General features: G+C 41.7%; 188 protein-coding genes and 2 riboswitches (2 of these 190 only partly in view). Of the genes, 112 read left to right on the top strand and 76 right to left on the bottom strand.

What is annotated here, in order from left to right; genetic code table 11:
• From EES38_RS03350 to dmeF, 22 genes are all read right to left on the bottom strand, one after another.
• Positions 1–291: the beginning of an SEL1-like repeat protein gene (locus tag EES38_RS03350; protein ID WP_124935740.1), read on the bottom strand. The gene continues 729 nt to the left of window position 1, outside the view; only the first 291 of its 1,020 coding nucleotides appear in the window; the start codon lies at positions 289–291; its stop codon lies beyond the left edge, outside the window.
• Positions 288–3,878: a LysM peptidoglycan-binding domain-containing protein gene (locus EES38_RS03345; RefSeq protein WP_124935739.1), complete on the bottom strand. Its 3,591-nt coding sequence runs from the start codon at positions 3,876–3,878 to the stop codon at positions 288–290. Before EES38_RS03345 ends, EES38_RS03350 begins: the two co-directional genes overlap by 4 nt.
• Complete coding sequence (locus EES38_RS03340) at positions 3,875–4,408, bottom strand: DUF4123 domain-containing protein (RefSeq protein ID WP_124935738.1); 534 nt, start codon at positions 4,406–4,408, stop codon at positions 3,875–3,877. The genes EES38_RS03345 and EES38_RS03340 overlap by 4 nt, the downstream gene beginning before the upstream one ends.
• Positions 4,401–6,563, bottom strand: a complete 2,163-nt coding sequence (locus EES38_RS03335) for a type VI secretion system Vgr family protein (protein ID WP_124935737.1) — start codon at positions 6,561–6,563, stop codon at positions 4,401–4,403. Before EES38_RS03335 ends, EES38_RS03340 begins: the two co-directional genes overlap by 8 nt.
• A gap of 127 nt (positions 6,564–6,690) precedes the next feature.
• Positions 6,691–10,245, bottom strand: coding sequence for a type VI secretion system membrane subunit TssM (tssM, locus tag EES38_RS03330; protein WP_124935854.1), 3,555 nt, complete (start codon positions 10,243–10,245; stop codon positions 6,691–6,693).
• Positions 10,246–10,267: 22 nt separating this feature from the next.
• Entirely contained in the window at positions 10,268–11,710 is a 1,443-nt protein-coding gene (gene tssA, locus EES38_RS03325; protein WP_124935736.1) for a type VI secretion system protein TssA, read from the bottom strand.
• A 7-nt stretch (positions 11,711–11,717) separates the two neighbouring features.
• Positions 11,718–12,392: a type VI secretion system-associated protein VasI gene (gene vasI / locus EES38_RS03320; protein ID WP_166434200.1), complete on the bottom strand. Its 675-nt coding sequence runs from the start codon at positions 12,390–12,392 to the stop codon at positions 11,718–11,720.
• A gap of 2 nt (positions 12,393–12,394) precedes the next feature.
• Complete coding sequence (locus EES38_RS03315; RefSeq protein WP_124935734.1) at positions 12,395–13,942, bottom strand: sigma-54 interaction domain-containing protein; 1,548 nt, start codon at positions 13,940–13,942, stop codon at positions 12,395–12,397.
• Positions 13,943–13,944: 2 nt separating this feature from the next.
• Positions 13,945–16,575, bottom strand: coding sequence for a type VI secretion system ATPase TssH (gene tssH / locus EES38_RS03310; protein ID WP_124935733.1), 2,631 nt, complete (start codon positions 16,573–16,575; stop codon positions 13,945–13,947).
• Between the two features lie 27 nt (positions 16,576–16,602).
• Positions 16,603–17,382 (bottom strand): type IVB secretion system protein IcmH/DotU, encoded by a 780-nt coding sequence (gene icmH / locus EES38_RS03305; RefSeq protein ID WP_124935732.1) that lies wholly within the window; start codon positions 17,380–17,382, stop codon positions 16,603–16,605.
• 2 nt (positions 17,383–17,384) lie between these two features.
• Complete coding sequence (gene tssK, locus EES38_RS03300; protein ID WP_124935731.1) at positions 17,385–18,719, bottom strand: type VI secretion system baseplate subunit TssK; 1,335 nt, start codon at positions 18,717–18,719, stop codon at positions 17,385–17,387.
• A gap of 6 nt (positions 18,720–18,725) precedes the next feature.
• Positions 18,726–19,205 carry a type VI secretion system lipoprotein TssJ gene (gene tssJ, locus EES38_RS03295; RefSeq protein ID WP_124935730.1) on the bottom strand — a complete coding sequence of 160 codons (480 nt, stop codon included), beginning with the start codon at positions 19,203–19,205 and terminating at the stop codon, positions 18,726–18,728.
• Between the two features lie 2 nt (positions 19,206–19,207).
• Positions 19,208–20,659 carry a type VI secretion system-associated FHA domain protein TagH gene (tagH, locus tag EES38_RS03290; RefSeq protein WP_124935729.1) on the bottom strand — a complete coding sequence of 484 codons (1,452 nt, stop codon included), beginning with the start codon at positions 20,657–20,659 and terminating at the stop codon, positions 19,208–19,210.
• An 11-nt stretch (positions 20,660–20,670) separates the two neighbouring features.
• Positions 20,671–21,669 (bottom strand): type VI secretion system baseplate subunit TssG, encoded by a 999-nt coding sequence (gene tssG / locus EES38_RS03285; RefSeq protein WP_124935728.1) that lies wholly within the window; start codon positions 21,667–21,669, stop codon positions 20,671–20,673.
• Positions 21,633–23,402, bottom strand: a complete 1,770-nt coding sequence (tssF, locus tag EES38_RS03280; RefSeq protein ID WP_124935727.1) for a type VI secretion system baseplate subunit TssF — start codon at positions 23,400–23,402, stop codon at positions 21,633–21,635. The genes tssG and tssF overlap by 37 nt, the downstream gene beginning before the upstream one ends.
• A 3-nt stretch (positions 23,403–23,405) precedes the next feature.
• On the bottom strand, positions 23,406–23,843 hold the full coding sequence (tssE, locus tag EES38_RS03275) for a type VI secretion system baseplate subunit TssE (protein ID WP_124935726.1): 438 nt from the start codon (positions 23,841–23,843) through the stop codon (positions 23,406–23,408).
• A 2-nt stretch (positions 23,844–23,845) separates the two neighbouring features.
• Positions 23,846–25,327, bottom strand: a complete 1,482-nt coding sequence (gene tssC / locus EES38_RS03270) for a type VI secretion system contractile sheath large subunit (RefSeq protein ID WP_124935725.1) — start codon at positions 25,325–25,327, stop codon at positions 23,846–23,848.
• 58 nt (positions 25,328–25,385) lie between these two features.
• Positions 25,386–25,880 carry a type VI secretion system contractile sheath small subunit gene (tssB, locus tag EES38_RS03265; RefSeq protein WP_124935724.1) on the bottom strand — a complete coding sequence of 165 codons (495 nt, stop codon included), beginning with the start codon at positions 25,878–25,880 and terminating at the stop codon, positions 25,386–25,388.
• Positions 25,881–26,056: 176 nt separating this feature from the next.
• Positions 26,057–27,109, bottom strand: coding sequence for a hypothetical protein (locus tag EES38_RS03260; protein WP_124935723.1), 1,053 nt, complete (start codon positions 27,107–27,109; stop codon positions 26,057–26,059).
• A complete protein-coding gene (locus tag EES38_RS03255) occupies positions 27,084–27,368 on the bottom strand; it encodes a type VI secretion system PAAR protein (protein WP_124935722.1) in 285 nt (94 codons plus the stop codon). Before EES38_RS03255 ends, EES38_RS03260 begins: the two co-directional genes overlap by 26 nt.
• 509 nt (positions 27,369–27,877) lie before the next feature.
• Positions 27,878–28,294 (bottom strand): MarR family winged helix-turn-helix transcriptional regulator, encoded by a 417-nt coding sequence (locus EES38_RS03250; RefSeq protein ID WP_124935721.1) that lies wholly within the window; start codon positions 28,292–28,294, stop codon positions 27,878–27,880.
• Positions 28,295–28,300: 6 nt separating this feature from the next.
• Positions 28,301–29,245: a CDF family Co(II)/Ni(II) efflux transporter DmeF gene (dmeF, locus tag EES38_RS03245; RefSeq protein ID WP_124935720.1), complete on the bottom strand. Its 945-nt coding sequence runs from the start codon at positions 29,243–29,245 to the stop codon at positions 28,301–28,303.
• Positions 29,246–29,546: 301 nt separating this feature from the next.
• Between dmeF and EES38_RS22575 the strand changes: the two genes are divergently transcribed.
• The 8 genes from EES38_RS22575 (at position 29,547) to nhaD (ending at position 39,214) form a co-directional block, all read left to right on the top strand.
• Complete coding sequence (locus EES38_RS22575) at positions 29,547–31,571, top strand: methyl-accepting chemotaxis protein (RefSeq protein ID WP_166434199.1); 2,025 nt, start codon at positions 29,547–29,549, stop codon at positions 31,569–31,571.
• Positions 31,572–31,694: 123 nt separating this feature from the next.
• Positions 31,695–33,128: a 6-phospho-beta-glucosidase gene (locus tag EES38_RS03235; RefSeq protein WP_124935718.1), complete on the top strand. Its 1,434-nt coding sequence runs from the start codon at positions 31,695–31,697 to the stop codon at positions 33,126–33,128.
• 131 nt (positions 33,129–33,259) lie between these two features.
• On the top strand, positions 33,260–34,276 hold the full coding sequence (locus tag EES38_RS03230; RefSeq protein WP_124935717.1) for a LacI family DNA-binding transcriptional regulator: 1,017 nt from the start codon (positions 33,260–33,262) through the stop codon (positions 34,274–34,276).
• A 245-nt stretch (positions 34,277–34,521) separates the two neighbouring features.
• A complete protein-coding gene (locus EES38_RS03225; RefSeq protein ID WP_124935716.1) occupies positions 34,522–34,848 on the top strand; it encodes a hypothetical protein in 327 nt (108 codons plus the stop codon).
• A 161-nt stretch (positions 34,849–35,009) separates the two neighbouring features.
• A complete protein-coding gene (locus EES38_RS03220) occupies positions 35,010–35,474 on the top strand; it encodes a MarR family transcriptional regulator (protein WP_124935715.1) in 465 nt (154 codons plus the stop codon).
• A gap of 28 nt (positions 35,475–35,502) precedes the next feature.
• Complete coding sequence (locus EES38_RS03215) at positions 35,503–36,561, top strand: HlyD family secretion protein (RefSeq protein WP_124935714.1); 1,059 nt, start codon at positions 35,503–35,505, stop codon at positions 36,559–36,561.
• Between the two features lie 17 nt (positions 36,562–36,578).
• Positions 36,579–37,613 carry a DUF2955 domain-containing protein gene (locus EES38_RS03210; RefSeq protein ID WP_124935713.1) on the top strand — a complete coding sequence of 345 codons (1,035 nt, stop codon included), beginning with the start codon at positions 36,579–36,581 and terminating at the stop codon, positions 37,611–37,613.
• A 161-nt stretch (positions 37,614–37,774) separates the two neighbouring features.
• Positions 37,775–39,214, top strand: coding sequence for a sodium:proton antiporter NhaD (gene nhaD, locus EES38_RS03205; protein WP_124935712.1), 1,440 nt, complete (start codon positions 37,775–37,777; stop codon positions 39,212–39,214).
• 30 nt (positions 39,215–39,244) lie between these two features.
• Here the strand turns inward: nhaD and EES38_RS03200 are convergent, their stop codons facing one another.
• A complete protein-coding gene (locus EES38_RS03200; protein WP_124935711.1) occupies positions 39,245–39,607 on the bottom strand; it encodes a hypothetical protein in 363 nt (120 codons plus the stop codon).
• Between the two features lie 173 nt (positions 39,608–39,780).
• Positions 39,781–40,671: a LysR family transcriptional regulator gene (locus tag EES38_RS03195; protein WP_124935710.1), complete on the bottom strand. Its 891-nt coding sequence runs from the start codon at positions 40,669–40,671 to the stop codon at positions 39,781–39,783.
• A gap of 151 nt (positions 40,672–40,822) precedes the next feature.
• On the opposite strand from EES38_RS03195, the gene EES38_RS03190 reads away from it, so the two are divergent.
• The 4 genes from EES38_RS03190 (at position 40,823) to EES38_RS03175 (ending at position 45,501) form a co-directional block, all read left to right on the top strand.
• Positions 40,823–41,185 carry a MaoP family protein gene (locus EES38_RS03190; protein WP_124935709.1) on the top strand — a complete coding sequence of 121 codons (363 nt, stop codon included), beginning with the start codon at positions 40,823–40,825 and terminating at the stop codon, positions 41,183–41,185.
• A 589-nt stretch (positions 41,186–41,774) separates the two neighbouring features.
• On the top strand, positions 41,775–43,658 hold the full coding sequence (locus EES38_RS03185) for a PTS mannitol transporter subunit IICBA (protein WP_124935708.1): 1,884 nt from the start codon (positions 41,775–41,777) through the stop codon (positions 43,656–43,658).
• A gap of 99 nt (positions 43,659–43,757) precedes the next feature.
• Complete coding sequence (locus EES38_RS03180) at positions 43,758–44,903, top strand: mannitol-1-phosphate 5-dehydrogenase (RefSeq protein WP_124935707.1); 1,146 nt, start codon at positions 43,758–43,760, stop codon at positions 44,901–44,903.
• Between the two features lie 49 nt (positions 44,904–44,952).
• Complete coding sequence (locus EES38_RS03175) at positions 44,953–45,501, top strand: MltR family transcriptional regulator (RefSeq protein ID WP_124935706.1); 549 nt, start codon at positions 44,953–44,955, stop codon at positions 45,499–45,501.
• Positions 45,502–45,582: 81 nt separating this feature from the next.
• On the opposite strand, the gene EES38_RS03170 is transcribed toward EES38_RS03175, so the two are convergent.
• The 6 genes from EES38_RS03170 to EES38_RS03145 all read right to left on the bottom strand — a co-directional run bounded on the left by EES38_RS03170 (position 45,583) and on the right by EES38_RS03145 (position 53,911).
• Positions 45,583–46,308: a sulfite exporter TauE/SafE family protein gene (locus EES38_RS03170; protein ID WP_124935705.1), complete on the bottom strand. Its 726-nt coding sequence runs from the start codon at positions 46,306–46,308 to the stop codon at positions 45,583–45,585.
• Between the two features lie 128 nt (positions 46,309–46,436).
• Positions 46,437–47,093, bottom strand: coding sequence for a 3,4-dihydroxy-2-butanone-4-phosphate synthase (ribB, locus tag EES38_RS03165; RefSeq protein ID WP_124935704.1), 657 nt, complete (start codon positions 47,091–47,093; stop codon positions 46,437–46,439).
• Positions 47,094–47,190: 97 nt separating this feature from the next.
• Positions 47,191–47,333, bottom strand: a riboswitch (FMN riboswitch).
• Positions 47,334–47,428: 95 nt separating this feature from the next.
• Positions 47,429–48,919: a sodium/proline symporter PutP gene (gene putP / locus EES38_RS03160; RefSeq protein ID WP_124935703.1), complete on the bottom strand. Its 1,491-nt coding sequence runs from the start codon at positions 48,917–48,919 to the stop codon at positions 47,429–47,431.
• Positions 48,920–48,993: 74 nt separating this feature from the next.
• Complete coding sequence (locus EES38_RS03155; protein ID WP_124935702.1) at positions 48,994–49,692, bottom strand: 1-pyrroline-5-carboxylate dehydrogenase; 699 nt, start codon at positions 49,690–49,692, stop codon at positions 48,994–48,996.
• Positions 49,693–49,702: 10 nt separating this feature from the next.
• Complete coding sequence (putA, locus tag EES38_RS03150; protein WP_124935701.1) at positions 49,703–52,837, bottom strand: bifunctional proline dehydrogenase/L-glutamate gamma-semialdehyde dehydrogenase PutA; 3,135 nt, start codon at positions 52,835–52,837, stop codon at positions 49,703–49,705.
• Between the two features lie 255 nt (positions 52,838–53,092).
• Positions 53,093–53,911, bottom strand: coding sequence for an AraC family transcriptional regulator (locus EES38_RS03145; RefSeq protein ID WP_124935700.1), 819 nt, complete (start codon positions 53,909–53,911; stop codon positions 53,093–53,095).
• A gap of 391 nt (positions 53,912–54,302) precedes the next feature.
• On the opposite strand from EES38_RS03145, the gene EES38_RS03140 reads away from it, so the two are divergent.
• Both EES38_RS03140 and EES38_RS03135 read left to right on the top strand, forming a co-directional pair.
• Positions 54,303–55,415 (top strand): PEGA domain-containing protein, encoded by a 1,113-nt coding sequence (locus EES38_RS03140; protein ID WP_124935699.1) that lies wholly within the window; start codon positions 54,303–54,305, stop codon positions 55,413–55,415.
• A gap of 164 nt (positions 55,416–55,579) precedes the next feature.
• Complete coding sequence (locus tag EES38_RS03135) at positions 55,580–57,535, top strand: formylglycine-generating enzyme family protein (RefSeq protein ID WP_124935698.1); 1,956 nt, start codon at positions 55,580–55,582, stop codon at positions 57,533–57,535.
• Positions 57,536–57,603: 68 nt separating this feature from the next.
• On the opposite strand, the gene pdxH is transcribed toward EES38_RS03135, so the two are convergent.
• On the bottom strand, positions 57,604–58,239 hold the full coding sequence (pdxH, locus tag EES38_RS03130) for a pyridoxamine 5'-phosphate oxidase (protein ID WP_124935697.1): 636 nt from the start codon (positions 58,237–58,239) through the stop codon (positions 57,604–57,606).
• A gap of 258 nt (positions 58,240–58,497) precedes the next feature.
• Here pdxH and EES38_RS03125 point away from each other — a divergent pair, with 258 nt between their 5' ends.
• From EES38_RS03125 to EES38_RS03110, 4 genes are read left to right on the top strand one after another with little or no spacing between them, the layout of a single operon-like run.
• Positions 58,498–59,889 carry an HlyD family type I secretion periplasmic adaptor subunit gene (locus EES38_RS03125; RefSeq protein WP_124935696.1) on the top strand — a complete coding sequence of 464 codons (1,392 nt, stop codon included), beginning with the start codon at positions 58,498–58,500 and terminating at the stop codon, positions 59,887–59,889.
• A gap of 4 nt (positions 59,890–59,893) precedes the next feature.
• Positions 59,894–60,613, top strand: coding sequence for a transglutaminase-like cysteine peptidase (locus tag EES38_RS03120; protein ID WP_124935695.1), 720 nt, complete (start codon positions 59,894–59,896; stop codon positions 60,611–60,613).
• Between the two features lie 10 nt (positions 60,614–60,623).
• Entirely contained in the window at positions 60,624–62,534 is a 1,911-nt protein-coding gene (locus EES38_RS03115; protein WP_124935694.1) for a bifunctional diguanylate cyclase/phosphodiesterase, read from the top strand.
• Positions 62,535–62,546: 12 nt separating this feature from the next.
• Positions 62,547–64,661 carry a type I secretion system permease/ATPase gene (locus EES38_RS03110; protein ID WP_124935693.1) on the top strand — a complete coding sequence of 705 codons (2,115 nt, stop codon included), beginning with the start codon at positions 62,547–62,549 and terminating at the stop codon, positions 64,659–64,661.
• A 44-nt stretch (positions 64,662–64,705) separates the two neighbouring features.
• Here EES38_RS03110 and EES38_RS03105 read toward each other — a convergent pair whose 3' ends face one another.
• The gene (locus EES38_RS03105) at positions 64,706–66,388 is read right to left on the bottom strand and encodes a flagellar assembly protein A (protein WP_124935692.1); all 1,683 of its coding nucleotides are present in this window, start codon (positions 66,386–66,388) and stop codon (positions 64,706–64,708) included.
• Positions 66,389–66,573: 185 nt separating this feature from the next.
• Entirely contained in the window at positions 66,574–68,607 is a 2,034-nt protein-coding gene (locus tag EES38_RS03100) for a tRNA(Met) cytidine acetyltransferase TmcA domain-containing protein (protein WP_124935691.1), read from the bottom strand.
• A 147-nt stretch (positions 68,608–68,754) separates the two neighbouring features.
• On the opposite strand from EES38_RS03100, the gene EES38_RS03095 reads away from it, so the two are divergent.
• The gene (locus EES38_RS03095; protein ID WP_124935690.1) at positions 68,755–69,792 is read left to right on the top strand and encodes an ABC transporter substrate-binding protein; all 1,038 of its coding nucleotides are present in this window, start codon (positions 68,755–68,757) and stop codon (positions 69,790–69,792) included.
• 23 nt (positions 69,793–69,815) lie between these two features.
• Here EES38_RS03095 and EES38_RS03090 read toward each other — a convergent pair whose 3' ends face one another.
• A complete protein-coding gene (locus EES38_RS03090; protein ID WP_124935689.1) occupies positions 69,816–70,787 on the bottom strand; it encodes a ParB/RepB/Spo0J family partition protein in 972 nt (323 codons plus the stop codon).
• Positions 70,788–70,793: 6 nt separating this feature from the next.
• On the bottom strand, positions 70,794–72,011 hold the full coding sequence (locus tag EES38_RS03085) for a ParA family protein (protein ID WP_124935688.1): 1,218 nt from the start codon (positions 72,009–72,011) through the stop codon (positions 70,794–70,796).
• A 1,223-nt stretch (positions 72,012–73,234) separates the two neighbouring features.
• Between EES38_RS03085 and EES38_RS03080 the strand changes: the two genes are divergently transcribed.
• From EES38_RS03080 to cyoE, 9 genes are all read left to right on the top strand, one after another.
• Positions 73,235–75,211, top strand: a complete 1,977-nt coding sequence (locus tag EES38_RS03080; RefSeq protein WP_124935687.1) for a replication initiator protein RctB domain-containing protein — start codon at positions 73,235–73,237, stop codon at positions 75,209–75,211.
• A 400-nt stretch (positions 75,212–75,611) separates the two neighbouring features.
• The gene (locus tag EES38_RS03075; RefSeq protein ID WP_124935686.1) at positions 75,612–75,812 is read left to right on the top strand and encodes a PA3496 family putative envelope integrity protein; all 201 of its coding nucleotides are present in this window, start codon (positions 75,612–75,614) and stop codon (positions 75,810–75,812) included.
• Between the two features lie 178 nt (positions 75,813–75,990).
• Positions 75,991–76,200: a DUF3283 family protein gene (locus tag EES38_RS03070; protein ID WP_166434198.1), complete on the top strand. Its 210-nt coding sequence runs from the start codon at positions 75,991–75,993 to the stop codon at positions 76,198–76,200.
• Between the two features lie 75 nt (positions 76,201–76,275).
• Positions 76,276–76,998 (top strand): YebC/PmpR family DNA-binding transcriptional regulator, encoded by a 723-nt coding sequence (locus EES38_RS03065; RefSeq protein ID WP_124935684.1) that lies wholly within the window; start codon positions 76,276–76,278, stop codon positions 76,996–76,998.
• Between the two features lie 493 nt (positions 76,999–77,491).
• Positions 77,492–78,457: a ubiquinol oxidase subunit II gene (cyoA, locus tag EES38_RS03060; RefSeq protein WP_124935683.1), complete on the top strand. Its 966-nt coding sequence runs from the start codon at positions 77,492–77,494 to the stop codon at positions 78,455–78,457.
• 6 nt (positions 78,458–78,463) lie between these two features.
• Positions 78,464–80,494, top strand: coding sequence for a cytochrome o ubiquinol oxidase subunit I (cyoB, locus tag EES38_RS03055; protein ID WP_124935682.1), 2,031 nt, complete (start codon positions 78,464–78,466; stop codon positions 80,492–80,494).
• Positions 80,484–81,080: a cytochrome o ubiquinol oxidase subunit III gene (gene cyoC, locus EES38_RS03050; protein ID WP_243694139.1), complete on the top strand. Its 597-nt coding sequence runs from the start codon at positions 80,484–80,486 to the stop codon at positions 81,078–81,080. The genes cyoB and cyoC overlap by 11 nt, the downstream gene beginning before the upstream one ends.
• Complete coding sequence (gene cyoD, locus EES38_RS03045; protein WP_124935680.1) at positions 81,080–81,394, top strand: cytochrome o ubiquinol oxidase subunit IV; 315 nt, start codon at positions 81,080–81,082, stop codon at positions 81,392–81,394. Before cyoC ends, cyoD begins: the two co-directional genes overlap by 1 nt.
• Before the next feature lie 9 nt (positions 81,395–81,403).
• On the top strand, positions 81,404–82,270 hold the full coding sequence (gene cyoE, locus EES38_RS03040; RefSeq protein ID WP_124935679.1) for a heme o synthase: 867 nt from the start codon (positions 81,404–81,406) through the stop codon (positions 82,268–82,270).
• A 57-nt stretch (positions 82,271–82,327) separates the two neighbouring features.
• On the opposite strand, the gene EES38_RS03035 is transcribed toward cyoE, so the two are convergent.
• Complete coding sequence (locus EES38_RS03035) at positions 82,328–84,982, bottom strand: LuxR C-terminal-related transcriptional regulator (protein ID WP_124935678.1); 2,655 nt, start codon at positions 84,980–84,982, stop codon at positions 82,328–82,330.
• Positions 84,983–85,394: 412 nt separating this feature from the next.
• Between EES38_RS03035 and EES38_RS03030 the strand changes: the two genes are divergently transcribed.
• From EES38_RS03030 to EES38_RS02970, 14 genes are all read left to right on the top strand, one after another.
• Positions 85,395–87,848: a glycogen/starch/alpha-glucan phosphorylase gene (locus tag EES38_RS03030; RefSeq protein ID WP_124935677.1), complete on the top strand. Its 2,454-nt coding sequence runs from the start codon at positions 85,395–85,397 to the stop codon at positions 87,846–87,848.
• Positions 87,849–87,862: 14 nt separating this feature from the next.
• Complete coding sequence (malQ, locus tag EES38_RS03025) at positions 87,863–90,040, top strand: 4-alpha-glucanotransferase (RefSeq protein WP_124935676.1); 2,178 nt, start codon at positions 87,863–87,865, stop codon at positions 90,038–90,040.
• Positions 90,041–90,204: 164 nt separating this feature from the next.
• Positions 90,205–92,400, top strand: coding sequence for a 1,4-alpha-glucan branching protein GlgB (glgB, locus tag EES38_RS03020; protein WP_243694138.1), 2,196 nt, complete (start codon positions 90,205–90,207; stop codon positions 92,398–92,400).
• A 260-nt stretch (positions 92,401–92,660) separates the two neighbouring features.
• On the top strand, positions 92,661–93,179 hold the full coding sequence (locus EES38_RS03015) for an Hcp family type VI secretion system effector (protein WP_124935675.1): 519 nt from the start codon (positions 92,661–92,663) through the stop codon (positions 93,177–93,179).
• A 134-nt stretch (positions 93,180–93,313) separates the two neighbouring features.
• Positions 93,314–95,404 (top strand): type VI secretion system Vgr family protein, encoded by a 2,091-nt coding sequence (locus EES38_RS03010; protein WP_124935674.1) that lies wholly within the window; start codon positions 93,314–93,316, stop codon positions 95,402–95,404.
• Complete coding sequence (locus EES38_RS03005; RefSeq protein ID WP_124935673.1) at positions 95,401–96,264, top strand: DUF4123 domain-containing protein; 864 nt, start codon at positions 95,401–95,403, stop codon at positions 96,262–96,264. The genes EES38_RS03010 and EES38_RS03005 overlap by 4 nt, the downstream gene beginning before the upstream one ends.
• Positions 96,265–96,266: 2 nt before the next feature.
• The gene (locus EES38_RS03000) at positions 96,267–99,764 is read left to right on the top strand and encodes a toxin VasX (protein ID WP_124935672.1); all 3,498 of its coding nucleotides are present in this window, start codon (positions 96,267–96,269) and stop codon (positions 99,762–99,764) included.
• 3 nt (positions 99,765–99,767) lie between these two features.
• Entirely contained in the window at positions 99,768–100,844 is a 1,077-nt protein-coding gene (locus EES38_RS02995; protein WP_124935671.1) for a DUF6708 domain-containing protein, read from the top strand.
• A 258-nt stretch (positions 100,845–101,102) separates the two neighbouring features.
• Positions 101,103–101,906, top strand: coding sequence for a DODA-type extradiol aromatic ring-opening family dioxygenase (locus tag EES38_RS02990; protein WP_124935670.1), 804 nt, complete (start codon positions 101,103–101,105; stop codon positions 101,904–101,906).
• A gap of 497 nt (positions 101,907–102,403) precedes the next feature.
• Positions 102,404–103,063, top strand: coding sequence for a hypothetical protein (locus tag EES38_RS02985; RefSeq protein WP_124935669.1), 660 nt, complete (start codon positions 102,404–102,406; stop codon positions 103,061–103,063).
• 256 nt (positions 103,064–103,319) lie between these two features.
• Positions 103,320–104,099: a hypothetical protein gene (locus tag EES38_RS02980; protein ID WP_124935668.1), complete on the top strand. Its 780-nt coding sequence runs from the start codon at positions 103,320–103,322 to the stop codon at positions 104,097–104,099.
• A gap of 19 nt (positions 104,100–104,118) precedes the next feature.
• Positions 104,119–104,292 carry a hypothetical protein gene (locus tag EES38_RS22105; RefSeq protein ID WP_166434197.1) on the top strand — a complete coding sequence of 58 codons (174 nt, stop codon included), beginning with the start codon at positions 104,119–104,121 and terminating at the stop codon, positions 104,290–104,292.
• Between the two features lie 16 nt (positions 104,293–104,308).
• On the top strand, positions 104,309–105,268 hold the full coding sequence (locus EES38_RS02975; protein WP_124935667.1) for a TAXI family TRAP transporter solute-binding subunit: 960 nt from the start codon (positions 104,309–104,311) through the stop codon (positions 105,266–105,268).
• A 276-nt stretch (positions 105,269–105,544) separates the two neighbouring features.
• A complete protein-coding gene (locus tag EES38_RS02970; protein ID WP_124935666.1) occupies positions 105,545–105,832 on the top strand; it encodes an encapsulin-associated ferritin-like protein in 288 nt (95 codons plus the stop codon).
• A gap of 49 nt (positions 105,833–105,881) precedes the next feature.
• On the opposite strand, the gene EES38_RS02965 is transcribed toward EES38_RS02970, so the two are convergent.
• The 3 genes from EES38_RS02965 to EES38_RS22100 form a co-directional block, all read right to left on the bottom strand.
• A complete protein-coding gene (locus EES38_RS02965; protein ID WP_243694137.1) occupies positions 105,882–106,769 on the bottom strand; it encodes a mechanosensitive ion channel family protein in 888 nt (295 codons plus the stop codon).
• A 232-nt stretch (positions 106,770–107,001) separates the two neighbouring features.
• Positions 107,002–107,571: a histidine phosphatase family protein gene (locus tag EES38_RS02960; RefSeq protein WP_124935664.1), complete on the bottom strand. Its 570-nt coding sequence runs from the start codon at positions 107,569–107,571 to the stop codon at positions 107,002–107,004.
• A 113-nt stretch (positions 107,572–107,684) separates the two neighbouring features.
• The gene (locus EES38_RS22100) at positions 107,685–107,825 is read right to left on the bottom strand and encodes a hypothetical protein (protein WP_166434196.1); all 141 of its coding nucleotides are present in this window, start codon (positions 107,823–107,825) and stop codon (positions 107,685–107,687) included.
• A gap of 325 nt (positions 107,826–108,150) precedes the next feature.
• Between EES38_RS22100 and EES38_RS02955 the strand changes: the two genes are divergently transcribed.
• A complete protein-coding gene (locus EES38_RS02955; protein ID WP_124935663.1) occupies positions 108,151–110,058 on the top strand; it encodes an alkaline phosphatase D family protein in 1,908 nt (635 codons plus the stop codon).
• A 59-nt stretch (positions 110,059–110,117) separates the two neighbouring features.
• On the opposite strand, the gene EES38_RS02950 is transcribed toward EES38_RS02955, so the two are convergent.
• A complete protein-coding gene (locus EES38_RS02950) occupies positions 110,118–110,729 on the bottom strand; it encodes a Yip1 family protein (protein WP_124935662.1) in 612 nt (203 codons plus the stop codon).
• Positions 110,730–111,136: 407 nt separating this feature from the next.
• On the opposite strand from EES38_RS02950, the gene EES38_RS02945 reads away from it, so the two are divergent.
• From EES38_RS02945 to EES38_RS02925, 5 genes are all read left to right on the top strand, one after another.
• Entirely contained in the window at positions 111,137–111,457 is a 321-nt protein-coding gene (locus EES38_RS02945; protein ID WP_124935661.1) for a hypothetical protein, read from the top strand.
• A 119-nt stretch (positions 111,458–111,576) separates the two neighbouring features.
• Positions 111,577–113,040 (top strand): sensor domain-containing diguanylate cyclase, encoded by a 1,464-nt coding sequence (locus EES38_RS02940; protein WP_166434195.1) that lies wholly within the window; start codon positions 111,577–111,579, stop codon positions 113,038–113,040.
• A 203-nt stretch (positions 113,041–113,243) separates the two neighbouring features.
• A complete protein-coding gene (gene qhpR, locus EES38_RS02935; protein ID WP_166434194.1) occupies positions 113,244–114,284 on the top strand; it encodes an AraC-like transcriptional regulator QhpR in 1,041 nt (346 codons plus the stop codon).
• Positions 114,285–114,451: 167 nt separating this feature from the next.
• Positions 114,452–115,819: an ammonium transporter gene (locus EES38_RS02930; RefSeq protein ID WP_124935658.1), complete on the top strand. Its 1,368-nt coding sequence runs from the start codon at positions 114,452–114,454 to the stop codon at positions 115,817–115,819.
• Complete coding sequence (locus EES38_RS02925) at positions 115,819–116,001, top strand: hypothetical protein (protein ID WP_124935657.1); 183 nt, start codon at positions 115,819–115,821, stop codon at positions 115,999–116,001. Before EES38_RS02930 ends, EES38_RS02925 begins: the two co-directional genes overlap by 1 nt.
• Positions 116,002–116,063: 62 nt before the next feature.
• Here EES38_RS02925 and EES38_RS02920 read toward each other — a convergent pair whose 3' ends face one another.
• Positions 116,064–117,416: a (Fe-S)-binding protein gene (locus tag EES38_RS02920; protein WP_124935656.1), complete on the bottom strand. Its 1,353-nt coding sequence runs from the start codon at positions 117,414–117,416 to the stop codon at positions 116,064–116,066.
• 191 nt (positions 117,417–117,607) lie between these two features.
• On the opposite strand from EES38_RS02920, the gene EES38_RS02915 reads away from it, so the two are divergent.
• Positions 117,608–117,829, top strand: coding sequence for a CCE_0567 family metalloprotein (locus EES38_RS02915; protein WP_124935655.1), 222 nt, complete (start codon positions 117,608–117,610; stop codon positions 117,827–117,829).
• A 51-nt stretch (positions 117,830–117,880) separates the two neighbouring features.
• Here the strand turns inward: EES38_RS02915 and glpC are convergent, their stop codons facing one another.
• The 4 genes from glpC to EES38_RS02895 form a co-directional block, all read right to left on the bottom strand.
• Positions 117,881–119,095, bottom strand: coding sequence for an anaerobic glycerol-3-phosphate dehydrogenase subunit GlpC (gene glpC, locus EES38_RS02910; RefSeq protein WP_124935654.1), 1,215 nt, complete (start codon positions 119,093–119,095; stop codon positions 117,881–117,883).
• Complete coding sequence (gene glpB, locus EES38_RS02905) at positions 119,092–120,432, bottom strand: glycerol-3-phosphate dehydrogenase subunit GlpB (RefSeq protein WP_124935653.1); 1,341 nt, start codon at positions 120,430–120,432, stop codon at positions 119,092–119,094. Before glpB ends, glpC begins: the two co-directional genes overlap by 4 nt.
• A gap of 4 nt (positions 120,433–120,436) precedes the next feature.
• Positions 120,437–122,086, bottom strand: coding sequence for an anaerobic glycerol-3-phosphate dehydrogenase subunit A (glpA, locus tag EES38_RS02900; RefSeq protein ID WP_124935852.1), 1,650 nt, complete (start codon positions 122,084–122,086; stop codon positions 120,437–120,439).
• A 227-nt stretch (positions 122,087–122,313) separates the two neighbouring features.
• Complete coding sequence (locus tag EES38_RS02895) at positions 122,314–123,075, bottom strand: DeoR/GlpR family transcriptional regulator (protein WP_124935652.1); 762 nt, start codon at positions 123,073–123,075, stop codon at positions 122,314–122,316.
• 314 nt (positions 123,076–123,389) lie between these two features.
• Here EES38_RS02895 and EES38_RS02890 point away from each other — a divergent pair, with 314 nt between their 5' ends.
• Together EES38_RS02890 and glpK are read left to right on the top strand one after the other, a co-directional pair.
• Entirely contained in the window at positions 123,390–124,289 is a 900-nt protein-coding gene (locus EES38_RS02890) for an MIP/aquaporin family protein (protein ID WP_124935651.1), read from the top strand.
• Between the two features lie 48 nt (positions 124,290–124,337).
• Positions 124,338–125,849: a glycerol kinase GlpK gene (gene glpK, locus EES38_RS02885; protein ID WP_439333232.1), complete on the top strand. Its 1,512-nt coding sequence runs from the start codon at positions 124,338–124,340 to the stop codon at positions 125,847–125,849.
• A gap of 51 nt (positions 125,850–125,900) precedes the next feature.
• On the opposite strand, the gene EES38_RS02880 is transcribed toward glpK, so the two are convergent.
• Genes EES38_RS02880 through EES38_RS02860 form a run of 5 tightly spaced genes read right to left on the bottom strand, consistent with a single transcriptional unit; the run spans position 125,901 to position 130,368 of the window.
• Positions 125,901–126,527 carry a bifunctional 4-hydroxy-2-oxoglutarate aldolase/2-dehydro-3-deoxy-phosphogluconate aldolase gene (locus tag EES38_RS02880; RefSeq protein ID WP_124935649.1) on the bottom strand — a complete coding sequence of 209 codons (627 nt, stop codon included), beginning with the start codon at positions 126,525–126,527 and terminating at the stop codon, positions 125,901–125,903.
• 10 nt (positions 126,528–126,537) lie between these two features.
• Entirely contained in the window at positions 126,538–127,464 is a 927-nt protein-coding gene (kdgK, locus tag EES38_RS02875) for a 2-dehydro-3-deoxygluconokinase (RefSeq protein WP_124935648.1), read from the bottom strand.
• Between the two features lie 29 nt (positions 127,465–127,493).
• Positions 127,494–128,795 (bottom strand): TRAP transporter large permease, encoded by a 1,302-nt coding sequence (locus tag EES38_RS02870; protein WP_124935647.1) that lies wholly within the window; start codon positions 128,793–128,795, stop codon positions 127,494–127,496.
• On the bottom strand, positions 128,795–129,322 hold the full coding sequence (locus EES38_RS02865; protein ID WP_124935646.1) for a TRAP transporter small permease: 528 nt from the start codon (positions 129,320–129,322) through the stop codon (positions 128,795–128,797). The genes EES38_RS02870 and EES38_RS02865 overlap by 1 nt, the downstream gene beginning before the upstream one ends.
• A gap of 59 nt (positions 129,323–129,381) precedes the next feature.
• Entirely contained in the window at positions 129,382–130,368 is a 987-nt protein-coding gene (locus tag EES38_RS02860) for a TRAP transporter substrate-binding protein (RefSeq protein ID WP_124935645.1), read from the bottom strand.
• A gap of 303 nt (positions 130,369–130,671) precedes the next feature.
• Here EES38_RS02860 and uxaC point away from each other — a divergent pair, with 303 nt between their 5' ends.
• The 6 genes from uxaC to EES38_RS22095 all read left to right on the top strand — a co-directional run bounded on the left by uxaC (position 130,672) and on the right by EES38_RS22095 (position 137,985).
• Positions 130,672–132,078, top strand: coding sequence for a glucuronate isomerase (gene uxaC, locus EES38_RS02855; RefSeq protein WP_124935644.1), 1,407 nt, complete (start codon positions 130,672–130,674; stop codon positions 132,076–132,078).
• Positions 132,079–132,109: 31 nt separating this feature from the next.
• Entirely contained in the window at positions 132,110–133,573 is a 1,464-nt protein-coding gene (locus tag EES38_RS02850; RefSeq protein ID WP_124935643.1) for a tagaturonate reductase, read from the top strand.
• Between the two features lie 7 nt (positions 133,574–133,580).
• Positions 133,581–135,068 (top strand): UxaA family hydrolase, encoded by a 1,488-nt coding sequence (locus EES38_RS02845; protein WP_124935642.1) that lies wholly within the window; start codon positions 133,581–133,583, stop codon positions 135,066–135,068.
• Between the two features lie 105 nt (positions 135,069–135,173).
• Positions 135,174–136,073: a sugar phosphate isomerase family gene (locus EES38_RS02840; protein WP_124935641.1), complete on the top strand. Its 900-nt coding sequence runs from the start codon at positions 135,174–135,176 to the stop codon at positions 136,071–136,073.
• A gap of 105 nt (positions 136,074–136,178) precedes the next feature.
• The gene (locus tag EES38_RS02835) at positions 136,179–137,603 is read left to right on the top strand and encodes a gamma-aminobutyraldehyde dehydrogenase (protein ID WP_124935640.1); all 1,425 of its coding nucleotides are present in this window, start codon (positions 136,179–136,181) and stop codon (positions 137,601–137,603) included.
• Positions 137,604–137,826: 223 nt separating this feature from the next.
• Positions 137,827–137,985, top strand: a complete 159-nt coding sequence (locus EES38_RS22095) for a hypothetical protein (protein ID WP_166434193.1) — start codon at positions 137,827–137,829, stop codon at positions 137,983–137,985.
• Between the two features lie 81 nt (positions 137,986–138,066).
• Here the strand turns inward: EES38_RS22095 and EES38_RS02830 are convergent, their stop codons facing one another.
• On the bottom strand, positions 138,067–138,318 hold the full coding sequence (locus EES38_RS02830; protein ID WP_124935639.1) for a DUF2999 family protein: 252 nt from the start codon (positions 138,316–138,318) through the stop codon (positions 138,067–138,069).
• A gap of 364 nt (positions 138,319–138,682) precedes the next feature.
• Here EES38_RS02830 and EES38_RS02825 point away from each other — a divergent pair, with 364 nt between their 5' ends.
• The 16 genes from EES38_RS02825 to EES38_RS02750 all read left to right on the top strand — a co-directional run bounded on the left by EES38_RS02825 (position 138,683) and on the right by EES38_RS02750 (position 152,476).
• Positions 138,683–139,603, top strand: a complete 921-nt coding sequence (locus tag EES38_RS02825; protein WP_124935638.1) for a hypothetical protein — start codon at positions 138,683–138,685, stop codon at positions 139,601–139,603.
• A 117-nt stretch (positions 139,604–139,720) separates the two neighbouring features.
• Complete coding sequence (locus EES38_RS02820) at positions 139,721–140,689, top strand: hypothetical protein (protein ID WP_124935637.1); 969 nt, start codon at positions 139,721–139,723, stop codon at positions 140,687–140,689.
• Positions 140,690–140,806: 117 nt separating this feature from the next.
• Entirely contained in the window at positions 140,807–142,105 is a 1,299-nt protein-coding gene (locus EES38_RS02815; RefSeq protein ID WP_208020391.1) for a hypothetical protein, read from the top strand.
• Between the two features lie 141 nt (positions 142,106–142,246).
• Positions 142,247–142,873: a DsbA family protein gene (locus tag EES38_RS02810; RefSeq protein WP_341824379.1), complete on the top strand. Its 627-nt coding sequence runs from the start codon at positions 142,247–142,249 to the stop codon at positions 142,871–142,873.
• A gap of 175 nt (positions 142,874–143,048) precedes the next feature.
• Complete coding sequence (locus tag EES38_RS02805) at positions 143,049–143,297, top strand: DUF3297 family protein (RefSeq protein ID WP_124935636.1); 249 nt, start codon at positions 143,049–143,051, stop codon at positions 143,295–143,297.
• A 462-nt stretch (positions 143,298–143,759) separates the two neighbouring features.
• Positions 143,760–144,290 carry a GNAT family N-acetyltransferase gene (locus EES38_RS02800; RefSeq protein ID WP_124935635.1) on the top strand — a complete coding sequence of 177 codons (531 nt, stop codon included), beginning with the start codon at positions 143,760–143,762 and terminating at the stop codon, positions 144,288–144,290.
• 38 nt (positions 144,291–144,328) lie between these two features.
• Positions 144,329–144,862, top strand: a complete 534-nt coding sequence (locus EES38_RS02795; protein ID WP_124935634.1) for a cysteine hydrolase family protein — start codon at positions 144,329–144,331, stop codon at positions 144,860–144,862.
• Positions 144,863–144,892: 30 nt separating this feature from the next.
• Positions 144,893–145,270 (top strand): nuclear transport factor 2 family protein, encoded by a 378-nt coding sequence (locus EES38_RS02790; RefSeq protein ID WP_243694135.1) that lies wholly within the window; start codon positions 144,893–144,895, stop codon positions 145,268–145,270.
• A 16-nt stretch (positions 145,271–145,286) separates the two neighbouring features.
• Entirely contained in the window at positions 145,287–145,757 is a 471-nt protein-coding gene (locus EES38_RS02785; RefSeq protein WP_124935632.1) for a GNAT family N-acetyltransferase, read from the top strand.
• 41 nt (positions 145,758–145,798) lie between these two features.
• Positions 145,799–146,416, top strand: coding sequence for a LysE family translocator (locus tag EES38_RS02780; RefSeq protein ID WP_124935631.1), 618 nt, complete (start codon positions 145,799–145,801; stop codon positions 146,414–146,416).
• Between the two features lies 1 nt (position 146,417).
• The gene (locus tag EES38_RS02775; protein WP_208020389.1) at positions 146,418–146,972 is read left to right on the top strand and encodes a DinB family protein; all 555 of its coding nucleotides are present in this window, start codon (positions 146,418–146,420) and stop codon (positions 146,970–146,972) included.
• Positions 146,973–147,090: 118 nt separating this feature from the next.
• A complete protein-coding gene (locus EES38_RS02770; protein WP_124935630.1) occupies positions 147,091–147,474 on the top strand; it encodes a hypothetical protein in 384 nt (127 codons plus the stop codon).
• A gap of 196 nt (positions 147,475–147,670) precedes the next feature.
• A complete protein-coding gene (gene metG / locus EES38_RS02765; protein ID WP_279432206.1) occupies positions 147,671–149,251 on the top strand; it encodes a methionine--tRNA ligase in 1,581 nt (526 codons plus the stop codon).
• Positions 149,252–149,685: 434 nt separating this feature from the next.
• Entirely contained in the window at positions 149,686–150,633 is a 948-nt protein-coding gene (choX, locus tag EES38_RS02760; protein WP_124935628.1) for a choline ABC transporter substrate-binding protein, read from the top strand.
• 19 nt (positions 150,634–150,652) lie between these two features.
• On the top strand, positions 150,653–151,537 hold the full coding sequence (locus EES38_RS02755) for an alpha/beta fold hydrolase (RefSeq protein WP_124935627.1): 885 nt from the start codon (positions 150,653–150,655) through the stop codon (positions 151,535–151,537).
• 228 nt (positions 151,538–151,765) lie between these two features.
• Positions 151,766–152,476, top strand: coding sequence for a Clp protease/crotonase-like domain-containing protein (locus EES38_RS02750; RefSeq protein WP_124935626.1), 711 nt, complete (start codon positions 151,766–151,768; stop codon positions 152,474–152,476).
• Between the two features lie 110 nt (positions 152,477–152,586).
• Here the strand turns inward: EES38_RS02750 and EES38_RS02745 are convergent, their stop codons facing one another.
• The 3 genes from EES38_RS02745 to EES38_RS02735 all read right to left on the bottom strand — a co-directional run bounded on the left by EES38_RS02745 (position 152,587) and on the right by EES38_RS02735 (position 157,112).
• Positions 152,587–154,020, bottom strand: a complete 1,434-nt coding sequence (locus EES38_RS02745; RefSeq protein WP_124935625.1) for a gamma-aminobutyraldehyde dehydrogenase — start codon at positions 154,018–154,020, stop codon at positions 152,587–152,589.
• Between the two features lie 77 nt (positions 154,021–154,097).
• Entirely contained in the window at positions 154,098–155,642 is a 1,545-nt protein-coding gene (locus EES38_RS02740) for a Na+/H+ antiporter NhaC family protein (protein ID WP_124935624.1), read from the bottom strand.
• Between the two features lie 114 nt (positions 155,643–155,756).
• Positions 155,757–157,112 carry a putrescine aminotransferase gene (locus EES38_RS02735; protein ID WP_124935623.1) on the bottom strand — a complete coding sequence of 452 codons (1,356 nt, stop codon included), beginning with the start codon at positions 157,110–157,112 and terminating at the stop codon, positions 155,757–155,759.
• Positions 157,113–157,264: 152 nt separating this feature from the next.
• Here EES38_RS02735 and EES38_RS02730 point away from each other — a divergent pair, with 152 nt between their 5' ends.
• Positions 157,265–158,155, top strand: coding sequence for a LysR family transcriptional regulator (locus tag EES38_RS02730; RefSeq protein WP_166434192.1), 891 nt, complete (start codon positions 157,265–157,267; stop codon positions 158,153–158,155).
• Between the two features lie 4 nt (positions 158,156–158,159).
• On the opposite strand, the gene EES38_RS02725 is transcribed toward EES38_RS02730, so the two are convergent.
• Entirely contained in the window at positions 158,160–159,062 is a 903-nt protein-coding gene (locus EES38_RS02725; RefSeq protein WP_124935621.1) for a LysR family transcriptional regulator, read from the bottom strand.
• 100 nt (positions 159,063–159,162) lie between these two features.
• Between EES38_RS02725 and aguB the strand changes: the two genes are divergently transcribed.
• The 3 genes from aguB (at position 159,163) to EES38_RS02710 (ending at position 162,521) form a co-directional block, all read left to right on the top strand.
• Positions 159,163–160,047 carry an N-carbamoylputrescine amidase gene (gene aguB, locus EES38_RS02720; protein WP_124935620.1) on the top strand — a complete coding sequence of 295 codons (885 nt, stop codon included), beginning with the start codon at positions 159,163–159,165 and terminating at the stop codon, positions 160,045–160,047.
• Between the two features lie 23 nt (positions 160,048–160,070).
• Entirely contained in the window at positions 160,071–161,162 is a 1,092-nt protein-coding gene (aguA, locus tag EES38_RS02715) for an agmatine deiminase (RefSeq protein ID WP_124935619.1), read from the top strand.
• A 360-nt stretch (positions 161,163–161,522) separates the two neighbouring features.
• Entirely contained in the window at positions 161,523–162,521 is a 999-nt protein-coding gene (locus tag EES38_RS02710) for a branched-chain amino acid aminotransferase (protein ID WP_124935618.1), read from the top strand.
• Positions 162,522–162,574: 53 nt separating this feature from the next.
• Here the strand turns inward: EES38_RS02710 and EES38_RS02705 are convergent, their stop codons facing one another.
• Both EES38_RS02705 and EES38_RS02700 read right to left on the bottom strand, forming a co-directional pair.
• Positions 162,575–163,522 carry an AEC family transporter gene (locus EES38_RS02705; RefSeq protein ID WP_124935617.1) on the bottom strand — a complete coding sequence of 316 codons (948 nt, stop codon included), beginning with the start codon at positions 163,520–163,522 and terminating at the stop codon, positions 162,575–162,577.
• 114 nt (positions 163,523–163,636) lie between these two features.
• Complete coding sequence (locus EES38_RS02700) at positions 163,637–164,386, bottom strand: FCD domain-containing protein (protein WP_124935616.1); 750 nt, start codon at positions 164,384–164,386, stop codon at positions 163,637–163,639.
• Positions 164,387–164,777: 391 nt separating this feature from the next.
• Positions 164,778–164,875, top strand: a riboswitch (guanidine-I (ykkC/yxkD leader).
• 67 nt (positions 164,876–164,942) lie between these two features.
• Here EES38_RS02700 and EES38_RS02695 point away from each other — a divergent pair.
• The 19 genes from EES38_RS02695 to EES38_RS02605 all read left to right on the top strand — a co-directional run bounded on the left by EES38_RS02695 (position 164,943) and on the right by EES38_RS02605 (position 189,071).
• Complete coding sequence (locus tag EES38_RS02695; protein WP_124935615.1) at positions 164,943–166,022, top strand: putative urea ABC transporter substrate-binding protein; 1,080 nt, start codon at positions 164,943–164,945, stop codon at positions 166,020–166,022.
• Between the two features lie 33 nt (positions 166,023–166,055).
• The gene (locus EES38_RS02690) at positions 166,056–166,877 is read left to right on the top strand and encodes an ABC transporter permease (protein WP_124935614.1); all 822 of its coding nucleotides are present in this window, start codon (positions 166,056–166,058) and stop codon (positions 166,875–166,877) included.
• A 1-nt stretch (position 166,878) separates the two neighbouring features.
• Complete coding sequence (locus EES38_RS02685) at positions 166,879–167,667, top strand: ABC transporter ATP-binding protein (RefSeq protein ID WP_124935613.1); 789 nt, start codon at positions 166,879–166,881, stop codon at positions 167,665–167,667.
• A 9-nt stretch (positions 167,668–167,676) separates the two neighbouring features.
• Positions 167,677–168,414 (top strand): urea amidolyase associated protein UAAP1, encoded by a 738-nt coding sequence (locus tag EES38_RS02680; protein WP_124935612.1) that lies wholly within the window; start codon positions 167,677–167,679, stop codon positions 168,412–168,414.
• A gap of 12 nt (positions 168,415–168,426) precedes the next feature.
• On the top strand, positions 168,427–169,065 hold the full coding sequence (locus EES38_RS02675) for an urea amidolyase associated protein UAAP2 (protein WP_124935611.1): 639 nt from the start codon (positions 168,427–168,429) through the stop codon (positions 169,063–169,065).
• 90 nt (positions 169,066–169,155) lie between these two features.
• Complete coding sequence (gene uca / locus EES38_RS02670; protein WP_124935610.1) at positions 169,156–172,773, top strand: urea carboxylase; 3,618 nt, start codon at positions 169,156–169,158, stop codon at positions 172,771–172,773.
• A complete protein-coding gene (gene atzF / locus EES38_RS02665) occupies positions 172,770–174,524 on the top strand; it encodes an allophanate hydrolase (RefSeq protein ID WP_124935609.1) in 1,755 nt (584 codons plus the stop codon). Before uca ends, atzF begins: the two co-directional genes overlap by 4 nt.
• A gap of 456 nt (positions 174,525–174,980) precedes the next feature.
• Positions 174,981–175,862, top strand: coding sequence for a hypothetical protein (locus EES38_RS02660; RefSeq protein WP_124935608.1), 882 nt, complete (start codon positions 174,981–174,983; stop codon positions 175,860–175,862).
• Positions 175,863–176,138: 276 nt separating this feature from the next.
• Positions 176,139–177,581: a 6-phospho-beta-glucosidase gene (locus EES38_RS02655; RefSeq protein ID WP_124935607.1), complete on the top strand. Its 1,443-nt coding sequence runs from the start codon at positions 176,139–176,141 to the stop codon at positions 177,579–177,581.
• 193 nt (positions 177,582–177,774) lie between these two features.
• Positions 177,775–178,749, top strand: coding sequence for a TRAP transporter substrate-binding protein (locus EES38_RS02650; protein ID WP_124935606.1), 975 nt, complete (start codon positions 177,775–177,777; stop codon positions 178,747–178,749).
• A 50-nt stretch (positions 178,750–178,799) separates the two neighbouring features.
• A complete protein-coding gene (locus tag EES38_RS02645) occupies positions 178,800–179,357 on the top strand; it encodes a TRAP transporter small permease (RefSeq protein WP_124935605.1) in 558 nt (185 codons plus the stop codon).
• Positions 179,358–179,359: 2 nt separating this feature from the next.
• The gene (locus EES38_RS02640; protein WP_124935604.1) at positions 179,360–180,661 is read left to right on the top strand and encodes a TRAP transporter large permease; all 1,302 of its coding nucleotides are present in this window, start codon (positions 179,360–179,362) and stop codon (positions 180,659–180,661) included.
• 10 nt (positions 180,662–180,671) lie between these two features.
• Positions 180,672–181,193 carry a winged helix DNA-binding protein gene (locus EES38_RS02635; RefSeq protein ID WP_124935603.1) on the top strand — a complete coding sequence of 174 codons (522 nt, stop codon included), beginning with the start codon at positions 180,672–180,674 and terminating at the stop codon, positions 181,191–181,193.
• 439 nt (positions 181,194–181,632) lie between these two features.
• On the top strand, positions 181,633–183,543 hold the full coding sequence (gene speA / locus EES38_RS02630; protein WP_124935602.1) for an arginine decarboxylase: 1,911 nt from the start codon (positions 181,633–181,635) through the stop codon (positions 183,541–183,543).
• Position 183,544: 1 nt separating this feature from the next.
• On the top strand, positions 183,545–184,459 hold the full coding sequence (speB, locus tag EES38_RS02625; RefSeq protein WP_124935601.1) for an agmatinase: 915 nt from the start codon (positions 183,545–183,547) through the stop codon (positions 184,457–184,459).
• 693 nt (positions 184,460–185,152) lie between these two features.
• Complete coding sequence (locus EES38_RS02620; RefSeq protein ID WP_124935600.1) at positions 185,153–186,175, top strand: substrate-binding domain-containing protein; 1,023 nt, start codon at positions 185,153–185,155, stop codon at positions 186,173–186,175.
• Between the two features lie 92 nt (positions 186,176–186,267).
• Complete coding sequence (locus tag EES38_RS02615; protein ID WP_208020388.1) at positions 186,268–187,239, top strand: ABC transporter permease; 972 nt, start codon at positions 186,268–186,270, stop codon at positions 187,237–187,239.
• Positions 187,240–187,291: 52 nt separating this feature from the next.
• Positions 187,292–188,098: an ATP-binding cassette domain-containing protein gene (locus EES38_RS02610; protein WP_124935599.1), complete on the top strand. Its 807-nt coding sequence runs from the start codon at positions 187,292–187,294 to the stop codon at positions 188,096–188,098.
• A gap of 4 nt (positions 188,099–188,102) precedes the next feature.
• On the top strand, positions 188,103–189,071 hold the full coding sequence (locus EES38_RS02605) for an ABC transporter permease (RefSeq protein ID WP_124935598.1): 969 nt from the start codon (positions 188,103–188,105) through the stop codon (positions 189,069–189,071).
• A gap of 42 nt (positions 189,072–189,113) precedes the next feature.
• On the opposite strand, the gene EES38_RS02600 is transcribed toward EES38_RS02605, so the two are convergent.
• From EES38_RS02600 to rbsD, 6 genes are all read right to left on the bottom strand, one after another.
• Positions 189,114–190,118 (bottom strand): substrate-binding domain-containing protein, encoded by a 1,005-nt coding sequence (locus tag EES38_RS02600; RefSeq protein WP_124935597.1) that lies wholly within the window; start codon positions 190,116–190,118, stop codon positions 189,114–189,116.
• 20 nt (positions 190,119–190,138) lie between these two features.
• The gene (gene rbsK / locus EES38_RS02595) at positions 190,139–191,059 is read right to left on the bottom strand and encodes a ribokinase (RefSeq protein ID WP_124935596.1); all 921 of its coding nucleotides are present in this window, start codon (positions 191,057–191,059) and stop codon (positions 190,139–190,141) included.
• A gap of 114 nt (positions 191,060–191,173) precedes the next feature.
• The gene (gene rbsB / locus EES38_RS02590) at positions 191,174–192,055 is read right to left on the bottom strand and encodes a ribose ABC transporter substrate-binding protein RbsB (RefSeq protein ID WP_124935595.1); all 882 of its coding nucleotides are present in this window, start codon (positions 192,053–192,055) and stop codon (positions 191,174–191,176) included.
• A gap of 44 nt (positions 192,056–192,099) precedes the next feature.
• Complete coding sequence (gene rbsC / locus EES38_RS02585) at positions 192,100–193,083, bottom strand: ribose ABC transporter permease (protein ID WP_124935594.1); 984 nt, start codon at positions 193,081–193,083, stop codon at positions 192,100–192,102.
• A complete protein-coding gene (rbsA, locus tag EES38_RS02580; protein ID WP_124935593.1) occupies positions 193,080–194,585 on the bottom strand; it encodes a ribose ABC transporter ATP-binding protein RbsA in 1,506 nt (501 codons plus the stop codon). Before rbsA ends, rbsC begins: the two co-directional genes overlap by 4 nt.
• A gap of 30 nt (positions 194,586–194,615) precedes the next feature.
• Positions 194,616–195,035 carry a D-ribose pyranase gene (gene rbsD / locus EES38_RS02575; protein ID WP_124935592.1) on the bottom strand — a complete coding sequence of 140 codons (420 nt, stop codon included), beginning with the start codon at positions 195,033–195,035 and terminating at the stop codon, positions 194,616–194,618.
• A 443-nt stretch (positions 195,036–195,478) separates the two neighbouring features.
• Here rbsD and EES38_RS02570 point away from each other — a divergent pair, with 443 nt between their 5' ends.
• Positions 195,479–196,888: an MFS transporter gene (locus EES38_RS02570; RefSeq protein ID WP_124935591.1), complete on the top strand. Its 1,410-nt coding sequence runs from the start codon at positions 195,479–195,481 to the stop codon at positions 196,886–196,888.
• Between the two features lie 10 nt (positions 196,889–196,898).
• Entirely contained in the window at positions 196,899–197,828 is a 930-nt protein-coding gene (locus EES38_RS02565) for a glycoside hydrolase family 43 protein (RefSeq protein WP_124935590.1), read from the top strand.
• A 42-nt stretch (positions 197,829–197,870) separates the two neighbouring features.
• On the opposite strand, the gene EES38_RS02560 is transcribed toward EES38_RS02565, so the two are convergent.
• Both EES38_RS02560 and EES38_RS02555 read right to left on the bottom strand, forming a co-directional pair.
• Complete coding sequence (locus EES38_RS02560) at positions 197,871–198,926, bottom strand: AbrB family transcriptional regulator (protein ID WP_124935589.1); 1,056 nt, start codon at positions 198,924–198,926, stop codon at positions 197,871–197,873.
• Between the two features lie 34 nt (positions 198,927–198,960).
• Positions 198,961–199,527 (bottom strand): hydrolase, encoded by a 567-nt coding sequence (locus tag EES38_RS02555; RefSeq protein ID WP_124935588.1) that lies wholly within the window; start codon positions 199,525–199,527, stop codon positions 198,961–198,963.
• Between the two features lie 159 nt (positions 199,528–199,686).
• Here EES38_RS02555 and EES38_RS02550 point away from each other — a divergent pair, with 159 nt between their 5' ends.
• Together EES38_RS02550 and acuI are read left to right on the top strand one after the other, a co-directional pair.
• Positions 199,687–200,517, top strand: coding sequence for an HDOD domain-containing protein (locus tag EES38_RS02550; protein WP_124935587.1), 831 nt, complete (start codon positions 199,687–199,689; stop codon positions 200,515–200,517).
• Between the two features lie 215 nt (positions 200,518–200,732).
• The gene (gene acuI, locus EES38_RS02545; RefSeq protein ID WP_124935586.1) at positions 200,733–201,719 is read left to right on the top strand and encodes an acrylyl-CoA reductase (NADPH); all 987 of its coding nucleotides are present in this window, start codon (positions 200,733–200,735) and stop codon (positions 201,717–201,719) included.
• A gap of 1 nt (position 201,720) precedes the next feature.
• Here acuI and acuR read toward each other — a convergent pair whose 3' ends face one another.
• Positions 201,721–202,401 carry an acrylate utilization transcriptional regulator AcuR gene (gene acuR / locus EES38_RS02540; RefSeq protein WP_208020387.1) on the bottom strand — a complete coding sequence of 227 codons (681 nt, stop codon included), beginning with the start codon at positions 202,399–202,401 and terminating at the stop codon, positions 201,721–201,723.
• Positions 202,402–202,525: 124 nt separating this feature from the next.
• Here acuR and EES38_RS02535 point away from each other — a divergent pair, with 124 nt between their 5' ends.
• Entirely contained in the window at positions 202,526–204,070 is a 1,545-nt protein-coding gene (locus tag EES38_RS02535; RefSeq protein ID WP_208020386.1) for a cryptochrome/photolyase family protein, read from the top strand.
• A 12-nt stretch (positions 204,071–204,082) separates the two neighbouring features.
• Here the strand turns inward: EES38_RS02535 and EES38_RS02530 are convergent, their stop codons facing one another.
• Positions 204,083–205,039 carry an AEC family transporter gene (locus tag EES38_RS02530; RefSeq protein WP_124935585.1) on the bottom strand — a complete coding sequence of 319 codons (957 nt, stop codon included), beginning with the start codon at positions 205,037–205,039 and terminating at the stop codon, positions 204,083–204,085.
• Positions 205,040–205,273: 234 nt separating this feature from the next.
• On the opposite strand from EES38_RS02530, the gene EES38_RS02525 reads away from it, so the two are divergent.
• From EES38_RS02525 to EES38_RS02505, 5 genes are all read left to right on the top strand, one after another.
• Entirely contained in the window at positions 205,274–206,659 is a 1,386-nt protein-coding gene (locus tag EES38_RS02525) for an SLC13 family permease (protein WP_124935584.1), read from the top strand.
• A 91-nt stretch (positions 206,660–206,750) separates the two neighbouring features.
• Positions 206,751–208,025 carry an HD-GYP domain-containing protein gene (locus EES38_RS02520; protein ID WP_124935583.1) on the top strand — a complete coding sequence of 425 codons (1,275 nt, stop codon included), beginning with the start codon at positions 206,751–206,753 and terminating at the stop codon, positions 208,023–208,025.
• A 116-nt stretch (positions 208,026–208,141) separates the two neighbouring features.
• A complete protein-coding gene (locus EES38_RS02515) occupies positions 208,142–210,028 on the top strand; it encodes a methyl-accepting chemotaxis protein (RefSeq protein ID WP_124935582.1) in 1,887 nt (628 codons plus the stop codon).
• A gap of 194 nt (positions 210,029–210,222) precedes the next feature.
• On the top strand, positions 210,223–210,957 hold the full coding sequence (locus EES38_RS02510; protein ID WP_124935581.1) for an IclR family transcriptional regulator: 735 nt from the start codon (positions 210,223–210,225) through the stop codon (positions 210,955–210,957).
• Positions 210,958–210,992: 35 nt separating this feature from the next.
• Positions 210,993–211,748: a hypothetical protein gene (locus EES38_RS02505; RefSeq protein ID WP_124935580.1), complete on the top strand. Its 756-nt coding sequence runs from the start codon at positions 210,993–210,995 to the stop codon at positions 211,746–211,748.
• Positions 211,749–211,795: 47 nt separating this feature from the next.
• On the opposite strand, the gene EES38_RS02500 is transcribed toward EES38_RS02505, so the two are convergent.
• The 3 genes from EES38_RS02500 to glgX form a co-directional block, all read right to left on the bottom strand.
• On the bottom strand, positions 211,796–212,497 hold the full coding sequence (locus EES38_RS02500; protein ID WP_124935579.1) for a DUF445 domain-containing protein: 702 nt from the start codon (positions 212,495–212,497) through the stop codon (positions 211,796–211,798).
• Positions 212,498–212,573: 76 nt separating this feature from the next.
• A complete protein-coding gene (locus EES38_RS02495; protein ID WP_124935578.1) occupies positions 212,574–214,403 on the bottom strand; it encodes an ABC transporter ATP-binding protein in 1,830 nt (609 codons plus the stop codon).
• 109 nt (positions 214,404–214,512) lie between these two features.
• Positions 214,513–216,486, bottom strand: a complete 1,974-nt coding sequence (gene glgX, locus EES38_RS02490) for a glycogen debranching protein GlgX (protein WP_124935577.1) — start codon at positions 216,484–216,486, stop codon at positions 214,513–214,515.
• 258 nt (positions 216,487–216,744) lie between these two features.
• On the opposite strand from glgX, the gene EES38_RS02485 reads away from it, so the two are divergent.
• Positions 216,745–217,908: a tetratricopeptide repeat protein gene (locus tag EES38_RS02485; RefSeq protein ID WP_243694134.1), complete on the top strand. Its 1,164-nt coding sequence runs from the start codon at positions 216,745–216,747 to the stop codon at positions 217,906–217,908.
• A 15-nt stretch (positions 217,909–217,923) separates the two neighbouring features.
• Here EES38_RS02485 and sstT read toward each other — a convergent pair whose 3' ends face one another.
• The 5 genes from sstT to EES38_RS02460 all read right to left on the bottom strand — a co-directional run bounded on the left by sstT (position 217,924) and on the right by EES38_RS02460 (position 224,485).
• A complete protein-coding gene (gene sstT / locus EES38_RS02480) occupies positions 217,924–219,141 on the bottom strand; it encodes a serine/threonine transporter SstT (protein ID WP_124935576.1) in 1,218 nt (405 codons plus the stop codon).
• Positions 219,142–219,492: 351 nt separating this feature from the next.
• Positions 219,493–220,407, bottom strand: a complete 915-nt coding sequence (locus EES38_RS02475) for a polyprenyl-phosphate transporter (protein WP_124935575.1) — start codon at positions 220,405–220,407, stop codon at positions 219,493–219,495.
• Between the two features lie 108 nt (positions 220,408–220,515).
• Positions 220,516–221,265 (bottom strand): flagellar brake protein, encoded by a 750-nt coding sequence (locus EES38_RS02470; protein WP_124935574.1) that lies wholly within the window; start codon positions 221,263–221,265, stop codon positions 220,516–220,518.
• 161 nt (positions 221,266–221,426) lie between these two features.
• Complete coding sequence (locus EES38_RS02465) at positions 221,427–223,010, bottom strand: GGDEF domain-containing protein (RefSeq protein WP_124935573.1); 1,584 nt, start codon at positions 223,008–223,010, stop codon at positions 221,427–221,429.
• Positions 223,010–224,485: a tetratricopeptide repeat protein gene (locus EES38_RS02460; protein ID WP_124935572.1), complete on the bottom strand. Its 1,476-nt coding sequence runs from the start codon at positions 224,483–224,485 to the stop codon at positions 223,010–223,012. The genes EES38_RS02465 and EES38_RS02460 overlap by 1 nt, the downstream gene beginning before the upstream one ends.
• Positions 224,486–224,824: 339 nt before the next feature.
• Between EES38_RS02460 and EES38_RS02455 the strand changes: the two genes are divergently transcribed.
• Genes EES38_RS02455 through EES38_RS02440 form a run of 4 tightly spaced genes read left to right on the top strand, consistent with a single transcriptional unit; the run spans position 224,825 to position 228,891 of the window.
• On the top strand, positions 224,825–225,778 hold the full coding sequence (locus EES38_RS02455; RefSeq protein ID WP_124935571.1) for a YbgA family protein: 954 nt from the start codon (positions 224,825–224,827) through the stop codon (positions 225,776–225,778).
• Positions 225,768–226,583, top strand: coding sequence for a MerR family transcriptional regulator (locus EES38_RS02450; RefSeq protein ID WP_124935570.1), 816 nt, complete (start codon positions 225,768–225,770; stop codon positions 226,581–226,583). The genes EES38_RS02455 and EES38_RS02450 overlap by 11 nt, the downstream gene beginning before the upstream one ends.
• Entirely contained in the window at positions 226,580–227,995 is a 1,416-nt protein-coding gene (gene phrB, locus EES38_RS02445; protein ID WP_124935569.1) for a deoxyribodipyrimidine photo-lyase, read from the top strand. Before EES38_RS02450 ends, phrB begins: the two co-directional genes overlap by 4 nt.
• A gap of 20 nt (positions 227,996–228,015) precedes the next feature.
• A complete protein-coding gene (locus EES38_RS02440) occupies positions 228,016–228,891 on the top strand; it encodes a L,D-transpeptidase family protein (protein WP_124935845.1) in 876 nt (291 codons plus the stop codon).
• A 59-nt stretch (positions 228,892–228,950) separates the two neighbouring features.
• Here the strand turns inward: EES38_RS02440 and EES38_RS02435 are convergent, their stop codons facing one another.
• Positions 228,951–229,217 (bottom strand): Lpp/OprI family alanine-zipper lipoprotein, encoded by a 267-nt coding sequence (locus EES38_RS02435; protein WP_124935568.1) that lies wholly within the window; start codon positions 229,215–229,217, stop codon positions 228,951–228,953.
• A 227-nt stretch (positions 229,218–229,444) separates the two neighbouring features.
• Between EES38_RS02435 and EES38_RS02430 the strand changes: the two genes are divergently transcribed.
• On the top strand, positions 229,445–230,686 hold the 5' portion of the coding sequence (locus tag EES38_RS02430; protein ID WP_124935567.1) for a DEAD/DEAH box helicase. The gene runs 93 nt beyond the window's last position; the window shows 1,242 of its 1,335 coding nt (coding positions 1–1,242); its start codon is at positions 229,445–229,447; the stop codon falls past the right edge of the window.

Here is a 230,686-nt window from a genome sequence, read left to right as displayed (position 1 = left end):
GTATCCATTTTGACTAGGAACCATCAAACGCATAGCCCAGGGATTCCCCTCCTCTGCAGCTTTGAGTAAAGTACCCCCCGCATCAAACTGTTTACCTGTTTTAAACTGAGCAATACCCAGCCAAAAAGTTGCTCTACTATTACCCTGTTCCGCTAAAGACTTAAATATCGTTTTCGCTTGTTGATAATTTCTTTGATTAAATTGAATAATACCATCTTCAATAGTAGCTGCTGAAATTTCTGCGCTTAAAAAAAACAAAAAAGTAAAACAAAAACTTATAATCTTTATCATTCTACTAAGTTCTCCCAGTTAAATTGTTTATACCCTTGTTGTTCGATATTTTTACGGTTATCTAAAACCACATATTGAGGAAAACTAACTTGAGCCCCATGATGAGTTTTAGAAGCACCCTTTTGATATAATCCATTACGAATCGTCAAGGAGTGAATATAATTTACAAAAAAACGATGAGAGTTTTTAATATACTGATTATACGTTTCACCACCAAAATCATCATCTAAAACCAAGTTATATTTATTCATTAAACAAGCATCAAAAAAAGCTTTTATTTTAAGTAAGTTCTCTGCGTAGAATTCCCATTTTTTCCCATTATCAAGCTGAGTAGGATCATTCAAACCCATTCGCTGAACAGCATTTTCAAAACGGGTAAGTTGTACATTGCTTGGCATTCCCTTCGCGCCTAACCACTCAAAAATTTTTAAAATAGCCTTAATCTGTTTTGCATTATGTTCGGCAATTGCATCTCGATTAGGGGTATCTGCACCGATTAATCCAAATAAATGTTCTTCACCAGGAATAACATGATAAGTAACCAATAAAGTCAGAAGCTTAGATAACGTTTCTGCAGGCATATTTTTAATCCATGCTTCATTTTTCTTAATATTCTCTTTGTCTAATAAGAAATTAGCAACAAATGGCGCATTTCGCTCTTCTCGTGCTCGCTTTTGCATCTCATCAACAACTTTAAATGGTATTAATGCAAGCTCTCCAAACGATAAACCGAACATAACAGCGACGGTTATCATGTCGTTAAACTTTTTAAACGTTTCATCTTCATCACCTTCTTCATCGATAAATGCAAAACGCTTAAAATCACTGTGAGTCATCAAGTTAATAAGCACTGTAAACAAATCATCAATATTCTCCGGGTTGATCTCAGCTGCTACTTTTCCCTCGCACCCTAATCCACTGGTCAGCCCCGCATCTAGAACCACTAAGAAACGCCCTTTTTGATACGTCAAACTGAATGTGCATTTACCGCCAATACCGGCTTGCGCTTCGACGCCACCGCCGATCTTAAATAAATCTTTGAATTCCTGTTTAATATTTAAACTTTTTGCATCCGATTCCGTTGGCTTCCATTTAAACTTACAATCGATTGATCCCCCTACTTTAAGGCCGGCAAAAGCCGCGCCGCTAAAGTTCGCTTCTGCATAATTCGTTGTTGTCGATGTAACTCCCCGAATTCCGAACTGCCCATTAGGTTTATTTCCAACTTGAAGCTTATTGGACAACGTCATACTGGCAGCAATAGCACCGTAAACCGTTCCTACAATTTCCATGATAAAAGACCCGATATTTCGTTCTTTTGTCTTAGAACCACCAGAGCGACTTATATAAGGTAACAGTATTTCTTTTGCGTCTTCGGCAGGAAACCTTGCATTTATTGTACTTTTCCCAGACGCCAAAATTAATTTCATTCCAAAGTCACTACTTGCTGATACTGATTTACTGTTGGCTGACGATGATGCTTTTGTTTCTACTGATTCAATATCAGCTGACAACGATGCGTTTGCTGAGTTCACAAATCGCATAAACTGCGCCGAAGCACTCCAGTCGTATGTACCCGGGACGCCAAGAATATTTGACTTCTCTTTTATCCAAGGAAAACATGCAACATCATCAACATCAGCTAATGGCCCCTCATCTTTCCATTCAACACTGCCACTTTCACTCCATTTTTTCCCTAATTGGTAGGTAATACTTTCATTAGTACTGATAGATGATCCAGTCGACGACACTGCATAACTCTTTACATGGTTCTTGTGTATTGTCGAATCGGAGCTCAAAATGGCACAGTTAGAACGTAGGTATAACGTTTTATGTTCCTTATATTGACTCGCTAATGAGCATTCAACGATGTGGCAGCTATTTTCACCACTTGAAGCAAAAAGATGATCGCTTAAATCTTCCGGTCTATAGTTTGTCTCATCCCAGACTAACTGAACGGGCATTGAACTAATTTCTTGGCCTTCAAATTTAGCACCATCTAATTTATAAAAAAGACTCGGGCTTGATTTATTACTTTCCGCAGTACTACGTAATGAACTCACTCTCTCTGCGCATTGCTGCGCATAAGGAAGAATACTCTTAACTAACTTTATATAGTCTTCATTCTTTACACCAACGAGATCAGCAAAGTCCTTTACTCGGGCGGCCACATCTTTGAGGATTAGGAGTTGTAATACATAAGCTGGATAAAAACCTAGAGTATTTATATTAATACTTGATAAACAAGTTTTTATTCGACGAAGATCAGGGTCCTGTTCTTCAAATATCTCTCTAACTTTATTGACATCGTCTTTCCCACCAAGTAGTTCATTTTCTGACAAGCACTGTTCCTTAACAGCGACAGACAATAAGTTTAACCCAACAATTGCTGCCATTGGGTGAGAATAGTTAATTCCATTTTGAGTCAAATCTCTCACAAGCTGCTTATAATCGAATCCCTTTCTTAGAATCCGAATAGCAGTTAGATCACGTTGAGATAAGCAATCATTAATTTTCGTATTATTCTGTTTCCACAGTGAATAGAACTCATCAACACGATCTAAATCCACGATATCCTGACTAAAGTCTTCTGATTTGATATCGTATAGGATATGCAAGCTTGCTTTCGAACGTCTCTCAAGTAATGTCTTAATCAGATCATAGGTCGCAGAACTCGTGTTGGATGAGTAATATCCACAATCAGTAAAATGATAGGTTAATTCCCCTTGAGGAAGCTTAGTCTGTTTCGCTTCCTGTTTAGCCATACTCTCATAATGCTCGATCTTACGCTCGATACCCTGGCAAACATCCTTTTGTAATAACTTTAAAGATCGGGTGTAACGCGCTGAGAAATTCTCTTTCGCTTGCTCATAATAATCAGCCCACGCTTTTTGTTGTAAGAAGTCGTCCCCATAGATATCACAGTAATATTTTTTTAGGTTCTCCAACTGTCGCTCGTACTTCTCTTTTAGTTTTTGGGCATCCTCTCTAGCTCCATCAACACCTATTTCTTTATAATCTTCTGGTAAATAAACCTGCGAATCGCGAGTACCCATTTGTTTAAGAAGACTAGCTCGCATTACCATCGCATCCAGATAGTATTTTTTGTCCTCTGAAGAAAGAAAAGCTTCATGAGCAAAGCTGTTAAAGGCATCCATTAACCCCAGCTCACCCAACGCCTTTACGCGATCGGTTTTATCTTTCTGGTTTACCGCGGATGAACATAAAGTGTTTTCATCTTCTACTGCCTGTTTCGCTTCTTCAGTTAAAAATAGAAACTGTTGCTTTGACTTTCCTTCTTCACCTAGCATTGAAGGAACGTACAGCACATCCACAAATGTGTTTATGCTACATGTTTTTGAAAATAAATTATTAGCTGATAAGTTATTATCTGGATTTTTGTCTGCAGCATCCCAGCAAGCAATATCACTTTTATCAGGCAAAGATAATGTATTACCTGCATAGATGAGATCGATATCTTTAATTTGTTGCGAATTTAGTGCCTTCAATGTAGCCGTATCAGTATTATACAAGAGAGCTAATTCGGAGAGTGTTTCACCCTTTTTTATAATATGAACTTTACTCACGACAACAACTCCTCAGCCAACTCTGTAGTAATTATTAATTGATTCACTTTCTTTTCATCAGACGGATTTTCTATATGCTCAAAACCATAGAGCTGGGTTAATAATGGGGAAATGGAAATACGGTTTGCAACGCCGCAAAGAGAAGCAATGTTCCCTTCATTGAAATTAGGTAATACCATTGAAAGTACTCTTGGAGAATAAAAGCGAAAGAATAATAGGCGATGGTCATCAGAAAAAACCGTAATATTATTTTTCAAGCTTGCCAATATATTCTGCTCATCAGCAGTTTCATCAAATTCAAATAAGATACCACTACTAGCCCACAAGGGATCGTTACTCCACTTTTTCCATACGGCATCTTCGGGCGAAATTTTTATCCATATTGGACTATTGTCCATTTGGGGCTGCCAGGCGGTTCCGAGATAAAGAGCCTGATATTCTATTCCAGCCTGTGCGCAAACTTTTGGTGCGTCTTCTGCTCGTATTCTGTCTAGCACGAGATAATACTGCTTAATTACATCACTACGCATTGTTCAAACACTCACAATCCGACTTACCACAACTTCCATCACCTTGTTTTTGGCAAACTTCTTTGGCTGCAACATCCAACTTAGCCAACGCTGGTAGCACTTCAGTTATTACCTCGTACACAGGCTCGATAATGCCATTTTTAACTTGTGTTGCTAGTGCAACCAGAGAAGCCTCCGAAGCCAAATCTTCAATCTCATCCGGATTTTCTAATGCAGCCAGCACCTTAGGTTTCGTAGGGGAACTGCCGCCATAAGAGGCTCCGCTGCCAGCGCTGCCACCAAAGTTAAGGTTGATCGAAGGACCAACTAAACTGACACCGGAACCGCCAAGGTGTACGAAACTACCCCCAACTTTTAGCGTTAATTCTGCACCGCCCTCAACCACAATTTTTGCGCCACTTTTTAGGGAAATCGCATTGCCTGCCTGAACTGCCGTTAAAGAACTCACTTTCTGCTGTAGCGAACCACCGATGTCCTGACTGAAATTTTTAGTGACCTTAATGCGTTGCTCACCATTAACTGTCAAATGATCGTTAGCTTTAACATGAGTAAAGTGTTCATTCTCAACGGTGAGATGATGATCATGTTTGATATCATTGATGTGATCGTTTTCAATAAGTACATCTAAATCCTTCTGCCCGTGAATCGAAATTTTTTCACTGCCAGACTGATCTTCAAAACTCAGTTCGTTGTAACCACTGCCTTGATGTGACTCTGTTCGTAAAACCGTTTTGGTTTTGTTGTCGGGCAACGTGTAAGGCGGAGTATTGTTTGCATGGTAAGTTCTGCCTGTCACTATTGGCTGATCCGGATCGCCATTTAAGAAAGAAACAATGACTTCGTGTCCGATACGTGGAATCGCGACAATACCATACTCCGCGCCAGCCCAATCGTGAGAAACTCGAACCCAGCACGAACTCAGTTCATCACCATTACTGTAGCGATCCCAAGGAAAGAGCAACTTCACTCGTCCGTATTCATCACAGTAAATTTCTTCCCCTTTAGGTCCCACCACCGTGGCGATACATGGACCGTCTACCTGAGGCTTAGGCTGAGGCTCAGCTTGCCAAACGGTATCAGAAGGAATAACGGTAAATTGGTTTGCATAGGTCGTTTCACCATGGCCTCCCGCCTCTTCTAGCGCTTGAGGCTGAGTCCCCTGATGATCCATCGAGACCAAAAGCCATTCACGATTCATTTCTGTGTCCAGATGTTCGCTCATGGTAAACATGACCCCAGCCTGAAGTTGACTATGGTTGCTTAAACCAGTCGCAGTCTTCGCGTGACGACGTAAATACTCAAGTCGGGTTTGGGTGAATTTTTTACCTACACTGTCATCTTTATAACGGCCCGGGCTGTCAAAGTGCTCGTAACTCGCTAGCTGATAATCGATTGAATCGGCCTGGGCTGACTGTGCGAAATTATAAGCAGGACGTTTAAAACTGTAGTCCTGTTCACTAACACTACTGACTTCAGCTTGAGTGTGGGCCGTCATTTGACTGATATACATAGTATCGGTCGCGCCACCCGATAGAACGTTGTAAGGAACCTCTCCATCCATCGTCTGGAAGCTGTCACGATTATCGATGATTAAAAGTAGATGCTTGTCTTCGGAATGAACGAAGCTATAAACAAGTCCTTCTTCTGCCGCAAGACGATGGAAAAACTCGAGATCGGTTTCTCGGTATTGAACGCAAAACTCACGTTGCGCACAGTCTTTTTTTACTGCAAAGGAGTAATCAGAAATATTCATTTCCTGAAGAAGAACTGAGAGAATTTCCGGTACGGTTTTCTGTTGGAAGGAACGACTATTGTGTCGTAATGAAAGCCGCTCTAGAGAAGGAACTAACGTAACTGAATAAAAAGTATGATGATGCCCGGTATCGCTTTTCGAAAATCGGCGAATAATGCCGTGTACACGCTGAAGTACTTCACCATTTCTAACCACTTCTAGCAATGCGGTTTTATCAACGCACTGCTCCGCGGTTATATCATCACGACGACTGGCGAGATCTATCTGATAACGAAACCCAAAACAGGGTTTCCCCTGCCAATCAAGTGAATCCGCTATAGATTCATGTCCTTGATACTCTCGAACCACTAACGTGTCATCATCCAGACCGTCTATGGAAAAATTAAAACCTAACGTTGCCATAATATTTGCCTTTAATTCGTGTTTTTAGCACGGATTGAGGCGTGTCTTATTTATATTTTTCTTCACGCCTCTGCTTTTCATTCTTAAACAAAGAGGCGAACCTGATGGTATCGCCTCTAACCGGATATCAATACAACGTACTTGAGATCCTGAAGGACTTGAACAATGGCTGCGTAAATGGATTCGCATCTGCTTCAGAGTTAATGCGATACACCATATCACCACCATCAACGGTAAATTTATAATCGACCGAGGTATTACTTGCTGAGACAACATCCCCTTGATCAAGCAAGCGGAAGAATGCCCAAGGTCCCTGAATCGTTATACTTCTTGGCTGAATATTGGTCTTCGTTGGTATCAGCGTAATCTTAGATACTGCTGAGTCCCGTAACGTATTTGGCCAAATCAGCTCAACGTTTTCACGTGAACCATGGCTGTACAATAAGAACTGCCCATCCACGTTTAATACACTGCGACGCTTATTGCCGGATAACCGCATTGGCTCCACAGCAAAATTCACATCCAGTACACCTTTTCGGTTAAAGAAGGCACTTTGAATCCGCTTAGCTCTCTTAATCTCAGCCAAAATCTGCGGCTTAATCACTTCTCCATTTTGCTCTTCATCTTCATTGCCGTACGAACGTTCATCTATAAAGACTTTTAACTGGTCGTTATAGAATTTATCGAGTACACCATTCGGCGCGAAGAAGTCAGCAAAATCTTCCAAAGACGCATCTTTACGCGAAGCAGGATTAAATGGATAACGCCCAGCTAACTTCTGACGGTAAGCCACATAGACATCATCATGCCAACGTTTTTCCAGATACTTCATGGCTTCCTGACGCACGACATACCAGCTTTCATTCGCTAACTTCGTCATCATTTCATCAAGCGGTTTCGGTAAGCCAGACGCCACACGTTTCAAGGTGTAGATTGGATCCGTATTCACCAATTTCATGCGAGCTTTGGTTGCTTCGAGTGCTGCCATACCCATATCAGGCGAAGACTGCATTGTTTTCAGATAAAGTTTCAGCTCATCAACGGAATTCAATACTTCGTTGATATAAGCAGGCTTGCTACCTACTGGCTTCAACATGCCATTAAGTTCGCTAAACGGAGAATCAATTTCCGACGCCACTCTGTATTTTGGCGTTTTCAGTACTTCTTCACGTGCATCTTCATCTTCTGGAAGGTCAGCATAGAGTTCAGTATTGCTGCCCAATGTTCGTAACAGTCTTTGTAGTGGTTCTACACTGCCAGTTAGATTATCCAGAACCGTCACCGCATCATTGATATCGTTGAAGTACTTCACATCAACTTCAGCTAAGGCTTCTTGCCATGTATCGGTATAATCTTTTACGTACAGTTCACGAATCTTGTCGCGCAAGGCTTGTTTATCCGCCTCGCTGAATTCTGCTGTTTTGCTAATACCCAATACCCAACTATCGATCAGTGCTAACTCGGACACCTCTTTGATCTGTGGAACAAAGTAACTATCAAAACCGTTTTTCGTTAGCATGGCCGGGATGTATAAACCGCCATTCCCTGTAGCAACTTTTTCCTCAAACACCATGTCAAAGACAGGTCCAACTAAGCTGCGCAAGTTGATTGCTGGCCCAAGAACGGTTTGCGAATTAAGCTTCAGATTGCGATATACCCTTTCTTCTGTTGGTACAGAGCCCAATTCGGTCTGCACCGTCGCAATTGTTGTATCGTATGGACGCATAATTTGCTCAGCGATCTCATCACCGTCCTTACGCGCTTTCGCCAGATCAGTATGGTCCATCGCATAAGCAAGGTGTCCCATCAACTGTTCCTGAGTCGTTCTTTTACCTGGAAACTCTTTCGCCCAATAGCGAGAGAAATAATCCATCACGATATCGTTGTAGCGCCCCTGCTTATCCGTCATCATGCGATAGACACGCAAAGCGGCCAGTTTATCGTCTTCAGTCTGAGCCTGATTCAGTTTAATAATCACATCAGCCATCAGAATTGGCAGGAATCGAGCTTCCAAAAGATCCAGATACGTCTTCTCAACCTTAGGTCCGATAGTATGCCCTTGATAGAGTCCCATTTCTGAAAAATACTTTGATTTATCTCGAAAATATCCAAATTCGAATGTCGCTTCACGGATCTTGTTCAATGACGTAAGAATGTCCTTCTGCGATGCTGCATAGATATTAGGTGGTAACTGATGCTTAAACTCATTCACTTTTGAAATAACGGCTTCAGCATGATTCACGTTCACACTGTAATACCGTTGCCAATAGCCAAACAGAATCAATGTTGCGACTGAGCAGACAGCGACAGACAGTCCAACAAGGCGGCGTTTTTGTTTCACGACACGTCGATTGTCGTTAGCCAGACCAGACTCGTTGTAAATAATGTTACTAAACAGTTTTGGTGCAAAATAAATGCTCGAGTTTTTTGCATTCTGAGCTCGGTTCACTGCATGAGATAAACCATAACGACGAGATGCTGCATCATCAAAAGCGTTCGTTGGAACACCTTGTTGATAAACGGAAGTAAAATATACCCCACGAACCAACGCTGGCGTTGAGAACTGGTCACTCGATAACGCTTCTTGGAAAAACTCTTTGAGAATCGATTGTAAGCCAGCAATCTGACGACTGAAGCTATAAATAGCATTGCGTTCTTCCATACCCGAAGATTTCAATGTCGCAGTCGGTACTAAATCATTCAGGCGTTCGACAAAACCTGCGTACTCTTTCTCAAATAACTCAAGCCACGCATCAACGTTTTCTTCTTCTGGATTCAACTCGAATGTAAAGCCTAATGCCGCTTCACGTTGTTCTTTTGAATAATTCTTGAAGATAGGTTCAAACCCATACAACAAATCGAGTTTTGTCAAAGTAATATAGACAGGTAAACGAATCGCTAAGGTCTCAACCAATTCGCGAATTCGTGCTCTGAGCATATTGGCATAAGCTTTTCGCTCTGACGCTCGTGCAGTAGAAAGATGCGCAATATCGATGGCTAATACGATACCGTTCAAAGGACGGCGATTACGTGTTTTATCTAGCCATTCAACAAAATGTTTCCACAAGCGACGTTCAAGTTCACCATCATTATCTTCGTCTCGATTGCCCTGAGTCAGCAGTTCACCATCGGGATCGATTAACACCCCTTTATCACCGATCCACCAATCGAATGAATACGGATTCTCACTTTTCTGACCAGATGCTTTCATCGCAGTAGAAAAACTAAACTTCTGACCCGAACGGTTAATTAAGCTGGTTTTACCCGCATTTTCAACACCAAGGACAACGAACCAAGGTAGTACATAAAGACTGTCTTTATGACCGAAGCTTTTCGTCATGTTGGTGACAACACGATTGAGTTCTTTTTCCTGGCGTTCTTCATAGACTTTGATTGGGTCTTGACGAAAACGCTCTTCTTGCTCTTGCTTTGCGTGGTACTTTTGCAGTTTTTTCCATTGCGCATAGCCCCACATAGCAATACAGATTATGGAAAAAATCATCATGACCATCAGTCGCTCAGACACTGTAATGAGTGGCTTCGCGCCATGATATGTCCACAACGGGCCAATAAACCAAATCGCGGCATTGATCAATATAAACAAGATCAATAATAGTGCCGGTCCTAGGTTAAACATGCCTGGCTTAATTTTTCTTGCTAGCCCTAAAGCTCGTCTAAACATAGTTAGCATGTGTATTCCTTACTTATTCTGACGCAGTATATTTTTCTAATTGTTGAATAATGGATGGTTCCCAATCGGAAACATTCATACTTAACGCTTGTTTGTAGAGAGTCTGATAGCTCTCTTTTGCCATTGCTTCAAAGCCTTGTGCTTTCATAAGATCGGCGGACATTAAACGCCAATACCATTGGTTACGAGGCTCGATTTCATTTTCCAGGCCATTGTTAACCATAGAAAGTGCTTCATTCATTCCTTTATCTTCAGCAAGTTTGGTGACTTGCTTGCGGATATCACCCCATCCTTGTCCTGAACCACCAGACTGACCAGCTGAAGGCGCAGTTTCCACCAACCATTCAGAGACTTCATCTGGGACGAATGGCACGCCCCCTTTAAATGAAAGATCTTTTAGCTGAGGTAATTTCTGTAAAAACCGTTCGGTTTCATCACGAATCGCCTCGCACCAATCTTTATGACCCAGAGCTAAAGCAATCTCATAACTCATTTTGTGCCCTTCAAACCAGTACGGCGCCATCGTCAAACTCTGCTCTACCTTTTTCCATAAAGACAAATCGGGACTGTGCATCATGTCCTGATAGTCTTTAATACGATCCTGCTGCATTGGACGCAGTAAGGTCTCGCCCTGAGGATTATGATCAGGTACAGAATTGATAGAACTCCAGACGGCATAACGTCTTACTCGAATCGAAAGCCCACCACCGTTATGTTGATCACTCAGAACTTCAGCGACTTTTAATAACGTGGTTTTCGTCGCTTTTTCATTCGACGTATCAATTGCAATAGAACTAACAGAGCTAGATGACTGAGCACCGCTTTCAACGCCGCTGCCTCCAGCAGTACTTTGTACATTTTGTTGCTGCTGTTCTTTCTGGCTTTCCGCCAGTTTCCTTCGTTGCTCAGCCTGACTTAAATGAGAACGAATGTTCCGAATGACTGAAGAAAGTTCATCAGATTCCAGAGCTCGTTTTTCAACCGCATTAGCAAGGACTTCGGAGGCCTGATCAAGCTCCTTTTCACGATCATCCACGAACCGATTTAAATCGACCTTTTCGTAGGCATCTTTTACTCTTTGTCCAATCTGAGCCAGAAGTCGTTTACGTGGGACCTTTCCTTTTGGTCCAGGTGCCGGAAATGCTTCCTCCCAGTAATGGTCGACAAATTCACCAATCAAAATCATCGATAGATTAAATCGAGCGGGTGATAACTGGTTATACAGACATTGGATTAAATAGGTGAGCAACTTGATGTCCTTCGACTTTGTGCTCAGTAATTCAAGCGTCTTGTTTTCAACATCTTGCCATTCGATTGTGTCGTGAGATAAAGAGCCTACTTTCATCATCTGGTCTTCGACATACTCGAAGACAGGATCATCCAGCAACTTGCTACCGACCTGGGATTCTCCAGGAATCGGCTGGGCGATTAATTCGCGATATTGCGCTAATTCCATCTCAAACCTACCAATCGCATCGTTTTCTTAATGGCTTTAAATCTTCTCTCAACGTATCGGTTTCAAATACCAAACCATTGATAGTGGAATCGCTTGAACGTAGCGTAATGGTTCTTTCACGCATAATTTTCTTCATTTGATCAATGGCAGGAATACCACGACCCGCTGTAAGCAATAGACCAGTATCATCTGTACGCCAGAATTTCGTATCACCGGAGACAAGCGAGATTCTTAACTGTGCTTGCTTGACCTCTTTGGGCATCGCCAATTCAATACGACTGATTTTATCAATACAACTCATCATTAAGACGGGAATAGGACCTTTGCTATAACGCTTTCTGCCATTAAGTGCACCAACGGTTAACCAGGCATTGTAATCTTCACCGACACCCTGCAAGTTGAGATGTGTTTTATCTCCTTTCGCAGTATCTCGATAGGAATCCATTGCTTGCTGCCACGAAAATGGCTTTACCTGACGTTCACTGAGTGACTGGCGATGTATCGGAGTTTTAAATACATCATCAAAACACGCCAGACGGGACAATCGGTCTGGTACCTCGCTGCATTTTTTCGCTTGTTGTATCTGCTGCACCGAATCATCAGCTTGAGTGATAGGTGAGAATGACAACACGATTGAAAGGCTAACTATGGCCAAAGAAAAACGCTTCAAAGTCATCGCCATGGTTAAATCTCCAACTTCTGGCATTTGTAAGCCAGTGTTCTTTTCGGAATACCCAAACTTTCAGCGGCTTTTGCTCTATCACCAGAAAATAGCGTTAAACGTTCTTTGATGATGCGGCTTTCAAACTCATTTAATGCCTGTTTAAGGTCATGAATAACCGAAAACTCACAAGCATTCTCAACGGTAGATTCAACCGATTCAAAATTATCCAGACTAGGTTCGTCGAAGATCGTCAAACGGTGGGCCAAGCACGATAGCTCTACTTCACTGTTATCGCTGGTTTGAGCACAACCAAATTCAATCAAATGCTTTAATTCACGTACATTTCCTGGGAAGCCATATTCTTTTAACCGATCGATAGCACGGAAGTTTATGCCGCGGACAGATTTTCCATGGGATTGGTTGAATTCAGCGATAAAGTGCGCAGCTAGCTGAGGAAGATCATCAAGACGTTCGGCCAATTTGGGTACGGCTATCGGGTATTGGAATAGACGGTAATACAAGTCCTGACGGAACTCTTTTGCCTTAACCTGATTGACAAGATTCACATGCGTCGCTGAAACGAGTCGAAAATCTGAAGTAAGTTCATCCTTACCACCCACTGGTCGATACATCCGTGTCTCTAAAACACGCAACAGCTTTGCTTGGAGAGCTAACGGCATATCACCAATTTCGTCTAAAAACAGTGTTCCACCATTAGCCTGCGCAATGAGACCTTGCTTGTCTGAATCAGCGCCAGAGAAGGCACCTTTACAATAACCAAACAGTTCACTCTCTAGCAGGTTTTCTGGAATTGCAGCACAGTTAATTGCAATAAATGGTTGGGAGGCTCTCTCAGAGAAATCGTGGACAGCCTGAGCGACAAGTTCTTTACCCGTCCCAGTTTCTCCCTGAACCATTACCGACAACTGAGACCGAGCCGCACTTAAGATCTGCTCACGCATGCGATTCATTGTCTGACTTGTACCGATCAATGTCTTACTGAGCTGATTTAAGCGTTGCTGCTGCGTTCGGCTCTTCTTCTCTTCAGAAAGTGACTCTTTTAAGTCACGCTGATAACTTTCATCTCTTTGCATGTCTCTTAACAACGTCCATTGATAAGTAAACACATTGATGAATTTTAGGAACTCGTCATTCTCAAATGCGGTATAAATGCGGTCCTGTTCACCAATAACAAATAACAAGGCTTGAACAGCAGATTTACCGATAGGAAGCGGTTCGACTCTTACAGAATCGAACATTCCAAGAGATTCAACGTACTGGTTGAAAAACCGGTTAGAACGCCAGAATCCCACCTCATCAGATGGAATTGTCATGGATCGAGCAGATTGTAATACATGAGCAAACGGACAATCGAAGTCAGTCACTGACCAAGAATACCCTGATTGACCATCATGTGAAATTAGGGTTCTACCATCCGCTGATGGTACAAGTAGCTCACAGGTAGTAAGCCCTAACTCACGTTGAATAATTGAGACGAATAACGTCATCAACTCATTCGTTTTTCTTACTAATACCAAATCCGTGGCGCAAGCTAACCAGTTGTTCATGGTTACTCAACCTCTCCAATAAATTCACCATCCCGTGCGGTTAGATGCACTTTGGTAATAGGTGCCCTTTCCGCAAGCTTATTCAATAATGCAAGCGATACAGGTGGTAGCAGTTGACCTTCAATAATGGCTTCCAGCATTCGAGCGCCATTTTCGGAGCGAGTAGCTCGATTGAGAATCTCTTCAATCAACTCATCATCAATTTGTACGTCTGCTGAATATCGAGTAACGAATAGCTGCTCTAAACGCACCAGTTTGAACTTCACAATTTCCTCGAGAACATCACGCTTAAGCGGTAAGTAAGGAATAACTTCCATACGAGCTAACAGTGCAGGTTTGAAGAAACCGGCTAATTCTGGATAGAGTGCTTCTTCAATCGCATCTGGGGTTTCAGCATGATCGACGATTGTTTGATATCCAAGGTTCGAAGTCAGGAAGAACACAATGTTCTTACAATCGATTAAACGTCCTTCACCATCAGCAAGTTCACCCTTGTCAAACGCCTGATAGAAGATATTGAGTACTTCAGGGTGGGCTTTCTCAACTTCATCCAATAAAACTACCGAATATGGCATCTTACGAATGGATTCCGTCAAAATCCCACCTTCACCGAAGCCTACATAGCCAGGAGGCGAGCCGATCAGACGTGAAACGGTATGCTTCTCTTGATACTCAGACATGTTGATCGTGGTTAAAAACTGCTTTCCACCATATAACTGCTCTGCAAGCTGAACTACGGTTTCTGTCTTACCTACACCACTTGGACCAACAAGTAAAAATGCACCTTTAGGTCGGCCAGGACGACGAAGGTCTGCACGGGCAGTCAGTAGATGGCGATGAACACGTTCAATCGCAGGTCCCTGACCTTTAATCGCTTTACCGAGAATATCGGTTAAGTGTGTAATTTTATGCAGCTCATCCGTGTTCATTTGATCAACTGGCACACCAGTCCAATCTGCAATCACTTCTGCGATTTGTTCAGAATCGACTTGTGGATACATTAAACGTTCTTTATGGGGAATTGCGTCTAACTGTGCATATTTATTACTCAGTTCTGCAGCCAATTCGGCTGCTTCGATATCGGACTCGCTACCCTCTTCACAACCAGCATGTTGCGCTGCTTCCATAAGTTGAGAACGCAGATCAATTATTGATGAAACCAATTCTTTCTGACTTTCCCAGCTTTTTAGTAGTTCTGATTTTTCAACTTCGTCAGCAACTTCTTCTGTCTTGAGTTCATCAAGGCGCTCAACATCAACAGCATTACCGAGCCACTTAGCTCGCTCTAACATTTCGATTTCTAGTTGACGCTGAAAGCACTTAGTTTCAAGTTGAGCCAGTCTTTTTGGCGGCGTTGTTAGATTGATAGCAATTCTTGCGCACGCTGTATCAAGTACATCGATCGCTTTATCGGGAAGTTGGCGACCTGAAATATATCTTGCAGACAATTCCGCCGCCGCTTTCAAAGCTTCATCCGTAATAAGAACGTTATGAGCTTTTTCATAAACGGTATTAAGACCACGTAAAATATCAACCGCCTGAGAAATAGATGGCTCATCCAGTTTAACAAGTTGGAAACGACGAGTCAGAGCGGGATCTTTTTCAAAATATTTCTTGTACTCTTTCCAGGTTGTTGCAGCCACAGTACTGAGTTCACCGCGCGCTAAAGCAGGTTTAAGTAAGTTAGCCGCATCACCGCCACCTTCTTGGTTACCAGCACCAATAAGGGTATGAGCTTCATCAATAAATAAAATGATGGGTGTTGGTGAATTTTTTATCGCATCAATAACGCCTTTCAGACGCTTTTCAAACTCACCTTTAACTGAAGCTCCCGCCTGTAATAAACCAAGATCGAGCGACCAAAGCTCGACGTTTTGTAATTGGTCAGGCACGTTTCCAGCCACAACTCTCAGGGCTAGACCCTCGATCATCGCGCTCTTACCAACACCCGCATCACCAACAACAATAGGATTGTTTTTTCTGCGGCGACAGAGAATATCAATCATCAGATTGATTTCATTCTCACGACACAATACAGGGTCAAGCTCGCCATTTTTCGCTTGCGCCGTTACATTAGTACAGAATTTATTTAATGGCGTTACCGCTCCTTGAGTAAGAGATTCACCATTCGCTGGAGATTGATTTGCCTGCTCGACGGGTGTTTCAGATGACTCTGCAAGCACTTGGTCAAAATGACGTTTTAACGATTCTCTATTAATTGATTCAAACGTCTTAATCAGTTCGAATGGCAGGTAACGATCTGCACGGGAAATCGCAGTTAGAAAAATTGCTCCAGAGCGAAGTTCAGTCTGATTAAGTTCAGTCGTCGACAGGAGCCAAGCTTCCTGCAGCAACTCCACAAGCATAGGAGAAAATGCAGGATATGTATCAACATAGTCACCATGAGAGTAAGTACTAACTATACTTTGCTTTACATCATGATGATCTAATTCTGCATTTTTTAGAATTTTACGTACGTCAGAAAGTGGATTATCAAGTAGTACATCTAAGTAGTGCTCTAGGGTCACTTCTGGATGCTGTCGTTGAATGCAAAGTGAAGCCGCTTGTTCCAGCGCCAATTTACTCTGCTCGTTTAATTTAGAAATGAGAGTGGGTAATTCGATACGGATCACGTTGATCACCTAGCCTAATAATTGTAATTAAAGTAATTGATTGAGTTGGTTAATGACGTCAGCAGACTTGCCACTTAGTAACCAATTAAATCCGAAATAAACAATGCCCCAGAACACGACAAATCCAGCAAAAATACTCCATATAGGCCATTCACGACCTAACAGATACTTTTGCTCTACAACATTTTTCTGTGCATTGGTTAGCGGAGGTGTCTTGAAATCTGGATCATCATGACTAAATAAAAGTTCATGCAATCCATTGATGACTTTTTCACGCATGACTTTGCCGTTTTCCATCACGCGATACTTCCCTTCGAAGCCTAAAATCAGACACTGGTAAATAAATTCCAGTAGCGCGCGGTAACGTTTTGGTTCGCTTTCAAGTCGGCCTAAAATGGTATAAACCTTTTCACCACCCCATGTTTCGTTATGAAAACGAGACAACATTGAATGTTCAGCCCAAATACTGGATGAGCCCCATTCCGTTCCCATGACTGCTTCGTCTAGGAATGCGCATAAAATGTAACGGTAAGCCATGATAATGGCATGATCATAGCCATTCTCACCAAGCTCGATCTCAATCGACTTAATTTCTTCAACTGCTTGATTGTAAATTTGCTCGATACTATCGCAGTAGGTGAGTGTTCTCACTCGAAGTGCTAAGCCAAACAAAGGTGTTGCTGCATCAATAAGAACATTTGGATTATCGCCACGTAATTGAAACCAGTAGTCTTTATCCAGATTGATCTGTTCTACGCTGTCGAATAACAAATCGTTGTATTGTTCGTTATAAGTAGACTCTCTCATGGTTAACTCCTGATTGCCCAGAATTGAAGGTCTAAATCATCAAATGCAGCCGCCACATGGAATGCAAAACCACTCGATTCGTTTAGCATTGACCACGCTGAACTTGATTTATCTAACTGGTAATAGGTATAACCAGCGTGATATGGCAACTGACGAGGTGCTACTGGAAGTGAAATTAGCGGAACACCAGGTAACTGTAGTGAAATCAAATCGCGAATGCTTTCTACTGATGCCACTTTAGTTTGTTGAATGAAGAGCTTACGTAATTCATCAAGCGGCATTCTGGCTTTAACAGCAATGATAAATTCAGCATCGTCCATAAGACCCGGATCATTAACTGGCGCAACCATCAGACCATACTTACGCTTGTCTAGTTGGATGGAGACTGCACGTGGCTCTAGAACAACGCTTAGGCATTGACGAATATAACGAATAACGGGAGTAAAACAGTCCGTTGGCAATTCGTGGTTATAAGCCGGTATATGTCCGGGTGTACGGCTCTCATTAGTAAAAGTAGAAAGCTCGCCTGATACTGATGTCAGAAATTGATACAAACGTTCAGGATGTACCGCACGTAATTCAGCTAAATGTTGCATCTGAGGTTGAATACGGTTCAGTGATTGCAACAGCATGAAATCTGAGACATCGGCAACACCACCCTGCGATGGAGAGCTGATACGCTGAGCAATATTTTTGCTTCGTTCCGCCATCAGACCCGCCATTTCAGTCATGAATCGATGCAATTCATTGTTGAGCGCAGAATTAAGATGGCATGGGATAAAGTTCGAATCGAGAACGACACTACCATCAGGGCGTTTTTCTAAAATTTTAGCGATAGCAAATGAGGCATACGCGCTGCGGTCTTCTTTTTCAAGCATTAGACGAATATTCATAGGAGAGACGTCTAATGTCGTCATATCACCTTGAATACTGTGAGTATCTCTTACTTCCTGGCGACGACTGACGTATCGACCAGTTCCAGGCTCTTCCGGCCAGTTAATCTCCATCAGCGAATCACTTTTTAAAGGGATCGCCAAATAGATTAGCTGGTTCGCTAATGAAGCATCGTTGATTTCCAGAGGCTCTGGAGTAGGATCTTCCTGCGGAATTTTGAATATCGAACCATCCGGCATAATACCGGAGGCTCTTTCTAGAGCGATACGTCCAAAAGAGAGGTACTCAAGATTCAGACTAAAATCAGTCACACCATAAAGATAGGAGCTGACAGATTTCATTCTTTCATCAATCAAATGCTCTGTATGACGTTGCTGTTGTTGGAAATGTTGCGGCTTAATAAAAAGCCCTTCATTCCAAATGACTCGGTTATGACTGAACATGCCGTTTTATTCCACTCTTTCTAACTTCACATCGTAATCTTTGAAGAACATTAACAAATGATACTGACGTCCTTTATTGATTACTTTTACCGCTTTTTTCCAATCACTTAACTCAGGCTCAGAAAAGTGCGCAAGTACCCCAATATAATGAGTATCAGGTGAAATCTTCAAAGAATTCACAAACTTAAACTGTCCAGGAGTCAGAGCATAATCGTAATTCTTAACAAAGTTACTGCGCAGTGCAGCTTTGTAATTCGCTTTGATTGTGTCGTAGTCAGAGGACATAAACATCGAGTCGTCTTCTAACTCAAATACTTGAACTTCGATTGGAGAGGCTTCTCCCCAAATATTCGGGTTTACGCCATCATCGCTCACCATACTGAATGTTACGGTAGTTTGGTCATCTGCCGGGTTGTACTCTTCGTTAGAGGATGAACAAGCGGTGAGTGAAGCCAGAAGGCATAATGTAAATAGCAGCTTTTTCACTGTTAGAACTCCAATTGCTTTTCTCTGATTTTTTTGTCATAGGCCTGCTCGAATATCTGCCAAAACAGTTTTTCGAAGCCTTTCTGGCGGCTAGAGGTTAGCTCTTTGTAGTAGCTGCAATACATATTCCATGCCCAGCTATCATGATTAGTTTGTTCGCTATCCTGACCACGCTTATAACTGTTGAATCGACGTAATAAAACTTGAGGTGAAAAAGCAGCAAGAATCTGTTGTAACGCTTCTCCAGTCGCATGTTGAACTGCATCATTATGGTCACGGATATTTTTCAGGCTTTCGCTGATGGCCGCAGGAGCGGATAAATGAACCAGGCTTTTATCTGCTTCATACATCGTTTTGATAGTATCTTGATAATCAAGACCTAAACGAAGTGGGTTATCTTCAATTGGCTGTAGGCTTCGATTCATAACACCGAAATGACCACTATCAATCTGCTTGTGAAGCTCCAGTAAACCTTCTATACATGAGCGTAAAGACTCACCAAGCTCTTGGGAGAGCATGTGCATCTTTTCCATGTCTTCAGTATCACCTAAATCGACACCCATACCGTTCATCATAGGTCCTGTTAACAGGTGACTTGATGTACCAGCCTCTGACGATTTTCTTGAAGAAGGAGTCATGCTTTTCGCCACTTCTTCTTCTAATAAATCCAATACATTATTGTCCATACCGTAGCCCTCTGTACCTTGCGTTGTTTGCTCTGGTTTTGTACTGACGTTGTTCTTAGTGTTATTTCTATGGTCCGACTCAAAATGTGAGTGGACCTTATTTGATAAGGTTCTCCCGAATCCAATGATTCGTTTCAACCCGATTGACGATGCAGTGACATTCTCACTATCAGACTGCTGCGTCGAAATACTTGCGGCTCTCTCACCTAAATCCACAGAATGCAGAGCACTTTCATTTTTTTCATTAATGACTTCGTGCTTAATGAGACGCTCGGGATCTTCTGGCTGTCCCATCATTTCATCGAGAGCGAGTAGCGGATCTGCAACACCTTGATGGTCCTGATGAGTAATCAGATCCGCATCTCCGTTATCAAGTAAACCACGCTCTCGAGAAGGAATAAGTTGGTCCAGTGACTCACTGGATTCCATTTCTTTGTTCGCTTCTACCAAGGAAACTCGAATATTGAATGGCCCTACGTGAATTTCATCTTTGTGACATAACTTAGCGAGATCATTTTTCCCGATTGGCATTGAAGAACCATTGATAAATGTGTCACCGCTTGTATCCTTCAAACAATATGCACCGTCAACAATGATGATTTCACAATGCATCGGGTGAACTTTGTTTTGGCTATCTTTAAGCTTCCAGTCATCCGCATAGCTAGAACCAATACTTCCGCCTGCTTGTGGCCATTGTTTCTTAGGCGATGTTCCAGACTCTAAGTACTTTGTGTTGGTGATCATCATCGATAATGACAGATCGTACATACGAAATTCCTCTACCCTCTAACTTGGATTTGTACGTTTTTCTTCGCTTTTTCTTTGCCGAGAAACGTGTACCAGCCTAAAGCCAAACTATCACTACTATCGAGTTTAAAATCTGGGATATCTTTTTCGTTCATTGATAGCTCCAGATCGTAAGAAAGCTGCTCACGCAAAATAAACTCAACCAAATCCTTAAGTGCGTTAAAATCTTTGCCTGTTGGCAAAAAATCCGTAAATCGTTGACGACTTAATCCTCCAATACAGATGGAGAACTTCCCGTTACAGTCAAACGCAGTACTTCCAGTTAAAGTGTTTACTCCAAGTTCACTATTCTGCCCACCAAGGGAAAACTGTTGGGAAGCATCTATGTTTATTTTGCGTTTTTCCCACTGTCGAATCGACACGTCATCTAAATCAAAACAGTGACCAATAATCCCTGCTACGACTTGCGGTGACCGACTTCTTCCCGCCAACATGCCAGAGTAAGCCAGCATTTTTGCCCAGTTCACTTTGGTTTCACTTCTTAAACGAGGATCAGCCAAACCAATTAGAGCAAACAGCTGCTGCGAAAATGGATCTTCTGCACCTGGCTTGAATCGAACGTGGTAACGATATTTTCGCCACATCCGATAAATTAAAGTGATCATTCGGTTATTGAAAAAATCTAAAAAAGGCCTTTTCAAACCTGCGTTTTCAGTATCGATCAACTGTTCGATAATGAATCCCGGTAATGGGGAGTTAGCGCCAGCTAAACCGAAAAAGCTGGTTTCAACCTGAACCCTGTCAGAATCGATCATCTCAACATCAGTGACATCCGATGTCGAAAACCCCAAACTGGGATTGGCAGAAAAGACAAGCTTACAAAACTTTTCCCAATCATCCGATTCTGGATCCCAATCCTGAAACTTGTGTATCGTTTCAACCAACTGAAAAAAGTTATATGACCTTGGGTTATCTAGCCCTAGAACATCTTTTTCTATATCAGTGGCTGAATACCGGTCTGAGTTCCCCATGTATACTTCTCATTGTTAGTCGTATTAACCATCACCAATTCGTGAAATGAGTTAATACTGGCGTATAAAGCAAAAAAGTGGCTTAAAACGGTGCCAAACAGGTACAAATCACCCTCAGATCCAAAAGCGGTTTGATCAACATGTAACTCAGATTGTAATCCTCGAATTGGCATGCCTTTCAACACTTTATCTAAAGGTTTAGTTGTTATTTTACTAATACCTTGTAGTCGCTTACGTGCGACTCTTTCTGCTTGTCTATCTACTAAAGCTCTAAAATCGTATGCTCTGAGTACACTGCTCAATGCATCTTTTGACAGCAAAGACATGTAGTTCAGAGACAAATTAGAAATCAACACCCATAACAGACTGCCATCCAACACTGGACGAAGAGACTGAGTAGGGACTGTGATATTCTGATATTCAGCAAAGGTTGGTGATGTATTAGTTGGTTCACAGATATCGCCAACTGCCAATTCAATCGGTAACAAACGGTTTGTACAGGTCAAACGAATTGATATAGCTTCATCGATGTGATGCGCTACTTTTTCGTCGCCTCGAACAAACGAGATGTATGAATCGAATCCATCGCCTCGAATACTGTCTTTGATTCGACTGCGATAATATAAAGCCGTGCGGTCTTTCGCTCTCTCTACTTCATGCTGAAAACTTTCAAATGAATGATAAACTCTTTTTTCACCACGAACTCTCTGACTTTCTTGGCTTTTATCTTGCCAACCCTCAACATGGTCTACACTGAATACTTCATAATGAGAAGGAGTACGACTAGAAGGAATTATGCGGTACTCAGTTTTTTTACCCGTTAGAGACACAGGATCTGCGTCATGCTCAAACAAATTAATGATGGGAGTACAATACAACTTAAAGCTCTCGTCATTGACGCGTACACTAGCGGGAAGTGTTTTATCAAACGTTAGTCGAATGGTGAATTGGCCTCTGACTGAATGAGGTATTACTCGATCCAAGAGATTCACATCGAAAAAGTGGAATGCTTCCGGAAACGCAAGGTATTCTTGCAAAATCCGGTACCCTTCATAAACATTCTTGGGGTAAGGTAATAATGCGTCTTCGTTTCTAAAACCGACTTGTTTAACGGCACTTGGTGGCAGAGAGAATTCAGCTCCATTCACGACAACAGACGCTTTTTTCAGATGGTGGTTGATCCAGAAATACAGCATCTGTGCGCTGTAGGTTTCGCCAGATAGGTGAAATCGTAAAGTGTCTAATGCCGCTTCGTTTACTGACATATCACCTATCATCGACAATGAAAGCTCAACCACAGATGCCTCGCGAGTATGGTGACAACTCGTACCCAGCATCTCAATAGGGAATACATTAACTTCGCGACAAGTTCTAAATTGGCAAGCAGTGCCAAACACTGGCTTACTGTCAACCTCTACTCCAGAAGCAATCGTCTGCTTCTCACTAACGTTTTTAAGTGGCTTAAACTGCAAAATACTCATACTTGGTATTGGACGCAGGTAGTTTGGCCAAAGCATATTAATGATCGAGTGCGTCAGCTCCGGAAATTCATCCTCAACTTTCTCTCTCAGACGGCCAGTTAGAAATGCGAAGCCTTCTAAAAGTCGCTCAACATCAGGGTCAGTAACCTGACCATGCAGGAACCGAGACAACTGAGGATGAATTTCAGTAAACTGTTTGCCTTGTTCTTTCAGAAACGAAAGCTCGTCACGAAAATATTTGCTTTGAGCCATTAATTAGTACACTCGATAACGACGGTTTTGATCTAACAGTAGATTGAACTTCACTTTTTCGTGAAGCGCTTCGCAGTTAATATCTGCGGTAATACGAAAGCGTAATGTCAGCGGATTAAAATCATCACGATCCGACTCCACTAGAATATGCTTCAACCGAGGTTCAAAAGATTTCAAACAGTCTTTGATAGCAATACGAATGCGTAAAGAGAGATCCATCGCTTCCAATGTTGCATCGTTAAAATCAATTAAACCAATTTCGGGGGCACTTTGCGCAGTGCCCAACCGGGTATTAAGCACATTCGATACGTTTTTCTTAATCGAATTGAGGACATCTATCGCATCAGGTCCCTGAGTCAGGGACCTTGGTCTGGCACCAGTTTCCAGTCTTTCTAGAAAGCCTACGCCAAATGCGATTTCCTCGGGTGCGATATAGGACATAATTATGCTTTATCCAAACGACCTACAAGAGATAACTCAAAGTTTGCACCCATGTATTTGAAGTGTGGGCAAACTGCGAGAGACACTTTATACCAACCTAAATCACCTTCAACATCCGATACTTGGATATTCGCTGAGCGAAGTGGACGACGGCTACGAACGTCAGCCGGTGGGTTTTCCTGGTCAGCGACAAAGCGTTTAATCCATGAGTTCAGTTCTCTTTCTAGATCTTTTTTATCTTTCCAAGAACCAATCTGCTCTCTCTGCAGAACTTTTAAGTAATGTGCTAAACGGTTGATAATCATCATATAAGGTAGCTGAGTTCCTAACTTATAGTTGGTTTCCGCGACCTTACCTTCCTTAGTGTTAGGGAAGATTTTAGGTTTTTGCACAGAGTTCGCAGAGAAGAACGCAGCATTATCGCTACCTTTACGCATAGTTAGCGCAATAAAGCCTTCTTCTGCCAGTTCAAATTCTTTACGGTCTGTAATTAGCACTTCCGTTGGAATTTTTGTTTGTAGAGCACCCATAGATTCATACACATGCACAGGGAGATCTTCTACCGCACCACCACTCTGAGGGCCGATGATATTTGGACACCAACGGTACTTAGCAAAACTTTCAGTTAAACGAGTGGCAAACGCAAATGCAGTATTACCCCATAGGTAATCATCATGTGATTCAGTAACGCTTTCCTGATAGTTAAACGAACGAATAGGGTTATCTGTTGGATCGTAAGGAGTACGAAGCAAGAAACGTGGAGCAGTTAGACCCAGATAACGTGCATCTTCAGACTCTCTTAGAGAACGCCATTTCGCATATTTAGGACTTTCAAAAATTGAGCTTACGTCTTTGATATTTGGCAGTTCTTCGAACGAGTCGATGCCAAAAAATTCAGGACCTACACTCGAAATAAATGGAGCATGAGCCATTGCGCCAAGAGAGGCCATATATTGCAGCAACTTCATATCCTGAGAGCCAGGAGTAAAGATATAGTTACCGATCATGGCACCAATAGGTTCACCACCGAATTGACCATACTCTGAGGAATAAACATGTTTGTAAAGACCAGACTGAGTCGTATCAGACGAGTATTCAAAGTCTTCCAAAACTTCTTCTTTGGTTGCGTGAAGAATTTGAACTTTGTTGTTTTCTTTAAAGTCTGTTTTATCAACTAGCAGTTTAAGGCCACGCCAAGTTGACTCAAGTTGTTGAAATTCTTTGTTATGAAGAATTTCATCCATTTGATTACTAATTTTTTTATCAAGCTCAACAAGCATCTGATCAACGAGCGACTTATTTACTCGTTCGAAGTCTTGATTTGAATTTAAAAGGTTTTCAATAAAAGCCGCAACCCCTTTCTTGGCAATGCCATAGGCTTCTTCATTGGGTGCTATACGGGTTTGAGTCATTATCTCTTCAAGCAAGCTACCATTACTCGCCTGAGCACTTGACTGTTCTACTACTGAATCTGTTGTAGACATTGTATCTTTTTCCTAACCAAAATGCCGAATGTATTACATCAATTTTACAATTGATAACTTATTTATCGCTGCCACTAATCACATCAAGTTCCGCAAGAAGTTTCTCGCGCGATTCTTCTGAAGTAATGAGCTCTTGTAAACGCTCTCTGAACGCTGGAACATTTCCTAAAGGACCTTTTAGTGCAACTAAAGCTTCTCTAAGCTCGATAAGTTTTTTCAATTCAGGCACCTGATCAGAGATGGAATCAGGAGTAAAATCTTTTAACGATTTGAAGCTAAGATTAACTGCAAGCTCACCACCGTCGTCATTTAATTTGTTACTAACACCGGTGTTTAGCTCCAAATTACTTTCACGCATCACTGACTCGAAGTTTTCTTTATCGACAGAAATAGTTTCTCTTTCTTCGATTGGTGTGTCTTCTGCGTGACCTTTAAAATCACTAATAACTAGAGTCTTTAAAGGTAATTCTATTTCTGTTTGTACATCACCATTAGCGGGAACATATTTAATATTAATCCGCTCTTTAGGCGCAACACTTCCACTTTTAGACATAATTTGTCTCCAATTCCTATACCAAATAACGTTGTTAATTGAATTAAGTAATTCAGAAGAGATGATAACAAATAGAGCTATTAATTAGCCGTCTTGTTTTTAAAACATCATTAATAAAAATTACAGAAAACAACCTTTGTCAATATTGCGTAAATTTAATGAAAAATATAATTTAATTATGAATTCCAAAGTAGATCATAGTTATAAAAAATAACTTGTTTCTCTTTGAATTTATTTATTAAAGCATTCGCTTTATCTTTTTGTTCTTTTGTCATCTTTTCAGAGATATCAGAATATAAATTCTCCATCATGCTGTATAAATGAGAAAAGCGATTTTTTCCGGCGCTATCTATATACATAGATAAATAGGCGTATGACTTAATTAAGTCGGTTTTTACAAAACTATAGCTAGGAACCATACCAGCGTAGATCTTAGCTAGAGAGGCTAGAGACATTAAATCCCCATAGTTCAAAGCTTCTTCTTTCCACTCCAGAGCCTGATCAAATTTATTTTTTTCTTCGTAGTAATCAACACAAGCTCTTAATGCTGGCATATACCCTTTATTTGCAATAAATTCGACATCGCGAATAAATTTTGAATTTAATTTAGGGTTACTTTGTTCGTCAAAGGAAGCAATTGAAGATTGTAATACAGCAGGTGCATATAAATATTGTTGTGATTTTTTTAAATAATAAGATGACTTCTTATTATTTAAATCACTGTAATATCTATATAAATTAAAACTCGCCTTACCCGGATCAGATTCAGCTAACTCAATAGAACCGTCATGATATGAGTTTCTATACTTTAATCTTGTTGCGTTTCTAAACCATGTACCATTTTTATATAAATAATAGGTAGCATCGAGTTGACCTTCATTAGCCGCTTTAATTAGATATTCTCGTGCTAATTCAGGGGTTTCAGCATTAGGATTACTCGAAACGATATCCATTGCATACAAATAAGCACTATTTGCATTACCTTTATCCGCAGAATACTTGAGATAAGGTCTTGCCATTGAATCCTTAAATTGTGCACGCATCAAACGACCAGCATCATATGCTTGCTCTGCCGTATAAGAAGACAAGTCGTACTTGGTGTCCTGCTCATTTTCAGCAGCAGCACATTGTCCACTCACTGCAAGGAGAATAATCACTGAAAGCCCAGAGATAAGTTGACTCTTATTTCTCTGAGATTGTTTTTTAGCCAATGTTAACACTGCTGCCACCTATTAATACACCACCACAAGTTACGGGATCTCCGACTCTAGCCGCTGGTTTACCTTCTACCATAACAGTAGGAGAACCAGCCGCTATGAATCTTGGATGCGGAGGACAAAGAGGCTTAGCGTGAATAACGAGCGGATCGCCTAGCCTGGCTGCTGGAATACCATCGTATGTAACGGTGCCTGCACCGGAAATAACAGGAGTTGCAGGGTAACCATGATGATCAGTCCCTACGTGTCCAACTACTATACCGTTTCCCATAATATGTTTTACTCTGACGTTGTTTTTTATTTAGCCGTATTGTATTTGTTTTTTTGTATCATTTATAAGAATCTAAAAAGACTCTCAATTTTAAAAATTCTTTATTTTGGTGAGCAAGATATTGCCCCCGAGCAAGTTATTGCCCGATGCGCGGTATATTACTTATATTCAGGCAAAAATCTACCCAACACATTTATTTATAAAAATAACAATTAAATATAATTAATTTGTGAAGATGAACAAACAAAAACAGTCAAAACCATCTCAAAAACGAGAAAATGACAGCTACATGACATAAGATAACAGTAAAATGACGAAAATAAACTTGATTGGTGATATATTGATCGGTCGCGTGATTAATTAATAGACAAATATCTTTTACTGATCGTTTTATAAATTATAGATTGCCAATCAATTCTAATAAACGAGACAATTCTTATTTTTGAGTCGGAAATATCTCGCTTATAATGATTTGTAAATACATTGATCGTACATATAAATGAGAAATGTTAGAAATTTGTATTAAGTTTTTTCAGTATTTCAATTAGCTTATTTTCATCAGCGTCGCTTAAGTTTTTAATTAAATCCTGAACTAATGTTAGGTGTAGATGGTTATGATGCTGATAAACACCTCTCCCCTTTTCTGTAAGACTAACAAGAATCGTTCTTCTGTCTGTTTCTGAATAAATTCTTTCTGCTAACATTGCTTTAACAAGTTTATCAACCTGAACAGTCAGAGTACCCGTAGTAATCCCTAGCCTAGATGCAAGATCTTTCATCTTCATCGGGCCATGAGACCCCAAAACTTCCATTGTATGAATTTGCGCTAGTGTGTAGTCGCTCTCACGTACTACCGACTGTTCCCACGAAGCAAACTTATCATAAAATTCAGTAAGCAAATTGCTCAGTTCTATTAACGTAGACATGTTACCTCAGCTGTCAGTCTCTACTTCGATCGTCAAGTGACTAAGAGTATCAAAAGGTTTAAGTAGTTGCCGGAAGTATTTCGACTGTAACTCTCTATCTGTCACATTGATTTTTAATGTAGCGGCATAGTGCTTTTGGCTAATACGCCAGATATGTATATCGCTGATTTTTCCACCTGCTTGTGTAACTGTTTCTACAACATCATTTTCTATTCTTCGACTGATCTGTCGATCCAACAAAATTGGTGCCGACTGTTTAGCCAAACCAATAGCCCATTTAGTAATAACGAAAGCACCGACAATTCCCATCAACGGGTCCAACCAACTCCAACCCCAGAACTTCCCCATGATGAGCGCAAAAATAGCAAGTAGTGACGTTATTGTATCCGCTAATACATGCATGTACGCGGCTTTCAGATTATGGTCATGGTCATGGTCATGGTCATGGTCATGGTCATGGTCATGGTCATGGTCATGGTCATGGTCATGGTCATGGTCATGGTCATGGTCATGGTCATGGTCATGCAGCATAAACATACTGGCAACATTAATAGCAAGACCAATACATGCGACAACGATTGATTCACTAAACTGTATTGATTGAGGATGAATAAATCTTTCTATTGACTCGACACACATCATCAAAGCGACAGAACCCAGAGCAATGGCGCTGGTATATCCACCAAGGATCCCAACCTTTCCCGTGCCGTAACTATATTCACGACTTACGCTATATTTTTTTGCATGCTTATAAGCATAGAGTGTAATACCGAACGCAGCAGCATGAGTCCCCATATGCCATCCATCAGCTAATAAGGCCATAGAGCCATACAATGAACCTGCAATAATCTCAGCAACCATAGTGACAATAGTTAAAATCAGTACGAGGAGAGTCCTTTTTTCGTTTTCCACGTTAAAGTTGGAAAACTCAGATTTTTTGCAACAATTCATAAGCCAACCCAAATAATTTGATAGTCAAACAATTCTATAATCAAAGTAATTGAATAGCAAAGTAATCAAATCTACTAAATTGTCACCTAACTTATTCTGTCCGCCATATCTCACAGTATCGAATTCAAAATGGCATAGATATCGCAAAAATATTGAGTAGAAGCACATTTTCTGCGATGAGAATGACCCCGACAATTTATGAATCTATACTCTTCTTAGCAGGGACCTCTATCAAGTCACCAATGTAAAACGACAAATACAATCACTGTTATTTTTTACTATAACTAGCATGAGAAAGCGTATGTTTAAATTATCTTGGCGTAACACCATCAAGCGTGACGATTCTATGATTTCTTCACCAACTGAATACGCGAAAGTCAAAGTAATTAGTAGCTCTCAAGTTTCTCCAGCAAACTTAGCGGAATTAGAATTTAAAAATGCTAATACTTCTTTAGTACTTGCATTTGTTTCACCAAATTTATCGTTTGAAACGATATCCAAAAAAATCAAAGATGCTCTTCCCTTCGCAAAACATGTGGTCTGTATAATGAGCGCGGGTGAACTTGGGGGAAAAGGAAAAGACGGTCTTTACCACGTCGCGAGTGGAGAGTGGGACAACATTGTGATCCAAAGCTTCAGTGACAACATGTTTGAAAGCGTTTTCGTCGCAAGCGTACCTTTATATTGTGAAGATATTAAAAATGGCCAACCAACTCTCTCAATTCAAGAACGTATCAATAAAATCAGTCGTGATTTACAGAACGTAAAACCACCGTTTTCAATTAATTACCTCTCGTCATTAGGAATGGTCTTTTTTGATGGTTTATCGGCTTCGGAAAATTTCTTTGTCCAAGCGTTATACAATAGTGGATTGTTTCCGTGTTACTTCATTGGTGGCTCAGCAGGAGGAAAACTAGATTTTAAACAAGCTGATATAAGTATCGACGGTGTTATAAGTAAAAACAAAGCCAGTATGATCTTCACTAAGCTCAAACAAAATATTCGGTATGGTATTTTAAAAAGCCACAACTACAGCCCGACTAATACAAAATTTACTATCGCTGAATCCGATCCAATAACCCGAACCGTTACATCATTTTTAGATGAGAGCTCTATGCAGCTTGTGACTCCAGTCGATGCTCTTTGTCGACATTTTGGTTGCTCAAAAGAAGGTTTGTCGAAAGCTCTTACAAGTCATACTTTTGGTGTAAAAATAGGCAACGACATTTATATTCGTTCAATATCTAATATCGATGTAGAGAGTGGTAACATAAGCTTTTTCTGCGATTTTTCGTTTGGCGATAGACTGATTCTAATGAAAGCTGATGACTTTTCGCAGTCACTTCAAAAAGATTACGACGCATTTAAAAGAGGAAAATCCTCGCCTCCTATAGCAATGATCGCCAATGACTGTATTTTACGCCGTCTAAAAAATGAAGCTGTACTTAAAAACATTCACCATTTTGATGATATACCGGCTGTAGCGGGCTTTAGCACTTTTGGAGAGTTTCTTGGTGTCCATCAAAATGAGACTTTAACTGCGCTCTATCTATATAAAACTGATGAAAACACCTCTTTTTCTGACGAATATGCAGATAATTTCCCTATTCAATTTAGTAACTTCAGGAGTTATTTCAACGAGTCCAAACTTCACAGCTACCAAAAGATGACGATGCTGCAAAAGAGAACCATAGATGACCTGTCTCAATATAGAACTCTACTAACCACGATGCTTGACAGTTTTTCTGGTATCTCCAAGTACGCGACGGATAGTACCGAGATATTAAACGTGATTCAGACACAATTTAGTACACTCTCCACCGAAGTCAAAAAGCAAGCAAGCCATAGCCAAGAATTGCAAAGCTACGTTGATGTACTAAAAGTAAACTCGAATAAGATTCAAGATATACTTGGTGTTATCAATGGTATAGCTGAAAGAACAAACTTATTAGCTCTCAATGCAGCAATAGAGGCCGCCAGGGCTGGAGAACAGGGACGTGGATTTGCAGTTGTTGCCGATGAAGTTCGCAACCTTTCCAAAAATACACAAGAAAGTTTGAGCACCACGGGCGACACGGTTGATAACGTGTACAGTTCTATCGATTCAATTAAATCCGTTATCGAAACAACAATTCAGCTTATGAGTCGAGTAGACGAATCATCAGAAGGACTATCTAGTGAAATGAATCAGATGCTATCTTTGTCAAATGACGCATCAAGTCAAATAGAGTCGAGTATTCACGATATCCAAATGGTCGAGTCGAAAATGCAACAGATTGACCAAGATCTAGACGTTATCATGCGTTTAACTAATCAACAACTATAGGCAGTTTTAACTTAAGGCTCTGAAATAGAGCCTTTTTCAAGCTTACCATTGAAACCGGTTTCTTTCTTTATTGATAACATGATAAAATTTCCTAATAAAGGTAATTAGAGCAAAGGTTAAACAATGTCAAAATCACTATTTCCTCAAGATTTTCTATGGGGTGGAGCTGTGGCAGCTCATCAGGTCGAGGGTGCCTGGAATCAAGATGGAAAAGGCCCCAGTATTGTCGATGTTCTAACAAAGGGAGCTCACGGAGTCGACCGGAGAATAACACCCACAGTCCTTGATACTGAAATGTACCCAAACCATGAGGCAGTAGATTTTTATCACCACTATAAAGGTGACATCGCGCTCTTCGCCGAAATGGGTTTTAAGTGCTTCAGAACCTCAATAGCCTGGACTCGGATATTCCCAAAAGGGGATGAAGTGCAGCCAAACGAAGAAGGGCTTAAATTTTATGACGATCTATTTGATGAACTTCTTAAATACAACATTGAGCCTGTTATTACATTGTCGCATTTCGAAATGCCTCTTCATTTAGTACAAAACTATGGTGGCTGGGCCAATCGAAAAGTCGTCAACTTCTTCGTTAACTACAGTAAAGCCGTCTTTGAACGTTACAAAAACAAAGTAAAATATTGGATCACGTTCAATGAAATCAACAACCAGAGAAACTGGAGCTATCCGCTTTTTGGTTACTGTAACTCTGGTGTTGTTTTTACTGAGCATGAGAATCCTGAACAAACCATGTATCAGGTACTCCACCATCAATTTGTTGCAAGTGCTCTTGCTGTTGCCGAAGGGCACAAAATCAATCCTGATTTTCAGATCGGTAGTATGATTCATATGATGCCCCTGTACCCAGCGACATGTAAACCCGAAGACATGCTGCAAGCCCAGCAGTCAATGAGAGAAAAGTATCTGTTCAGTGATGTTCAGGTTCGAGGTCATTACCCTAGCTACATATTGAAAGAATGGCAGCGTAAAGGTATCTCAGTCAAAACTGAACCACAAGATAATGATGCGTTGGCAAACGGATGCGCAGACTTTCTTGCTATTAGTTACTACATGACGAACATTGTCGATGCCGTTCCACCAGAAGATTCTGAACAATCCATGTTTGGAAAAAGTCGCCTAAATCCCTATCTAAAAGCTTCTGAATGGGGATGGCAAATCGATCCACAAGGTCTTCGATTCGCTTTATCTGAGCTTTACGAGCGTTATGAAAAGCCAATATTTATCGTTGAGAATGGATTTGGCGCGGTAGATAAAATAGAGGAAGACGGATCAATATTAGATGATTATCGCTGTACTTATCTCGGTGAACATATTAAAGCAGTTGGCGATGCGATAGATATTGATGGGGTCGAAGTTATAGGTTATACACCTTGGGGATGTATCGATTGCGTGTCGTTTACGACTGGAGAATATAAGAAACGCTATGGTTTTATCTATGTTGATCACAATGATGATGGCACAGGTGATCTAAGTCGTTCCAAAAAGCACAGCTTCTATTGGTATAAGAAAGTTATCGAATCCAACGGTGAAATTGTCTAAATACTGATTATCTCCTCATTAAGGTTGTGATTTACATCAATCACAACCTTAAAAATTTAATTCAATACTATCTTTAGTTTAGGTAGACTGCCTTATCTTCAACGAAATAGATGAAAGGGTTAATACCTTTAATGGCCACAATTAGTGATATTTGCAAAGCAACCGGATTTTCTAAGGCAACTGTATCTCGGGTAATTAATGGGAATCCGAGCGTCAAACCTAAAACCAGAGATATCGTTCTCCAAACAATGGAATCTCTCGGTTATCAACCAAATCCTGTCGCTCAATCACTGGCAACGCGTCGCTCTAATACGATCGGTCTCATCCTTCCTCATTTTTTTAGTTACTATTTCGGCACAATAACTCAAACAATTGCCCAAAGCGTTCAAGATGCTAACAAGAAGTTATTGGTGGTAGATAGTCACAACACGAAAGAAGGCGAATTAGAAGCACTGCGCTCCCTGGTAAGTCAAAAGTGTGCTTCCATCGTCGTCTATAGCCGACACCTTTCAGAGCAAGAACTGATAGAGTTTCGCCAAAGCTCTGGTGTACCAATAATTGTGTTGAATAGACTGTTTAGTACTCCAGAGCTATCGAGTTTTGGTTTCAGCCAGTTCCAACTTGGCTATCTTGCTACAGAACATTTGCTGAATTTAGGGCATAGCGAAATAGCGTGTATTACCAGCCCTTTAAATAGTCAAACAGGTGTCAGCAGATTAGAAGCCTATCGAAAATGTCTTGAAGACCACAATATCCCATTCAAGGAAACGCTCGTTGATGAAGGAAGTAGTATCATGAATTCTGGGTATGATTCTGTACTTCGTCTCCTTGAGCGTAAGCAGACTTTTTCAGCTATTTTTTGTAGTACTGACGATATGGCAATCGGTGCAATTAGAGCCTTGCACGAGCGTGGACTTACCGTTCCAAAAGATGTATCCATTGTTGGAATAGACGATGAGCCCAATTCCACTTTTTCTATCCCTAGTATTTCTACTGTATCTCTTCCGATTAAAAAGCTAACGACGGAAGCTATCGAATTAGCGATTCACTTTACCGAATCGCCTGATTCTGGCAAATACATGCACAAAGAATATCTGGGCTCTCTTGTTTCACGAGAATCAGCCAAAGAAAAATTGCTTGAACAATAGAAATATTGGTTTCATTTGTGAGTGGCGAGCGATTTTTATCAAAATAAAATCATACCTCTGCAATTACTATGTCAAGAGATTAGTCAAGATTATTGATTAAAATAAACTCATTTTCCATGTGACTCAGTTCAAAATTTTTGAATTACATGAACAAATTTTTGCTATCGAACATTGTTCGATTTAAGCACATAATAAATCCCGTAATTAGAAAGAACGAAGAATAATCTAATTTAAAAGGTGATATTATGAAAAACGTATTAACAGCAACAGCATTATTAGTAGGTACTATGGTTTCAGCAAACGTATTTGCGGGTCAAACAAGCTCGTACGACGTCAAAGTATTTAACCTAGATAACGAAGCGGTTGTCAAAGTAATGGATAATGGTCAACCTGTAAATAATGTTCCAGTCACTGTCAAAGGTGCAACAGTGAGTCAGCAGTACACTACCTCAGAGTCAGGTACAGTATTTGTTCGTAATAATTCCGACGCAGCTCAGTCTCTAAAAATTAGTGTTCAAGAGCCGAACGGTAACGAATACACGACTGAACGTTTCGTTTCAAGCTACCAATAAGCTTCAACCGATCATTATTTAACCATTAGTTAATTTAAAAGCCAGATAGATTATCTGGCTTTTTTCTATTTTGAACAAGAATAACCCATACCAGCACTATTTACTTAGCATGCTAAATAAATTATGATACTTAGCACGCTAAGTAATTATCACTAAAATCAATGAATATCCATTTAGACATTCTTAAAGAACTCTCTCTTGCTGAAAAATTAGCAAAAATATCCAGATTATGGAAAACCGTTGCTGATGCTGAACTCACCCCTCTTGGGTTAACCCATTCTCGATGGACAGCATTGTGGAAATTAAGGCGTCTTGGAGATTCCGTCAGTCAGAAATGTTTAGCGGAATCATTAGAAATTGAATTAGCTTCTTTAATGAGAACACTCAATCAACTCGAAGAACAACACTTAGTCGTCAGACACACTTGTCCGCACGATAAACGAGCTCGAATTGTTACTCTGACCAACGAAGGTAAAGCAGTTTTAGAGAACATTGAAAATAAAGTACTTAGTGTAAGAAGAACGTTGCTGAAACAGTTGGATGAAAATGAAATTAATCATCTCAATCAGCTCCTGGATAAAATCGCTTTAAATGCTCACAAAGCGATCGACGAGAAAGCACAGTAAATCATAATACCTTGGAAGTTAGCCTTATATGACACCTGATCAAAAGTTTGCACGTTGGGTTAAGTACTCAATGTGCGTTTTTGTTGCCATTTTTATTTATTTTCTGATCGCAGATATGCTTTTGCCATTGACTCCACAAGCAATGGCTACGCGCGTTGTTACAAAAATCGCTCCGCGAGTAAATGGCCCAATAGAAAAAATTAACGTTTCAAATAACCAACATGTTGAAAAAGGTGATGTGTTATTTGAGATAGATCCAGTTCCATATCAGCTTGCAGTAGAACAGGCTAAGCTCGCTCTTGAAGAAGCATTACAAAATAACTCAAAGTTAGATGCGGCAATACTCGCAGCCGAAGCGAACGTAACGGAAACAAAAGTCATCTACCAGCAAAAAGTGAGAGAAGCGAAACGTTTAGATCGACTCTTTTTAAAAAATAGCACCTCACAAAAGCTCAAAGATGATGCAGAAAGTGAAGCAACAGCGGCAAAAGCCAATCTTCTTGCTGCACAATCTCAGCTGCAAGAGCTAAAAGTACAACGAGGTAAGACAGACAACGATAATATCGCCGTTCGTATTGCTAAAAACAATCTCGAAAAAGCCCAACTGAACCTTCAATATACTGAAGTCAAAGCGGATCATGCTGGCACGATCACTAACTTACAACTCCAGACTGGTGCTTTTGCGCAAACAGGCCAGCCAGTAGTTGCTTTGGTTGATAATAAAGTCGAAGTAATAGCTGATTTCAGAGAAAAAAGCTTACGAAATTTCGCAGATCATACTCACGCATTAATCGCATTTGACGGGCAACCAGGGAAAATATTCAGCGCCGAAATCAACACGATAGATGCGGGTGTCAGTAGTGGGCAATTTGATGCAAATGGCCAACTTGCTACACCTACAGATTCTAATCGATGGGTTCGGGACGCTCAGAGAATGAGAATCCATTTAAGCAGCCAACATGCAATCGATATGTCATTACCATCTGGCGCAAGAGCGACGGTACAACTGGTTCCATCAAATGTAGTGCTTGCTTTTGTAGCAAAGGTTCAGATTAAAGCCCTTAGTCTGCTTCACTATATTTACTAACATTGGTCTAATATTTTATGCGTTTATGGACACATCCAATAAATGAAAATGATCTCCGCCAATGTTTGAGGGTAGCAGTTGGAGCGACGCTAGGCTTTATCATTTGCAAGGTCATGGGCTGGAGTAATGGTGTTTTCTATACCGTTACTCCAATGCTTCTCCTAGGAATGATTCCCACGCTTTCAACGCACATAGCTCGTCAACTAATCGCAGCAGGTGTAGTCTGCGCTATTGAAGTCGGGTTTATTGCCGCAATTTTTGCCTATCATCCAGTTTTATCAACGATAATTGTCTTTTTGCTGTTCTTATCTAAATTTTACTGTATGTCTAAAGGCAGCCTCTTCTTATTCGGTGCAAATAGCGTTGTAAGCTTAAGTATTATGCTGCATTTCGCCAGCTACCCCACTACCGATGTCAATGGACTCGTAACCGACAATCTACTAGCGAACATTTTATCGGTAGCAATAGCGTATTTGGTTCACTATTTTATACCAGATGTAGAACCTAGAATGCCTCCTCCGGGGCTAGGAGCCGAGAAACAGAAGCATCGTATTCGGCACGAGATGTTACTCGGTGCGGCGGTAACTACAGTCTCATTCTGGGCTTTCCAAATCTTTGATCTCAAAGACTCAATGTCAGCACAAGCCACCAGTATCCTGCTTCTATTTCCTATGAACTGGAACGGCGCTATGCTCTACGCTCGAAAAAGAGCGCTGGGGGCGATACTCGGTGTCAGTTTCGGTATTGTTGTGCAGCTTTTTCTCTACACATGGTCCGATCAACTTATCTTTGTAACGCTATTCCTGTGGATAGGAATTTTACTCTTCGGGTATTTTCACGTGAAAGAAGCCAGTGGCTCAGGAGTTGGCTTTGGTGGTTTAACCACGCTTGGGATTCTGTTTGGCCAATATCTTAGTCCAGACCAAGATCTGACCTTCAGTGCTCTCTATCGAATAGGATGTATCGTTATCGCGATAGTTATTACTCTTTTATTCGTCTATTTATTCCACTTACTACTCAATAGATTCTCTACCACCCAATTTGGAGAATAGAATCTTCTATTTTAGGGTAATGATTAAAATTTATTTTAATCATTACCCTAAATGATAAAAAATATTTTAAAAAACCCGCCGATATTTGATATTTCTCATCTTTATTGTATGTCTAAACACCTACAATTCTATTGTTTATTCATACGTGAGGTATACATCAGATGGTACCTAAATATTTTTTATTTATATCATTGATAGCAATTATTTTTCCTACAACAGCACTCGCTGGTACTTTTACGCAAAACACAATGACAAGCAGTTGGGTTGGCTACTTGTGCGTCGGCATTTTTGTCTTTGCCTATCTATTAGTCATGATGGAAGAAACACTTAAACTTAAGAAATCAAAACCAGTCTTAGTCGCAGCAGGCGTAATATGGGCTCTAATTGGGTATGCTTACCATTCCATGGATTTAGCAGATACGGCAAAAGAAGCGTTGGAGCACAACTTTCTTGAATATGCAGAACTATTAATGTTCCTCTTAGTGGCGATGACCTATATCAATGCGATGGAGGAACGTCGACTCTTTGATGCTCTAAAGTCCTGGATGATTAATAAAGGATTCACTTTCTCCACGCTATACTGGTTAACTGGGATACTGTCGTTCTGTATCTCACCAGTAGCAGATAACCTTACAACGGCGCTTTTAATGTGCGCAGTCGTAATGAAAGTCGGTGAAGGAAATAGCAAGTTCATTACCTTATGCTGCATTAATATCGTCATTGCAGCAAATTCAGGGGGAGCATTTAGCCCGTTTGGCGACATTACGACATTAATGGTCTGGCAAACAGGTAAGGTTGCCTTTGGGCAATTCCTTGATCTCTTCATCCCTTGTGTTGTGAACTATTTCTTACCAGCCATTATTATCGCCTTCTTCTTACCCAAAGGCGCGCCAAAACTCAAAAGTAAAAATATCCCAACCAAACGTGGCGCAAAAAGAGTGGTTTTCTTATTTCTAACCACCATATGCACTGCCGTTTATTTCCACATAGGTTTTGATTTCCCACCGGTATTAGGCATGATGCTTGGACTAAGCTATTTACAACTATTCGGCTTTTACTTACGTCAATCACTGCCTAAGTATGTAGAAAAAGAAACTGAAAGAGCCAAGGTGCAGAATGATGAGGAAAAATTAAAACGTCTTGGTTCTGTCGTCCCCTTTGATGTGTTTAAACGCATATCCGATGCAGAATGGGACACGCTCTTATTCTTCTATGGCGTTGTTATGAGCGTCGGAGGATTGAGTCTTCTAGGCTACTTATCGTTGATATCGACTATGGCTTATTCAAACTGGGATCCGTTATGGGCAAATGTATCCGTCGGTATAATCTCTGCGATTGTCGATAATATTCCAGTTATGTACGCCGTACTAACAATGGATCCGATAATGAGCCATGGACATTGGCTGCTCGTCACGTTAACAGCTGGCGTGGGCGGTTCATTACTCTCTATTGGCTCCGCAGCAGGAGTAGCATTGATGGGCGCTTCAGAAGGCAAATATACGTTTATGTCCCACTTAAAATGGACCCCAGTCATTTTTCTAGGGTATGTGGCATCCATCATCGCCCATTTATGGGTAAATGCCCCGTTATTTGGTCAATAAAACGAGTTAGAGTGAATCCATTAGAGCTTTTTATTTGGATTCACTCATTTTAGGTTCATAGTTCACTTTTACCCACACATTACTCAATCGGTACATACCGCAAACACTGCAAGTCAGAACTTCTCCATCACCATGAATCCGCATTTCAATATCGGGACGTTTCTCTTTTGAGCTATTTTTGACTTGTACGACCAAAGAATTACCATCAACTTTAAATGGCACAACCCACGATTTTGAAACAGAAGTAATTGTCACCTCTCCATCTGTAAATACCAATTTATCATCGTTATATTGATTATCGTACGTACCCTGAAAGGAATATGTCTCCTTATTTAGCCAACGCTCAAGACTATCATCACATCCAACCAAAGCCACCAGACAAAGCAAAGCCATACCAACCTTTGTTAGATGAACACATGTTAGCCGACGCCTAAGAACGAAAAACAAATTAGCACTCCCTTTGATTTATAGCATTCTATTGCTTATGGATAGGACCTTAACTAACAGATAGCTTATGGATACCCAAAAAGCAAGCTAACATCATGAGTTTGCTATGATTCTTATGATTAAGAAGACATTTCCCCAGCTTGCTGCACTGTATAACCAGTGAGTGGATCGATACTACGAACCAACTCTTTAACCTGAGTAATTGCTTCTAATGAAGAACTGTTCTTGCGATAGCTAAGATAAATTGGCCATCGCCATCTCTCGACATTACTCACCACATGCAGCTGTTTTGAGTCAACAAAAGGCGTTACCATCGACTGCGGAATATAAGCACTGCCGCCTTTTTCTAAGATATAGTCTAGAGCAATCCTCGCAGTAGAAGTCCTCAAGAACGGTGCTTTCATATCTGGATGTCGTTCATTGTGTTCAGATGAAAAACGACTCCCCCAATCAACATAAACATATTGATGAGAAAAAACGTCAGAAGCATCATCAAAGGGTTCCGTTGAGACAAGTGTCAACATGATGTCTGCAACTTTCTTTGACTCAAGTTCATCTACTTTTATTGGGTCAAAGGCAAACGCCATATCTAATGTTCTGTCTATTAGGCCTCTATGCAGCTGTTCCCGGCTCATTACCTCAGCAATAAAGCCATAGCCGACAAACGTGTCAGTAACTTCGCTCAAACAATTCTGCAGATACGCATCCCAAACGTTTGGAGTACCACCAAGTTTTAGTTGCAGATCTTTGCCAGACTGCATTGATAGCTCTGCTTTCGCCTGCTGAAGAGTCGTCACCATAATCTCTGCGTAATTTACCAGTCTCTCTCCTGCGGAGGTCAATTTGATATTATTGCGATCACGAGTAAATAACTGAGTATCAAAGTAAGTTTCAAGCTGTTTAATACGAGCGCTGACGGCAGCCTGAGTTAAATATAAATTTTCTGCTGCTCGCCCAAAATGACGAACATTAGCTAATTCCAAAAATGTTCTAAATACTTTAACGTCCATATGAATGCAGCCTCACAAGATTAGCAGGACAATAATAAATCTGTTTAATCATAACGATAAAAAAAAATTGTTTTTCTTTTTTTCAAATAACGCCTAATTTCGCGATTAATTTATTGTTATAAGTTAGTGTAACGATTGGCAAGAGGTTTACATGTCTCAAGTAGAATTTCGCCCAGGGCAAAAGCGTTTTTATGATACCAAAAAGTTTCCTCGTGGGTTTGCTAAATCAGGAGATTTTACGATCGCTGAGGAAGATTTGTTAACTCGATTTGGCGATACCATGTTACGTTTGGAAACTGGCGACTTATCTCCATCGAACCAAGAAGAAGCAGGCTTTATGGCAGTGATGCTTCAAGAAAAATCAGCGGAAACAAAGCTAGAGAAAGTTTGGGTCAAATATGTCCAACTCTCTCGCGGACGTAAACGTTTTCACACTCTCAACGGCAGAAGCAAGCCAGACAACATCAATGATGACTACGTTGATGAGGATCAGCCCCTAGCTGATGATGATTAAGTTCTCCTCGTAGGACAAAAAGCACTCAAGCCGATAAAGATAAAAATATCTTGTCGGCTTTTTTATTTCTAACGTCAGAATACCAATCTATTATTTTTCCAGATCGGATCAGTCCTCAAGCTAAAATGCCTGATTAGCCGAACAGTCCCAGATTGAATTAATGGTGTAGCTTTATTACAAAATTAAGCTATAAAAATTCTGCATTTATTTTACGAATCGAAATAAAACACCACATGAGATATGGATCACTAATATTAAAATTCAGGATTTCTCCATTAACAAAAAAGTGATCTTCATCACACCAAAATCCATATTGATAATTCTATTTATGTGACATTGATCGTTTTTTTATATTTGACAATTCTAAGTAAGCCGCAATGTAATAAAATTACACCTAATTTTAATGATCAATATCACAATTAATTTTCTCTCAACAGATAATTATAGTGATACAAGTCACAAAAACCCCGCTCAGAGTCCGAACTTAAAAAGATGTGCTAGATTGATGATGAACTTAAAACAATCCATCGACTTTGGCGAGTCGATATAACACAAAAAATATCAACAGAACATCGAACGGGGACTTCTCATGATATCACCAGATGCAAAGGTCAAGATACAGAATTTTGGCCGCTTCTTATCTAACATGGTAATGCCAAATATCGGGGCATTTATCGCATGGGGCTTCATTACGGCACTATTCATCCCAACAGGGTGGATTCCAAATGAAAAATTAGCAGCGCTTGTAGGCCCAATGATCACCTATTTACTTCCTCTTTTAATAGGCTATACAGGCGGTAAGCTAGTTGGTGGCGACAGAGGTGCCGTAGTCGGTGCAGTAACAACAATGGGTGTCGTTGTCGGTTCAGACATTCCGATGTTCATGGGAGCAATGATTGTTGGTCCTTTGGGCGGTTGGGCTATTAAAACTTTCGATAAGAAAATCGATGGTAAGGTTAAAAGCGGTTTCGAAATGTTGGTTAACAACTTTTCTGCCGGTATTATCGGTATGATTTGTGCAATCATCGCTTTCTATCTTATCGGTCCTTTCGTCAAAATTCTTTCTTCAGCATTAGCGGCTGGTGTTGACGTATTAGTTACTGCTCACCTTCTTCCACTGACGTCAATTTTTGTTGAACCAGCAAAGATTCTTTTCCTGAATAACGCGATTAACCACGGCATCTTCACTCCTCTTGGTATCCAACAAGCAGAAGAAACTGGTCGTTCAATCTTCTTCTTGATTGAAGCTAACCCAGGCCCTGGTCTTGGTGTATTACTTGCGTATATGGTTTTCGGTAAAGGTACAGCAAAACAAACTGCTGGCGGTGCGACTATCATTCACTTCTTAGGTGGTATACACGAGATTTACTTCCCATACATTCTGATGAACCCACGTCTTATCTTAGCGGTTATCGCTGGTGGTGTGACAGGTGTGACAGTATTAAACGTGTTTAACGCAGGTCTTGTATCTCCGGCTTCTCCAGGCTCAATTTTCGCAGTATTGCTGATGACACCAAAAGGCGCGTATCTCGGCGTACTATGCTCAATCGCTGCTGCTGCCGCTGTTTCATTTACTGTAGCTTCATTGCTAATGAAAACTCAGAAATCTAAGGATGAAGATGAAGATTCATTAGAGCAAGCGACATCTCAAATGAAGTCAATGAAAGCACAATCAAAAGGCGCAACATCTGGTGCAGCTCGTACAAACTTTAGCAACGTAAAAAACATTATTGTTGCTTGTGACGCTGGCATGGGATCGAGTGCAATGGGTGCGAGCATGCTACGTAAGAAGGTACAGGGTGCCGGTCTTGATATCAGTGTGACTAACCTTGCGATTAACAGTCTTCCACAAGATGTTGATATTGTTGTTACGCATAAGGATTTGACAGCCAGAGCGAAAAATCATGCGCCAAATGCATACCACATATCTCTGACTAACTTCCTAGATAGTGCAACATATGACGATTTGGTTCAGCAACTACAATCAACGAACAATGCATCAGCGTCAACTCCAGTCGCTGAAGAACCAACAAATGATAAAGCGTTTAAAGTGGAAGCTAAAAACGTTCACCTTGGACTAACTGCTGCTTCCAAAGAGGACGCAATCAAGTTTGCAGGTAATAAACTGGTTGAACTTGGTTATGTAGAACCAGAATACGTTGACGCCATGTTTGAACGCGAAAAAATGGTCTCGACTTACCTTGGTGAGTCAATTGCTGTACCACACGGTACTGTTGAAGCAAAAGACAAAGTGAAATCCACTGGTATCGTTATTTGTCAGTACCCTGATGGCGTTCAATTTGGCGAAGACGAAGATAGCATCGCAAAAATTGTTATCGGAATTGCTGCCAAAAATGACGAACACATCTCAGTTATCACAAGTATTACAAGTGCGCTTGATGATGACGAAGCGATTGCTAAATTGCAGTCAACCAGCAATATCGATGATGTTCTGGCAATACTAAGCGCTTAATAATAATTATAAATATATGCTCCATTGATTCCAGGCCAACCTTTCCCCCATTAGGGTTGGCCTTTTTTCTTTCTAAAAAAATATGTAGGTATACAAACAATGAAACAAGCAATCCATTTTGGTGCAGGTAATATAGGTCGGGGTTTCATAGGCAAATTATTAGCGGACGCCGGGGTTCACGTAACATTTGCTGACGTAAATGAAGCTGTCGTCAATAAGCTTATTACTGATAAACAGTACGATGTGAAAGTCGTTGGTGAGCAATGTGAAATTCAGACAGTTAAGAATGTCACTGCAATAAACTCCATGTCTGAAGAACTACTCAAACTCATCGCCTCTGTTGATCTTATTACTACCGCTGTCGGTCCAAACGTTCTCGATATTATTGCGAAAAGTATCGCTAAAGGACTTGAGCTGAGAGCTCAGGAAAACACTTCCGCTCCTTTGAATATTATTGCCTGTGAAAACATGGTACGTGGAACCTCTCACCTCAAAGAGCAGGTTTATCAATACCTGTCTGACGACGTGAAGACATTTTGCGATGAGAATATTGGATTTGTTGATTCGGCAGTGGATCGTATTGTTCCCCCTGCAGAGCCATCAGATAACATCCTTGATGTCACTGTTGAAAGCTTCAGTGAATGGATTGTTGATGAAACACAATTTAAAGGCCCGATTCCATCGATTAAAGGAATGGAAACTACTGACAATCTAATGGCATTTGTCGAACGTAAGCTATTTACACTCAATACAGGTCACTGTATAACAGCATACCTTGGTTGTCTACATAGCTATAAAACGATCAAAGAAGCTATTGAAGATGACGGCATTCGTGCAGATGTAACACTTGCGATGCAGCAAAGCGGAGAAGTGTTAGTTCAACGTTATGGTTTTGAACGTGAAGCTCACGCAGCTTATATTAAAAAGATTTTATCGCGCTTTGCTAATCCATACCTGGTAGACGAAGTAGACAGAGTTGGCCGTCAACCTATTCGCAAACTGGGCAAAAATGACCGTTTAATTAAACCATTAAATGGAACGATTGAATATAATTCAGAAAACTCAGCGCTTCTTAAAGGTGTTGCTGCTGCGTTAAAATATGAAAATGAGTCAGATCCACAAGCTCTGGAATTACAAGAATACCTAAAAGAAAATGGTGTGCGTAAAACCCTAGCACATTTTTCAGAACTAAGTGAGAACAGCAAAGAAGCGGCAGAAGTAGAATCTCTATTTACAGCGCTATAGTAGCATCAGAGAGGGGAAAACTCCCCTCTCAACTCTTAAATAATGAAGTATGGCAGAACTACTACAAGAAACAGATATCATAGAGAAACTCAATAATGCTCCGTCAGTGAGAGGATTCTTCATTACCGCTAGTGAGATATTTGAAGAAACAGTAGACGCATTAGTTCAGAGAATCTTTCGTAGCGATTACTTAACAGTAAAAGCGGTGATAAACCCCCTACTCGAATCGTCAGGACCTCTTGGCGACCTTTCTGTTCGTTTAAAGCTACTGTTTGGTCTTGGTGTCCTATCCGACAAGATTTATAGCGATATTGATGCATTCATAACGTTAAAGAATCAACTTAATAACGATGCTTATGACTATAAATTTACCGATAAAAAAATCATTTCTGCAGTGAAAAAGCTCAATGCGGTAAAAAAGGGAATTATGCCAATAGAGCAGATTGAAACATCAATAGCTGATGATCCAACCGATGAATTTTATCAATTACAAATGGACCGTTATGAGCAGGTTATCAAATCTAGCCTTTCCCTAGTTATCGTCGAGCTATGTCAATCACTGAACATTGATAGCCCTTTTACGACTCAGTACCGTTAGTGGGCAACCGTACTGATACCATCATGCCCCACATATAACAGGCTGTAATTATTCAGCCTGCTTTCTTCTCTCCCATTAAGCTCAAAATAAACCATTCACAATCGAAGTCACTCCACTTAAAAGACACAGAGTAAGTGCGCCATAGCGAACTTTCTTTTTATCTAATGATGATGTGAACTTGATGGCAAAAATATACCCTATCACTGTAGCGGGTATGAGAGGTAACGAAATCAATACATGATGCCACGTAAAATAACCAACAAAAAACTGTACTACGAGAGAAATCAGGGAACTGAACACAAAGAATGCAGCAAGATTTCCGCGCAATTGATTGGCTTCTTGATGCTGAAGTAAAAGCGCCATTGGTGGTCCACCAATTCCGGAGCTAGTACCAAAGAAACCAGAGAAAAATCCTGCAATACCCATCCTTTTTGGGGTGGGTTCAACTCTAAAGGGCAGAAAGCTCACTGCAACGGCAAATAATACTAGCCCACCCAACCAAAGAGATAATACGTCTTTCGACACATATAAGAGTAAACCGCCGCCAATAACAGAGCCTGGAATTCGCCAAACTAACGCATTTTTAAGCCCACCAATAGCAATGTTAGCTTTGAATTTGATCGCATTCATAAGTGATAGAATTAATGCCATCAAGGTGACAGCAGAAGGAACGTAATCAGGGTCGACCATAAAAAGAAGTGGAGACGCGACAACCGCTAATCCAAAACCAATCGCAGTTTGGACAAATGCGCCAAGAAAAATGAGTATAAATGCAGTGAACTCAATATGATGCTGTAAAAACGACATGAGGTTCGAACACGAATAGAAATGATATTCATATCATTAAACAAATCATCGTGTTAAAGCAACCTGTTTTTAGAAATGATTTACAGTGTAAAAAAGGAGGAGATACAATTCCTCCCCCTTTAAACTCATTAAGCGATTTGCTTCTGTTCTAAAGAAATATATTCAACAATGTCTTCAATGGTGAGAACTGGAAGGTCATACTTTCTTCCCATTTCGATAATTTCAGGCATACGAGCCATCGTTCCATCAACGTTTGTTACTTCAGAAAGAATGCCTGCAAGCGCTAAACCAGCAAGCTTCATCAGCTCTACCGTGCCCTCTGTGTGGCCGCGACGAACCAATACACCACCAGCTCTAGCTCTAAGAGGGAATACATGCCCTGGACGAGCTAAATCAGACGGCTGAGCACCCTCTGCAATAGCTGCTTTGATAGTCGTTACTCGATCTGCCGCAGATACACCCGTTGTCACACCGACTTTTGCTTCAATCGATACGGTAAAAGCTGTTTGATTTTGACTGTCATTGTGTTCAACCATTGGACTTAACTCCATATGATCCGCATGTTCATCTGTTAGACATAAACAGACAATACCGCTGCACTCTCTGATCATAAATGCCATCTGAGCGGGTGTGATAGTTTCGGCTGAATATATAAGGTCGCCTTCATTTTCACGGTTTTCATCATCAAGAACGAGCACGCCTCGTCCTTGCTGTAACGCAAGAATAGCATTTTCAACACGTTGGTTTACATCGCCAAATTCGGCTAGTGGACTTGTCTGATTCATGGTATCTCCTAAATTAACCAGAATCAGGGCAAAACGATGGGAAATCTGAATATGTGTATACGAAGACGACACTCGCACTGAGTGTGTCTGGGAATGTATTCATCCTCTCTCATCCGGACTTTAACCGTCGGCTCTGGACTTTGACCAGATCTGCTGACCTCAGACAACGTCCGAGCGCTCGTGGGCTTATCATATTGATCTACCACCGGTGGGGAATTTCGCCCCGCCCTGAGAATTAAAAAAATAACGCATCTGAATCCAGATGCGTTATCGATGATATTACTTTCACTTAATCAAGAAAAGCGACTTTTTAATAAAAAGGCGTTCCTTTGCTTTTAATCAAGCTCTTCTAATTGCTTGAGGAACGTTTTATGTTGCGCACTGACTTCCGAGTCAGGTTCTGAAGAAATAAGAGTGAAACCAATAATAGCGATAGTTGACAAAATCATTCCCGGTACGATTTCGTAAATATCGAAGATACCGCCCGTCAATTGTTTCCACACGACAACAGTAATACCGCCAACAAGAATACCAGCAAGCGCACCATTGCGATTCATACGTGGCCAGTAAAGACTAATCACCAACGCTGGACCAAATGCAGCACCGAAACCAGCCCAAGCGTAAGAAACTAATCCAAGTACAGAGCTGTCAGGAGTGAGAGCAAGCACAAGAGCAATAATAGAGATAGCCATTACTCCCAAACGACCCACACGAACAATCTGTTCTGACGTAGCATCTTTGTTGATCACTTGCTTATAAAAATCTTCCGCCAATGCAGATGAACACACTAATAATTGAGAGTCTGCTGTACTCATGATCGCGGCAAGAATAGCGGCAAGAAGAATACCAGCAATGACTGGATGGAATACAGCATTGACCAATAGCATGAATATTTTCTCACCATCAGCAAGCTCTAGAGTGGGATGGTGTGTAATATAAACCAATCCAACCAGACCAATCATAACGGCACCAAACATCGAAAGAGCCGTCCAGCCAATCGCGATACGACGAGCAGTGACGAGATCTTTATTTGAGCGTGTGGCTTGAAAACGAGCAAGAATATGTGGCTGACCAAAATAACCTAAACCCCAAGCTACGAGTGAAATAATTGCAATCGCAGAAAGTGGCTTACCATCCATACCATTCCATACCGTTAGTAACTGTGGGTTAATCTCAGTTAAATTCGCACTAAGGTCACTAAAACCACCTTCCATCACGGCGATAGGAACAATGAGAAGTGCAGCCGCCATGAGTAACCCCTGAACTAAGTCAGTCCACGCTACTGCAAGAAATCCGCCGAATAAGGTATATGAGACAACACAAACAGTGCCAATAATTACTGCATTGGTGTAATCAATACCAAATACGGTTTCAAACAATTTTCCGCCAGCCACTAAACCTGAGCTTGTATAGAAAAGGAAAAACAGCAAAATGAAGAAAGCCGAAATGGTTTGAATGGTTTTCGATTTGTCATTAAAGCGACGAGACAAAAACTCAGGTACTGTGATCGCATCTGTTGTAATACTGTAAGTGCGAAGACGTTTTGAAGCGATAAGCCAGTTGATCCAGTTACCAATTAACAATCCCCCAGCTAACCAAAGCGATTCCAAACCGGCAGCATACGCATAGCCAGGTAAACCTAATAATAGCCAGCCACTCATATCTGATGCACCAGCTGATAGCGCTGCTGGCCATGGTCCTAGCGTTCTGCCACCCAAAAAGTAATCTGTTGAGTTTTTCGTTCGTAAATATGCGTATACACCTATCGACAACATCATGATGAGATAGACGATAAATGTGGTAGTAATAGCAAAGCTATTTCCCATTTCAATTTCCTCTTTAATATCGAATTTCTTCCATGACCCCTCTTCAAAATGAGGAGGGGAAATTATGGAAAGAACTAGTGGGCATCACTCCCGAGTTCGAGTAGCGACGCATTGCCTCCAATGGCCGTTATATTTATTGTCCTTGTACGCTCAGTGATAAAGCGCAAACATAAAGTTGGGTCTTGAGCCGTTGGTTGGTTAACCAAGTCAGTTTCAGAAATAAAACTCGCTATAGCCCCAGTCTTCTGAGCCAAAGCAGAGTTAATAATACGTTCTCCATCTGCGTCACCAACGTAAGCTAAAGAACGAATATCTTCGTTCAGAAGGGAATGACGGGCATCCAATGCGCTGGTTAGTATAATGTGAGCAGGTAAGGACGCTTTATCTGCCGAAGAACGGATAAGATTCGTCACTTCAAGATTATCACTGCATACCATAACGCTATTTCCTGATAGAAGAGCGGCAGTTAATAACGCAAACAAGCTTGTTACCGCCGGTTCGCTATCTTTCTCCTGAACAACAAGCGTGACTCCTCTTCCCGCCGTATACAATTCATTAGTTTCGCCAGTAGGGCCAGGCATGAGCTGGCTCTCAGATAACCATTCTTGCCCACAGCGAATTTGATAATCAATAACAGCGGCATAAGCTGGTGATGATTTAGCAACTTCCAGAGCAAAATCGGTAATGCTTTGCTTGCGCTGTTCATATCCGAGTAGATTCCAATTTTCCCACGCAGAGAAGGAATCAGAAAATCGTGCAGCCTGATGTACCATAATAATCTCCTTATTCCTCAGATTCGCTTGTAAAGACGGTTTGGCTGAATCGGTATAGATAATGAGGGCCACCAGCTTTTGGACCGGTACCTGAAAGCCCCTGACCTCCAAAAGGCTGAACGCCTACAACGGCCCCGACTTGATCTCGGTTGATGTAGCAGTTGCCGACCCTCGCATGTTTTTCTATCCATCGATAAGTCGTTTCATTTCGACTGTGTACACCCATTGTGAGTCCGAAACCTGTCGCATTAATCTGTGCAACGACATCAGCAAGCTCGCTCGCTTTAAAACGCACTATATGAAGAATTGGACCAAACTGTTCTTCAGACAGACTATTGATGCTGTCTATTTCAAATGCAGTTGGAGCAACAAAGTCTCCTTTTGAACAGTCATCCGGCAGAGATAGAGATGTTAACAACGTTTGTGTCTCAGTCATCTTCGCTATATGAGCAAGCAGCTTTTCTTTCGCTGTGTTATCGATGACTGGACCAACGTCAGTAGAGTGTAAGTAAGGTAAACCAACAGATAACTCATTCATGGCTCCCCGAATCAATTCGATGATTCGGTCAGCAATGTCTCGTTGTACGAAAAGCACTCGTAATGCAGAGCAACGCTGACCAGCAGACGCAAATGCAGACCTAATTACATCCCTAACGACCTGCTCAGGTAATGCTGTACTATCGACAATCATCGCATTCTGACCACCGGTTTCCGCAATAAATGGCACTGGTAGCGCATCGCGTTTAGCTAATGATTGATTGATTTTTTGGGCTGTTTGAGTCGAACCAGTAAATGCTACACCTGCGATAGCTGGATGGCTGGTTAAACTATTACCAACTTCCGAGCCTTTACCAATAATTAACTGAATAACACCTGTTGGAAATCCAGCTTCAACCATCAATTCGACCGCACGGCAAGCAATTAAAGAAGTCTGTTCTGCTGGCTTAGCAATGACAGTATTGCCTGCGGCCAATGCTGCTGATATTTGACCTAAAAAGATTGCCAGAGGGAAGTTCCATGGACTGATACAGACAAAGACACCACGACCTTGCTGTGATACTTGCTTTGAAATACCATTAAATACGTTGATATCACGCGGCTTTAAAGAAACATTCTGAGTAGCGTAATAACGACAGAAATCCACGGCTTCCCTGACTTCATCAATACTGTCATGTATCGTTTTGCCCGCTTCCTTATGACATAAAGCCACCAGTTCTTCCATATTCTCTTCAAGAAGAGCCGCTAGATTAAGGAGCTTTTCAGAGCGATATTCTCGAGACTGAGCATTCCAGCTAGGGAAGGATTGTTGGGCTGACTCAATCGCCATCGAAATTTGCTCAGCATTCGCATTGACGACCTGACCGACTTCAATATCGCGATCATAAGGTGCCGTAACTGATATCGCGGAAATACCATCCTTGATCATGCTTTCGAATTTCTTATTCCCATCAATGATCGAAGAACCGTTCCAAGAAGATGACATCCATTTTTTAACTTGAGCTTCAAATTCCTGAGCTTCGCTCACGATATCAATATTGATACCTCTAGAATTCTTCCTTTCTTCGTAAATAGCAGGCGGAAGCGGAATAGATCCATTATGTAATGTCTTGTTTGCTAATAATGTTTCAACTGGATGCTGCGCGAGCAAGCTAATTGGGCAACGAGCATCCACTAAACGGTGTACAAATGAACTGTTCGCGCCGTTCTCAAGCAAACGACGAACTAAGTAAGGAAGGAGATCCTTATGGTTTCCAACTGGAGCATAAATCCTGACAGGCTGGTTGTACATGCGCATCGCATAATGGAACAGACCATCACCCATGCCATGCAAACGCTGAAATTCGAATTCGCCGTGAGGTGCCATCATCGCTATTGCCGTTACAGTCTGAGCATTATGGCTGGCAAATTGAGGAAAAAGGTTACCTTTTACATTCTCACTTAATAGGAATCTAGCACAGGCGAGATACGAAACATCCGTCGCTTCTTTTCGTGTAAAAACGGGATAACGTTCTAAGCCATGTTGTTGTGATAGCTTTATCTCACTATCCCAATATGCACCTTTTACCAGTCGTACAGGAATCAAATCACCTTGTTCTTTTGCTAGGGCGGTCAACCACACTAAAGCCGGTAGAGCGCGTTTAGAATAGGCCTGAACCACGAGACCAAATTTGCCCCACCCTTTTGCAGTCTCACTACGATATAGTTTTTCAAAAAGCTCCAGAGATAACTCGAGTCGATCCATTTCTTCAGCATCGATAGTGATACCAACATCTAATTCACGAGCTCGAGTGATCAAGCTAATTAGTGTTGCGTATAGTTCAGTCATGACTCGAGTTTTGTTCGCAACTTCATAACGAGGGTGCAGAGCAGAGAGCTTAATAGAAAGCGAAGGTGCTAAACGAGGATCATCCGGTCGAGTCTCTTTGCCAACCGCTTCGACCGCTGATAGATAGTCTTGGTAATATTTATTCGCATCCGATGTTGTTAAAGCGGCTTCACCTAACATATCGAACGAATAAGTGTATCCCTTCTCACGCATAGGTCGTCCGTTCTTTTGAGCTTCAGACATTGTCTGCCCAAGCACGAACTGGTGCCCCATGACTTTCATGGCTTGATGCATAACCTGACGAATGACAGGTTCAGAGAACTTTTTCACTAAACGATTCAAAGCTTGATTAGGGCTGGTATTTTCAATATTAGATATTCCGACAACCTTACCCGTTATCATGAGTCCCCATGTCGACGCATTGACAAACACAGAGTCTGAATTTCTTAAATGTGATTTCCAGTCAGCGATACTGAGCCTATCTTTGATAAAGGCATCGGCGGTTTCAGTATCGGGAATCCGCATGAGCGCCTCTGCGAGACACATTAGCAAAATCCCCTCTTGGGTATCTAAGCTGTACTCGAGCAGAAGAGCGTCAATCATCTGCACAGACTTTTTGTCAGCTCGTATTGCTTCAATAAGTTTGGTGGTTTTTAATGAAATTTCCTTTTTCTCTGTGTCAGTCGGTGTCGCGAGCGGCAGAAGCTGCTCTAGCCATTGTGATTCATCCACCATATACAGTGGAGAGATCATAGACCACAGTGTATCGAGTGGTTGCTCGATAAACTCCGGCTTCAACACATCTTTAGCGTTATACATGCGTTTTCCCTCAATCTCATTCCCAGAACATCTGAGAAATCTACAATAGCTAGCAGTGTATTTTGAGCTTGGAGAGAATACTTGTCAAAAACTCCGATGTTTTTGCTAAAAACTGTGCGTTTTAACAAAAGTAAAACATTAGCGTCACATGAAAGTTATCAACACGATGATTTTTAATGACAAATTTCACAAAGTACCCTTTTTGTAAAAAGAACTGTTGTGGATATTGGGCGCCAAAATGGGCTAAATAGTCCCCTAAGGTTTGGAGTAACGCTTTTTATATTGAGAAGGAGAAACACCTTGTAAGCGGGAAAAGATATGAGTAAATGTACTTTGGGCAGAGAAACCAGAAAGCTCAGCAACCTGACCTAGGGTATAACGCCCCTCTTCTATCAAGTATTTAGCCATATCTACTCTCTTGTTCAGTACATACTGATGAGGAGTCATACCAAGCTGTTCTTTGAAGAGATTATGAAATTGACTTTCTCCTAAGAAAACGCTTCCCGCTAACTGCGCGACACTGATTCTTTGTGAAATATGTCGTTGGATGTAACGATCAATAGATTGGAGGTCAATACGAGAGACACCTCGCTGGTAATCCATTCCTTTGATGTGCCTTTGTAGAAGAGCTATCAAGGTATCATTACAAGCTCGGCTTAAGAGCTCGTCTTGCGGATGCGCTTGCATCTCATCGACCAGCATTTTTATGAGTTTTTGTATTTGTCCATCAAGATAGAAATAGGTATCTGACTTTGAGAGGTTATTCATCCTCTCGATAATCATCTGTCCCTGTTCAGGGACATCGGACAAATTCAGCACAAGAATGTCTGACTGCTCTACGACGCCACCAAAAGCATGGTCCGAATTCGAGGACACGATGCATCCCCGTCCCGGCCCAATACGATTTCCATATCCTTCGATATCAAAATCCGCCTGCCCTTTTAAACCAATAACAATCTGAGTATACGAGTGGTCATGACAATCCATTTGCGAAGGAAGTGTTATCAACTCTGCGGGCTTTATGAGTTTGCCAGTGGTAACAGTATTGTTTTGTTCGAAAGGGAGCTTACTCATGCAGCTGGTCCAGTATGGTGTCGATATCCTTGCCTAAAGAAGATAGTACATCAACTCAACATCAATGCAAAAGAGTCTTATTTGGTTTTAATTTCTTCCGGAAAAATGATCAAGAGACCGTAGATTACGGCTATTGTCTAATCGAACTTCGATAAATCCGCAGAAATTCTGGCGAAAAACTTGCATAATTTTTCATTGTGCTCAAAATGGAGACTTGACATACTTTACATTCACAAATCAGCAACCTAAGAAAATTTTTTGTGTAGTGTGTCTAGCTATGCGTTAAGACTTGACGTAACTACTGTGTTAGTCGGTTAATTTAGTGTTAGGCTTAAGCCTAGTTGTCTTTCACCACAATTTAGTGGAAAAACGTTAATTGTTGCAGGGACCTATGATAATACGTCACATCCCAGCGCTAATGTTAGCGCTAAACCCAGTTTGGGTAACTACATCGGTGCATGCGGAAGAAGCTACTGTCTCTCAGGTCGATCCTGTTGCGGCTATCGATAGTAAAATGAGCGATAAAAAGGGCGAAATCGATAATCTCTCGTCTCAATACGATAAAGAAGTTGGCAACCTCCAACAACTCAAAAATGAAAGAGAAAAGTTGGAACGTGCTAGCAATGAGTTGGATGCTAAGAAAAATCGTGCGAAAGCAGCCCTTGATAAACAGTACTCTCGTCTGCTCGAAGATCCCGATACTGATCTGGCAACATTCCAAAAGCAATATCAACAGGCATGGGCTGACGTAAAAGAAAATCAGTCTGAGCTTTTAGATAACGAACAGGCATCAGCTGAGAGCAGCATGAAATTGTCACAGCTGAAACAGAGGCTGGGTCGTTTAAATAGCGAATACGAAAATCTTAAAGAGTCACGTGTAGACGCCAGAGTTAAGCGTTTGAACGCAGAGCTTAGCGAGAGCGGTGTAATTACATCCAGCTATAAAACGACCTGTTCAACAGCAATGACTCTGGGTGACTGTTCAAACCAAGGTTTATACCTAACTAAGCAGCAAGCGGTCAGCAATTTCAGAGACAAATTGTTAAACAACCTTACTGAATCGGTTGTAGCTAAACAAAACCTCAAAGGTGTACAGTTAAATCTTCGCGTAACAGATAGCCAAACTCTTCAAAGCGGTTTTCAGGGCAATAATGATTACTTTGCCGAAATTCAGGCTCAAATCCAAGCTCGACCAGAAGCAACGGCTGCATGTGAATTGTTAAATGTTTCTACTCGTTACTGTTTAAACGGTCAAGAAGTGGTAGCTCAACAGCATAAAGCTGAGAAAAAATGGGCAAGTATCACAGTAAGGTCAGACCAATATGACGACTCCGTCACAATAGACGGCGTTAATTACGGTAGTACACCAGTGGATATTTCAGTCCCATTTGGATTGCACAAAATTACAGTCTCAAAATCAGGTTATGAAACATACAATAAATCAGTTACGATAAGCGCTAACGATACAATTTGGATCAAATTAAGACCCAGAAAAGATGGTTAATAGTGTCAAAGCCTGTAAAGCTTTTTATTGATTTGCCGTAATAGTTATCAAGAGCGCCATTTTGGAACTAAGTTATTGAAAAATGACTCATCACCAAGATGGCGTTTTTAGTAAAAATGCATCAATATAAACTCATATAACAATTAACGAAAAGTGTAGAAATAATGCGACAAGGAATACCGTCTTTATTAATCCCTCTCATCCCTTGCTTAGTTGCTTTTAGTATCTCTTCTGAAGAAGCAACGCTTTCGTCTGCACCTGAAAATAAAGCGACACCAAAGGCGGAAACTGTTGCGGCTACTGATACTAAGACCACCACTTCTGACTCTATCAATAAGTCATCGACTCCAGAACAGTCAACTGGCAAAAAGGATGACGAGCAGGAAAAGCCAACAGTCTTAACTATCGATAATGCACTTTTTGAAGAGCACAGCCGTTTGGAAGAAGCAAAACGTAGCTTCAAAGAGCAAAAGAATAAAGTTGATAACACAGACAGTGAGCTCACCAGACTGACAGCTCAAGCGAAAGCCCTCGACAAGTCTCTGGACAGTGCGAAAGCGTCACTCAAAGCAGCATACGACAAGATGCTTACAGTGCCAGACTACGATATAACCTCAGCACAAAAGAGTTATCAGCAAATATGGTCCGATGTTAAGCAGAATCAACAAAGCAGGTTGGAATTACAACAGACTTTGACTGAAGAACAATCTAAGCTCTCTGAATTAAAATCCAAAGTATCTGCTAGCCAATCAAAAATTGACGACCTAGAGAAAAGTAAAAAAGTGGCTCGAGCGCAGCGCTTATATGAAGAATTATCAGTTGAACATGAAGAAAAGGTCTCTTTTACCAATCGTTGTTCACCAAATATGACGTTGAAGCAGTGCGAAGATCAAACAGTTGAATTAGGTTTGCAAAAAACAGTCAATCAATTCCGTAGGAACTTACTTCAAGCAACAACAGAATCTGAGCTGGTAACGCCTAATTCTCAAAACGTGTCCATGAATATTCATGTACTCAATTACGATGTCTTGGATTCAGGCTTCCAAAACAAAGATAGATACCGAGTTGTTCTACAAGGCCTATTACAGAGCAAAGTATCTCGCCAAACAGCGTGTAAACTACTCAGCATCGAGAATCAATATTGCTCAAATAAACAACCCGCTCAAAATCAAAAAGAAGTCGCCTGGTTCAAAGTAGAAGTACGATCCAATCAATATGATGATGCTGTTTTTATTGATGGTGTGAGCTACGGAAAATCTCCAGTGGAAGTTTCATTGGCAAAAGGAAGTCATAAGCTTACTGTTAAAAAGGATGGATTCTTAGCATACGAGACTAACTTTACACTCAATTCTGACACAACAGTAAGAGCTCATCTAAAACAAAAAGGCAATCCTCTAAAAACCGGATTTAAGTTTAAAGATGCCATTAGTAAAGGTGCAAGTGCCCCAGAAGTGATCACCGTGGCACCAGGAAACTTTTATCTGGGAGAGTACAACTCTGTACAATATAAGCTTGATCATGCTTTCGCTATTTCTTCCACTCCAGTAACAGTATCTGAATTCGAAACATTTGTTAAATCAACAAATTACAAGACAGACGCTGAATTAACAAAAAGCTGCTTGGTTATGAAAAATGACCGACCAGAGCCAAATAAAAATACAACCTGGAAGGCTCCTGGCTTTAGCCAGTCAAATAACCAGCCAGTTGTATGTATCACGCAAAAAGACGCAAAAAAATATGCTAATTGGCTTAGCCAAAAAACAGGGGCAAATTATCGCCTACCCACAGAAGCAGAATGGGAAATAGCTAGCCGAGGTGGGAAAACAACTGCCTACTGGTGGGGAAGCGATTTCCAGGTAGGGAAAGCGAATACCGGTTGGAGTGGTACAGCATGGTCAAATAAAAGTACCTCTCCCGTTACCGCGTTCAAGCCAAACCCAATTGGAATGTATGACGCTGTTGGAAACGTATGGGAATGGACTAATTCTCCACAAGGTGCAACACGTGGAGGCGCTTGGTGTTACTCCCCCTCTACAGCGACGGTATTCAGCCAGTTATACGTTGCGCCAGCAACAGCAGCAAACTATATTGGGTTCAGAGTGTTAAGAGAGATTCATTAAGTTAGAGTACTTCAATACTAAAAAGGCATGAAATTATTTTCATGCCTTTTTGTTTTTTGACTATCCATCTATGGCGCTAAGCGATCCACACTCCAACCATCATTTTCGGATGTATACATAAATCGATCATGCAAACGATGTTCACCACCCTGCCAGAATTCAAATGATGTCGGTTTAATACGAAATCCGCCCCAAAAGCTCGGAACAGGAACTTCACCTTTCGCGAATTTTTCTTTTAGCTCGAGGTATTTTCCTACCAAGACGCCTCTTGCAGAAATACGACTACTTTGATGACTGGCAATAGCAGCAATTTGACTCTCTTTCGGTCTGGAGGTGAAGTATTTCATATTTTCTAGAGCAGACAACTTGACCGCTTCACCAGTAATGTGAACTTGCCTTTCAATAGGATGCCATGGAAAGTGAATACTCACTTTACTATTGTTCTCTATTTGCTGAGCTTTCCGACTACCAAGATTTGTATAGAAGATAAAACCATCAGATGAAACATCTTTGAGCAAAACGATTCGTTGAAAAGGCTGACCAGTGCTATCGACTGTAGCAACAGTCATGGCTGTCGGATCAGGTAGTTGAGCATCTATCGCTTGTTGAAGCCATTTTTCAAATTGCTCAATCGGATTATCGCAAAGATCTTTGCGTCTTAATCCACCTTTTGTATATTCTCTTCTAATATCCGAAAGATCCATAACGACTCCCTAAAAAATTTTTTTGATTTTGCTCCCATATCCCAGTGAACTCAAGTAATCAGACCAAATTTATAAAATTCCCTGCGATTTCCGAAACTAACGAATCAATCAAGAAGCGTCTACACTCATATTATAATCCCAAAGCAGCTAGATTATTTAATCCACAGAATGTATTGTATTAAATGTGTAAATTCTTAACTTTTATACAGTTAAAGACTAGAATCATCGAAAAACTCCGTCTTTCACTAGGATTATCGAATGAAAAAAGAAGGCTATAACGAGCTTTCAGCAGACGAACTCGAATTTGTTGAAGATAAAAGTGCGGCTCTGCTTCTCAATACGCCCCATAATGCCCGGATAATGCTTTGGGTAATATGCGCGTTTTTTATTATAGGAGTTATATGGTCTTCTTTCGCTGTCATCGATAAAGTAACAGTGGGACAGGGAAAAGTGATTCCATCTTCCCAAATTCAAGTAGTACAAAACCTTGAAGGTGGACTGGTAAAGCAGATACTTGTGAAAGAAGGCGAGCATGTAGAAAAAGGTCAACAATTGCTTCTCATTGATGATACTCGTTTTCGTTCTGACTACCGGGAGCGTGAACAGGAAGTATCCAATCTAACGGCGAATGTTGTTCAATTATCTGCATCGTTAAATAGTGTAGAAATTAATAATAACTTCAACGAAAAAAATTGGCAGGAGAGCGTCAAGGTAAATTATGACAACCTGAATTTTCCTGTAAATCTAATAGAAAATAAGCCACAGCTTGTCCAACGACAGAAAGCACAATATATCCAAGATTTAGACAACCTCAAAAACCAAATCTCTACTGTCGATCAACAAGTTAAACAAAAGCAGCAAGATTTAGTTGAACTCCAAGCTCGCGTTACTAACTTAAAACAGAGTTATGAATACGCACAGAAAGAGCTCGCAATCACCAAACCACTCGCTGATGAGGGCGTTGTTCCTCAAATTGAACTGCTTAAATTACAAAGACAAGTGAACGATACCCGAAGAGATATGACATCGAGTGAGTTAAAGATCCCTCTGGCTAAAGCTAGCGTTAGAGAAGCAATCTTAAATCGAATCGATGCAGCGCAACAATTCAAATCCGATCAGCAGCAAAAACTGAATCAAGCTCAAGACAAACTTTCTGCATTAACAGAATCTGCAGTTGGGCTGGAAGATAAAGTAAATCGAACCGTCGTGGTATCACCAGTTGCAGGAACAGTCAAAACACTTAACGTAAACACCGTAGGTGGTGTGATTCAACCTGGAATGGATATTGTTGAGATCGTTCCTTCCGAAGATACCCTATTAGTTGAAGCAAAAATTGCACCTCAAGATATTGCGTTTCTTCGCCCTAACCTTCCTGCAATCGTTAAGTTCACTGCCTATGATTTTAGTAAGTACGGTGGATTAGAAGGTACATTGGAACACATAAGTGCAGATACTTCACAAGATGATGAAGGTAATAGTTTCTATATTGTCCGTGTGAGAACCTACGCAACAGCACTAAATAATAATGGCGATCTGCCGATTATTCCGGGTATGACAGCTAGTGTAGATATAATCACCGGAAAGAGAACAGTTATGGATTATCTTCTCCAACCCATCCTACGCGCCAAGAACAATGCTTTTCAGGAATAAGGGGATGCAATTGTACTTAAGTTCAACAAATAGCCTCTTAAGTGCCAACAAAGGATTGCGTTGGCTATTCATTGTTATAGGCATACTAGCTCTGACAATTGTGAGCGAAACGTTAGAAGCTTTAAACACTCAGGAACAACGATGGGTTGACGCGGTAACCAAAACCTATGGAAGCAAAGCTGGCAGGCGTGTAGAAGCCTGGAGAGAAGCTTTGGATAAGTATAAGTCTCTCCCAACTGAACTGAAACTACAACGAGTAAATCAGTTTATGAATCAGATGCGTTGGGTCAGTGATGAAAAGCTATGGGGAAAAAACGATTATTGGGCAACCCCGCTCGAATTTCTCGGTGCTGGTGCTGGTGATTGCGAAGATTTTACTATTTCAAAATATTTCTCGTTGCTTGAAATAGGTATCCCAGATAGCAAGTTGCGTTTAATCTACGTCAAAGCAATTACTTACAATCAGTTCCATATGGTTTTGGCGTATTATGAAAGCCCGAGTTCAGAGCCTTTAATCCTTGATAATATTAATCCCGATATAGAGAGAGCGGGTCGACGTAAAGACTTGCTCCCAATTTACAGTTTTAACGGTCAAAATCTTTGGCTAATGAAATCAAAAAATGGTCAGTTGGCTGGTGACTCGTCCCGATTAAGCTTGTGGAATGACTTACGAGATCGAGAGCGCTCACTGATTTTAAATAAACCCATTGTTAGTTACGATTGAGTAGGCACATATGACTCTTTATAAACAAATCGTCGTTGGTATGATAGCGCTGTTTATCCTATTGATAATTTCAGTGTTTCTCATAGAGTTCAACACAACCCGTGATAACCTTGAGCAACAACAACGCTCTGAGGTAAACAACACGATCAACACCGTTGGACTTGCACTAGCTCCATACCTGGAAGACAAAGATACGGTAGCCGCAGAATCGGTTATCAACGCTTTGTTTGATGGTAGTACCTATTCAATGGTGAAACTTAAATTTCTTGATGACAGAAAAGAAATCGTACGTCGCTATCCAATCAAACCTAATGGTGTCCCTCAGTGGTTTACGAACATGGGTTTATTTGAAAAAATCCATGAGCAGCGAGTAATAACAAGCGGTTGGTTACAATTAGCCGAAGTTGAAATCATCAGCCATCCCGGTGAAGCCTACCGCCAGTTATGGGATGCATTGAGTCGTCTGATCGTCGTATTTAGCTTTGTATTTGTTTTTGGTTTGATAGCAATCGCTCTCATTATTCGCCATGCACTTAAACCTTTACATGCTATTGTTCTTAAAATGGAACAAGTTGCGCGCAGTCAATTTGGTAAGCCATTACCTCGTCCATCAACGAAAGATCTCGTTCACGTCGTTGACGGTATTAATCGTATGTCGTCTCAAGTGGAAAAGGCATTTAAGACTCAAGCAAACGAAGCTCAGCAATTAAGAGATCGTGCCTACATCGATCAGGTTTCTGGATTAGGGAATCGCTCCTTCTATATGAGTCAGCTAAACAGTTGGCTGTCAGAAGGCGGAATCGGTTCTGTCGCGTTGCTGCAAGCTGCATTTATTGAAGAAATATACGAAGATCAAGGGTATAAAGCTGGGGATCTGAAAGTAAAAGAATTGGCTGACCTAATAAAACTCTCGATTACAAATGATGAGGTGAGTATTGCACGTATTTCCGATGCAGAATACGCCTTCATATTCCCGTTGATGGAAGAAGACTTAATCCCTCAGCGCGCCGAACAAATTATGGATTGTGTATCTAGCCTGAATCCCGATCCACTTGGTGAGGCTCGCCCAGAAGCGTATCTTGGCTTTGTTTACAATCAGTCATGGAAACAAGCATCAGACATTCTTTCTCTGGTCGACAACGCTTTAGCATTGGCAAGAGCAAGTCACGAGAAATTGTACGGCTATATTAGTAGTGAAGAAAACAAACTCGCTATGGGTAAACAGCAATGGAAAGTGCTGGTTGAAGAAGCAATGCAAAAAGGACTGGTTAACTTCCGTTTTCAAAAGGCATCATCTCCTGATGGAAAAGTACTCCACCAAGAAGTCTTTTCATCAATTGAGAAGGAAGGCACACGTTACAGCGCGATTCAATATTTGTTTGCCTTAGAGCAGTTGCACGTCAGTCATATTTTCGACCAATATGTCATTCAAGCTATGTTTGATCGTCTAGCAAGCGGAGAAATTAATGAAACATTGGCAATCAATATTTCTCCAGTCAGCATCTCCGAACCAAGCTTCATCCGTTGGGTGACAGAGCTACTTGCTCACGATAAAAATGCAGCAAGTAAACTCCATTTTGAATTACCTGAGTCATGCTTTATTAATACACCACACTATGCTGCTTTATTCTGTAATGCGGTGCGTAACGCTGGAGCAGACTTTGGTGTTGATAACTATGGACGACACTTTAAATCATTAGATTATCTGAACGAATATCGCCCACAATACGTAAAATTAGACTATCTATTTACTCATAACCTCGACGACGAAAAGCAGACATTTACCCTAACATCTATTTCTCGTGCTGCGCATAATTTAAGTATTACGACTGTCGCATCACGTGTCGAAACAAAAGAGCAGTTAGAGTTCCTTGCAGAGCACTTTATTGATGTATTCCAAGGCTTTATCGTTGATAAGTAAAAGGCCCATTTAATGCAAGATACTTTACTTAATTCGCTGATCTACTTAAGTCGATACTATGGATTAGCGAATTCGCCTGAGGCACTAATTAATGGCTTACCGTTATCCGATGGTAAGCTAACACCTTTCCTACTCCCCCGCTCTGCAGAAAGAGCTGGGTTGATTGCTAAGGAAAATAGATCAGAGTTAACAGCGATACCCAAACTAGTTTTCCCCGTCATTCTGTTGCTCAGAGGAGGAGAAGCCTGTGTTATAAATAGCATTGATGAGAAATCAGGAGAAGCGGAAGTCGTTACAGGAGAATCAGGACTGGTACCTATCGCCTACCCTATTGAAGAACTCGAAAGACGATATATTGGCCGTTACTTCATGGTCAAAAAGCAATTTCGTTATGACGAGCGCTCTCCTGAAATACTCAAACCAAAAGATGGACACTGGTTCTGGGGAACGATTTGGCAGTCAAAAAAGATATACCGTGATGTTCTTATCGCGTCTCTAATGATCAATGTTTTTGCCATAGCCACGCCGATGTTTTCCCGTATAGTGTACGATAAAGTAGTGCCAAATTTGGCGTTCGAGACATTGTGGGTGCTGGCTAGTGGCATACTATTAGTATTCCTTTTCGATGTCGCTCTGAGATTGTTAAGAAGCTATTTTATCGACGTTGCAGGCAAGAAATCGGATGTTTTAATCTCAGCCAAGCTGTACACCAAAGTTCTTGGCATACGAATGGAAAGTCGCCCACCATCCGTTGGCGCGTTTGCACGGCACCTTCAAGAGTTTGAATCAATAAGAGAATTTTTCACTTCAGCGACTATAACATCACTGATTGACCTCCCCTTTGCGCTGATATTTTTACTATTGATCGGCTTGATGTCTGGCCCACTCGTTATTGTACCTATCGTAGGTGTTATCGCCTTGGGTATCTATTCCTACATAATTCAAGGTAAGTTACGTCGCTCAATTGAAGAAGGGTCTCGACTCGCGTCACAGAAGTACGCCAACCTTATCGAAAGCTTAGCTGGCTTAGAAACAGTAAAATTATATGGTGCGGAAGGACAGTTCCAATATCGTTGGGAAGAAGCCGTAACCCATATGGCAAACTGGAATATCAAAAGCCGCCGCCTGACTGATGGGATTCAAAATGCAGCAGGGTTTGTACAACAAGCATCAAACGTGGGTATGGTCATTGTCGGTGTTTACCTCATCTCTAATGGTGATTTGTCCATGGGCGGCTTAATTGCGTCAACCATGCTAAGCTCTCGCGCCGTTTCTCCGATGATTCAGCTATCCCTGCTTTCAACTCGTTATAATCAAGCAAAATCCTCGATGACCATCATTGAACAGGTTATGGCAATGCCTGACGAGCAAGAAGCCGGTAAACGATACATTCACAGACCGATTATTCAGGGTAAAATCGAATTAGATAAAGTGACTTTTCATTATCCGAACTCAGACTTAGCTTCAATCAGGGACGTTAGTATTACCATAAACCCTGGTGAAAAAGTCGCAATCATTGGCCGTATCGGCTCAGGCAAAACCACACTAGAACGTCTAATTATGGGTCTCTATCAGCCTACAGAAGGCAGTGTTCGCATCGATGACACCGATATTCGTCAAATGCACCATATCGATATAAGACGAAATATTGGCTGTGTCCCTCAGGATAGCGTACTTTTCTACGGTTCGATTAGAGACAACATTACTCTTGGCAGACCACTAGTGGACGACCGAGATGTGATGGACGCTGCGAATAGAGCGGGTGTTACTGTTTTTACGCAGCAAGATCCAGCCGGTTTGGAGCGCCAAGTCGGTGAAGGTGGGCAATTACTGTCAGGTGGTCAGAAGCAATCAGTTTCAATAGCAAGGGCGATACTAGGACGCCCACCGGTTTTATTGATGGATGAACCGACCAGTGCGATGGATAATCGTACTGAAATGCATATAAAGAATCAATTAAAGCAGCTTAGTGGTCGAGAAACATTAATTCTCATCACACACAAAACCACTATGTTAGATGTCGTCGATAGAATCATCGTAATGGAAAAAGGTCAGGTTATTGCTGATGGAGCAAAGGCTGATGTACTAAACGCCTTACGTGAGGGTAAAGTTAGAGCGGTTAACTAGACTCAAAATGCAATGAATTTCATCCTGATATTCATTGCATTTCACTATTCTTGTTCTTTCGCTATATCATCACCAACCATAGTAGCTCTTGCCTGAATTTCATGTTGATTATAAGAAAAGACTGTTTGCCCATGTTCTTTTTTAGTTAGGATTTTATCTGAACCATATTGGACAGTAACATGGGTATAGACATGATGCTTCACATCAACAATATTTGTTAGTAATTTTCCTTCTAGCTCATCACTAGCCTGCGCCAGAGCAGTTTTAGCATCAAGCATAGCAACATTAGCTACTTCTTTTTCGTCTGCGATTTTTCGTAGTTCCTCTTCACTTTTTTCACTCGCTTTTTTCTTGTTATATTCTATTTCAGACCGAACAATATCCATTGTTTTATTTTGCGCCGCATCATATTGCTCTTTAAGGAATGAAATTTTTTCTTTCAGAGCTGGATATTTTGCAAACGCCTCAACAAATGTTGCAGTATCACCTTCAACCCCTAGATTGAAACAGACTAGCTTGCCACCAACTTTACAAGTACCGCCACTCAAAGTTCCATTTTTCTCATTTTCATCTAGCACGATCAAGTCATTACCGCACAATATCTTGTTACTTATGGAGTGGACACTTAAATGGATGTCATCGTGAGCTTGGAGAAAAGCGTACTGAGCATAATTGGCCGTAATAGACTTACCGCTTTTAACTGTGCAAGTTAAATCATCTCCATCAGTGACAGTATGGCCAATGATTCCTTTCGCTATCTGAATATCGCCCTGAGCCTGTACATCGGCAGATTCAACAAAGCCTCCTACAATAATGTCACCAGTGGCTTTCACTATCATTCCAGATTCGATATTACCCGATACAACAACACTGCCCTTAAATTTAACATGGCCGGTTTCAACACTAATCGATTTAAGGACCATCGCATTATCAACATCAACGCTGCCTGGCTTTATTATAGGTAAACCCGAGATAGTCGCTTCTAAAGTATTTAAATCCAGACTGGATATTTGAGTATTTTTTCCTATTTTCAGCTGAATGTCTTTCCCTGGTGTTGGTTCTAGCACCTTGCCGGTAACCGTAAAACCAGGAGATCCTTTTGTTGCCGGGTGTTTTTTCATCACAGGATCACCAGCGCCGACCGTGATTGTTGCTCCGAGATTTTTCATATCTAACTTTTCAGAGCCTTCTTTGTGCTGCGGAGCAAGTACTCTTTGACTAATGTCTTCAACTAGGGGTTCACAGTAAGCGTCTTTACCATTGGTCGGATTTAAACCCTGCGCGACTGGCTGAGTAAAAATTTCTCCCGGAGCGAGACTCGCACTTACGACAAGCGCCTTTTTCAACGCAACTTTATTTATACCCTTGGTAATGTGACCATTCGCTAACGCGTGAAGAATTTCACTGCCTCTAAGCCCTCGGCCTCCATAGGCCCCCTTTAGAATTAAATTGGCTACCATCTCCTTATCGACTAACTCATATTCGACAGTAGCGTTCCGTCTATCAGCAATTAAAACTCCTGAATAGGATTCTTTTTTTGCTTCGTCAGATAATTTGATGAATCGCTCAAGAGCTTCATGATCAAGATAAAAATGCTCAGCGCCTAACTCCCGTAACATATCTGTAATTCCATCTTTAGAAAGACGGGTATCCAATGACATGTCTTCAGGCCGTATAGCGGTAACTTTATTCTTATCATCGTTTAGTTGGAGTATTCTCTTCCACATAAAAAAACTCGACGTTAATCTGACTACTAATTACTAATATATTAATAATATACAAAGATATCTATAAACCTATGTTAGTTATCTAAAAACATGTCATGAGTCACCAAAAACAGCCATATGCAAACTCGACAAGCCACATAGCTATTTACAGTGTAAATTCGCCATAATGAATATGTTTTTGGAGATTAGTTTACAGTGTAAATTGATAAAATATCTTTTAAATTAGACCTCAGTAGCTGTTCGACCTGACGTCTGCCTGGTAACGACAGCTGACGAGCGCACTCCTTCCAGTCAAGGTTATAAATTACCTTGAGGACAAAGACATCACCAAAAAGGCCGCGTTGCGAAACATCAACTTTATAATAGAGTGACTCGAACCAAGGAACGATGGCTTCGAAATTTGAGCCACCATAAGCGTAGTTACTAAGAAGCTCAAATGGGAACTCAGAAGATACTGAAGAACTGGAGTGACCAAGAAGGTAATGTGAAAGAGTTAATTCAAGTCTGATGGAGTTGAGTCTAATCGACAGAATCAAAGTAGAACGAAAATAGTCATAGGCTTTCTTAACAAAGTTGGCTTTCAAGTGAGAGCCATGAACCATCAATACAGAAAAACATCCGGATGCAGCATCCTTTTGTGTGCCTAACTTTACTGGAATAAAACCACTACCTTGCCAAAAACGGAATAACTCAGCAGTCGCGCCGTAGCTAGTAGAGATAAATTGAGAAGGATTATTTTGAATGAAAAAAGACAGTAGCTTAGACCCGATACCCTGTGCTTGCAGCTCAGGCGCGACGACAATCCTTAAAATGCGATACCAAGATTGCTTTCCGCCTTCTTTAATACCAATCTGATTAACGAAAGTGATAGGAGTCATCATACCTTTGGGACGTCTGCGCCCTAACGAAACAGCCTCAATAAGTTCGTCATCCATACTCGGCTCAGCCACAGACATAAGGCAGGATACCAATCTATCTCCATAATATAGACAAGTAACGGACACACTATCGTCGGAAATTAAATGAAAGAGGTCGTTGGGTGAAGTCTGGTAATGTGCGTCAACTAATAACTGGAAAATATCGTTGAGGCGAATGGCGTTCTCGAATAATTCAGCGGAACTAAACGTTACAAAATTAAATTGTCGTTCATCATCTAGAGTACATCCCGAATAGTCATTGGATTTGCTATCAAGTAAAAAGGTACTATTTGTCCATTCTTCCACTGGGTCGCCTGTATTCCAACGAATGGGATACTCCATAGTAAGCACTTTAAACTCAGGACGAAAAGACTTTAGCCAATCAACAAATTTTAGCGTAAATCCACGCCCGCAACCTTCATAACCGTTAACGGTAGTAGAAAACGCAATTCTAGAATATAACTCAGCGATCTGAAACAGAATCGTTAAGGGTATCGACGAAGCCTCATCAACAAATAAAATATCAATGTCGTGGTCATTCTTAACCAAACTGTCAGGGGAAATAAACGTTAAAGTGGAAGACCCAATGGAAATGGCTCCATGACTCTGGCGTAGACTATCTAGAACTCGTGATTCAACAATATCGAAAATACCTCTAACACTATCTAACCGTGGCGCGCAGACGGCTAAATTAATGCCACAGTATTGCTGCAACAACGCGACACAGGCAAGTCCAATAGCTGTCGTCTTACCTCGGCCACGATCCGCTGTGATAACGATAGGTCGATTTGCTCTCCTACGCTTAAGCGCAATCAACTCCTTAACAACTATTTCTTGGTGCGAAAAATTAGGAGTTGCACATAGGGATTCACCACAACATGGTAGCAGGCATTCATAGTCGGATTCAGAATTGACTGTAGGCAGTTTATTAAGCTGGCTATCGAACCACTGTACGGCACGATTACTTGGAGTTTGTAGTGGTCGGATAAACAAAAGAACGCCGCCACCACATACAGAGCCTATTGCGCTATTAATACTGTTCGCATCTATGCCTGCAGAGCAATCTATGATGACAAGACGATTATTATGACCGAGGATGAATTGACCCTTATTAAAAGGGATGAATTGAGTATTATCAAAAGGCACTCCACCTAATTGTATAGGGGTAGATTGTACCTCTTCACTGAGCATAGCTAATACTTCAGATATAAAAACTCTACTGCCATCGAGAACGGCAGCATAGCGCCAATTTGCCTTTTCTGAAGTACTAATAACCTGCTGAAAAAATTCTTTTATATTCATACTTAATGAGTCAATTTCTATAACGGAAAAAAGGATTTTAAATAATTATCTTTTTCTTAACGATTAAATACTTTTGCTTTCATTGAATAAATAAATGCTCAACTATAGCGCCAATTCAACCAGTCCACACAACGAGAAAATGCCTCAATGAACAAAACATTAGTTGGTCTACTAAGCACGGTTGCTATTCTAACATCATCTGCCACTTACGCTGCTAAAGAAACACTGAACGTTTATGCCTGGGGAGGATACCTCCCAGAAGAATCTCTAAAGGCATTTGAGAAACAAGAAAACGTCGTAATTAACTATACTAGCTTCGAAAACAACGAATCCATGTACACTAAGTTAAAATTACTTAACGGTACGGGATATGATGTGGTATTTGCTTCAGCATACTTTATCGAAAAAATGGCGAGAGAGGGCTTATTAGCCAAGATTGATCACGAAAAAATACCTAATATGGAATCGACTTTTCCTTCACTATTAGGGCAAGCTCATGACCCTAAAAACGATTATAGCCTTCCTTATATCTGGGGTGTAACAGGAATAAGCTATAACGAGTCTTTAGTCGACGAACCTGTGACAAGCTGGAAACAGCTTTGGGAGCCGAAATACAAACAACAGCTCATGCTCATAGATGATATAAGAGATGTCTTTGGTATGGCTTTAAAGATGAACGGTCATAGTATCAACACGAAAAATCCGGTAGAAATAAAAGAAGCGTATGAAACACTAGAAAAACTAAGCCCTAACGTGTTGGTATATAACTCTGATGCTCCACAGATGCCTTATGTAGCAGGAGAAGTAATCGCAGGAATGCAGTGGAATGGAAATGCATATCAAGGTCAAAAAGATATGCCAGAGCTAAAGTTTGTTATGCCTTCAGAGGGTGCCGTTTTATGGATGGACAACTTCACTATACCATCAGGCAGCGAACATAAAGAACTTGCACATAAATTTATCAATTTTATGTATGCACCAGAGCAGCAAGCTGACATAGTGAAGACGCTTGGGTATGCGTCGGCTACCGAAAAAGGCAAAGAGCTACTACCTGCTGATTTAAGGGATAATAAAACAATCTACCCGGATCAAGCAGACATAGCTAAAGGTGAGTTTATCAATGATGTTGGTAAAGATGCACTCGCAATTTATGAGCAGTATTGGCAGAAATTAAGAGCGAATTAAAAAAAGGGCCATAGGCCCTTTTTTCATTTCAGTTTCTCGATTAAAAAATCAGATAACTCTTGAAGTAAATCATCATCAATACGTTTCAAGTTAATCGAAACGTTACTTCCCTTACGAACATAAGTCGCTCGCCCACGAATGAGATCAACTTTGTTACTTTCAGGCATTGTTTTCGGTTTAAAATCCTCTATCCAAGACTCAATAGTCTCAGTAACCTCTTTTGTTATCCTCGCAACGCCTTGCGAAGAACACCGCTGCCAAACAAAGCTGTCATTACGATTACATTTGTCTAATAAGAGTTGCTTATCCTTATCAGTCAGAGAGTGGTATTGCTTGTGAAGTTTGACAATAGTTGGTCTGCCCAGCTCTACCACATTCGGATAAGCCTGGAGCAATTCTAAAGGCAGATCGGCTGCTTTTAATGCCCCACTGACCAAAGCCTCGCTACATTGAAACATCTTAGCTAACGCTTTCTGATCTTCTGCCTCACGAGCATCAAGTTTAGCCTGCATTTCACGTCCCTTTTCATATAGAGACAAAGGCTTATGCGCGTTTGCTACATCGGATAAAAATTTAGCATGTTCTGAGTTGATACCTTCTGCTACATAGATTAAAAAATCTTGTTGAGCAATCAAACACGCCATACGACGACGGCTACCATCGAGAACTTCAATAACGCCATCTTCGCCTATACGACCAACAGCTGGGTATTGCTGGCCGCGTTCTTTTAAAGTGAGAAGAATATCCGAAAGAGCATGCTCATTCAGAAATGACTGCTCACGGGCGTTTTGATCGAAGACGCGCGTAACAGTCGCTATCTCTTGCGCGGCGACTTTCACTAATTTAAACGTAACTAAACTTTCACCAGCAATGGCAAGCTCAATAATATTGGCCTTATCTTTAGCGGCCGTCTGAGCTTCCTGATGAGTCGTTGCTCGTCTTTTATCCGCTTTTCCAAATAACTTAGCGTTAAGATCAGATGTTTTAATTGCCATTTTCTATTATCCCTGATTTAAAGCAGACCAATGCGAATGAAGAACACGTTCAAGTTCGAGAGCACTTTTCTGGACTGCATCTTGTGCAGTAGCAAGTGTTTTCTTTCCGCCTTCAAAATCACTGGTTGTAAGATCAAAAACTGTACTATAAGTGTCTGCACATGTTTCAAATGCACGACTTCTTGGAATTGTTGCCATCATAACTTGGTCGCCAAGCAAGTAATTCATCTCAGTAAGAACAGAAACCTGTTTTTTATTATCATCTTCAAACATCGTAGGCATCAATCTAACAAACTCCAATCCTTTCCAATCGTCAGGAAACATCTCGTAAACTGTCGGTAAATGTTGGAAGAAATTGACTGTTGAAGCCCAATCAAGACGCTTAGCGGCACAAGGTATGAGTAGCGCATTTGATGCATACATAGCATTCCAAACCAATGGATCTACGTGAGGACCGGTATCGATCATAATGACATCAAACTGATCGGCAATTTTATCTACAAGCTTCTCTTTCAATAACTTTACAATATCTAATGACTGATTCTGAGATAAATATTGCCACGCTTCAGCATTAAACATTGCATCTTCTGGGAACGCAGAAATGGTCTTCAGATTAGGATATTGAGTTGGTAACATAACGTTCTTTTCAAGAAACTCAGTATCCACCACAGTGCCATCAGGAACGTTATCCAACATAATATCAACGGCAGAATAGATATTATTATGTTCAGTGAGAGAAATTTGAGGATTTAAAAATAGACGCAAGGAACCTTGTGGGTCTAAGTCGATAAGACAAATACGGTAGCGCTTATCAAGATTCAGAGCAAGACAGGCAGCCAAATGAACGGCTGTCATAGATTTCCCAGTACCCCCTTTTTGGTTCTGAACGTTAATAATCCATGGTTTATTATCCACGCTTTTCTTACGTTCGTGAAACTTGGGAATACCCGCAGCGTCCATCAACATGTGAGCTTCGGCGAGCGAAATAGAATAGTGATTTGCGTTATTTTTCGTAAATTGATGCCCAGCTTCTTCTAACTTTGCTATTGCATCATCAAGCTTTCTTCGCGTTAACCCCGAACGGGTTTCCATTAAAGCCTTTGACATAGGAGGGAAGTGGTCATCACTTCTTTCTTCTAAAACGATTTCTATTCTATCTGATTGAACCTGCTGCGTTGATTCAGCCAGAGCGTAGAGGTTTTCTATCGTTTGCTCTCTTTTCATTGCCAAATTCCGTTATTAGTTGAATTACCGATATCGTACAGCAATAAAAAACATTATCAACATAAAGCTGTACAGATAACAAAAATAATTTTTCATACAAAGTGTATACTTAACAAGCTGTTTGCTGAAAATATTCAATTTAAACGTTATTAGCTATTTCAATTTCTATGAATAATTAGCCACAAATTAATTTAAAATAAAAGTGTTACAGCGTCACTAAGATTTACATTGTAAATCCAATTTATGTTTATTTATATCGGAACGATTATAAATGCTGGATAGATTACGGACGAAGTAAATTCAACAAAACTAAACGACACTTTTATACCATGAAACTTAAGATGTAGGGTGAGAGAAAAGAAAGTATTCTAAAAGAAGTCTCATTTCGGAAGCATGATCATGATGAAGCTCCATGATCATGCTTCGGGCTAAATAAGCGAAATAATGACCAACACGAAAGAATGATCAAGGTATGAAACTAATATTCGGCACTGTTAAGATATTCCGAGTCTGATCGGAACAATGATCATGTTTTGATCCCTTTCGGAAGCATATAAAAATCACGCTAACTTACGGCCATCGTCAATTGAAATAAGGGATTGTTTCAATCTCTGCACTATTTAAACATCTAATTGAAAAACACAGCTTTATTGCTTTAATATGGTGATCATGCTTTCGATATCGAGATATATAGCCACACAGAGTAGAACAATGAGTAACGGTAACCCTAAGTAAGTCTTTTACCGAGAAAACGAAACACGAAATATCAGAAAATGAATATAAAAAAGTCATCCAATGATATTTACCATGATCATCGATCCGTGGTTGATAAAATAAATGCAGGATAGACTGACGAAAAAGACGTGGGAACTGTGGATAACATGTTGTTATAACATGATCATTTGTCCAATAGAGGCTTGATCACTTCTCCAACAATCAAATGATCATCTTTCTGTAAATATTTGATCATTCTTTCGTTATTCTAATGATCATCTTTCCATTACTCTTATGATCATGCTTTCTAATCGATAAAAAATAAAAACTTTATATTCAGTAATTTACAAGCAAATCCAACGCTAGATCATAAGATCATATATAGCAATATAGATCATATAAATCAAAAAGATCAGTTTATTAAAACATCTTTCTCTTTATTTCTTATTTTTTTTTATTTATTCTCGGAAAGATACCCAACTTACTCTATCTGTCATTTCGGAAATAAAATGAGTGTAACGGAAAAGACCCTAATTAAAGCGCCAAGAAGTCATAAAGATGGACATTTATTTGAAGTGTCAGAATCTTCAATTGAATGGATCGAAGAGTATCAACACTTCAAAGGCGTCACAAAAAGTATCGTCGAATTACTTAATCTTATTTCGCTACGGGGAATGAGTAGTAAGGATGGGTTAGTTTCGACAACAGAATTAATTGATGCCACAGACGGACAACTTACTCGCGCTGCTATTCAACAGAGACTCAGAGCTGCGGTAAGTGTTGGCTTATTTGACCAAATACCAGTGAAGTTTGAAGAAGGGCTCGCAGGAAAAACCATGCTTCACAGATTTGTAAAGCCAGCTAAATTGATTTCGGTCCTAGGATCAACCAGCTTGATCACCGAGTCTGTAAAGCAAACAGAGAAGAGAAAGCGCTCAAAAGCGTTAGCTCAAACTCAAGTGAATAGACAACTACTCAATGAGCATGGACTTAATACACCACCAGCAATGCGTGATGAAGCGGATCAGTTTGTTGTGTCACCTGCAAATTGGGCTGGAATTATCGATCAAGCTCTGGCACCACCAAGAACAAGAAAGAATTACCAGAAATCAATGGTATCGATCTCCGGCACAAAAGCAGTCATTGAAACACGATCGTCAAAAAATATTATGACTGTTGATGATCTAATGACTTTGTTTGCGCTGTTTACATTGACCGTCCAGTACCATGATCATCACAGAGAAGATTATCATCTCAACGCGAAACCTATCCCCAATAAAACGCCGTTGTATATCACAGATATTTTGTCACTTCGGGGCAAAAAGGATAGTGGACCTGCTCGTGATTCAATTAGAGATAGTATTGATCGAATAGAGTTTACTGATTTCCAACTTCACGAGCTTACAGGTCGATGGTTAAGCGAAAATATGCCAGAAGGATTTAAGAGTGATCGATTTCGGTTTTTAGCTCGAACCATCACAGCATCGGAAGAAGCACCAACGGAAGGGGAAGACGGAAGGATCAGAATCAAACCGAATCTCTATATCTTGGTTTGGGAACCGTCGTTTTACGATGAATTATTAACGCGAGATTATTTCTTCCTGTTTCCACCAGAAATTCTTAAGCAACATACCTTGGTATTTCAGTTGTATTCGTACTTTAGAAGTCGTATGGCTCGTCGACATACTGACATCATTATGCTTTCGGAATTGAATCAAAAACTGGCACGTAACATCGAGTGGCGGCGTTTTTCGATGGATTTAATTCGCGAACTCAGAAACCTATCGGATGGTAAAGCTTCAGGTTCCATGTTTGTCGTTAATCTATGGGGTTATCATTTGACGATTACTGAAGTGGGAACAAAAGGGAAGTTGAGTGATTATCAAGTCGATATTAAATGTGATGTTGAAGAAGTCTTAAGATATTCACGCGCTAAGACGACAAACGCTGGTAAGCGAAATATGGCCCCGACATTGCCTAACCCTCTGCGACATGAAATGATTTCTAAACAGAAGCTCGATGAACTGGCCACTGTGATTGACGGGGAGTTTGAACCTGTGCAAAGGAAGTCACCATCCCCAAGAGGAAATTTGGGAAGACGAGTTAAGCTTCGCAAACACTTGGTTGAGATTAATGCTGACGAGATTACCATTACACTATCCAAATATACCTCACCAGAAGCGCTAGAACGCAGTATAACGGCTTTATCTGCAATGACAGGGCATACGGCAAAATCAATTAGAGAAGAGTGTCAGGAGCTCATTGAGAAGCTCGACTGGCTCCGTGTTGGAAATGATGTTATTGAATACGAGACTCTAAGCCGAGTCATTGAGTTGTATAACGCGCAAAGTAGTAACGGACATCTGTCTATAGAACGTCTGATATCTGGATTGGCTGTTCGACGCAAAGTTTGCAAGCAGATATTTGATGGTCATTTAGATGAAAGTGTTTTTAGAGCGCTAGATGAAGCGTCCGCCGGGATCTGACAAAGGTCTGTCATTTGTAGGGGTTTTCTGACGTGTAGTTGACAGAAACAAGGGATCGACCGAGTAGTATCTAACTCGAAAGACAACCTTTTGTCCTATCTAAGTTATAGCTGATAGGCTCATATTGTTATATTCATACTTAGCACATTCGCGAGCTTTATAGCTCGCTTTTTTTGTCCCGAATACTGATAAATTGATATAAAACAACCTCGGTTTTTTTAGGGGAATTTTTTAACTGTACTGTTAGTTTTTGACCTTAGCAAATAGTTCATACCCCTCTCTCTAATAATCTGTCTAATCTAATACAGACGTCACAATATCGATCAATTTTTCTTAACATCACTTTTGACAATAAGTTATATATCATCTTGTCTTAAACATGGTTTTTTCGGAGGTGAATATGTCCATTAATTCTATTAACCATGATGAAATGACTGATATCGCAAACAAGTGGGATTTGGCTGATGAAATGCAGGCAGAGAAACCCGTAAAAAGTAGCGTGAAGTCTGCTGAAGCAAGACGTCGTATCGAAGCACTACGTGAGATTAAAGAAAGTGGTTTAACCATTGAAGAAGCCAGAGAGCTAGGGTTACTGCATTAATCAATACGTTTGAAGAGCGAAGACTGACAAGAATACTAAGGGAGTGGCGGAGCCACTCTTTTTTTGTGTTTCTCTAACTTTTTTACGGTAGTTTCCATGTCTGCGATGTTTTCTCGCTTATTTTTTTCCCAACGTATGGTATATTTCACACTTCGTTTTAATGATCACTCACTCAACTATGTCATTTAACCTTGCAAATAAAAGCTCACAAGACCGTCTGAGAATTGAATTGGATAAACAGGCCTCTTATATCGTTTGGCAGCTTAAACAAGGAAAAACAACAGTTGATGAAGTCAATAGTAAGCTTCGTTCGTTTCGTGAAGAGCAGGACAAAGACTGGTTTATAGAGTCATTAGAGCATTACAAAAAAATCATGGGTGTCTCCTAAAACGAGCTCCTTATAATGAGAGTTCCTCTCATTGTTAAAACCCTCGCGTTAAACTGAACTAGAGAGAAAATCCCAATGGGAAGAAGTTTTGAAGTGCGCAAAGCCTCAATGGCGAAAACGCAAGGCGCAAAAATTAAAGTTTATTCCAAGTATGGAAAAGAGATCTATGTCAGCGCTAAGAATGGTGGTGCAGATCCAGAAATGAACCTTTCTCTTAAGCACCTAATTGCTAAAGCGAAGAAAGATCAGGTTCCAAGTCACGTTATTGATAAAGCGTTGGATAAAGCAAGTGGCGGTGGTGGTGAAGATTATCAACCAGCACGTTACGAAGGCTTTGGTCCTGGCGGTGCTAGCGTTATTGTTGATTGTTTAACTGATAACGGTAACCGCACATTCCAAGATGTTCGTCAGTGCTTCGTGAAGACCGGTGCTAAAATCGGAAGTCCTGGTACTGTTTCTCACATGTTTGATTATCGTGCTGTTTTTCAATTTGCAGGTGATGACGAAGAAGATGTGTTAGAAACGTTGATGATGGCGGACGTTGATGTTGCTGATATTGAACTCGAAGATGGTGTTATCACTGTATTTGCACCTAATACTGAGTTCTTCAAAGCGAAAACAGCGCTTAACGAAGCTTATCCTGATTTAGCGATTGATGTTGAAGAGATTACATTTATTCCTCAGACACAAACTGAAGTGTCTGGTGAAGACGCAGAGAAGTTTCAGAAGTTTCTCGATATGCTAGATGACTGTGATGATGTTCAGCAGGTTTATCATAACGCTGAAATCGTTGAATAATTTAATTATTCATTGAACTTATGACACAAAGGCCTCGCAACGAGGCCTTTTTTGCAACTCATTGCTGTGATGTGGCTCAAATTTTAAATTTTTATTCTAAAGACATAAAAAAAAGAAAAAAAAATCGACTGTAAAATATTGATTAAAGTCAATATAAAACAAAGATTTAACACATATACCATATTATTTGTGTGTCTTTTTTATAACTGTCAAATATTTGCGTAACATTTGTTTGCACTTTAAACTGCTAGCCCTCGGAAAAGTGATCTTCACTTTTTCCGTAAAAACTCTGTGAAAAAACACACTAATCTTTTTGTATGTTGGTAAAAATTATGGTTTTTATCTCCTATACTAACTTTGATTTGGTTGGTTTTTGAACAAGTTTCAAGCTCAATAATACCAAAACTCTAACAATTACTCGCAGGTGGATGGTCAGCACTTTGTTATAACCGTTGTCCTCTTCTGCTAAATCAATAAAGAGAAAGTAAAGTAAATGGAAGCCTCACGATATAAACACGTCATATCGAGAGCAGGAATGCTGTTAGCAGTACTGATGCTCTCCGGGTGTAAATTTGCGCTACTTGATCCGAAGGGTGAAGTGGGTGTTGAAGTAAAAGAACTGATTATCACAGCGCTTTTGCTCATGCTCATCGTCGTTATTCCAGTAATTTTGATGACGATATACTTCGCTTATAAATACAGGGCAAGTAACACGCAAGAAGAGTATGCGCCGGAATGGTCACACTCAACAAAAATCGAATTTGTTGTTTGGACTATCCCTATCATTATTATCGCTATTTTGGCGACAATAACGTGGCGTTCAACTCATCATCTAGAACCTTCTAAACCATTGGATAATCAAAAAGCGCCAATGACGATAGAAGTGGTTTCACTAGATTGGAAATGGTTATTTATTTACCCAGAGCAGAAGATTGCTACTGTTAACTACGTTGCCTTTCCTAAAGATGTTCAGGTTAAGTTTAAAATTACCTCTGATAACATCATGAACTCTTTCTTTATTCCTCGTTTAGGTAGCCAAATCTACGCTATGCCAGGAATGGTAACTCGTTTACACCTTATCGCTAATCACGCTGGCGAATATAAAGGTATTTCAGCAAGCTTCAGTGGCGACGGTTTTTCTGACATGAAATTTACCGCTAAAGCCTATGAAGATCAGGCTGGATTTGACCAATGGGTAAATGAAGTTAAGTCACAGCCTCAAGCGATTAACGACTTTGCCGATTATCGCAAACTGGCTGCTCCAAGCCATAAAGTTCCTGTCACTTACTATTCTAATGTGCCAAGTGATCTTTTCTCTTCAGTTGTAACTCAATTTGAAGGTGGAATGATTCATGACGGTAAAGAGCATGGTGACATGGATAACATGAAGCACGAAAGTGACGATCATGCTAAAGCTGAGCATGGCGATTCACATGCGATGGCTGGACACGAAGGGTAAGGTATTATGTTTGGTAGATTAACATTAGACTCCGTTCCATATCATGAGCCAATTATCATGATCACGCTGACTGTCATTGCTCTTGTGGGCATTTCAGTAGTTGGCTTGGTCACTAAAATGGGTAAGTGGCAGTATCTATGGAGCGAATGGTTTACATCAGTAGACCATAAAAAACTTGGTTTTATGTACATTGCTGTTGCAATGGTCATGTTGATTCGTGGTTTTGCTGACGCGGTAATGATGCGTAGTCAACAGGCGCTTTCGGCTGCAGGTGAAGCTGGTTATTTACCGCCGCACCACTACGATCAAATATTTACAGCGCACGGCGTTATTATGATTTTCTTCGTGGCGATGCCTTTGGTTATCGGCCTGATGAACCTTGTAGTACCGCTGCAAATTGGTGCTCGTGACGTTGCGTTCCCATACCTAAACAACTTGAGCTTTTGGCTGTTTGTTGTTGGTGTCATCCTAACAAACCTATCTTTGGGTTTAGGTGAGTTTGGTCGTACCGGTTGGTTAGCATATCCACCACTATCTGGAATTCAAGCAAGTCCAGGGGTCGGGGTTGATTACTGGATATGGGCGCTGCAGATTTCAGGTGTAGGTACAACGCTTACTGGTGTTAACTTCTTTGTTACGATTCTTAAGATGAGAACAAAGGATATGCCACTGATGAAAATGCCTGTATTCACTTGGGCATCTCTATGTGCAAACATCCTGATCATTATCTCTTTCCCAATTTTGACGGTAACAATCGTACTTCTAACGCTGGATAGATACCTAGGGTTCCACTTCTTTACCAACGATATGGGCGGCAACATGATGATGTATGTCAACCTTATCTGGGCGTGGGGTCACCCTGAAGTATATATTCTTGTTCTGCCTGTATTTGGTGTCTTCTCTGAAGTTACCGCTACATTCAGCCGTAAGAAACTATTTGGTTATACTTCACTTGTTTGGGCAACGATTGTAATTACTATCCTTGCATTCATCGTTTGGCTGCATCACTTCTTTACGATGGGCGGCGGTGCAAACGTGAACGCCTTCTTTGGTATTGCTACGATGATTATCTCGATTCCTACTGGGGTTAAGATATTCAACTGGCTATTTACCATGTACAAAGGTCGTATTACGTTCACAACACCAATGCTTTGGACGATCGGTTTCTTAATCGCGTTCTCTATTGGTGGTATGACAGGCGTACTGATGGCTGTCCCAGGTGCCGACTTCGTTCTTCACAACAGTGTGTTCCTAATCGCTCACTTCCATAACGTTATTATCGGTGGTGTTGTATTCGGTTGCTTTGCTGGTATCACTTACTGGTTCCCTAAAGCGACAGGTTTCACGCTTAATGAAACATGGGGCCGTCGCGCTTTCTGGTTCTGGTTGATTGGTTTCATCCTTGCGTTCTTGCCTCTATATGCTCTTGGCTTTATGGGTATGACTCGTCGTATCAGCCAAAACATCAACCCTGAGTTCTTCCCATTCCTAGCAGTAGCTGCGTTTGGTACGGCTCTGGTTGCATGTGGTGTGCTATGTCAGGCAATTCAGTTCATCGTAAGTATTCGCGACCGTGAGAAAAATCGCGATCTTACTGGTGACCCATGGGATGCTCGTACTCTAGAGTGGTCGACTTCTTCTCCACCGCCATTCTATAACTTTGCTGTTCTACCTAAAGGTAATGAAATCGATTCTTACTGGTATCAGAAACAGCGTGGTGAATTCACGTTAGATCGTGAAGACGAGTACGAACGTATTCATATGCCAAAAAATACTGGTACAGGTGTGATCGTCTCTGCTCTGTCACTCGTATTCGGTTTTGCGATGATTTGGTATATCTGGTGGCTTGCTGCAATTAGTTTTGTGGGCATCATCGTTGCGTGTATCAAACATAGCTTCAACGATGACGTTGACTACTACGTAGAAGTTGACGAAATCAAGAAAATTGAGGCTGAACACAAAGCAAATGTCGAAAAGGCGAAGCAACTTGCTTCAGCAAAGAATGATAAAGACGTGGAGGCTAAATATGCACGCTAATTCAGCTGCCGATCACGATCACCATCACGACGCTGGTGGTAATAAGCTGTTTGGCTTTTGGATTTACCTGATGAGTGACTGTATTTTGTTTGCAACATTGTTTGCAACCTATGCAGTACTTGAAAACGCCACTGCGGGTGGCGTTACCGGTAAAGATATTTTTGAACTGCCGTTCGTATTCGTTGAAACCATGCTGCTGCTTCTAAGTAGTATTACGTTTGGTTTCGGTGTGATTGCGATGAAACGTAAAAATATTGGTGGTCTAAAACTATGGATGATCGTTACGTTTATCCTTGGTGCTGGCTTCATCGGTATGGAAATTTATGAGTTTCATCACTTGATTGCTAATGGTCACGGTCCTGACCACAGTGCGTTCCTGTCTGCGTTCTTTACGTTGGTTGGTACTCACGGTCTTCACGTTACATTTGGTTTGATCTGGCTTGCTACTTGTCTATGGCAACTAAGCAAGAAGGGTCTTACTGAAACGATGGAAGTACGTTTTAACTGTCTAAGTTTATTCTGGCACTTCCTTGATATCGTTTGGATCTGTGTATTCACATTCGTATATCTAGTAGGGGTGATGTAATGAGTAATCAACACGTAGAATCAAGTTCTAAGGGATACATCATTGGCTTCGTTGCTTCTATTATCCTGACGATTATTCCGTTCTACTACGCGGCAACTCAGAGCTTATCGCAAGGTACGACTTACGCAATTTTGTTTGCTTGTGCGATTGTTCAAGTATTCGTTCACTTTATTTATTTCCTACATATGGAAGTAAAGACAGAGGAAGGACGCTGGAACTTTATCTCGTTAGTGTTTGCTGCACTGGTTGTTTTGATTTTGATTGTAGGTTCTATCTGGATTATGTGGAACCTCAACATCAACATGGCAATGTAGGTTCGGTATATGCTTAAAGGGTACCTTTCTATCGCAAAACCAGGAATCATAGTAGGGAACCTGATTTCAACCGCGGCCGGATTTTTTCTGGCCGCGAAATCAGAACCAGCTTCAGCATTACTTTTGTTCTATACCCTAGTGGGTGTGGCATTGGTGATTGGATCTGGTTGTGTGATCAATAATATTTTTGACCGTGATATAGACAGTAGAATGGCGCGTACGCAAAACCGTTCTCTGGTCATCGGTGACATTAATGTTGACCACGCTTTCATCTATGCTCTTGTGTTGCTACTGGGTGGCACAGCGATACTTTACCAAGCAACGAATCCGTTATCCGCGGTTATTGTGTTGCTTGGGTATGTCTTCTACGTTTTCTTTTACACGATGTGGTACAAGCGTACATCGGTGTATGGAACTTTAGTAGGGAGCATTTCTGGTGCTGTACCACCGTTAGTAGGATATTTAGCTGTCACTAACTACATCAGTTTAGAAGCGGTTATTTTGTTCCTGCTATTCTGTATTTGGCAAATGCCTCACTCATACGCAATTGCAATGTTCCGTATGAAAGACTACGCAAATGCAAACATTCCTGTTTTACCTCTGGTGGACGGAATCGAAAAAGCAAGAAAACACATGATGGCTTATGTTGTTTTGTTCAACTTGCTGGCACTTGCGTTGTATGTTTTCGGTAATACTGGATATGAGTATCTGGCTGTTGCCGCGGCGGTCTGTTTCATGTGGACTCGAGTAACCTTTAGAAGTATGAATGAAGATAATCTTGTTGATTGGTCTAAATCCGTCTTCAAAACGTCTCTAATTGTTGTAATGGGTGTAAGTATAGTGCTAGGCGTAGAATTAATCCCTATCGCTGTATAAGCTTTACAGTCGCTTTTAAGCATATGTAAACGGGCTATCGAGAGATAGCCCGTTTTGTTATCTACTATTTAGGATCGTATCAACTAGCTGCTTTGCTTGCTTTCTGTTTATGACGCCAAGTTTTTGGTACAGGTTTCTAATATGCGTTTTGACTGTAGATGGGGCAATATCATAGCTATTTGCAATCTCGTCATTTTTCCATCCTGAGTAAATCAAACAAAGTATTGATACTTCCCGTTGAGTAAGAGCTGCTCCTTGAGCCTCTTGATACTGAATTATTCTGCTTGATAACTGGCTGGCATGCATTTGTGAGGGCTCTACAATATTATTGGAACTCACCTCAAGCATCGTATTTATTCTTTCTAAATGATGTAGCTCGATTCGTGTAAAATCTGCTGATTGATCGTTTAGGCATTGATCAACAAAGATTTCTACCCAAGGAGTGAATAGCAAATAGTATCCATAGCAATTCAGTTTGCTGCTGAGTTTTATGGCCTGTTTGAATTCTTCCAGTGCCAGATCGTCTTTTGATTGTTCAGAGTAAAGGTGTGCTCTTAAGACTAAGTCTCGGTATAAATCAATGTATAGTCCAAGGTCTTTAGCATTTGTGATTGCAGTAGTAAGTAACTGCTCACTTTGTGATAAATCCCCGCTATACAAATAAGCCAGAGCAATATTTCTATGATTTCTCTGGCTAAAGTGATTGATTGGATTACTTAGTTTGTTCGCCTGTGAAAGCCAATGCGTAATGCTGGTCTGATTCTCTTTAAGATATGCCCAAGAAAATAGAAAAACCTCAGAAGTATAGCTCTGCCACTCTGGATGGATCTCCGAAGAGCTGGGATCTGGACATTGAATGAGCGTTGAAGACAGATCTTGTTGTCTCTGCAGTAGTAATTCCGTTTTTGCCAGACAAATACGAAGTAGAGGACTTTCATCTGCCTTTAGGCTTTCTTGAATCCATTTACGCGCTTTGGTTAAGTCTCCGGTTTCAATATAAAGCTCGGTACGAATTTTGGTCATCAGTTTGTGATATAGACTACCGCAAGGAAAGTGATAGTCGTTCATCAGGTCAGAGGCTTTATTTAGAGTGTCTTCACAGGTACTCAATAACCCTTTAGCCAAATATATTTCGCTTTGTTGAATCAATGCCGACAGTATTTGCTCTGGCAGTCGGTATTGGCGAGCGTAGCGTTCGGTCTGCTGCATTAGCGATAATGCTTGTTCAAGACGGCCATAGAGTTGGTTTACTTTACCCGTTATCGATGTCGCTATACATCGCGCTCTGTAGGAAGCATGATCAAGGTTGATCAAGGCGTCTTCAGCGCAGGTCATGGCCGTGTCTACTTGATCGTGTGTCAGGGCTATATGAGCTTTTAGCACGTTGATTTGAGCCGTATATTCGTGGTCTCCATGTGGCCAATCATTATGTGCTTGATTATCATTTAACTTATCCTCGACCTGACTTTCATGGCCTAATGAGACGGCCAACCACAATGAGAGTAGATTCAGCTCTCTGTTTCTTTGTGTTTGATTAGGGATAGTTTCTAGGGCTTGCTTGAGAATGACAAAATTCAGATTATTCAGTAATGTCCAGCCTGCGTTCTCGATAAGACTCAGCAACTTCTCATTCAATTCATATTTTATGGCGATCTGTACCGCTTCAACGACGAGATTTTCATTTACTAAAGAGTCAACAGCCTGAGAGAGCAATATCACTGAGCGAGCCGAATGATGGGCTAATCTATGCACATCGCAGTATTGACGAAATAATGGGTGAAAGTGATAGCGATGGATTTGCTCTTTGTTTCTCTCAATCAAATCAAGTTTCATTAATTCGTCTTTGACTTTCTCAGCGTTTAGTCCGTTCAATTGACAAAGGAATTCTAATTGCTGTTGGGAAAATTGCGGTAACAGCGTCAATTGGAGACAAAGATTCCCTATACCTCTTCTGAATAAACTGAAAATTTCACTCTCGATGTACTGATTCAACGCTGCACAGTGTAATTTATGAATACCTTCCTGATGTGCTAGCTTTAATAAGGCTGGATCTCGAGCGACATCATCCATGATCAAAATTAAAGGGGATATCCAGCCGCGACAGTAATCGCTTAGTAATCTCGTATCCTCATGTGTTAGGTGTGCTGATGGGTAGTTGCTGGTAAGAAACGTATCGATATCTTTTTCGCTGAGGGTAAGTGAGTTCCTATCAATATGGATTAATTCACCGTTGATCTTGAGCGGAGCTGAGTGAACTGCCGGTTCTACCCGTCCTATGATGCAAAGCGTTAAGTGGTGTGTTTTCGAATGTAGAATTTGATTAATAAAGTCATGAATCTTTCTCTGTGATATTAAGTGAAAGTTATCAATGACTAAGATAAGGCTTTGTCCAAGCTCGGCCAGTTCTTTTATCAACTCCCGGCATAAACGCTTGACGTTAGTCGATTCATTTAACTGGTTGAAAGTGTGGGGTAATAGATGTTGTAACCCAGTTTGTACAGAGGATAAGAATTGCTCAAAGAAGAGTGTGTTGTCATTGTCTAGTGGTGTCAGAGAATACCAGGTTACGTGTTCTGACATTCTCAAGAGATGCTTAACGTAAGTGGTTTTTCCGTATCCTGCTGGCGCATGGACAGATATAAGTCTAATGTTAGATGGTATTGTGACTTGCTCTGAACGGGTCAATGTTAGTCCTCTGCCTATCTCTGTCATCAATTACACCAATCCTAGATGGAATGCTTCTACGCCTTAATATGTGATTTATGTCACGTTTTGTGCGGTGTATTTACTTAATCTTAATAAAACTATACAGAATTAATTCGATGAGATGATTTTTTGTTCAAATAATAATGTGATTAAAGTCACATATAGTGCAGATATGTATGAAAATTAGTCATATTTTCCTCCTTAATATCCCCTGTTTTTTCCTTTGAATGAAATAAATAAATCTTATTGAATTTGTATTTGGCCTTTTTATGTGATTTATGTCATAAAAAGATGCCATTTAATCTCTTCTACGCCTGTGATCTAATTCTTTTAATTAAGTAAAAGGGGGGATGACGTTCCTACGATATGTGGCAGCATGGATGGTGAAGTCAGCTCTAATAATTAGCGAGGTTCACCCATGAAGCCGGTCATGCAGAAAGAATTTGATAAAGTGTTATTTGAAGAAAACGTTAAGCGTCACTTGTCATCAACCTATGCGACGACACCAGAAACTGCATCATCTCGGGAATGGTATTTAGCCATGTCTCGTGCTTTGGCAGAACTCACCACTCTTGACCTTATCCAAACTGAAAAAGACCAAAACATCATTGGGGCAAAAAGTGTCAACTACCTCTCTCTGGAGTTTCTGATCGGACGCCTTACAGGGAATAATCTGCTAAACATGGGTGTCTATGAGTTGATCGACGATGCCATGAAAGATATGGGCCAGAGTCTCACCGATCTTTTAGAAGAGGAGAGGGATCCTTCTTTGGGTAATGGTGGGTTAGGTCGCTTGGCGGCTTGCTTTATGGATTCCTTGGCCGCGCAGGAATATCCAGCTGTGGGATATGGCTTGCACTATGAATATGGTCTGTTTAAGCAGTCTTTTGAAAATTGTCAGCAGAAAGAGGCTCCTGATGAATGGTGTGGTATTCAAGGATATCCTTGGGAAGTACCTCGTCCTGATCTCGCGCAGCAAATTGGCTTTTATGGGTATGTAGAAGTCGTCAACGAGAATGGTGTTGATAAAAAAGTTTGGGTTCCGGGTATGACAGTAAAAGCGATGCCTTGGGATTTACCGGTTGTAGGGTACAAAAGTGATACCGTCTATCCATTGCGATTATGGGAATGTCGGGCGATAGCGCCTTTCTCCCTTGAAAGCTTCAATAACGGAAACTACTTCGAGGCTCAGCATGCCCTGATCGATGCAGGTAACATTACCAAAGTACTGTATCCAAATGATAACCATGAGAAAGGTAAAACTCTGCGTTTAATGCAGCAGTATTTTCATAGTGCCGCTTCAATTCGCGACATTTTACGTCGTCATGAATCGGCGGGATATGCGTTGGAAGATTTACCTAAACATGAAACCATCCAGTTGAACGATACCCATCCTACGATCGCCATTCCTGAACTGATGCGTATCTTTATTGATGAAAAAGGTATGAGTTGGGATGACGCCTGGGCGATCTGCAGCAAAACATTTGCTTATACCAACCATACACTATTGCCTGAAGCGCTTGAAACCTGGGATGAGTCTCTGATCTTGCGTTTGCTCCCTCGGCATATGGAAATTATTTATGACATCAACTTCCATTTCTTGGAAGAAGTTCGGGCTAAATGGCCAGGGGATGTGTCTAAGCAACAAAAACTATCCATTATTCAGGAAGGATTCCACCGTATGGTGCGTATGGCCAACTTGAGTGTGGTCGGATCGTATGCCGTTAATGGTGTTGCCGCGTTGCACTCTGAATTGGTTAAGCAGGATCTGTTTCCTGAATTTAACGAGTTATATCCGGGCAAGCTACAAAACGTCACCAATGGGGTTACCCCTCGACGCTGGATTCAATTCTGTAATCCTGGTCTATCGTCCTTAATCACTAACAAACTCGGCGATGGTTGGCCAACCAAACTGGAAGAACTGGCGGCATTAGCCAAAGACGCTGATGACACTCAATTCCAGAAGGAATTCATGGCAGTTAAGAAAGAAAATAAGCAACGCTTAGCCGATTGGGTAAGTGAACATATGGGGATTAAACTCGATGTGAACGCCATTTTTGATGTGCAAATCAAACGCTTACATGAATACAAAAGACAGCACCTAAATATGCTTCATATTCTGTCTTTGTACTACCGGCTTCTCAATGATCCCGACTTTGATATGGTTCCCCGGGTATTTTTCTTCGGTGCTAAGGCTGCACCCGGTTACTACTTAGCGAAGGAAATTATTTTCGCAATTAATAAAATCGCTGAGAAGATAAATTCAGATGAGAGAGTTAATGACAAAATAAAAATTGTCTTCGTTCCTGATTATCGCGTCAGCATTGCTGAGCTGATGATTCCGGCTGCCGATGTCTCTGAACAGATTTCGACAGCGGGTAAAGAAGCGTCTGGTACCGGTAATATGAAGATGGCAATGAACGGAGCCCTGACGATAGGTACGATGGATGGGGCGAACGTTGAAATTCGTGAAGAGGTTGGTGACGATAATATCTTCATTTTTGGCCTTGAAGTGGATGAAGTAGAACAGCTCAGGGCAAAAGGTTACAACCCGTATGACTATTACAATGCGGATCCACTCCTAAAAGCCTCGCTTGACCTGTTAGTAGGGGAGGAGTTTACTCCAGGTATTCCTGGTCAGCTAAAAGCCACTTACGATAGCCTTTTAAATGGTGGTGATCCTTACTTAGTGCTGGCGGATTTTGCCTCTTATATTGATGCGCAAAAGGATCTCGATCATGCCTACAGAGACGAAGCACGTTGGGCGAAGATGGCGATTCTGAATACGGCTCTTACTGGTAAATTCAGTTCTGACCGTAGTATTCGTGATTACGTGAATAATATCTGGAAGCTTGAATCCGTCAGTCGTTGATAGGTGGGGTTAGTATGGTTGCACAAAGAGATGTCTTAGTTGAAGTTGCTGAGACTGCTGGGATCAAAGAACGGTACATTGATAACTGGGGAAAAGAAGCCCATATTGCGAGTGAAAGCTTAGCATTTATGCTCAATGAACTAGGCTACGATACATCCAGTGATGATTCACTTCTCCAATCCAAGACAAAGCACGTCAAGGAGGACGTGTTGGAACCAGTGGTCTTCGGTCGTGAAAATGAAGCGATAGAAGTCGCACTGCATATCGCTGATAGTGCCCGAGAGAGCGACTTTGAGTGGACGCTAACTACTGAGGATGGCCAATATTTTTCGGGTTACATTCAGTCGGATATTATCCGTGACGAACGCCAATCCGGAGGTGCCTTATTTTTTTCTGTTCCAGCATTACCTCTTGGATATCATTCACTTACGGTCTCTCGCAAAAGGCGTAAATCGCCTTATACTACGACGATTATAGTAACACCCTGCGCCTGCTATAAGCAGCCTGAGATTGCTAACGGTAAAAAATTATGGGGACCGAGTATTCAGCTGTACACGTTGAAAACGGAGCATAATTGGGGTATGGGCGACTTTGGTGATCTCAAGCATTTGGTCGCTGAAATGGCTCAGATGGGAGCAGATTTTGTCGGACTGAACCCGATTCATGCTTTGTTTCCAGCTAACCCTGAAGGGGCGAGTCCTTACAGTCCGTCATCACGTCGTTGGCTGAATATTTTTTATATCGATGTCAGCTCCATTCCCGAGTTTGCGTTGAGTTCAACAGCACAGCAAATCGTTGGAAGTGGGGAATTTCAGACAAAATTAGAGAAAGTGCGTGAATCTCATTGGGTAAATTATACCGAAGTCGCTGCGCTCAAAATGAGTGTATTGCCGTTATTATTCCAAGAGTTTAAAAAACGTCACCTCACTACAGGAACAGCAAGAGCGAAAGATTTTACGTCGTTTGTTACGGCTGGTGGTGAGTCTCTGCTCGCTCAGGCGACTTTTGATGCCCTCCAAAGTAAGCTATCTGAGGACGGCGATAATATATGGGGATGGCAGGCATTTCCCGAAAAATATCAGCAATTTCAGAATCCAGCGGTACAAAAGTACATTGATGAGAATGCCGATGAGGTTAACCTCTATCTCTATTTACAGTGGATTGCTGATACGCAGATAGAAGAGGTTCAGCAACTGGCTCTCGAACGTGGAATGGTGATTGGTCTGTATCGTGATCTGGCGGTTGGCGTTGCTGAATCGGGTTCTGAAGCATGGGCAGATCAGGGCAATCTGATGCTCAATCTTAGTGTTGGCGCGCCGCCCGATAATCTGGGACCACTGGGCCAGAACTGGGGATTACCACCGATAAATCCGGAAGTGATGCGCAACAATGCCTACAGTCCATTTATTCGTCTACTCAAAGCAAATATGAAGCACTGTGGTACTCTGCGCATTGACCATGTGATGGGATTATTGCGCTTGTGGTGGGTACCTCGTGGCGTGTCTGCGACCAAAGGCGCGTATATGAGATATCCGGTACACGAGCTGTTATCGATACTGGCGTTGGAGTCTCATCGCAATCAATGTAGTGTTATTGGCGAGGATCTTGGCACCGTTCCTGTCGAAATGGAACAGCTGTTGGCTGATGCTGGTGTCCATTCATACAAAGTCTTTTTCTTTGAAACCGCCGATGATGGTGGATTTATTTCACCGCGACACTATGTGGGGCAATCTATGAGTGCATTGTGTACCCATGATATGCCAACGCTGCGTGGCTTTTGGCATTGTAATGATCTCAAAATGGGTAAAGAGCTTGGGCTTTATCCTGATGAAGAGCAGTTACAACGGCTATTTGATCAGCGGTTGCATGCGAAACAAAATATTTTAGATTCTGTTGCTTGGCACGGCTTTTTACCTGATGGTGTGGGCAGAGATGCGAGCCTAGTGCCAATGGACACTTACCTTAGTGAAGGGCTACATCTTCATCTTGCCGCTGGCGCTTCATCGCTGATGAGTATTCAGCTAGAAGATTGGCTTGAAATGGATAATCCAGTCAATATTCCCGGGACTGTTGATGAGTACCCAAACTGGCGGCGTAAACTCAGTTCAACCTTAGAGGCGATTTTCTCGCGAGATGATATCAAAGCTTTAGCTCAGCATATTACTCAAGTCAGACAAAATACCAATGACTAACAGATAAGATTCAAAATTCGTGAGCTTTACGACTAGTTGCATAATCAATGGTAGTGAAATCAGTATTAGTATGTTTCAATGATGTTTAATAAACACGTTGTTTTAACAAGATAAAATCATTCTTATAAAAGAAAGTTATCTTTTTAGGTTTAGGAGTAGGGACATTGAAAACCGGTACAACGAAAAAAGTGTTATCGAAGAAACAACAAACCTATCAGTCATTAAATCACGCGGCGTTTGCCGATCCATTTGCCTTTTTAGGCCCCTATATTTCTCCTGAGCAAGGTGCTTTGAGAGTCTGGATGCCTGGTGCAACAGGGGTAGAGCTTCTTTTAGACGACGGAACTCGTTTACCATTAGTTCAGGAAGAAACGGATGGCTTCGTTCTCCAGGATAAACAAGATCTGCGTTTTACTCATTATCGACTGGCCGTTGATTGGTCTGGTGTTGAACAGGTAATCGATGATCCTTATCAGTACCATACGATATACGCAGAATACGAAGAGCTGCACACGCCTAAGAACATGTATCGTAATTTAGGTGCTCAGTTTGTTTGTTTAGAGAGAGACGGAAAGAAAATAGAGGGAACTCGTTTTCTTGTCTTTGCTCCACATGCTTCTTCCTGTGCATTGATTGGTGGATTTAATCAATGGGATGGAAGGCGTCATCCTATGCAGCGTCTGGATTATGGTATTTGGGGGTTATTCGTTCCCGATTTACCAGAAGGCACACAGTATAAGTTTGAGATAAAAGGACCTAATGGAGAAGGGCTTCCACATAAAGCCGATCCTTGGGGTTATTACTCAGAGCAGTTCCCATCTCTCTCATCAGTAACTTATGACCATTCCCGATATAAGTGGAAAGACACCAAATGGCAAAAGCGGGCTGTTACGGAAAAAAGAAAACAGGCGCTATCGTTTTATGAACTTCATGTTGGCTCGTGGAAGCGTGGGCCGAACAATGAATTTCTAAGCTACAAAGAGTTGGCCGACGAGTTAGTACCGTACCTCGTTGATATGGGCTATACCCATGTTGAACTTATGCCCATCGCGGAACACCCGTTCTATGGTTCTTGGGGCTATCAGCCGATTGGTTTATTTGCCCCTTCCAGCCGTTATGGTACGCCTGATGAGTTCAAGTATTTCGTCGACTTGTGTCACCAATCGGAGATCGGTGTCGTTATTGACTGGGTTCCTGCTCATTTTCCGTCAGACGGACACGGGTTAAATAATTTTGATGGTACGCCGCTGTTTAACGATCCTGATCCGCGCCGCGGCTGGCATCAGGATTGGAACTCTTTTATTTATGATATGGGGAAAGAGCATGTAAGGCGATTTTTAGTTGCCAATGCCTTGTTCTGGTTTGATATGTACCATATCGACGGAATCCGAGTGGACGCTGTGGCATCCATGTTATACCTCGATTATTCGCGAAGCCATGATCAGTGGGTACCGAATGTCGATGGTGGAAACGAAAACTACGATGCGATAGCGACTTTGAAGTGGATGAACGAAGAAGTCTATCGTCATTTCCCGAATGCGATGACGATTGCTGAAGAGTCTACTGCCTATCCTGGTGTTTCTGCGCCAACATTTATGGGAGGACTCGGCTTTGGCTTTAAATGGAACATGGGCTGGATGCACGATAGCCTTGAATACATAGAACATGAGCCAATCCATCGTAAGTATCACCATAATGTCATTACGTTTCCTTTAATTTACGCGCACAGCGAAAATTATATTTTGTCTCTGTCGCATGATGAGGTTGTCTACGGTAAGCGGTCATTGCACAACAAAATGCCCGGAGACGAATGGCAACAGACAGCCAACCTAAGAGCGTATCTGGGATATATGTATGGGCAACCGGGTAAAAAGCTTAACTTTATGGGAGCCGAATTCGGTCAAACGGGAGAGTGGGACCACGACAGTCAACTTCAGTGGTTTTTACTTGATTTTGAACGCCATCAAGGAGTGCAGAAACTCACTCGAGATCTGAATAAGTTGTATCGTAAAGAAAAAGCCTTGTACGAATGTGATGGCGAGCCGAAAGGCTTTGAATGGCGTCTATCTGATGCTGCTGATTCAAGTGTGTTAGCCCACGAGCGAATGAGTGAGAAAGGAGAGCGTATTCTAGTTGTCACGAATTTTACGCCAGTTCCTCACGAGCGTTTTCGTCTGGGCGTTGCGTTCGAAGGGATGTATGAGCTATTGTTGAATACCGATGACAAAGACTATTTTGGCAGTGGTTTTCCGACGACGAAGAAACTCAAAACACAAAAAGTTCAGAGTGAAGGTCTTGACCAGTCACTTCTTTTACAGTTACCTCCACTGTCCACCGTCTTCTATAAATTCAAATCTTAATCATTTCTCATGCCCAATTTACAGTGTGAATTGGGCAATTTTTTAGGTAAAAGTTTGCTAGACAAGCAATAACTTGCTTGGATTTAGGCAAGATCTTGCTTAATTGAGGATCGTGTATTTATAACTCATTGATTTCTATCGCGTCAAAAAATTGGCATTGCCCTTGCTCTATTAGAACTGTGTTTGCGCAAAACATACAAACTAACAATCTCAGTTGAAAGCGAATCTAAGAAGGATTCGCACTAAATAAGGAATTTGCAATGCCAACTCCATGTTATATCTCTATCGAAGGTGAAACTCAGGGTCTTATCACTTCAGGTGCTTGTACTTCAGACTCTATCGGTGATGCATACGTTGAAGGTCACGAAGATGAGATGCTGGTTCAACAGTTTGATCACGTTGTAACTGTACCAACTGACCCACAATCTGGTCAGCCTGCTGGTCAACGTGTTCACAAACCATTCAAATTTACTGTAAACCTAAACAAAGCAGTACCACTACTATACAACGCGTTATCTTCTGGTGAGAAGATGTCTTCTGTAACGCTAAAATGGTACCGTACTTCTATTGAAGGTAAACAAGAAAACTTCTTCACTACTACTCTAGAAAACGCAACTATCGTTGATATCCAGTGTGAAATGCCACACTGTCAAGATCCACGTGATTCTGACTTCACACAGAACCTAACTGTGTCAATGTCTTACCGTAAAATTACTTGGGATCACGTTAACTCTGGTACTTCTGGTGCAGATGACTGGCGTAAGCCAATCGAAGCGTAATTTACGTCTCGATTTCCCCAGCCACTCGCAATATGCGGGTGGCTTCAAAACCTTAAGCGAGATGCATTTTTCAAGTGTATAGCGCTTAAGGTTTTCGCCGTATTAATCAAAACATAAAAATAAAAGGTTTATCCATGGCAACGTTAGGCTTTCAGGTCACGATAGATGGCTTAGATGATGACACGCTTGTCGTCAGAGAATATCAGGGACATGAATCCATTTCAGATTCTGTCGATTGGCTAGGTCGACCGAGCTTCGGCTATCGATATCAAATAGAACTGGCGAGTCGTCGGATGGATCTCTCCGCTGATGATATCGTTGATAGTAAGGTATTACTGCAGATCGTTCGTGACAGTGAAGTGGTACAGCAAGTTCATGGCATCGTCAGAGATTTTACCCAGGGAGATACTGGGCATCACCACACCTTCTACTCTATAACTGTTGTCCCTGCGCTAGAAAGATTATCCCTGCGTCATAATAGTCGAATTTTCCAAAATCAAACGGTACCGGAAATTTTATCGGTGCTGTTGCAGGAAATGGATATTACTGATTACACCTATTCTTTAAAACATGATTATGTTGCTCGAGAATTTTGTGTTCAATATCGTGAGACAGACCTTGAATTTTTCCATCGTTTAGCTGCGGAAGAGGGCATTGTTTACAGCTTCATTCATCAAGAAGATAAGCATATTCTCTTTTTCACTGATGATAGTGAAAGCCTACCCGATGTTGGTGAAGGGATTCCTTACAACGCCTTATCTGGTGGTGTAAGCGACATGCCTTTTGTCTATCAGATGAGTGAGCATCGCCAATCCGAGCCATCCAGTATTAAAATGCAGGATTATAGTTTTAAAAAGCCTACCTATAATTTTGCGCAGGAAGCTCAAGGCAGTGACATGGATTATCAGTTACAAACCTATGAGCACTTTGATTCCCCTGGACGATTTAAAGATGACGCGACCGGAAAGTGGATTAATCAGGTTCGTTTAGACTATTTACGACGCAATGCGCATACGGCGACCGGACAAAGTAATCAACCTTATCTGCAAGCTGGCAGTACATTTGTTCTGACTGAGCATTTAGATAATACGATGAATCGAGACTGGTTACTGATTACGGTGAGCCACCAAGGAACTCAGCCACAAGCTCTCGAAGAAGTGGGTGGGCATGGTGAAACGACCTACAAAAATCAGTTTAAGGCGATTCCTGCTGATGTGACTTGGCGTGCGAAGCCGCAACCACAGCCTAAAGTCGATGGACCCATGATCGCTTTAGTCGTCGGTCCCAAAGGTGAAGAAATTTATTGTGATGAATATGGTCGGGTCAAACTGCAATTTCACTGGGATCGTTATAGTAACGGTGATGATGTCAGTTCATGTTGGGTGCGAGTCTCTCAAGGTTGGGCTGGCGCTCAGTATGGCATGATGGCCATTCCACGTATTGGTCATGAAGTGATTGTCTCATTTTTGAATAGTGACCCTGATCAGCCGATCGTTACCGGTCGGACCTACCACGCTAAGAACAATCCACCTTATTCTTTACCGGACAATAAGACCAAGACGGTTATTAGAACCGAGAGTCATCAGGGTAAGGGTTTCAATGAACTGAGTTTTGAAGACCAATCCGGTAGTGAAAAAATCTATCTTCATGCCCAGAAAGACTTCGATACCCTGATTGAAAATGATGCAACTCAGCACATTAAGCACGATCAACATCTCACTGTTGAGAATGACCGCTATACCAAAGTAAAAGTTAACGATCATTTGACGGTTGACGGAGAACAGAGAATTAAGATCGCTGACAATTTGAGCGTAGTCGTGGATAAGTCACTTCATCAAAAAGTGTCACAGAAAACCATACTGCAATCTGGTCAGGAAGTTCATCTTAAAGCGAGCAATAAAATTGTGCTGCAAGCTGGTAACGAAATAACGCTAAAAGGCGGCAGTGGCATCATTAAGCTAGATGCGGCTGGCGCGCATGTCATAGGCCCCAAAATCGGCCTTAACTCTGGCGGCAGTGCCGGCAGTGGCTCAGGCTACTCTGGTAAAGTCGCAGAATTGCCTAATGTATTGCAGGCTCTTAGCGCTCCAGAGGAATTGGTTCAGGCGGATGTGGCAGCGAGTGAAGAGTCTGAGAGTCCTTTATTGCAAAGTCGACAGATAGAAGCGTTGAAAAATAAATCACCTGTTTGTGAAGTTTGTGAAGAGGCGAAAGAGAACTCATGAAGAAGTTGTTAGATGAGTGGGTGCCGGACATTGATACTAGCCAGCCTAATGATTTGTATTTATTCGTTGATGCCGGACAAATTGAACAGTTTGCGCAAAAAATTTATCGGGTTCCCGGCGAAATTGATTTAGAACCCATTTATATGTTGCCGCCATATGATCATTTACGCGAAGTCTCACCATACATAGTTAAAGTTACTGATTCCGTTAAAGAATGGTTTATTGAGCAAAATAGTGTCACGGCAGGTTTTTTCTTTTCTTCTCAGTTTGAAATTGATGATTTATGTGAGCATTTTCGCCAGTGTATTAAAGTGATGACCCCATATGGAAGTAAAGTGTTTCTCAAAATGGCTCAATCCGAAGCGGCTTGTGCGCTTTTAGAAAATGATAACCCCCATTTTTGGTTTATGTTAGAACAGGCTTGGTTGCCAACAAGAGCAGGATGGAAAGAGTTAGACAAACCTGAACATCTTGAAAATGAGATTCAGTGGCCCTTAGTTTTAACAGAATCAGTCTGGCAGGAATTCGGTCAAATAGCATGGTTAACTTCGCTAGAAGGCGTTCAGGAACATATCCAAAATTACTTTCCACATTTGACTGATTATTCTGATTTTAACCGTTGGCTAAAAGAGAAAGCTAAAGAAGCTTATGATCAGGGATTTACCAGTATTCAGGATCTACTTTTCTTTTTTAATATTATTGGATATTTAGGCGAAGAGGCAGTATATACAAACCAGTATCCGGATATATATCAGTTAATTACCTCGCCATCTGTAAGAACTCCGTCACAACGAATAGAGCAGGCAGCCAAACTTGCATATGAATATTCACAATCAATGTCAAATGAGCAGGAGCAATAGGCATGTCCGCAAATAACGCAGCGAAAAGTGGTAGCAGTAGTGATGCAATGAGTGCGGTTGGGGAATGTCCGTTGAAGCAGAAAAAATTACAACTAGTTCCTATCAGGTATGCATTGGCTGAACATGAAGAGCCTCACTCTTCGATTGATTCTAAATTTAAAAAGATTGTTGATTTTAGACCTATAGGTATCAGGCCCTTACCTGTTGATGGCTATCTATATGTTATTCATTCACAAAGACAGGATATTATTTACGCGTATTCTGTAAAAACGAATGGTTCAGTCCAAAAGTTAGAACAGCAAGCACTGACCGAAGGAGGAACTGAATATGTGTATTCAGACTCAGAAAAGGCATTGGTTGTTGATCAGTGTGGAATGATTGAAGTTTTGTATAGCCGAACTGCAATTTCGCCCAAATTACAAAGTCAATTGCTTGATTCTGCTGCTTTAAGAAAGCAATTAATGCAGCGTTGTGCCGTTGGTCAATTTTCTGCAGGAAAAGGTGCTAAACATCTATTGCCTCCTGAATTACTATCAACTTATTTAGCGGACTGTCATCCTGATATCAGTGATTATCTGGATAATTGTGATTCAGGTGAAAGTGATTATGTCAATGAGTTCCCATGGTGTTGGGAAGAAGAAAAGCCCCAAAAAATTGATGGTACATTGTTCACAGCTCAAATATTAGCTGCGTATAAAAACGATGCCGCTATTCTTCTTTTAGAAGACCCCATTGGTATAAAAACAGAGCTAGCTAGCTCATATTTAAGCCTTTCTCAGCAAGAACAACTTTGGTTCAGTAAAGATAATAATAAAGCAAAATATTTTGCTGCCAGTCAAATAAAAACGCTAATGGAAATTGGTGCACGTCAGTTTAAAGCCAATACAAACAATAAAGATATTGTGAGATGTGTAGACAATCATCTTGATGATATTAAACAGCGTTATCTTGATTACACTAAAGCCAGTGATGATTATTGGGATTATATAAAAAATCAGACAGTTGGAGTGACCTATTCAGTAAATCTCGATGCTATTTATGATTCTGATGCTTGTAAAGCATACTTAAATGAAAAACAAAAAAATATTGATTTTGCAAAAGAGCATGGAATTGATCCCGGAGAATTAGAGCAGTTCTTTAAACGTGTTAAACAAGAGAACAGAACTCTTCTAGAAGGTAAGTGGGAAGGATTAACTGGTGATAGAGGTATCTTGGATCGCATCCGTAGTGATGAGATGAATTCTTGGTATGATGATGCTCAAAAAAGGATAAAAATTTGGAGAGAGCAAACTGAGCTTGTTGATACGGACCGAGCTAACATGCTTGAATCGGCATACGGTGCTTTACCAGTTTTTGATAAGGAAAATAAGGATGATTTTCTTGCTCGTCTTAAACTGGAAAACCACTGGCTAATCAATTTAGGCGAAGTTGATAAAAATAGGGAAAAAGTAAGAAAATTCTATTTTGAATTACTAGGCGAGCAGAATTTACATATATTTAAAAGCGATAAAAAAGACTTTGTAACGCTGGTTCAGCATGATATCAGCATGACGGAATTATTGAACGACATCGTTAAGCTCAAAGAAATAAACGATAATTACGATAGCACTATATCAGGTTTAAGTGGCTTAGTTGATTTTCAAAATTTATTGGCAGGCCGTTATCTTATACCTATGGAAGCAATGCCTGATGAAATTCGTTATCAGTTAAGTTTGATTGGTTCACAGTTGTCGGGGCTAGCTCTAGAAGAATTAAAAGAATTATCGGATAGTTTAAAACAAACTCAGTCTCGTGCAGATTCGTTGGTTTATCGAGCAAAACCTGGTCTTGTTGCCTTATTATTGGGTCAGAAAAAAAATGCGAATGTTGAATTAGATGTAGGGACTGAAGCGGGTAATACGGCTTTTGATGGGAAATTTACCGAGCTTGAGAAAATTCGTACAGATGCAGAGTCATTATTGAGTAAACGAAATTCAGTAGAAAAAAGTGTTAGCGGTACTGCGACCCAAAAAGATGCCCTAAGAGCCGAGTATAATAAGCAACTTCATTTATTAGCTGATGAAGCTCAGGATGTGTTAGATGATTTATCGGCTAGGTCATTACCAATTGCTAAGTCAGGGCAACCACATCCCCCATCTCATATCACTATTAAAGCCGCTGGTGCTGCTGCTGATGATTTAGATGAAATTTTAAAATTACGGCGTAAAGTATTAACAAACGAGCTTCTATATGGAAAGACACAAGGTTTTGGGTTTAAAGGTTCGGTAACTACAGGCAGTGTTGCTTTTGTTGTATTTATAGCTAATGCATGGAACTGGCATTCAACTAAAGAGCAATTTGCAACAAAATCTCAGCTCTCTTTTTCTGAGGGGATTGAATATTTTGCTGGTTTGACAAGTTTCGTTTCATCCGGAGTATCACTGACAGTAGAAGTCTTAAAAACTAAGGTCATGTATGATTGGATAAATAGCTCGACAGATATAGCGAAGGCCGTTGTTGGGAAAGTGGTGACTTTGGGTAATCTTGCTGTTTCTTTCTCTTCTTTTGCTGGAAGTTTTTTAGATTCCATTAAACAGATGCGCCGAATACAAAATAGTTGGATGAGGGGGGATGTAGGTTCTCTTGTTGCTTCTAGCTCTTCTCTGGTGGGTGATGGAATTCAAGCTTGGCATTCGGGAAAAATTGCTCTTTATACTGGTAGGCAAGTTATGGAAGTTGTTGCTAAAAGAGTTACATGGCAACTTGCGGCTGAGCAAACTTTGGGAGTAGTTGCAAGAGCAAATCCATATATGCTTATTGCTTCAGCATTAATTTTTGCAGGTGAGTTTGCTTACAATTTTCTTCAGTCTTCTCCATTAATGTTGTGGGTGAGCCAATGCAGTTGGGGCAAAGATGGAATTTGGTTCTGGCATAAATACCAAAATTGGGATTATCAGACTCAGTTAACAAAATGGTTTGAAGTTACTCAAACACCAAAAGTTAATATTGAAGCTGAACAATATAAGGTAGAGCATTCCTCCCCCAGTGGTAACTGGTATGCCATGCTTACCAAGCATAGAGTAAAAACAATACAAGTTATTATTCCTATGGTTCATCCTCAACACGTACGTCTTTCTGGATATGTTAAAGTAGAAGGACAGAAAGAACCTACCGATATCACGCAGAGTAATTTAATCGCGCAAAGTCGGGTGATAAATGATGGTATCAATACTGTTTATGAGTTTGATTGGCCTCAAAGTGATGTTAACCAGAGAAAGTTTCAGTATCTTGATTTGTTATTGGAAGTAAAAGCATACAATGGCGAAATTTTATTTGCTGAACAAAAGGGGGCGCGGTTTACCATTAACTTACAGCAACCTCAAGCGCTTGAGGAACTGACAGATAGAAAAGGGTGGTATCAGGTTCAGCAATTAGATGAAGATGATGAACAATATACATCCCTTACGAAATTAGAAACATCGTTAAAGGAATTAAAGTCGGCCCCTTCTGAGAGAATATAATTTATGGATTTACATTTTCCTTTTTTTGCTGGACAAAGAACTGATAAAGCTTTTGGTAGTAGTCATGTCTTAAGCCCGTTACCGATTAAAACAATGATTCCCAAAGCCAGCACTTGTGATTTGCTTATCGACAAAAAAGAGGCTTATTTGGAGTTTGGTGGGGTCGGCGGTCTAATTTTCCAAACTCAAATAATGTGGATGTTATTTTGTATGGGGTTTTTCCTCTTTTTTTTACCACTATATATATGGTTTGGTGGTTTTTCTGGCATCTATTTAGGTTCATATAAAGAAGTCTTCGTTAAAGGTGAATGGATATTCCAGCTTCAGTATTTTGAACTTTTTGCAGGATTACTTGGCACTATTGGACCTTTGGGAGGAGGGGTATTTATTATTTATAAAATCGCACAGCATGCACGTAAGACTTTAAGTCAAAACCTTCCTCTGCGTTTCCATCGGCAACGTCGTGAAGTAATGTTTTCTTCCTGGAATGAAGACACTAAGAAAACAGAACTCAAGTTTATTCCATGGGAAGAGGTTTGTGCCATGGTTGGGCAGGGAAGTGCGATATCAACAGGTGGGGTTATGTCATCGGCTTCTCTCTTAATCGGTGCTAACGACGATGAAATGTATGGGCATTTCTGGTCTACAGTGCAGACAGGAGCAATGCATAAGATTCACGCAGCAGCTATTTGGGAAATGATTCGCTCTTTCATGGAGGATGGCCCCGATTCTATCGGTGAACCTCAACCGATGACGCTAGAGGGGTTAATTGAACAACACTGTGCCAGTCGGGATATGAAAGTAGAAGAGTTTTCTGCAGCGACTAGATTTTGGTGGTACCTCAATGGAACTATGTTGGGAATCTGGCGGGTTAACCACGAAACCAAGAAGATGAAGCAGAATGCCGATTCGTTCGTCGAAGTCACCGAGTGGAGTAAGCCGATCCCTAAATTACAATGGGCTAAGCCAAGTGAGGCACTTCAGTATTACAACAAGATGCTGTCTGAAAATGAATATGCCAAAGGTGCAACTATTTTCTCTGTTGGCGATATTCGACAAAAATATGGTGATGTGCGATAGATTTCCGTGGGTTGAAATTTAAGTGTAAAGGTCACAAAGATAAAGGATAAAGAGACGAGCTAATAGTTGGCTCGCTATAGGTTTTTATCTTCCCCGTATTTCCCATTATTCATTAATACTAAGTACGTACACCCCTAATCTTTGAACAATATAGTCTAATAATTCGTTGGAGATAGAGATTGTGCAATTGATGGCATTGGCGTTAGCATACCCTTATCTAAATTAAGGAATTTATAGTTTACAGTAAGGGTGTTATTTATGGCTCAGAATCGTCAATATCTCTATATCTCTCACGGTGGTGGTCCTATGCCATTGTTGGGGGATCCTGGTCACCAAGAAATGGTGGATCACCTAAAAATGATCGCGCATGATATTCCTAAGCCATCGGCTATTATTGTTATCAGTGCGCATTGGGAAGAGAATCAAGTTAACATTACTTCAGCAACAAATCCTCAGATGCTATATGACTATTATGGCTTTCCGGATGAAACCTACAGTATTCAATATCCAGCGCCGGGCGAGCCTGTACTGGCAAAACAAGTTCAGTATAAATTGACCAAACTAGGAATACCTGCACAGTTAAATCCTAACCGCGGATATGATCATGGCTTATTCGTTCCGCTGATGATCATGTATCCTGATGCGGATATTCCCTGCATACAAGTATCACAGCTCAACAACCTTGATCCGGTTAGTCATCTTGATCTCGGCGCAGCATTAAGTGAATTGGATTATGACAATCTGTTGGTGATTGGTTCAGGCTTTTCTTTCCATAATATGCGCGCGTTCTTTTCACCGGAAACTCAAGATATGAAAGAAGCGAATCATGCTTTTGAATCCTGGTTAATTGATACCTGTACCAACAAAACTTTAAGTGAAGACGAGAGAACTCAGCGCTTCGCAGAGTGGGTTAAAGCGCCAGGAGCACGCTTTTGTCAGCCTCGCGAAGAACACTTATTGCCTCTGCATGTCTGTTACGGCATGGCCCAAAGAGCTGCAGATAAGCACTATACGCTGACAATTCTTGGCAAAGAGGCCAGTATGTATTACTGGAAGGACTAATTGAACTTAGTAAAGTTTGCTTTGTAGATACGTATCGTGGTTAAGTACACAGGAAAACGACGGTAGTAAAGAGAAACGAGCCTCTGTTTAATAGGCTCGTTTTGTTTATTTGATGAATAGTGAAATTCATTCAGATGCTTTCTCGGTATCATCCTGACCGCTATTTTTAACTAATTTCTCGTAGTGATTGATGTCAGTGCTTTCCTATCAAGATTATCCTAATCGAATAATACGAGAAAAAACGATTAAAATTTATTATTCGTAAAGCAATTTATGCTGATTATTATCATTTCTTAATCTCAATATTTGAGGTTTTATTATGACTCTTGTTAATAAGATCTTAACTATGCGAAGTCTTATTATCTCTCAACCTTGGTTATCGTAAAAATTCGTTAAATGGGGTTTAATCCGCCGCGAAAATAAGGATTAGTTAAATAACATTTTTATGAATAAGTTCGTTAATTTCTAATCTTATTTGACAGTGTATAGATTACCCAATGTTGGAGAAAAAGATGATCGTTTGGGGAACCAAAAGTAAGATAATTAGCGGGCCTGAAATTAGTAATATTCAATGTCCTAGTTGCGATAGCACCAAGTTCAATTCGTTTGGTATCTTGAAGTACCTGCATGTGTACTGGATTCCTTTTGTAGCGAAAGGCAAAGTACCTGGCATAGAGTGCCAACACTGTAAGAAATCTCTTATCGGAAATGAGTTGGAGCCTGAACTAGCAAATGAAATTAAAAAGAACGTATTTACAAAAAAATCCGTTGCTTCTCGTTATATAGGTTTAGTTCTAGTTCTTGCGATACTCTGTGCTGGCGCAGTGAGTGGTTATCAGCATAGTCAAAATGAGATATCCTACATTAGCCAACCGATGATCCATGATGTTTACGTGGTGGATATGACCAAAATATACGATAACGCAGATCCTGAATATAAATACGGGGCAATGCGCATTCAGTCTATTGATGGACAAAACATTACGATGCAGGTCAGTAACCTGATATATACCCGTAGCAAAGGAGTTAAGAAGGACATTCGTAAAGGGAAGACTGCAAGTGATAGTTATTACGATACCAATACAGATACCTTCACGTTACAGGAACTTCAGAACCTGAAGGACAAAGGCGTGATAGACTATATTGACCGAGATTAGAAAGGTTAAACCAGCGATATAGTCGCTGGTTTTTTCTTTAATATGTATTCACATAGACTAGATCTATCACTTAAATTTTCTAAAAGTCTTCATTCTCTATATTAATAAAATAATTGAATTCTTATTATTAAAGCATTCATCTTACCATTAAGAATTATCAGTATCTTATATCTGAGTATTCGTATTAATCCATGAAATTTAACAGATTGATTCTGCTATTATCCGCGCCAAATTCGATGCAGGAGCGAGTAAACATATGGATCAATCTGTTAGACAAAATATGTCTCCCAGCAGCAGTTTTGCTGCGATTCTAGAAAATAACCGTAGTGAGTTAGCTAGAATTGACGAGATCAGTAAAACACCTATCACGGCGAAGAAACGTAATATCGTATTTACAGCATTAGTGTTTGCTCTTGTCTTATTGTTGGGCTTATTTGCTATCCAAATCATCACCGGTATCGTTGCTTTAATTCTGCTTGTTATCACCGCTGTGGGATTATTTTTCGGATTACGCTTTTTGAAAGCGATGGACCCTTATATCCGCCAGAAAACCCAAAATATCTTAATTACTAAAATGACTCAGGAAGCACGTAAAAATGCGGTTTCGCAATTAGATGCTCAAGTCATAAAAAACACAGAACGCCTTGAACTAGCTCGCGCAGCGAGAAACAAAATGGGTGCTGCGATTGAATCGTTACGTGGGCAAATTAACGAAAAGAATGTAGGTAAGCCGCATTACGAGCGAAAAAAAGAGATTTTATCTCGTGTTCAAGTGGCTTATGAACAGGTGCAAATAAAATTGGATTCAGCAGCGAAAGCAAATCAAGCGTTCGCGATTAAGGTCCGAGAATATAAAGAGATGGAAGCTTTTGCAGCGCAAGCCAGTGAAGCGATGAAGTTCTTTAAGTCTACTGGCGATTCTCAGCTTGAAGATATGCTATCTCTCGAAGCATTTAATCAAATTGAATCCGACTTTAATACAGCATTAATTGATATCGAAAACAGTGTTCACGATATCAGTATGGACGTGGATTAATCGAAGTATGGATACCGATATGCAAGAAACTAAGTCTGTCGAAAAAAGTACGCAATGGATGACTCGTGTGGTTATTGCGTTATTTATTTTAGTGTTACTGGTTGGTGGCCTCGCCGTATTCGGTGGCTCGTCATCCTCTTCAGAAAATTACAATAATTCAAACTCTTATTCAGAAGAAAATCCGTTTAACTAAGTCAGGGAATGAGATCATGTTGGCAAAAAAATTATGGTTAGGTTGTGTATTTGTCGTTACCGCTTTTGGGGTAAACGCTGAGCAACAGTCTGCACAGACAATTAAAGTAGGGACTGGCGGTAAGTCTGGTAACTACTATTCAATGATGAACGATATTAAAGATTATTGTTCAGATGCGTTGACACCGGGTTCCAGCTTACAGGTAGAAGAGAGCGATGGTTCTGTCGATAACGTCATGGGTCTAACAGACAAGCGCTTTTCCGCAGGAATTGTACAAGAAGATGTCTTACAGTATTTCAAGAAGACCCAGCCTCGCTCCGTGAACACGAACAGAATAAAGATTATATCGGGGCTTCATATGGAATCTGTGCATCTTTTGGTTCCTAAAGGTTACGAAGGCGATAAACAAGGCGGTATTAAGGGCATGTTTGGTTCACTGTTTGGGGATGACGATAAAAAGCCAGTTTCTATCGATATGTTGAAAGGTCAAACTATCGGATCTTGGGGAGGCAGTGTTGTCAGTGCGAAAGCGCTAAGTTACTTCATGAATCTCAACCTTAACGTCGTTGAGGTTCCTACTAAAGATCGTCGAGCGCCGAATATTCCTCTTCTTTTGGTCGGTGGGCATCCGTATAAACCAGTTCAGGATCTATTGGAAACGGGTAAATATGTACTCATTCCAATTGACTACGCTGAGTTGAGAGACAAAGCGCCATTCTATCTTAAATCGACCATTAGCTATAAGAACAATGGCAAGATTAAGACTGTCCCGACATTTGGTGTAAGAGCGTTGTTTGTAGGCAAATCATTTCGCCGCGAATCACGTAACGAAAATATGACCAAGCTAGCTCAGTGTGTGCAAGACAGTTTGATCGACCTTGCTGACGATCCAGATACTAATCCTGCTTGGGGTTCTGTTTATGAGTTAGAAGATGATGGGGAACAAACCAGCTGGAGTTACTTTCCACTGAAATAAAGTTTAGGATAACTCGATCTGATGTTATGGCCAGACTGGATGAGTCTGGCCATTTTCGTTTTTCGTTGGTCAAAACTCTGTGAAAAAACGTCCTTAATAGTGGCTATCTCACCTAGTAACTTGCGATTTATAGCATATGAGAGAATACTGGGTTAGTCACTGACGTCATTATTGATTTTATTAGGACTTCTGGTCTTGATGCTATGAATGGCGATAGTGTTGATACATGCTTATTAGAATGATTTTTAATAATACTGATTACGCGAGGAGCAAAAAATGGCAAGTGAAGGTTATCATGAACCTGCAGGCGAGTTATCCGATGAAACTAAGGATATGCACCGAGCAATTATTTCGTTGATGGAAGAGTTAGAAGCTGTCGATTGGTACAACCAGAGAATCGATGTGTGTAAAGATGATGAATTAAAAGCAATTCTTACTCATAACCGTGACGAAGAAAAAGAGCACGTTGCAATGGTGCTTGAATGGATCCGACGTAAAGATGGAACGTTGGATAGTGAATTAAAAGATTATCTATTCACAGACAAGCCTATCGCCCATAAATAGTCGTAGCGCCAATAGTGAAGCCCATACAGGCTTCACTATTACAGCAAAGCTAATTTCCTTCATCTGTTAACGGTGTTTCTGAATTCATTTCAGCCAGTGTCTTACCACCTTTGATACCAAAATCCAGAGTTCGAATTGGGAATGGGATTTGTATTCCGGCCTCGTTGAGCGATTTATGAATGGTACATATCGCATCGTGTTTTGCCAGCATATAACCATGCTCTCCGGGATAGTCTATCCAGAACCAGACGAGCAAATCGATACTACTTGCACCAAAGCCATCTGCATATACGGCAGTACTCTCTTTATCGATTACAAAGTCGAACTGATTAATCGCATCAACGATGATCTTTGCTGCTTCGTCAGGGTCGTCTCCGTAAGATATTCCGACCGGTATACTGATTTTGCGAACTTTCGTTGCAGAGTAATTAGTCAGAATATTTTGGAAGAGAATTTTGTTGGGGATTATTTTTATCTGACCAGAGAAATTCTCGACAATGGTATTGCGTAAATTAATCGCGTTAACGGAGCCAAAAATGCTATCTGTTTCGATGATATCACCGATCTTGAAGGGTTTTCTGACGCTCATCGTCACGCCAGAAATAAAGTTCTCGGTCATATCCTGGAATGCAAAACCAATCGCTAAACCGACGATCCCTGCACCGGCTAGTAATGATGAGACAGTACCTTGTAAGCCAATGAAGTCGAGAGCGATAAACATCCCACAACAGACGACAAAGACCTTGATCAGAGAGAGAAGTAAGTTGATCACTTCGCGTGAGTGAATCATGCGATGGAGCATTTTGCCCGCTAACTTTACGGCTAGATTGGATAAGATCCAAAACAGAATCAGTACGACAACGGATACGACGAAATTGGGGAGCATTTTCACGCCTTCTTCCATCCACGTTTCTAGCTTCTGGTAGATGATAGACATGAACTTTTCGAGTTTAATTATTTCCATAAAGACTTTGATTTTTAATCAGTTACAACCATGTTACTAGTCGTAACACACATCATGCCAAAATTAAGATATTGAAATATAAGGAAATATTCTCACAAAGTACGAGGTGACCATGAAGATATTACTGGCAGGATGTAAAAATTATCTAAGATGCCTCATCAAAAATCTGGGTAGGGTAAGGAAGCTTTGATGAGGCTCCGGACTATTAATCGACTAACTGGTGGACTTGTACGAAAGTAAATTGCTTATCAGCATATTGGTATTCAAATACGCAGCAGTTAGGAATACCATCGGGTAATACTGCGTCAGCATCCGTCCACTGTTCGAGAAAGCGTCGACATGAACCGGCATGAGCCACTGCAAGTACGCAGTTGTGTCCATCTTTTTCCATTATGTCGATACAGGTTTCTCTCATTCGTTTACGAATCATATCTCGAGATTCTCCACCAAACTGGACATAGTGTTCTTCACGAGCATCTTTGGAAGGATGAAGATCTTCACTTTCCCCTTCATAAACACCAAAGTTTATCTCCTTTAATCCCTTTAGCCGCTGGTAGGGCATTCGATTTCTCGTGACGATCTCAGCGGTATCGCAGCTGCGTTCAGACGTTGAGCTGTATAAATAATCAAGTTGGATATTATCGAAGAAATTCGCTACCTGCTCAGCCTGCTGGATACCTTTTTCGGTTAACGGAGAGTCACACCACCCCTGAATTTTACGTCTGACATTGAACAATGTTTGTCCGTGACGCATTAAATAGAATGTTTTTTTCATGCAAAAGTTTCCGTGAATGTTTTGCAGCCAGTGTAACATTGGACAGGGAAAGGTGCATATTGGGAACCTATAAGGCCGCAGGGTGAATCGCGGCCCTATCTCTAGTTTGGAGCTTATTGGTTAATGATGGTTTCTGTTGGCGCTGGAACTGTTGATTGACCATACATTTCGTTAGCTAAAAATCGATATGCCCCACATGCAGCCAATATGATGAGAAACAAATATAAATAATGTTTGGTGTGATTTTTTGTCATTGTTTACCTCCTAAGCAGGCACAATCAAGATAGGACCGAATTAGTGGATATCAGTGTATTAATACGCCGATATCCACTAATAAAAGCACACGATGTAGGAATTATATCTGCCCGCGATCTCTATTTGCTTATAAAAGTGAGATAGGTGTAAAGATACGCAAAGTTCATCCATTTGTGATGGTGAAGCACTAAACTTACGTTATTCTAGATTATCGTTGGATTTCTTATGACACTGCCAAAGTATTTGCACTGTTATATATCAGGAACGGTTGGTTATATTTCGTATCAATGTGATGACAGGTTTAACTCATTATCTTGGAGATAAATGAAACAGCAAACAGAACTCCCGCTCATTTATGCAGGTCCCATTGTACGTCGTTGCGATAAAGATGGCGTAACGCTATGGTTTGCAACGAGAGAGCCATTAATTGGACATATTTTTCTCTATGACAATCATTCGATCCCACTAGGTTGCCTTGATTTTACTCAGGCAGAGCAAATTCGAGTAGGGAAGAATGTTTGGATCACTTTGGCAAATGTCAGGTTTAACATCCCCGAGGATGGAATAGTACATTACTCATTTAGTACACAGTCAGGCTCAATGACTGAGTTACTTCCTCATCTTTGCTATGAATCTGACTTGATTTCGGTTGAAGGGCGCTTGTGTCTGACACTTAAATTAACAGGTAAAGCCGAACATGTCCTCCATGGTTCATGTCGCTGTCCTCATACCGATAATTTGGATGCGTTACCTGCGGTGGATCGCAGACTTGCTGGCCAGGAAATAGAGGACAGAGCGGATATCCTTATGTTAAGCGGCGATCAAATTTACGCGGATGAGGTCGCGGGACCGAGTTTACATGCCATTCATCTTCTTATCGATAGGTTAGGACTGCCTAATGAGACGTTTGCCCACCTTAGCGTAGCAGATAGTGATGCGCTTTATCGGTCTGATCTTACCTATTATCACCGCTCAGCGTTACTACCAACGACTCAACAGTCATCTCGTTGGGGAATGAATAAAAATAGGTCTCAGCCAATCTTTACCTCTACGGATAGTGACAATCACCTGATGACGTTTGGGGAATTTTTTGTCATGTATCTGCTTGTTTGGTCGTCATCTTTATGGGATTACCTGAGTGAAGAGTGGGAAGTTCCGCCCTCGGTTGTTGCGCAAGATGCTGAGCATCTAACACGTTGGAATACAGAAGTCGCCAATATGCGAGGTTTCATTTCCGGTCTAAAAAATGTGCAGCGCTTGCTTGCGCATTTACCAACCTACATGATTTTTGATGATCACGATATTACCGATGATTGGAACTTAACAATTGGTTGGGAGAAAGCCGCTTATGAACATCCAGATGCTAGACAAATTATAGGTAATGGATTATTTGCTTACTGGTTATGTCAGGGGTGGGGGAATGATCCTAAGCGCTTTAATCGGGAGTTTAAACAACCTCTAAGAGAATTTCTCAATCATCCTACGTTTGTTAGTCACAATGATGTTGTCCAGCAAATGCATCGTTGTGAGGATTGGCATTATACCATTGATTCTATGCCGAAAATGGTGGTACTTGATACCCGGACACGTCGCTGGCGCTCTGAGTCTAAAATGAATAAGCCTAGCGGTTTAATGGATTGGGAAGCGTTAATTGAATTTCATCAGCAATTAGTGGATCAGGATAAAGTTGTTATTGTGTCACCAGCACCAATGTTTGGCGTGAAATTTATCGAGATGCTACAACGAGCTGTCACCCAGCTGGGACATCCGCTCGCCGTTGATGCAGAGAACTGGATGGCACATCCTGGTGCTGCCAATACACTGATCAGTATTTTTACGCATACTAAAACACCGAAGAACTTTGTGATTCTTTCTGGCGATGTGCATTATTCATTTACCTACGATATTCAGTTGCGCTTTCGTAAAGCCAAACCGAACATCTATCAAATTACCTGTAGTGGAATCAAAAATACATTTCCATCCACGTTGTTGAAAGTGTGTGACTATGCCGACCGCTGGCTTTATAGTCCCCGTTCGCCGCTTAACTGGCTGACGAAACGTAAACGTCTAAAAATATTTAAGCGCTATCCAACAACCAGTGCTGCGTCTCATTTGGTCAATCATAGTGCACTTGGGGAAGTCCGATTGGATTCGGAAGGGAAACCAAAGCTGGTTAAAATACTACTTTCCGATGGAACGGATATCGAGTTTCCGCAATCGAAGTCGATTTAATACGTTCATCTAGAATGAAAAGATACACACTCAAAGAGTGTGTATCTGGCAGTGAAGCTCTATTCGAAGAATTTCCAAACTACGCTGTGTTCAGAACCCATGCTCCAAAGCAATACGACGACCGCAAGCATGAGTTCGAGAATCAGCACACCGGCGCCAAGTGTTGTGCCTGACAGGATAAAGCCTTCTTTATGGCTGATCCCCAGAAAGCTTGGCGTACCTTTATAGAGTAAGTAGGCGGTGTAAATAATACCTGCAATCATGGCTAACATGCATAACCAGAATATGGGGTATATCGCGAATACGCCGCTCAGAAACATCGGTGTTGCAATATATCCAGCGAAAATGATGCAGTCGTTGCGACTTGGTCTGCTTGGGATCTTACGTGCTAACCAGTGAATCATTGAGCCAACGACAACGACTGCGAGTAAAATCAACGCGTAAAAAGCTACGCCGAGAGCGAGTCCGTTTAGCAGTGATACTTTAAAAGACTCTTCTCCACCGAAGCTCCAGCCAAACTGAGTCGTACCAATAAAGGAACAAACAACGGGTATGGCTGCCATTTTCAATATATAGTGAACATAGAGGTGGCTAACAGATTCGTGTTCAGCGTTGATATGACGCCATTCACGTTCTGGATCATGCAGCAGACCCCATACATGGTTACTCATAACTGCCTCTTTACATTCCTTGGAATGGGTTGGTTAAAAATTGATCTACATCAATAAGTATAGACACAAGTTATTAACTGGAAACTGAGATAAAAAATTAGATTGAGTGGCTTTGTTAACTGACCGAAAAGTCGGAAGATTTTTATACTGACACGGATCGAGTTTTTACGAAATCGGGGCTGAGCTTTGCAAATATGTCTTCAGAATTAGTATCACATTTCAAAATTCAGACCTTTCATTCAGCCTCTTTGAGGTGAATTGAAACAGAGTCTTCTACATTTAAAGCAGAGTAGAAGGAAAAGTAAGATGATGTTTTTGTCTAAGTTAGAAGGGTTGAGTGCTTGATGCAATACGCAAAGGTGACCAAGTAATAGTGGAGGGGCGCATCACAGCACTAAGGAGGCATTATGTTTCTTTACATTGTGATTGGTGTTTTGTTTGGTATCTATATTGTGAGCGGGATTATTTCGAGTATCTATGAGCATAAGTGGGCCGAGTTACGAGACTTGGTACTGAGTGTTTTTTTCTTTCCTATTGTCATTATCGTCTTTGTTGTTATCTCCGTTGTCGTTGGCATCCCATTTGATAGCGAAATCATGCGTCATCTGTCTTTTGCGTATTTTTTCGATGAAGCTCATGTCTTGATACTGCTACCTGCCATTGCGATTACTGCTGCTTTATCTATTCCACTATATCGTCTGATAGAGAGATGGTTCCCTGATAAGTGATAGATTTCACACTTAACGTTCTGTTAACAATAATCATAGTAATTTGATCGCCAAATTTATACTATTATGACTAGCACTACTTTTTTGTAGTGTCTTTACCGTTAATGGAGAGCTGTACCGTGGAGTCTGGCGAAAAAGTGGGTGAGAGCAGCAGAGCATTGTTTACATTAAGACGTTGGTTATTGAGTTCATACGATAAGCAAGCACTCACTTTTATTATTGTTTGGCTGGGGGTTTGGCTACTCGGTTATATAGTGGAATATGTCCATCATGCGAGTGTTTGGTTTCCGCCTGCCGGTCTTACCTTTGCTGCTCTTCTCGTTGTCGGGCGAAAAATTATCCCGCCTCTTGTGGTATGTGCTGTCATTTCAACGATGTGGACGGGAGTGCTGTATCAACTCGATTTCACAGCCTATGAGCTGATAGTTCCTGGGCTAGTCTTTGCTGTTACTCATATCACGCCTTATTTCATTGCAGCGACAATTCTCAGAAGGCTAGCTAATTCTTCAGAATGTGAGCTTCCCAAATTAGCGTTAGTCTTTCTGATCACTGCAGTAATCAGCAGTTTTATTACTTCATTTTTGGTTATCTGGGGATTAGTCATAACAGGATTAATGGCTCAGTCTGATATCGCAATGACATGGTTACCATTCTGGATAGGTGATATGACAGGCATTATTGCTTTGGGACCTGTTTTTATGGGTATTTTATTGAAGTACTATCCTTCACCCCAAGTTGATATTGGTGAACTCAAAACCATATCGCTTCCCGGAAATATCAGTCAGTTTGTGATGAAGTTAGCTCTATGTTGTGTGATCGTCACGCTTATTATGGCGTTTTCCTATTACTACCCGGTTAATGAAAGTCACTTTGCAATCTTTTTCATGCTGATTCCATTAATGTGGATTGCTTATACAGAAACACCTGCTCGTATCGCTATCAGTGTTGCCTTGTTCAGTACTTATATTGTGTTTTTAGTGAACCTGTTTGGATTGATGCAAAACGTTATGGTTTATCAGTTTGCCATTTGCACCATAGCTGCGAGTACCTTTTTCTATATCTCAATTCCATCTTTGTTGGCACATAACCAGGATTTACAGGTAAAAACTCAAACCGATGCATTGACTGGAGTGGCATCGCGAAATTATCTCATGGAAAGAACCTTATTGTTTATTCATGGATGTGAGTCTTCACACCAACCTTTGGCGATGATCGTATTCGATATCGATCACTTTAAAGCGATTAATGATCGGCTTGGTCATTCGAATGGCGACAAAGGACTTAAAAAGGTCGCTAAGATAGCGAGTAGTTACTTACGTGAGAATGATTTGCTGGCAAGGTATGGTGGCGATGAATTTGTCATCGTGTTGCCGAATACTGATCAAGGAGAGGCTCAGGAAATATCTGAACGCATACTGCGTGGTATTCGGTTAGCCCAAGTATTCCCAGAAGTTCTGTTAAGTTGTAGTTTTGGTGTGGCTCAAATGGAAAATGGTGACGATTTTGCTCGATTATTTGAAAGAGCAGACCGTGCTTTATATCTTGCTAAAAACTCTGGTAGAAGCCAGGTTCGTTGTATTTAACTCTACACATCGAATAACTATCTCTATAAGACCCGACACGACCTATTGTGGAAAATACGTGCGCAAATCTTGTGCATCAGTCGAACTGATATTATCAATCTAAGATTTCATTTTTAATAAGTTAATGATTTTTAACAAGTAATTAAATAGGCATAAAACCTGCTTGTTGCATAGCTCTAAACTATATAGTTAGGAGTATGTATATGGATACAAGTATGGTAAGGAATACCAACTCCTCAACAGTTCTCGGTACCGTGACGTATGGATTAGAAGAATTTATACAGCGTCAGGGTGGAGAAAGTTCAGTCGTACTAAAACGAGCGGGTTTAAAATCCAACGCTTTTCAGCGGCCAAATCAACCTATTTTGCTGCAAGCGTTCTGTAATTCAATGCATGAAGCAGCCAAGAGCACTGGAAACGATCATTTTGGCTTAAGTTTCGGTGCCCAATATGAGCCAGAAGGCCTGGGCGTGTTCGGATATCAGGCTATTACATCGATGACTCTGCGAGATGCATTACACAATATGATTAGCAGTTTCGACGTATTTCAGAACAATAGCCTGCTGAAACTCACTACTAAAGATAGTATTTGCGCTCTGGAGTATCGCTTACTTGATGGTGACATAAAAGATCGTCGTCAGGATGCTGAAGTGACCATTGGGATGTTACTCAATGTGTTATGCAGAGCGATGGGCGATAAATGGACGCCGTTACAAATCCAATTCCAGCATCCAGCTCTCGTCAATAATCATACCCATAGAGATTTCTACCATTGTGACGTTACGTTTCAGCAACGTAGCAATTTCATATTCTTCCGTGAGAGTTGCCTCGACACTCCAATGCCGGACGCTAACCCTATTTTAAACGGTGTTGTTGGTGACACGATTGACCAGATTCGCGGTACAAAAGGTGTCACGATGTCTACTGTTCAGCGAGTGAAAAGTGAAATTATCGACTTACTTCCTTCTGGCGAGGTGAGTTTAGAGGTGATTGCTCGCAACCTATCTAAGTCACCGCGCAGCCTGCAGCGACTTCTCAGTTCGGAACAAGCCTCATTTGGCATGCTATTAGATCAAACCCGGCAGGAGCTTGCTGAATATTACCTGAGTTATGAAAAAGTCAGCTTAAGTGAAATTGCGTTTCGTCTTGGGTATTCAGAGCAAAGTGCTTTTACACGGGCATTTATGCGTTGGAAATCTGTGTCACTTCGAGGTGGACCCGAACATCGTCGATACCTGGAGTAACCGAGAGCTGGTCAATAACCCTAATCACAATCAAATGGAGGTCAAAGGAATGATCCAGACGGCGCAAAGTGATTTTTTGCGTTTTGAAAGTAAACAAACACTTCTGGCGGAAACAGTTGTTTCTCGTTGGTTGGAGTTAGTTAGTCATCAAACAGAAGGAAGAATAAATGGCTGATGGAACAGTAACTTTAGAGAGCTTAAAAGCTCTCGTCGATGCTCAACAAAAAACAATCGACATGCAGACATCAATGAACATGGAAGCGTTTTATTGGTGGTGTACTGCATTGATGATTATGATTCATGCGGGATTTTTGGCGTATGAAATAGGGGCTTCACGGACGAAAAATGCGCTCGCGGCAGGGATAAAAAACATTCTGGCTTTAGCACTCATTATTCCTGTATTTTATCTTGTGGGCTGGTGGATTTATCTCTCATTTCCTGAGGGGCTGATACCTAACTCTGTAGCATCTGCTTTGCCGTGGTCCGTTAGTATGGGACCTAAGTTGGATGAAATGGGAACAGGTATATTCTGGGCTGCATTCGCAATGTTTGGTGCGACAACTGGCTCAATTCTATCTGGTGCCGTTATTGAACGTATGCGTGTGAGTTCTTTTCTTATTCTCACGATTGCGGTTGGTGGCATCATCTGGATCTTGGCAGCGGCTTGGGGCTGGCATCCAGAAGGGTGGCTATTAACAAAACTGGGTTATCATGATGTGGGTGCTGCTGGTGTAGTACACGCGGTCGCAGGATTCTTTACTCTTGGTGTTCTTTTGAATCTTGGTGCTCGTCGTGGTCGTTTCATCAATGGTGTCGCACAAACTATTGCGCCTCATAGTTTACCGATGACACTGATCGGTCTTATGATGATCATCTTCGGTTTCTTTGGCTTCCTTGGCGGCTGTATTATCTATAATGCAGGAGATGCGGGTTGGACGACTATCTACGGTACACCAACTAACTTGTCGGCGTTTGCCTTTAACACTCTCATGGGCTTTGCTGGTGGGATTGTCGGTTGTTACTTCGCAACTCGTGATCCTTTCTGGACCATGTCGGGAGGCTTGGTTGGTATTATCGCTATCGCCGCTGGCTTAGATCTTTATGACCCAGGATTAGCGTTCTGTTTGGCCGCTGGAACTGGCGTATTAGCGGTTCAATTCGCCAAAATGCTTGAGAAATTTGGTATTGATGACGCAGTCGGTGCTGTCGCAGTTCATGGCTTTGCGGGTTCACTTTCCGTTATTCTTGTTGGTATCTTCGCGAACAATATGCCAAACGCTGAGGGTATTCCACCAATTACGTTTACCGGACAGTTAATTTCAACGGGTGTCATGATTGTTCTCGGTTTCGTGCCCGGATACGGTATTTCTTATCTACTGAAAAAATTCTCTATGCTTCGTGTGCCTGGCACCGTAGAAGATAAAGGTATTGATGAAGTTGAATTACTGGCTAAACCTTATCCAGAGTCAATGGTACCTGCATCCTATGCGAGTGAAGTACCAAACAAGTTAGCTAATAATCAAGGAGCACTATAATGGGAACATCAATTACAAGTTGGGATTCTGTTGCAGAGTATTTTGTATTTGCAAATAACCCTTTTATGCTCGTACTATTTTCTGCTGGTGTTTTAGCAATTTGTGTTGGTCTAATCATGCACATTAAACGTCATGAAGATGCGGCCTTTGCTGAATGCGAAAAAAGCACGACACAGTTTTAATTAACTGATATTAAATTGAAAATCGGCGCTTAAGGCGCCGATTTTTTATTCTGGTGAACAATCTAATTAGCTGTTTCCAACATATCGTAGAGTAACGTTGCGATGTGTAATGGCTTTCTTCCGGTCAATGCCAATATTTGATGGCCACAAGAGAAACCGTTGCATACCACTGTCGCTGTAGAGTCAGCATCTAATGCCGGTAGTAGACCGAGTTGTGCCATGTCTCTGGATTCTTTTGCGTGCTCAGCTTCCAAGCCAAAGCTTCCTGCCATCCCACAACATGACGCTTCAATGAATTCGAACGGTAGGTCTGGAATGAGTCGCAGCGCTTTCCTCATAGACTTCATTGCCCCAACTGCTTTTTGATGGCAGTGCCCGTGTACCAAGACGTTATGTTTTTTCTCCCAAGGCCTAAAATTAAGGGTGAATCGACCAGCTTTGGTTTCACGAGCGATGAATTCCTCAAGTAGTAATGTGGCATTGGCCAGTTGCTGAGCTTTTTCTCCCAATCCCATCATTAAAAACTCATCACGAATCATTAATGCGGAAGAGGGTTCCAATCCTATGATTCGATGTCCTTTTTCGACGTAAGGCCATAACGCTTCTATTAACTCAACAGCGTGCTTACGTGCCTCCGAGATATAGCCTTGCGAAAATAGGCTGCGGCCAGTGTCTAATGGTCGACCTGAGTTTGTATCCGTCGGAGCGATTGTAGTGACCTGATAGCCAGCAGCATTGAGCAAAACTTCGGTTGAATGAGCAATATGCGGATGAAATATAGCAGTAAAGTTGTCCACCAATAACACAACATTCTTCTCTACCTCTTCGGTAGGATAGGCGTTGGTAAGTGAAGAACTAAACGGCTTACAGGCAGGTTCTGGCAGTTCAATATGTGAGTTCATCTTTAGCACGAAACGAGAAAGCATTCTTACAATGCTCGACTTATTTCTGAGTCGTATTAAATACGCTAACTGAGGGTATTGAAGCATTAAATCCGGGAAATGGCCAAATAACCAAGAGCGCAGACTTTTCTTACCAGATTGTTTTTGTTGGGCAAGATACTCGGCCTTAATTGCCGCCATATCAATATTGTTTTCACACTCTCGTTTACACCCTTTGCAGGAGACACAGCTGTTAAGAGTATCTTCAAGTTGTGGATCATGAAGGAATGAGTAATCATTTTGATTGAGTAACGCTTTTAAAAGCGCGACACGACCTCCTGGAGAAAGCGCTTCGTCATTGGTAATACGAAAACTCGGGCACATAACACCACGATTGTCATGAAGCTGACAACGATTGCTACGTATGCAGACCGAGATAGCTTTTGCATAGTTTCCTCCATTCTTGGGAATGTCAGCATAAGCATCTCCCATCCCTTGATCGTGGTAGTTCGACCAATCTAATTCCGTTTTCATCTGTTCACAACCTGACATTGACCTCTCTATCTATAGGATATAGATCAAAATTAATGCCACTAATTGGTGGAACTAAAAACTATACGTACACAATTCCATAAGAACTTTGTTATAGTTAATTTAGACAATACGAATATAGGTGTTGTCAATAAAACAATGGGTAGGTTAGGAACAATCCAGGGAGAGGGGTCATGATGAGTCAAGGTGAATTAGAACAACTAAGAAACGATATTACGCTTGCAAAACATCTAGCATCTGAAAAAGTCGAGGAACTGCAAAGACTGATTGAAGGTGAATTACCTAATGGATACGATAAGTTACCTCGTATCTCTTATGAGTGCTATCAGGCCTGTAAGCATTTTACGGACCTGACAGATGAACTTCAATCAATCGAGACTTCAACCGCGGCTTAAAGTATTCAAGCTATTTATGATATAGAAGCCACAGTGATATGTGGCTTCATTTTATTCTTCAAGTGCCAGTGCCAATAAGCTGATTGGGTGAAGACATTCCAAATGCGTATTCTCCTCAATTTGCCATTTACAGGTTTCACAGTCTGTGACAGCAAAATCAGCTTCTGAATGTGCTATTTGAGAAAATAATCCCTGGCCTATCTTCATCGACGTATCATAGTTTTCTGTCTTAAAGCCATAGGTACCAGCCAATCCACAGCATTGACTATCCAGTACAACGACATCCAGCCCAGGAATCATTTTTAAAAGCTCAATGGTAAACATTTTCCCACCGCTACGTTCGAGATGGCATGGTGTATGATATACGATGCGTTTATTAATGGACTTCATTTTGGGTTGATTACCACTCATAAACTCCATAAGAAGAAACTTGGTAATGTAGTGTATGTTGTTTACGACAGACTGATTGTCGACCCCGAGAACCTGCGGGTATTCCTCTTGTAACGTGAATGAACAGGTGGAAGACGTCGAGACTACTGCCAAATTGTGTTCATCCAGTGCTCTTTTTAGATTAGAGACATTCAATTGCGCGTTTTTCTTCGCTTTATCATGATAGCCATTAGCGATCAGTGGGACACCGCAGCACTTTTCTTTATCGAGTAAATGCACACCAATGTTCATTGCATTCAGTACTTTTACAAGATCTTTTCCTAATTGGGGATGGTTATAATTGACGTAGCAGCCATGGAAATAGCTGACATGTCTTAAGAAGTTAGTTTGCGTCGCTGCCTGTTGTTTAAACCACCGACGGAATGAACCATGTGAATATTTCGGCAGCGACTTATGATCATGAACGCCAATAGTATGATGCATGACTTTTTTCACTGCTGTGAGCGCGGTAATTTGATTGACCAAAGGAGCAACGGGTGTGGCGATCGTGCCAAGGAGGTCGGTGTGGCTAAGGACATAATCCCTTATTAGCTTAGGACTTTTGGGCCGTTTACCATATTTTCCGCGCGCAGTAGCGATAAGATCACCGATATGAACACCTGAAGGGCAGGCTGTTTCACAGCGTTTACAGTTTGTGCATAGTTTTAGCTTATCGTCATAAAACTCAGCGCTTTTGAGCCGCAAGCGTTCACCATCGGGACCACACTGTTTTGGCCCAGGATAATCAGGATTCGCTTTCGCCACAGGACAATACACTGTGCAAACCGTACACTTAATGCATTGATCAAACGTGGTATCTTTATTCAAAACATTCATGCTCTCACCTCGCTTATTTGCATTTCATATTTGCGGCAACTGAGGATATGGCTTATCGCTGCATAGGCTGTGGATATCGCGACCCCTCCACCACACCCATGTGTGACAGGGTTGTAGCCTGACAATATGGATCCCACGCATTGGAGGTTCGCGACTGTTTTACCTTTTATTGATGGAGTTAGTTCTTTATTGGTTTGCACACCGAAAGACATAAAAGCATGAGGAGACTCAGAAAAAAATGAGGATTGATACCATCGGTCTCGTTCTGGGATAGCACTGGTATCCAGTCCAAATATGGGTTCTTCTATATGTCTCTGATGAGCGACGAGTCCTTTACTAAAAAAACTACCTGAAGCGAGAATAAAGTGGTCTGCCGATAGTCTGATATCGCCAAGTTTTTTCGTACGAATACTATCGAGATGCAGTGTCGAGGATGATGGGTGAAAATATCCTTCAACGACAGTATCTCCACGATGAATGATGCCTCCGTTGGCAGTAAACTCTTTTGCCAAGGCATCCTCGATTCTCATTCCCAATAATGAGGGGGGCATAGTGGGCAGTTCATGGAAGAGTAATCCGGTTTCTGTTGCCAGACGATCTATCATCGTAAGTCCGTCACCATCGCCAAATATGGCGGGTAGCATAACCAGATCTTTAGGTGTTGCGCTGTCTATGAGTTGTTTACACAATATTTGAAAGTTCTCTGGGTCATTGAATATCCTGGCGAGGTCGACTGAACGTAGCTCGTTTGGATTTCTATGTACTCCTTTAAATGCAGCAGTAGAAATGGTCTTTATCTGCATCGGTAGGTGAGCAAAATGAGGTGATGCTCGTAGATTACCTTTGGCTATGTGCGGTTGAAAATCACGAAAGCCGTCGATTGAAACCATGATAAGACGTTCAATCGACTCTAGTTCTGTGAAGTCAAAAGAGAGCTTTGCAACATGTGTCTGAGAAAGCCAGGTTGTTTTTAATGTCCCAAGAGGAGTAATGCGAAAGTGATTTTCTTGATTGGGTTGAGCGGATAGTGATACTCCTGCTCGAGACATGAGAGTTTGAAACCAGTTTATTGCGTCATGAATTCGATGTTTGCCTAGTTTTGCGTATGGATGATCTGGGCGCTTATGGACTAAACGATCTATTTCCGCCCAGGGATCGCTGATGGGTTGATGATTTATGGGGGAGTGAGACAGTAGGTCAATAGAACCGGAAGAGAAGTGTAGCGCGCTTTGACCTTGGCTAATAATAGCGGTGCTCAAGCCCATTTCCAGGCTACGTAGTGCAGCCGAATATCCCGCGATTCCGCTCCCGATTACGATCACATCGTAGTTCATCATAGTTTTATTCTCCCACCTCTGTTGTCATCGACTGATCTGACTTTGGGGCGTCTCCTGCTCCAAATAACCCCTCATAAATCCAGTAGCTAAACTCTGCTTCTCTCAGGGCATCGCCCCAGAATATTGGTTGAGTGCCTTTCCAACGCTCTTCTAAAAATTCGTTAAGTATCTGACCTGATTCATAGCCGCTTTTATCGCCATATTCTCGAAATAGACTGGCCGCACGATAGGTACATAGCTCACCCTGGCAGGGGCCCATGCCTAATCGGGTTCGTCGGCGAAGATCAATCAAGTTGTGAACATCGAGTTTTTTGATCGCGTATTCTATTTCACCTGCTGTCACCATTTCACATTCACAAATGACAGTCTGACTGCGAGGGTTGTCTGACAAAAAATTCTCTGCGCGCTCTCCGTGACGATAGACTGCCGATTCATATACAGGTTTAGCCAGAGAGGCATTTTTTCTTACCGGTTTGGAAGACTCTTTGGAGCCTGGCAATGGGGTCGTATGAGTTGAACATGGGATGGTATTACCAAGCTTGCTAGCCACAAGGTCGGTTGCCATTTGAGCCATCAGCCGATATGTCATTAGTTTGCCACCGGTTATAGTGGTCAATCCTTTCAGACCATCTCGTTCTGCATGGTCAAGCAGTACGATGCCGCGGCTGATATTGCGTCCACTGCTATTATTTTCCAATGACACTAATGGCCTGACACCTGCATAAGCTCTAAGAATGCGCGTGTTAGCCATGATTGGTGCGAGTTTGCAGCCTTCACGAAGGAGTAAATCAACTTCTTTCTGGGATACGCTTAGATTGTCTATCTTGTCGTAATCGATATGTTCAGAAGTGGTACCGATAATTGAAATCGTGTCTCCAGGGACCAAAATGTCCGCGTCTGCCGGTTTACGACATCGGTTGATCACTAAGTTGTTAATGCGGTAGTCCAGAATGAGTAATGAGCCCTTAGCTGGGAACATCTTGATATCTAATTCAGCATATTCACATATGCCTTGACCCCAAATACCAGCTGCGTTGATGACTTCATTAGCAAAAACCTGAAAGCGCGATCGGGTCGGCTCGTGCACACAATTAACGCCTAAAATTGAATCACCTTGTCGAATTAATGATGTGACTTTCGTATGGTTAAATAGCTGCGCCCCATGCTCGCGTGCATCGAGCACATTTGAGGAGGTCAATCTGAACGGGTCAAGTGTTCCGTCGGGCACTCGGACTGCACCAATCAACGAGGGATTCACGTTCGGCTCGAGGAGTAATGCGTCTTTGGGGGCGAGTTTTTCCGCTTCAATGTCTGCCTTCTGGCAAGCTGAAATGAAGGTATCTTGAAAGTCGAGATCATCTTCTTCTAAAGTGATGAAAAGCCCTTGGGTATCTTCGACGCAATGCTTTGCGATGTTTTTAAGAATTCTATTTTCCCGAATACACTCTTGGGCCGAATGTTGATCCGTTACCGCATATCGAGCGCCTGAATGAAGTAAGCCATGGTTTCTACCCGTCGTACCGGATGCAAGATCGTCTTTTTCGATTAAGATACAATCAATGCCTCGTAATGCGCAGTCGCGCATAATGCCTGCGCCGGTGGCTCCACCACCAATAATTACCACTTCTGTTTGATATCGATTTGATTTAGTCATCATCAAGTCATCCATAATAGACACAATATTAGTGTGGCATAAATGGATGCTATATGTTCGTACGAATTTATTAAAATGTTCGTTCGAGCACAAAATGAATCATAATTAGTATTTTTTGGATGGAATAAACCAAAAAATGATAAGCTAGAGGAAGTCTATTCATCAGAAGAATAAAAAAGCCAGTTTACAGAAACTGGCTTTTCGTTCGAAAGTTTATTGGTTAAATCTTAAACAATATCGAGGGGTATGTCGTGTTCTTTTAAAAGAGTGCAGATATCTTCTGGTGGACGCTGATTAGTGATGACTCGATCGACTTCTTCTATTCCGCCTAGTTTCACCATAGCATTACGACCGAATTTGCTGTTATCAACACCGAGGAAAACGCGTCGGCTATTCTCAATAATCGCTTTCTTAACACGTACTTCGTGGTAATCAAAGTCCAATAATGAACCGTCGAAATCGATTCCACTGATACCCAAAATTCCAAAATCAAGACGGAACTGAGAGATAAAATCGAGCGTAGCTTCACCAGTGACACCACCATCTCTGTTACGAACTTCACCACCTGCCAGAATCACTTTGAAATCTGGCTTAGTCATTAAGATCGAAGCGACATTGATGTTGTTCGTTACAATTCGAAGATTATCATGTTGGGCAAGCAAAGCATGGGCTACCGCTTCAGGCGTTGTACCAATATCAATAAAGAGCGTTGCGTTGTCCGGAATATGCTCAACCAGCTTTTGCGCTATTTTTTGCTTTTCTTCCTGGTGAGTGGTTTTACGCATCTGATATGACGAGTTCTCCGAACTGGTAAAAACAGTTGCTCCACCATGGTTGCGTTTTATTCGGTTACTTTCTGCAAGTTCATTTAAATCTCTGCGGATTGTTTGGGGACTCACGCTGAACTGTTCAACCAATTCTTCAGTACTGACATAACCGTGAGTTTTTACTAAATCGACAATTTGTTCGTGCCGCTTACTTGCTTTCAAGGTCAATACCATCCTTATGAGTTACTTTTCTTTAGTTTAATTGCTCATTCGACTATTTGAAATAGTTGTATCGCTCATTTAAACAAATATTTCAAATAGTTATTCTGATTAATAAGCAAATATACGTATTCTTAGTTTACAAAAATGTTGATTTTTTGTGGCGTATTTAACAAAAACGAACAAAAAAGCATAAATAAATGTTCGTATGATCGATTTTTTGCTTTCGTTTTGTTTTCGTATTGGTTTGTTTGACTATAATCAAGTCAAGCTGTCCAAACAGATGGCTATTTATCCACTTCCAAGGGAAAAATAATATGGCTAGTAATAAACGACATACTCTTCTCGGAGAGTGTATCGCTGAGTTTATAGGTACCGGGTTACTTATTTTCTTCGGCGTCGGGTGCGTTGCTGCACTTGTATTAACTAATGCTCAGTTTGGTCAATGGGAAGTTAGCATTATGTGGGGATTAGCCGTTGCGCTGGCAGTGTACTGCACTGCTGGTGTCTCAGGTGCCCACATTAACCCAGCAGTGACTATTGCCCTCGCTGCCTTCCATGGTTTTGATAAATCGAAAGTTATTCCTTATATTGTCGCTCAAGTTGCGGGGGCATTCTGTGCGGCAGCCCTTGTTTACGCCCTTTACAGCAATTTGTTTGTTGAGTGGGAAGTAACACATGGTATTGCCAGAAATACGCCTGAAGCGCTGGCGACGGCAGGAATTTTTTCGACCTATCCAAACTCTGCGCTTTCCTTTACTGGAGCCTTTGCTGTTGAGTTTGTCATTACGGCAATTCTAATGTTTGCTATCTTAGCATTAGGTGATGAAAACAACGGTGCAAACCGAGGCCCGCTGAACCCTTTACTGATTGGTATTGTGGTTGCGGTAATTGGTGGCTCTTTAGGTCCTTTGACTGGCTTTGCAATGAATCCAGCCAGAGATTTTGGTCCGAAGCTATTCGCCTACCTAGCTGGGTGGGATTACGCCTTGACGGGGGCAAAAGATATTCCATATTGCATTGTACCTATCGTTGCGACAACGTTGGGCGCTTGCTTTGGTGGCTGGGCCTATCCAAAACTCGTTGGCGCTTATCTCCCAGATGTCGGTATTGGTTGTACTATTCCAAACCAATGCGATGAGTGCGAGATAGAAGAAGACGAGTTAGTACATTCAAGTGAGTTGGTACATGACGATAATAAACAAGCTCACGTATAAAAACTAAAAATAAAAATATCCAATACAACGAAACAAGGATTACCGATTATGAATCACGAATATATTGTCGCATTGGATCAAGGGACTACCAGCTCTCGTGCTGTGGTACTGGATCATGACGCAAACATTATCAGTGTGGCTCAGCGAGAGTTTACACAGATCTATCCTCAAGCCGGTTGGGTTGAACATGATCCCTTGGAAATCTATGCAACACAGAGTTCAACCATGATTGAAGCGCTTGAGAAAAAGGGGATTCGTTCAGATCAGGTTGCTGCTATTGGTATTACAAACCAGCGCGAAACAACCATTGTATGGGACAAAGAAACGGGTACACCCATTTATAACGCGATAGTTTGGCAGTGCCGACGAACTGCGGATATTTGTACTGAGTTAAAAGAAGTTGATGGGCTAGAAGACTACATAAAAGAAAATACAGGTCTAGTCGTTGATCCTTATTTCTCTGGTACAAAGGTCAAGTGGATACTCGATAATGTTGATGGTGCACGAGATTTGGCGAAAGCTGGGCGACTTCTCTTTGGTACCGTTGATACTTGGTTGGTGTGGAAAATGACGCAGGGGCGCGTTCATATTACGGATTACACCAATGCTTCACGCACCATGCTATTTAACATCAATACATTGGAGTGGGATGAAAAAATTCTTAAAGAATTGGATATTCCTCTTTCAATGATGCCTGAAGTTAAGTCTTCATCAGAAATATACGGCAAAACCAACATCGGTGGTAAAGGTGGTACCCGTATTCCGATTGCAGGTATTGCCGGAGACCAGCAAGCGGCGTTATTTGGTCAAATGTGCGTTAACCCTGGGCAAGCGAAGAATACCTATGGTACTGGGTGCTTCCTTCTGATGAATACGGGGCAAGAGAAAGTGACGTCTCAAAATGGCTTGGTGACCACATTAGCGTGTGGACCTAAAGGCGATGTCGCGTATGCGCTTGAAGGTTCTGTATTTATGGGCGGAGCGTCGATTCAGTGGTTACGCGATGAAATGAAATTGATCGACGATGCCAGCGACTCCGAGTACTTTGCCAACAAAGTCGAAACATCGAATGGGGTTTACGTTGTTCCTGCGTTTACCGGTCTTGGTGCACCATATTGGGATGCGTATGCTCGAGGTACTATTGTTGGTATGACTCGGGGTACGAATCGTAACCATATTATTCGCGCAACTCTAGAAAGTATCGCTTATCAAAGCCGTGATGTTATTGATGCCATGCAAGCCGATTCGGGCATCAAACTTGAAATGTTACGCGTTGATGGTGGAGCTGTTGCAAACAATTTCTTGATGCAGTTCCAAGCCGATATTCTCAATACGGATGTACAACGTCCTAAAGTAACCGAAGTCACAGCGTTAGGTGCAGCCTATCTTGCCGGTTTAGCCGTCGGCTTTTGGGATAACTTGGATGAAGTAGCAGATAAAGCAGAAATTGATGTGGTATTTGAGCCGCATGATAATCCGGTAAAACGAGAGCAACGCTATTCTGGTTGGCGCCGAGCGGTGAAGGGTGTTTTAGCTTGGTGTGAAGCGGAAAGAGAGTAGAAGTAAAGAATAACCGGCCACATGCCCGAGTGCTGTGGCCGGTTATGATTACTAGTCAAATAATGTAGAGACTTCTTTGACTAATTTGCCTAATTCTTCCCACTGTTCATTTTCAATTAAATTATTTGGCACCATCCAGGTTCCGCCGCAGCAGATGACTGATGGAAGCGCCAGATAATCCTTCACATTATTCACACTCACGCCGCCCGTTGGCATAAATTTTACTGGGTATACCGAACTTAGTGCCTTCAACATTGCCGTACCACCCGACACTTCTGCTGGGAAAAACTTAAGTGTTTTCAACCCCATTTCCATCGCCTGCTCAACCATACTTGGATTGTTTACGCCTGGAATCATTGGGATGTTGCGGTCTTGGCAATACTTTACAACCGTTGGATTAAATCCAGGACTGACGATAAAGTCTGAACCCGCATCAATGGCTTCGTTAACCTGAGCTGTCGTCAAAACAGTGCCTGCGCCGATAAGCATTTCTGGAAAAACCTCACGAACATTTTTAATCGCCTGAGCGGCTTGCTCTGTGCGGAAAGTGATTTCTGCGCATGGTAAGCCGTTCTCGACTAATACTTTTGCTAATTTAACGGCTTTGTCTGCATCGTTGATTGCGATAACAGGAACGACTTTGATCTGTGCAAGCTGTTCAGTAATGTTGGTTGTCATGATTGCTCCTTTAGAGATTGGGTGTCGCTTCTTTGGGTATGACAGCACCCGGATATTGAATGACGGTACTCGCTAGTAAATGACCAGCTTGTGCTGATTCACTGAGTGAACCGCCAAGTAAACGTTTTGCCAGGTAACCAGCACTGAATGAATCACCGGCTGCGGTTGTGTCGACGACTTTTTCGACACGCTTGGCTGGCTCTTCTATTGTCTGTTGGTTTGTCACTACAAAGCAGGGCTCAGCACCGCGTTTGATAACGATTTCCTTTACTCCGAACTCCATTGTCCGTTTTATGGTTTGTTCTTCACTAGTGTCACCATACAAAGCTTGTTCATCGTCGTAGGTAAGAAAAGCAATATCGGTGTTTTTCAGCAATTGCGCGTAGTTCTCGCGAGCCGCGTCAATTGACTCCCACAGTGCCGGGCGAAAATTATTATCAAAGGAAATAGTTGCACCATTGCTACGACACAGCGCCAGTGCTTCAATCAATGTCTGACGACTGGACTGCGGTAAAATAGCCAGGCTGATACCACTCAGATAAATCATTTGATAGTGGGATAACAGTTGACTCAACGAGTCAACTGTATGGTTCACAATCCAGAATTTCGCTGCAGCATCATTTCGCCAGTAGAAGAACCGACGTTCACCATTAGCATCCGTTTCGATAGCGTACAGACCGGGTAACTTGGTTTCAGAAATATCAATCTTATCGGTATTAATATTATCTTTCTGCCATGCTTCGATCATCCTGCGGCTAAACTCATCTTTGCCTAAGCCCGTTAGATATGAAGTCTCAATTCCACTGCTGTGCGTTAAGCGCGATAAATACGTTGCAGTATTTAAGGTGTCGCCACCAAAACCCTGTTGATACATGGTTCCTTCGCGGTGCAATTCGACCATGCACTCTCCGATAATGGCAACGTTCTGAATATTCACAAATTATCTCCTACGTCTTGTTCTCGGTCTTATTTCAGGCCTAATAGATTAGGTAAGAAAAGACTGATCTCTGGAATGTATGTCACCAGTGCCAAGCTAACGAGCAGCGCCGCAAAGAAAGGTAGCATTGGACGGATAAGCTCCTGCAACTTCACGCCAGAAACAGAGCAGCCAACAAATAACGCACTACCTACAGGCGGAGTACATAGACCGATACACAGGTTAAATATCATCATGATACCGAAGTGAACCGGGTTCATACCGAGATCGGTTGCAATGGGTAGGAAGATCGGTGTGAAAATCAGTACTGCTGGAGTCATATCCATGAATATACCAACAACCAATAGAATGATGTTGATCATCAGGAGAATGACCGCTGGATTTTCTGAAATACTCATCAATGCATCACTAATGATGTATGGGATATCTGCCGATGTCATAACCCATGACATACTGACTGAAATACCGATCAATAGCAGCACGATAGAGGTTGTAACAACCGATTCTAGAATGATACCTGGAAGATCTTTGATTTTGACCTGTCTGTAGATAAATACGGAAAGGCCCAGTGTGTATACCACTGCAATCGCAGAGGCTTCTGTTGCGGTAAAGATGCCGCCTAAAATACCACCCATAACGATGATAACAAGTAACATACTCGGAATGGCATCAACAAACGCATGGATGGCAACTTTTAGCGTTGGACGATCTGATACAGGGTAGCCACGCAGGCGAGACATGACAGTTCCGACAACCATCAAAAGTGCTCCCATCAGAATGCCAGGTAGATAGCCAGCCATAAACAGTGTTGCAACAGAGATACCACCCGCAGTCAGTGCGTAGACAATGAGTACGTTTGAAGGCGGAATCAACAGACCGGTGATACAAGATGTCACGTTAACCGCGGCTGAATATGAAGGATCATAGCCCGCTTTTTTCTGTAGTGGGCTCATGGTGCCCCCGACAGCAGCAGCGGCAGCAACAGCTGAGCCGGAAATGGAACCAAACATCATGTTAGCCATTACGTTTACGTGACCAAGCGATCCTGGCATACGACCAACCATTACCTGAGATAGGTTAATGAGTCGTTGCGCGATGCCCCCCGTATTCATCAAGGTACCGGCTAAGATAAAGAATGGGATTGCTAAGAGTGAGAAGCTATCCAAACCTGTCGCCATCTTCTGTGAAATAACCGAGATTATGACGTCAAAAGGTAACATCAGCGCGCCAGCAACTAACGTCGACAAACCGATAGAGAATGAAATAGGTACACCGAAGAACACAAGTATAAAAAAGCTACCAAACATGGCAGTAGGGATTAGCCAATCCATTATGCGTTCTCCTCTAGGTTATTCGATTGAGTTTTTTCATTCGCCGTCTGACAGCTGGGTAACGCCTCTAAAATTGCTAGCGCGCAGTAAAGCGCAATAATAAAGCCAGCAAGCGGTAATACCGCATAGACATAACCCATCGGAAGTTGCATCGCAGGCGATACTTGGTGGGTATTTAGAACTTTAAGAACCAGTCTGGCTCCACCTACAACCATTACTGACACCGCAAAAGTCATCACTAAAAGGTTAATGATGAGCTGATTTATTCTCTTCTTTGCCGGGGATAAGTTGCATGTGAACAGATCTATCGCCAAATGGCGTTTTGCGCCAACAGTATAAGCGGCGCCAAGTAAACCAACCCAAATCATGCTGAAGCGCGCGATTTCGTCCGTCATAGTACTTGGTTGGTTTAGTACGTAACGACTGAAGACCTGCCAAACAACACAGACAACAAGTATGCTCATAATCGAAACGGTAATCGTCGCGATAACGGTATCAACAGGCTTCTTTATCGAATTTACATTCATGGTACGTCTCCAGACGGGAGACTGTCGCTCCCGTCATTATTTTCTAACCTGAAAGAGGCTTATTTCTCAGCTTCTTCTATGCGGCTTAGCCATTTTGATTTCGCTGGGTCGTTGCGGAAATCGTCATACAGCGGTTTTAATGCTTCACGGAACGGACCTTTATCAACTTGGATAAATTCTGCTCCTGAGGCTACAGCTTCTGCACGTGATTTTTTAACTTGCTCTTCCCAAAGTTTTGCTTCGTATTGTTCGGAATCCGCAGCTGCTTTATTGATCATCTCTTTTGCTTCGTCTGAAAGCTTGTCCCATGTGCTGGTAGAAATAATCAAAAAGTCAGGAACAGAAGTGTGCTGGTCTTCTGAATAATATTTTGCAACTTCAACGTGACGAGTTTGAACGTAAGAAGGTTCGTTGTTTTCTGCCGCATCAATCACACCTTGTTGAAGCGCGGTATACACTTCACCAAATGGGATAGGAGCCGGAGCGCCACCTAGGAGTTCAATCAGTTTCACAGTTGTTGGCGTTGCGACCACTCGCACTTTTAGACCTTTCATGTCTTCAGGAGTACGAATTGGCTTTTTAGCATAGAAGCTACGAGTACCAGCCTGATAAGCAGCTAGGCCAATGAAACCTTTGTCTGCTGTGCCTTGCATCATGTCTTTGCCAATTGGTCCGTAGATGACCTTGTTAAAGTGCTCGTTATCTTTAAACAGATACGGAAGACTGAAAACAGAATAGTAAGAAGCAAAGGGCTCCATTTCACTTGCACTGGCTTTCGTCATATCCAGCGCACCATTTTGAATCAGCTCAAGTGTTTCGCGCGGTCCGCCCATTTGACCACCTGGGTAGATACGTAGACGAATCTTGCCGTCAGACATTTCTTTTAACTCATCAGCCATCTTTTTGATAGCTTGGTGTACCACGTGGTTGGTATCTAAGTTGTGGGCTAGTTTCAAAGTGACTTTTTCGACCGCATTAGCTGAAAACGCGCCAAACAGGAACGGTGCAGCCAGCAATATAGAACGGGTGAGTAAAGTTTTTTTCATAGTAGACCTTTCGTCGTTTGTTATATGAGTAATGCAAATCTTGCTTTCGTAAACTACGACCTATAATAATTGGTCTAACAAATCTTTCTTGGTGTCTAATCAAATAATGAGATCTCTGTTGTGTTTTGATTTCCAAAAATATGATCTAGGTAACAAAACCACTATTTTTATGTGCTTATAAATGGTGTTGTTTGTATAAGTATATGAAAAATAAAGATAAGTATGGTTTTTTGATTTGTTTGATTAATCATTCAAATCAAAGTAGATTATAAATATTGGTATAACAACTGGATTTTATAAACGATGAAGCCTTTTCTATGTCCTGATTTCTTACTGACGACTGATTTAGCTCAGCGCCTTTATCATGATGTTGCAGCATCTCTGCCTATCATTGATTACCACTGCCATCTTCCTCCGCATCAAGTTGCTAGTGATTATCAGTTCACAAACCTAACTGACATTTGGTTAAGAGGCGATCACTATAAATGGCGAGCGATGCGCAGTAATGGCGTTGATGAACGTTTTTGTACTGGTGATGCTTCAGATAAAGAGAAGTTTCTCGCGTTTGCTAAGACGGTTCCTGCCACGATTGGGAATCCAATATTTCATTGGACTCATTTAGAGTTAAGAAGACCATTTGGTATAACAGATATCGTCTTAAGCGAAAAAAACGCAGAGCAGGTGTGGAATCAGTGTAATGAAATGCTTTCCAGCCCTGAATTTTCTGCCCGTTCCATTATGCACAACATGAATGTTGAGATGGTCGGGACAACCGACGATCCTATCGACAGCCTTGAGTCTCATGATGTCGTCGCTGCTGATCCTGGTTTCTCGGTCAAGATGCTGCCCAGCTGGCGTCCTGATAAAGCATTCAATATTCATCTTGATACCTTTGTTGATTACATCAGCCAACTTGCCAAAGTGTCTTCTACTGATATTCAGAATTTCGAAGACCTCTGTCAGGCGTTATTAGTCCGCTTAGATTACTTCGCCGATCGAGGATGTTGTATTGCTGACCACGCTCTGGATACGGTGTCATATGCCGACGCCACCGAGTTGCAACTGGATACCATTCTTGCCAAACGCTTGGCTGGCGGCGAAGTTAGTAAACTGGAAACCGCTCAGTTTAAAACCGCCGTGTTGGTGTTCTTAGGACGAGAGTACGCTAAACGGGGATGGGCGCAGCAATATCATATCGGCGCACTACGCAACAATAACGAACGGATGTTTAATCTGCTTGGTCCTGATACTGGTTTCGATTCTATAAACGACGGCCTAGTCGCTGAACCTTTGGCTAAATTGTTAAATGCATTAGCGAAAGATGATTCTTTACCTAAAACGATTCTTTATTGCCTGAACCCTCGTGATAACGAAGTGCTCGCGACCATGTGCGGTAACTTCCAAGGTGGTGGCACGCCAGGAAAAATCCAGTTTGGCTCTGGCTGGTGGTTTAACGATCAAAAAGATGGCATGGAACGTCAAATGACTCAGTTAGCTCAATTGGGATTATTGAGTCGTTTCGTCGGCATGCTAACGGATAGCCGCAGTTTCTTATCTTACACACGACATGAGTATTTCCGTCGCATCCTCTGTGAAATGCTCGCGAATTGGGTAGCGAATGGTGAAGCGCCGAACGATTTTGATCTATTGAGCAAAATGGTGGCTGATATCTGTTATCACAACGCTAAAAACTACTTCGCATTCAATTAATAAACCTATCTAGATGACGGGAATAAAACTAATGAAACAACTTAATAGAACCGACTTTAGCTACCCTACATACCCAGAAAAAATAATTCAGTTCGGCGAAGGGAATTTCCTACGCGCATTTCTTGACTGGCAGATTGATCAGCTAAACGAACATACCACATTGAACTCTGGTGTTGTGGTTGTAAGACCTATCGATAGCAACTTTCCGCCAAGTTTGGATACTCAGAATGGTCTTTATACCACTTTTATCCGTGGTATTAACGGCAAAGGTGAAGCGGTTGCTGAATCTCGTATTATTTCCAGTGTGTCTCGTGAGATCTCTGCAGTAAAAGATTTCGATAAGTTGCTGGATTTAGCGCGTAACGAAGACATTGAAATCATTTTCTCTAATACCACTGAAGCCGGTATTGCTTACGTAGATTCTGATAAGCTTGCTGATATGCCCCCAAGCAGCTACCCAGCGAAGTTAACCAAAATGCTGTTCGAGCGTTTTCAGGCATTTAATGGCGACAGTTCAAAAGGTTGGATCATTGTTCCTTGTGAGTTAATCGATTATAACGGTGAAGCGTTAAAAGCTATCGTACACAAGTACGTCGAACTGTGGTCCTTACCATCTGAGTTTGCCATTTGGATTGATGAAGCCAACACATTCTGTTCTACCTTAGTTGACCGTATTGTAACTGGTTATCCTCGCGATGAAAGTGAACAGTTACAGCAGCAGATTGGCTACAACGATACATTTATGGTATGTGCTGAGCACTTTTATCTTTTTGTTATTCAGGGTCCAGAATCGTTGTATCAAAAGCTGTGTCTCGATCAACTGAATATCGATAACGCTCTGAATATTCTGATTGTTGATGACATTAAGCCATATAAAGAACGCAAGGTAGCGATCCTGAATGGTGCGCATACTGCGTTAGTACCTGTCTCTTTCCTATCCGGTATTGATACCGTCGGTGAAAGTATGGCGGATGAGCAGATGGAATCGTATCTCAAAGGGCTGATCTTTGATGAAATCATCCCAACTTTATCGTTGCCAAAAGATGAGCTGGAAGGGTTCGCTAATGATGTTCTGAATCGTTTTAGAAACCCTTACATTCAGCATCAGCTATTGTCCATTTCGTTAAACAGCATGACGAAATTTAAAACACGTAACTTGCCTCAATTACTCGCGTATCAAGAGAAGAACGGTGTTCTTCCAAAATATCTGACGTTTGCTTTGGCTGCGCTTATCGCGTTTTATCAAGGGAAACGTGAACAAGGCAGTTTCGACTTAGCAGACGATCAGCATTGGCTCGATTTCTACGCTGAAAAATGGCCACAAGTTGAAGCAGGTCAGATCCAGATTACTGATTTAGTTTCTGAGATTTTGGCGAACAAAGCTCACTGGGATCACGATCTGACCAAAGTGGTTGGACTGGTTGAAACTGTCTCAAGCTATGTTGCAAAAATTCGTCGTGATGGCGTTCGTAACGCGCTAGCCGCATTATTGTGAGGTCAAAGTGGACGCTTTATTTAAAATTCACCCGAACGACAATGTTGCTGTGGCATTAAAAGACCTATCTGCGGGGAGTGAACTCTCCGTAGCGGGTCAGACCGTTGTTCTTCAGCAGGATGTTCCTCAGGCACATAAGGTAGCTTTGGTTGACTTGCAACCTAATGAGCTGGTTGTGAAGTATGGTTATCCGATTGCGCATGTTTTAGAGCCTGTAGCGGTTGGGCAGCATCTGTCGCAACACAATCTTAAGACTAACCTCAGTGATCTGAGCACCTATCAATATCAGACTGATTTTAAAGAAGTATCAACGAGTCTTGAAGATCGTGATGTATCTATTTATCGTCGTGCAAATGGTGGCGTTGGTATTCGTAACGAGCTGTGGATCATTCCCACAGTTGGCTGTGTAAATGCTATGGCGAAGATGATGAAAAATCAGCTGGAGAAAGAGGTCGATCTTTCTCACGTTGATGGTGTACATATCTTCACTCATCAGTATGGATGTTCGCAACTTGGTGATGACCATTCAAATACGAAGACGTTGCTACAAAATCTGGTGAAGCACCCAAATGCCGGAGGGGTACTGGTCGTTGGTTTAGGCTGTGAAAATAACCAGATTTCGGTGTTCAAAGACACGCTTGGCGAGTTTGACGAGAGCCGGGTACGTTTTATGGTTTGCCAAAGCCATAACGATGAAGTGGGGCATGGTTTATCTCAGCTCAAAGAATTAGTGGAAGTGATGAGCGGCGATCAACGTGAGCCAGGAAAACTGAGTGAACTGTCTTTTGGTTTAGAGTGTGGTGGCTCAGACGGATTCTCTGGTATTACCGCAAACCCGTTGCTGGGTCATTTCTCTGATTATGTGATCACTCATGGTGGTACATCAGTATTGACAGAGGTACCAGAGATGTTTGGTGCGGAACAAATATTGATGAGTCGCTGTCAGGACGAAGCAACCTTCGATGCCACGGTGGCTATGGTTAATGACTTTAAGCAGTACTTTATCGATCATAAGCAGCCGATTTATGAGAACCCATCTCCGGGCAACAAAGCAGGCGGCATTTCCACACTGGAAGAAAAGTCACTGGGATGCACACAAAAAGCGGGACAAAGTAAGGTGATTGATGTGCTGCGATACGGAGAAACACTGTCGCATCACGGACTCAATCTCTTGAGTGCTCCAGGCAACGATGCCATTGCAACTAGCGCACTCTCTATGGCAGGTTGTCAGATGATTTTATTCAGTACCGGCCGTGGCACACCGTATGGTGGACCTGTACCAACGCTGAAATTGGCGACAAACAGTGGTTTGGCGCAGAGAAAACCACACTGGATCGATTTTAATGCCGGTTCATTAGTGGAAGGCGTTTCCATGCAGGAATTACTGGTTCAATTCGTTGATACAGTTGTGGAGCACGTCAATGGCAAACCGACCTGCAATGAGAAGAATGACTTTAGGGAAATCGCTGTCTTTAAAAGCGGTGTAACGCTGTAATCATTTACCTGCTTTTACTTTTCGGGCCCCTTATCACTTTTGCTAAGGGGTTTTTTTCATTTAAGCTGAATAAGACCCGGCACTAATTACTCATGGGAAAGTTCTATGTCGACGATTTCACAAGATAAAAATACATGGATTGCCACTGAGCATGCACCAATTACCTTACCTGCTGCAAAGTCTATCGTTCCGACCATTTTACCCGATGAACAGTCAGTTGGACTGGCGATGTTTGAACAGTTGCAGCAAGTGGCGAGAAACAAGCAAGGCGACATCAATATTGCACTATTAGGTGGGCGCGGGGCTCAGGCTCTTCATAAATATTTGGGTAAGCTGGCTCAGGGAACGTCAATCGATCCTCTTCTTGCGCGGCTCAACGTGTTTACTCAAGATGCGTTGGCACCAATGAGAATGGGTAATGGATTAAGTTTCGTGCGCGACTTTGAACGTCTGTTGGGTGCCGATTTCTTTCGCAAAATAAAGTCATTTACACCCATGGTTACCGAAACGGATGATATACGAGCGGAAATGCAGCGTTATCTTGAAACCATGCAGACGCTCGGGGGCTTAGATATCTTTTTTATCGGTCATGGTCCAGAAGCCGAGGGCGCGTCCCATCTTGCGTATATCAAACCTAACTCGGGTGCTTCTAGCAATGATATCGCTGGTATTATTCCAATATCTTCGACCATTCTCGAACATCACATCAGTAAGTTTAAAGCCGGTGGAACAGACGTTGATACACAAGATGAGCTGGAGTGTCGTCGGGCAAAATTTATTCTGACGCTTGGTCCTGCGGCCATCTTATCAGCGAAAAAAGTTGTGCAGTCAGTTGTGGACGCTGATACGGCCCCAGCGAAAAAGGTGACTTACCAGAACGTACTGAATACAGCGATCTCTGATGATCCAAAACAGAGATTAGCTCAGTTAGATGCAAACCCTGGTCTTTGGGTTCGTTTCCATCCTGACGTCATCAGTTATGTACTGCCAAATGTGTTGGAGTAAAGCCAGAGAAATAATCTTCTGTTTACATTTGCGATGCTATCTGGTTCATTAATAATAAATTATTAAACGTTCTCAGCCGAACTCAAGGAAGAAGGAAAGCATCATATGGAAAATCTGCAGTTAATTAATGGCGAACTGGTTGTTGGTGAAGGCGACGATATTGTCGTCCTTAATCCTTCAAGTGGTGAGCCTATTACGGCTATCAAAGAAGCGACATCCGAGCAGGTTACAATGGCGATTGATTCTGCGGAACTGGCGTTTGACAGTTGGTCGCAGACAACCCCAAGAGAGCGTGCGGCATTATTGCTCAAATTAGCGGACACGATTGAAGAGCAGGGAGAGTATCTGGCTCGTCTTGAGTGTGAGGATACGGGGAAACCGTTCTCTATGATGATGAATGAAGAGATCCCTGGCGTCGCAGATACGTTTCGCTTTTTTGCTGGTGCCTGTCGCTGTTTAAGTGGCTCGGCGAGTGCGGAGTATCTGGCGGGCTTTACATCGATGATTCGTCGCGATCCTATTGGTGTTGTTGCCTCCATTACGCCGTGGAACTATCCGCTTATGATGGCGGCATGGAAGCTCGGTCCTGCTTTGGCCGCAGGTAATACAGTGGTGCTTAAGCCATCGGAAATTACGCCTCTGACTACGTTGGCAATGAGCAAAATACTGCAGTCTATCTTTCCTGCTGGGGTAGTCAATATCGTCTTCGGTTCTGGAACTCAAGTAGGCGAGCTTCTATCAACCAGTGATAAGGTCCGTATGATTTCGTTAACGGGCTCGGTTGGTACAGGGCAGAAAATTGCGTCGATGAGCTCGTCGAATATGAAGCGTCTGCATATGGAATTGGGCGGTAAAGCCCCAGTGATCGTTTTTGATGATGCGAATATTGACGAAGCCGTTCAGGGCGTACGCGATTTTGGGTTCTATAACGCGGGTCAGGATTGTACGGCTGCCTGCCGGGTGTATGTACAGCGCGGTAAATACGATGAATTCGTTGAGAAAATTACGAAGTTAGCCTCGACCATTAAAGTGGGGTCCCCATACGAAGATGGTGTGGAAATGGGGCCTGTAACCAGTGAAGTTCATCTACAGCGCATTAGTGGATTTGTTGAAAGAGCCAAAGAGCTTGATCACATCTCGGTGACTACGGGTGGGTATCGTCTCGATAAGCCGGGGTATTTCTATGCGCCGACCGTAATTGCTGGTGCCAAGCAGAAAGATGAAATCGTGCAAAACGAGGTATTTGGCCCGGTTGTTTCGATCACGGTATTTGATGATGAAGCGCAGGTGCTTGCGTATGCGAATGACTCTAAATACGGACTGGCTTCCTCTGTCTGGACAGCGGACACAGGGCGCTCAGCGCGTATGTCTGCACGATTACAATACGGTTGTACCTGGGTCAATACGCACTTATTACTGGGTACAGAATCTCCGCATGGTGGAATGAAGATGTCTGGCTATGGAAAAGATATGTCGATGTACGGCTTGGAAGATTACACCGCTATCCGTCATGTGATGATCAAACACTAAGCAATGTGAAAAGACTGAAGGAGCCAATTGGCTCCTTTTTTGATTGATGAGTACGACATTGAATAAACAGCACAGTCTATATCGATGAAGTCTGAAACTTATCTTGTTGTTCTATAAAACTGGTTTTCACCCACTCAATCACTTGTTGTATCAAAGGATCTTTAGCGCGCATTTTGTGCCAGCTAATAGAGACCGGATAGTCATCAAACTTCTTGCGAGCCCCATGTATAACCAAGAAGGCTTGCTAAACGCCGAAATCGATATGTCTCAGATCGTTAAATCGCGCTATGACTTTGATGTGACCAAGCATTATGCTCGTCCCGATGTCTTTTCTTTGGAAGTGGATGTGAGAGAAAAAAAGAGCGTGAACTTTAAGTCTTAATGACGAGTAAACGTAAAAAGGTCACGTACCGCGTTATTTAACGCTCGTGACCTTTTTTAATCGTATTTCTGATTCAGGCAATTAAGGTTGCATGCGCTGTTTCGCTTCTTCGACTTTTGAAAAATCCAAGCCAAGTTCTTCTACCGCTTCTTTAATCAAACCTGGGTTCTGCATCACTTGTCCCATCAGTGCCTGAAGCTGCTCTTGTGGTAAACCTAGCTGGCTGATTGTCGCCATTGCCGCCAATGGGTTTTGAGTTAGCGCCTCAAACACCTCTTTGATTTGCTCGTCGCTAATATTGTTTTCTTTCAACAACGCAATAATTGGGTTCATCACATTACCTTTATAACAGTTATAACCGAATGATATAGAGCCTGAGTCTACCATTAGCCAACAAGGAGTTGTACTAGGAACCGCGTTTTTGCTATTTGTGATTATTAATTAAATTGTTAATAACTGATTTTGCAGAGGAAATTGACATAAACCGAGCCTCTTAAGCGAATGATTGGTATAACTATGACTTTGCTTGCTTCCCCAAATAGCAAAGGGCGGTAGAGTAGCAAGTTTCTCTGAATGTTTTGCTCTAAAGCGTGTTAAATAATCCTACGTTTCAATTTTGTTTAGGGCTATTTGAGAGAGAAACAACTTAGCATGGACAATGTCCATATAATAACTGTTAGGTTCTTGAGGGTAGCGTATGCAAAATGAAATAAAAAAATTGGCTGAAGAATTTAAAGCTCAAACAGAAAATTTATCAGAGCAAGAACGAATGGCTCACTATCTGGAACAAAAAGAGTTATATGAAAAAGAATATGCCGAATTTTTAGCGCATTATAAAGATGATAATTGTTACCTTTGTGGTAAGTCATTTAATACAATTAGCTCTAGCGATCCTTGTTTACATTGGTTATTACGTAGATGTAAATTTAGAAAGAAAGATTTTTTAAAACTTAAAGAAAAATTCGATTTTTATCAAATATCCGCATTTTTGAGATGGGTTGCTCATGCTGAAAGTGGCGTGAAAAATATTAATAATTTAAAAGAAGAAAGTAGCGATCGGAAACTGTTTGAAACTACAATAAAATGGAAAAATATCGAATGGACTCTTGATTGTTCAAAGAATGATTTTAATGGGCATGAAGGTACCAATACAGATTTCCCTCATTGGCATTTTCAAATGCGTATAGATGGTCGTCAATTTATTAATTTTAACGATTATCATGTTCAATTTTCCAAAGACGATTTGCTTAAGTTAACTTTAGCAAATGATGATTCTTCTGGATTCCTGCATACATTTGGTCCTGGTGGAGAGGGTATGCAGGAACATATGGATAAAATCGCCGAAGATCCAGATGATTTCATTCAAAATGCATTAGCTACTGACGATCCAGATAAAGGCGTTGTTCATATGCAATCGATAGTTATGGCGCCGGATGGTGGAATTCCTGGAGAGAAAATTGACGAAGCTATGAAATTAGCTCGGGATACTGGAAAAACATTAGCTCAATGTTTCCGTGAAGTTTTAGGTAATGATGATGGTGTTTCCATTTCTACAATAGCAAGCCCTTCCGAGTCTGTTCCGGAAATAGCTAAGCGGGCAGAGAGGAAGCGGAGATAAGAACCTAACAAGTCGAATCAATTGACAAAAATACATGTCACGAATTTTGGTACCCAAAATATAGCGCCATGTATTTTTGCAACTGTTCTCAGCGTTATAAACCAAATTGGGGTTATCGTGGAATTTATAAATAAAACTAAGAATCAGCATTTCATATCGCAAGTCGAACAAAAGTTAAATGCCTCTGCTAATAATCCAAGAAAGATATATTCATTTACTTTAAAAGATAGAGAAGAATATAACCTTAGTTTAGATTCTCCAAAAGGGGTTTTAATTGAAAATAATTTAAGCCTTAATGATTTATTTAGTTTTGATGTTATTAAAAGAGAACCAGAAAGATATAATTTCGAAAATTTATTTGGGAAATATGAAAAATCAATTAAAAATAATACCGAATCATTATTGAAGAAAATTCAAGAAAATGACAGTGATATAAATAATGAGCTATTAAATATTTTTGTATTAAAAATAGTTAATTTTGCTCGAAATCCTTTTTCAATACAAAAGGTTTTAAATACATTCCCATCTTTATTGACTATGTATCCATTAGATAGTCAATTTAAAGAAATCTTTGATAAGATTTTAAGTGGTAAAAAACCACATCAACAATATCTGTGTAGTGAATTAGGTATATCAGAAGATATCTATCGTGATTGGTTAACTATCATTTTTATGTTATTGACTCCATTCGACTCTAGTGGCCTAAATATTTTAGAACACGCTGTAAAATCGTTATGTGAGAGTAAAGACAATATGATTTTGATAAACATTTATACTTATGACGAGCAATGTTGTCTTCTTTCGGATAGAGGATTTAGTAACCCAATTCCAGATTGTGAACATATGGCATGGAACTTCAATTTGTTTGCAAAAGGATTTATTCAATATATGTTTGCTGATTGGATGTCTTTTATACCAGAAAATACACCTGATAAATATATTGAAGGTGTAAAAAGGCAAAATAAAAAATTAAATGTTCGTACACATCATAATGATTATGAACAACTGGAAATATATAATAAAAATGTAGTTTATCAATGCTATAAAAAAGTATATAACTCAAGTTCTGTGATATATGGTTTATAACAAGGCGTTTTAATTGACAAAATACATGTCACGAATTTTGGTTCCCAAAATATCCCGCCATATATTTTGCAACTGAACTTTGCGTTATACAGCAGCAGAGCGAGTCGTGGAGGAAGTGTGACAGAATCTGAATTTATAGAATCATTAAAAGAGAGAGACCTAGTAGGTATTGATTCTGAATTTACACTATCAACGCAGACTTTAGTTCAATCGTTTCAGGCTGACGGCGCTCACTTAAATAGGTGGTGGGTAATGACTCCTGTAAGTTGGCAGTGTCCTTGTTGTAAACGAACTAAGGGAGAGATAGTTAGACTCAATAAAAACAATTATCTTACGTGTCAGCTTCATGAACATCATGATCATATGAAAGACGTAGTCAAAGATCTCTTCGAAAGTTTTTCCATTAAGCAGAATATTATCGTAGCAGATGAGCTATCGGAGAAATTTGCTATTAAAACAGCATTTTCACTCTCTGCATATGATAATACCGTTGTGTGTTTTGACTGTAATAAAGCTGACTCTGATGCTAAAAAAATAGTTAATGCGCATAAGAATTTTTCTTTTTCGCCAAAGCAAATCAGCGAATTTCTGATAGTTACTCCGAATGAAGAGCACAAAATTGATACACACAAAGTGCAAAATGTGTGGGAAGAGGCTAAGCCTATTTTTGAATTACGCATACAAATGGCTGAAAATTTTGCTCGGATTGCTGCTGAAAAGAAAGATTGGTATCAGCCATCTGATGATACAGCGAGGAACATTGAAAGAAAGGCAAGGTGGCAGTTCGAAAACAATGGGGTAACAGAAATTAATAAATATGAGCCAGAAAGAGTGTTATATACCCCAGAACCTTTTAAAGGAAAAAATTCATCTTGGCGTGAAAAAATTAACTCGCAGACTCGAATAAAACCATCTAGTAAGCAATTAGATCATCTTGTCTCAACTAGAGGTAAATATTGGAATAGGTATGATCAAAATTGGCGTTGTCCTTGTTGTTCTAGAGATAAACTAAGTTGTGTTCGCCCATCTAAAAAGAACCCATGGGTTCTTGAAATAAAATCAGGTTCTATGTTTGAGTTAGCAACTTTTGAAGTTAACCATAATGCAGAACCTATATGTGCTGATTGCCTTGATACAGCTTTAAACTGGGGTAGAGAGATTATAAAAGAAACTGGTATTGAAATACCATTTCCGAGCTCATTGGTCAGCATTGAAGAGTTAAGGAGCATAATTATAGTTCGCCCTCATTCTAAGCATAATCATCTAAATGATAAAATTAATGCTACGATGCCTTATCTCATGAAGCGAGCAAAAAAAATAGCAGCTATTGAAAAAGCTATACGAGAAGCGATATTAGAAGAGAATCGTAAACAATGGGCAGAATTACAGCGGTTCGGTGGTGAAAGTAATGTATAACGATTAATTTAAGCAGACAATCAACGTATGATAGCTTCGGTATTAAGTTTGTCTGCAGTGTTTACGGTAGTCTAGCTGAGTCAGGTAGTGCGTTGCTGCTACTTAAATTGGGCGTTATGCGTCAGAGGTCTTCCCACCAAAATGGAGAGTAATACAATGCGATTTATCTATGTCCTGGACCCTATGTGCGCTTGGTGTTTTGCTTTTCAACCTGAGTTGGAACAATTCTTGGAACAGCATCCTACGGCAGAGGTTGACTGGATAATGGGTGGTCTAGCCCCTGATAATGATGCGCCTATGGATGATAATCTGAAGCAAACCATTTCTTCTTATTGGCATCAAATCGAGAAGGTATCTAACGTAACTTTTAATCATAGATATTGGGAGTTGAATACACCTTATCGGTCAACATATCAAGCTTGTCGGGCAGTAATATCAGCTGAGGACATGGCAGCAAGCAGCTCTGAAAAAATGGTAAAGGCTATCCAATCAGCTTATTACTTGGAAGCAAAAAATCCGTCGTTGAATCAAACATTGATTGACTGCGCTAAGTCGCTTGATTTGAGTGAAAGTGAGTTTGCAATTAAATTGAAATCGAAGGAAATTGAGCAGCAGCTTCAGGACCATTTAAATTTAGCAGGTCATCTACAAGTAAGTGGTTTCCCAGCTCTTTTCTATGTCTCCGAAAGTAATCAGGCTTATCCTTTAGCGCTTGGATATTGCAAGTCAGAGGAGCTTTCAAAGCGATTTGCTCAAGTAAACACATAACAAATGTTTAAAAGTGGTATTTTTACTGCGCATTATTTCAACTATGAATGTCGTTTACGAAAGAGCGAGTATTTCGAACATCACATCTCAATAACACACTCCTCATGCTAATTTCTTGTGGCTTGCTTAGGTATTGTCTAGAATGGCGCTCTCTATTTTTTATCAGGTCACAAACATGAGCGATACTAACTCAAAACCCACTCTGCCAGATCACCTATCGGGTAACCCACGTAGCCCACACTTTGTTGAAGAGTGTTTTGAACATCAGATCGGTATTCGCCTTAATGGTAAAGAGCGCACTGATGTTGAAGAATATTGCATTAGTGAAGGTTGGGTAAAAATCCCATCACCGAAAGCAAAGGACCGTTATGGAAATCCAATGCTGATAACACTGAAAGGTGAAGTAGAAGCATTCTACAAATAAGCCTCCTAGTGCCGTTTACTGTCAATGCATAGAGCTTTATTGCCTCTGTGCATTGCTTTCCATTTCATTGTTGCCCCTGCTAGACATTTCTCCGCCTAGTCGTATTCTTAAACTCAGTTTTCAATTCTTCTCACTAACCCCAAGCTAATCCAGCCCCATTAAATTACGCGCAACGTTTTGACCGCCCGTATTGCTTTTGAAACATTCCCTATAGGGAAATATTGCTATTCTGGATTCTTACCTTCTACTCATAAGTAATAAATTATTCGTGAGTTATGCTTGCATTCTAAGTCACTAACAAACGGAGTTTCTGTGGCGACTAAATCGGTGACGCAGACTAAAGAGCTTATAAAAATGTAACCAGAGTATTAGATTGAGCATTGAGTTGTTCTAAAACGTTGCGATCTCTTGTAAAGACGTTAACACTGCCTTTTTAATCAGAATGAGTCGAGACGTTAGGGTATGGAATTAAGCCAATTTACTTCATCCAATACGGATGAAATCATCGCGCTGTTTACCAGTGTCTTTGCTGAATCTGAGGGTGATTCTGCTGGTGAGACGCTTAAGCAAATCGTGACTGATTTGTTCGCCGAGAAGGATAATCTGATTTCCTTTGTCGCGATGCAAGACGAGCGAATTATTGCCAGTATTTGTTTTTCTCCGCTTGTTCTATCAAACGGAGGCAACGCTGCCTTATTGTCTCCGGTAGCCGTATCAACCAAAGAACAGGGCAAAGGTATCGGGCAGAAATTAATTTCGTATGGACTGGCTCAACTTAAACCAAAGGGTATTGATTTTGTGTTTACCTATGGTGATCCCAATTTCTACTCTAAAGTGGGATTCCATCCTGTGAATGAAAAGGACATCAAAGCTCCATTTAAACTTAGTTATCCTCATGGTTGGCAAGCGCTGTCTCTGCAGAACAAACCTCTTCTGGCAATAAGTGCCAGCACTCAATGTGTTAATGCATTAAACAAGAAAGAGTATTGGTAATACACCAATATCGGCTCATTTTTAATATAGGGAAACTTATGAAGTCAGCACTGCTCGTTATCGATGTCCAATCGGTCTTGTTTGAACCACAACCACAACCTTTTGAGTCCGAGATTGTTGTAAACAAAATCAATCATGTGACTCAATTGGCTCGTGACAAATCTATCCCCGTTATTTTTATTCAACATGAACAGCCCAATACCATCATCGAATATGGTACCGCTGGGTGGGAATTATATTCAGGACTGGTTTTGAATTCAGACGATCATTTTGTGAGAAAAACGACGCCCGATTCGTTTCTCGATACAAATCTACAAAGCTTACTCGAAGAGCTGAACGTAACTAGCTTGATTATCTGCGGTTATGCCACCGAGTTTTGCGTCGATACAACTGTGCGCCGTGCAGCTAGCTTGGGTTATCCGGTGACTTTGATTGCGGATGCACATACTACTCATGACAAAACTCATGCCGGCGGAGAGCAAATACGAGCTCATCACAATGCGACACTACCGAATATATCGAGTTTTGGCGTCAAGATAGAGGCAGTGGTGGCAGATGAGTTGTTCCACTGATAAATAACAAACTTAAACTAAGGAATGGCTGTGGTTGATGAGTTAGAGATTCAGGTTATCGAAGCCGAAAACCAATTGCGTAATGCGATGCTCCAGTCCGATACGCAAGTGTTGGATGAGCTTTTATCGGATGATTTAACATTTACCAATCATTTCGGTGCAGTTCTGACTAAGCAAGATGATATTGAGGCGCATAAATCTGGGTTATTGAAAATCGCTTCAATTACCTTAGAAGATCAAAAGGTCACTCTGCAGCCGAATACAGCTGTTGTCTTCGTTAAAGCGACAATCAACGGATCGTATGATGGAAACCCTGCGAATGGAGCTTTCCGGTTTACTCGAGTGTGGCAAAGGATCGAACACAGTCGGTGGCAGGTTATCGCTGTGCATTCCAGTATGATAGCGTGAGGTGTCAAAGCGAATAATGAATCATATTGAATACATACCTCTGGATCAGATTGAAGCAGACGATCTGCTGATTATTCTTAATAAGTTAAGTACCAGAAAGCATTTAGTGGATCATGACCCATTCGATTTGTCTTCCGTTCAGCAATGGATGGACGATAAGTGCGTTGTCGATGAGATGGAAGGTTGCGTAGTAAGAGCCATTAAGTGTAATGACAGTATCGTTGGTTGGTGCGGTATTCAGGCATTTGAGCTGGGTTACGAAATTGCGATAGTAATCGATGATCGATACTGGGGGCTTGGTAAGGCTGTTTTCAAATCGATGATGAGTTGGGCTAAGGAATTAGGTCACGAAAAAGTGTACCTATTTTTGTTGCACACGCGGCCTGAATACGAGTTTTTACGCAAACTATCTGAACGAGTATTTTACTCTGAGATGTTGGGAGACAAGTTCACAACCTATGAATTAAATGTTGCCAAGTTTTCTTAACAAGGGCACACGTTAGTTATAGTCAAAAGGAGTTGCCTTTAATGGTTTCGATTGAATTTTTACTTACCTCACTCGTTGTGGTCCTGATTCCGGGGACCGGCGTATTGTATACGATAGCGACAGGCCTATTTAGTAGTCGGCGAGCAAGTGTGTTTGCCGCATTAGGATGTACATTCGGTATTGTTCCTTCGTTGCTGGCCAGTGTCTTTGGTCTAGCTGCCATATTCCACACTAGCGCTATTATGTTTCAGGTAGTCAAATACTGTGGCGCTGCTTATTTACTCTATCTTGCGTGGAAAATGTGGACGACATCGGGTCCGGTTACGCTAGAAAATGAAAAGAACAAATCGAACCTAAAAGAAATTGCTTGGAAAGGGTTTCTTATCAATATTCTGAATCCTAAATTATCTATTTTCTTTCTAGCGTTCTTACCCCAGTTTGTTCCACCAAGTGCAGCGCAACCGCTAGCGAATATGCTTGTTTTAGGTCTGGTTTTTATGCTGATGACCCTCATTGTATTTATTGTATATGGCGTTATGGCAAACACATTTAGCAACATAATTGTACGTTCTGAAAAAGTCAGCCTCGTCCTACAAAAAGTATTTGCGGGTAGTTTTGCAGCATTGGGGTTAAAACTCGCTTTGACTGAGCGAGCTTGATATGAAAGTGGAAACGGAATCAGCTATGGGATTTAAACATCATTTTGAGTTAATGGCTAAGTACAATCGAAGGATGAATGCTCAGATCTATGAGCAGGCACTAAAACTCGATCAGACTGACTTAGAAAAGGATATGGGAGCATTCTTTGGCTCTGTGTTTGGTACGCTCAGCCATATTCTTGTTGGTGATTTACTGTGGCTTGCCCGTATAAAGAGTCATTCATCCGCTTATCACTCATTAGATGTTGTCGAGAACTATCCTAAGCCGTCTGCGTTGAACGATATATTATGGCGTGATATTAACGATTTACACCAAACACGCATAGCGGTTGATGGCACTATTATCCAATGGATTGCTGAAACGACAGAAAGTGATTTTGACAGGCCATTTTCTTATAAAAGTACCCAAGGCCAAGAGTTTCACAAGAATTTTGCCGAGGTTCTCTCACATATTTTTAATCATCAAACTCACCACCGCGGACAAGTCAGTACGCTGCTGAATCAACTAAGGTGCGATATCGGTGTGACCGACTTTATTGTTGATATCCCCGGATAACAGAAGACAAATTTGTGATGTCTGCGATAAAACGTCACGGTTATTCGTTTAGGCCAGTATCGACCAAGCAAAGCGAGCTACAGTAAATCTATCACTCTTAAAAATGATGAGGACTAAGATGAATCCGTGGTTATCTATGTGGTTTAAAAATATCTATTGGCCTTTAAGCGGTGGTGTTGACCAAGACATTAGCGCTTGGGCGAATTTATTTTCACCCCAAATCGATTTTAATATTGCTGGCAATCTCAACTTAGAAAAGAATATTGTGCAAAATGTAGCGAGCTACGGTACACAACTCAGTTTATTACTAAAAGTGGTGAATGAGTTAAGCCAAAGCAGCCAGACTGACGCCGCAACAGAGCTCAAAGGGCTCGTCAAGAAAATTGATACAGCGAAAGAGTTACACAAAGATAAGCTTTATTCTGAAGCCAAAGATGCATTGCAGGCTCTGGAAAGATACGATCCTAAGGCTTATCAAGCACTTTTAGACAATATTAAATAAACGTTGTTGAGAAAATTAAACTCTGTTAGTGTGCAATTATGAACATAAAAACAGCACTCTCACTTATGATCGCTTATCAAGCAAACATGATGATGAACATGCCTTCGCAACGAATGTTGGGAGGGATGGCTGCGTGTTCTTAATTTAATCGATAATTACCGCATCACCATTCCGTATTCAGTGTTGGAAAGGTGATGTGAACGAAGTTGTCTTGTCGTCTCTTTTCAACCGCTGTGACGGTTTCGCAAAGGAGATTTACAACATGAGTTCAAAGCAACGTTTTATCACGACCCCCATTTTTTATGCGAACGGTCAGCCTCATTTAGGCCATGCGTACACAGGTATCATCGCTGATATTTTTCATCGATTTTCCACGTTGTCTGGTGAACAGTCCAGGCTAATTACCGGAACCGATGAGCATGGGCAGAAGATAGCCACAACCGCACAAGCTTCTCAACTTCCAACCCAGACATTTATTGATCAAATTTCTGAAACCTTTCGAGCACTTTGGCCTCAACTCAATATCGTTCCGGATATATTTGTTCGCACTACCGAGAACGATCATCAACAGTATATCCAAACGATATGGCGTAAGTTACAGCAGCAGGGAGATATATATGTTGGCAGCTATTGTGGCGAATATTGTGTGGCATGCGAGCAATATTATCCGCAGAGAGAGTTGATTGATCAGAATATCTGTCCAGTTCATAAACAGCCTGTTTCCCATATCGAAGAAGAAACGTATCTTTTTCGTCTAGAAAAATATCGACTCCGATTACTGGAATACTATCAAACGAATCCGAACGTCATTGTCCCTAGCCATTTCCAGGATAATATTATCGAGCAACTAAAGTCCGGCGAGCTTGATGACTTGTCTATCTCCAGAGTACATAACCAATGGGGAATTCCCGTTCCCGACAATGCGTCCCACACGGTGTATGTTTGGATCGATGCTCTCTTCAGCTATATCTCTGCGATTCTCAAGGCGGAAGCAACTCAAGAAAATATTGCGAATACACAACATATCATTGGTAAAGATATTCTAATTTTTCATGCAGTTTATTGGCCTGCATTTTTAATGGCGTTGGATCTGCCGTTACCAGAAAAGTTACTGGTTCATGGTTGGTGGACCATTAATGGCGACAAAATCTCAAAATCTAATCCAGCAACAACGGTTAACCCGGCGTCATTTGCTGAACGTTTAACGCAAGATGGCTTGCGCTATGCCTTGGTTCGACAAAAGCCTCTTTTTAGAGACGGCAATGTCGACTTGGATGAATTCGCTGAATTACTCAATGCGGATTTACTCAACAACTATGCGAATCTGGTCAAGCGCACAAATACCTTGATAGTGAGATATTTTGCTGGCCACATTTCTCCAGATAGTATCGGTGAGCTTGATGATGAGTCGATAGACGTAATTGATCTGCTTTCAGCTAACTTAAAGCTAATTATCCATTCCTATACTGCCGGTAATTTGTTTCAGGTCGTTAAGGAAATACATAACGCCCTTTCTCAACTGAACAGCTTCTTTCATACTCGATCTCCGTGGCTGGTTAATAAAGGACAGCCGGAACAAAAAGCACAACAAACCTGTTTTATTGTCAGTACTTATTTACGTGAGATCACTTGGCTTTTATCACCCATTACGCCTACGTTATGTCACAACGTACTTGAAGAAATGGGGTTACCACAAAGTTCGATATTAAATCAAAAGACAAATATTTTTGCTGAGATTGAGGCGTTATCTGCCAATAGTCACTGGGTGAGAATTTGATAATATATCCCTACAAAAATATGAATAATAAAATACTGATCTATAGTGCTTATTATGTATTTTTTAGGGGTTTATTAGTGTAAATAAATACTTAATCATTGGTGTTTTATATATCTTTTATTCAAGGTTGACGAGTTGACTCTTTATTCGATATTGTAATATCGAATTTTGAGCGTATGTTTTATTTATACGTATAGATAGTAGATTCATACTTTATTTGAACCGTTTTACTTGTTATTAACCCGAGGATTTTCGTGTGACGTTTATAGTCAGGGGTATAAATTCAGATTAAATTTATTAATAGTATTGCATATGGGTGTTTCTACTTAATTACGCTACTAATATATGAATTATGTTAAAAATACTGGTTAATAACGAATTTGAGTACGCGGTAAAAATGTCATTTATAATATAACAATGGAAGTGTATTAAATATGAAACTCAAAAAATTAGGGATTTTTTTGTCTGTGTTGCCTTCGGCATTTGTTTCAACTGCGTATGCCGAGAATATTGTTCCCGAGCAGTGTCAAAACGTTAAGTTTGCTGAAATAGGCTGGACCGATCTTGCCCTGACTACGTCTATTGCTCGAACCATCCTCGATGATATTGGCTATAAGACATCTACAGATATCCTCAGTATCAACGTGGCATTGGCCGCGATGAAAAATGGTCAAATTGATACGATGCTGGGTTATTGGGAACCGGCGATGAACAAATACATTGATAAGTATTTGGAGGAAGGTTCGATAGAGGTTGTGCGAACCAATTTAGAAGGCGCTAAATATACTTACGCGGTACCAAAATATGTCTACGATGCCGGTGTAAAAGATATTAATGATATTGCCAAGTATCCAGAAAAATTCAACAAGAGATTATATGGGATTGAACCCGGTAGCAACGGCGCGATCATAAAGGCTGTTAATGAAAATAAATACAATCTCGGCGGTTGGAAAGTCGTTGAATCGAGCGAGCAAGGTATGCTTGCGCAGGTAAGTCGTTCGGTAAGAAAAAAAGAGTGGGTTGCGTTTCTAGCATGGGCTCCTCATCCAATGAACTCCAAATTTGATATTGAATATTTGTCTGGCGCAGATGATATTTTTGGTCCGAACTTTGGCGGTGCAACAATTCATACTATCGCCCGTAAAGATTATGTATCGACATGTTCTAATATGGGACAATTCTTAAAAAATCTCGCGTTTAATATGGAACTAGAAAATAAAGGTATGGGCTATATTCTCGATGATAAAGAAACTGCTGAAGTTGCAGCTAAAAAAATCATTAAGTCTAATCCAGACCTCTTGGCTAAGTGGTTATCTGGGGTTAAGACGGTAGATGGTAAAGAAGCATTACCTGTCGTAAAACACGAGCTTGATATTCAGTAAGAGTCTGGGGAGAAGGCGAATGCAGGCTAATTTAAATAGTGGATTGAGTCTGGAATATCAGATACTGGGTGAACAGAATTCAAAGACACTTTTAATGATTCAAGGGTTATCAATGCAGTTAATTGATTGGCCTGAGGAAATGCTCGAAGAATTGAGCAAGCACTTTAAGCTAATTATTTTTGATAATAGAGATATTGGCTATTCTACAAAAATGGATGAGCATGATATTAGTGAATTGCGATCATCGATTAAATTTTATAATGCTCAAAATGCCAATATTCCTTATACCCTGTTCGATATGGCGCAAGATGCAATCCAGTTGATGGACTATTTAGATATCGATGAGTTTTCTGTATTAGGATTTTCTATGGGCGGCAAAATCGCTCAGATTGTTGCTGCATTAAATCCTAAACGGGTGAAGGGGTTAGTTTCACTGATGTCGTCCGGAGGGCAAAGTCATACGATTAGCTCAGATGAGGCTAATGAGATGATGCAACTGTCCACGTTAAATGCTGATGAGCATACGATGACAGAAAACATGGTCAAAGGCGCTTATGTGTATGCTGGCTCGAATCATACTTTGTGTGAAAAGCAGTTAAAGATTGCTGCGGAAAAGAGCATCAAACGAGGCTGGTATCCTGACGGTGTTTATCGTCAGGGTCTTGCAAGTCGTTTCTCCGGCGATAGAAGTGAGCTTTTAAAGACAATCGGATGTCCAACACTGTTTATACATGGCGATGAAGACCCTTGTATTAGTATTCAACAAGCTAAAGAAGGAGCAGAGTTAATCACCGGTTCTCGCTTTATCGAAATTACAGGGCAGGGCCATGATTTCCCACCTCAAATCGTGCCTGTGATGAGTCACCATATTATTGAGCATCTCGAGAATATCAGCACATACTGAATTGTTCCTATAATGGGGAATTATCCAGTGATCTAAAAAAGCGCCCTGACAAGTCATAAAGGGCGCAAAATAATTTTGAATATAAAATTAGTTTCCTATTTGAGATTTTGATTATACTTCTTCCTATTTTCAGTTTTTTTGACACGAAATTGAGTTTTTTTCTTAATTTACAGAATACAAAAACTGATAACAGGAAAGCGTCATGAACTTAGCGCTGAATATCATATTATGAAGTATATACTATTGATTTTTATGTTTTTACCGTATTCATCATTTGCGATGAAAAGCCTTAATCCAATTGAAAACCCTAATGTAGAAAAAATCTATATCCAGCAAAATTTACTCTATCTGACGGGAGATATATCAGATCAATCCGTCGGTAAAGTTATGACTATGATTGAAGCTTCAAAACAGAAAGTACGGACCATTGTCGTTAATAGTCTAGGTGGTGATCTAAAGGCTGGCATCAAACTTGGGTCTTGGATATACAATAATAATATTTCGCTTATTGTGAATGGATTTTGCGCATCTTCATGTGCTAACTACTTATTTACCGCTGCGAAAACAGTGCATATCACGCATAACTCGGTCGTTATGTGGCACGGAGGAGCCACTCAGGAATCATTATTAGCAGACCCTACTAACAAGGATGAGGTGAAATGGTATTTTGACCTAATTAAGTTAGAAACCGAGTTCTTTCAGCGTATCGGTGTACAACAACTTATCACTACTTATGGTCAGCTGAATAACTTCGTTAAATTGGATAATACCCCTGCGTGTGTTGAAGGAAATAAAAAGGGGCAGATTCAGGGTTGGACGTATACTCTCAATGATTTAAAAGTCTTTGGCGTCAATCGGGTAACATTTGATGATGCTACACCCGCTGTCGGATTTAGGGGGAAACTAATGTCATGTATCGTGAGCCTAGATGAGAGGTAGTTAAGAAATAATAAAGTCTGAATTAGAACCTTGCAGGAAATGAGATACAAAAAAGCGCCCTGACAAACAAACTTAAAGGGCGCAAAACGAGTAACTAACTGGTAGGAAATTTATAGAGCAACCATGACGTGCTTCGTAATTAAGTAATCACCGATGGCTTCTGCTGAGAGATCTTTGCCAAATCCGGATTGTTTAAAGCCACCGTGTGGGGTTTCTGATGTGAGTGGTAGGTGATCATTCACCCAAACCGTGCCAAACGACAAATCACGAGTAAAGCGCATTGCACGGCTGATGTCTTTGGTAAAGACCGAAGAGGCCAGACCATATTTGACGTCGTTTGCCATTGCCAGAGCTTCTTCATCGGTCGAGAACTTTTGTACTGTCAGGACCGGACCGAATACTTCTTCCTGAATAATCTCTGCATCTTGAGTGACATCGGCAATCAATGTTGGGCAGTAGTAGTGACCCGGACGTTTTAGTGTAGAACCACCCGCAAGAATCGTTGCGCCTGCTTTTTGCGCACGTTCGACAAAGCCGGCGACGATTTGTTGCTGCGCTTGAGACACCATAGAGCCAATCATGGTTTCGCTGTCAAATGGGTCGCCAATTTTAAAGTTGTTTGTTGCCTTAACTAACGCATCGACTGTTTTGTCGTAGATGGATTCATGAATCAAAATACGTGTTGCTGCGGTGCAGTCCTGACCGGAGTTAAGGAAACCACCCATAGTCGCTTTTTCAGCCACAAGATCAATGTCTGCATCATCGAATACGATCAATGGCGCTTTACCGCCTAATTCCAAATGAACTCGCTTTAATGTGTCCGCTGCAGATTTCATGATTGCTTTACCGGTACGACTTGAACCTGTCAGGCTGACCATTTGCACATCAGGGTGAGCGGTGAGTGCTTCTCCTGGTACCGCGCCGCCACTCAGGATATTTAAGACACCATCGGGAAGGCCGGCTTGCTTGGATATTTCACCTAACATCAAAGAGGTGCGTGGTGTGATAGGAGCAGGTTTTAGAATCGAGGTGCAGCCAGCCGCAAGAGCCGGACCAATTTTCCATACCGCCATCAATAGTGGATAGTTCCATGGTGCGATACCCGCAGTCACCCCACAAGGCTCTTTACGCAGGATCGAGGTGTAGCCTTCTGCATATTCGCCACCAGCAGAGCCGCTGATATCACGCGCTGCTGCTGCGAAAAAGCGCAAGTTATCGATTGCGAAAGGAACATCACCACCTGCGCTGACAAACTCATACGGCTTGCCCGTATCTTCTGACTCAATGCGCGCAAACTCTTCACTACGTGCTTCAATCAAATCGGCCATTTTCGCTAATACTGCGGAACGCTCTGCCGGTGTTTTTTTTGACCAACAGCCGTTATCAAAAGCTGTTTTTGCCGCTGTAACCGCAAGTGCCACATCTTCCGCGTCTGCATCTGGCACGGTATCAATAATTTCACCTGTTGCAGGGTTTTCGACATCCAGAACTGCGCCATTGACTGCGTCACAGGCTTGGCCGTTGATCCATAATTTGTATTTCATATTAAAATCCTTTTTGACCAGAAGGTTGATAGCATCGATATTTTTATGCAGCCCCGAAAGTCGGGGCTGAGTAGTTGTTAGGCGTAGGCAAATCCTAATGCCAGGAAAGCGACGACAGCGATGACTGCGCCCAGTAATGCATAAGGGAATTGGGTGAACGCATGTGACATCGGTGAACAGCCAGATCCCTGAGCTGCCAGAATGGATGAATCACTGAAGAAACAGGAATGACTACCAAATGAAGATGCAGAAAGCAGAGCACCAATTACTAGTGGCATGTGGACATCCAGATGTTGTGCAATTGGGATGACGATTGGAATCGCGATAACAAAGACACCCCAACTTGAAGCTGTTCCAAATACGATCAAGGCAAGCAACACAAATACGATAGCAGGGTAGGTTGCCTGGCTAAGATAAGGTGTTACAGAATCAATGATGTATTGAGTCATGCCTAGAGAGTCATTGATTTCTTTAAGTAGAAATCCACCAATAACCGTTGATAGCGGGTAAAGCATGGTGTTGAAACCTTCAAACAGTGCATCCATTTGTTGGTCTAGAGAAAGAAGTCCTTGTACGTAATAAAGCAGTACGGTAACCGCACAGGTGATAATTACGCCTTTCAGCAGGTCGATATCGTAGTAAACCGTTGACGCAACCAAAAGAACCACGGGGAAAAAGAAATTAAACAGTTGTACTTGCATACTTAATTTTCTTTTTGCCTTTGACTTGCTTTGCAGTTCTTCGCCTTGGAAATCTTCTGGAATAGGATGACCCTGCTTGGCACGAGCTTCGGCCTTTTTCATCGGCCCGAAATCGCCAATAATTCCAGCCGCAACTAGGAAAGCAATAATTAACGCAACCCATGCGTACATCATAAATGGAATTGATGAAACGTAGAGACTCATACCCTGACCGTCATCCGCAATATGGCTCTCTTCAAGCAAGCCAGCAAAAAAGACCGCCCAAGTTGAAATCGGCACGATAACGCACATCGGTGCGGCTGCAGAGTCAATCAGATAGGCGACTTTTTCACGAGAGACTTTATAGAAATCGGTGAGTTTCTTGACTGAGGATGATACAGCGAGACAGCTTAAGTAGTCGTCAATAAACACCACTGCACCAAGTACCACTGTGGCGATAGTTGATTGGCGGCGAGACTTAATCTTGGTTTTTAGCCATTCAGTGAATCCATCAAGACAGCTACTTATTTCCAGAATACGGATGAATCCACCCATCAGACCACAAACCAAAACGATCCACACGATCGTTTCATTGCCCATCACTTTTGAAATGTTGTCTGCTAATGGAGAAATCAGGTTTTCCGGGTTAAGCATAATTAAACCGGCAATCGACCCAGCCAGCATGGATTCAAATGGTCGACGAGACCAGATGGCAATAACGAGTACGGAAAGTGTGGGTAGAATAGACTTCCAACCCCATGAGGTTCCCTCTGTGTGCGTGGAAGATAATCCCCAGAAGATCGCAACAATTAGTAGTGTAATCGCCACTGTGACTAATGGTTTATTGCTGCTATAGATTTCTTTAATTGATTCGTCGATTTGGATTTCAGTAGACGATTTTTTTACGCTCACGTCTTCCAGAGTTTCATTCAATTCAGCCATAAATGCTATCCCTATGCGAAAATATTATGTCCATATATTTTTAACTATCGCTTTTTTAAAATAATTTTGAGAAAAAAGCGGATAGTTGATTGTGACAACTATCCGCTTGATTTGTTACAGCGTTTTCATTACTTCTTCCAGTTCTACCAAGAAGGTATCAATGAGGTCGTAAGAAATATTGAGTGCCGGTTCAACACGAACGACTTCCGAATTGTTCAGTGTACCTGCGATAAGAATGCCGCGTTTAAACAGTCCTGAAACTACTTCAAAGCCCACTTCATCATTTTTGAACACCATACCAAGCAGTAGACCTCTCCCTGTTACGTCTTTGAGGACGTCTGGGTAGCGACGTTGTAATTCGCCTAGTTTGCGTTTGATGTAGTCGCCTTTTTCGGCTGCCTGGCCGGCTAAATCTTCTTCTAATAGCACTGAAATTTGTGCTAATGCCGCAGCACACGCTACTGGGTTACCACCAGTGGTAGTAGTGTGCATAAATGGGTTTGGTTCAAGTACTTTCCAGATTTTCGCACTGGCAAAGAAACCTGACATCGCAATAACACCGCCGCCTAATGCTTTACCAAAACACATGATATCTGGAGTTACGTTCCAGTGATCAACACCAAACAGTTTGCCTGTACGGCCAAAGCCGGTTTGAACTTCATCTGCAATGAGAAGAACGCCGTATTTATCACAGATTTCACGTAGACGTGGCCAGTAATCATCTGGTGGGACAATCGCACCTGCTTCTCCCTGAATAGGTTCAGCGATAACTGCTGCAATACCTTCACCCACTTCCTGTGCCGCCTGAAGCTGGGCTTCTACCGCGTCCGCATCGCCGTAAGGAACATGTCGAACACCATCTAAAAGAGGTCCAACGGGTTCGCGATACACTGCTTTACCTAATAAAGATAATGCACCAAGTGATTTACCGTGAAACGCTTTCAATGTTGAAATAAAGCCTTTTTTGCCGGTGTACATTTTGGCAAGCTTCATTGCACCATCGACTGCTTCTGTGCCTGAATTAGCAAAGAATCCGTATTGAATGTCTCCTGGTGTTAACTTGGCAATCACTTTGGCTAAGTGTGCACGAAGAGGGTCAAGCATTTCCTGACTGTACTGTGGGCTACGGTCAATCTGGGCTTTTGCTGCGGCAACAATTTTTGGATGGCGAATACCAGGAGAGTAAAGACCGAACCCACCTAGCATATCGATAAACTCACGACCTAGAACGTCTTTGAGGATAGAGCCTTGTCCAGACCAGTCGGTGAGAGCAATGCCTTCTGTTTCTGTTACAGATTTACGGTATTCGAGGAAACCTTTGTTGATGTGGTTTTCAAAGTTCTCATAAGTGCTTTGCGCGATCCACGTTCGCTCTTCTTCGTTAATCTCCTTTTCTTCTTTGGTAAGCAAGCTAACCATCTTAGTTGCTTCCATAAAAGCGTCATCTACATTTCTTTTTGAAAAATCCATTTTATACACCTATCACTTTGTATTTATTAATTTTTGCTTTACCTAATCAGCAATTCCGTCTCTTTTTTTAACCTAACGATTTCGTACTGTGTTTAGAAATGGGTTATTATCATCTTTCTATGAATCATATTCATAATATTCGAGAGGGAAGAGTGAACCTGGATTTAAATCAGTTAAGAATATTGATCGCTTTGGATGATGAGCGGAATATCACTAAGGCGGCTAAACGCTTGTATGTCAGCCAATCTGCGGCGAGTCATAACCTGGCGAAATTGCGCGATCGTTTTAATGATCCTTTGTTTGTACGTACCAGCAGAGGAATGGAGCCGACGCCATTTACAAAAAATATGCTTCCCTTGTTGCGACAAGGCGTAACAAATATCGAACGAGCGGCGGAAATGCAGTCAACGTTCAATCCGCTCACTGATGCACACACATTTTACATTGGTGCTTGTGACTATTTTGAATTTGTCGCTATGCCAGTTCTTGCGGAATCTTTCGCTGAAAAAGCGCCGAACGTGCGGTTATCTATCGATATAAACTCTGAACACGTCAAAATGGATCGAGTTGAAAGTGGGTGGTTGGATCTGCATGTGGGTGTCGATGAGCCGACACCAATATCGCAAAACTTTAACCGCTGGGAATGGTTGTCTGATGATTATGTTGCGGTGGTTGCGAAGTGGCGTGACATTCCTGATAAACTGACTACCATGGAATTCGCCAGTGAAAGTCAGCTCCACTTACCCATTACGTCTAATGCATCGGATGTGATCGATAACTGGCTTCAGGATCAGATGCTTTACCGTAATATTCATATGATTACACAAAGTTACGCTATTGGTGGAATGATCAGCGCAAGAACCGGGCTATTGTTCCCAGTACCAGTTCGTGTCGCTGAGTTATTAACAGCAATGATTCCTCTGAAAATTATTGAATTACCTGAAGGTATTCCTTCGTTGTCACTCAGTATTATTACCCACAAGCTGTATGACTATCAGGACTCTATCCAGTGGTTGATCTCAGAAATGTTAGCGTTTAAATAAGCGATTAGTCGGTACGTTGTGCACACTGGCTGATTTCCTGAATTAGCCATTGAATACTATCCTGACTGTCATATAACTGGTGCGTGAACATACTCAGAGATAGTTCTGGTGAGCCTTCGGGTAATGTCACTATTTTTATGGGTAGCATTTGTACTAACTCCGTTGCAATTCTCAATGGCACACACATTAGGTTGCTGGTCTGCGCTACAACCATTCCACCGACAGCAAAGCTTTGTACAATCATTGAAATCTGACGTGCCTGATGCATTGATTCCAGCCAACGGTCAATAAGGTCGGCGCCTGAATTCAGCAGAGGTAAATGTACCTGTGGCGTGCTGACAAAATCATGTAGCGTTAGGTGACTTTGTAGCGAAGAATCTTTAGCAACAATCCCGACATAAGGGTCCGTTAACCAATGGTATCGATGGTAATATCGAGGAATGACCTGCAAGTCGTCTACTCCTAAAATCAGGTCGATATGACCTTGTTCAATTCTCTCCATCTGCATATTTTCCGGCAGGATATCGACAGAGATCCTGACGTTGGGAGCCGTGTGCTCAAACTTCTTACTCAGCTTGGGAAGAGCGTAAAATTCGAAATAATCTATTGCACCGATATAGAATGTTTTCGCATCGACCTCTGGATTAAACGGCTTCATTTTATCGAAGGCGATATCAATGAAATCTAGACCTTTTTGTATATCGGGCAAGAGATGCGCAACGAGTGGTGTGGGCTCCATACCTGTGCGGGTTTTGATGAACAGCGGATTATCGAAACGAGTTCTCAGCTTTGACAGAATATGACTTGCCGCCGATTGGCTCATAAATAACTTCTCTGCCGTTTTAGATAAATTTCGCTCCCGGTTTAATACGACTAACAGGCGCAATTGGTTGATGTCCATATCCATAGGTTATCGAAATCCTTCATACAAAAATAAAGATAATTCATTTCAATAATAACCCGATTTTTTATAAAAATTCTATAGAACAACAACGTAAGGGATTGAAATGAGAAAAGTAAAAGTTGCCGCTACCCAAATGGCGTGCTCGTGGGATAAGCAAGATAACGTTGAGAAGGCAGTGAGTCTGGTGCGTGAAGCTGCAGCAAAAGGTGCACAGGTTATCCTGCTTCAGGAGCTATTTGAAACGCCTTATTTCTGTATCGAAATCGATGAGTCTTATCACAAACTGGCGTCTGTGCTAGAAGAAAATGACGCCTTTAAGCGTCTTTCGGCACTCGCCAAAGAGCTCGAAGTCGTGTTGCCGTTTTCTTGGTTTGAAAAAGCTGGAAACGTGAAATTTAACACCGTTGCGATGATTGATGCAGATGGTTCACTGCTTGGAACGTATCGCAAGACTCATATTCCAGACAGCGATGGCTACCTTGAGAAGTACTATTTTAGCCCCGGGGATACTGGATTTAAGGTGTGGAAAACACGCTATGCAAAAATCGGTGTCGGCATCTGCTGGGATCAATGGTTTCCTGAAACAGCACGAAGTCTTGCTCTTCAAGGCGCTGAGCTAATTCTTTACCCAACGGCTATTGGTAGTGAACCTAGTCAGCCTCAACTTGATTCTCAACCTCATTGGCAGAGAACGATGCAAGGCCATGCCGCAGCCAATCAGGTTCCTGTTATCGCTTCTAATCGTATTGGCTCAGAACAGGCACAGTTCCGCGATTTAGAATTGACCTTCTTCGGCTCGTCCTTCATCGCGGATCACACTGGTGAAATCGTAGCGCTTGCGGATAAAACCTCACAAACAGTTTTGGTTCATGAGTTTGATTTAGACGAAATCGCATTCCAGCGCAGTGCATGGGGATTGTTCAGAGACAGACGCCCAGATCAATACCGTCATCTACAAACACTCGATGGTGTACTTAAAGATAAATAACGGACAAGGAAGGAAGTTATATTATGGACAATAGAGTGAATCTACCCGTGGAAGACGGTTTTCGAATGCCCGGAGAGCATGAGCCGCATGATCAGGTGTGGATGGCTTGGCCTGTTCGCGCGGACAACTGGCGTGATGGGGCTCTTCCTGCACAAAAGGCATTTTGTACCATTGCATCCGCAATCGCGGAGAAAACGTCGGTCGTGATGGCCGTTGATCCAGAGTATATCAATCAGGCGCGGGAATCATTGCCCTCTCACATAACTGTGGTTGAAATGGACTACAACGACAGTTGGATGCGAGATATGGGCGCGACTTATGTGACGCATTCTAATGGTGAACGTCGGGGAATTAGCTGGCGGTTCAACGCCTGGGGTGGGGAAGTCGATGGTCTTTATTCCGACTGGGCATTAGACGACTTGGTGGCTGAGAAAATGGCTTCGACAACAGGTGACAAGTTCTATCAAGCACCGATTTTTCTGGAAGGCGGCTCTATCCATGTCGATGGAGAAGGAACGCTATATACCACTGAAGAGTGCTTACTTCATCCCAGTCGTAATCCCGATTTATCCAAGCAACAAATCGAACAGCGGTTAGCGCAATATTTAGGGATCAAAAAAGTCATCTGGTTGCCATTGGGTTTGTTTAATGATGAAACGAACGGACACGTCGACAATATTATGCATGTCGTCAAACCAGGAGAGGTGATGCTAGCGTGGTGTGATGACCCAAGTGACCCTCAATATGATATTAGCCGAAAAGCCTTTGATGTTTTGTCGTCAGAAACGGATGCGCAGGGACGCAGAGTGAAGGTATATAAGTTGCCATTACCGCGCCCTATGTTTATTACTCAGCAGGAAGCGGATGGTATTGAGCCAAGCGAGGGAATGAAACGTCAGGCAGGAGAACGTATGGCTTGTTCGTATGCCAATTTCCTGATTACTAACGGTCTTATTGTTTATCCACTCTTAGATGAAACCACCGATCTGGAAGCCAGAAATGTACTGCAGGAGGCATTTCCTGACTACGATCTTATTGGGATTCCAACGCGAGAAGTGGCGCTAGGTGGTGGCAATATTCACTGCATCACCCAACAAGTTCCTCGTCGAAGATAAAATATTCAATCCGAATGCAGATACGACTAAATGTCTCAGTGTCTGTATTCGGCAGCTAATCTGGTTTTCGCTGTATCTCTTTTATATGTATTGAAATTGGCACATTCAATAAATATTCATTCTATCAATATCTTGCGATTAAAACGGTAAGCGTTAGTTTTATTGATCTAAATCATTTCCTCGAAAACGCTGATAATTCATAGAAAATATACCTTATTCGTTTATTGCCACTTTCTAAAGCAAGCAATCTGTTTTAGTATCTGGTTATTAAGTTATGGACATCCAATCATATCGCCTGCCCAAACTTATAAGAACAGTACACAGCATCCCTTTCATAGTTTTATTCAGTAGGAAAATATAATGGCGGCTTTTGGTAGCGTGTTTATGCCGAAAATGGCATTGACAACATTCGAAAATAATCAATGGTCTGACGCTCAGATCGTTGCATCAGACAGCATCTCTCTACACCCGGGTGCACACGTCTTGCACTATTCAAGCACTTGTTTTGAAGGCTTGAAAGCATTCCGTCACGAAGACGGCAGCGTGCACGTCTTTCGAATGGACCAAAACGTCGAGCGTTTCGCGCAGAGCAGTAAACTTCTTTCTCTACCAGAAGTAAACAAAGAGCAAATGACTCAGATGATTAAAGATGTCGTTGCTGAGTTTGCTTCAGAAGTACCCGCTCCTCCGGGCTCTATGTATATTCGTCCAACACACATTGGTACGGAGCCAGCGGTTGGTAAAGCTGCAGCACCCTCTCTGACTTCTATGCTTTACATCCTGCTCTCTCCAGTGGGTGATTACTTCGCAGGTGGTGCACACGCTCTTCGCCTGTTACTTGACGAAACTGGTCAACGTTGTGCTTCTCACATGGGTATGATCAAAAGTGGTGGTAACTACGCAAGCGCGCTAGCTCCAACATTAGAAGCGAAAGCAAAATATCAGGCGGATCAGGTATTGTTCTGTCCAAACGGTTACATCACTGAAACCGGTGCAGCGAACTTCCTATTGGTTGATGGCAACGAAATCATTACCAAACCTCTGGATTCAAGTTTCCTACATGGGGTAACTCGTTCTAGCATTCTTACTATCGCAAAAGATTTGGGCATGACTGTCTCTGAGCGTGAAGTATCTGTTGAAGAGTTGCTTGAGCGTGCAGCAAAACCAGGAGTTGAAGCTATGCTGTCAGGTACGGCTGCGGTTCTAACTTCCGTAGGCACTTTTATTTACAACGGTGAAGACGTTAAAGTGGGATCAGGTGAAATTGGTCCAATAGCGCAAAAACTGCGTCAAGCACTGAACGATGTTCAATGGGGTAAAGCACCTGATACACACAATTGGTTAACTAAAATTGCGTAAGCAGTGGGTTATTCAAATGTAGAGAGAAGCCAGCGTTGATGCTGGCTTTTTTATTACCCGAAGATAGCTTGAGCAAGTGTGATCATTATCGGAATGGTAATGATTGAAAGTAGATTGGTAACCAATTGTGCTGAGCTACAAAATGCTTGCCTGCGGTACATATCGCCAATAACAGAGTAAACACTGAACATAGGCATTGCTGCGATGATGACTAATGCCAGTTTGAGTTCGTAATGCCCCGGAAGTAAGAGGTGCAGCATCAATATGGCGAGTAGTGGGTGAATGATGAGTTTACCCATCGTAACCGAAAGCAGTTGTGTTACGTTCGAACGACCAATTCTTATCTGTGCTAATGCGCCACCGATAACAATTAAAGCCACAGCAACCGCAGACGGTGCGAGTAAATCAAGCGTTGTTTCAAGTGTGGCTGGAAGTTGCAAATCCAATAAGTTGCCGATAACACCGAGTAAAATTGCGATTAGCAGTGGATTTTTAATTATCCGCTTCAAAAGAGTGTATACCTTGATTTTGAGCGGTTGCTGGTTATTGAGGTTACTATAGTCCATCAAGATAAAGCACAGTGGAAGAACACACAGGTTTTCTACTAGCAGGGCCATCGCGAATGCATTCACTGGCGCGTTATCGATCAGTTGAATAATGATTGGATAGCCGATAAATGAACTGTTAGGTAGCACCATGCCTGTTATGGATACGGAAGTATCCAGTTTGCCCAATCCTAATATTTTTTGATAAAAGAACAACCCGATTAGAGTTAGAGCTATGGATGCCAAAGCATAGGCAGAAAGATACCTATAGTTGAGCATTGCTTGCAGATCGATGTTGAGAACCGTTTTTAGGATGACAGCCGGGAGAGCAATGTAAATGACATAGCGTCCCATATCCGAAAGAGAGTGGCTGGAAACCAAACTGAGACGCGCTGCGACATACCCGATTAACATTATCAGGAAAATAGGGAAGATCACTGATAGGACGGTTAACATATCAATCCTTTACATAGTTGTAGATATACCAACTTAAAATCTGCAAGACGAGTTGAGCAACTCAGGGTGCGAGAGATATCCTTAACGCACCCAATAGAGAAGTGTTAAATGGACTTATTGCATGTCAAAAATTGGACTTTCTGCGTAGAGAAAACGGTCATAATCATCATTAGTCGCGTTAAATAGCATCTCTTTGGTATTTTCGAGATGACGCCACATTGCTTGCTTCGCTGCTTTAGGATCTTTCTGCATTAGAGCTTTAAGAATTTCATCGTGCTCGTCGCACCAACTGCGAATCTCGCTATCAAGGATATGCTCATGCATTTTTTTCCAATAGGGGTTATTTTCACGTTGTTCCCAAAGGAGCTGAGCAACGTGGACGATAGCGGAATTCTGCGTACAGCGAGCGATTTGTAAGTGAAATTCTTTGTCCCAGTGTGAGTCACGAGCGTGGTCGTCGGCTTTTGCCTGCTCCTGAATTTTCATCAATGCGACTAAATCTTGCTTTGTACACTGGATAGCAGCAAATTCAGCAATGTTACTTTCGATGAGCTGGCGAGCCTGTAATAGCTCGAAAGGCCCACAATTGAGCATGAAACTATTGGCTGCGTCCAATTCATTTTGTGATGAATTTGCTATACCAAATTGATTGATAACACGGATACCAGATCCTTTGCGGACTTCAACGTAACCCTCAACTTCAAGCATGATCATTGCTTCTCGGACGACGGTACGACTGACGCTTAGTTGTTCTGATATAACACGTTCTGCTGGGAGCATGTCACCGACACGATATTTACCTTCCTGAATATCGTTCTTAAAGTTATTTGCAATTTTGTGGTAAAGCTTGTCACCCACGTCCATAACTAGCCCCTGCTATTGTCATAAATTTGTTATACCAATTCTAACACAGACTGACTAATTCGCTAAGCTTATGTTTCAGAAGGCTCACTAGAATGAGATAATCTGTGAGCCAGATTCTTATTTACCTGTCGAAGATTTCATTGATTTCCTCAAATCACTATCAACTCCAGTTGCGCTTCTCTCAAGGTATGTTTGCGGCATTGATAATGTCATAGATTTGCACCCTAATAGAGCGAGTTTATGGTCATCATTGGTGCAATGATGTAGTAATAAAAATATTAATTACAGTAAAAACAATGATTTTTCTCTTGGCATGCATATTGTATGATGAAAAACGTTAGCTGCAACAGAGCATAACTCAGTGATTGGTATGTACACTGATACAATTTGATTAATAGACATCTAGGGTTCCGACTGATTTATCAGTGCCTGGTCCAAGAGTTGTCAACCTCTTCTGAGGTCACACGGCGGGAAAAAAGCCCGGGAGGCCGACCAATTAACTTGGTTATGTCTCTTGTGCATTTTTGTAAACGTGACTCACAGTGGAGGTGAATCCATGAAACTATCCTTTAGCAAAACACTCTCTTCAATTGCACTATCTGCGAGCCTTTTAGCGTTGCCTTTAGCTTCTCATTCCGTACAAGCGGCTGAAAAGCAAGAGTTTAATGTTGCCTGGTCAATCTATGTTGGTTGGATGCCTTGGGACTACGCCAAGTTCTCTGGAATCATCGATAAATGGGCAGATAAATATGGCATCAAAATTAATATTATCCAGGTTAATGACTATGTTGAATCGGTAAACCAGTATACTGCTGGACAATTCGATGCAACGGCCATGACGAACATGGATGCTCTAACCATTCCTGCTGCTAGTGGCGTGGATTCAACAGCTCTGATTGTGGGCGATTTCTCTGATGGTAACGATGGCATCGTGATGAAAGGCGATAAAACGTTGCAAGATATTAAAGGCCAAAACGTCAATTTAGTTGAATTAAGTGTTTCCCACTACCTGATGGCTCGTGGTCTGGAATCTGTTGGTATGAGCGAGAAAGACGTCAATGTCGTTAATACCTCTGATGCAGATATGATAGCTGCGTTCAGTTCTGATGATGTGACAACAGCGGTAACGTGGAACCCACTATTAAGTGAAATTACATCTCAACCCAATACATCCCTCGTTTTTGATTCTTCTAAAATCCCAGGTGAAATCATCGACTTGATGGTTGCGAATACTGAAACAGTCAATGATAACCCTAAGTTTGCCAAAGCTATGACAGGCGCTTGGTATGAAATTATGGCGCTGATGAGTGCTGAAGATAAGGCTGCAGATAACGCGAAATCTCTGATGGCTCAGGAATCAGGTACTGACTTGGCTGGTTTTAACAAGCAGTTGGCCGCAACCAAAATGTTCTTTGATCCAAAAGATGCTGTCGCATTCACTCAAAGTTCAGCCCTAAAAGAAACAATGCAAAAAGTAGCTGAATTCTCATTTGAGCATGGTTTATTGGGTGAAGGGGCTCCGGATGCTGGATTTGTCGGTATTGAAACTCCGGCTGGAACCTATGGTAATTCGTCAAACATCAAACTGCGTTTTACGGACAAATACATGAAGATGGCTGAGGAAGGCAAGCTGTAATTCATTTTTAAGTTCAGACCAGTTGGAGTTGTTATGACAAAACTTATCAATCGCAAGCCCTCACGCTATGGGCAGTTGATGTTGGGATTATTGCCCTTTCTGATCATTATGTTGGTCTATGTGACGGCATCAGATGCGAGGTTGGCCGTAAACCCTGCAGATAAACTGCTGCCGGCGTTTAGTAGTTTGGTCGATGCAGTAGAGCGTATGGCTTTTACGCCAAGCAAACGTACTGGGGAGTATCTGCTTTGGGCTGATACCTTAGCGAGTTTGCAGCGTTTAGCCTGGGGAGTTGGTTTAAGTGCTCTGGTTGGTCTGGCTTTAGGCATAGCAAACGGAATGATTCCGTTAATTCGTTCTGTTTGCTCGCCAGTGGTAACAGCGATCTCACTGATTCCGCCAATGGCCATTTTACCCATTCTATTCATTAGTTTTGGGTTGGGTGAACTATCAAAAGTCGTCCTGATTTTCATTGGTGTCTGTCCCATTATCATTCGCGATATTCAGCTCAAATCTCAGGCTTTGCCTTATGAACAGTTGATTAAAGCGCAAACCTTGGGGGGCAATAGTTGGCAGATCATCATTCGCGTTATTTTGCCGCAAATCTTTCCGCGCTTAATTGAATCCGTTCGTTTAACCATAGGTAGTGCCTGGCTATTCCTGATCGCTGCAGAAGCGATTGTTGCGACGGATGGTTTGGGTTATCGGATATTTTTGGTACGTCGTTATCTGGCAATGGACGTCATTTTGCCATACGTCTTTTGGATCACATTACTTGCTTACCTGATGGATTGGTTGCTAAGACGTCTGTCTCTCAAGGTGAGTCCTTGGTATCACCAGTCTCAGGGAGAATAACATGGATACAAGAAAACCTATTATTCAGGTAAAAAATGTCTGGAAAGAGTATGGCGATAACATTGTTCTGGAGAGGTTAAATCTCAACGTTTTTCATGGTGACTTTGTCAGTATTGTAGGTGCGTCGGGATGCGGTAAAACGACATTTTTGAATATGTTGCTCGGTACAGAACAACAGACGCGTGGTGATATTTTACTTGATGGTCAACCGCTCTCAAATGAACCCGGTGTCGAGCGTGGCATCGTTTTCCAAAAGTATTCTGTTTTTCCCCATTTGACCGCAATCCAGAATGTGATGCTGGGTGAAGAATTGGATTCTAAGGGGATCGTTCCACTAATGTTTGGTAGAACGATTGGAGGTCAGAAAGCGGCCGTACGCGAGCGTGCTAAAGAAATGCTCATTGCGGTGGGATTAGGTCATGCACTGAATAAATATCCGCATGAACTTTCTGGTGGTATGCGACAGCGCTTGTCTATTGCCCAGTCACTGATTAAGAAGCCGCGTATTTTATTACTCGATGAACCCTTTGGCGCACTCGATCCTGGTATTCGTAAGGATATGCATGTGCTGATTAAAGACCTTTGGCATGAGCAGGGGTTAACGGTTTTCATGATTACTCATGACCTTAGCGAGGGATTTCATTTGGGGAATCGATTGTGGGTATTCGACCAGCCGAGAAAAGACGAGCAAGCACCTGAACGTTTTGGTGCACAGGTTACCTTTGATATCCCGATTGATAAAGACAAGGCCTCACAAGAGGTTCACGAACTAACGAAGAAAATAGCATAGGAGGACACTATGACTTCTAAACAAGAACTTTTTACGGATAAATTACCTGGTGCGGCGCACTGGTCTATGGTCGTGCCAAAGGGGCATGTTTTAAAAGCAACTGACCTGCAGGGTGGCGCTAACCTGAGTATGTTGTTTTACAATCCGACTAATCTGCTTGAGCGCTACAATGCTCCCGATACGTTGAAGTGCCAACATACATTCAAGCTGAGCGCTGGCCACTGTTTATATTCGGATATGGGACGCGTATTTGCATCGGTTATTCAGGATGACACTCACTGGATTGATACTGTTTGTGGTGTCGCCAACAAACGTAAAGTCGCAGACAAATGGGGTGAACGCAACTATCAGGCTGATCGTAATCAGTGGAAACAGAATGGTTATGACGCACTGTTAGTTGAAGTAGCGAAGTACGGATTGGGTAAGAGAGACCTTGCAGCTAACCTGAATCTATTCAGTTGCGTTAAAACGGATGAAGAAGGAAACCTCCAGTTCGTTAACGATCACAGTAAGGCAGGAGACAGCATCGCACTGCGTTTTGAGATGGATACTTTGGTGGTGATGACAACCTGTCCGCACCCAATGAATCCAGCGACTGAATACCCATTCAAGCCAGTTGAAATTGCTCTATACGAAGCTGCGCCCGTTCAAAGCGATGACGCTTGTGTTACGTCTCGCGAAGAAAATGGTCGTGGATTTGAAAATAATCGCCGCTTCCACATGAATACCGATTGCTGTCACCATTAAGGAGGAAAAATCATGATTATTGAAAGCAAATTATTACCTGAAAATGCCGTACGTCGTGATGTAGTTCCTGCCGGTGATTATTACATGAAAGTTGTTAAAGCCGGACAAACGGTGAGAATTCTTGACCTGGAAGGAAACCAGGCTGCGGATACGCTTTTTTTTAATGCGAACGACCCTGCAGAGCGTTACAGTGCGATCGACACAATTCGCGAGCAAGGCAATGTTTATCTTACTGCGGGGACTAAAATCCTCTCAAGTGAAGGAAACGAAATGCTTGAAATTGTAGCGGATACCTGCGGTCGACACGATACACTAGGCGGTGCCTGTGCAACCGAAAGTAATACTGTACGTTATGCGATTGAGAAAAAATGCATGCATGCTTGTCGTGATAGTTGGTTATTAGCCGTTTCAGAAAACGAACAGTTCAATATGAGCAAACGCGATATTACTCATAACATCAATTTCTTTATGAATGTACCGATTACGACTGAAGGTGGTTTAACTTTTGAAGATGGAATCAGTGCACCAGGTAAATACGTTGAGTTAAAAGCGGTAATGGATGTGATTGTATTAATTTCTAACTGCCCACAATTAAATAACCCTTGTAACGCTTATAATCCGACACCGGTTGAAGTCCTGGTCTGGAATTAAATAGCCACAATTGCACTGAGTCGGGGACGACCCCACTACAGACTCTGGGATTGGACCGGGACGACCCGGAAAGATTTTGGTAGCCATCCAATGTTTAATAAGGTGTTAATAGCCAATCGCGGTGCGATTGCTTGTCGAATTATCCGAACGTTAAAAAGCCTCGGTATTAAAAGTGTTGCTGTCTACAGTGAAGCAGATGCACAAAGTCTTCATGTGATTCAGGCGGACGAAGCTTATTCGCTTGGTGAAGGTCCCGCCAGTAAAACCTATCTTGATCAACAAAAAATTATTGCGATAGCAGAAGCGTCGGGCGCAAATGCCATTCATCCAGGGTATGGTTTTTTAAGTGAAAACCCCGATTTTGTGGGCTTGTGCGAGCAAAACAATATTGCTTTTATTGGTCCTACGCCAGAACAAATGAATGTGTTTGGATTGAAGCACTCGGCTAGGGCACTGGCGCAGCAAGCTAATGTTCCTCTTCTTCCTGGGACCGAATTATTACAAGATAAACAACAGGCCTTAGAAGCGGCTGCTCGCATTGGTTATCCCGTGATGTTGAAAAGTACTGCCGGTGGTGGCGGTATCGGAATGCAGTGTTGTTATGATGAGAAAACTCTCGAGAATGCATTTGACTCTGTAAAACGACTGAGTGAAAACAATTTTAGTAACAGCGGCGTTTTTCTGGAAAAATTCATTGAGCGTGCACGTCACATTGAAGTGCAAATTTTCGGTGACGGTCTGGGCTTTGTCGCCGCTCTTGGAGAACGAGATTGTTCAGCGCAGCGCCGTAATCAGAAAGTAATCGAAGAAACGCCAGCTCCAAATCTGTCGGAACAAACACGGCAGGCGTTACAAAATACGGCCGTCAGATTGGCGCAACAGGTTAACTACCGTAACGCGGGCACGGTTGAATTTGTATTAGACCAAACGACAGAGCAATTCTATTTTCTAGAAGTGAATACACGTTTGCAGGTTGAGCATGGTGTTACCGAGCAGGTATACGGTGTTGACCTTGTTGAATGGATGGTCAAACTTGCTGAAGGTACGTTATCTCAAGAACAGCTATCGGCATCCTTAACGCCTAAAGGTCACTCAATTCAGGTTCGACTGTATGCGGAAGACGCGAATAAGAATTTTCAACCATGTGCTGGTTTACTGAGCTATGTTGAATGGCCAGAGATGCCAGAGCTGAGAGTTGAAACCTGGATTGAAGCTGGCGTTGAAGTCTCGCCATTTTTTGATCCGATGCTGGCAAAATGCATTGTCACGGGCAGGGACAGAACAGAAGCATTAGCTAAATTAAATCAGGCTTTAGAGCAGATTTCTATTTATGGCATTGAACACAACCAAGCCTACCTTAAACAGTTAATTAATTCCGATTCTGTTGTCCAAGGCACCACTCTCACTCAATCTCTGAATGAGTTTGTTTACCAGCCGAATACCATCGATGTGATTAGTGGCGGTACGCAGACGACAATCCAGGATTACCCGGGACGTAAAGGTTACTGGAATATTGGTGTGCCACCTTCAGGCCCGATGGATTCGCTGAGTTTTTGTCTCGGTAATCAATTACTGGATAACCCGAGTGATTCTGCAGGGTTGGAGATGATTGTGTCTGGGCCAACCTTGCGTTTTAACACGGACAAATATTTTGTTCTGACTGGAGCCTCTATCCAGGCTTCTCTCGATGAGCAAATTGTCCAGCTGGGAGTCGTTACTCTAGCGAAAAAAGGGCAAACGTTAAAACTGGGTCGAATACAGGGTAACGGTGCACGCAGTTATCTTTTACTGGCTGGTGGTATTGATTGCCCAGACTATTTGGGCAGCAAGTCAACCTTTACGCTAGGTCATTTTGGTGGTCACGCTGGTCGGGGACTCGTGGCTGGTGATGTCATTCATACTCTCTCTAACCAAGCTAAACTTATCGAGGGGCTATCGGCAGAGTTACCTGAGTTATGTCACGAATGGCAAATTCACGTAATGTATGGTCCACATGGCGCACCGGATTTCTTCACTCAAGATGATATTGATGCTTTCTTTTCCGCGACGTGGAAGGTTCACTTTAATTCAAGCCGGACAGGTGTTCGTCTGATAGGACCAAAACCAGAATGGGCGAGGGAAGACGGCGGAGAAGCTGGTCTTCATCCATCCAATATTCATGATAACGCTTATGCTGTCGGTACGATTGATTTTACTGGTGATATGCCAGTGATCCTGGGGCCTGATGGCCCTAGTTTAGGTGGATTTGTCTGCCCTGTTACCATCATCAAAGCTGACTTATGGAAAATGGGACAGCTCAAAGCTGGTGATACAATCCGCTTTATTCCTGTTTCATTGGCACAAGCGGAAGAAGCAGAGCGATCTCAGTTACAGCAAATCGTGTCACTGACTTACCGCGAACCAAATTTACCTGCCTTAGCTGAGTTTAACTCGCCGATTATCAAGACCATCCCTGCTGAAAAGTATGGAGAAGAGGTTGTTTATCGTCCGAGTGGAGAAGACTTTCTGTTGGTTGAATATGGACCTCAGGTGTTGGACATCCGACTTCGATTCCGCGTGCATGCACTGATGCTTAAGATTGAAGAAAGTGCTATCCCAGGTGTGGAAGAACTCACACCGGGTATCCGATCTCTGCAAATTCATTACAACAACCTAACTCTGCCTCGTCATCAGCTACTCGAACTACTCGAAGAATTTGAAGCGAGTCTTGATGGACTCGACGAACTGACTGTACCGGGACGAATAGTTCATCTTCCATTATCTTGGGCTGATGAAGCCACAAAGCTTGCCATTCGTAAATACGATGAAGTGGTTCGCAAAAATGCCCCTTGGTGCCCAGATAATATCGAGTTCATTCGCCGTATAAACGGTCTCGAATCCGTTGATGAAGTGAAAAAGATAGTCTTTGATGCCAGTTATCTCGTTATGGGCCTTGGCGATGTTTATTTGGGTGCGCCAGTCGCGACACCAATGGATCCGCGTCATCGCTTGGTGACAACGAAATATAACCCGGCGAGAACTTGGACACCTGAAAACGCGGTAGGTATCGGTGGCGCTTATTTGTGTGTTTATGGTATGGAAGGGCCGGGAGGCTATCAGTTTGTTGGCAGAACATTACAAATGTGGAATCGCTTCCGTCAAACCAAAGAATTTACCCAACCATGGTTACTCAGATTTTTTGACCAAATTCGTTTCTATGAGGTTTCTGCAGAAGAGCTTTTAGATATTCGACAAAAACATCCATTAGGTCAATATCCGCTGCGTATCGAGGAAACCGAGTTTTCGTTGAAACAATACCATGCGCTATTGGAGCAGCATGGTGATGAGATCACGGAATGTAAAACTCGGCAACAAAATGCATTTGAAGCCGAACGACAACGCTGGATCGAAACGGGTCAGGCCAACTTCGTCATCGAGGAAGCTGAAGAAGAAGAGCAACAGCAGCTTGAATTACGCGATGATCAGATTGTGGTCGAAAGTCATGTCGCAGGGAACATCTGGCAAGTGCTACTCAAACCAGGAGACAAAGTTGTTGCGGGGCAGCCCGTGATGATCCTCGAAGCGATGAAAATGGAATTAGAAGTCGTTGCAACGGAATCAGGAATCATTGATTCAATCTGTTGTGAAAAAGGCAATCAGGTCAATGCTGGACAGGCACTTATTATTATTAACACGGAAGACGCGGACAATCAGGGAGAGATGAAATGAAAGATGTATTAACAATTGAGCAGTTGCTTACCGCCTATAAATCAGGCGAAGTCACTGTACGAGATTTTTTAAAACAGAAACATCTCGCTGCACAGCAAGATAACCATAATGCGTGGATTTCATTGATATCAGATGTTCAGTTAGATTCTTATATCCAAAATCTCGAAAGTAAAGAAATCGAAGATCTACCATTATTTGGTGTGCCGTTTGCTGTGAAAGATAATATCGACTTGCAGGGACTACCGACAACAGCAGCGTGTAAAGAGTTTGCCTACGAACCAACAGACACCGCTTTTGTTGTGCAATGTTTGATTGATGCTGGCGCTGTACCGCTGGGTAAAACTAACCTCGATCAGTTTGCAACAGGTATCAACGGTACACGTAGCCCTTGGGGGGAAGGTAAAAACAGTTTTGATCCTGAGTACATTTCTGGTGGTTCCAGTTCTGGTAGTGCTATCTCAGTTGCGCTGAATCAGGTGTTTTTCTCATTAGGTACGGACACCGCGGGTTCTGGCCGTATCCCTGCTGGTTTTAATAATTTATTTGGAATGAAATCAACGGTTGGTTTGCTCAGTTGTTCTGGAGTAGTACCGGCTTGTCGAACGTTGGATTGCGTGACGTTATTTACTCGTTCAGCTGATGATATTCGACGTCTTCAGGAAGTTGTTTATGTGTATGATGAGCAAGATGATTATTCTCGTGTTTATACTGAGAAAGCGATTCCTGATACCTTTAGTCAGCTACGTATTGGTGTTCCAAAGAAAGAACTGCTGAAGTTTTTCGGTAACGACGATTATGAGAAAGCGTTTTATATCGCGCTTGCCAAGCTTAAATCACTTGGAGCTGAGTTGATCGAATTTGATCTAGAGCCTTTCTTAGAAACGGCAAACCTCCTCTATCACGGACCTTGGGTCGCTGAGCGATATGCTGCGATTGAATCCTTCTTTAACGATAATGAGGAAGCGTGTTTACCCGTGATACAAACCATTATTGGATCAGCTAAGGACTATTCTGCTGCTGATACATTTAAGGCCATGTATCAGTTGAAAGCATACAAAGCAAAATGCGATAAGCTATTAAATACTGTTGACGTCGTTGTTACACCAACGTCAGGTACGACGTATACCATCGCTGAAATGAATGCTGACCCAATTCAGTTAAATACCAACCTTGGTTATTACACTAACTTTATGAATTTGTTGGATTACAGTGCACTATCGTTACCATCAGCGTTTTGTGACTCTGGATTACCTTTCGGAATCACCCTGTTTGGCCCAGCTTTCATTGATAAAGGGTTGGTGAGATTGGCTGAGCAATGGCAGTTGGCGAATCAGTTACCTCTAGGCGCGACAAAGCAGCGTTTAGATGAAGAATATATTGATGTGATGGCTTGTGGTGCTCATATGTCTGGGCTGCCACTCAATTATCAGCTGCTTGAACTTGGCGGTATTTTAAAAAGTACTACCAAGACGGCCGACACTTACAAATTGTATGCATTGCAAGGAGATATTCCTCGCCCAGGACTCGTTCGCACAGAGTTAGGTGGAGCAAGTCTAGAAGTGGAAGTTTGGAGTATGCCGAAAGCTTCTCTTGGTCAGCTACTCACCCAAATACCACACCCTCTGGGATTGGGGAAAGTGGAGCTGAATAATGGAGAGTGGGTGACCGGATTCATCTGTGAAAATATTGGGGCTTTATCTGGAACGGATATTACTCAAACTGGTGGTTGGCGAAGTTATATATCAAAGTAAAGATATTTAGAAAGAGGATAATTTATCCTCTTTTTTGTTGTCACTTCGATTTTAATATATCAGAAATGAGAAAATAACTTATTACAAATGATTTTAACTTCCTAAAAACTTCTGGCAATAAATCACATATGCTATAAATCTAAGTGTCTATTCTATCATTAATTTTCTCAAGTATCAGATTTTAATAGATTAACATCTGATACTTGAGATGTTAATTAGCTTTGTTTTTTTTAAGAAAAATTTAGATGGTTTATTTCTTATAATTTTAAATCAATTATAAGAAACATGTTTTAGGTTTAAGAAGAATAAATAAGATAATATTATTAAGGCTGCATGATATTAACATTTCAATAGTGTTTATTATAATGACCTTCGAACGGTAAATATTAAATCTATATATTAGAACCATCATGGCTCTATCTTATGATTTATTGTTTTTTATTTGAGGGAAAATAAATGAGTGTAATTAATACTGGCACAACAAATACAGATGGAACTGGTTCTGCGACTAACTTGGATGAAAGTAATGCAACGTTAACGGTTACTGATGGTGAATCAATTTATGACGATGGCGCGTACCTTAACGAAACAGACTCCAGTTATGTTTATGTTGATGAATGGAACAAAGATGGTTTCAAAGAGGCCCAAGTCTATTCTGATGACTCTGAAGTGATAGTGAATAATTTCGTCGACGTTGATATTGAAAATTCTTCTGAAGATGCGCACGTATATGTTTACGAAGCTAAGAGAGGCAATATTACTACTTCTGATGGTGATGATACGATTTCTGTTTCGGTAAAAAGTAACAATATTAACTGGAGTAACACGTTTAATGTTAATTCTGGAAACGGCGACGATATCATTACTTTTGATAATTATGAAAATAGTCAAAATACGTCATTAAATATCGATGCTGGCGACGGTAATGATACTGTTGATATTTCTGGTTTGAACGTTGCTGATGTATCAGAAGGTGTTTCTCGAGATATTGATGGTGGGGATGGTTTAGATACGCTGGTTTTATCTAGCCAAACTGGTGTAACGTTTGAAAATTTCGAAGTTATTACAGCAGCCAATAGTGATTCAACTGTTGAGTTGACATTAGACAGTGATTTACTTGCTACCAATGGCAGCGAAGATGGATTAGTTTTAACTGGTTTTGACGTTGATGCTTCTGATTTCGATTCTGCAAGCGTTTCTGACTTGAGTGCAGATGATGCAAGTTACTTGTCTTCTCTAGGTCTTGATGCTTCTGACTACACTGCTCTGACAGTCGATTATGGCGATACGTCTTATCATGTATTGACTGATGATAGTGATTTGTCGTTTGTCGCATAAAGTGAGCTGGCTGCGCTATACGTGCAGCCATTGCAACTATGGCTATTCTTCGAACTTCACATATTTCCATTTCATTTGATTACTTGGTTGCTTTCTGCGACTCAGAGCACGATTTATTATTTTCTTGATTGATCATTCCTACTCTTTTTTTGTATTTTGAAACCGGTTTCTGTAACCGGTTACTTTGTCTTTGAAATAAATAGAAGTGGTGTAACTTCGGTACCGGAAGATAGCGATATATTTTATTTTGCACGTTGTGCGTAGGGAGTGTTGAGAATGAGCCAGGTTTTTCCAGAAAATTTTATGTGGGGTGGTGCCGTCGCTGCTCACCAGCTAGAGGGTGGCTGGGATCAGGGTGGTAAAGGCATGAGTATTATCGATGTTGTTACCGCTGGAGCACATGGTAAGCAACGTCAAATTACGGATGGTGTCATCGCAGGAGAGCTTTATCCTAATCACGAAGCTATCGACTTCTATGGAAGGTATAAAGACGACATCAAGCTTTTTGCTGAAATGGGCTTTAAGTGTTTTAGAACCTCGATTGCCTGGACTCGCATATTCCCAACGGGTGAAGAAGAAACACCGAATGAAGAAGGGCTTAAATTTTATGATGATATGTTCGATGAAATGCTGAAATACGGTATTGAACCTGTCATTACACTTAGCCACTTTGAAATGCCTTACCATTTGGCACAAAAGTATGATGGCTGGACGGGACGTGAAGTCATCGATTTATTTGTTAAATACTCTATGGTCGTCATTGAGCGTTTCCAGCATAAAGTAAAATACTGGATGACGTTTAATGAAATTAATAACCAAAAGAATACCGCTCTGGATATTTTTGGGTGGACTTGCTCGGGCGTAAAATTCACGCAAAAAGAAAAGCCTGAAGAGGCTATGTTTCAGGCGGTACATCATCAGTTTGTCGCTAGCGCCAAGGTGGTTAAGCTGGCACATGAGTTAAATCCGCAGCTGCAAATCGGATGTATGGTTGCCATGGTGCCTTTCTATCCATTTTCATCGAATCCGGATGACGTGATGTTGGCCGAAGTGGCGATGCGAGATCGCTACTATTTCTCCGATGTGATGGCAAAAGGCTACTATCCTAATTACGCCAAAAAAGATTGGGAGCGTAAAGGGTACAATATTGTCATGGCTGAAGAAGACGAGGCAGTGCTTAAAGCGGGTGTCGTTGACTATATTGGTTTTAGTTATTACATGTCTAACACAGTTGACTCTACCGCCGAAGCAAGTAACCAGGAAGAGCTGGTCGATGGTAGTCGCAAGCAATCGGTTCGTAATCCATTTCTCAAGGCCAGTGATTGGGGATGGCAAATTGATCCGGTAGGGTTGCGCTATAGCTTAACGGCATTGTATGAGCGTTATGAAAAACCGTTATTTATCGTTGAAAATGGTTTTGGCGCGACAGACATCGTAGAAGAAAATGGCGAAATAAACGATGACTACCGCATTGATTATTTGCGGGCTCATATCGAGGAAATGGCTAAAGCCATTAATATTGATGGCGTTGAATTGATGGGATACACCCCTTGGGGCTGTATTGATTTAGTCTCTTTCACAACGGGTGAGATGAAAAAGCGCTATGGATTCATTTATGTAGATAAGCATGATGATAATACGGGATCTTTAGCTCGTTCACGCAAAAAATCTTTCTACTGGTATAAGGATGTTATCTCAACCAATGGGGAAAAGTTATAGTTTTTCTTTTGTATTTTAAAGAGTTATTTAGGCCGGCTGAATGCCGGCTTTTTTATGTTCCATTATCTTTGAATACATTTTGTTTACAATTTGAATTCAATTTGTTTGCAAATTGGCAACGTTGTGGTTAAATGATAATCGAATAACGATGTGGTGGTTTTTACAGGAAAACTTAGAATCAGAGGGATTTGATATGATACAGGGTCTATTTAAAAAGGCTGTTATTGCAACAGCGTTAATGTCATCAATGACTACATTTGCTGCAACGCGTTGGGATATGGCAACCCCCTATATTGATGCAAGCTATCACACGCAGAATATTCGTGAGTTTGCCAAAGATGTCAGCGATAAAACCAAGGGTGAACTTAATATTATCGTTCATTCAGGATCATCCTTAATAAAACACACTGAAATCCCTCGCGCGGTGAGAACGCAGCAAGTCCCTATTGGTGAAGTTTTTATTGGTATTTTGGGTAATAGTGATCCGATTTATAAATTAGATAACATTCCATTTCTTGCAACGAACTTTGAGCAGGCTAAAAAGCTGTATGCGGTATCTAAAGCGGCGTTAGAAAAGAAATTGGATAAAGATGGACTCATGCTTCTTTATTCTGTGCCATGGCCTCCTCAAGGACTGTATTCTAAAAAGCCCGTAACGTCAGTTGATGATATTAAGGGAGCTAAAATGCGTTCTTACAGCCCAACGCAATCTCGTTTAGCGGATTTGTTGGGAGCGCAGCCAACCACAGTACAAAACGTTGAGATTCCGCAGGCTTTCTCCACTGGTATCATTGAAATGATGATTACATCACCAACGACTGGGGTAAACAGTCAGTCATGGGACTACGTCTCTAATTACACTGATGTGCAAGCCTGGATTCCTAAAAACATGGTTATCGTTAATAAACGAGCATTCAAGCGTTTAGATAAAGAAACCCAGAAGGCACTGCTTGCTGCTGCCAAATCAGCTGAGGAGCGAGGCTGGGAACTGGCGAAAGAAGAAACGGTTTCTAAGACTCAAGATCTGAAAGACCATGGTATGACTGTGAGCGATCCTACTCCAGAGTTAATGACATCTCTCAAAACGGTCGGAGAAGAGATGGCAAAAGAGTGGGCTGATGAAGCTGGCTCTGAAGGCAAAGAAATTCTCGCTGCCTATAAAAACTAATCTTTCCCAAGCCACTAGTTCTTAGTGGCTTTTTTATTTAGGAGTATCTAATGAGGTCATTATTAGATCGGATTTACCGTATTTCCGGCGCCTTATCAGGGATAGGTATCGTTTTGATATGTGTGCTGATATTAATGCGAGTTGTTGGTCGGTGGATGGGTATAGTTGTTCCTTCGAGTGATGACTTTGCTGGCTATTTACTTGCTGCATCGAGCTTTTTGGGGTTGGCCTACACATTTCGTCAAGGGGGACATATTCGTGTTAGCTTATTTACTTCTCGCATGTCCGAAAAAGCCAATATTCTTTTTGAACGATTTATCTTGTTGTTAGCGTCAGTACTGTGTGTCTTTCTGACACTGAAGTTAATCGATATGGTACTTGAATCTAAAGAATTCGAAGAAGTCACAACGGGCTATGTCCCCGTTCCGCTCTGGATAGTTCAAGCTCCCCTCGCACTAGGGATGTTGATCTTTACTGTCGCCATTATCGATCAGTTTATCGGTAGCCTTTTCTTTAGCGAACGCATACCCGAATCTGACGAAGAAAAATTAGCGCATCAGGAATCATTGGAAACGGAAGTGACTGATGTGGCGAAGGGAGTGAAATAGTAATGAATGAGATGCTAATCGGACTGGTTGTTCTGGTGTTGTTATTTGCATTACTTGCGAGTGGATTTTGGGTATCACTTACACTGATGGCAATCAGTGTGGCCGGGATGTACTTAATCAATAACGATGCGTTTGGTTTAATCTACGCCACTACGACATGGGGAGCGGTGTCGGATTGGTCATTAGCCGCTCTACCTCTTTTTATCTGGATGGGAGAAATTCTCTTCCGTACACGATTATCGACGGATCTTTTTGAGGGATTACAGCCATGGCTAGGACGTGTTCCGGGCAAACTTCTCCATGTTAATATTTTAAGTTGTGGCATATTTGCCGCAGTCTCTGGTTCGTCGGCAGCAACAGCAGCAACGATAGGGAAAATGACTTTGCCGGAGCTGAAAAAACAAGGCTATGACGATAAGATGGCGATCGCAACGTTAGCAGGATCGGGCACATTGGGGCTTCTAATTCCTCCGTCCATTATTCTTATTGTATACGGTATTGCCGCGGAAGTTTCCATAGGCCGTTTATTCATCGCGGGTGCTGTACCGGGTATTCTATTGGTTTTGCTATTCATGGGTTATACGGCTTTTTGGGCTAAGACTCATCCAACACTTTCGCCCGATAGCCGTTCTGAGTATTCTTGGGGCGAAAAATGGCGCTCTCTACTGCGTTTAATTCCTGTTGTCTTGCTGATCGGATTCGTTTTAGGTTCAATTTATGCAGGTCTGACAACACCAACAGAAGCGGCATCATTTGGTGTCATCGGTGCATTAGTTCTTGCTATTACTGGTGGAGCTCTGACATGGGAAAGTTTTCAGAGTAGCCTAATGGGCGCGGTAAAAACCTCCTGTATGATCATTTTTATTCTTGCCAGTGCAGCGTTTCTTACGGTTGCGATGGGCTTCATTGGGATTCCTCGAATGTTAGCGGAAGAGATAGCAGCAATGCACCTATCTCCCTATATGTTGCTCTTTTTCCTCACGTTACTTTTTGTAGTTTTAGGCTGTTTTCTGGATGGGATATCTGTTGTAGTGCTGACCACATCCGTTGTACTACCAATGGTCATGCAAGCAGGAATAGATCCTCTGTGGTTTGGTATCTATATCGTATTGGTCGTCGAAATGTCACAGATAACACCACCGGTGGGATTTAATTTATTTGTTATTCAGAGTCTGACCGGACGGAATATTTTGTTTGTTGCCAAAGCGGCAGTTCCATTTTTCTTCCTGCTGTTATTTTCAGTTGTCTTAGTTACGGCATTCCCAAGTATTGTTACTTGGCTACCCACACTCATGGTTCGATAGGGAGGAAACGATGAATGATAAACAAAAGAGCAGTGCTCACATGCCAATTGTATCGTCCTCGCATTTAGCAGAAGAAGCCGTGTTCCTTAGTGAGTTTGAATACGCTCTGAATATGGTTAACCACGCCTTTCAGCGTTGGATGCAATCTTGTTCTTCAACTTGTGGTTATACAGATTTAAGCCCGCTAGATATTCTAGTTATCCATAATATCCAGCATAGGGAAAGGCCGAAACGAATTGCGGATGTAGCCTTTACACTAAACTTGGAAGATTTACATAACGTTTCTTATTCTGTGCGTAAGTTAGCTAAGAAAGGATTGGTCGAAGGTGTTCGTAAAGGAAAAGATACCTATTATCAAGTAAACGAGAAAGGTCACGAGTTTTGTTTACTCTATAGAGATATACGTCGTCAGTGTTTGGTTGATACTCTCAAAAAGCTTAATGTAGATGAAGAGATCAGTGATATTGCAACAATGATGCGCACACTGTCTGGGTTCTACGATCAGGCGTCAAGGGCCGCGCGTTCCTTGTAATTGCGTTCCGCACACGCCAGTTGCAATTTGCAAATTAATTCGCGATTTGCAACTTATATACGCAACAGTGCGCAAAATGTCAGCATTATGTGAGATTAAACGCCTGATTTTAAGTTTTTAAAAGTTGGCACGCTATGTGCTTATTATATCCTGACCCTTCTAAGCCGAGGGTCACCTAGCCAACTGACGTTGTTAGTGAATTTGATTGTTCACACTTTTCAGCCAACCTCCCATATTCGAGGTTGGCTTTTTTTTGCCTGAAATTTAACTTGCCCGCCTGTTTTATAGTCTATAACGTAGATTATGAAAAACTGTCTTTTCGACAAATATTTATCATTAGACTTCATGTCGCTTTTGCCGGTTAATGCGCGCAAATCAGCAGCTATAGGTAAATTTCCTATACTCACTAATAAAACTTTACACAAATGAGAGACTGCCCGTGGAAAAACAAACCCGTCTAGAACAAGTCCGAGATTCTTACAACGTTCAGTATTGGAGCCAAGGTTTTTTTGGTATCGATGATGCTGGCGAAGTGTTCGTCAATCCGAGAAAGGACCAAGCCTATCAGGTTCAACTTAGTCAGATTGTGAATGAGCTACAAGACAAAGGGTTAAATCTACCTGTACTCGTTCGTTTTCCGCAGATTCTTCATCAGCGAGTACACAATATTTGTGATGCATTTAATCAGGCGATTGAAGAATATCAATATCCAAATCCCTATCTTTTAGTCTATCCGATAAAAGTGAACCAGCAGAAAGAGGTTGTCGATGAAATTTTAGCGAGTCAGGCAACGTTAGAAACGAAACAACTGGGCCTTGAAGCGGGTAGTAAACCTGAACTGCTTGCAGTGTTGGCCATGGCGCAACATGCCAGTTCAGTGATTATTTGTAACGGTTACAAAGACCGCGAGTACATTCGTCTTGCACTAATTGGTGAAAAGCTCGGTCATAAAGTCTTTATCGTGCTGGAAAAAATGTCTGAGTTAGACATGGTGTTGCGTGAAGCGAAAAGCCTGGGTGTGACACCGAGACTTGGCATACGGATCCGTCTTGCGTCTCAGGGCGTAGGCAAGTGGCAATCAAGTGGCGGAGAAAAATCTAAATTTGGTTTATCAGCAAGCCAGGTGCTCACGGTTATTTCAAAGCTTAAAGATGAGAACTTATTGTCTTCGTTACAGCTAGTGCATTTTCACTTAGGTTCGCAGATGGCCAATATCCGTGATGTGCGAAACGGTGTGAATGAAGCTGCGCGTTTTTACTGTGAGTTAAGAGAGTTAGGCGCGCAGATTGGTTATTTTGATGTCGGTGGTGGCTTAGCTGTTGACTATGATGGTACCCGGAGCCAATCAACCAGTTCGATGAACTACAGTTTGGTTGAATACGCGCGTAATATCGTCAGCGCACTGAATGATATGTGTGAACTTTACGGGCAGCCCGTACCATCGATTATTTCTGAGTCTGGTCGCTCGATTACAGCGCATCATGCGGTCTTAATCACTAATGTAATCGGTGCAGAAGCTTATCAGCCAGAACAGCTTGATATACCACAGGATGATGCCCCGACATTACTACATAATATGTGGAGAAGTTGGGAAAATATTCATCAAGGTAGCGACGCACGAGCATTGATTGAGATCTACAACGATACACAGAGTGATTTATCTGAAGCGCACAGCCAGTTCGCGACCGGTGTAATTAACCTACAGCACAGAGCTTGGGCTGAACAGGTTGCCCTGAGAATTTTTTACGAATTATCTCGCAAGATGAGTACCAAGAACCGTTTCCATCGTCCTATCTTGGATGAACTGAATGAGCGTTTGGCGGATAAATTCTTTGTTAATTTCTCTCTGTTCCAGTCTCTACCGGATGCCTGGGGGATCGATCAGGTCTTTCCTGTTCTGCCACTTTCTGGGTTGGATAAGGTTGAAGATCGTCGTGCTGTGATGCTCGATATCACTTGTGACTCAGATGGAGCCGTAGAACAGTATGTTGAGGGGCAGGGTATAGAAACAACGCTCCCTGTTCCAGCATGGGATAAAGAGAATAACTACATGCTAGGTTTCTTCTTAGTGGGAGCCTATCAGGAAATCTTAGGTGATATGCACAACTTGTTTGGTGATACGCACAGTGTGGTTGTTGATATTACCGATGATGGTGCTGTCGATATCAAGTTTATTAATGAGGGTGATACCGTCGAAGACATGATGCGTTACGTTCATATTGATATTGAGTTGATTCGCGACAATTACCGATTGCTTGTGAGTCAGCGAGTGGCTATCGAGGAACAGGAGATGATTCTTGAAGAATTGGAGCGTGGTCTGTCCGGTTATACCTATTTAGAGGACTTTTAAGATGGAAGATATTTTCAGCAAGGCTGATTATTCTCTCTATTCAAATGCAATGACATTCATCCGCCAGCCTTACGTTAGAGATCCAAGAGGGTATGAGGCTGATGTTGTTATTCTGGGGGTGCCATTTGATATGGCGACCTCTGGCCGTTCTGGTGCGCGAATGGGGCCTGATTCGATTCGCCGCGCTTCCGTGAATTTATGCTGGGAAGCCAAAAAGTTTCCTTGGGATTTCAGATTACTTGATAAGCTAAATTTGGTTGATGCGGGTGATTTGGTCTTTGATACGGGTGATGCAGAAGACCTCACTCAGCGTTTGGAATTTGCCGCGGATCAGATTCTTCAAGATGGCAAGGCGCTGTTATCATTAGGTGGTGACCATTTTATCACTTTACCTTTGTTACGTGCGCACGCGAAAAAATTTGGCAAAATGTCATTAATCCACTTTGACGCCCATACGGATACTTATCCTCATGGCAGTCAGTATGATCATGGAACGATGTTCTTTCATGCGCCCAATGAAGGTTTAATTGATCCTGAGAGTTCCGTTCAGATAGGTATCAGAACGGAGTACAAAAAGCAGGGCCATCGTTTTAATGTGATTGACGCTCCATTGGCTAATGACTTGTCTGTTACCGACATTGTTAAGCAGGTGAAGACAATCGTAGGTGACAATCCGGTGTATGTTACGTTTGATATTGATTGTCTCGATCCGGCTTTTGCACCTGGTACCGGAACGCCAGTATGTGGTGGATTAAGTAGTGATAAAATCCTCAAGATACTCCGAGGGTTAAGTGGGATTAATATCGTAGGTATGGATGTGGTCGAAGTTGCCCCATCTTACGATCAAAGTGAAATCACTGCTCTTGCCGGTGCGACTATTGCACTTGAATTATTGCACGTCTTTACCCAAAAATAACGTTAAAACCTTCTGATTTATCAGAGGGTTTTATAATCCTTCCAATTTATCCCATCTAATTCATCCATTCCATTATGATTTTATTGTTACTAATAATAAATTTATTACTTATTGTATTTTTCAAATTTTTATTCATTAGACTTTAGTCTATATCTACCATTGGTCACAATAAATCTACATTTTTATGTAATAAAACTACATGATATTTTTGCTATTTTAAATTTTTAACTAACTGAAATATAAGAATTGATAGGTTTTTTTATATTTCATTTTAATTTATTTATTTCATATTAAAAATACTATTTATTGTAATTTTACTAGGTATTATCTATTCACGTTACTATTAATTTTTCTAATTATTTTTACCGATTTTAATGCTAAGTAATGCAAATAAAACTACTTTTATTTGCATGCTTTCTAATTAAAAAGAGACATCATCAACACTATCTAAATTTAATTTAGAATTTAAATTGCGTTTTCTACTAAAACGCAATATTAATTTCACCATAACAAAAGTAACATTTTGTTAACATTGAATTCGGGTTCATATGTTTGGTTCCACATTGGGCTCATGAATGAAAAGTTGGGTGGGTTAAAAAGGAGATGCGAATCAAGTTTATAAATTGGAGCCAACCAATACGTGATTATAAAACAAAGTAAAGTCGAAGAAATCTGTGCCTCTAGGAGCAAAGAATGAAAAAACTGACTTCTATAATAGCAACCGCAGTCATTGCATTTTGTACGAGTTTTTCTGCTGTTTCAGCAGATAAAGAGCATTATAAGTTCGTGATGGTATCTCACATTGGTTCAAACGATGCCAATATGAACTGGTTAACCTTATCGCTTAAAGCGTTTGAAGAGCGTTATCCAGAAGTTACGACTGAATATGTTTCCACGAACGAGTTTAGTATTCAAAAACTCATTCAACTTACCGAGCAAGTTATTGCAACAAACCCCGACGGTATAGCGATACCTATTGTGAGTGCTCAGGCAATGGAGCCTGTACTGAAAAAGGCGATAGATAAAGGTATTCCTGTCGTTGCATTCAATATTCCTGATGGCCGAGATGCAGATAAGAGAATTCCTTATCTGACTTATGTTGGTGGTGATGAGTATCTGACAGGTTACAAACTGGCTCAGTACGCAATTGATCAGGCAAAAGAAGGCAAAATTCCACAGCCTACACAAGTAATGTGTGGTGTGGTTGATGCAGCACACGAAGGTCTGAAAGCTCGTTGTCGTGGTGTTGCTGATGCAATGAAGACAATTGGTGTAAATACCGATGAATTATTCATTGGAGCTGAGCCAGCAAAAGCACGTAACACAATGCAGGCTTATCTGGTTCGCAACAAGAAAACAAACTACATATTCGCTGTAACTTCTTGGGCATCACCATGGGCATACTCTGTTGCTGATGATATGGGACTTGACCCTGCTGTCGATGACAAAGGTATGACTATCGTTACCGTTGATGCTAGCCCAGTTGCTCTGGAAGGCATACGTACTGGTAAGTTGCTCGCGACAAACAGCCAAGGCTTTTGGCTTCAAGGGTACATCCCAATGGAATGGTTGTACTGGTATAAAACTCAGGGTCTAAAACCTTCTTCCGATATTCTTACTGGACCTGTCGTTGTTAACAAAGACAACCTTGATGGTTGGATCAAGCAAGTGCGTATGATTTTTGGTGACGAATACGACAAACAGAACATTTGGTAATTCAGTTTTAGAAAATCATTTAAACGATGAGCTATTAATTAAATTATAAATAAATGCCCGGAGCAGTTTTCCGGGCATATCGGAGAAGAACGATGGGTGGACTGACTCGAGTCTTTATGAAGCGTCCAGACTCTGGCGCAATTATAGGTGTCATCGTGATCTATGGTGTGTTTGCAATCATTGACCAGGTTGGATGGCTAAACTCTTTTACTCAGAAAAATATTTTCCACTTTGCTGCTATTTTGGGATTGATGGCGATAGGTCAGTCAATCGTAATGATGGCCAGGGAAATCGATATTTCCGTCGGGTCTGTTTATGGGCTAAGTGGTATTTCTTTTATTATGTTCGAGCCGCATGTTGGAGTACCAACAGCGGTAATTATGGCATTAGGACTGGCTGCTGTAGCTGGTTTATTAAACGCTTTCTTTGTTCTCTATTTACGTCTGCCTGCGATGATCGTCACGCTAGGTGCGCTTTTCTCAATAAGGGGACTTATCTATGTTGTGTCTGGTGGCAGCGTAAGTTCACTGGATAAAGAAGGCCGTGATCATTGGCTGACTCAAGCTTTTGGCGGGAACTGGTTCGGTGTTGAAAACGCGGTTCTCTGGTGTCTTCTGGTCACTCTTATTCTCTCTGTAGTACTCAACCAAACCCGTTTTGGAAACCACCTTCTTGCTGTTGGTGGAGATCCAGCAAGTGCTCGTTCTCAGGGGATTAGGGTCAATGTGGTTAAAACCATTGCGTTTGTCATGTGCTCTGTTCTGGCTGGATTTAGCGCGATTTTAACCTTAGCGGATCAACCTCAGACTCACGTTACTCTGGGTCAGGAACAAGAACTGGAAGCAATCGCAGCAGCGGTCATCGGTGGAATCATGCTAACTGGCGGTAGAGGAACGATTGTTGGGGCACTATTGGGCGCTCTGATTATTACTGCCGTCCGCTATGAGTTGGTCGCACTAGGAGCGCCATCATCATGGTTTATTACTTTCGTCGGTGTCGTCTTGATTGCTTCGGTCATTTTCAACACTTACATATCCAGAAAAATAATTACGACAGCACATTAATGCTGACGCGCAAATGTGATGAGAAGTCATAAAGAATTATGAGGTACGAGAAATGGACAACAAATCAAAACAACCTTTAATCCAGATGAAGAATATCAACCTTAACTTTGGCGCGTTTCAGGCATTGAAAGATGTGAGCGTTGAATTTGAAGCTGGTCAGCTTATTGGATTGGTCGGAGATAACGGTGCCGGTAAAACAACGCTGATAAGAGTGTTATGTGGGATTCATGCTCCCACGTCTGGTGATGTCTTCCTCAATGGTGAAAAAGTGAAAGAGTTTCACCCCAAGATAGCCATTGATTTCGGTATTGAGACGATTCAACAGTCAGTGGGATTGTGTGGCAACCTTTCTATCGCTCGTAACTACTATCTGGGCCGCGAACCGGTAAAACGTATTCTCGGCATACCTTTCCTCGACTTCAAAGCGATGAAAGATGCCAGCCGAAAAGTTATTCGCTCATTTGGCTTACGTGAAAACGTCAGTCCTGATGATGAAGTCTCTCTACTGTCTGGTGGTGAGCAGCAATCGATCAAAATTGGTCGTGCTGTTGAGGCCAATCAACGGGTTGTTATTATGGACGAACCGACCAACCACCTGTCAGTGCGGGAAAGAGAACACGTCAATGAGTTGGCTGTTCAACTCAAAGAGCAGGGGGTACTGGTTATTTATATAACGCACGATATCTTCCAAGTTCATAAACTCTGTGACCGCATTGTTATCATGGAGAACGGTGAGAAAGTGGTTGATGTGGCGAAATCTGAAATGACAGCTGATGAACTTGAAGAGGTAATCCGTCAAGGAGGGCGTGTTGTCGAAAAGGAGTCGCTAACAAGTAACCTGAAGGTAGTAGGAGGTTAGGCTTATGACTGCTCAAGCAATGTTTTTCCTACGTAGCAGGCCGGAGTTCGGATCAGTATTAATCGCTTTGCTACTCGCACTGTTTTTTTCGGTTTCCTCTGAAGGCGTGTGGCTAAATATTGGTAATATTGAGTCAATTTTTCAGGTGACTGCGATACTTGCGATTATGGCTTTTGGACAGTCGTACGTGATTACGGTAGGCGAAATCGACATCTCAGTTGGCTCAATATTTGGTGTGAGCGCGTTAACGTATCTTGGGTTAGCTGAGTCGATGGGGGCACTCGTTGCCGTACCTGCTGCACTCACTTTTGCTGTGTTCATTGGCTTTTTGAATGGTATCTTCGTCAATTATTTTAGAATACCGTCTCTGATTGCAACGCTGGGTACCCTGTTTGTGTTTCGTGGAATCGCCTATGCGTTAACCGAGGATGCAACCTATGCTGCGACAACTGAGCTTCGAGAAACGAATTTTTTCCATGCGTTTGGAGGCGACAGTTTCCTTGGTTTTAACACCGCAATATGGTGGGCAATCGGTGTGCTCTTCATTCTCCATGTGACGTTATTCTATACGCCGTTTGGTAATCGTATTCTAGCGATTGGTGGACATGAAGGCAGTGCATTATCACGCGGTGTCCGTACGAATCGAATGAAAGTCGTTGCGTTTATGATTTGTGGCCTCACAGCAGGCTTTGCTGGTGTACTTGAAGCCAATCATATCGGCTTTGCTGACGGTTCCTTCGGGCGACTGATGGAATTAGAGGCCATCGCTTCGACCGTACTGGGTGGATGTATTTTGGCTGGTGGCCGCAGTTCTATCATCGGCACTTTATGTGGCGCTTTTATACTCTCTGGTATTCAAAGTTATTTGGTAGTGATGAGTATTCAGCCTCAGTGGTATATGTTCTTCCTTGGCATTATTGTTATTTTGGCCTCATTTTCAAACAACAAAATCGGTAGTTTGATTAAAATTTAATGGCCAAAGACCCATTTCCAACTCCCCCTGGGGATGGGTCTTTTATTCCTGGCTCCGCACACTTTCCCTAGCTACAAGCGTTGGCTCCAACTCGATGACACAACTTTCTTTTCCCGGGCTTGCTAGTCTGTCAACTAAGGTTTCAACTGCAGCTTGTCCCAAACGATATTTTGGCTGATGGATCGTCGTGAGTGGTGGCGTCATAAAGTTCGCAATGTGGATATCATCATAACCAATAATTGACACTTGTTCTGGAATCGCGATATTCAGTTCGTGTGCTGCTTTTAATACCCCCATGGCCATCATATCGTTAGAAACAAAAATGGCAGAGGGTAGCGAGCTATTTTGCGCTAGGTGATGGAATGTTTCGTAGCCGCTTTGGCAAGAAAAGTCGCCATGCGCGACCCAATCAGCGTTGATGGAGAGCTCGTTGTTTTGCATCGCCTGTTTATAGCCATCAAATCGTACTATTGCTTGGTGATTGGTTAAGGGGCCCGTGATACAACCGATTTGCTTATGTCCGTTATCAATCAGATATTGCGTGGCAATTTGACCACCTTTGTAAGAATTATCCTGAATTTTATCGCAGGAAAAGGCAATCGGACCCCAGTCCATAACGACAACAGGAATATCGGGATAGTTAGCAAACAGATTGGGTTTATCACCAGAGAGTGTAGGGCACATAAGAATCAATCCATCGACACGTTTTTGTAGCAGTGTATCAATGGATGTTTTCATTCGCTCGCTGTCTCCTTCAGTATTACAGAGAATCAGATTGTAGCCCTTCTGATAACAGCTGCGCTCAACACCTTTGACCACTTCACCAAAAAATGGGTTAGTAGAGGATGTCATGAGCATACCAAAAGTATGAGTTCGATTTACTTTGAGACTGCGCGCTAAAGCCGATGGTGAATAATTTAATTCAGCAGCGACCTTGAGAACTTTATGGCTGATCTCATCACTCACATAGCGCGATTTATTGATGACATGGCTTACCGTTGAGGTTGACACTCCTGCAATGCGAGCAATATCCTTCATTGTTGCCATGTTTCATCATCCTTGTTTATTTATGCGTTATTACTAAGAAAACTGTCGACTTCACTACGAAGAGGAATAGACGTTTGAGCCCCGGCTTTGGTGACTGACAGAGCCGCAGCTGCGTGTGCAAATCGAATTGAATCATCAAGCGATTTGCCCTCGATAAGTCCGGTAACAAAAGCGCCATTAAAGGTATCACCAGCAGCAGTGGTATCGACCGCATTGACTTTAAACCCGGGAATCACTTTTTGTTCTGAATTCACGCTTAGCCATACACCTTTTGCACCGAGTGTAATTAAAACCATATTTATACCCTTTTGATGAAGCGCATTTGCTGCTGCTTGCGCAGATTTTTCATCCGAGACTTCAATCCCAGTGAGGGTCTGTGCTTCTGTCTCGTTAGGGGTAATGATATCAATAAGTGCTAATAACTCGTCTGGTAGCGATGCTGCCGGAGCTGGATTTAATATAACTTGTGTTTTTGATTCATGAGCAATTTTTGCCGCACACAACACACCTTCTAATGGTGTTTCTAGCTGCATCAAAAGATAATCAGCCTGAACAATGAGGTCAAAACTCTGTTCTACCAGGTTTGCGTTGAGCTTCTCATTGGCCTCCGGTGACAAACAGATGGTATTTTCGCCATCTGCGGATACCTGAATCATGGCTATCCCAGTAGGGCAGGCATTCTGCATTTTTACTGCGCTGATATCAATACCATCATTTTCAAAGTCTTTACGAATATTCTGACCAAATGCATCATCACCAACAGCGGCGATAAACGCTGTTTCTGCACCCATCCGCGCAGCTGCAACGGCCTGATTCGCACCTTTACCACCTGGAATGACGGTATAGTTATGACCAACAAGAGTTTCACCAGGACGAGGGAATTGGGGAACTTGTAATACATGATCGGCATTAACACTGCCGAGTACAACCAATTTGTTCATAGCATTCGAGCCTTTTGCCTAATAAGATAACTTTCTTTTGAATCCTGAATCAGCAAGAGCGTAAAGAAAATAATCTCAACTGCCCAATCGAAAATTCGATTGGGCAGTAAAACATTATTGCTTAGTGACGATTTTTAGTGGAACAGGGATGTTCGCTTCGACGTTATCGCCTTTGAGTAGTTTAACCGCCGTTTCAACACCCAATGAACCAATAAGCTCTGGTTGTTGAGCAACTGTAGCGGCAAGTTTGCCACGATTTACCGCTGCAATACCGTCATCGGTGCCATCGAAACCAACAATAACCACTTTCTTGCCTGAAGCTTGGACTGCTCTTAGTGCACCTAAAGCCATTTCATCATTTTGAGCAAATACTGCCTGTACATCAGGGTTAGCAGCAAGCAAGTTCTCCATTACATTTAGGCCTTTTGTACGGTCAAAATCAGCAGGTTGACTCGCAAGTAGCTGCATTTTGCTGTTTTCGACTGCATTCATGAACCCTTTACCACGCTCACGAGCGGCAGATGTTCCGGCAATACCTTCTAGTTGAATCACTTTAGCATCAGGTGCAACGTGGTCAACGATGTATTTACCTGCCATTTCACCGCCAGCAACGTTATCGGATGCAATATGACTCACTACTTTGCCGTGATTGGCTCCACGGTCTAGCGTAATCACGGGAGTATTGGAACGGTTGGCAATACGAATTGCGTTCGAAACTGCGTCTGAATCAGTTGGGTTAATCAGGATAGCTTTAACACCGCGAACAGTAAGATCTTCTACGTTAGAAAGTTCTTTGCTCGGGTCGTTTTGAGAATCCAGTACAATCAGTTTGTAACCAAGTTCATCTGCCTTGGCTTCCGCTCCATCTTTCATTGAAACAAAGAAAGGGTTGTTCAATGTTGATAGAACGATAGCTATTGTATCTTGCGCATGTGCACTAATCGAAACCGATGAAGCCAGTATCGCTGCAGAGAGTACACTCATCATTTTTTTCATTACTCAATCCTCATATAGGGTATAGGTCACGTTGTGGAGCGTCATTATTTGTTTTTGTTATCTACTAAAACCGCTAGGAAAATGACTAAAGCCTTAGCGATCATTTGGTAATAAGAAGTTACGTCGAGTAGGTTCAAAGCATTGTTCAGAAAACCAATGATCAAAGCACCAATAAGCGTACCCGTAATTTTACCCTTTCCGCCCATTAAACTTGTTCCACCGACAACAACGGCTGCAATAGCATCAAGTTCATAGCCCATTCCGGCGGTAGGTTGAGCTGACGATAGACGTGAGGTCACGATCAAACCCGCTAGGGCAGAAAGCAAGCCGCAGATAGCGTAAACACCTAGTTTGACGCGATCGACGTTGATTCCTGAAAGTCGCGTAGCCGATTCGTTGCCGCCTAGAGCGTAAACATATCGGCCGAAGCGAGTATGATTAAGAAGATACCAAGCCCCAGCAAAGACGAAAGCCATCAGCCATACAGGAACTGGAATACCGAACAGGTAGCCAGTACCGAACCATGCGAAAGCATCAGCAGCGTCGGTAAAGCCTGTTGAAATTGGGCGTCCGTCGGTGTACACCATCGTTACCCCACGAAGCAACGTCATTGTTACGAGTGTGGCGATAAACGCTTGTACTTTCCCTTTTGCGATCGCTAATCCGCTGATGCCACCTAATACAGCGCCGGCACCAAGGGTCACGACTAAGGTGATAAATGTTGGCCATTCCATTTGAACCATTGTGGCGGCAAAAGCACCACATAATGCTAAAACTGAGCCCACACTTAAATCGATTCCCGCGGTGAGAATAACGAGCGTCATCCCTACTGCGATAATGGCGTTAATCGATGTCTGTCTCAATATGTTCAAAATGTTATCGACAGTAAAAAAGTTTGGATTCAAAAATGACACGACAACAATCAAAAACAGTAGCGCGATTAATGACTTTTGCTCTATTAACCATGCTTTACTGAATAGCTTGGTTGAATCTGGAGTGCTGGTGGTATTCATTGATTTTGTACTCATACTGCTGTCTCACTCACCTGTTTACCTACGGCACAGGCCATTATTTTTTCTTGATTGGCTTCCTGAGCGGTAAATTCGCCCGTGATATGCCCTTCATGCATAACTAAAATTCGATCACTCATGCCCAACACTTCTGCCATTTCTGAAGAGACGAGGATGATACTCATACCTTCAGATTTGAATTGGTTGATCAACTGATAAATCTCTTTCTTTGCACCAACGTCCACGCCTCGAGTAGGCTCATCGAGAATGAGAACTTTAGGTCGGGTCATTAGTCCTTTGGCAATAGCTACTTTTTGTTGGTTGCCACCAGAGAGGTTACCAATAATTTGGTTTCGGCCCGGTGTTTTGACATTAAACAGTTGGATAAAGTCATCGACTGCCAGTGCTTCTTCCGCATGGGAAATCTGTAGTCCTTTGGATAGTTGCTTGAGAGCACATATGGACATATTTTCTTTTACAGAGAGCCCGAGAACCAACCCGTCTCCTTTACGATCCTCAGAGATATAAGCGATTCCGCTTTTTAATCCTTCTTTTGGTGTGTTGGGATTAATTAACTGTTGGTCTAAAAGGACATCACCCTGAGTTCGTTTTAGCGCTCCGTAAATTACTTTCATCAATTCAGTACGACCTGCGCCCATCAAGCCCGAAATACCCAGTATTTCTCCCTGATGTAGTTGGAAACTAACGTTGTTAACGCCAGGGCCACTCACATTGACCACTTCTAGGCTGACTGAACCTTCTTTCACTGCGACGCGAGGGTATTGTTCTTCGAGCTTGCGACCAACCATCATTTCAATCAGACCGTCTTCATTGGTATCGACGACAGGGCATTCCGCTATAAATTTCCCGTCTCTGAGAACCGTAATGTCATCACAGATTTCAAAGATCTCTTTAAGGCGATGAGAGATATATACGATCCCACACCCCTGAGATCGTAACTCATTAATGACATTAAAAAGTGATAGTGTTTCTGTGTCTGTCAGTGCATCAGTGGGTTCATCCATGATGATCACTTTGGCGTCAAAAGAGAGTGCTTTGGCGATCTCAACCATTTGCTGCTCACCAAGACTCAGGTTGCCTAAGATTTCATTCGAACTGTGTTTCACGTTGAGGCGAGCAAGCAGTTTGTTCGCTTCTTGAAACATCTTATTCCATTGAATCTTACCGAAGACGTTGACATATTCTCGGCCAAGAAAAATGTTCTCTGCTATGGTCAGTTCTGGAATGAGGTTTAATTCCTGATGAATAATACTGATACCAGCTTCCTGAGAATCTTTCGTACCTTTAAATGCCACCTCTTTTCCCTGATAACGGATATTACCACCGTCGAGATTGTAAATTCCGGTAAGAACTTTCATCAATGTTGATTTGCCGGCACCATTTTCACCCATAAGAGCCATTACCTTGCCTGGGTAAACTTTGAGGCAGGCATTATCGAGGGCCTTAACACCTGGAAAGGCCTTCTCTATTGCATTGAGTTCGAGGATCGGTTGAGTCATCTTTACTCCTAAATCGGTTTGTAAGGTTAGTTAAAAAACCACACCAGATTTAAAGATAACGTTGGCGTATGCCGTAAATTCACCCGTTCTAACGATTGCCTTACTGTTATGAGTGAGTTGCTTGAATTCTTCATGAGAAACATAGCAAATATCGATGGCTTCTCCGGTTCTCTTCTCTTCCTGATCCAACACTCGCATGAGTTGTTCATGATGCTCTGGACTGACTTCCTTAAACTCTTTGGCAAGAATGACGGCTTCTACTTTCATTTCTGCAATTACGGTTTGAACGGTTCTAATAAACTCCGGTACCCCATGGCAAAGTGCGAGGTCAATACGTTGAACATGGTCTGGTATTGGCAGGCCTGCATCGGAGATCGTAATTTCATCAGTGTGTCCTAGTCGTGAGATTAGATAGGACAGTTCGGAATTTAAGAGAGTGTTCTTTTTCATATTTGTCGCCTTGCAAAAACAAGAAAAAAGAGTGGGCAGACGGTCAGTATAAGAAGATTTTCTGGTCGTATTGCGAACTCATCGAAACGTTTCGATGGATAATCTATGAATCTATCAATCTTTGCTACACCGAGTCGTTAGTTATGTGAGGAAGATCTTTTTCTTCTTCATTTTCTTATTTAAAAAGTCCGCAAATCTCACAATGAAGTAGACCAACTTGTCCTTGCTATAGCCTATCTTGATCACATTTCTGGAGCGATAATTTTGCTAAAACGGCCTAAATATATTTAGGAAAGCTATAAAAATGGACATAACTGCTATGTTCTTTTTTCTGTGTTTAGCGTAACAAACAGCAGAGGGTTTAACCGGGTAATATTACTAATATTATAACTAATAATATTATTTTATTTTTAAATAACGAAATAAAACAAGAGGTTAAACTCATGTACAAATTCAAACTATCTGTACTCGAAAAGGTGGGGTTTGGTGCAGGTGATATGGCAGTGAATGTCGTCATTTCATCTATGATGCTGATCATTACCTTTTTTTATACCGATGTATTCGGTATTCAATCCAAAGACTTGGCGATGTTATTTATCGCAGTCAGACTGATTGACGCTGTAACGGATCCTATTATGGGTATGATCACCGATAAAGTTCGTACTCGGTGGGGACGCTATCGTCCCTATATGCTTTTCCTAGCCATTCCGTTTGGTATTTCAGTGTTCCTCGCCTTCAGCACGCCGAACTGGGACTATAACGAAAAACTTATTTACGCTTACGCAACGTATATCCTTGTAACGATAATGTTTACTGCGGTTACCATTCCTTATATATCACTTATTAGTGTGTTGACTGATGATCCGAAAGAGCGTTTGTCAGCCAATGGCTATCGATTGTTCTTTGCAAAAATCGCGGCCTTTTTAGTAACCATTATCGTGCCACAACTTTCCGAGGCTTGGGGACAGAATAACATTCAACTCGGCTATAAATACGCGATGGGTTTAATGGCTTTGATGGGAACTCTATTGTTTCTATTTTGCTTTTTCACCACGAAGGAACGTATCGAACATCAGGTTGATAAAAAGCCTTTCATGAGTCAGCTAAAACTACTGATGAAAAATGATCAGTGGGTCATCCTGTGTTTGGTCTGTGTCTCCGGAACGGTTGGATACACGGTTCGAGGTTCGGTTGCCGCTTATTACGCAAAATATTACCTCGGTGGTGATGCAACCGTGATATCGGCTTTCCTCGCAACAGGTGTTGCTGCTGCGATTCTTGCAATGGTGGCTTCGACATGGATTACCAAATCTTACTGCAAAATAAAACTGTTTCGTTATAGCCAAATAGGAGTGATGGTGCTCAGTGCGATGCTCTATTTGTTTGTGGGACAAAACGATTTAGCTTTAGCGTTTGTACTCTATTTTCTGGTCTCTTTCGTTGTGGACTTACATGCACCAGTCTTTTGGTCTGCTATCGCTGAAGCCGTTGATTATGGAGAGTTCAAAAGTGGTAAAAGGGTGTCAGGATTATCATTTGGTGGAATATCATTTTGTCAGAAATTTGGAATGGGTATTGCTGGCGCTATTGTTGGTTGGCTACTGACCTTCTTTGATTATGTACCGAATCAGGAGCAGACAGGATTTGCGCTAACCGGAATTGCCTTGATGCTCACCATCATTCCCGGAATATTCCATTTGATCATGGGTCTATTAATGTTCCGCTATAAAGTAACAGACAACTATTACCACACCATGATCGGTCGTAATCATCTTCAGGGCAAAGAAACACCCGAGTGGCAAGAAGATGAATCTGATCCAACATCAACTGTTTCTACTGCGGCGGTCAAATAAGGAGTATCTGATGACGAATAATCCAATTATTGAACAGCGTGCCGATCCACATATTTATAAGCACACAGATGGCTTTTATTATTTTACCGCTTCCGTTCCTGAATATGACCGGATTGAAATTCGCAAGGCCAGTTCAATAGAAGAGCTAAATATTGCAGAGAAGGTGGTCGCTTGGCGTAAACCCGATACAGGCCCATACTCAGATTTGATTTGGGCTCCTGAGATTCATTATCTGTTTGGTGCTTGGTACATCTATTTTGCTGCAGCACCTTGCCGCGAGATTAAGGATGGGCTATTTCAGCATCGGATGTACGCGATTTCAACGCAAAGCGATGATCCGACCGAAGGGCAATGGGAGTTCTGTGGTCAGATCGAGACCGACATGGATACATTTTGTCTGGATGCCACAACCTTCGCTCATCTTAATAAGCAGTACTACGTCTGGGCGCAGAAAGATCCTGAAGTCGCGGGAAACTCGAATCTGTACATAGCAGAAATGCTGTCACCAACAAGGCTAAAATTACCTGGCGTATGTATTTCGAAACCTGAGTTTGACTGGGAAGTAAAAGGATTTATGGTCAATGAGGGGCCCTATGTGATGAACCGTCATGGGAAAGTGTGGATTACCTATTCTGCTAGTGCCACGGATGAGAATTATTGTATGGGTATGCTGTGTGCTGACGAAGATGACAATCTTTTAGAAAAAGGGAGTTGGAGTAAATCACCTGAACCTGTTTTTTGTACCAACTATGATATTGGCGTTTACGGACCGGGTCATAGCTGTTTTACCACGGGGTGTGAAGGTGAGGATTTGTTGGTATACCACGCACGGGATTATACGGAGATTGAGGGCGATCCATTGTGGGACCCGAATAGGCATACCCGAATTAAAGCTTTCGAATGGATAGATGGTTGGCCAACTTTCGGCTTAGCCATCTAGTACTTTGATTGAATAAAGCAGCGTACCACCGCTGCTTTTTATTTATTGGTGGCTCAAAACGTAGCGATTCGAAATCCAGCGGGCAGATAGCGGGCCTAAAATCATCACAATGAAAAATCTCGCCAGCTGCATTGCCATGACGAATGGAACATTGGCTCCAGCAGAGGTAGCAATGATCGCCACCGAGTCTGCTCCACCAGGGCTTGTTGCTAAAAAGGCGGAAACAAAATCAACATCGCTCACGGCTGTAATAACGAAGGCAAGAAGAACATTCGAGAAGAGCAATACCAGAATCGATCCTAAAATGATGGGTAATGAATGAAAGACATGCCTTAAAACGGATTTACTGAAGCGAAAACCGATTCCCCAGCCTAATAATGCATAAGCAAGCGCGAGAATAGTCGCAGGCAATGGAGTGGGTATGGGATAGATTAAATTCACCACAAAGCCAAGAAACATCGGCGTAAGTAAGGCTCCACCGGGTAGTCGATACCGTTTGCCAATATAGACGCCCGCAACAATCAGGACAACTTTAATGGCAATATCACTATTTAAGGAAAAAGTAAGCCAGTGCTGAGCATGCTGAACCGCGTCTGTTGGCTCTGAAATAAAACGAGCGACCAGCATTGTTGCGATTGCACAGCAGACAACGCGGCTGTACTGCATAAAAGCAACGATACGCATGTCTGCACCGTAACTTTCACTCATCAGCGTCATCACGCTGGCAGCGCCCGGAGATATACCCCATACCGCAGTGGAACCAGGAAGTTGTTTTGCGTGTGCAACGTACCAACCTACAATGGCAGATACGAGTAACGTCGATAGCGTTCCGAATAGAAAGATAGGCCATTGAGCTGTGAATTCTCCCCAGACGTGCATGGGCAGGTGCTCAATGATCATCATTCCAACAAACCCCTGAGCTAGAGAAAAGACGGTTTTATCTAGGCGAAAAGCCGTTCCTGACGATGCTAAAGTGACTGCTGCAATCATAGGGCCAAGCATTAAAGCCGCGGGTAAGCGAAAGTATTCCAATATCATCATATTAACGATAGAGAATGAGATGAGCCCAGCCCATTTTAAGGATGTTGAAGCAGTCATAATTTATATTTAGAAAATAGAAAAACGAGAGACGTTACCTTAAAGTAAAGGTCTTCGTTGTTGCCACCTTGGCAATTTTAGGGAATATTTGTTTGAATACACTTTGGTGTAAATCAGTATCGAGACCAGAACAGGCATCTTCGAGAACAACCATATTGTATCCTAATTCCCAGCCGTGACGAACTGTTGATTCAACACCCATGTTGGTCGCAATACCACCAATAACAATATTTTTGATGCCTCTGCGACGTAATTGCAGATCGAGTTCTGTACCGGTAAAAGCACCCCACTGGCGTTTTGTTACTCTGAGATCATTTGGCTGAGAAAGGCCTTCTGCTAATTCAGACCAGCCCTCAGGCATACCACCTTCGGGTCTTTGCGTTGGTGAATCCACTTCATTTCCTGGCACATCGCCATAGTCGTCATGCCATCCAACGTTGACGAGAACAACAGGAGAGCCATTATCACGAAATTGTTGAGCCAGGTTTTTACCCTGTTGTAAGCAATGCTCAGATGAGTAGGGTTGGGTAGGAAGAGCCAGAATACCGTTTTGCAAATCGATAAGAACAAGCGCGGTTTCATTGGCTTTTAAAGTCAGCATAAATCCCCCTTAGGTCGTGACTAAACCTCTAGTATTGAATCGTGTTCACGAACTTTGGTCAAACTTTTTATTTTTCACTCAATGGAGGAAACGACTTTGTGCATTTTCCATTCTATAGCCTAAGCTTTTAAAGCCTATTATTTGGTGGGAGAAAAGCGTATGGGTCAGACAGAAATGCTCAATCGGCTAAATGAGTTGCCGCGAATTAAAGCATTGCTTCAGGAAATTCTGGAAATGGTTAATCAGGAAGAGGTCGATTTTGGTGCTCTCGCGAAAAAGTTATCCATGGATCAGGTGTTAACTGCGCGACTTTTGCGGATGGCTAACTCCGCACATTTTGCAGGTAACAAAACAATATCAACAGTAAATGACGCGCTTATTCGTGTCGGTATCGGTGCCGTCAAAACCTTAGTAGTGGCATCTGTGTTGTCCAGTGTATTTAGTGGTGTAAAAACACTTGATATGGAAAAATACTGGGAAGACACTTTTGAAGTGTCGGTTATTGCGAGTCAATTGGCTGTAGCATCGGGCTTAGATAAGAACGAAGCTTTTACTATTGGTGTTCTCCACAATATGGGCGAACTCATGATTCATACGTTGGTTCCTGAGCAAGCTGTATTGATTCAGGAAAAAGTAAAATCGGGGATGAACCCATGGTTGGCGCAAAGGGAGATTTTAGAGACAACATCGCCTGCACTAGGCGGAAAATTAGCCTCAAGCTGGAAGTTTCCTGATTCTATGACCGATGCGATAGAACATTATGATAATCCAGTGGAAGCGACTAAGAGCCAAAAGTACGCCATGTTGATTCACTTTGCACGAGATATAAACGAAGCATGGGATACGTTTATCAGTGAGCAACAAAAAGCCCTGTTCTTGGCCGAACATCCTGATAGTCGAGTACTTAATATATCTGCGGCCTTCGTTGCAAAAATTGATCAACACCGCGGAGAAGGAATGGAGTTAGCTCATCAAATGGCTGCTGCATAGTTAAAAACTGTCTAATCTTTTTTGGTAATCCTCGTTTGAGAGGATTACCAGCTTGATTCATATCAACTCGTAGTGAATTAACGTCATACAACCCTACTTCGTATTTGCATTGTATTAGTTAAGGCTATACAGTATTTTCAATTAATAGACGATCGGTCTAAAATTAAATTTATAGTGTAAATTCGACTAAAAAATTGTAAATAATGGGATGAAAAATGTTTAAAGCAATCGTAATTGATAAGCCAGATGAGCAGTACACGTGTGATTTCGCGTCTCTTGACGACAGCTCCTTCCCAGAAGGAAATGTTGTTGTTGAAGTAGAATACTCTAGCCTTAACTATAAAGATGGCCTAGCGGTTACCGGTGCTTCCCCTGTAGTAAGACGGTTTCCTATGATCCCAGGGATCGATTTTGCTGGAACCGTAAGTTCGAGTGAAGACGCGAATTGGAAAGTTGGCGACAAGGTCTTTATCAATGGTTGGGGATTAGGAGAAAAGCACTGGGGAGGATTAACTCAGAAGGCGAAGGTAAACGGTGATTGGTTATTGTCTGTACCAGAAGGATTATCATCTTTCGATGTGATGGCAGTCGGTACGGCTGGTTATACAGCTATGTTATCTGTATTAGCACTTCTTAAACATGGAATTGAGCCAAACGATGGGCCAGTTCTCGTTACAGGTGCGAATGGGGGCGTAGGTAGCTATGCGATTGCTTTTTTAGCTAAACTTGGTTTTGACGTAGTGGCATCAACCGGCCGTTTAGAAGAATCGGATCGACTAAAAACGTTAGGAGCCAAAGAGGTCATTGATAGACGTGAACTATCAGAAAAAGGACGCCCTCTGGCTAAAGAAACTTGGTCTGCTGCCATTGATTCTGCAGGTAGCTATACGCTCGCGAATGTTTGTGCCGGAATCAAGTATGGCGGTACCGTTGCAGCTTGCGGTTTGGCTCAGGGTATGGATTTCCCTGCCACGGTTGCTCCTTTCATTCTACGCGGTGTTACTCTAGTCGGGATCGATAGTGTGATGTGTCCAAACGCTCAGCGAGTTGAAGCTTGGCATAAAATTGCAGAATTGCTCGATCAGGAAATGATTAAAAACATTGCTACAACAATTCCATTTACAGATGCGATAGAAACCGCAAAAGGTTTTATCGAAGGCAAAGTGAAAGGTCGAATTGTGGTTGAGTTGCCTAAACTTTAAATTATTGGATAGCATCTCGATAAAACGCCCAAAAATCATCGAGTGGCGCAGTGGATTCAAACAATTTTGCTCTCATTACTGCGCCTTCCCATCCGCTCCAAAATAGATTGGCGTATAGGTCAGTATCGATATCATTTTTGCACTGATTAGTTTGAGAAGCCTCAATCAGACATTGGCGAATTTTGTCCTTCCATGAGTCTAATACGTGACGTAGCTGGGCATTACAGGCATCCGACAACTGTGGAGATTCCTGCATCATATTGCCAACCAAGCATCCACGGCGAAAGTTAAATTTGAGCATGCCTTGTTTCGCGTCCTGAACAAAACTATCCATTCTGTTTAACGATGGTTGTTCTTTATTGCTCAGGTGTCGGTCTAGTTTTTTTGCAAAATACCGTCCATATTCAGCGATGACTTCACAGCCAAACTCTTCCTTACTCTTAAAATAATGATAAAAAGATCCTTTCGGTACGCCCACACGTTTTACGATGGTGTCGATACCGGAAGACATGAAACCATTTTCGGTGATAATCTCAACACCACTTTTCAAAATCTCTTTACGCGTGTCAGAAAAGTCCCTTTCTATCTTCGGCGGGCGGCCTCGTCTGCGCTTTAACGTATTTGACTTTAGTTCTTGTGACATAATGAAAGGGAACGACTCTGTTAATATATTTTGGTTCATTTTAACTGCGCTAATCAGTTAAGTCGATGTCCAAGTCAGTTTGGGATATTGTCCTGTCCATCTACATTTATATCAGTTTTCGGCTAAACTGAGCACAGTTACGTGAATTTAGTTGGGAATTTTTGTGCCTCAAACTCATACTCTTCGATTAATCCTAGGCGATCAACTCAATGCATCACACTCTTGGTTTAAAAGTCGTGATAATAGCGTTTTGTACGTCATAGCTGAGTTGCATCAGGAAACAGATTACACCATTCATCATGTACAGAAAATCTGCGCGTTTTTCTCAGCCATGCAGCAGTTTGCCGAGGCTCTCAAGAAAGCTGGCCATCAAGTACTCTACCTTACGCTCGAACAAACCTCAGATTTTGGTTCTTTGCCGGACTTAATTCGGCATTTGATCTCTCAGTATGGGGTGAGCCAATTTTCATACCAGAGACCGGATGAGTATCGTCTTTTAAAACAACTACAAAATATGGTTTTAGAATGCGGTGTGCAGATGGTAGATACGGAGCATTTCCTGTTGTCTTATGATGAAATACCCCGCTATTTTAAAGCGAATAAGCACCAGAAAATGGAGTTTTTCTATCGTAAAATGCGAGCCAAATTTGCCTTGCTAATGGATGGAAGTGAGCCTGAAGGTGGAAAGTGGAACTACGATCAGGCGAATCGGAAAAAGTTAAAAAAGCAAGATCTTCAGCAGATACCTCAACCTCTTTGTTTTGAAAATGATGTTACAGATATCGTATCTCGATTAAAAAAGCACAACATTACAACAATGGGCAAGGTGCATAATCCATTACTTTGGCCGACTAATCGTAGCCAGGCACGAGAATTACTCGATCATTTTTGTTATTACAACTTGCCTTTTTTTGGTCATTTTCAAGATGCGATGACAGAATGCTCAGAGCATCAATGGAGCCTTTACCATTCTCGGCTTTCGTTTGCGATAAATGCCAAGATACTTCATCCACTTTACGTCGTACGCCGAGCTATCGAGTTTTATCGTGAGCAGAAAGCGGTAGCCGAAATCGATTTGGCTCAGATCGAAGGTTTTACCCGCCAAATTATTGGGTGGCGGGAGTTTGTTAGAGGGGTGTATTGGATCAATATGCCTCATTATATTGAGAGCAATACACTCCAAGCCAAGCATTCGTTGCCGGACTTTTTCTGGTCAGGTGAGACGTCAATGAATTGTTTGCACCATTCAATCACTCAGTCGTTGGAATACAGCTACGCGCATCATATTCAGCGATTAATGGTCATTGGTAATTACTGCCTTATTTCTGAGCGTAATCCTGATGAAGTGGATGAGTGGTATCTTGGTGTGTATGTTGATGCGTTAGATTGGGTAGAAAAGCCTAATACCAGAGGCATGGCTCTCTTTGCCGATGGAGGATTACTGGCAACTAAGCCATATGCGGCCAGCGGGAATTACATCAATAAAATGAGTGACTATTGTCAGGGTTGCAAATACAAAGTCAAAGAAACCGTTGGTGAAGACGCGTGTCCTTTTAATAGCCTATATTGGCATTTTATGGTTAAGCATCGTGAGAGGCTCAGTACCAATCCGCGTGTAGGCATGCTTTTTGGCAATTGGGATAAACGGGATGATGGGGAAAAGCAAAATATTCTGAATCAGGCCGAGAAACATATTCTCGGCAACTGATCATTCAGGGTGTTAGATAAGCTGATACTTAGTCAGTAAAAACACACCGACGGTAGTGGTGAACAATGACAGGATTGTCGTCACAACGATGATATTCGCCGCCATGACGTGGTTTCTTCCCATTCCACGTGCCATGACATAGCTTGCGGCAGCGGCTGGTGTTGTGCTCGTAAGAAGAATGATCGCCAGTTCTTCGTTACGAAAACCGTAGAGATAGGCCGCCATAGTGATAAAGATTGGGCAGGCGATAAGCTTCATGACAGTCGAAAGCCATACGGATGTCTTATCATTGCCAAATGCTCTTAGATCCAACGATCCACCCGCACAAATTAACGCGAGAGGGAGAGTCATATGAGCAAAATACTGACCTGCGTTCATCGCAATAGATGGAAGCGAAATAGGTAACTGCGAGAATATAACTCCAGCGATGATGGCGATAATCAAAGGGTTTTTGGTAATGGATTTAAATACTGTACCTAACGCTTTTAAGCCCACGCCTTCAGTTTTAGGGCTGAGAAGAATCACGGCCTGAATATTGAACAGTAGAGTTTGACCAGCTACAAATAGAGCCGCGTGAGCAATACCTTCATTACCGTACAAATTGGCTACATAGGCTAAACCGACGATCGCCGTATTTCCTCGGTAGGCACCCTGAACAATTACATCAAGGTCAGGATTATTTGGTTGAATAAATTTAAGTACTACCCAAGCCACTATGAAAAAGACAACATTAGCTGCAATGCCGAACAGAACCAGTTCACTGCCTTTCAAAAAATTATGGTCTGAGCCGATGATGCTCAGAAAAAGTAATGCGGGAAGTGTTACTTTAAAAACCAATCGTGATGCGACTTCAATAAAGTGGTCATCAATTAATCTGATTCGTTTAAATAGCATGCCCAAAAAGAGCATAAGGCATATCGGTCCAGTCACTTGAGTGGAAAAAATAAATTGTTGTAGAAATGTCTCCATTTGTATCCTTACTTATTTGTTATATCTTGTTTTTTCTGGCATATCCTGTTAAAAAATTGCCGATTTAAAAGGAGAAGTTGTTACTCATCAATGACGTGCGAGACTTTGATGCATACGTTAGATATGCTCTAGGTTTGATAAGGTTAACAGAATCCATTAGCCAAATATGTCATTAATTGAGTATAAAAATAAAGTCAGCTCATAGCCTTCAGGCATATAAAGGAATAATTAACAATGAATAGAAATGATAGTGTCCCTTTACCCACTAACACGCGAGAGTGGTTTTTCAATCGAAATAGTCTCATCGTCATCGCCGATATTATCTTATTTGCCATACTCTACAAGACTTTACCGTATGAACAGAATGTTGTTTTAGGATTGAGTATTCTGGCATTTGTTGCTGTACTTTGGTTGACCGAAGCACTGCACGTTACGATTACAGCGATTCTTGTACCAATATTAGCGATTTTCTTTGGTGTCTTTAATACCACAGAAGCCTTAAGTAACTTTTCTAACCCAATTATTTATCTATTTCTGGGCGGTTTTGCTTTAGCGGCGGCTATGCATCAGCAGGGACTGGATAAAGTGATTGCCGATAAGGTGCTTATCCTAGCAAAGGGAAAAATGAGTACTGCCGTATTTATGCTTTTTGGCGTGACTGGCATTATCTCCATGTGGATAAGTAATACTGCTACGGCTGCCATGATGATGCCTCTTGTTTTGGGGGTGTTAGCAAACGTGGATGCAGAAAAAGAACATAAAACGTATGTTTTCGTCTTACTTGGTATTGCTTATAGCGCGAGTATTGGCGGTATTGCGACTGTTGTCGGTAGTCCACCAAACGCGATTGCGGCTGCAGAAGTAGGTTTGACATTTACAGAATGGATGAAATTTGGCTTGCCTGTTGCTGTCATTCTGTTACCTATCGCAATTATCACTCTGTACTTTATGCTGAAGCCAAACTTGAGTGGTAAATTTGAACTGAATCATGAGCCAGTAAACTGGGACAAAGGTAAAGTGGTGACTCTGGCGATATTCTGTCTGGTCGTTTTCTTATGGATCTTCAGTAAGCCAATCAATTCAATGCTCGGTGGCTTTAAATCATTTGATACTCTGATCGCGCTGGGTGCCATTATCATGGTAAGTTTTGCCCGAGTCGTTCACTGGAAAGACATCGAAAAAACCGCTGACTGGGGTGTGTTACTACTATTTGGTGGTGGTATTTGTTTAAGTAATGTCCTTAAACAGACCGGAACCAGTGTGTTTATAGCCAACCATCTGAGTGAGCTTGTCTCCTCTCAAGGGATCTTTGTCATCATCGTTTCAGTTGCACTTTTCGTCGTGTTTTTAACTGAGTTTGCCAGTAATACCGCCAGTGCTGCACTGTTGATTCCGGTTTTTGCAACAGTGGCAGAAGCATTTGGTGTTAGTCCTGTTATTCTTTCGGTGCTAATCGCTGTTGCCGCATCTTGTGCGTTCATGCTACCTGTAGCAACACCACCGAATGCTATCGTCTTTGGTACCGGGCATATTCGGCAGTCAGAAATGATGCGAGTAGGGATGGTTTTAAACGTCTTATGTGTGGTATTACTCTCTGTCATTTCGATGTTGTTTTGGTAATTAGACCTTAGTCTCTATTGCGTGCATCCAGATTGGATCAATTCTATTTATGAACTAAATTTTTAGTAGAATTGTTAATCTGGGTGCATATATGGAAGTGCGTAATTTAGATATTAGCATTGACCTAAATCGGACTTTTTTTATTATCGCCAATGCGCTTGATTGTATTGGTGTAGATGACGAAAATCATGGGCATAGAGTAGGATTTATCGCTTATCATTTAGCGAAAAAACTTCAGTGGGATGAGTTCGAATGTCAGTTTGCCTTTTACATGGGGCTTATCCATGACTGCGGGGTTAAGGAGAAACGTAACCTTCATAGGCTGTTAGAAAGTATGGCTCCAAATGATGTGGAACAGCACTGCGTCAGAGCCTATAAGTTGCTGACTCAATGCTCACCATTATCGTCCTTCGCTAGCCCCATTCGTTATCACCATACACCATGGAATGAACTGGAAAAATTATCACTTCCCGATGCGGAAAAACGGTTAGCCGCTCTAATATTCTTGTGTGATCGAATTGATTATCTTCGAACTGTATTTGAGCATGACGAGTTTGGGAACCTTGAAAAGTTATCCAGGCAAAAGATAATTAACGAAATTTCGAAGTACCGTGGCAGCCTGTTTAAGCCTGAATTTGTCGATGAAGTCGAACCGATATTGCGAGCGGACTATGTTTGGTTTTCACTTAGCTCTGAGCATATCGAATTATTTTCCAGACAGCTCCCAGATTGTGGTATCAATTCTTCGTCATTTTCACTTAATGATGTTGTTTCTATAGCCCAATTTCTTGCCAGTATTGTGGATGCCAAGAGTGAGTTTACTTACCTCCATTCGGTTAAGGTCGCGGAGTTAGCCGTGTTTCTATCGGATAAACTTGGCGCTTCCCTAGAGCTACAAAAGGCGCTTTATTTAGCGGGTTTAACCCATGATTTAGGGAAGTTGCACACTCCCGATGCCATATTACATAAACGAGGATCATTAACATCAAGTGAATATCTTTGTATTCAGCGACACGTAGTGGATTCATTCTATTTTATGAATGGCATTTTTGAACATTCGATCATTTCTCAGTGGGCAGGGAATCATCACGAGAGGCTTGATGGCTCAGGCTATCCAAGAGGTTTAACCGCAAGTGAACTTGATACGCCAAGCCGGATTATGGCCATCGCCGATATGTTTCAAGCCCTAACGCAGCAGCGTCCCTATCGTGAACAAATGGATTTAAAATCTGCGTTAACCACGCTAAGGATGGAGGTTGAAAAAGGTAAACTCGATCCCACTGTATTTAAGATACTAGAAGAAAATGCTGAAGAGGCATACAGCATTTCAACCTCAGAATGTGATATGTGTCCCGTAAGTCAGTAAGACAAGCTATTTATTCTTAAAGAATTATGTGTTTATGCCGATGTGGAATAATCAGTATTGCTGCTTTTCAGTAATACCTTTTAAGTATCAAAAACATATTAAAATGGATAAATCTCATGTTAAAAAACATGTCACTGAAGAACAAACTCGCCATTTTGGCTAGCTTGGCCATTGTTATAGGGACAATTATCGTTGAGTTAATTGCATTTCGTGCTTCTCTCCAACAACTCGATCATTCGGTACAACAACGTATTCAGGGCTCAGCAGCATCATACAATCAATACGTTATTGACTGGCTTAAGGCAAAGCAGTCTGCTCTTACATCATTACAAAGTGAGTCAAAAGAAGACGCGATTGTAACGCATTTAAAGCAAATCCGAGATTCCGGCGGCTTTGATAACGTCTTCCTTGCATATCCCGATGGAGCGCAGAAAAATGCCAATGGTGTAACATTACCTCCCGATAATAATGATCCAAGAAAGTGGGGATGGTACATCAATGCCATGGCCGATAAATCTAGAGTATTTATGGATAACCCGACGGTAGCCGCGGCGACAGGAAAGAATGTCGTATCATTGGGTAAAGCTGTCGATTTTTCTGGTAAAAATCTTGTGCTTGGCGCAGATGTTGAAATAACTGATATCATCAATACCATGAATCAGGTCATATTACCTGGGTCTGGATTTATGTTTATTGCCAATCAAAAGGGTAATGTATTTACTCATGCAGATTCTAAGCTACTTAATCAAAGTGTGAGTGCTTTAGGACTGTCCTTTAAAGATATCGAGAATGCGGCAAAGCAAAGCTCTGAGATTAGAATCCAGCTCAATGGGGAAGAATACGAGTTATTTGCAAGGCCAATTAAGGGTACCTCTCTTATTACTGTCATTCTTTTAAACTATTCGTCATTAGTTAGTCCTTTATATACGACGTTGTACAGTCAGTTTGTAGTGACTGGCGTGCTTATTTTGGTCTGTATCGCGGTGTTTAATCTTTTGTGTAATGTGCTTTTCAGACCACTTCGTCATGTAGCAGACGCTCTAGAGGAGATTGCTTCTGGTAGTGGTGATCTAACCCAACGTATTCCCGTTGAGGCGCATGATGAAGTTGGTAAATTGGCGCTAGGTTTTAATACCTTTGTTGATAAGCTCCAACAGCTTATGTTAGATATTCGTAGTCAGGCGGAAGATTTAACCAGTCAGTCTAAGCTCAGTGCGGAGCGCTCAAATGCTTCTGCTCGAGAATTAGGGGTGCAGCAACAAGAAGTATCCATGGTTGCGACTGCAGTAACTGAAATGTCTTCTGCAACTCAAGAGATTGCATCGCACGCAGAGCAAACGGCAAGTGCAGCTCAGGGCTCGGCGCAAACAACCGAAGATGGTCGTAACAGAGTTATGGATACGAAGGCGTCAATCGACCGTTTAGCGCAAGAATTACAGCAAGCCGGGGTAGTTGTCTCGGAACTTGATCATCATGCTCAGGAAATTTCTTCTGTACTGGCGACCATTCAGGGGATAGCAGAACAAACAAACCTTCTCGCTCTCAACGCAGCGATAGAAGCAGCTCGTGCTGGGGAACAAGGACGAGGTTTTGCTGTTGTAGCTGATGAAGTGCGCGTGTTATCCCAGCGAACTCATACTTCGACGGAAGAGATAAAAACGACAACGGACAAACTTCAGGAAATTACCCAACGTGCCGTCAGTATTATGGATAACAGCTCAAAGTTAGCTGGCAGCTCGGTTGAAGATGCAGATAAAGCCGCTTTTGCTCTCAATGAAATCAGTAGTGCCGTTTCTTTGATCAGCGATATGGCGACTCAAATTGCGACCGCTGCAGAAGAGCAAACACACGTTACTGAAGAAATAACGCTAAATATCACATCAATACGAGATGTAACAGAGCAATTGGCTGTCGGTTCTGATGAAAGCCTGCAGCAATCGAACGATCTTAGAAACTCAGCTCATTCACTGAGTGAGAAAGTTGCGACGTTCAAATTAAGCTAGTTTTCATCCTTGTCTTTAACGTTATCTCAAGAGGCAGTGCATGGCACTGCCTTTGTTTTATGTGAAATTAGAGATTTTCTTAAGATATGGTTTTAATTCTCACTGAGTAAGAATCTTTCATCTTAAATTTCTGTATTTTCCCACTAAATAGGAATTATAGTTGATGCATATATTAAACAAGGATAAAACACATAATGAACGACAGCGCTTTAGTGTCTCATCATGTTAACGAAAAGACATTCCAGCTTTTAATGCAGGTTGCTGTTAACGACGAGCCCGTTACAGCCAAAGTATTAAGTGAACAACTAAACATGCCTTTAAGTAGTTTATACCGGCATTTAAAACTATTGAAAGAGTGGAACTTAGTTGAAGAAAGTCCTTATGATAAGACACTTGTTGTTGGCGCAGCCGCTCTACTTTTGATGAGAAGTTACCAAACCAGTGCGCATAATTTAGATGCGATAGACTTGGTACTTAGTCGCTTGCAAAAACAAACAGGGGAAATGGCCGCTTATATGGTTCCTGTAGGTTACAGAGCGCTTTGTGTCAGTCAGAAAGACAGTTTGCAGGCACTCCGTTGCAGCTACGTCCAGGGGCAAAGTCAACCATTGCTTCGGGGTGCCTCCTCAAAAGTAATGCTGGCTTATTTGCCTGAAAAACGGTGTGAAAAGATATTGAAGCACTTTAATGAACATGACCACTTAGATTATTGGACAGAAGAAGTGAATAAAATTCGCGATCGAGGGTACGCTTTTAGTAATTCCGAGATTGATCCTGGTGTCTCAAGCATCAGTGCACCCGTAATGAAAGGAAATAAATTAATGGGTGCGGTTTCTCTTATGTCTCCCGCTCATCGTATGAAATCCAATAAATCCAAAATGATTCTCTATGTGTTACAGGCAGCGAGAGCATTATCTTTAGAGAGGTGAAAACAGGAATGTTCAACTTTTTCAGGCGTCGGGCGATGTCTCGATTGCAGGGTTACTATCAGTATCCATTTATATTTATGACTGCGTGTAAGTGGGCATTTCCCATGTCGCAGGCTAAATTTGAATTATTTGAACAGAGTTTGGATAACCTTTTTAACTGGCTGGAAAACAAAGATGTGTCCAGAGGGCATTTTGTTTCCAAAAACCAGATTAACCCTGAGTTGCTTACAACGTTAAAGCGTAGCCTTGGTTATCAGCTCACCCCTGTGATTGTTGCTAATTCTCTCGATCTTATCATCGATATTTATCCAACCGTTGCTGTTGGAGCGGCCAAAACAGGCATTCTTCACGTTGGTCGATATAACTGGTTGAATCTTCGTGACCAAAACAAACAGCAGGATATTCTTGGTTCTTTGCAGAAGTGTTTTCCAGAAATCGATGTGTTGAGTCTTGGTAAGCTCGATCATGAGAAGTTGCCGACTGTTCCATCCACAGATATGCGAGAAGTTTCGCCTCTTATCCCTCTCGATGGTGTGGATGAATTCATCAATACGCATGAGCAAATTATTTTGACTTTCGACTTATCGTCTTTGTCCAAAGGGGTTGGTTTGCTCGAAGAAAAGGCTTTGGATAAAGAAGTTAAAGAGTTAATCGAGCGTTGTACGGCAACAGACAAAGTTAGGATGATTCTACTGACTGGAGATAGTGATCGCTCACTCTATTCTAGAAAGACTAAGGCTATTTATGATGGCTTGAAAGACGTATCGCATCGTCAGTTGCAACACGCCTAATATACAAAGCCCTCTTATTAAGAGGGCTTTGTACTAGTTGAAGTCGATTATAGATAAGACGCAATAATACCGATGATACCGCCAAAGACACCGCCCCAGACGACTAGCCATCCAAGATGTTGCTTAATCATTGAGGCAACAATTTCCTTAACCAATTTTGGCGTCAATTCATTTAATCTTTGATCGATTATGGCTTCTATATTTTGCTGAGCCTCATCAATCACGGAATCACTGCTAAACTGTTCTTTAATCGCATTTTTAATTTCCTCGCTCTGACTCATTTCTACTATCGATTCTTCCATCTTCTTGACAAAAGGCTCTTTTAGGGGCTGAAGTGCTTCAGCACCGCCAAACATAGCAAGCATTCCACCGAAAGAGGACGCAGAAATGACATCGACTAGTGAGTCAAACGTTGGATTGAAATCGACTCTTGCGACAATTGGGGCGAGATCAAGAGACTTAGTATTACCAAGCTCCTGGTTCATGAATTTCTGGATGTTTCCTTCGGTAAAGAACTCTTTCATCATTAGGGATTTGATTGCGGCTTTAAACTCTTCAAAACGATTTGGAATGACGCCTGAACCATACAGACCAGGGACTCGTTCAAATAGCATATGAATGGCCAGCCAGTTAGTAATTGCACCCGAAAACGCAAACAAACCAGCACTTAAGATGACGTTTTGATTGGTTTGGTAACCTATTGCTATCAGCAAAATAGAAAGTGTGTTGGTAATAATACTTTTGTTCATAGTCATTTATTAATAAACAGTTGTTAATTGGAGAGTTTACAAAAAATCTTTGATTCAGAATACTCAATATTGATTGTTAATCAGCTGCAATATAGCCACCTGTCTGGTGCGCCCATAAGTGAGCATAGATTCCCCCTTTTGCGAGTAACTGCTCATGAGATCCTTCTTCAACAATCTTGCCTTGATCGAGAACGATAAGTCGATCCATTTTCGCAATGGTTGATAATCGGTGTGCAATCGCGATGACAGTTTTGCCTTCCATAAGTTGATAGAGACTTTCCTGAATGGCTGATTCGACTTCGGAGTCAAGAGCGGAAGTTGCTTCATCAAGTATTAAGATCGGAGCATTTTTGAGTAATACACGAGAAATAGCAATACGTTGTCGTTGACCGCCAGAAAGCTTAACACCTCTTTCCCCAACTTGTGCGTCGTAGCCTTTGTTTCCATGAGGATCGGTGAGCGTTGAAATAAACTCATCTGCATGGGCTTGTTTTGTCGCCGCATAAAGGGCCTCATCAGATGCATCAGGATTCCCATAAAGAATGTTTTCTTTAATTGATCGGTGGAGTAGTGAGGTATCTTGAGTGACGACACCTATCACTTTACGCAAAGAATCTTGGGTAACATCCGTTATAGGCTGACCATCGATGCGAATTTCTCCACCATTTAACTCATGAAAACGCAGTAGAAGATTAACGAGCGTCGATTTACCTGCCCCTGAACGACCGACTACTCCCACCTTTTCACCAGAACGAATATGTAAAGACAAGTTACGAATAACGCTGATGTTTTCTCCATAATCGAAACTTATATTATCGAAATCAATCGCGCCTTTTTGTACAACTAAGTTTTTACTGTCGCTGTGATCTTCAATTTGGACCGGTTGCGAAAGAGAATGCATTCCGTCGACGACAGTACCCATGTTTTCAAATAGAGTGCCCACTTCCCACATGATCCACTTAGACATACCGTTAATACGCAGGGCCAGCGAGATAGCTATTGCGATTGAGCCTATCGTTATTGAAGACAAGGTCCATAGATAAATGGACATACCAGCGATCGTAAATAGTAATAGGTAGTTCGCGATCTCTACACATAAGTTAAAGCCGGTGACCAGACGCATTTGGTTATGAACAGTGGAAAGAAACCCTTCCATACTCTGTTTTACATAGCTGGTTTCGCGCTGATGGTGAGAAAAGAGCTTAACGGTTTGAATATTGGTATAGCTATCAACAAAACGTCCTGTCATTGTTGAACGGGCATCAGCCTGAATTGAAGAAATATCCTTTAGTTTAGGCACATAATACAGCTGAATAGCTATGTAAGCGATTAACCACACTAACATTGGCATCATAAGGCGCCAGTCTGAATCTGCAAGAATGAAAAGTATTGCTACAAAATACACACTCACGAAGACGAAAACATCAACCATCTTCATTACAGTTTCTCGAATCGCCAGGGCTGTTTGCATGACTTTTGTCGCGATTCTGCCTGCAAATTCGTCTTGATAGAAAGACAGACTCTGTTTTAAAAGATATCGGTGTGCTAACCAACGAATCGACATTGGATAGTTGCCGAGCATTGTTTGATGTACCAACAGCGAGTGAATCCCAATAACTAATGGCATAACGACCAAAATCAGAATCGACAGACTAATTAGCGTCCACTGATTATCAGCAAAGAAAGTTTGTGGGTCGCTGCTGGATAACCAGTCGACGAGTTTTCCCATAAAGCTGAATAGCGTCACTTCAACTACGGCTATAATGGTACTTAAAATTCCTATTGCAACTAAAGGAACCATAAACCCTTTAGTATAATGGCGACAAAAAGCCCAAAGAGACGCTGGTGGTTGTTGAGGTTCCGTCCCTGGAAAAGCTTGTGTAAGCTCTTCAAACTTTTTAAACATGTTTACCCTTAAAACGACAAATAGAAAACCGTCCCCCGAGAAGTGGGGGGACGGTAAGGTATAGGAGAACTGTGTTATATCGTAACAAATACGCACTCAGGATGCGATATTAGGCTTTAGGATTAAAGTAGAGAATCGCCATCGAAATGTGTGAGAGCAGGTACTCTTTTTCCGCATTGAGCTGAAGTACTTCATCACGAGTGGAATCACAAATGACTTGCCATTTTTGGTCTCGAGGCAGCGACGGCAGAATAAACCGAGCTGTTGCCTGCGTAGGATTTAATAAATAGATAATTTGTGGGCCAGACTTATTGATACCAAGTTGTAAAGCGACACAGATATGCTTATTCCAGTCATCATATCCCATTTCTCCGCCATCGACTTTACGCCAGAAAACTCTGTTTGAGTTACGACTATCACCACTAAACGCGTCTATAAAAGGGACCATGATATCATGTCTTGCCTTGAGCATTTTCGCTAGCCACTTCTGGAAATGTTGAGCTGGCATATTCAACTGCCAGTCCAGCCAACTGATGTCATTGTCTTGACAGTAGGCGTTGTTATTGCCTTTCTGTGAATGTGACAACATATCGGCGGTTAAAATATGAGGAATTCCGAAAGAAAAAAGCAATGTCGCCATGAAATTTCGTTTCTGTTTTTCCCGTATCTTGATGATGGAGCGATCTTTTGTAGGGCCTTCACAGCCGTAATTATCCGAGCGATTATCACCATGCCCGTCCCGATTCTGTTCACCATTCTCCTCGTTGTGCTTATGTTTGTATGAGACTAAGTCTTGGAGGGTAAAACCATCGTGATAGGTAATATAGTTGACGGTAAGTTTGAAGGGCCACTTTGACGCACTGTAAATATCTCTGGAACCCATAAGACGCGTTGCAAACTCTTGGAGGAAACCGTCGTCTCCGCGCCAAAAGCTGCGGCTAATGTCTCTTAACTTATCATTTGTTTCATTCCAGCCGAATGGGAAATGACCCACTTGGTATCCATTGGGTCCGATATCCCAGGGTTCAGCAATCAACTTTACATCCTTAAGAATAGGATCCTGAGCTACCGCCATAAAAAACCCGGAAATTTTTGAAAAATCTTCACCTTGCCGGCCTAGTGTTGCGGCCAAATCAAACCTAAAGCCATCAATATTATACTCAGAAACCCAGTGACGGAGCGTATCCATTACTAAATTAAGCGTTGGCTGATAGGACAAATCGAGGGTATTTCCGCACCCTGTAAAGTTTGCGTAGTAATCGCCTGATTTTAGATAGTAGTGTTGGTCAAGTCCTCGCAGGTTGAATATTGGACCATCATCACCTGCTTCTGCCGTATGGTTGTAGACAACATCAAGAATCACTTCGATACCATTGCGGTGTAATTCGCGTACTGTCGTTTTCAATTCGGACACAGCATCATTGATAGCGTAGCGTGGATCGGGAGCCATAAACAGATAGGGGTTATAGCCCCAGTAATTCACCATGTCGTTTTTCAATAAGTGAGGCTCATGCATGCAAGCTGCGATCGGTAAGAGTTGGAGAGTTTTTATATGGTTCTCCTGATAAAAGGCCAGCATTTCGTCACTCACGAGCCCTAGATACTTCCCCTGAACTCTTGAATTCACTTTGGGATGTTTTTTTGTCACGCCTTTTACATGCGTTTCAAATATGACCATCTCTTCGCGAGGTATTACTGGCGCTTTTACGCCCTGCCAGTCAAATTCACCTGAGCAAACCAGACATTTGGGCATGTCAAAGCTAATCTCTGGAGTATATGGCGGAACATAATGAAGTTCGCTATCGATCGCTTTAGCGTAGGGGTCGGAAATCAGCTGCCATTGATTACTTTTTGTTTTTACCAGATACCCATATTTCTGTCCCGCTTTAATTCCTTCAACAAACGTAGACTTTATACCAGCATAGGAACCTTGAAATTCGATGGTTTCATATCGTGACTCATCATAAAACAACGCTAGTTGGATTTCGGATTCTTTTAAAGCGGGAGAGTAGATTGAAAAATAGCAACCGCTGTCTGTTAGAGTGGCGCCTAGAGGATATGGCTGAGCTTTATTTTTTATCATGATTGGCTTAGGCCTTAACATTCTGATTAAAAACTGACTTGCGCTTAGCTTAGTAAAAAACTTTGTGTTTAGGTGGTCAAGTATTAATCGAAAAAAAGCCACTTTTATTTGTATTATGATGAACTGCTACAGAATAAAGTTCTCTCATAGGTGACCGATATAATTGAGATATATACTGTAGATAGTCTTTTTAACTTGGAAATGTGTATTCCATGTTATGCTTGCAAATGATAATCAATGAAATTTAGAGCCTAATTAATGAATATTCTTGGTATTTTCATTGGTATTGCTGGTGTTCTACTCATCGGGCTGGTGATTTGGATGGCGGTAATAGCGTTGAAACAGAAAAAAATAGAGTCTGATCGGCATCGTAAGCAGGAAAAATATCGTGTTGCGGTGGAGCGAAACCTCGAGTTAGAAAGGCAAGACCGACTCAAAAAGGCGGAAGAAGGACACATACCAACCATTCTTTATATGGCTAAAGAAGCCGAGAGGCGGGACTGGAGAGAATCATTCTATTGGTATGAGAAAGCAGCAAATCTAGATAACATCACGGGTATGTATGGTGTAGTTCGTCTAAGCAAGCGTTTTGAAGGCGATATTATCATGATGGAGAAATCCAAGTTTTGGCAAACGTATATCAAAGGGTTAGAGGGAGATAATGTTGCTTTATTCGAAACTGGTCGGGCGCTGATTCAAGGGTTAGGTGTCTCAGCCAATGTTGATAAAGGAATAAACATTATTGAAAAGTCTGCATTGGCAAACTTTATACCTGCTCAGATTTACTTAGGTGATTGGTGCATATCGAAGGACAATCCAACACCTAAGCCTGAGGATTCCACATACTGGTATACCAAGGCAGCAAAACTTGAAAATCTTGAGGCGATGATGAAGCTCGGACTCAATTATCTAAAAGGTGTTGGTGTTGTTAAAGATCATCGTCGAGCCTGCTATTGGCTGGAAAGTGCGGCTGAACTGGGATATCCAGAAGCGATGTATTTCTCAGGCAAGGCGTGGATTGACTTTGGCCAGGAAGGTAATTCTATTGCGTACATTTGGCTGTTTTTGGCTGCCCACTTTGGCTATGAGCCAGCAAAAACATTGAGGGATGAAGTCGGTAATAAAGTGGGTGTGGATTCGATTGTTATGCTTCAGCGCTTTGCTAAGCCATTAATGAAGAAAATCCAGTCAGGTACGATCGGTCGACATATTATCATTCGTGCCTTTAATAAGCTTTACAAGCGTGATGTGCCAATTCCTACGACAACTGAGTTTCTTGAAGATGAAGTTGTTTATGACAACAGCAACGAACTGTTAGATGAAATGACTATGCAGAATATGGACTTTTCACAAGAGATGAAGAGTAGAGAAGATGATTCTGTTGAGACCTCAACTCCAAAAGGAGATACCACTGCTCAGTGAGCAGTGGTTTACTTACTAACTATTTTTTCTTTCTTCTGCTTTGCAAGCAGCCGCAGTAAATACGACGTCAGTTGAACTGTTTAGCGCCGTCTCTGCAGAATCTTGAATCACACCGATAATAAAGCCTACCGCTACAACTTGCATTGCAACATCATTAGATATGCCGAATAGGCCGCATGCCAGTGGAATTAGAAGCAGTGAACCGCCAGCAACACCAGATGCACCACAAGCTGAGATGGCTGCGATAACACTTAGGAGTAATGCTGTCATGATATCGATATCAATACCCAAAGTGTTTACAGCTGCAAGCGTCAATACAGTAATTGTTATGGCAGCACCAGCCATGTTAACGGTCGCACCAAGAGGAATCGATACTGAATAGGTATCTTCATCTAAGTCCAATTTACTACATAGAGCCATGTTAACCGGAATATTGGCTGCACTTGAGCGGGTAAAGAATGCTGTTACACCACTTTCACGTAAGCATTGGAAAACAAGTGGGTAAGGGTTCTCTTTTGTTTTTACGTATACAATGATCGGGTTGATGATTAACGCAATAATCAGCATAGCACCGAGAAGAACGGCAAGAAGATGAGCGTATCCAGCTAATGCTTCAAAACCCGTTGTTGCAAACGTTTCTGCAACTAGGCCAAAAATACCGAATGGAGCAAGACGAATGATAAATCGGACCAGTTGTGAAACACCGTGGCTCATATCTGCTAAAACTTGTTTTGTGGTTGCAGCGCCATGGCGTAAAGCAATACCTAAACCGATAGCCCATGCAAGAATACCGATATAGTTTGCGTTAACGATAGCGTTAACTGGATTATCAACGATCTTAAATACAAGTGTTTTCAGTACTTCAGCGATACCTTGTGGTGGCGTTGCGCCTTGTGCTCCGGTAACGAGTGTCAACTCCGTTGGGAACATAAAGCTAAGGATAACAGCCACAACAGAAGCAGCAAGCGTCCCGATAAGGTATAGGAAAATGATTGGACGCATATGGGTATGCTGATTCTTCTTTTGGTTAGCAATAGAAGAAATGACCAGAATAAAGACAAGCACTGGCGCAACCGCTTTTAAACCGCCTACAAATAGACTTCCTAAAATACTGGCTTTAATTGCATATTCTGGTGACATCGCAGCAAGTGCGACACCGATGATAATACCTACAACAATTTGTAGGACTAAGTTACCTCGGGCAAAACGCGCGAGAGGATTGTTGTTTTGCATACTCATTCCTGAATAATTATTCGGTTACATTTTTATATGAATGCCAGATTTTATCTGGAGCTGACAATAGTAACTTGACAATATAATGTGTCTATAATTATTTCAGAAAAGAAACAAAAAATTGATTATGGCAAATTAATCAGCGTGATTTTTGCTCTCATGTTAATTTTTTGTTTTATTATATCGATCTTTTTACTGGTAAATAATACTAAATTATTTCCATATATTAGTGAGTGTTGTTCTTATGTCCTGTTTCGAAAGGGCAGTACTATTGTGCGGATGGGAGGCATGGGCAATCATTGGTAAGTCTGCTCTTGTCAGCTGACTCACCAATGAGTTCATAAGAAAGGATTATGAGCGATCTGCAAACTTTTCTAAACCAAGAACAAGTACGATGGCAAGTAGCATCAATAATACTGCAACGAGTAATTGGGGTTGATGAGATGTCACTTGTTCATAGGTAAATGGGCTTAGGTTATGTTGGAGTAGAGGAACCTTCTCACCATGGGAGTTTGTACGCCAGGTAATGGTTTCTTTCCAAGGCCAGATCTTTGGTAAAGTCCCGATCATCAATCCCGTCAGGGTTGTTAGCGTAAAATTTCGAGCATTTTTTAACAACCAAGAAAGTAGATGTGAAAACGTCAGAAGTCCGATTAAGCAGCCGACAGCGAAAAGACCCAAGGTTGTTACATCTCCACTTTTAACTGCGCCAAGAATGCCAGCATACATTCCCATCATTAATAAAATGAAGCTACCTGAAATGCCGGGAAGAATCATCGCACAGATAGCGATGGCTCCGGAGATAACAATATTGATAGGTGTTACTTCTAAGTGGAGTGGCTGCAAAACCGTTATCGAATAAGCGATTGCAATACCCGCAAAAAGGCCGACCAAAAGCAGTGGATTGCTTTTATTAATTTGCTTGGCAATGTGTAAAACCGACACAATGATCAATCCAAAAAAGAAAGACCAAATTGGAATTGGATGTGTGTCGAGTAACCAAGAGATTAATTTAGCTAATGTCGCCACGCTGGTTAAAATTCCAGCAAATAGGCAGATCAAAAATTTGATATTAATGTAGTCAAATGTTTTAGCCGTGCCGTTTTCTTTCCAATAACGCAGAAGAGTCGGATTTACTCTACGAATACTTTCCAGTAACGTATCGTAGACGCCAGTGATAAAGGCAATCGTTCCACCTGAGACGCCTGGGACGACATCAGCCGCGCCCATTCCCATACCTTTCAAGAAAGTCATTAAATAATTCATATATAAACGTTAATGTTTGTGAATACTTAGAGCAGTATATCTAAATTGTGAGAGGTAAACGTAAGAATATTGAAAAATATTGAATCAGATATGAGACAGTGATGACTATCACTGCTCACCATGTAGCGTCAGCTTAGTCCCATTGAAACGGAGTTTGTTTAGTAGATGCTTCACACTCTCTTTGCCGTTATCGTTGAATTCAAGACCGTAGCGTGCGTAATGAACCGACCGCTGAACATTACAAATTTTACCTTCTACAGAGCCAAATAAGCTGTGAGCACGTTGGTCGGTAAAGACATCAATAGTAATCACGTCTCCAACCAAGTATGTTTTGCCCAGTGGCGGGGTAAAAAAGCGGCAACCACTGCGAGAGAGATCTCTGATCTCACATTCCATTTTATGATTTCCGAGACTTGCACGACCAAACAGTTGCACTTCGTAGCGCGGTTCTTTGCGCAATTGTGTTATTTGCATCGTGTTTGGTATTGAAAATAATGCCAATGGAATGGGGTCATCAATCACATGCAAAAGTTGGCTACGAAAATGAACTAGCGCTCCTTCACCACGAGGAGAGATGGCTCTTACGTTCGTCCAGAAACCTTCCTGAAAAAAATAATCGAAATCATCACCAGAAATATTGGGAATTTCGGCAAGAATGTACGAATCAGAGTGGGTCCCAATGAATGCCGTTTTACAGTTGAATTTGGTTCCAACGGGCGCAGTGATGTTCAATACCAGTTCGCTTCCGTGCTCGATCAACGCAAGGGCATCTGTACTATTCATTGTTGACACTGACTTAGATTGACGTATCAACTTGCTGTTTAAAGGCTTTTCATCCGATTTGGCCACTGCGGACATTTCCTGCTTTCTTTTTATCGACGATTTCATTTCGTATTATGCGTTGCACTTTTATGTCAGAACCACGTTAAATTTATACAATTTTAGGATTTATTAAAATAGATAAATACAAAAAAGTTGGCTGAATTGAGGGTTTAGTCTCTATCAGACTTACATAAATCCTATTCTTCTACACAGACTTGATTCCGACCATTGGCCTTGGCTCTATACAGGGCTTTATCCGCTCGGTAAAAAGTTCGTTGGGTATTTTCACCATCTTTATGAAGTGTTATACCGATACTAACAGTCAATCCTCGTTCACCTAATATATCCTGCCAATGGAATTCGTATATCTTTTCACGGAAATATTCTGCATGCATTTTTGCTTTATTGATGTGAGTATTTTCCAGTATCACTAGGAATTCTTCACCACCAAAACGAATGCATGACGCATCGCTAAACTTAAAATAATCGGCGATCTGTTTGGATACGTTAACAATCGCTTTATCACCAACTAGGTGGCTTAGTTCATCGTTAATTGATTTGAAATGATCAATATCGATGATGAGAAAAGCAAATTGCGTTTCATGTAATAAGAGGTCTTTGAGCTTAGTATCAAGCCAACGGCGATTATGCAGCTTCGTCAGAGGGTCGATAAAGACATCTTGTTGCAACTGAGCCACAGTATTTTTCTGATTTTCCGTTGTTTCTTTTAACTCTTTATTTTCTATCTCTGAAAGAATCAATTTTAGCTGTAGTTCAAATTTTGATAAGCGCCTTAGCTGACTTGTTCCCAGTTCGCCAATCGGGATTTTAGACAGGAGATCCGATTCGATACGAAATGCTTTCTTCTGGTAAGTGAGTGCTGTATCAAACATTCTGCGTTGTTCGTAAACCTCACTAAGATGGTTATAGAGACTCTTCAACATAAAAGGAGTTGTTGAGTCATTGATTTTGTTCAGCCTGTTTCGCAGTAGCATCTCAGAAATTTCAAATCTCTGCTTCTGCATAAAGCACTCAGCAAGTATTAGGTGAATATGAAATGAAAGGGATGACAAGGGCTGGCTAGCCGATGAGTAATGTATAGCAGCAAGACGTTTCAGCGCGTTATCAAGGTTACCTTGGGCTAGTTCGAGTCGAGCTTCGTTATATATTACCTCACCAGTGTAAAACTTATCACTGACCAGAATACTGAGTTCTTCACATTCTTGAATCAACTCTTGAGCGGCAGAAAATCGATTGAGTTCTATGTAACTGGAAAGGATACCTATTTTATACTTCAGTCTCAAAGTGCGGCTTGAAATTGCGTGATCGATACTATCGACTTTTTGGAAAAATCGTAAGGCCTGATTGTTATCGCCATAAATCTGACAAAGCTGTCCCATACCGTATACGGCCATTGCGTATTCGTCGATGAAGCTATTTTCGACAGCAATGTTAGTTATCCCAATGTATTCATTGAGAGCACCCTGATATTCTCCATTTTGGATAAGGCGCTCGCTCAGCGTTAATTTTATCGACAGCAAAAATTCAGCATCGTTGGGGAGTCTGAGTAGTTCAATTGCCGACTCTAATTCTTCGATACTTTGCTGGTGTTGCAGTAGCTTCGCTCGATATTCAGAACTAATTACCCAGCATTGTGCCTGTTCCAGAGGACCTTTAGCTATATGATTGCGAACGTGAGCCCAAAAAATAATCGCCTCTTCGCCTGAAACAGACGTTGCATCAAGTCCGGCATCTTTGACTTTGTTGAGTAAAATTTCCATTAATGCCTCCCTGATGTTGAAAGTAACTCAAGTTGTTCGAGAGTAAACGGAAACGTCAAAATGTCGTGTAAGTCTACTTTGGGCAATGGGCCTGATAATCCTTGTCTCTCCCAAGGATAAAGTCCGATCATAGCAATAATGACCCGATGGAGCTCTGACGCTTCCGCATCTTTTTCATCGATTAATATTCCTAGTCGCTCAGAGCTTAAACGTGACACTAGGTCTTTTGAAGTACAGAGCGAATGCGTCAGTTCAGTACAAATATCGATGTACTTCGGATTGGGGTGATAGATGACTAACACGGTATGATTTGCGTGTTTTAACTCTGTTTTGAATAGAACGAGTTGCTCCCACCAATAAGTTTCTGACACAACATTAGACAAATGTTTTTCGGGGTTGTATTCATATTGACCACGCACACGATTGATCAATTTACGTGCTCGTTGCTCAAGTTGTTTCTTCGCACCACGAGCTTTATCGGAACTTTCTAATGCTTTCTGATGTTTAATTTGTTCTATCGAATAATGTCGGTATTTTTTAAAGGCATTTAACGCCAGATCGAATTGATCTTTTTGCTCGGCAATCTTACTTTGTTGGTAGTAAATTTGCGTTAATAATTCAGCATTACTGTTTTCCATGACATCAACAGACAACTCTGCTTGAGAAAGCAATTCGTTAGCTTTGTCCAAATCACCGCGCAACAATTCTAAACGGGCATGACTAATGGATGAGTGTATTTTTACCCATCCAAGGTTGTGTTCTACGGCGAGTTCATGAGCTGTCTGGGTAGCTTCTTCCGCATCTTTTAAACGCTCTAACCCAAGCAAAGCTAATGCTCGGAAATCCCAAACTTCAGCCAAATATTTTGTATCGTGTTCACTTTCAAAGATAGACTGAGCGGCATCCAATACCTCAAGCATTTCGACATAATCTTTCAGTAAATATAAGTCCCAAGCCCAAAGTACACGGGCTTTTCCTTCCAGATCATTAATGCGTGCGCTATTAGCAACCTGAACAGCCAGTTGGTGAGTCGAACACGCGAGTTGAAATTCCTGAGTTTCACGCCATATGTCACCAAGTCCCAACAAGCACTCAATTTCAACTTCAACATTATCTTCTAACGCGGCTTGCTCGAGTGCATTTATCCAATATTGCTGCGCGGTGAAAAGCTTGCCTTCTTCGAAAAAGTGCAGACCATGCAGTTCGAGAATGATTGGAAGAAAGTCGTCATGATCCAGTCGGTTTTGGAACTGTAATGCGTCTTTCGCAAACTTTAGTCCCATTTTGGGTTTCTTAAGATGCCAAGAACAACGAGACATGAGAATAAGACATTCTAGGCTTGCCTGAGGGAAGTCAATTTGTTTCGATCTGGCCAAACATTGTTCCAGAATAGTGAGGACATCTTCCGGATCGCCCTCTATGCGTCTTTTTAACTGTTCTATTTCTATCTCTAGGAGATATCGACTTCTATCCAAGTTGAATTCCTTCAGGCGCAAATCAGGGTAACTAAAATGGTTTCAATGTCTTAGTGAATACAACCTAAACCATTAAGTTATCGTCACCAATATCCCTAAGAAAGCATAGTTTATGCCAGTTTATCTTTTTGTTTGTATGGTGATTTATTTTTAATCAAGCACTAACAATATGACTTCTATCGCAATTTTGCAAATTAACATCCTTTGAGCAAGTCAAAACTTTGACTCAACTCTCTATAATTGACACTTTTGATAATAAAGCGATACATAATTTAACTTTGTACAAGCTATGCTATACTCCTTGTACATAGAAAAAAATTGTACAGTAATGAGGTGGATATGGAAGCAAAAAAGATTCCGGTAGGGGTTAGCTCTTGTGTCTTGGGTGAGAACGTGAGGTTTGATGGCGGGCACAAACGAAATCAATTCGTGTGTGGTCAGCTTGATACACATTTTCATTTTGTCCCTATTTGTCCTGAAGTGGGAATGGGTATGCCAGTTCCCAGGCCGACGATCCGCCTAACTCGAATCGACGGTGATATCCGTTTAATCGAAACCAAGAATCAAGAAGCTGATCATACCGAGAGAATGGTTAGCTATAGCAAAGAAAAAGTCCGCGATATTGCCGGGCTTGGTTTGTGTGGGTATATCGTTTGCGCTAAATCTCCTACATGCGGAATGGAAAAAGTTAAGGTTTACAAAGAAAACATGGCTGAGAAAGACGGTGTTGGCCTTTACACTAAAGAGCTCATGGCTTCTTATCCTTGGTTACCGATTGAAGAAGATGGTAGATTAAACGACCCTGTGCTTCGGGAAAATTTTATTTCGCGAGTGTATGCCTTGGATGATTTTCGCCGAAATGTTGAAAGGGAACCGTCAGCGAAAAAGGTTATTGAGTTTCATAGCAGATATAAGCTGACCCTCATGGCTCATCATCCTGCAAGTTACAAAGAAATTGGGAAGCTGGTTGCGGCTATTTCCAATTTCGAAATCGAGGATTTTGTTGCGAAGTATCGAGAGAAGTTCATGGATGCTTTGACATTCAGAGCGAGCCGAAAAAACAATACAAATACTCTAATGCATATCCAGGGATACTTTAAACGGTCTTTGACAAAAGAACAGAAAGCCGAGTTGGCAACGCTAATCCATGATTATCGATTGGGTGAATTGCCTCTTTTGGCTCCGATCACACTTATAAAGCATTATTTGTCGATGTATCCGGACACTTACTTAGAAAAACAAAAATTTTTAGAACCTCATCCTCAGGAGCTTCGTTTACGTTATGGATTGTAAACAACCACTTTACGCGATTAGAGAAGTATCAGAAATAACCGGAGTAAAGCCTGTTACTCTTAGAGCCTGGCAACGACGTTATAATCTGATTCAGCCGCAAAGAACTGAGAAAGGACACCGATTGTTTTCTGCTGACGATGTCGAAAAAATTCAGCAGATTCAAAGTTGGCTCAGCAAAGGCGTGTCGATTGGGAAAGTATCCTCGCTTCTTGATCAAACAGGAACGCTTGAAAGACTGCCACAGGAAGAACTGCAACATCTAGAAGAGTACGAAGCGATTTTAGATGCACTCACCGAGCTAAAACAAAGCAAATTGGCTCATCTAGTCAATTCTGTGATGAAAGAATATCCATTGGATATCGTTTCCAATCAGCTCCTATTTCCTGTCATTGATGCAATCGACAAAATGAAAGGCCCATCTAGGAGTCTCCGACGTGCTTTATTTCAAAGCGTGTTGATGACCAAAATTTCTCTTTTGATTGATTCAGAGAGTCGGGTGTCAAAGAAGGGGCGTTGTTTGTTTATTAGTCTCGATCCCGTTGGCAGTTTATACGCTTGGTTAAAGGCGGCAGAAATCGTTGAGCAAGGAGAACAGATTACGATTTTAGACGGTGTTGAAGAACTGTCTGGTTTAATCAGTTATGACATGTTGAATGACTTTTCGTCTGTATTTATTTTTTCCAATCGTGCTCTTAATGAAAACCAATTGCAGGGGATTCAATTACTTCAGCAAAGCGATTATACCGGGGCGATAGGTTGGTCAGATGTCATTGCAAAGCTTCATGAATTGGAGCCTGAAGTATGAATTTAGTTTGGCTACGAACTGACTTAAGAACGGTAGATAATACTGCACTTAATTCGGCCATGGCAACTGGAGAACCCACTCTGGCAATATTCATTGCAACGCCCGGACAGTGGAAACAACACGACAAAAGTGAGATTCAAGCTGACTTGATTTATCGCCGCTTGTTCGAGCTTAAAGGCGAATTATTAGACCTTAATGTGCCGTTGTTATATCAAGAGGTTGATAGTTTTTCAGATTCAATCGATGTTGTGCACCGAGTCGTCAAAGACTTTGAGGTTAAGCAGCTTTATTTTAATAATGAATATGAGCTTAATGAGCGCCGTCGTGATGCGGAAATTGAACAAACATTTGAACAGGATGATATTGATATTCATCGTTATGACGATAAGTGTCTGTTAGCGCCTGGCGCAGTGCTCAATAAACAGGGTGATTATTTCAAGGTGTTTACACCTTTTAAAAATTCCTGGCTAAAACTCGCCTATACTCCAGAAATTAAAAAGCTGGCTGCGGGAAAACCTTACGCTTTAAACGAGAAGCAAAAAGCTTGGCTACTTTCAGAATCCAGCTCTTTTACCTATCCGAGAATCTCGAGTGCTCAATGGGGTGTCAAATTCGATGAGATTCGTTCAGTTCTCAGACGCTTTTGCAAAGAGTCTATCCGTCAATATCATCAAAACAGAGATTTTCCCGCGATAGACGGGACTAGCCAATTGTCTCCTTATCTAGCCATTGGTGCTATTTCTGTTCGTCAATGTCTGGCCCGAGTGAATATGAGCTTCCCTGATGGGCAACCTGATGGCGCGGCAACATGGATAAGTGAACTCATCTGGCGAGAGTTTTACCAACATTTAGTTTGGTTTAGAGATGACATATCGATTGGGAAGAGCTTCCATGACTGGGGGCAATGGCTCCATTGGCATGAAAACGAAGAATTCTTTGAAAAATGGGCATCAGGTGAGACCGGTTATCCCATTGTGGATGCGGCGATGCGACAACTTAATCAAACCGGATGGATGCATAACCGTTTGAGAATGATTGTTGCAAGCTTTTTGACTAAAGACTTACATATCAATTGGCGTAAAGGGGAGTCGTACTTTATGTCCAAGCTGATCGATGGCGATTTCCCTGCCAACAATGGTGGCTGGCAATGGTGCGCATCAACCGGGTGTGATGGACAGCCTTATTTTAGGATTTTTAATCCGATCACTCAGGGACAAAAATTCGACCCGAACGGAGAATTCATCAAACGTTGGGTGCCTGAGCTGGGGCCTGTTCCATCAAAGTTCATCCACGAGCCATGGAAATGGGCTGGGGTAAAAAATCTGTCATATCCGGAACAAATAGTTGATCATAGTAAAGAGAGAAAGCTAACCTTAGAACTATATAAAGCGGCCAAGGATTCTATTGCTTGATTATCCGAATAGCACTATTGATGATATTGTCAGTTTCTACCTGCTGGGCAAGAGATTATGATCTTCCTCCAGAAGGAAGTTCAATCGTTGGTAATATTGAATATCATGAAGTGAAGGAAGGCGAAACCATCGCAGAGATCGCGGACAGCTATGATGTTGGGTTTCTGGCCGTGATGGCTGCCAATCCAGGTGTTGATCCATTTCTGCCCAAGCCGGGTACAGTTCTAACTATGCCAACCAGAATCATTTTGCCGCAAGTTGAGCGTGAAGGGATTATTGTTAACCTGGCGGAACTCAGGCTTTACTATTTTGATAAAGATAATAAAAAAGTACACATTTTCCCTGTTGGAATAGGACGAATTGGCCGAGATACTCCAGAGATGGAAACGGAAATTAGTCAAAAACGCCCGAATCCAACATGGACACCCCCAAATTCAATTCGCAAGGAATACCTTAAAAAAGGGATCACTTTACCTGCAGTTGTCCCTTCTGGTCCGGATAATCCTCTGGGCTTATTTGCTTTGAGATTGGCCTATGGACAAGGTGACTATTTGATACATGGTACGAATAAAGATTTTGGTATTGGATTACGTGTGAGCTCTGGTTGTATTCGAATGAATCCTGCAGATATTGACTGGCTTTTTCATAAGGTTAATGTCGGTTTAAAAGTGAAAGTGATTGATGAGCCTGTGAAGGTGAGTCTGGAGCCAGATAGAACGGTATTTGTTGAGGCGCATGAACCGCTTACACGTAGCGATGGAAGCAAAAAATCGTTATCTGTACCACAATCACTTATCTGGTGGCTCGAGGAAAATCAGCTCTCTGAAGATAAAGCGAAAGCCGTCATATTTTCCCAAAATGGATTACCTACGCAAGTGGCTAGCATTGAACAGTAAAAGCGTAAAAGGCTGATATTAAATCAGCCTTTTTTAAAGTAGGAATCGAACGAAATACTTTATTTAGTGTAACTTTGAGCAATATTGTCGATTCTTTCGTTGGCACGCTGTGCCTCTTCTTGAGCGGCGCTTGCAGCGTCTGCTGTCTGATTAAGTTTTTCAGTCATTTGACCATGAGAGGCTTCCATAGACGAAATCTTCTCACTAAGCATGTCTACTTTATTACTTAGTTCATCCAGTTTGCTTGTGGTGGCTTCATCTGTACTAGATGCACAGCCGGAAAGAATGAGTGCTGAAGATGCTGCTACAAGGAATAATTTGTTCATTATGAACTCCTTTTATGCGTTATATGAGTTTAGCTTCAGTTCGCTTATCTTTTTTCTAGAAAAAGATAGTTATCAGTAATTCTAACACTAAGTTTCTGATATGAAAGTCAGGAAAACACAAAAGCAATGCCAATATTCTTTCTATACTTTCTTTAGGCATCGCCACCCTATTTGAGTTATTATAACGCGTTCGGCTACAGGCCACGTATAAATGACCACATAACTTCATGGAGTTAACTTTGCAATTTAAAGATTTGGGTTTAGATAATCGTCTATTAAAAACATTAAGCCATTATGACTTCCGTCGGCCAACTGAGATTCAGCGTATGGCGGTGCCCATTGCAATTGCAGGTAAGGACCTTTTAGCGTCATCTAAAACGGGTTCTGGTAAAACGTTAGCGTTTGTTTTGCCGATACTTCATAAATCATTAAAGACTAAAGCCTTTTCAGCGAAAGACCCTCGAGCGATTATTCTTGCTCCAACCAGAGAACTGGCTAAGCAAGTCTATAATGAATTGCGTTCTATGCTCGCAGGTCTGTCCTATCATGCGACATTGATCGTTGGTGGAGAGAACTTTAATGATCAAGTTAAGGCTCTTGGTCGCTATCCGAAATTTATTGTTGCAACACCAGGTCGTCTTGCTGATCATTTGGACCACCGCTCGTTATTTTTAGATGGCCTGGAAACGTTGATTTTAGATGAAGCGGATCGAATGCTTGATTTAGGTTTCGCGCCTCAACTTAGACGTATTCACAGAGCGGCAAAGCATCGTCGCCGTCAAACGCTAATGTTCTCCGCAACGTTAGACCACACCGAAGTCCTCGATATTGCCTCAGAAATGCTGAATGATCCCAAGCGGATTTCTGTTGGCGTTGCTAATGAAGAACACAAAGACATTACGCAAAAATTTTACCTTTGTGATCATCTCGATCATAAAGAAGCGATTCTCCAACGTGTTTTGGATGAAAGTGATTACAAGCAGTTAATTATTTTCACTGCAACGCGAGCGGATACAGAGCGTTTGACTGAAAAGCTCAATCAGCAGAAGTTGAAAGCCGTTGCGCTCAGTGGCGAGTTAGCTCAAACTCAGCGTAATACGATTATGGGACAGTTCGAGCGTGGTGCATTTAAGATTCTTGTCACGACCGATGTTGCTTCAAGAGGCTTGGACATTGCGTCTGTGACGCATGTGATTAACTTCGATATGCCAAAGCACTCCGAAGAATACGTTCATAGGATTGGACGGACTGGTCGTGCGGGAAATAAGGGAGATGCTGTTTCTCTTGTGGGACCAAAAGATTGGGATAGCTTTCAGCGTGTTGAAGCATTCTTACAGCAATCTATTTCTTTCTCTGTGTTTGATGATCTCAAAGGCAAATTTACGGGTATAAAACCAAGAAAGCCAGTGAAGAAAACAACAGTTAATAAAAAGAAAAAGCCCAATTCAGGTAAAAAAGTGGAAAGCAAA

Origin of the sequence: Vibrio viridaestus (assembly GCF_003856525.1) — a bacterium.
In the GTDB taxonomy this organism is placed as follows: Bacteria; Pseudomonadota; Gammaproteobacteria; order Enterobacterales; family Vibrionaceae; genus Vibrio; species Vibrio viridaestus.
The sequence above is the reverse complement of the archived record's forward strand: the minus strand, read 5'-3'. Positions and strand labels throughout refer to the sequence as shown.

Bases quoted from the DNA above. Each gene is read 5' to 3' on its own strand.
- EES38_RS03340 (WP_124935738.1), bottom strand. From the start codon at position 4,408: ATGCGTAGTGATGTAATTAAGCAGTATTATCTCGTGCTAGACAGAATA.
- EES38_RS03335 (WP_124935737.1), bottom strand. From the start codon at position 6,563: ATGGCAACGTTAGGTTTTAATTTTTCCATAGACGGTCTGGATGATGAC.
- tssM (WP_124935854.1), bottom strand. From the start codon at position 10,245: ATGTTTAGACGAGCTTTAGGGCTAGCAAGAAAAATTAAGCCAGGCATG.
- tssA (WP_124935736.1), bottom strand. From the start codon at position 11,710: ATGGAATTAGCGCAATATCGCGAATTAATCGCCCAGCCGATTCCTGGA.
- vasI (WP_166434200.1), bottom strand. From the start codon at position 12,392: ATGGCGATGACTTTGAAGCGTTTTTCTTTGGCCATAGTTAGCCTTTCA.
- EES38_RS03315 (WP_124935734.1), bottom strand. From the start codon at position 13,942: ATGAACAACTGGTTAGCTTGCGCCACGGATTTGGTATTAGTAAGAAAA.
- icmH (WP_124935732.1), bottom strand. From the start codon at position 17,382: ATGAGAGAGTCTACTTATAACGAACAATACAACGATTTGTTATTCGAC.
- tssK (WP_124935731.1), bottom strand. From the start codon at position 18,719: ATGTTCAGTCATAACCGAGTCATTTGGAATGAAGGGCTTTTTATTAAG.
- tagH (WP_124935729.1), bottom strand. From the start codon at position 20,659: ATGTACGATCTGTCATTATCGATGATGATCACCAACACAAAGTACTTA.
- tssG (WP_124935728.1), bottom strand. From the start codon at position 21,669: ATGGGGAACTCAGACCGGTATTCAGCCACTGATATAGAAAAAGATGTT.
- tssF (WP_124935727.1), bottom strand. From the start codon at position 23,402: ATGGCTCAAAGCAAATATTTTCGTGACGAGCTTTCGTTTCTGAAAGAA.
- tssE (WP_124935726.1), bottom strand. From the start codon at position 23,843: ATGTCCTATATCGCACCCGAGGAAATCGCATTTGGCGTAGGCTTTCTA.
- tssC (WP_124935725.1), bottom strand. From the start codon at position 25,327: ATGTCTACAACAGATTCAGTAGTAGAACAGTCAAGTGCTCAGGCGAGT.
- tssB (WP_124935724.1), bottom strand. From the start codon at position 25,880: ATGTCTAAAAGTGGAAGTGTTGCGCCTAAAGAGCGGATTAATATTAAA.
- EES38_RS03255 (WP_124935722.1), bottom strand. From the start codon at position 27,368: ATGGGAAACGGTATAGTAGTTGGACACGTAGGGACTGATCATCATGGT.
- EES38_RS03250 (WP_124935721.1), bottom strand. From the start codon at position 28,294: ATGTCTACGTTAATAGAACTGAGCAATTTGCTTACTGAATTTTATGAT.
- dmeF (WP_124935720.1), bottom strand. From the start codon at position 29,245: ATGAATTGTTGCAAAAAATCTGAGTTTTCCAACTTTAACGTGGAAAAC.
- EES38_RS22575 (WP_166434199.1), top strand. From the start codon at position 29,547: ATGTTTAAATTATCTTGGCGTAACACCATCAAGCGTGACGATTCTATG.
- EES38_RS03235 (WP_124935718.1), top strand. From the start codon at position 31,695: ATGTCAAAATCACTATTTCCTCAAGATTTTCTATGGGGTGGAGCTGTG.
- EES38_RS03230 (WP_124935717.1), top strand. From the start codon at position 33,260: ATGGCCACAATTAGTGATATTTGCAAAGCAACCGGATTTTCTAAGGCA.
- EES38_RS03225 (WP_124935716.1), top strand. From the start codon at position 34,522: ATGAAAAACGTATTAACAGCAACAGCATTATTAGTAGGTACTATGGTT.
- EES38_RS03220 (WP_124935715.1), top strand. From the start codon at position 35,010: ATGAATATCCATTTAGACATTCTTAAAGAACTCTCTCTTGCTGAAAAA.
- EES38_RS03215 (WP_124935714.1), top strand. From the start codon at position 35,503: ATGACACCTGATCAAAAGTTTGCACGTTGGGTTAAGTACTCAATGTGC.
- EES38_RS03210 (WP_124935713.1), top strand. From the start codon at position 36,579: ATGCGTTTATGGACACATCCAATAAATGAAAATGATCTCCGCCAATGT.
- nhaD (WP_124935712.1), top strand. From the start codon at position 37,775: ATGGTACCTAAATATTTTTTATTTATATCATTGATAGCAATTATTTTT.
- EES38_RS03200 (WP_124935711.1), bottom strand. From the start codon at position 39,607: ATGGCTTTGCTTTGTCTGGTGGCTTTGGTTGGATGTGATGATAGTCTT.
- EES38_RS03195 (WP_124935710.1), bottom strand. From the start codon at position 40,671: ATGGACGTTAAAGTATTTAGAACATTTTTGGAATTAGCTAATGTTCGT.
- EES38_RS03190 (WP_124935709.1), top strand. From the start codon at position 40,823: ATGTCTCAAGTAGAATTTCGCCCAGGGCAAAAGCGTTTTTATGATACC.
- EES38_RS03185 (WP_124935708.1), top strand. From the start codon at position 41,775: ATGATATCACCAGATGCAAAGGTCAAGATACAGAATTTTGGCCGCTTC.
- EES38_RS03180 (WP_124935707.1), top strand. From the start codon at position 43,758: ATGAAACAAGCAATCCATTTTGGTGCAGGTAATATAGGTCGGGGTTTC.
- EES38_RS03175 (WP_124935706.1), top strand. From the start codon at position 44,953: ATGGCAGAACTACTACAAGAAACAGATATCATAGAGAAACTCAATAAT.
- EES38_RS03170 (WP_124935705.1), bottom strand. From the start codon at position 46,308: ATGTCGTTTTTACAGCATCATATTGAGTTCACTGCATTTATACTCATT.
- ribB (WP_124935704.1), bottom strand. From the start codon at position 47,093: ATGAATCAGACAAGTCCACTAGCCGAATTTGGCGATGTAAACCAACGT.
- putP (WP_124935703.1), bottom strand. From the start codon at position 48,919: ATGGGAAATAGCTTTGCTATTACTACCACATTTATCGTCTATCTCATC.
- EES38_RS03155 (WP_124935702.1), bottom strand. From the start codon at position 49,692: ATGGTACATCAGGCTGCACGATTTTCTGATTCCTTCTCTGCGTGGGAA.
- putA (WP_124935701.1), bottom strand. From the start codon at position 52,837: ATGTATAACGCTAAAGATGTGTTGAAGCCGGAGTTTATCGAGCAACCA.
- EES38_RS03145 (WP_124935700.1), bottom strand. From the start codon at position 53,911: ATGAGTAAGCTCCCTTTCGAACAAAACAATACTGTTACCACTGGCAAA.
- EES38_RS03140 (WP_124935699.1), top strand. From the start codon at position 54,303: ATGATAATACGTCACATCCCAGCGCTAATGTTAGCGCTAAACCCAGTT.
- EES38_RS03135 (WP_124935698.1), top strand. From the start codon at position 55,580: ATGCGACAAGGAATACCGTCTTTATTAATCCCTCTCATCCCTTGCTTA.
- pdxH (WP_124935697.1), bottom strand. From the start codon at position 58,239: ATGGATCTTTCGGATATTAGAAGAGAATATACAAAAGGTGGATTAAGA.
- EES38_RS03125 (WP_124935696.1), top strand. From the start codon at position 58,498: ATGAAAAAAGAAGGCTATAACGAGCTTTCAGCAGACGAACTCGAATTT.
- EES38_RS03120 (WP_124935695.1), top strand. From the start codon at position 59,894: ATGCAATTGTACTTAAGTTCAACAAATAGCCTCTTAAGTGCCAACAAA.
- EES38_RS03115 (WP_124935694.1), top strand. From the start codon at position 60,624: ATGACTCTTTATAAACAAATCGTCGTTGGTATGATAGCGCTGTTTATC.
- EES38_RS03110 (WP_124935693.1), top strand. From the start codon at position 62,547: ATGCAAGATACTTTACTTAATTCGCTGATCTACTTAAGTCGATACTAT.
- EES38_RS03105 (WP_124935692.1), bottom strand. From the start codon at position 66,388: ATGTGGAAGAGAATACTCCAACTAAACGATGATAAGAATAAAGTTACC.
- EES38_RS03100 (WP_124935691.1), bottom strand. From the start codon at position 68,607: ATGAATATAAAAGAATTTTTTCAGCAGGTTATTAGTACTTCAGAAAAG.
- EES38_RS03095 (WP_124935690.1), top strand. From the start codon at position 68,755: ATGAACAAAACATTAGTTGGTCTACTAAGCACGGTTGCTATTCTAACA.
- EES38_RS03090 (WP_124935689.1), bottom strand. From the start codon at position 70,787: ATGGCAATTAAAACATCTGATCTTAACGCTAAGTTATTTGGAAAAGCG.
- EES38_RS03085 (WP_124935688.1), bottom strand. From the start codon at position 72,011: ATGAAAAGAGAGCAAACGATAGAAAACCTCTACGCTCTGGCTGAATCA.
- EES38_RS03080 (WP_124935687.1), top strand. From the start codon at position 73,235: ATGAGTGTAACGGAAAAGACCCTAATTAAAGCGCCAAGAAGTCATAAA.
- EES38_RS03075 (WP_124935686.1), top strand. From the start codon at position 75,612: ATGTCCATTAATTCTATTAACCATGATGAAATGACTGATATCGCAAAC.
- EES38_RS03070 (WP_166434198.1), top strand. From the start codon at position 75,991: ATGTCATTTAACCTTGCAAATAAAAGCTCACAAGACCGTCTGAGAATT.
- EES38_RS03065 (WP_124935684.1), top strand. From the start codon at position 76,276: ATGGGAAGAAGTTTTGAAGTGCGCAAAGCCTCAATGGCGAAAACGCAA.
- cyoA (WP_124935683.1), top strand. From the start codon at position 77,492: ATGGAAGCCTCACGATATAAACACGTCATATCGAGAGCAGGAATGCTG.
- cyoB (WP_124935682.1), top strand. From the start codon at position 78,464: ATGTTTGGTAGATTAACATTAGACTCCGTTCCATATCATGAGCCAATT.
- cyoC (WP_243694139.1), top strand. From the start codon at position 80,484: ATGCACGCTAATTCAGCTGCCGATCACGATCACCATCACGACGCTGGT.
- cyoD (WP_124935680.1), top strand. From the start codon at position 81,080: ATGAGTAATCAACACGTAGAATCAAGTTCTAAGGGATACATCATTGGC.
- cyoE (WP_124935679.1), top strand. From the start codon at position 81,404: ATGCTTAAAGGGTACCTTTCTATCGCAAAACCAGGAATCATAGTAGGG.
- EES38_RS03035 (WP_124935678.1), bottom strand. From the start codon at position 84,982: ATGACAGAGATAGGCAGAGGACTAACATTGACCCGTTCAGAGCAAGTC.
- EES38_RS03030 (WP_124935677.1), top strand. From the start codon at position 85,395: ATGAAGCCGGTCATGCAGAAAGAATTTGATAAAGTGTTATTTGAAGAA.
- malQ (WP_124935676.1), top strand. From the start codon at position 87,863: ATGGTTGCACAAAGAGATGTCTTAGTTGAAGTTGCTGAGACTGCTGGG.
- EES38_RS03015 (WP_124935675.1), top strand. From the start codon at position 92,661: ATGCCAACTCCATGTTATATCTCTATCGAAGGTGAAACTCAGGGTCTT.
- EES38_RS03010 (WP_124935674.1), top strand. From the start codon at position 93,314: ATGGCAACGTTAGGCTTTCAGGTCACGATAGATGGCTTAGATGATGAC.
- EES38_RS03005 (WP_124935673.1), top strand. From the start codon at position 95,401: ATGAAGAAGTTGTTAGATGAGTGGGTGCCGGACATTGATACTAGCCAG.
- EES38_RS03000 (WP_124935672.1), top strand. From the start codon at position 96,267: ATGTCCGCAAATAACGCAGCGAAAAGTGGTAGCAGTAGTGATGCAATG.
- EES38_RS02995 (WP_124935671.1), top strand. From the start codon at position 99,768: ATGGATTTACATTTTCCTTTTTTTGCTGGACAAAGAACTGATAAAGCT.
- EES38_RS02990 (WP_124935670.1), top strand. From the start codon at position 101,103: ATGGCTCAGAATCGTCAATATCTCTATATCTCTCACGGTGGTGGTCCT.
- EES38_RS02985 (WP_124935669.1), top strand. From the start codon at position 102,404: ATGTTGGAGAAAAAGATGATCGTTTGGGGAACCAAAAGTAAGATAATT.
- EES38_RS02980 (WP_124935668.1), top strand. From the start codon at position 103,320: ATGGATCAATCTGTTAGACAAAATATGTCTCCCAGCAGCAGTTTTGCT.
- EES38_RS22105 (WP_166434197.1), top strand. From the start codon at position 104,119: ATGCAAGAAACTAAGTCTGTCGAAAAAAGTACGCAATGGATGACTCGT.
- EES38_RS02975 (WP_124935667.1), top strand. From the start codon at position 104,309: ATGTTGGCAAAAAAATTATGGTTAGGTTGTGTATTTGTCGTTACCGCT.
- EES38_RS02970 (WP_124935666.1), top strand. From the start codon at position 105,545: ATGGCAAGTGAAGGTTATCATGAACCTGCAGGCGAGTTATCCGATGAA.
- EES38_RS02965 (WP_243694137.1), bottom strand. From the start codon at position 106,769: ATGTCTATCATCTACCAGAAGCTAGAAACGTGGATGGAAGAAGGCGTG.
- EES38_RS02960 (WP_124935664.1), bottom strand. From the start codon at position 107,571: ATGAAAAAAACATTCTATTTAATGCGTCACGGACAAACATTGTTCAAT.
- EES38_RS22100 (WP_166434196.1), bottom strand. From the start codon at position 107,825: ATGACAAAAAATCACACCAAACATTATTTATATTTGTTTCTCATCATA.
- EES38_RS02955 (WP_124935663.1), top strand. From the start codon at position 108,151: ATGAAACAGCAAACAGAACTCCCGCTCATTTATGCAGGTCCCATTGTA.
- EES38_RS02950 (WP_124935662.1), bottom strand. From the start codon at position 110,729: ATGAGTAACCATGTATGGGGTCTGCTGCATGATCCAGAACGTGAATGG.
- EES38_RS02945 (WP_124935661.1), top strand. From the start codon at position 111,137: ATGTTTCTTTACATTGTGATTGGTGTTTTGTTTGGTATCTATATTGTG.
- qhpR (WP_166434194.1), top strand. From the start codon at position 113,244: ATGGATACAAGTATGGTAAGGAATACCAACTCCTCAACAGTTCTCGGT.
- EES38_RS02930 (WP_124935658.1), top strand. From the start codon at position 114,452: ATGGCTGATGGAACAGTAACTTTAGAGAGCTTAAAAGCTCTCGTCGAT.
- EES38_RS02925 (WP_124935657.1), top strand. From the start codon at position 115,819: ATGGGAACATCAATTACAAGTTGGGATTCTGTTGCAGAGTATTTTGTA.
- EES38_RS02920 (WP_124935656.1), bottom strand. From the start codon at position 117,416: ATGAAAACGGAATTAGATTGGTCGAACTACCACGATCAAGGGATGGGA.
- EES38_RS02915 (WP_124935655.1), top strand. From the start codon at position 117,608: ATGATGAGTCAAGGTGAATTAGAACAACTAAGAAACGATATTACGCTT.
- glpC (WP_124935654.1), bottom strand. From the start codon at position 119,095: ATGAATGTTTTGAATAAAGATACCACGTTTGATCAATGCATTAAGTGT.
- glpB (WP_124935653.1), bottom strand. From the start codon at position 120,432: ATGATGAACTACGATGTGATCGTAATCGGGAGCGGAATCGCGGGATAT.
- glpA (WP_124935852.1), bottom strand. From the start codon at position 122,086: ATGACTAAATCAAATCGATATCAAACAGAAGTGGTAATTATTGGTGGT.
- EES38_RS02890 (WP_124935651.1), top strand. From the start codon at position 123,390: ATGGCTAGTAATAAACGACATACTCTTCTCGGAGAGTGTATCGCTGAG.
- glpK (WP_439333232.1), top strand. From the start codon at position 124,338: ATGAATCACGAATATATTGTCGCATTGGATCAAGGGACTACCAGCTCT.
- EES38_RS02880 (WP_124935649.1), bottom strand. From the start codon at position 126,527: ATGACAACCAACATTACTGAACAGCTTGCACAGATCAAAGTCGTTCCT.
- EES38_RS02870 (WP_124935647.1), bottom strand. From the start codon at position 128,795: ATGGATTGGCTAATCCCTACTGCCATGTTTGGTAGCTTTTTTATACTT.
- EES38_RS02865 (WP_124935646.1), bottom strand. From the start codon at position 129,322: ATGAATGTAAATTCGATAAAGAAGCCTGTTGATACCGTTATCGCGACG.
- EES38_RS02860 (WP_124935645.1), bottom strand. From the start codon at position 130,368: ATGAAAAAAACTTTACTCACCCGTTCTATATTGCTGGCTGCACCGTTC.
- uxaC (WP_124935644.1), top strand. From the start codon at position 130,672: ATGAAGCCTTTTCTATGTCCTGATTTCTTACTGACGACTGATTTAGCT.
- EES38_RS02850 (WP_124935643.1), top strand. From the start codon at position 132,110: ATGAAACAACTTAATAGAACCGACTTTAGCTACCCTACATACCCAGAA.
- EES38_RS02840 (WP_124935641.1), top strand. From the start codon at position 135,174: ATGTCGACGATTTCACAAGATAAAAATACATGGATTGCCACTGAGCAT.
- EES38_RS02835 (WP_124935640.1), top strand. From the start codon at position 136,179: ATGGAAAATCTGCAGTTAATTAATGGCGAACTGGTTGTTGGTGAAGGC.
- EES38_RS22095 (WP_166434193.1), top strand. From the start codon at position 137,827: ATGTATAACCAAGAAGGCTTGCTAAACGCCGAAATCGATATGTCTCAG.
- EES38_RS02830 (WP_124935639.1), bottom strand. From the start codon at position 138,318: ATGAACCCAATTATTGCGTTGTTGAAAGAAAACAATATTAGCGACGAG.
- EES38_RS02825 (WP_124935638.1), top strand. From the start codon at position 138,683: ATGCAAAATGAAATAAAAAAATTGGCTGAAGAATTTAAAGCTCAAACA.
- EES38_RS02810 (WP_341824379.1), top strand. From the start codon at position 142,247: ATGGAGAGTAATACAATGCGATTTATCTATGTCCTGGACCCTATGTGC.
- EES38_RS02805 (WP_124935636.1), top strand. From the start codon at position 143,049: ATGAGCGATACTAACTCAAAACCCACTCTGCCAGATCACCTATCGGGT.
- EES38_RS02800 (WP_124935635.1), top strand. From the start codon at position 143,760: ATGGAATTAAGCCAATTTACTTCATCCAATACGGATGAAATCATCGCG.
- EES38_RS02795 (WP_124935634.1), top strand. From the start codon at position 144,329: ATGAAGTCAGCACTGCTCGTTATCGATGTCCAATCGGTCTTGTTTGAA.
- EES38_RS02785 (WP_124935632.1), top strand. From the start codon at position 145,287: ATGAATCATATTGAATACATACCTCTGGATCAGATTGAAGCAGACGAT.
- EES38_RS02780 (WP_124935631.1), top strand. From the start codon at position 145,799: ATGGTTTCGATTGAATTTTTACTTACCTCACTCGTTGTGGTCCTGATT.
- EES38_RS02775 (WP_208020389.1), top strand. From the start codon at position 146,418: ATGAAAGTGGAAACGGAATCAGCTATGGGATTTAAACATCATTTTGAG.
- EES38_RS02770 (WP_124935630.1), top strand. From the start codon at position 147,091: ATGAATCCGTGGTTATCTATGTGGTTTAAAAATATCTATTGGCCTTTA.
- choX (WP_124935628.1), top strand. From the start codon at position 149,686: ATGAAACTCAAAAAATTAGGGATTTTTTTGTCTGTGTTGCCTTCGGCA.
- EES38_RS02755 (WP_124935627.1), top strand. From the start codon at position 150,653: ATGCAGGCTAATTTAAATAGTGGATTGAGTCTGGAATATCAGATACTG.
- EES38_RS02750 (WP_124935626.1), top strand. From the start codon at position 151,766: ATGAAGTATATACTATTGATTTTTATGTTTTTACCGTATTCATCATTT.
- EES38_RS02745 (WP_124935625.1), bottom strand. From the start codon at position 154,020: ATGAAATACAAATTATGGATCAACGGCCAAGCCTGTGACGCAGTCAAT.
- EES38_RS02740 (WP_124935624.1), bottom strand. From the start codon at position 155,642: ATGGCTGAATTGAATGAAACTCTGGAAGACGTGAGCGTAAAAAAATCG.
- EES38_RS02735 (WP_124935623.1), bottom strand. From the start codon at position 157,112: ATGGATTTTTCAAAAAGAAATGTAGATGACGCTTTTATGGAAGCAACT.
- EES38_RS02725 (WP_124935621.1), bottom strand. From the start codon at position 159,062: ATGGATATGGACATCAACCAATTGCGCCTGTTAGTCGTATTAAACCGG.
- aguB (WP_124935620.1), top strand. From the start codon at position 159,163: ATGAGAAAAGTAAAAGTTGCCGCTACCCAAATGGCGTGCTCGTGGGAT.
- aguA (WP_124935619.1), top strand. From the start codon at position 160,071: ATGGACAATAGAGTGAATCTACCCGTGGAAGACGGTTTTCGAATGCCC.
- EES38_RS02710 (WP_124935618.1), top strand. From the start codon at position 161,523: ATGGCGGCTTTTGGTAGCGTGTTTATGCCGAAAATGGCATTGACAACA.
- EES38_RS02705 (WP_124935617.1), bottom strand. From the start codon at position 163,522: ATGTTAACCGTCCTATCAGTGATCTTCCCTATTTTCCTGATAATGTTA.
- EES38_RS02700 (WP_124935616.1), bottom strand. From the start codon at position 164,386: ATGGACGTGGGTGACAAGCTTTACCACAAAATTGCAAATAACTTTAAG.
- EES38_RS02695 (WP_124935615.1), top strand. From the start codon at position 164,943: ATGAAACTATCCTTTAGCAAAACACTCTCTTCAATTGCACTATCTGCG.
- EES38_RS02690 (WP_124935614.1), top strand. From the start codon at position 166,056: ATGACAAAACTTATCAATCGCAAGCCCTCACGCTATGGGCAGTTGATG.
- EES38_RS02685 (WP_124935613.1), top strand. From the start codon at position 166,879: ATGGATACAAGAAAACCTATTATTCAGGTAAAAAATGTCTGGAAAGAG.
- EES38_RS02680 (WP_124935612.1), top strand. From the start codon at position 167,677: ATGACTTCTAAACAAGAACTTTTTACGGATAAATTACCTGGTGCGGCG.
- EES38_RS02675 (WP_124935611.1), top strand. From the start codon at position 168,427: ATGATTATTGAAAGCAAATTATTACCTGAAAATGCCGTACGTCGTGAT.
- uca (WP_124935610.1), top strand. From the start codon at position 169,156: ATGTTTAATAAGGTGTTAATAGCCAATCGCGGTGCGATTGCTTGTCGA.
- atzF (WP_124935609.1), top strand. From the start codon at position 172,770: ATGAAAGATGTATTAACAATTGAGCAGTTGCTTACCGCCTATAAATCA.
- EES38_RS02660 (WP_124935608.1), top strand. From the start codon at position 174,981: ATGAGTGTAATTAATACTGGCACAACAAATACAGATGGAACTGGTTCT.
- EES38_RS02655 (WP_124935607.1), top strand. From the start codon at position 176,139: ATGAGCCAGGTTTTTCCAGAAAATTTTATGTGGGGTGGTGCCGTCGCT.
- EES38_RS02650 (WP_124935606.1), top strand. From the start codon at position 177,775: ATGATACAGGGTCTATTTAAAAAGGCTGTTATTGCAACAGCGTTAATG.
- EES38_RS02645 (WP_124935605.1), top strand. From the start codon at position 178,800: ATGAGGTCATTATTAGATCGGATTTACCGTATTTCCGGCGCCTTATCA.
- EES38_RS02640 (WP_124935604.1), top strand. From the start codon at position 179,360: ATGAATGAGATGCTAATCGGACTGGTTGTTCTGGTGTTGTTATTTGCA.
- EES38_RS02635 (WP_124935603.1), top strand. From the start codon at position 180,672: ATGAATGATAAACAAAAGAGCAGTGCTCACATGCCAATTGTATCGTCC.
- speB (WP_124935601.1), top strand. From the start codon at position 183,545: ATGGAAGATATTTTCAGCAAGGCTGATTATTCTCTCTATTCAAATGCA.
- EES38_RS02620 (WP_124935600.1), top strand. From the start codon at position 185,153: ATGAAAAAACTGACTTCTATAATAGCAACCGCAGTCATTGCATTTTGT.
- EES38_RS02615 (WP_208020388.1), top strand. From the start codon at position 186,268: ATGGGTGGACTGACTCGAGTCTTTATGAAGCGTCCAGACTCTGGCGCA.
- EES38_RS02610 (WP_124935599.1), top strand. From the start codon at position 187,292: ATGGACAACAAATCAAAACAACCTTTAATCCAGATGAAGAATATCAAC.
- EES38_RS02605 (WP_124935598.1), top strand. From the start codon at position 188,103: ATGACTGCTCAAGCAATGTTTTTCCTACGTAGCAGGCCGGAGTTCGGA.
- EES38_RS02600 (WP_124935597.1), bottom strand. From the start codon at position 190,118: ATGGCAACAATGAAGGATATTGCTCGCATTGCAGGAGTGTCAACCTCA.
- rbsK (WP_124935596.1), bottom strand. From the start codon at position 191,059: ATGAACAAATTGGTTGTACTCGGCAGTGTTAATGCCGATCATGTATTA.
- rbsB (WP_124935595.1), bottom strand. From the start codon at position 192,055: ATGAAAAAAATGATGAGTGTACTCTCTGCAGCGATACTGGCTTCATCG.
- rbsC (WP_124935594.1), bottom strand. From the start codon at position 193,083: ATGAGTACAAAATCAATGAATACCACCAGCACTCCAGATTCAACCAAG.
- rbsA (WP_124935593.1), bottom strand. From the start codon at position 194,585: ATGACTCAACCGATCCTCGAACTCAATGCAATAGAGAAGGCCTTTCCA.
- rbsD (WP_124935592.1), bottom strand. From the start codon at position 195,035: ATGAAAAAGAACACTCTCTTAAATTCCGAACTGTCCTATCTAATCTCA.
- EES38_RS02570 (WP_124935591.1), top strand. From the start codon at position 195,479: ATGTACAAATTCAAACTATCTGTACTCGAAAAGGTGGGGTTTGGTGCA.
- EES38_RS02565 (WP_124935590.1), top strand. From the start codon at position 196,899: ATGACGAATAATCCAATTATTGAACAGCGTGCCGATCCACATATTTAT.
- EES38_RS02560 (WP_124935589.1), bottom strand. From the start codon at position 198,926: ATGACTGCTTCAACATCCTTAAAATGGGCTGGGCTCATCTCATTCTCT.
- EES38_RS02555 (WP_124935588.1), bottom strand. From the start codon at position 199,527: ATGCTGACTTTAAAAGCCAATGAAACCGCGCTTGTTCTTATCGATTTG.
- EES38_RS02550 (WP_124935587.1), top strand. From the start codon at position 199,687: ATGGGTCAGACAGAAATGCTCAATCGGCTAAATGAGTTGCCGCGAATT.
- acuI (WP_124935586.1), top strand. From the start codon at position 200,733: ATGTTTAAAGCAATCGTAATTGATAAGCCAGATGAGCAGTACACGTGT.
- acuR (WP_208020387.1), bottom strand. From the start codon at position 202,401: ATGAACCAAAATATATTAACAGAGTCGTTCCCTTTCATTATGTCACAA.
- EES38_RS02530 (WP_124935585.1), bottom strand. From the start codon at position 205,039: ATGGAGACATTTCTACAACAATTTATTTTTTCCACTCAAGTGACTGGA.
- EES38_RS02525 (WP_124935584.1), top strand. From the start codon at position 205,274: ATGAATAGAAATGATAGTGTCCCTTTACCCACTAACACGCGAGAGTGG.
- EES38_RS02520 (WP_124935583.1), top strand. From the start codon at position 206,751: ATGGAAGTGCGTAATTTAGATATTAGCATTGACCTAAATCGGACTTTT.
- EES38_RS02515 (WP_124935582.1), top strand. From the start codon at position 208,142: ATGTTAAAAAACATGTCACTGAAGAACAAACTCGCCATTTTGGCTAGC.
- EES38_RS02510 (WP_124935581.1), top strand. From the start codon at position 210,223: ATGAACGACAGCGCTTTAGTGTCTCATCATGTTAACGAAAAGACATTC.
- EES38_RS02505 (WP_124935580.1), top strand. From the start codon at position 210,993: ATGTCTCGATTGCAGGGTTACTATCAGTATCCATTTATATTTATGACT.
- EES38_RS02500 (WP_124935579.1), bottom strand. From the start codon at position 212,497: ATGAACAAAAGTATTATTACCAACACACTTTCTATTTTGCTGATAGCA.
- EES38_RS02495 (WP_124935578.1), bottom strand. From the start codon at position 214,403: ATGTTTAAAAAGTTTGAAGAGCTTACACAAGCTTTTCCAGGGACGGAA.
- glgX (WP_124935577.1), bottom strand. From the start codon at position 216,486: ATGATAAAAAATAAAGCTCAGCCATATCCTCTAGGCGCCACTCTAACA.
- EES38_RS02485 (WP_243694134.1), top strand. From the start codon at position 216,745: ATGAATATTCTTGGTATTTTCATTGGTATTGCTGGTGTTCTACTCATC.
- sstT (WP_124935576.1), bottom strand. From the start codon at position 219,141: ATGCAAAACAACAATCCTCTCGCGCGTTTTGCCCGAGGTAACTTAGTC.
- EES38_RS02475 (WP_124935575.1), bottom strand. From the start codon at position 220,407: ATGAATTATTTAATGACTTTCTTGAAAGGTATGGGAATGGGCGCGGCT.
- EES38_RS02470 (WP_124935574.1), bottom strand. From the start codon at position 221,265: ATGTCCGCAGTGGCCAAATCGGATGAAAAGCCTTTAAACAGCAAGTTG.
- EES38_RS02465 (WP_124935573.1), bottom strand. From the start codon at position 223,010: ATGGAAATTTTACTCAACAAAGTCAAAGATGCCGGACTTGATGCAACG.
- EES38_RS02455 (WP_124935571.1), top strand. From the start codon at position 224,825: ATGGAAGCAAAAAAGATTCCGGTAGGGGTTAGCTCTTGTGTCTTGGGT.
- EES38_RS02450 (WP_124935570.1), top strand. From the start codon at position 225,768: ATGGATTGTAAACAACCACTTTACGCGATTAGAGAAGTATCAGAAATA.
- phrB (WP_124935569.1), top strand. From the start codon at position 226,580: ATGAATTTAGTTTGGCTACGAACTGACTTAAGAACGGTAGATAATACT.
- EES38_RS02440 (WP_124935845.1), top strand. From the start codon at position 228,016: ATGATATTGTCAGTTTCTACCTGCTGGGCAAGAGATTATGATCTTCCT.
- EES38_RS02435 (WP_124935568.1), bottom strand. From the start codon at position 229,217: ATGAACAAATTATTCCTTGTAGCAGCATCTTCAGCACTCATTCTTTCC.